At 73.2% G+C, this 230,686-nt stretch carries 183 protein-coding genes, 11 tRNA genes and 3 pseudogenes (1 of these 197 cut by a window edge); 98 read left to right on the top strand and 99 right to left on the bottom strand.

Annotated features, from left to right (window positions below):
* The 7 genes from ACRB68_RS37565 to ACRB68_RS40405 form a co-directional block, all read right to left on the bottom strand.
* Nucleotides 1-895, bottom strand: the 5' portion of a protein-coding gene (locus ACRB68_RS37565) for a lysylphosphatidylglycerol synthase transmembrane domain-containing protein (protein ID WP_153541308.1). Its footprint begins 95 nt before the window's first position; 895 of the gene's 990 nt are visible here — the first part of the coding sequence; the start codon lies at nucleotides 893-895; its stop codon lies beyond the left edge, outside the window.
* A 55-nt stretch (nucleotides 896-950) separates the two neighbouring features.
* Nucleotides 951-1,805 (bottom strand): oxygenase MpaB family protein, encoded by an 855-nt coding sequence (locus ACRB68_RS37560; protein ID WP_153541306.1) that lies wholly within the window; start codon nucleotides 1,803-1,805, stop codon nucleotides 951-953.
* An 86-nt stretch (nucleotides 1,806-1,891) separates the two neighbouring features.
* Nucleotides 1,892-3,082 (bottom strand): thiolase C-terminal domain-containing protein, encoded by a 1,191-nt coding sequence (locus ACRB68_RS37555; protein ID WP_153541304.1) that lies wholly within the window; start codon nucleotides 3,080-3,082, stop codon nucleotides 1,892-1,894.
* 72 nt (nucleotides 3,083-3,154) lie between these two features.
* Nucleotides 3,155-4,207 (bottom strand): threonine aldolase family protein, encoded by a 1,053-nt coding sequence (locus ACRB68_RS37550; protein ID WP_153541302.1) that lies wholly within the window; start codon nucleotides 4,205-4,207, stop codon nucleotides 3,155-3,157.
* Nucleotides 4,188-4,874, bottom strand: coding sequence for an SDR family oxidoreductase (locus tag ACRB68_RS37545; RefSeq protein WP_153541300.1), 687 nt, complete (start codon nucleotides 4,872-4,874; stop codon nucleotides 4,188-4,190). The genes ACRB68_RS37550 and ACRB68_RS37545 overlap by 20 nt, the downstream gene beginning before the upstream one ends.
* 4 nt (nucleotides 4,875-4,878) lie before the next feature.
* Nucleotides 4,879-5,421, bottom strand: a complete 543-nt coding sequence (locus ACRB68_RS37540) for a hypothetical protein (protein WP_153541298.1) — start codon at nucleotides 5,419-5,421, stop codon at nucleotides 4,879-4,881.
* A gap of 68 nt (nucleotides 5,422-5,489) precedes the next feature.
* On the bottom strand, nucleotides 5,490-5,630 hold the full coding sequence (locus ACRB68_RS40405; protein WP_194293599.1) for a hypothetical protein: 141 nt from the start codon (nucleotides 5,628-5,630) through the stop codon (nucleotides 5,490-5,492).
* A gap of 336 nt (nucleotides 5,631-5,966) precedes the next feature.
* Here ACRB68_RS40405 and ACRB68_RS37535 point away from each other — a divergent pair, with 336 nt between their 5' ends.
* Entirely contained in the window at nucleotides 5,967-7,424 is a 1,458-nt protein-coding gene (locus ACRB68_RS37535) for a helix-turn-helix domain-containing protein (protein ID WP_153541296.1), read from the top strand.
* A 22-nt stretch (nucleotides 7,425-7,446) separates the two neighbouring features.
* Here the strand turns inward: ACRB68_RS37535 and ACRB68_RS37530 are convergent, their stop codons facing one another.
* On the bottom strand, nucleotides 7,447-8,136 hold the full coding sequence (locus ACRB68_RS37530; RefSeq protein ID WP_328595279.1) for a histidine phosphatase family protein: 690 nt from the start codon (nucleotides 8,134-8,136) through the stop codon (nucleotides 7,447-7,449).
* Nucleotides 8,137-8,203: 67 nt separating this feature from the next.
* Between ACRB68_RS37530 and ACRB68_RS37525 the strand changes: the two genes are divergently transcribed.
* Together ACRB68_RS37525 and ACRB68_RS37520 are read left to right on the top strand one after the other, a co-directional pair.
* Nucleotides 8,204-8,569, top strand: a complete 366-nt coding sequence (locus ACRB68_RS37525; protein WP_153541294.1) for a hypothetical protein — start codon at nucleotides 8,204-8,206, stop codon at nucleotides 8,567-8,569.
* Nucleotides 8,570-8,618: 49 nt separating this feature from the next.
* Nucleotides 8,619-8,987 (top strand): hypothetical protein, encoded by a 369-nt coding sequence (locus tag ACRB68_RS37520; RefSeq protein ID WP_153541709.1) that lies wholly within the window; start codon nucleotides 8,619-8,621, stop codon nucleotides 8,985-8,987.
* 69 nt (nucleotides 8,988-9,056) lie between these two features.
* Here ACRB68_RS37520 and ACRB68_RS37515 read toward each other — a convergent pair whose 3' ends face one another.
* Nucleotides 9,057-9,689 (bottom strand): NERD domain-containing protein, encoded by a 633-nt coding sequence (locus ACRB68_RS37515; protein WP_235960894.1) that lies wholly within the window; start codon nucleotides 9,687-9,689, stop codon nucleotides 9,057-9,059.
* Nucleotides 9,690-10,127: 438 nt separating this feature from the next.
* Here ACRB68_RS37515 and hrpB point away from each other — a divergent pair, with 438 nt between their 5' ends.
* A complete protein-coding gene (gene hrpB, locus ACRB68_RS37510; protein ID WP_153541292.1) occupies nucleotides 10,128-12,620 on the top strand; it encodes an ATP-dependent helicase HrpB in 2,493 nt (830 codons plus the stop codon).
* Here hrpB and ACRB68_RS37505 read toward each other — a convergent pair.
* Entirely contained in the window at nucleotides 12,604-13,371 is a 768-nt protein-coding gene (locus tag ACRB68_RS37505; RefSeq protein WP_328595278.1) for a TetR/AcrR family transcriptional regulator, read from the bottom strand. The genes hrpB and ACRB68_RS37505 overlap by 17 nt on opposite strands.
* A 91-nt stretch (nucleotides 13,372-13,462) precedes the next feature.
* Here ACRB68_RS37505 and ACRB68_RS37500 point away from each other — a divergent pair, with 91 nt between their 5' ends.
* Entirely contained in the window at nucleotides 13,463-14,419 is a 957-nt protein-coding gene (locus ACRB68_RS37500) for an ATP-binding cassette domain-containing protein (protein ID WP_153541288.1), read from the top strand.
* 49 nt (nucleotides 14,420-14,468) lie between these two features.
* Complete coding sequence (locus ACRB68_RS37495; RefSeq protein WP_207709974.1) at nucleotides 14,469-15,287, top strand: ABC transporter permease; 819 nt, start codon at nucleotides 14,469-14,471, stop codon at nucleotides 15,285-15,287.
* Between the two features lie 458 nt (nucleotides 15,288-15,745).
* Here the strand turns inward: ACRB68_RS37495 and ACRB68_RS37490 are convergent, their stop codons facing one another.
* On the bottom strand, nucleotides 15,746-16,504 hold the full coding sequence (locus ACRB68_RS37490; protein ID WP_153541286.1) for an SDR family NAD(P)-dependent oxidoreductase: 759 nt from the start codon (nucleotides 16,502-16,504) through the stop codon (nucleotides 15,746-15,748).
* Nucleotides 16,505-16,582: 78 nt separating this feature from the next.
* Between ACRB68_RS37490 and ACRB68_RS37485 the strand changes: the two genes are divergently transcribed.
* The gene (locus tag ACRB68_RS37485; protein ID WP_207709973.1) at nucleotides 16,583-17,044 is read left to right on the top strand and encodes a MarR family winged helix-turn-helix transcriptional regulator; all 462 of its coding nucleotides are present in this window, start codon (nucleotides 16,583-16,585) and stop codon (nucleotides 17,042-17,044) included.
* Between the two features lie 937 nt (nucleotides 17,045-17,981).
* Here the strand turns inward: ACRB68_RS37485 and ACRB68_RS37480 are convergent.
* From ACRB68_RS37480 to ACRB68_RS37465, 4 genes are all read right to left on the bottom strand, one after another.
* Nucleotides 17,982-18,602: a hypothetical protein gene (locus tag ACRB68_RS37480; RefSeq protein ID WP_194293596.1), complete on the bottom strand. Its 621-nt coding sequence runs from the start codon at nucleotides 18,600-18,602 to the stop codon at nucleotides 17,982-17,984.
* A gap of 80 nt (nucleotides 18,603-18,682) precedes the next feature.
* The gene (locus ACRB68_RS37475) at nucleotides 18,683-19,387 is read right to left on the bottom strand and encodes a response regulator transcription factor (RefSeq protein ID WP_153541283.1); all 705 of its coding nucleotides are present in this window, start codon (nucleotides 19,385-19,387) and stop codon (nucleotides 18,683-18,685) included.
* Nucleotides 19,384-20,580, bottom strand: a complete 1,197-nt coding sequence (locus ACRB68_RS42725) for a sensor histidine kinase (protein ID WP_207709972.1) — start codon at nucleotides 20,578-20,580, stop codon at nucleotides 19,384-19,386. Before ACRB68_RS42725 ends, ACRB68_RS37475 begins: the two co-directional genes overlap by 4 nt.
* A 152-nt stretch (nucleotides 20,581-20,732) precedes the next feature.
* The gene (locus ACRB68_RS37465; RefSeq protein ID WP_153541281.1) at nucleotides 20,733-21,101 is read right to left on the bottom strand and encodes a hypothetical protein; all 369 of its coding nucleotides are present in this window, start codon (nucleotides 21,099-21,101) and stop codon (nucleotides 20,733-20,735) included.
* Here ACRB68_RS37465 and ACRB68_RS37460 point away from each other — a divergent pair.
* A complete protein-coding gene (locus ACRB68_RS37460) occupies nucleotides 21,058-22,593 on the top strand; it encodes a flavin-containing monooxygenase (protein WP_153541279.1) in 1,536 nt (511 codons plus the stop codon). The two genes, ACRB68_RS37465 and ACRB68_RS37460, sit on opposite strands and share 44 nt — an antisense overlap.
* Before the next feature lie 55 nt (nucleotides 22,594-22,648).
* Complete coding sequence (locus tag ACRB68_RS37455; protein WP_153541277.1) at nucleotides 22,649-23,356, top strand: hypothetical protein; 708 nt, start codon at nucleotides 22,649-22,651, stop codon at nucleotides 23,354-23,356.
* Nucleotides 23,357-23,359: 3 nt separating this feature from the next.
* On the opposite strand, the gene ACRB68_RS37450 is transcribed toward ACRB68_RS37455, so the two are convergent.
* The 3 genes from ACRB68_RS37450 to ACRB68_RS37440 are packed head-to-tail and all read right to left on the bottom strand — an operon-like array spanning nucleotide 23,360 to nucleotide 24,838.
* Nucleotides 23,360-24,061, bottom strand: a complete 702-nt coding sequence (locus ACRB68_RS37450) for a hypothetical protein (RefSeq protein WP_328595277.1) — start codon at nucleotides 24,059-24,061, stop codon at nucleotides 23,360-23,362.
* Nucleotides 24,062-24,095: 34 nt separating this feature from the next.
* A complete protein-coding gene (locus ACRB68_RS37445) occupies nucleotides 24,096-24,272 on the bottom strand; it encodes an anti-sigma factor family protein (RefSeq protein WP_328595276.1) in 177 nt (58 codons plus the stop codon).
* Nucleotides 24,269-24,838, bottom strand: a complete 570-nt coding sequence (locus tag ACRB68_RS37440) for a sigma-70 family RNA polymerase sigma factor (protein ID WP_153541275.1) — start codon at nucleotides 24,836-24,838, stop codon at nucleotides 24,269-24,271. The genes ACRB68_RS37445 and ACRB68_RS37440 overlap by 4 nt, the downstream gene beginning before the upstream one ends.
* Nucleotides 24,839-25,167: 329 nt before the next feature.
* Here ACRB68_RS37440 and ACRB68_RS37435 point away from each other — a divergent pair, with 329 nt between their 5' ends.
* Both ACRB68_RS37435 and ACRB68_RS37430 read left to right on the top strand, forming a co-directional pair.
* Nucleotides 25,168-25,794, top strand: a complete 627-nt coding sequence (locus tag ACRB68_RS37435; protein WP_328595275.1) for a hypothetical protein — start codon at nucleotides 25,168-25,170, stop codon at nucleotides 25,792-25,794.
* A 61-nt stretch (nucleotides 25,795-25,855) separates the two neighbouring features.
* The gene (locus ACRB68_RS37430; RefSeq protein WP_153541273.1) at nucleotides 25,856-26,272 is read left to right on the top strand and encodes a PPOX class F420-dependent oxidoreductase; all 417 of its coding nucleotides are present in this window, start codon (nucleotides 25,856-25,858) and stop codon (nucleotides 26,270-26,272) included.
* 4 nt (nucleotides 26,273-26,276) lie between these two features.
* On the opposite strand, the gene ACRB68_RS37425 is transcribed toward ACRB68_RS37430, so the two are convergent.
* Nucleotides 26,277-26,960: an SDR family oxidoreductase gene (locus ACRB68_RS37425; RefSeq protein ID WP_153541271.1), complete on the bottom strand. Its 684-nt coding sequence runs from the start codon at nucleotides 26,958-26,960 to the stop codon at nucleotides 26,277-26,279.
* A gap of 170 nt (nucleotides 26,961-27,130) precedes the next feature.
* On the opposite strand from ACRB68_RS37425, the gene ACRB68_RS37420 reads away from it, so the two are divergent.
* Nucleotides 27,131-29,152: a CehA/McbA family metallohydrolase gene (locus ACRB68_RS37420; RefSeq protein ID WP_153541269.1), complete on the top strand. Its 2,022-nt coding sequence runs from the start codon at nucleotides 27,131-27,133 to the stop codon at nucleotides 29,150-29,152.
* Nucleotides 29,153-29,212: 60 nt separating this feature from the next.
* Here ACRB68_RS37420 and ACRB68_RS37415 read toward each other — a convergent pair whose 3' ends face one another.
* The 4 genes from ACRB68_RS37415 to ACRB68_RS37400 form a co-directional block, all read right to left on the bottom strand.
* Complete coding sequence (locus ACRB68_RS37415; protein ID WP_153541267.1) at nucleotides 29,213-31,570, bottom strand: GMC oxidoreductase; 2,358 nt, start codon at nucleotides 31,568-31,570, stop codon at nucleotides 29,213-29,215.
* 32 nt (nucleotides 31,571-31,602) lie between these two features.
* On the bottom strand, nucleotides 31,603-32,697 hold the full coding sequence (locus ACRB68_RS37410) for an alpha/beta fold hydrolase (protein ID WP_153541265.1): 1,095 nt from the start codon (nucleotides 32,695-32,697) through the stop codon (nucleotides 31,603-31,605).
* Nucleotides 32,698-32,852: 155 nt separating this feature from the next.
* A complete protein-coding gene (locus ACRB68_RS37405) occupies nucleotides 32,853-35,780 on the bottom strand; it encodes a helix-turn-helix transcriptional regulator (protein ID WP_153541263.1) in 2,928 nt (975 codons plus the stop codon).
* Nucleotides 35,781-36,018: 238 nt separating this feature from the next.
* Nucleotides 36,019-37,386 (bottom strand): cytochrome P450, encoded by a 1,368-nt coding sequence (locus tag ACRB68_RS37400; protein ID WP_153541262.1) that lies wholly within the window; start codon nucleotides 37,384-37,386, stop codon nucleotides 36,019-36,021.
* A gap of 247 nt (nucleotides 37,387-37,633) precedes the next feature.
* On the opposite strand from ACRB68_RS37400, the gene ACRB68_RS37395 reads away from it, so the two are divergent.
* Nucleotides 37,634-38,425: an aldo/keto reductase gene (locus tag ACRB68_RS37395; protein WP_153541693.1), complete on the top strand. Its 792-nt coding sequence runs from the start codon at nucleotides 37,634-37,636 to the stop codon at nucleotides 38,423-38,425.
* Between the two features lie 36 nt (nucleotides 38,426-38,461).
* On the opposite strand, the gene ACRB68_RS37390 is transcribed toward ACRB68_RS37395, so the two are convergent.
* From ACRB68_RS37390 to ACRB68_RS37370, 5 genes are all read right to left on the bottom strand, one after another.
* Nucleotides 38,462-38,881, bottom strand: coding sequence for a hypothetical protein (locus ACRB68_RS37390; RefSeq protein WP_153541260.1), 420 nt, complete (start codon nucleotides 38,879-38,881; stop codon nucleotides 38,462-38,464).
* A 55-nt stretch (nucleotides 38,882-38,936) separates the two neighbouring features.
* Nucleotides 38,937-39,743 (bottom strand): SAM-dependent methyltransferase, encoded by an 807-nt coding sequence (locus tag ACRB68_RS37385; protein ID WP_153541258.1) that lies wholly within the window; start codon nucleotides 39,741-39,743, stop codon nucleotides 38,937-38,939.
* A gap of 129 nt (nucleotides 39,744-39,872) precedes the next feature.
* Nucleotides 39,873-42,050 carry a TerD family protein gene (locus tag ACRB68_RS37380; RefSeq protein ID WP_153541256.1) on the bottom strand — a complete coding sequence of 726 codons (2,178 nt, stop codon included), beginning with the start codon at nucleotides 42,048-42,050 and terminating at the stop codon, nucleotides 39,873-39,875.
* Between the two features lie 47 nt (nucleotides 42,051-42,097).
* On the bottom strand, nucleotides 42,098-43,153 hold the full coding sequence (locus tag ACRB68_RS37375) for a DUF2293 domain-containing protein (protein WP_328595273.1): 1,056 nt from the start codon (nucleotides 43,151-43,153) through the stop codon (nucleotides 42,098-42,100).
* Nucleotides 43,154-43,196: 43 nt separating this feature from the next.
* On the bottom strand, nucleotides 43,197-43,850 hold the full coding sequence (locus ACRB68_RS37370; RefSeq protein WP_153541254.1) for a TetR/AcrR family transcriptional regulator: 654 nt from the start codon (nucleotides 43,848-43,850) through the stop codon (nucleotides 43,197-43,199).
* Between the two features lie 129 nt (nucleotides 43,851-43,979).
* On the opposite strand from ACRB68_RS37370, the gene ACRB68_RS37365 reads away from it, so the two are divergent.
* Both ACRB68_RS37365 and ACRB68_RS37360 read left to right on the top strand, forming a co-directional pair.
* Entirely contained in the window at nucleotides 43,980-44,942 is a 963-nt protein-coding gene (locus ACRB68_RS37365) for an alpha/beta hydrolase (RefSeq protein ID WP_153541252.1), read from the top strand.
* Nucleotides 44,943-44,953: 11 nt separating this feature from the next.
* A complete protein-coding gene (locus ACRB68_RS37360; RefSeq protein ID WP_153541250.1) occupies nucleotides 44,954-45,931 on the top strand; it encodes an aldo/keto reductase in 978 nt (325 codons plus the stop codon).
* A gap of 15 nt (nucleotides 45,932-45,946) precedes the next feature.
* Here the strand turns inward: ACRB68_RS37360 and ACRB68_RS37355 are convergent, their stop codons facing one another.
* Nucleotides 45,947-46,378: a PH domain-containing protein gene (locus tag ACRB68_RS37355; RefSeq protein WP_153541248.1), complete on the bottom strand. Its 432-nt coding sequence runs from the start codon at nucleotides 46,376-46,378 to the stop codon at nucleotides 45,947-45,949.
* Between the two features lie 91 nt (nucleotides 46,379-46,469).
* Between ACRB68_RS37355 and ACRB68_RS37350 the strand changes: the two genes are divergently transcribed.
* Both ACRB68_RS37350 and ACRB68_RS37345 read left to right on the top strand, forming a co-directional pair.
* Nucleotides 46,470-47,399 (top strand): Ppx/GppA phosphatase family protein, encoded by a 930-nt coding sequence (locus ACRB68_RS37350; protein WP_153541247.1) that lies wholly within the window; start codon nucleotides 46,470-46,472, stop codon nucleotides 47,397-47,399.
* Between the two features lie 105 nt (nucleotides 47,400-47,504).
* On the top strand, nucleotides 47,505-49,652 hold the full coding sequence (locus tag ACRB68_RS37345; RefSeq protein ID WP_153541245.1) for an MMPL family transporter: 2,148 nt from the start codon (nucleotides 47,505-47,507) through the stop codon (nucleotides 49,650-49,652).
* Between the two features lie 6 nt (nucleotides 49,653-49,658).
* Here ACRB68_RS37345 and ACRB68_RS37340 read toward each other — a convergent pair whose 3' ends face one another.
* Nucleotides 49,659-51,782, bottom strand: coding sequence for a protein kinase domain-containing protein (locus ACRB68_RS37340; RefSeq protein WP_153541243.1), 2,124 nt, complete (start codon nucleotides 51,780-51,782; stop codon nucleotides 49,659-49,661).
* 250 nt (nucleotides 51,783-52,032) lie between these two features.
* On the opposite strand from ACRB68_RS37340, the gene ACRB68_RS37335 reads away from it, so the two are divergent.
* From ACRB68_RS37335 to ACRB68_RS37325, 3 genes are read left to right on the top strand one after another with little or no spacing between them, the layout of a single operon-like run.
* Entirely contained in the window at nucleotides 52,033-53,445 is a 1,413-nt protein-coding gene (locus ACRB68_RS37335; protein WP_153541241.1) for a polysaccharide deacetylase family protein, read from the top strand.
* A 28-nt stretch (nucleotides 53,446-53,473) separates the two neighbouring features.
* Entirely contained in the window at nucleotides 53,474-54,478 is a 1,005-nt protein-coding gene (mtnA, locus tag ACRB68_RS37330) for an S-methyl-5-thioribose-1-phosphate isomerase (RefSeq protein WP_328595272.1), read from the top strand.
* Nucleotides 54,479-54,502: 24 nt separating this feature from the next.
* Entirely contained in the window at nucleotides 54,503-55,477 is a 975-nt protein-coding gene (locus tag ACRB68_RS37325) for an NAD-dependent epimerase/dehydratase family protein (RefSeq protein WP_153541237.1), read from the top strand.
* A gap of 44 nt (nucleotides 55,478-55,521) precedes the next feature.
* Here the strand turns inward: ACRB68_RS37325 and ACRB68_RS37320 are convergent, their stop codons facing one another.
* Nucleotides 55,522-57,621 carry a M28 family peptidase gene (locus tag ACRB68_RS37320; protein ID WP_153541235.1) on the bottom strand — a complete coding sequence of 700 codons (2,100 nt, stop codon included), beginning with the start codon at nucleotides 57,619-57,621 and terminating at the stop codon, nucleotides 55,522-55,524.
* Between the two features lie 129 nt (nucleotides 57,622-57,750).
* On the opposite strand from ACRB68_RS37320, the gene recD2 reads away from it, so the two are divergent.
* Nucleotides 57,751-60,000 (top strand): SF1B family DNA helicase RecD2, encoded by a 2,250-nt coding sequence (gene recD2 / locus ACRB68_RS37315; protein WP_328595271.1) that lies wholly within the window; start codon nucleotides 57,751-57,753, stop codon nucleotides 59,998-60,000.
* Here recD2 and ACRB68_RS37310 read toward each other — a convergent pair.
* The 6 genes from ACRB68_RS37310 to ACRB68_RS37285 all read right to left on the bottom strand — a co-directional run bounded on the left by ACRB68_RS37310 (nucleotide 59,984) and on the right by ACRB68_RS37285 (nucleotide 65,606).
* Nucleotides 59,984-60,778 carry an MBL fold metallo-hydrolase gene (locus tag ACRB68_RS37310; protein WP_153541231.1) on the bottom strand — a complete coding sequence of 265 codons (795 nt, stop codon included), beginning with the start codon at nucleotides 60,776-60,778 and terminating at the stop codon, nucleotides 59,984-59,986. The genes recD2 and ACRB68_RS37310 overlap by 17 nt on opposite strands.
* Nucleotides 60,778-61,368, bottom strand: a complete 591-nt coding sequence (locus tag ACRB68_RS37305; RefSeq protein ID WP_153541229.1) for a TetR/AcrR family transcriptional regulator — start codon at nucleotides 61,366-61,368, stop codon at nucleotides 60,778-60,780. The genes ACRB68_RS37310 and ACRB68_RS37305 overlap by 1 nt, the downstream gene beginning before the upstream one ends.
* A 169-nt stretch (nucleotides 61,369-61,537) precedes the next feature.
* Nucleotides 61,538-62,077 carry an NADPH-dependent FMN reductase gene (locus tag ACRB68_RS37300; protein ID WP_153541227.1) on the bottom strand — a complete coding sequence of 180 codons (540 nt, stop codon included), beginning with the start codon at nucleotides 62,075-62,077 and terminating at the stop codon, nucleotides 61,538-61,540.
* Between the two features lie 28 nt (nucleotides 62,078-62,105).
* Nucleotides 62,106-63,410: an FUSC family protein gene (locus tag ACRB68_RS37295; protein WP_328595270.1), complete on the bottom strand. Its 1,305-nt coding sequence runs from the start codon at nucleotides 63,408-63,410 to the stop codon at nucleotides 62,106-62,108.
* Between the two features lie 246 nt (nucleotides 63,411-63,656).
* On the bottom strand, nucleotides 63,657-64,187 hold the full coding sequence (locus tag ACRB68_RS41820; protein ID WP_328595269.1) for a CGNR zinc finger domain-containing protein: 531 nt from the start codon (nucleotides 64,185-64,187) through the stop codon (nucleotides 63,657-63,659).
* A gap of 54 nt (nucleotides 64,188-64,241) precedes the next feature.
* Nucleotides 64,242-65,606: a glutamine synthetase family protein gene (locus ACRB68_RS37285; RefSeq protein ID WP_153541223.1), complete on the bottom strand. Its 1,365-nt coding sequence runs from the start codon at nucleotides 65,604-65,606 to the stop codon at nucleotides 64,242-64,244.
* Nucleotides 65,607-65,686: 80 nt separating this feature from the next.
* On the opposite strand from ACRB68_RS37285, the gene ACRB68_RS37280 reads away from it, so the two are divergent.
* The 3 genes from ACRB68_RS37280 to ACRB68_RS37270 are packed head-to-tail and all read left to right on the top strand — an operon-like array spanning nucleotide 65,687 to nucleotide 71,415.
* Nucleotides 65,687-66,730, top strand: a complete 1,044-nt coding sequence (locus tag ACRB68_RS37280) for an amidohydrolase family protein (protein ID WP_328595268.1) — start codon at nucleotides 65,687-65,689, stop codon at nucleotides 66,728-66,730.
* Between the two features lie 29 nt (nucleotides 66,731-66,759).
* A complete protein-coding gene (locus ACRB68_RS37275; protein WP_153541221.1) occupies nucleotides 66,760-68,133 on the top strand; it encodes an FAD-dependent oxidoreductase in 1,374 nt (457 codons plus the stop codon).
* A 36-nt stretch (nucleotides 68,134-68,169) separates the two neighbouring features.
* Complete coding sequence (locus ACRB68_RS37270) at nucleotides 68,170-71,415, top strand: DUF4132 domain-containing protein (protein WP_153541219.1); 3,246 nt, start codon at nucleotides 68,170-68,172, stop codon at nucleotides 71,413-71,415.
* A gap of 1 nt (nucleotide 71,416) precedes the next feature.
* Here the strand turns inward: ACRB68_RS37270 and ACRB68_RS37265 are convergent.
* From ACRB68_RS37265 to ACRB68_RS37255, 3 genes are all read right to left on the bottom strand, one after another.
* Nucleotides 71,417-71,491 (bottom strand) — tRNA-Leu (locus ACRB68_RS37265).
* Entirely contained in the window at nucleotides 71,474-72,769 is a 1,296-nt protein-coding gene (locus ACRB68_RS37260; protein ID WP_153541217.1) for a sensor histidine kinase, read from the bottom strand. The genes ACRB68_RS37265 and ACRB68_RS37260 overlap by 18 nt, the downstream gene beginning before the upstream one ends.
* 5 nt (nucleotides 72,770-72,774) lie before the next feature.
* Nucleotides 72,775-73,428, bottom strand: coding sequence for a response regulator transcription factor (locus ACRB68_RS37255; protein ID WP_328595267.1), 654 nt, complete (start codon nucleotides 73,426-73,428; stop codon nucleotides 72,775-72,777).
* A gap of 176 nt (nucleotides 73,429-73,604) precedes the next feature.
* Between ACRB68_RS37255 and ACRB68_RS37250 the strand changes: the two genes are divergently transcribed.
* From ACRB68_RS37250 to ACRB68_RS37235, 4 genes are all read left to right on the top strand, one after another.
* Nucleotides 73,605-74,192 carry a hypothetical protein gene (locus ACRB68_RS37250; protein ID WP_153541215.1) on the top strand — a complete coding sequence of 196 codons (588 nt, stop codon included), beginning with the start codon at nucleotides 73,605-73,607 and terminating at the stop codon, nucleotides 74,190-74,192.
* Nucleotides 74,193-74,267: 75 nt separating this feature from the next.
* A complete protein-coding gene (locus tag ACRB68_RS37245; RefSeq protein WP_153541213.1) occupies nucleotides 74,268-75,404 on the top strand; it encodes a peptidoglycan-binding protein in 1,137 nt (378 codons plus the stop codon).
* On the top strand, nucleotides 75,401-76,111 hold the full coding sequence (locus ACRB68_RS37240; protein WP_153541211.1) for an ABC transporter ATP-binding protein: 711 nt from the start codon (nucleotides 75,401-75,403) through the stop codon (nucleotides 76,109-76,111). The genes ACRB68_RS37245 and ACRB68_RS37240 overlap by 4 nt, the downstream gene beginning before the upstream one ends.
* On the top strand, nucleotides 76,108-77,307 hold the full coding sequence (locus tag ACRB68_RS37235; protein ID WP_153541209.1) for an ABC transporter permease: 1,200 nt from the start codon (nucleotides 76,108-76,110) through the stop codon (nucleotides 77,305-77,307). Before ACRB68_RS37240 ends, ACRB68_RS37235 begins: the two co-directional genes overlap by 4 nt.
* Before the next feature lie 17 nt (nucleotides 77,308-77,324).
* Here ACRB68_RS37235 and ACRB68_RS37230 read toward each other — a convergent pair whose 3' ends face one another.
* Genes ACRB68_RS37230 through ACRB68_RS37220 form a run of 3 tightly spaced genes read right to left on the bottom strand, consistent with a single transcriptional unit; the run spans nucleotide 77,325 to nucleotide 80,313 of the window.
* Entirely contained in the window at nucleotides 77,325-78,152 is an 828-nt protein-coding gene (locus tag ACRB68_RS37230) for a carbohydrate ABC transporter permease (protein ID WP_153541207.1), read from the bottom strand.
* Nucleotides 78,145-79,020, bottom strand: a complete 876-nt coding sequence (locus ACRB68_RS37225; RefSeq protein ID WP_153541205.1) for a carbohydrate ABC transporter permease — start codon at nucleotides 79,018-79,020, stop codon at nucleotides 78,145-78,147. The genes ACRB68_RS37230 and ACRB68_RS37225 overlap by 8 nt, the downstream gene beginning before the upstream one ends.
* A gap of 9 nt (nucleotides 79,021-79,029) precedes the next feature.
* The gene (locus tag ACRB68_RS37220; RefSeq protein WP_153541203.1) at nucleotides 79,030-80,313 is read right to left on the bottom strand and encodes an extracellular solute-binding protein; all 1,284 of its coding nucleotides are present in this window, start codon (nucleotides 80,311-80,313) and stop codon (nucleotides 79,030-79,032) included.
* A 218-nt stretch (nucleotides 80,314-80,531) separates the two neighbouring features.
* Here ACRB68_RS37220 and ACRB68_RS37215 point away from each other — a divergent pair, with 218 nt between their 5' ends.
* The 6 genes from ACRB68_RS37215 to ACRB68_RS37195 all read left to right on the top strand — a co-directional run bounded on the left by ACRB68_RS37215 (nucleotide 80,532) and on the right by ACRB68_RS37195 (nucleotide 93,492).
* Complete coding sequence (locus ACRB68_RS37215) at nucleotides 80,532-83,633, top strand: DUF4132 domain-containing protein (RefSeq protein ID WP_153541201.1); 3,102 nt, start codon at nucleotides 80,532-80,534, stop codon at nucleotides 83,631-83,633.
* A gap of 6 nt (nucleotides 83,634-83,639) precedes the next feature.
* Entirely contained in the window at nucleotides 83,640-86,864 is a 3,225-nt protein-coding gene (locus tag ACRB68_RS37210) for a DUF4132 domain-containing protein (RefSeq protein WP_153541199.1), read from the top strand.
* Between the two features lie 184 nt (nucleotides 86,865-87,048).
* Nucleotides 87,049-88,152: an ATP-binding protein gene (locus ACRB68_RS37205; RefSeq protein ID WP_153541197.1), complete on the top strand. Its 1,104-nt coding sequence runs from the start codon at nucleotides 87,049-87,051 to the stop codon at nucleotides 88,150-88,152.
* Nucleotides 88,152-90,401, top strand: coding sequence for a DUF5682 family protein (locus ACRB68_RS40740; protein ID WP_207709971.1), 2,250 nt, complete (start codon nucleotides 88,152-88,154; stop codon nucleotides 90,399-90,401). Before ACRB68_RS37205 ends, ACRB68_RS40740 begins: the two co-directional genes overlap by 1 nt.
* A complete protein-coding gene (locus ACRB68_RS40735) occupies nucleotides 90,398-91,549 on the top strand; it encodes a VWA domain-containing protein (RefSeq protein ID WP_207709970.1) in 1,152 nt (383 codons plus the stop codon). Before ACRB68_RS40740 ends, ACRB68_RS40735 begins: the two co-directional genes overlap by 4 nt.
* Nucleotides 91,546-93,492, top strand: a complete 1,947-nt coding sequence (locus ACRB68_RS37195) for a hypothetical protein (RefSeq protein WP_207709969.1) — start codon at nucleotides 91,546-91,548, stop codon at nucleotides 93,490-93,492. The genes ACRB68_RS40735 and ACRB68_RS37195 overlap by 4 nt, the downstream gene beginning before the upstream one ends.
* Here the strand turns inward: ACRB68_RS37195 and ACRB68_RS37190 are convergent.
* The 8 genes from ACRB68_RS37190 to ACRB68_RS37155 all read right to left on the bottom strand — a co-directional run bounded on the left by ACRB68_RS37190 (nucleotide 93,485) and on the right by ACRB68_RS37155 (nucleotide 100,747).
* On the bottom strand, nucleotides 93,485-94,660 hold the full coding sequence (locus ACRB68_RS37190) for a vWA domain-containing protein (RefSeq protein WP_153541195.1): 1,176 nt from the start codon (nucleotides 94,658-94,660) through the stop codon (nucleotides 93,485-93,487). The genes ACRB68_RS37195 and ACRB68_RS37190 overlap by 8 nt on opposite strands.
* 4 nt (nucleotides 94,661-94,664) lie before the next feature.
* Nucleotides 94,665-95,840: an AAA family ATPase gene (locus ACRB68_RS37185; RefSeq protein WP_153541193.1), complete on the bottom strand. Its 1,176-nt coding sequence runs from the start codon at nucleotides 95,838-95,840 to the stop codon at nucleotides 94,665-94,667.
* Complete coding sequence (locus ACRB68_RS37180; RefSeq protein ID WP_153541191.1) at nucleotides 95,837-97,489, bottom strand: ankyrin repeat domain-containing protein; 1,653 nt, start codon at nucleotides 97,487-97,489, stop codon at nucleotides 95,837-95,839. Before ACRB68_RS37180 ends, ACRB68_RS37185 begins: the two co-directional genes overlap by 4 nt.
* Nucleotides 97,486-98,616, bottom strand: a complete 1,131-nt coding sequence (locus tag ACRB68_RS37175) for a leucine-rich repeat domain-containing protein (RefSeq protein WP_207709968.1) — start codon at nucleotides 98,614-98,616, stop codon at nucleotides 97,486-97,488. The genes ACRB68_RS37180 and ACRB68_RS37175 overlap by 4 nt, the downstream gene beginning before the upstream one ends.
* Nucleotides 98,617-98,618: 2 nt before the next feature.
* A complete protein-coding gene (locus tag ACRB68_RS37170; RefSeq protein ID WP_328595266.1) occupies nucleotides 98,619-100,010 on the bottom strand; it encodes an SDR family NAD(P)-dependent oxidoreductase in 1,392 nt (463 codons plus the stop codon).
* 21 nt (nucleotides 100,011-100,031) lie between these two features.
* Nucleotides 100,032-100,104 (bottom strand) — tRNA-Arg (locus tag ACRB68_RS37165).
* 65 nt (nucleotides 100,105-100,169) lie between these two features.
* Nucleotides 100,170-100,242, bottom strand: a tRNA-Cys gene (locus ACRB68_RS37160).
* A 4-nt stretch (nucleotides 100,243-100,246) separates the two neighbouring features.
* Nucleotides 100,247-100,747, bottom strand: a complete 501-nt coding sequence (locus ACRB68_RS37155) for a protein-tyrosine phosphatase family protein (RefSeq protein WP_207709967.1) — start codon at nucleotides 100,745-100,747, stop codon at nucleotides 100,247-100,249.
* Between the two features lie 114 nt (nucleotides 100,748-100,861).
* Between ACRB68_RS37155 and ACRB68_RS37150 the strand changes: the two genes are divergently transcribed.
* Nucleotides 100,862-101,227, top strand: a complete 366-nt coding sequence (locus tag ACRB68_RS37150; protein WP_153541187.1) for a hypothetical protein — start codon at nucleotides 100,862-100,864, stop codon at nucleotides 101,225-101,227.
* A 52-nt stretch (nucleotides 101,228-101,279) separates the two neighbouring features.
* Here the strand turns inward: ACRB68_RS37150 and ACRB68_RS37145 are convergent, their stop codons facing one another.
* Complete coding sequence (locus ACRB68_RS37145; protein ID WP_153541185.1) at nucleotides 101,280-101,633, bottom strand: nuclear transport factor 2 family protein; 354 nt, start codon at nucleotides 101,631-101,633, stop codon at nucleotides 101,280-101,282.
* A gap of 139 nt (nucleotides 101,634-101,772) precedes the next feature.
* Here ACRB68_RS37145 and ACRB68_RS37140 point away from each other — a divergent pair, with 139 nt between their 5' ends.
* A complete protein-coding gene (locus tag ACRB68_RS37140) occupies nucleotides 101,773-102,699 on the top strand; it encodes a glycoside hydrolase family protein (protein ID WP_153541183.1) in 927 nt (308 codons plus the stop codon).
* On the opposite strand, the gene ACRB68_RS37135 is transcribed toward ACRB68_RS37140, so the two are convergent.
* The 12 genes from ACRB68_RS37135 to ACRB68_RS37080 form a co-directional block, all read right to left on the bottom strand.
* The gene (locus tag ACRB68_RS37135) at nucleotides 102,672-103,586 is read right to left on the bottom strand and encodes a sulfotransferase family protein (RefSeq protein ID WP_153541181.1); all 915 of its coding nucleotides are present in this window, start codon (nucleotides 103,584-103,586) and stop codon (nucleotides 102,672-102,674) included. The two genes, ACRB68_RS37140 and ACRB68_RS37135, sit on opposite strands and share 28 nt — an antisense overlap.
* 88 nt (nucleotides 103,587-103,674) lie before the next feature.
* Nucleotides 103,675-106,506, bottom strand: coding sequence for a stealth conserved region 3 domain-containing protein (locus ACRB68_RS37130; protein WP_328595265.1), 2,832 nt, complete (start codon nucleotides 106,504-106,506; stop codon nucleotides 103,675-103,677).
* A complete protein-coding gene (locus ACRB68_RS37125) occupies nucleotides 106,503-107,525 on the bottom strand; it encodes a serine/threonine-protein kinase (RefSeq protein ID WP_153541179.1) in 1,023 nt (340 codons plus the stop codon). The genes ACRB68_RS37130 and ACRB68_RS37125 overlap by 4 nt, the downstream gene beginning before the upstream one ends.
* A gap of 26 nt (nucleotides 107,526-107,551) precedes the next feature.
* The gene (locus tag ACRB68_RS37120) at nucleotides 107,552-109,585 is read right to left on the bottom strand and encodes a PIG-L family deacetylase (RefSeq protein WP_194293595.1); all 2,034 of its coding nucleotides are present in this window, start codon (nucleotides 109,583-109,585) and stop codon (nucleotides 107,552-107,554) included.
* A 39-nt stretch (nucleotides 109,586-109,624) separates the two neighbouring features.
* Complete coding sequence (locus ACRB68_RS42720) at nucleotides 109,625-111,343, bottom strand: stealth family protein (protein WP_194293594.1); 1,719 nt, start codon at nucleotides 111,341-111,343, stop codon at nucleotides 109,625-109,627.
* Between the two features lie 503 nt (nucleotides 111,344-111,846).
* Nucleotides 111,847-111,921: transfer RNA gene (locus ACRB68_RS37110), tRNA-Gly, on the bottom strand.
* A gap of 666 nt (nucleotides 111,922-112,587) precedes the next feature.
* Nucleotides 112,588-112,659, bottom strand: a tRNA-Val gene (locus tag ACRB68_RS37105).
* A 28-nt stretch (nucleotides 112,660-112,687) separates the two neighbouring features.
* Nucleotides 112,688-112,761 (bottom strand) — tRNA-Cys (locus ACRB68_RS37100).
* Between the two features lie 39 nt (nucleotides 112,762-112,800).
* Nucleotides 112,801-112,872 (bottom strand) — tRNA-Gly (locus ACRB68_RS37095).
* A gap of 58 nt (nucleotides 112,873-112,930) precedes the next feature.
* Nucleotides 112,931-113,950: a CHAP domain-containing protein gene (locus ACRB68_RS37090; protein WP_153541173.1), complete on the bottom strand. Its 1,020-nt coding sequence runs from the start codon at nucleotides 113,948-113,950 to the stop codon at nucleotides 112,931-112,933.
* 184 nt (nucleotides 113,951-114,134) lie between these two features.
* Entirely contained in the window at nucleotides 114,135-114,938 is an 804-nt protein-coding gene (locus ACRB68_RS37085) for a universal stress protein (protein WP_153541171.1), read from the bottom strand.
* 48 nt (nucleotides 114,939-114,986) lie between these two features.
* Nucleotides 114,987-115,913 (bottom strand): LysR family transcriptional regulator, encoded by a 927-nt coding sequence (locus ACRB68_RS37080; protein ID WP_153541169.1) that lies wholly within the window; start codon nucleotides 115,911-115,913, stop codon nucleotides 114,987-114,989.
* 70 nt (nucleotides 115,914-115,983) lie between these two features.
* On the opposite strand from ACRB68_RS37080, the gene ACRB68_RS37075 reads away from it, so the two are divergent.
* On the top strand, nucleotides 115,984-117,087 hold the full coding sequence (locus tag ACRB68_RS37075; RefSeq protein WP_153541167.1) for a TDT family transporter: 1,104 nt from the start codon (nucleotides 115,984-115,986) through the stop codon (nucleotides 117,085-117,087).
* 39 nt (nucleotides 117,088-117,126) lie between these two features.
* Nucleotides 117,127-119,439 (top strand): ATP-binding protein, encoded by a 2,313-nt coding sequence (locus ACRB68_RS37070; RefSeq protein WP_328595264.1) that lies wholly within the window; start codon nucleotides 117,127-117,129, stop codon nucleotides 119,437-119,439.
* On the opposite strand, the gene atpB is transcribed toward ACRB68_RS37070, so the two are convergent.
* Both atpB and ACRB68_RS37060 read right to left on the bottom strand, forming a co-directional pair.
* A complete protein-coding gene (gene atpB, locus ACRB68_RS37065) occupies nucleotides 119,440-120,246 on the bottom strand; it encodes a F0F1 ATP synthase subunit A (protein WP_328595263.1) in 807 nt (268 codons plus the stop codon). It abuts the gene before it with no gap.
* A gap of 17 nt (nucleotides 120,247-120,263) precedes the next feature.
* On the bottom strand, nucleotides 120,264-120,989 hold the full coding sequence (locus ACRB68_RS37060) for a maleylpyruvate isomerase family mycothiol-dependent enzyme (protein ID WP_207709966.1): 726 nt from the start codon (nucleotides 120,987-120,989) through the stop codon (nucleotides 120,264-120,266).
* Between the two features lie 38 nt (nucleotides 120,990-121,027).
* On the opposite strand from ACRB68_RS37060, the gene ACRB68_RS37055 reads away from it, so the two are divergent.
* The 4 genes from ACRB68_RS37055 (at nucleotide 121,028) to ACRB68_RS37040 (ending at nucleotide 125,221) form a co-directional block, all read left to right on the top strand.
* Complete coding sequence (locus tag ACRB68_RS37055) at nucleotides 121,028-121,960, top strand: MerR family transcriptional regulator (RefSeq protein WP_328595262.1); 933 nt, start codon at nucleotides 121,028-121,030, stop codon at nucleotides 121,958-121,960.
* Between the two features lie 42 nt (nucleotides 121,961-122,002).
* Nucleotides 122,003-123,463 (top strand): SDR family oxidoreductase, encoded by a 1,461-nt coding sequence (locus ACRB68_RS37050; RefSeq protein ID WP_153541671.1) that lies wholly within the window; start codon nucleotides 122,003-122,005, stop codon nucleotides 123,461-123,463.
* Between the two features lie 73 nt (nucleotides 123,464-123,536).
* Complete coding sequence (locus ACRB68_RS37045) at nucleotides 123,537-124,622, top strand: LLM class flavin-dependent oxidoreductase (protein ID WP_153541161.1); 1,086 nt, start codon at nucleotides 123,537-123,539, stop codon at nucleotides 124,620-124,622.
* The gene (locus ACRB68_RS37040; protein WP_153541159.1) at nucleotides 124,622-125,221 is read left to right on the top strand and encodes an FMN reductase; all 600 of its coding nucleotides are present in this window, start codon (nucleotides 124,622-124,624) and stop codon (nucleotides 125,219-125,221) included. Before ACRB68_RS37045 ends, ACRB68_RS37040 begins: the two co-directional genes overlap by 1 nt.
* Before the next feature lie 3 nt (nucleotides 125,222-125,224).
* Here the strand turns inward: ACRB68_RS37040 and ACRB68_RS37035 are convergent, their stop codons facing one another.
* On the bottom strand, nucleotides 125,225-125,404 hold the full coding sequence (locus ACRB68_RS37035) for a hypothetical protein (RefSeq protein WP_153541157.1): 180 nt from the start codon (nucleotides 125,402-125,404) through the stop codon (nucleotides 125,225-125,227).
* A gap of 201 nt (nucleotides 125,405-125,605) precedes the next feature.
* Between ACRB68_RS37035 and ACRB68_RS37030 the strand changes: the two genes are divergently transcribed.
* Genes ACRB68_RS37030 through ACRB68_RS37020 form a run of 3 tightly spaced genes read left to right on the top strand, consistent with a single transcriptional unit; the run spans nucleotide 125,606 to nucleotide 128,655 of the window.
* On the top strand, nucleotides 125,606-125,881 hold the full coding sequence (locus tag ACRB68_RS37030; RefSeq protein ID WP_456356042.1) for a hypothetical protein: 276 nt from the start codon (nucleotides 125,606-125,608) through the stop codon (nucleotides 125,879-125,881).
* 13 nt (nucleotides 125,882-125,894) lie between these two features.
* Nucleotides 125,895-127,709 carry a glutamine--fructose-6-phosphate transaminase (isomerizing) gene (gene glmS / locus ACRB68_RS37025; RefSeq protein ID WP_328595261.1) on the top strand — a complete coding sequence of 605 codons (1,815 nt, stop codon included), beginning with the start codon at nucleotides 125,895-125,897 and terminating at the stop codon, nucleotides 127,707-127,709.
* A gap of 58 nt (nucleotides 127,710-127,767) precedes the next feature.
* Entirely contained in the window at nucleotides 127,768-128,655 is an 888-nt protein-coding gene (locus tag ACRB68_RS37020; protein WP_235960893.1) for an SAM-dependent methyltransferase, read from the top strand.
* A gap of 47 nt (nucleotides 128,656-128,702) precedes the next feature.
* Here ACRB68_RS37020 and ACRB68_RS37015 read toward each other — a convergent pair whose 3' ends face one another.
* The 4 genes from ACRB68_RS37015 to ACRB68_RS37000 all read right to left on the bottom strand — a co-directional run bounded on the left by ACRB68_RS37015 (nucleotide 128,703) and on the right by ACRB68_RS37000 (nucleotide 133,586).
* On the bottom strand, nucleotides 128,703-129,860 hold the full coding sequence (locus ACRB68_RS37015; RefSeq protein WP_235960892.1) for a DUF6801 domain-containing protein: 1,158 nt from the start codon (nucleotides 129,858-129,860) through the stop codon (nucleotides 128,703-128,705).
* A 313-nt stretch (nucleotides 129,861-130,173) separates the two neighbouring features.
* Complete coding sequence (locus tag ACRB68_RS37010; protein WP_328595260.1) at nucleotides 130,174-130,938, bottom strand: GntR family transcriptional regulator; 765 nt, start codon at nucleotides 130,936-130,938, stop codon at nucleotides 130,174-130,176.
* Between the two features lie 33 nt (nucleotides 130,939-130,971).
* Nucleotides 130,972-131,934 carry an alpha/beta hydrolase gene (locus ACRB68_RS37005; protein WP_153541151.1) on the bottom strand — a complete coding sequence of 321 codons (963 nt, stop codon included), beginning with the start codon at nucleotides 131,932-131,934 and terminating at the stop codon, nucleotides 130,972-130,974.
* Nucleotides 131,931-133,586 carry a class I SAM-dependent methyltransferase gene (locus ACRB68_RS37000; protein ID WP_328595259.1) on the bottom strand — a complete coding sequence of 552 codons (1,656 nt, stop codon included), beginning with the start codon at nucleotides 133,584-133,586 and terminating at the stop codon, nucleotides 131,931-131,933. Before ACRB68_RS37000 ends, ACRB68_RS37005 begins: the two co-directional genes overlap by 4 nt.
* A 309-nt stretch (nucleotides 133,587-133,895) precedes the next feature.
* Between ACRB68_RS37000 and ACRB68_RS36995 the strand changes: the two genes are divergently transcribed.
* Entirely contained in the window at nucleotides 133,896-134,762 is an 867-nt protein-coding gene (locus tag ACRB68_RS36995) for an alpha/beta hydrolase (RefSeq protein ID WP_153541148.1), read from the top strand.
* A gap of 206 nt (nucleotides 134,763-134,968) precedes the next feature.
* Here the strand turns inward: ACRB68_RS36995 and ACRB68_RS36990 are convergent, their stop codons facing one another.
* Nucleotides 134,969-136,009, bottom strand: a complete 1,041-nt coding sequence (locus ACRB68_RS36990; RefSeq protein WP_207709965.1) for a serine hydrolase domain-containing protein — start codon at nucleotides 136,007-136,009, stop codon at nucleotides 134,969-134,971.
* Nucleotides 136,010-136,280: 271 nt separating this feature from the next.
* Between ACRB68_RS36990 and ACRB68_RS36985 the strand changes: the two genes are divergently transcribed.
* The 5 genes from ACRB68_RS36985 to ACRB68_RS36965 all read left to right on the top strand — a co-directional run bounded on the left by ACRB68_RS36985 (nucleotide 136,281) and on the right by ACRB68_RS36965 (nucleotide 153,821).
* On the top strand, nucleotides 136,281-136,964 hold the full coding sequence (locus ACRB68_RS36985; RefSeq protein ID WP_194293593.1) for a hypothetical protein: 684 nt from the start codon (nucleotides 136,281-136,283) through the stop codon (nucleotides 136,962-136,964).
* 72 nt (nucleotides 136,965-137,036) lie between these two features.
* Entirely contained in the window at nucleotides 137,037-137,723 is a 687-nt protein-coding gene (locus tag ACRB68_RS36980; protein ID WP_153541142.1) for a hypothetical protein, read from the top strand.
* Nucleotides 137,724-137,754: 31 nt separating this feature from the next.
* The gene (locus ACRB68_RS36975; protein ID WP_153541140.1) at nucleotides 137,755-141,282 is read left to right on the top strand and encodes a hypothetical protein; all 3,528 of its coding nucleotides are present in this window, start codon (nucleotides 137,755-137,757) and stop codon (nucleotides 141,280-141,282) included.
* Entirely contained in the window at nucleotides 141,282-153,089 is an 11,808-nt protein-coding gene (locus ACRB68_RS36970; RefSeq protein ID WP_153541138.1) for a LysM peptidoglycan-binding domain-containing protein, read from the top strand. The genes ACRB68_RS36975 and ACRB68_RS36970 overlap by 1 nt, the downstream gene beginning before the upstream one ends.
* Before the next feature lie 84 nt (nucleotides 153,090-153,173).
* The gene (locus ACRB68_RS36965) at nucleotides 153,174-153,821 is read left to right on the top strand and encodes a hypothetical protein (protein WP_153541136.1); all 648 of its coding nucleotides are present in this window, start codon (nucleotides 153,174-153,176) and stop codon (nucleotides 153,819-153,821) included.
* 9 nt (nucleotides 153,822-153,830) lie between these two features.
* On the opposite strand, the gene ACRB68_RS36960 is transcribed toward ACRB68_RS36965, so the two are convergent.
* The 5 genes from ACRB68_RS36960 to ACRB68_RS41810 form a co-directional block, all read right to left on the bottom strand.
* A complete protein-coding gene (locus tag ACRB68_RS36960; RefSeq protein WP_153541135.1) occupies nucleotides 153,831-154,661 on the bottom strand; it encodes a TIGR03620 family F420-dependent LLM class oxidoreductase in 831 nt (276 codons plus the stop codon).
* 70 nt (nucleotides 154,662-154,731) lie between these two features.
* Nucleotides 154,732-155,055: a hypothetical protein gene (locus ACRB68_RS36955; protein WP_153541133.1), complete on the bottom strand. Its 324-nt coding sequence runs from the start codon at nucleotides 155,053-155,055 to the stop codon at nucleotides 154,732-154,734.
* A gap of 120 nt (nucleotides 155,056-155,175) precedes the next feature.
* Nucleotides 155,176-157,359, bottom strand: coding sequence for a serine/threonine-protein kinase (locus ACRB68_RS36950; protein ID WP_153541131.1), 2,184 nt, complete (start codon nucleotides 157,357-157,359; stop codon nucleotides 155,176-155,178).
* Nucleotides 157,359-159,296, bottom strand: a complete 1,938-nt coding sequence (locus ACRB68_RS36945) for a protein kinase domain-containing protein (protein ID WP_153541129.1) — start codon at nucleotides 159,294-159,296, stop codon at nucleotides 157,359-157,361. The genes ACRB68_RS36950 and ACRB68_RS36945 overlap by 1 nt, the downstream gene beginning before the upstream one ends.
* 153 nt (nucleotides 159,297-159,449) lie before the next feature.
* The gene (locus ACRB68_RS41810; RefSeq protein ID WP_153541127.1) at nucleotides 159,450-160,454 is read right to left on the bottom strand and encodes an NAD(P)-dependent oxidoreductase; all 1,005 of its coding nucleotides are present in this window, start codon (nucleotides 160,452-160,454) and stop codon (nucleotides 159,450-159,452) included.
* Between the two features lie 50 nt (nucleotides 160,455-160,504).
* Here ACRB68_RS41810 and ACRB68_RS36935 point away from each other — a divergent pair, with 50 nt between their 5' ends.
* Both ACRB68_RS36935 and ACRB68_RS36930 read left to right on the top strand, forming a co-directional pair.
* A complete protein-coding gene (locus ACRB68_RS36935; protein ID WP_328595258.1) occupies nucleotides 160,505-160,912 on the top strand; it encodes a MerR family transcriptional regulator in 408 nt (135 codons plus the stop codon).
* A 177-nt stretch (nucleotides 160,913-161,089) separates the two neighbouring features.
* Entirely contained in the window at nucleotides 161,090-161,305 is a 216-nt protein-coding gene (locus tag ACRB68_RS36930; RefSeq protein ID WP_153541123.1) for a hypothetical protein, read from the top strand.
* 93 nt (nucleotides 161,306-161,398) lie between these two features.
* Here the strand turns inward: ACRB68_RS36930 and ACRB68_RS36925 are convergent, their stop codons facing one another.
* Nucleotides 161,399-162,097, bottom strand: coding sequence for a macro domain-containing protein (locus tag ACRB68_RS36925; RefSeq protein ID WP_235960891.1), 699 nt, complete (start codon nucleotides 162,095-162,097; stop codon nucleotides 161,399-161,401).
* An 877-nt stretch (nucleotides 162,098-162,974) separates the two neighbouring features.
* Here ACRB68_RS36925 and ACRB68_RS36920 point away from each other — a divergent pair.
* The 7 genes and pseudogenes from ACRB68_RS36920 to ACRB68_RS36895 all read left to right on the top strand — a co-directional run bounded on the left by ACRB68_RS36920 (nucleotide 162,975) and on the right by ACRB68_RS36895 (nucleotide 170,451).
* Entirely contained in the window at nucleotides 162,975-164,333 is a 1,359-nt protein-coding gene (locus tag ACRB68_RS36920) for an HNH endonuclease signature motif containing protein (protein ID WP_153541121.1), read from the top strand.
* A 955-nt stretch (nucleotides 164,334-165,288) separates the two neighbouring features.
* Nucleotides 165,289-165,450: pseudogene (locus ACRB68_RS42915) on the top strand (DUF2510 domain-containing protein); the annotation flags it as partial.
* A gap of 72 nt (nucleotides 165,451-165,522) precedes the next feature.
* Nucleotides 165,523-165,849: a hypothetical protein gene (locus tag ACRB68_RS41805; RefSeq protein WP_235960890.1), complete on the top strand. Its 327-nt coding sequence runs from the start codon at nucleotides 165,523-165,525 to the stop codon at nucleotides 165,847-165,849.
* Nucleotides 165,850-166,074: 225 nt separating this feature from the next.
* Nucleotides 166,075-167,682, top strand: a complete 1,608-nt coding sequence (locus tag ACRB68_RS36910) for a serine/threonine-protein kinase (RefSeq protein ID WP_153541117.1) — start codon at nucleotides 166,075-166,077, stop codon at nucleotides 167,680-167,682.
* On the top strand, nucleotides 167,679-169,274 hold the full coding sequence (locus tag ACRB68_RS36905) for a serine/threonine-protein kinase (RefSeq protein WP_153541115.1): 1,596 nt from the start codon (nucleotides 167,679-167,681) through the stop codon (nucleotides 169,272-169,274). The genes ACRB68_RS36910 and ACRB68_RS36905 overlap by 4 nt, the downstream gene beginning before the upstream one ends.
* A gap of 537 nt (nucleotides 169,275-169,811) precedes the next feature.
* Complete coding sequence (locus tag ACRB68_RS36900) at nucleotides 169,812-169,961, top strand: hypothetical protein (protein ID WP_153541112.1); 150 nt, start codon at nucleotides 169,812-169,814, stop codon at nucleotides 169,959-169,961.
* Nucleotides 169,962-170,016: 55 nt separating this feature from the next.
* Nucleotides 170,017-170,451, top strand: a complete 435-nt coding sequence (locus ACRB68_RS36895; RefSeq protein ID WP_153541110.1) for a hypothetical protein — start codon at nucleotides 170,017-170,019, stop codon at nucleotides 170,449-170,451.
* A 75-nt stretch (nucleotides 170,452-170,526) separates the two neighbouring features.
* Here ACRB68_RS36895 and ACRB68_RS36890 read toward each other — a convergent pair whose 3' ends face one another.
* The 4 genes from ACRB68_RS36890 to ACRB68_RS36875 all read right to left on the bottom strand — a co-directional run bounded on the left by ACRB68_RS36890 (nucleotide 170,527) and on the right by ACRB68_RS36875 (nucleotide 172,385).
* Entirely contained in the window at nucleotides 170,527-171,054 is a 528-nt protein-coding gene (locus tag ACRB68_RS36890) for a GNAT family N-acetyltransferase (RefSeq protein WP_153541106.1), read from the bottom strand.
* A 5-nt stretch (nucleotides 171,055-171,059) separates the two neighbouring features.
* The gene (locus ACRB68_RS36885) at nucleotides 171,060-171,251 is read right to left on the bottom strand and encodes a DUF397 domain-containing protein (RefSeq protein WP_153541104.1); all 192 of its coding nucleotides are present in this window, start codon (nucleotides 171,249-171,251) and stop codon (nucleotides 171,060-171,062) included.
* A 61-nt stretch (nucleotides 171,252-171,312) separates the two neighbouring features.
* Nucleotides 171,313-171,567, bottom strand: coding sequence for a DUF397 domain-containing protein (locus tag ACRB68_RS36880; RefSeq protein ID WP_153541102.1), 255 nt, complete (start codon nucleotides 171,565-171,567; stop codon nucleotides 171,313-171,315).
* The gene (locus tag ACRB68_RS36875) at nucleotides 171,564-172,385 is read right to left on the bottom strand and encodes a helix-turn-helix domain-containing protein (RefSeq protein WP_153541099.1); all 822 of its coding nucleotides are present in this window, start codon (nucleotides 172,383-172,385) and stop codon (nucleotides 171,564-171,566) included. Before ACRB68_RS36875 ends, ACRB68_RS36880 begins: the two co-directional genes overlap by 4 nt.
* Before the next feature lie 187 nt (nucleotides 172,386-172,572).
* Between ACRB68_RS36875 and ACRB68_RS36870 the strand changes: the two genes are divergently transcribed.
* A complete protein-coding gene (locus ACRB68_RS36870) occupies nucleotides 172,573-172,860 on the top strand; it encodes a hypothetical protein (RefSeq protein ID WP_153541096.1) in 288 nt (95 codons plus the stop codon).
* On the opposite strand, the gene ACRB68_RS36865 is transcribed toward ACRB68_RS36870, so the two are convergent.
* Nucleotides 172,847-173,557 (bottom strand): hypothetical protein, encoded by a 711-nt coding sequence (locus ACRB68_RS36865; protein WP_153541095.1) that lies wholly within the window; start codon nucleotides 173,555-173,557, stop codon nucleotides 172,847-172,849. The genes ACRB68_RS36870 and ACRB68_RS36865 overlap by 14 nt on opposite strands.
* Nucleotides 173,558-173,631: 74 nt before the next feature.
* On the opposite strand from ACRB68_RS36865, the gene ACRB68_RS36860 reads away from it, so the two are divergent.
* Nucleotides 173,632-174,201 carry a TetR/AcrR family transcriptional regulator gene (locus ACRB68_RS36860; RefSeq protein WP_153541092.1) on the top strand — a complete coding sequence of 190 codons (570 nt, stop codon included), beginning with the start codon at nucleotides 173,632-173,634 and terminating at the stop codon, nucleotides 174,199-174,201.
* A gap of 6 nt (nucleotides 174,202-174,207) precedes the next feature.
* Here the strand turns inward: ACRB68_RS36860 and ACRB68_RS36855 are convergent, their stop codons facing one another.
* A complete protein-coding gene (locus ACRB68_RS36855; RefSeq protein ID WP_153541090.1) occupies nucleotides 174,208-175,353 on the bottom strand; it encodes an FAD-dependent monooxygenase in 1,146 nt (381 codons plus the stop codon).
* Nucleotides 175,354-175,425: 72 nt separating this feature from the next.
* Between ACRB68_RS36855 and ACRB68_RS36850 the strand changes: the two genes are divergently transcribed.
* Nucleotides 175,426-176,007: a TetR/AcrR family transcriptional regulator gene (locus tag ACRB68_RS36850; protein ID WP_153541088.1), complete on the top strand. Its 582-nt coding sequence runs from the start codon at nucleotides 175,426-175,428 to the stop codon at nucleotides 176,005-176,007.
* Between the two features lie 219 nt (nucleotides 176,008-176,226).
* Entirely contained in the window at nucleotides 176,227-176,532 is a 306-nt protein-coding gene (locus ACRB68_RS36845; protein WP_153541085.1) for a cupin domain-containing protein, read from the top strand.
* A gap of 373 nt (nucleotides 176,533-176,905) precedes the next feature.
* On the opposite strand, the gene ACRB68_RS40400 is transcribed toward ACRB68_RS36845, so the two are convergent.
* Nucleotides 176,906-177,349, bottom strand: a complete 444-nt coding sequence (locus ACRB68_RS40400) for a hypothetical protein (RefSeq protein ID WP_194293616.1) — start codon at nucleotides 177,347-177,349, stop codon at nucleotides 176,906-176,908.
* Between the two features lie 13 nt (nucleotides 177,350-177,362).
* Between ACRB68_RS40400 and ACRB68_RS40395 the strand changes: the two genes are divergently transcribed.
* The 7 genes from ACRB68_RS40395 (at nucleotide 177,363) to ACRB68_RS36810 (ending at nucleotide 183,508) form a co-directional block, all read left to right on the top strand.
* On the top strand, nucleotides 177,363-177,605 hold the full coding sequence (locus tag ACRB68_RS40395) for a cellulose binding domain-containing protein (protein ID WP_328595257.1): 243 nt from the start codon (nucleotides 177,363-177,365) through the stop codon (nucleotides 177,603-177,605).
* Between the two features lie 147 nt (nucleotides 177,606-177,752).
* The gene (locus ACRB68_RS36835) at nucleotides 177,753-178,154 is read left to right on the top strand and encodes a hypothetical protein (RefSeq protein ID WP_153541080.1); all 402 of its coding nucleotides are present in this window, start codon (nucleotides 177,753-177,755) and stop codon (nucleotides 178,152-178,154) included.
* Nucleotides 178,151-178,984, top strand: a complete 834-nt coding sequence (locus ACRB68_RS36830; RefSeq protein WP_153541076.1) for an AAA family ATPase — start codon at nucleotides 178,151-178,153, stop codon at nucleotides 178,982-178,984. Before ACRB68_RS36835 ends, ACRB68_RS36830 begins: the two co-directional genes overlap by 4 nt.
* A complete protein-coding gene (locus tag ACRB68_RS36825) occupies nucleotides 178,981-179,547 on the top strand; it encodes a hypothetical protein (RefSeq protein ID WP_153541073.1) in 567 nt (188 codons plus the stop codon). The genes ACRB68_RS36830 and ACRB68_RS36825 overlap by 4 nt, the downstream gene beginning before the upstream one ends.
* 406 nt (nucleotides 179,548-179,953) lie before the next feature.
* Nucleotides 179,954-180,478 (top strand): HPP family protein, encoded by a 525-nt coding sequence (locus ACRB68_RS36820; protein WP_153541070.1) that lies wholly within the window; start codon nucleotides 179,954-179,956, stop codon nucleotides 180,476-180,478.
* 169 nt (nucleotides 180,479-180,647) lie between these two features.
* On the top strand, nucleotides 180,648-182,225 hold the full coding sequence (locus tag ACRB68_RS36815; protein ID WP_153541067.1) for a hypothetical protein: 1,578 nt from the start codon (nucleotides 180,648-180,650) through the stop codon (nucleotides 182,223-182,225).
* Between the two features lie 53 nt (nucleotides 182,226-182,278).
* A complete protein-coding gene (locus tag ACRB68_RS36810; protein ID WP_153541065.1) occupies nucleotides 182,279-183,508 on the top strand; it encodes a cytochrome P450 in 1,230 nt (409 codons plus the stop codon).
* On the opposite strand, the gene ACRB68_RS36805 is transcribed toward ACRB68_RS36810, so the two are convergent.
* On the bottom strand, nucleotides 183,495-183,950 hold the full coding sequence (locus ACRB68_RS36805; protein ID WP_153541062.1) for a MarR family winged helix-turn-helix transcriptional regulator: 456 nt from the start codon (nucleotides 183,948-183,950) through the stop codon (nucleotides 183,495-183,497). The two genes, ACRB68_RS36810 and ACRB68_RS36805, sit on opposite strands and share 14 nt — an antisense overlap.
* Nucleotides 183,951-184,119: 169 nt before the next feature.
* Here ACRB68_RS36805 and ACRB68_RS36800 point away from each other — a divergent pair, with 169 nt between their 5' ends.
* Nucleotides 184,120-186,066, top strand: coding sequence for a WD40 repeat domain-containing serine/threonine protein kinase (locus ACRB68_RS36800; RefSeq protein ID WP_194293591.1), 1,947 nt, complete (start codon nucleotides 184,120-184,122; stop codon nucleotides 186,064-186,066).
* Nucleotides 186,067-186,234: 168 nt separating this feature from the next.
* Here the strand turns inward: ACRB68_RS36800 and ACRB68_RS36795 are convergent.
* From ACRB68_RS36795 to ACRB68_RS36785, 3 genes are all read right to left on the bottom strand, one after another.
* Nucleotides 186,235-186,306: transfer RNA gene (locus ACRB68_RS36795), tRNA-Val, on the bottom strand.
* Between the two features lie 31 nt (nucleotides 186,307-186,337).
* A tRNA-Cys gene (locus tag ACRB68_RS36790) sits at nucleotides 186,338-186,408 on the bottom strand.
* 39 nt (nucleotides 186,409-186,447) lie between these two features.
* Nucleotides 186,448-186,519: transfer RNA gene (locus ACRB68_RS36785), tRNA-Gly, on the bottom strand.
* A gap of 167 nt (nucleotides 186,520-186,686) precedes the next feature.
* Between ACRB68_RS36785 and ACRB68_RS36780 the strand changes: the two genes are divergently transcribed.
* The 9 genes from ACRB68_RS36780 (at nucleotide 186,687) to ACRB68_RS36740 (ending at nucleotide 197,352) form a co-directional block, all read left to right on the top strand.
* Nucleotides 186,687-187,385, top strand: a complete 699-nt coding sequence (locus tag ACRB68_RS36780; protein ID WP_153541055.1) for a helix-turn-helix domain-containing protein — start codon at nucleotides 186,687-186,689, stop codon at nucleotides 187,383-187,385.
* Nucleotides 187,386-187,404: 19 nt separating this feature from the next.
* The gene (locus ACRB68_RS36775; protein ID WP_153541052.1) at nucleotides 187,405-188,418 is read left to right on the top strand and encodes a chorismate-binding protein; all 1,014 of its coding nucleotides are present in this window, start codon (nucleotides 187,405-187,407) and stop codon (nucleotides 188,416-188,418) included.
* Nucleotides 188,381-189,220 carry an aminotransferase class IV gene (locus ACRB68_RS36770; protein WP_328595256.1) on the top strand — a complete coding sequence of 280 codons (840 nt, stop codon included), beginning with the start codon at nucleotides 188,381-188,383 and terminating at the stop codon, nucleotides 189,218-189,220. The genes ACRB68_RS36775 and ACRB68_RS36770 overlap by 38 nt, the downstream gene beginning before the upstream one ends.
* A 77-nt stretch (nucleotides 189,221-189,297) precedes the next feature.
* Complete coding sequence (locus tag ACRB68_RS36765) at nucleotides 189,298-190,710, top strand: extracellular solute-binding protein (protein WP_328595255.1); 1,413 nt, start codon at nucleotides 189,298-189,300, stop codon at nucleotides 190,708-190,710.
* Nucleotides 190,711-190,723: 13 nt separating this feature from the next.
* Nucleotides 190,724-191,584: a carbohydrate ABC transporter permease gene (locus ACRB68_RS36760; protein WP_328595254.1), complete on the top strand. Its 861-nt coding sequence runs from the start codon at nucleotides 190,724-190,726 to the stop codon at nucleotides 191,582-191,584.
* Nucleotides 191,581-192,402, top strand: coding sequence for a carbohydrate ABC transporter permease (locus ACRB68_RS36755; protein WP_328595253.1), 822 nt, complete (start codon nucleotides 191,581-191,583; stop codon nucleotides 192,400-192,402). Before ACRB68_RS36760 ends, ACRB68_RS36755 begins: the two co-directional genes overlap by 4 nt.
* On the top strand, nucleotides 192,402-193,475 hold the full coding sequence (locus ACRB68_RS36750) for an ABC transporter ATP-binding protein (RefSeq protein ID WP_153541050.1): 1,074 nt from the start codon (nucleotides 192,402-192,404) through the stop codon (nucleotides 193,473-193,475). The genes ACRB68_RS36755 and ACRB68_RS36750 overlap by 1 nt, the downstream gene beginning before the upstream one ends.
* The gene (locus tag ACRB68_RS36745; protein WP_328595252.1) at nucleotides 193,472-194,665 is read left to right on the top strand and encodes a CehA/McbA family metallohydrolase; all 1,194 of its coding nucleotides are present in this window, start codon (nucleotides 193,472-193,474) and stop codon (nucleotides 194,663-194,665) included. Before ACRB68_RS36750 ends, ACRB68_RS36745 begins: the two co-directional genes overlap by 4 nt.
* A complete protein-coding gene (locus ACRB68_RS36740; protein WP_207709964.1) occupies nucleotides 194,656-197,352 on the top strand; it encodes a glycoside hydrolase family 38 N-terminal domain-containing protein in 2,697 nt (898 codons plus the stop codon). The genes ACRB68_RS36745 and ACRB68_RS36740 overlap by 10 nt, the downstream gene beginning before the upstream one ends.
* Here the strand turns inward: ACRB68_RS36740 and ppgK are convergent.
* Nucleotides 197,349-198,086 (bottom strand): polyphosphate--glucose phosphotransferase, encoded by a 738-nt coding sequence (ppgK, locus tag ACRB68_RS36735; RefSeq protein ID WP_153541652.1) that lies wholly within the window; start codon nucleotides 198,084-198,086, stop codon nucleotides 197,349-197,351. The two genes, ACRB68_RS36740 and ppgK, sit on opposite strands and share 4 nt — an antisense overlap.
* 90 nt (nucleotides 198,087-198,176) lie before the next feature.
* Here ppgK and sthA point away from each other — a divergent pair, with 90 nt between their 5' ends.
* Nucleotides 198,177-199,580, top strand: coding sequence for a Si-specific NAD(P)(+) transhydrogenase (gene sthA, locus ACRB68_RS36730; protein WP_328595251.1), 1,404 nt, complete (start codon nucleotides 198,177-198,179; stop codon nucleotides 199,578-199,580).
* Here sthA and ACRB68_RS36725 read toward each other — a convergent pair.
* Entirely contained in the window at nucleotides 199,577-199,996 is a 420-nt protein-coding gene (locus tag ACRB68_RS36725; RefSeq protein WP_153541047.1) for an SsgA family sporulation/cell division regulator, read from the bottom strand. The two genes, sthA and ACRB68_RS36725, sit on opposite strands and share 4 nt — an antisense overlap.
* A 307-nt stretch (nucleotides 199,997-200,303) precedes the next feature.
* Between ACRB68_RS36725 and ACRB68_RS36720 the strand changes: the two genes are divergently transcribed.
* From ACRB68_RS36720 to ACRB68_RS42710, 9 genes are all read left to right on the top strand, one after another.
* Nucleotides 200,304-200,720, top strand: coding sequence for a PGPGW domain-containing protein (locus tag ACRB68_RS36720; RefSeq protein ID WP_328595250.1), 417 nt, complete (start codon nucleotides 200,304-200,306; stop codon nucleotides 200,718-200,720).
* A gap of 20 nt (nucleotides 200,721-200,740) precedes the next feature.
* Complete coding sequence (locus ACRB68_RS36715; protein ID WP_153541044.1) at nucleotides 200,741-201,775, top strand: ABC-2 transporter permease; 1,035 nt, start codon at nucleotides 200,741-200,743, stop codon at nucleotides 201,773-201,775.
* Between the two features lie 83 nt (nucleotides 201,776-201,858).
* Nucleotides 201,859-201,930, top strand: a tRNA-Val gene (locus tag ACRB68_RS36710).
* Between the two features lie 211 nt (nucleotides 201,931-202,141).
* A complete protein-coding gene (locus ACRB68_RS36705; protein ID WP_153541041.1) occupies nucleotides 202,142-202,735 on the top strand; it encodes a PH domain-containing protein in 594 nt (197 codons plus the stop codon).
* Nucleotides 202,736-202,912, top strand: a complete 177-nt coding sequence (locus ACRB68_RS36700; RefSeq protein WP_153541038.1) for a hypothetical protein — start codon at nucleotides 202,736-202,738, stop codon at nucleotides 202,910-202,912.
* Nucleotides 202,913-203,237: 325 nt separating this feature from the next.
* The gene (locus ACRB68_RS42715; protein WP_194293590.1) at nucleotides 203,238-204,950 is read left to right on the top strand and encodes a fibronectin type III domain-containing protein; all 1,713 of its coding nucleotides are present in this window, start codon (nucleotides 203,238-203,240) and stop codon (nucleotides 204,948-204,950) included.
* 78 nt (nucleotides 204,951-205,028) lie between these two features.
* Nucleotides 205,029-205,973 (top strand): AAA family ATPase, encoded by a 945-nt coding sequence (locus ACRB68_RS36690; protein WP_235960889.1) that lies wholly within the window; start codon nucleotides 205,029-205,031, stop codon nucleotides 205,971-205,973.
* Complete coding sequence (locus ACRB68_RS36685; protein ID WP_153541031.1) at nucleotides 205,973-207,103, top strand: DUF58 domain-containing protein; 1,131 nt, start codon at nucleotides 205,973-205,975, stop codon at nucleotides 207,101-207,103. Before ACRB68_RS36690 ends, ACRB68_RS36685 begins: the two co-directional genes overlap by 1 nt.
* Nucleotides 207,079-209,340, top strand: a complete 2,262-nt coding sequence (locus ACRB68_RS42710) for a transglutaminaseTgpA domain-containing protein (RefSeq protein WP_194293589.1) — start codon at nucleotides 207,079-207,081, stop codon at nucleotides 209,338-209,340. Before ACRB68_RS36685 ends, ACRB68_RS42710 begins: the two co-directional genes overlap by 25 nt.
* Nucleotides 209,341-209,381: 41 nt before the next feature.
* Here ACRB68_RS42710 and ACRB68_RS36675 read toward each other — a convergent pair whose 3' ends face one another.
* Entirely contained in the window at nucleotides 209,382-209,786 is a 405-nt protein-coding gene (locus ACRB68_RS36675) for an effector-associated constant component EACC1 (RefSeq protein WP_153541026.1), read from the bottom strand.
* A gap of 135 nt (nucleotides 209,787-209,921) precedes the next feature.
* Here ACRB68_RS36675 and ACRB68_RS36670 point away from each other — a divergent pair, with 135 nt between their 5' ends.
* The gene (locus ACRB68_RS36670) at nucleotides 209,922-214,307 is read left to right on the top strand and encodes a caspase, EACC1-associated type (protein WP_153541024.1); all 4,386 of its coding nucleotides are present in this window, start codon (nucleotides 209,922-209,924) and stop codon (nucleotides 214,305-214,307) included.
* 538 nt (nucleotides 214,308-214,845) lie between these two features.
* Here the strand turns inward: ACRB68_RS36670 and ACRB68_RS42990 are convergent.
* A pseudogene (locus ACRB68_RS42990) lies at nucleotides 214,846-215,073 on the bottom strand (integrase core domain-containing protein); the annotation flags it as partial.
* A gap of 39 nt (nucleotides 215,074-215,112) precedes the next feature.
* Nucleotides 215,113-215,235 (bottom strand): annotated as a pseudogene (locus ACRB68_RS42985) (IS3-like element ISRhosp1 family transposase); the annotation flags it as partial.
* Between the two features lie 34 nt (nucleotides 215,236-215,269).
* Between ACRB68_RS42985 and ACRB68_RS40390 the strand changes: the two are divergent.
* The 3 genes from ACRB68_RS40390 to ACRB68_RS36655 all read left to right on the top strand — a co-directional run bounded on the left by ACRB68_RS40390 (nucleotide 215,270) and on the right by ACRB68_RS36655 (nucleotide 217,444).
* A complete protein-coding gene (locus ACRB68_RS40390) occupies nucleotides 215,270-215,536 on the top strand; it encodes a Rossmann-fold NAD(P)-binding domain-containing protein (protein WP_194293587.1) in 267 nt (88 codons plus the stop codon).
* A gap of 596 nt (nucleotides 215,537-216,132) precedes the next feature.
* The gene (locus ACRB68_RS42305; protein WP_153541019.1) at nucleotides 216,133-216,978 is read left to right on the top strand and encodes a M23 family metallopeptidase; all 846 of its coding nucleotides are present in this window, start codon (nucleotides 216,133-216,135) and stop codon (nucleotides 216,976-216,978) included.
* Between the two features lie 148 nt (nucleotides 216,979-217,126).
* Nucleotides 217,127-217,444 (top strand): hypothetical protein, encoded by a 318-nt coding sequence (locus ACRB68_RS36655; RefSeq protein WP_153541016.1) that lies wholly within the window; start codon nucleotides 217,127-217,129, stop codon nucleotides 217,442-217,444.
* A 44-nt stretch (nucleotides 217,445-217,488) separates the two neighbouring features.
* On the opposite strand, the gene ACRB68_RS42300 is transcribed toward ACRB68_RS36655, so the two are convergent.
* Nucleotides 217,489-219,960 (bottom strand): SpoIIE family protein phosphatase, encoded by a 2,472-nt coding sequence (locus ACRB68_RS42300; protein WP_328595249.1) that lies wholly within the window; start codon nucleotides 219,958-219,960, stop codon nucleotides 217,489-217,491.
* 44 nt (nucleotides 219,961-220,004) lie between these two features.
* Nucleotides 220,005-224,606, bottom strand: a complete 4,602-nt coding sequence (locus ACRB68_RS36645) for a HAMP domain-containing protein (protein WP_153541644.1) — start codon at nucleotides 224,604-224,606, stop codon at nucleotides 220,005-220,007.
* 264 nt (nucleotides 224,607-224,870) lie between these two features.
* On the opposite strand from ACRB68_RS36645, the gene ACRB68_RS36640 reads away from it, so the two are divergent.
* Nucleotides 224,871-225,542, top strand: coding sequence for a TetR/AcrR family transcriptional regulator (locus tag ACRB68_RS36640; protein ID WP_153541015.1), 672 nt, complete (start codon nucleotides 224,871-224,873; stop codon nucleotides 225,540-225,542).
* Here the strand turns inward: ACRB68_RS36640 and ACRB68_RS36635 are convergent.
* From ACRB68_RS36635 to ACRB68_RS36625, 3 genes are all read right to left on the bottom strand, one after another.
* Entirely contained in the window at nucleotides 225,493-226,074 is a 582-nt protein-coding gene (locus tag ACRB68_RS36635) for a SecDF P1 head subdomain-containing protein (RefSeq protein ID WP_153541012.1), read from the bottom strand. The genes ACRB68_RS36640 and ACRB68_RS36635 overlap by 50 nt on opposite strands.
* A complete protein-coding gene (locus ACRB68_RS36630; RefSeq protein WP_153541010.1) occupies nucleotides 226,071-226,703 on the bottom strand; it encodes a GNAT family N-acetyltransferase in 633 nt (210 codons plus the stop codon). The genes ACRB68_RS36635 and ACRB68_RS36630 overlap by 4 nt, the downstream gene beginning before the upstream one ends.
* Before the next feature lie 710 nt (nucleotides 226,704-227,413).
* Nucleotides 227,414-227,986: a ferritin-like domain-containing protein gene (locus tag ACRB68_RS36625; protein ID WP_153541006.1), complete on the bottom strand. Its 573-nt coding sequence runs from the start codon at nucleotides 227,984-227,986 to the stop codon at nucleotides 227,414-227,416.
* Nucleotides 227,987-228,103: 117 nt separating this feature from the next.
* Between ACRB68_RS36625 and ACRB68_RS36620 the strand changes: the two genes are divergently transcribed.
* Together ACRB68_RS36620 and ACRB68_RS36615 are read left to right on the top strand one after the other, a co-directional pair.
* Nucleotides 228,104-228,595 (top strand): metallophosphoesterase family protein, encoded by a 492-nt coding sequence (locus tag ACRB68_RS36620; RefSeq protein ID WP_153541003.1) that lies wholly within the window; start codon nucleotides 228,104-228,106, stop codon nucleotides 228,593-228,595.
* A gap of 177 nt (nucleotides 228,596-228,772) precedes the next feature.
* Entirely contained in the window at nucleotides 228,773-229,723 is a 951-nt protein-coding gene (locus ACRB68_RS36615) for a phosphotransferase family protein (protein ID WP_207709963.1), read from the top strand.
* Nucleotides 229,724-230,686: the final 963 nt, after the last annotated feature.

The raw sequence follows: 230,686 nt of genomic DNA, 5'->3' as shown, positions 1-230,686 counted from the left end.
CCGGTCCCGTCGCGATGCCGAGGACGGCCAGGGCGGCCACCAGGGCGGCCTCGGTGGAGCCGATCCCGCCGGGGGAGGGGATCGCGGCGCCCGCGGCGGCGCCGGCCAGGTAGGCCGCGATCAGGGTGAGGACGCCCGCCGAGGCGTGCGGCACCGCCCGGGCGCTGAGCGCGAACGCCAGGCCGAGGACGAGTGTGGTCGCGGCCGACGCGCCGAGCGTCACCGCCAGGTCGCGGGGCCGCCGGCACAGGTCGCGCAGCCCCGCCACGGCGCGGCCGACCGGCGCCGACCGGGCCGCGCGGCGGCCCCACAGCGCCGCCGCGGACAGGACGAGGGCCGCGCCGGCGAGCAGCGGCACCGGCGGCACGAGGCCGGCCGCGTGCGCGGCGTGCGCGCCCAGCGCGTCCAGCATGCGGTCGTCGCGGCCGGCGGCGAGCACGGCGATCAGCAGGAGCAGGTCCGCGGGCACGCCCGCGACCTGCATGACCGCGACGGCGACCGCCGCGCGGGGCAGCGGCAGCCCGCGGCACACCAGGTAGCGGGTGTTGACGGCGGCCGCGCCGAGCCCGCCGGGGGTGACGCGGTTCGCGGCGGCGGCGGTGAACTGCGCGAGCGTCGCCTCGGGCAGCGGGAGGGGGTGGCCGCTCGCGGCGCGCAGCGCGATCGCGGAGCACACGTAGTGCAGCACCGACAGTGCCGCGAGGGCGGGCAGGAACTCCCAGCGGACCGCGCCGGGCGAGGGCAGCGGCACGTAGGCCAGGAGCGCGGCGCCCAGGATCGCGGCGAGGACCGCCGGCACCCATCGGGTGCTCAGGCGGCGGGACGGGACGGTGCCCGTCAGGGGCACGTGCTCGGCGCCGGCGGCGATCGTCTCCACACCTCGGTTGTCGGCCACTCGCTTGAAGGCTATGCGACGCGCCGATTCAGCGCAGGCGAACGCTGGACGGCGGTCAGGCCGCCGGGCGGTACCGCCGTTCGCGGGTCTGCGCGCCGATGTAGCGGAGCATCCCGCTGAGCGCCCGCCGGTTCAGCCCGGACGGCAGCATCCGGTAGCCCTGCCGGTTGGCCAGCGCGAGGGCGGCGAACCGGGCCTGGTCGAGGGGACTCCAGGGGATGTCGAAGCGCTCCCGGACGATCGGCGGCAGGCAGCCGAAGGTGACCAGGCGCAGCGGGCGTTCGATGACCAGCCGGGAGGCGCGACCGGCCACCGCACCGCCGACGGGCAGCAGGGAGACGGTCTCGGAGCCGTGCCTGGCGATGTCCAGCGCACGCGCCGCGGCCGGCGTCAGTTCCAGTTCCTCGGCGCAGACATGCCAGAACCTGGACTGGAACGCCGCGTAGTCCGGCGGGACGGGCCGCATGCTGACGCCGTAGCGCGAGTACCAGGTGACCGTCTCGGCGTACAGGCGCTCGTTGTCCTCGGCCGTCAGCGTCTCGGAGTGGAACAGCTCGGCCGAGCGGAAGATCTCCCAGGTGAACGTGGCGTGCGCCCACCAGAACGTCTCGGGTGTGAGCGCGTGGTAGCGGCGGTCCCGCTCGTCCACGCCCCCGATGCCGCGGTGCAGGTCGCGGACGGCGCGGGCGCGGCGGTCGCCGTCGGGGGCGAGGACGGTCGCCCAGATCTGCGGGATGCTGCGGTGGATGCGGTCGAACGGCGCGTCGAAGAACGCCGAGTGCTGCGCGACCCCGGCGCCGATCCCCGGGTGCAGCAGCTGCATGAGCCCGGCCGCCGCGCCGGGCGCGAGCGAGCGCAGGTCGCCCGCGTACTTCCAGAGCAGGCAGCCGGGCTCGAGCGGGGCGGGCATCGCACCTCCGATAACCGTTCACTTACCAGAGTAGCGCTGCTGAGACATGAGTCAATATCTGTCTCATGACCCGCCCCGCGCCGGACTCAGGACGCTGGCTTGTAGACGGCCACCGCGCAGGCGCTGCCGAGGCCGATGTTGTGCTGGAGCGCGACGCGCGCGCCCTCCACCTGCCGTCCCCCTGCCTGCCCGCGCAGCTGCCAGGTCAGCTCGGCGCACTGCGCGATGCCGGTCGCGCCGAGCGGGTGCCCCTTGGAGATCAGCCCGCCGGAGGGGTTGACGACCCACTTCCCGCCGTAGGTGGTGGCCTGGTCGTCCACCAGCTTGTGGCCCTCGCCGACGCCGGCCATGCCGAGCGCCTCGTAGGTGATGAGCTCGTTGGCGCTGAAGCAGTCGTGCAGCTCGATGACGTCCACGTCGTCGATGGACACCTGCGCCTCCTCCATCGCGGCGCGGGCGGCGCGCTGGGAGCAGCCGAACCCGACGATCTGGATGGAGGAGTGGCCGGCGAAGCTGTCGGGAGTGTCGGTGGCGATGTGGTGCCCGGCGATCTCGACGGCCTGGCCCCACAGGTCGTGCTCGTCCAGGAACCGCTCGCTCACCACCAGGGCCGCCGCCGCGCCGTCGCTGGTGGGGGAGCACTGCAGCTTGGTCAGCGGATCGAAGATCATGGTGGCGTTCTTCACGTCGTCCAGCGAGTACTCCTGCTGGAACTGCGCGTAGGGGTTGTTCACGGAGTGCTTGTGGTTCTTCCACCCGATCCACGCGTAGTGGTCGGGGGTGGAGCCGTACTTCTCCATGTGCTCGCGGCCGGCGTTGCCGAACATCTGCGGCATCGGCGCCTTGTCCATCTCCCAGGGGCGGCCCTCGACCATCGAGTTCAGGTGGTGGTCGATGATGGTGACCTTGGACTTGCCGACGCCCGCGCCGAGCGAGCCCTTCTGCATCTTCTCCATGCCGAGCGCGAGCGCGCAGTCGGCGAGGCCGCCCCGGACGGCCTGCCGGGCCAGGAACAGCGCGCTGGACCCGGTCGCGCAGGCGTTGGCGACGGTCATCACCGGGATGCCGGTCATCCCCGTCTCGTACAGGGCGCGCTGCCCCATCGCGCCGTACATCGAGCCGGCGTAGGCCGTCTCGACCCTGTCGTAGCCGACGCCCGCGTCCGCCAGGGCCTTGCCGACGGCCTCCTTGGCCATGTCGGGGTACTCCCAGTCCCGGGAGCCGGGCTTCTCGAACTTGGTCATGCCCACGCCGACGACGAAAGTGCGGTTGGCCATCAGGCTCGCCTCCAGTGCCGAATACGGTTCGGCACCACGATAACCCGATGGCCAACCGAGCGCTCGCTTGGGTCAGCGGGCGAGCTCCTCCGCCAGGGCGGCGGCGAACCCGGTGACGTCCTCCTCGGAGGTGTCGAACGCGCACATCCAGCGGACCTCGCCGGTCCGCTCGTCCCACTCGTAGAACGCGTAGTGCTTGCGCAGCCGCTCCGCGACGTCCTTCGGGATGATCGCGAACACCGCGTTCGACTCGACCGGCCGGGTGATCCGCACGCCGGGCAGATCCCCGGCTGCGTCCGCCAGCCGCCGCGCCATCGCGTTGGAGTGCCGGGCGCCGCGCAGCCACAGGTCGCCCTCCAGCAGCGCGTTCAGTTGGGCCGACACGAACCGCATCTTGGAGGCCAGCTGCATGCTCTGCTTGCGCAGGTACTCCAGGCCGCGCACCGCGTCCGGGTTCAGCACGACGACGGCCTCGCCCATCATCAGGCCGTTCTTGGTGCCGCCGAACGCCAGCACGTCCACCCCGGCGTCGGTGGTGAACGCGCGCAGCGGGACGTCCAGCGCGGCGGCGGCGTTGGCCGCCCGCGCGCCGTCCATGTACAGCAGCATCCCGTGCTCGTGCCCGAGGTCCGCGAGCGCGGCGACCTCGGCCGGGGTGTAGACGGTGCCGCACTCGGTCGCCTGGCTGATCGCCACGATCCCCGGCTGGGACTGGTGCACGTCGCCGAACCGGATCAGCTGCGGCTCGACCAGCGCGGGCGTGAGCTTGCCGTCCGGAGCGGGCACCGGCAGCAGCTTCAGACCGGCGATCCGCTCGGGCGCGCCGCACTCGTCCACGTGGATGTGCGCACTGGCGCCGCAGACCACCGAACTCCACGGGGCGGCCATCGCGCGCAGCGCGACCACGTTGGCGCCGGTCCCGTTGAACACCGGGTAGGCGGCCGCCCGCTCGCCGAAGTGCCGCCGGACGATCTCGGCGAGGCGCGCGGTGTGCGCGTCGTCGCCGTAGGCGGGCTGATGGCCCGCGTTGGCGGCGGCGAGCGCGGAGAGGACCTCCGGGTGCACGCCGGCGTGGTTGTCGCTGGCGAATCCGCGCCGGGCGGGATCAGTGGTGTGCGAGGTCAAGCCGGGTTCCGTTCAGTTCCGCGGCGGGCCGGTCCCACAGGCCCGCGATCACTTCGGCGAGGTCGTCGACATGGGTGAACCCCGGGAAGGGGTGGTCCGGCCGCTCGGCCTGCATCGCGCCGGTCAGCAGCGCCTTGACGACCAGGACCACCGCCGCGGCGTCGGTGCCCGCGAAGGAGTCGGCGAGCGCGAGCGTCCACGCCTCGGACGCGGCCTTGGCGGTGGCGTAGGCGGCCGAGCCCTGCTCCGGGCGCTGCGCGCCCTGCTGGGACACGATCGCCACGCGCCCGCCCGCCTCGCGCAGCGGCCCGGCGAAGGCCAGGGTGGTGTGCTGCAGCGTGCGGATGAGGGTGTCGTGCAGGAACGCCCAGTCGGCCAGGTCGGTGCCGTCGAAGGTGCTGCCGCCGCGCCAGCCGCCGACCAGGTGGATCAGGCCGTCCACCCGGCCGTGCTCGGCACGGACCTGCTCGGCCAGGGCATGGACCGCCTCGGGGTCGAGCAGGTCGGCGGCGACGGCGGAGATCCGCGGGTCGTCCCAGTCGGCTCGGCGCCGGGCGACGGCGACGACCCGCGCGCCGCCCGCGGCGAGGCGGCGTGCCGCCGCCTGCCCGGCGGGGCCGTTGGCCCCCGCCACCACGACCACACGGTCGTCCAGAGTCTGCGTCATCCCCTCATTGTGCCGGTGCGGGCGCCCCCGGGACGCGCCCGGCCGGGGCGTGCGGGGCGAGCCGGCCGCGCAGCGCGTCGACGTCGTCGCCGAGCTGGGCCACGCTGGCCTGCAGCTCCCGCCAGAGCCCGGCGCGCTGCTCCATCTGCGCGAGCTTGCCGCGCAGCTCGGCGAGGCGCCGCTCGGCCATGTCCAGCCGCCCGGTGCTCTCGGCGCTCTCCTTGCCGGTGCGGATCAGGCCGGTCGCCAGGATCGCCAGATCGCGCTCGATGTCGTCCATCCGCTCGTCGACGCGGGGCAGCATCCGGTCGTTCAGCTGGGCGATCAGCGAGTCCAGTTCGGCGCGCAGGGCGCGCAGCCCCGCGTCCTGCCCCCGCACGGTCTCCTCCAGCCGCCGGATACGCTCGCCGTAGGCGGGCAGCACCCGTTCGAGCTCGGCCACGCGCTCGTGTTCCAGGCTCAGCCTGACCAGCAGCCCGATGCCGCCGCGCACCTGGCGCTCGGCCTCGGCTGCGACCCGGCGCACCAGACCCGAGAACACGGCCATGTTTCTCCTTTCGGAGGAGACGTGTGGAGATGTCCCTCCGAACTCTAGGCGAACACGGCCCTAACAAGTCATGTTCTTCGCATGTCGGGCACGGGAATCGTGGGCGCGCACACGCACAGCCCGTGCCGGGTGATCAGCCGGGCGCGGTCGGCGGTGTAGTCGGCCGCGGACGCCGCGGGCCGCACGCGTTTGCAGGTCAGGCACAGCATGCTGGTCTCTCCCCCTGGTCCGCCGGCCGTCCCGTGTGCCTTCCCCTCCCTGAGGCACACGGGACGGCGGCAGCCGAACCGTAGGCGCGCCGACGTTGCACGCACGTTGCGACCAGGCGAGCACGCACGGTGCCGAAGGCGCGGTATCGGAACCGAGGCCGACCGGTTGCGCCGAACCGGTTGCGACCCGGTTCGTTCGGACCGATGCTCAGTACGGCCGAGACGCGCGGGCGACGGGGGAGAGGGCCGATGACACAGGACCCGGCCGCTGCGGGCCGCCCGGTTCCGCTCCACACGGGGACGGAACCGCATCTGAGCCCCGAGCCACGGGATCTGATGGGGGCGCTCGCCGAGGAGCACGCCGCGGAGTTCGGCGGCGACGGTGCGGGCCCGTCCGTCCGGCCCGCCATCGCCGAGTCGTGGCGGCGCTCGCGCGACTTCGGCCTGCTGCCCGAGACGCGGACGGCGGCACCCCTGGTGCTCGACCGCGACACCGTCACCGGCCTGCGCGCCGGCCACCCGCTCGCCGCCGACCTGCCGCTGGTGCGCGCCCTGCTGCGCGACGCCGCCGAGGCGTCGGGGCACCTGATGGTGGTCACCGACGCGATGGGCCACGCGCTGTGGGCCGAGGGATCGCCGCAGGCCCTGCGCGACGCGACCGGGATCGGGCTGATCGAGGGGTTCTGCTGGGCCGAGACCGCGATCGGCACCAACGGCATCGGCACCGCCCTCGCGACCGGGCGGCCCGAGTACGTCTACGCCGCCGAGCACCTGACCAGTGTGCTGCACCGCTGGTCGTGCGCCGGGGCGCCGGTCACCGACCCCGACTCCGGGCAGGTCGTCGGCTGCCTGGACCTCAGCGGCACCGCGCCGCGGCTGCACCCGGCCGCCGTCCGGCTGGTCGAGGCGGCGGCGCGGCTGGTGGAGACGCGCATGCAGGTGCGCGTCCAGCGGAGCGACGAGCGGCTGCGCGAACGCTACGGCCGGCACCTGCGCGCGCCGCGCGGCGGGCCCGGCCTGCTGGTGACCACGACGGGCCGGGTGCTGCTCGGCGAACCCGATCGCTGGCGCGGGCACCGGCTGGCCCCGCCGGTGCCGGGCCGCACCGTCGTCCTGCCCGACGGGCGGGAGGCGGTCGCCGAGCCGCTCGGCGAGGTGTTCCTGCTGCGGCCGGCCGAACCCGACGCCGCCGAGCCGGCCGCCCCGCACGCGCAGCGCCCGCTGCTCAGCCTGTGCCTGCTCGGCGACGGGCAGCCGTACGCGCGGCTGAACGGGCGGCGGCTGCCGCTGTCGCTGCGGCACGCCGAGATCCTCGCGCTGCTGGCGCTGCACCCGCGGGGCCTCAGCGGCGACCGGCTGTCGTGGTACCTGTACGGCGACGAGGGCAGCCCCGTCACCGTCCGCGCCGAGATCCACCGGCTGCGCGCCCAGCTCGGCGCGCTCGTCGGCGCCAAGCCCTACCGCCTGGAGTGCGACGTGGACGCCGACTTCCTCGGCGTGCGCCGCCGCCTGGACGACGGCGACGTGGCGGGCGCGGCCCGCCTGTGCGCCGGCCAGCTGCTGCCGCGCTCCGACGCGCCCGCCGTCCGCGCCGAGCGCGACGAGCTGCAGGTGCGGCTGCGCCGGCAGATCCTGGACGCCGGCGGCGCCGACGGGCTGTGGGCGTTCGCGCAGACCGACATGGGGCAGGGCGACGCCGAGGTGCTGGACCGGCTGCGCGGGATGCTCGCGCCGGACGACCCGCGCCGCGCCATGGTCGCCGCGCGCAGCGCCCGGCTCCGCGAGGACGGGTGACCCCCGGTGCCCGGCGGCCGGTTCAGGGGGCGAGGGCGCCGGTGTCGCTCAGGTGGGAGAGGTCGTTGTAGTCGACCGGCCGCAGCCGGCCCTCGCTGCGTCGCCACCGGGTGACCGAGCAGTTGCCGATCGGCTCCTTCTCCACCTCCATGATCTCCTGCTCGGTGAGCTCCTCCACGATGTAGCGGGTCATCACCACGATCGCGTCGTGCGTCACCACCAGCGCACGGCCGCCCGAAAGCTCCTGGTAGAGGCTGCGCAGCCGCAGCGCCAGGTCCGCCCAGGACTCGCCGCCGGGCGCCCGGTAGTAGAACTTGCCGACGCGCCGCTTGCGTTCGGCCTCCTCGGGGAAGCGGCGCCGCACCCCGACCGGCGTGAGGCCCTCCATGACCCCCTGGTCGCGGTCGCGCAGCCGCTCGTCCACCCGCACCCGGGGGCTGTAGGGGACCTGCTCCAGCGCGATGCGCGCGGTGTCGCGGGTGCGCAGATAAGGGGAGACCAGGACCAGGGTGGGGCGTTCGTCCTCGGGCAGCGCGGCGAGCCGGCGGCCGAACCGCACCGCCTGCGCGCGGCCGGTGTCCGACAGCGGGATGTCGGCGTCGCGCTCGGAGATGCCGTGCTCCTCGGCGTCGGTGCCGTCGGTCTCGCGGAAGGCGACGTTGCCGGTGCTCTCACCGTGCCGGGTCATGATGAGCCACTCAAGCGCGTTCACGTGTCACATGCTGCCATGGCGGCCCCGGGACACCGTCCACTACGACCGGTAGTACTCTCGGAGGCCTATGACGAACGCCCTGGCCACCGCGATCATCGCGGTGTCGTTGCTGGCGGCCGCGTTCAGCGCCGTCACCTCCTTCCGGAACCGGCCGATGGGCCGGGGAGACCTCGCCGGGCTCGCCGTGCTGGAGGTGCTGCTGGTCGTCCAGGCGGTGCTCGGCTTCGTCAAGCTCGGCGGCGGCGAAGGGCCGAAGGACAGCGCCACCTTCGTCGGATACCTGCTGGCCGTCCTGCTGATCCCGGCCGCCGGGGCGGGCTGGGGGCTGCTGGAGCGCAGCCGCTGGGGGCCGGGCGTGATCGTGGTGGCCGGCCTCGCGGTGGCCGTGATGATCGTGCGCATGAACCAGATCTGGAGCGGCACCGGTGTCTGACACGACCGAATCGCCCGCCACCACCGGCACGGGGAGCGGACCGGGCCGGATGCTGGTCGCGGTGTACGCCATCTTCGCGCTGGCCGCCGGAGCGCGCGCGGGCGTGCAGATCGCCACGAAGTTCTCCGAAGCGCCGGTCGCCTACACGCTGTCGGCGTTCGCCGCGGTCGTGTACGTGCTGGCGACCGTGGCGCTCGCGCGCGGCGGCCGCACCTCGCGGCGCCTGGCGGTCGCGGCCTGCTCGGTCGAGCTGGCCGGGGTGCTGGTCGTCGGGACGCTGAGCCTGGCCGACCCCGCCGCCTTCCCCGACGCGACCGTATGGTCGGGATACGGGCGCGGGTACGGGTTCGTGCCGCTGGTGCTGCCGGTCGTGGGCCTGCTGTGGTTGCGGCGCACCGCCCGGGCGGGCCGGGGCTGACGGCTGCGGCGGGGCCGGGCCAGGGGACCCCGGGCCGGTGGGCCCGGGTGGTTCCGGACGGCCGGCGGGTCAGGCGGCGGTCATCGTCCGCCCGCCGATCGGAAGCATGTGCACGGCCGCGCGGGCGATCTGCTCGACCTCCTCGGGCGTGAACCCGGCGGTCGGGTTGCGGCGGATCCAGCGCACCAGCTTCAGCGGCGGCGCGAACACGATGTCGTCGGCGGTGAACGGAGAGGCGGCGAGCCGGCCGCCGTGCACGGCCAGCACCGGCGTGACGGTGACCGCGAGCCCGGTCCGCTCCGACAACAGCCGCGACGCGGTTGCGGCCGCCCCGTTCAGGCCCTTGACCAGGGCCGACTGCGTGCGGCCGTCGATGAACAGCTTCCCGCCGTAGGGCGCGATCTCGGCCTCGGGGTGCCACGCCTCGTTGTGGATCAGCCAGACCCCGCCGGGACCGACCAGGATCTGGTCGGCGGTGCCGTGCCCGGGGACGGTCCGGGCGTGCAGCGTGCGGTGACCGCGCCGCTCCAGGGTGTGCCGCAGCAGCCGGTTCATCCGCTGGTCACCGCGCAGCCCGAGCCGCCAGGTGCGCGACAGGTTGTGGCCGCGCCAGTGGAAGTAGGTGTCCAGTGCCGCAACCAGAAGGGCCGTTCCGATTCCGAAAAGGGGGCCGACGAGCATCCCGCACAGAATCAGCGTCATTACGGTGAAAATTGCACGAGTGCGCAGCCGGCCCTTTCGCCCGCGCTGCCAGAGCTCCTCGTAGACCGCCTGCGGGGAGCCGCCCGTGAAGGCCGCCCGGTCCCTGAGATAGATGGAGCCGCCGATCATCGCCCAACCTCCTGCACCTGCGCCGACGAGCCGATTATGGGCCTACCCGCCGCATTGCCCTCGCACGACGGGAGGTGACGCTAGTAGAACGTAAAAGCAACCGGAAGTGAAAGAGATGTAGTTTACCAAGGAGTATGCCGGAGCTTCTCCCGCGTGTTGTTGACCTGGGCTTTAGAACGTTCTACAGGTAAAGGCGCAAAGCGCGGTGCAAGTCTCACCGCAAGACGCGGACCACTTCCGGACGGGTGGCATTTGTCACATGGGCCGTGCCGGTACCGGCCCGCCGGGCCCGGGCGGCAGACTGGAGCGATGCATCCCGACCGCGCCGCGGCGGCCGCCGCGCTGCCCGTCCGCCGAGCCGTCCCCGCCCTGGCCGCGGCGCTCGCCGGCCACGGCGCGGCCGTCCTCGCGGCGCCGCCCGGCACCGGCAAGACCACCTATGTGCCGCTCGCCCTCGCCGGGCTGACCCCGGACGGGACGCCGGGCGAGGGGCGCGTCGTCGTCCTGGAGCCGCGGCGGCTGGCCGCCCGCGCCGCCGCCCGCCGGATGTCCTGGCTGCTCGGCGAGCGTGTCGGCGGGCAGGTCGGCGTCACCGTGCGCGGCGAGCACCGGCCCGGCTCGCGGATCGAGGTCGTCACCACCGGGGTGCTGCTGCAGCGCCTGCAGTCCGAACCCGAGCTGGACGGGGTCGGCACGGTGATCCTGGACGAGTGCCACGAACGGCACCTGGACGCCGATACCGCGCTGGCGTTCCTGCTCGACGTGCGCGCGGCGCTCCGTCCCGGCCTGCGGCTCGTCGCCGCCTCGGCCACCGCCGACACCGGTCCCTGGGCACGGCTGCTCGGCGACGCGCCGGTGGTCGAGACCGCGGCGGCGCTGCACCCGGTCGAGACCGTGTGGGCGCCGCCGCCGCGCCCGCTGCCGCCGCCGCACGGCATGCGCGTGGATCCCGCGCTGCTCGCGCACGTCGCCGCGACCGTCCGCCGGGCGCTCACCGAACGCGACGGCGACGTGCTGTGCTTCCTGCCCGGCGCCGGCGAGATCGCCCGTGTCGCCGGAATGCTGTCCGGGCCGTTCGAGGTGCTGCAGGTGCACGGCCAGGCGCCCGCCGCCGTCCAGGACGCGGTGCTCGCGCCGGGGGAGCGGCGCCGGGTGGTGCTCGCCACCTCGGTCGCCGAGTCCAGCCTGACCGTGCCGGGGGTGCGGATCGTGGTCGATTCGGGCCTCGCCCGCGAGCCGCGCACCGACCACGCCCGGGGGCTCGGCGCGCTGACGACCGTCCGGGCGTCGCGGGCCGCCGCCGAGCAGCGCGCCGGCCGCGCGGGCCGCGAGGGGCCCGGGGCCGTCTACCGCTGCTGGAGCGAGGCCGAGCACGACCGGTTGCCGGCCCGGCCCCGTCCCGAGATCGAGCTGGCCGACCTGACCGGGTTCGCGTTGCAGGCCGCCTGCTGGGGCGACCCCGGCGCATCCACCCTGTCCTTGCCGGACCCGCCGCCCGCCGCCGCGCTGCAGGCCGCGCGCACCACGCTGCGGGCCATCGGCGCCGAGGGACCGGACGGCCGGGTGACCGACCGGGGACGGCGGCTGGCCCGCGTTGGAGTGCATCCCCGGCTTGCGCGCGCGCTGCTGGACGGCGCCCGCGAGGTGGGCGGGCGTGCGGCCGCCGAAGTGGTGGCGCTGCTGTCCGAGCCGCCGCCGCGCGGGGCCGGGGACGACCTGACGGCGGTGTGGCGCGCGCTGCGGCGTGGCGGGCGGCCCGCCGACGCGCATGCGGCGCGCTGGCGTGACGAGGTGCGCCGCCTGGCGAATGCGGACCTTCCCGCAGGCGGCGGCGGGAACGATGACCGTGTGGCGGGGCTGATCGTGGCGCTGGCGTTCCCCGAGCGGGTGGCGCGCGCGCGGCGTGGCGGCTATCTGATGGCGTCAGGGACCGGCGCCGAGCTGGCGGACGGATCGGCGCTCGCCGCGGCGCGTCCCGAATGGCTCGCGGTGGCCGTCGCCGACCGCCCGGCGGGATCGGCGTCGGCGCGGATCCGGCTCGCCGTGGTGATCGACGAGGACACGGCCCGGCTCGCCGCCGCGTCCCTGCTCGCCCGCGGCGAGGAGGTCGCCTGGCGGGACGGGGACGTCGTGGCCCGCCGCGTCGAGCGGCTCGGCGCGATCGAGCTGGACGCCCGGCCGCTGCCCGACCCCGCCCCCGGCCTCGTCGCCGCGGCGCTGGCCGAGGGCCTGCGGACCGAGGGCCTGGCCCTGCTCGACTGGACGCCGGCGGCCGTCGCGCTGCGCGAACGCCTGGCGTTCTGCCACGCGGCGCTCGGTGAACCGTGGCCCGCGATGGACGACGAGTCCCTCCTCGCGCACGCGGGCGAGTGGATCACGGGTGCGCGGGCGCGGCGGCGGGCCGACCTGCGGCGGTTCGACGTCGCGGGGGCGCTGCGGAACCTGCTGCCGTGGGAGTGCGCGGCGCGGCTGGAGGAGATGGCGCCCGAACGGATCGAGGTGCCGTCGGGGTCCCGCGTGCGCGTCGACTACTCGGGGGAGCGGCCCGTCCTCGCGGTGAAACTGCAGGAGCTGTTCGGCTGGGACGCCGCGCCGCGCCTCGCGGGCGGCCGGGTGCCGCTGGTGGTCCACCTGCTGTCGCCCGCCGGGCGGCCCGCCGCGGTGACCGCCGACCTGGCGTCGTTCTGGGGCGAGGGATACCGGGCCGTCCGGGCCGAGCTGCGCGGCCGCTACCCCCGGCACCCGTGGCCGGAGGACCCGGCGCAGGCCGTGGCGACCCGCCGGGTCAAACCCCGCCGTTAGCGCGTTCGCGGACCAGCACCTCGATGCCGTCCAGGATGCGCTGGAGGCCGAACTCGAAGACGTGCCCGGGGGCGACCGCCGAATTGTGCGCCTCCCCGCTCGCCGACCCGACGCGCGAACCGAGCGGGTAGCGGGTGGCGTCGATCAGCTTGGCCAGGACCGGTGAGGTGGCCTCCCACCACTCCTTGTCGCTGAGGCCGGTGCGGCGCTCGGCCTGGGCGGCGTCCACCGAGACCCGCGCCGAGCTCTCGGCGAACCCGTTGACGAGCGCGACGACCGAGTCCATCTCCAGGTCGGTGAGGCCGAGCCCCTCCACCGCGCCCAGCTCGCGCTCGTACTTCTCCAGCATGTTGGGGCCGAGCGGCGGGCGGGTGGCCGACACCTGCAGCAGCCAGGGGTGGCGGTGGTACAGCCGCCAGTTCTCCCGCGCGACGTGCTCCAGCGCCGTGCGCCAGCCGCCGCCCGGCGGCGGCGTGAAGCCGGCCAGCGCGCGGTCCATCATGACGTCGATCAGCTCGGACTTGCCCGGCACATAGGTGTAGATCGACATGGGCGCGACGCCGAGCTCGTCGGCGATGCGGCGCATCGACAGCGCCTCCAGGCCCTCGGCGTCGGCGATCTCCACGGCGGCCTGCACGATCCGCTCCACGGTCAGCCGCGGTTTCGGGCCGCGCCGGGGCCGGTCGGGGACGCCCCACATCAGGTCGAGGGTGCGCTTGGGATCTCCCGCGCCGCTGTACTCCGTCGTCACGCCCACCATCCTCGCAGAAGCCGGAGGTTGAAACTCTGTACGGGGTACGTTATAACTAATTCCGTAAGCCGTACAGAGTTGGAGGGCGCGGATGGGCTCGCACGAATTCACGATCGTCGCCGAGGGGCTGCGCAAGCGGTACGGCGACGCCGAGGCGCTGCGCGGCGTCGACCTGGCGGTCCCGGCGGGCACCGTGCACGGCCTGCTCGGGCCGAACGGGGCGGGCAAGACCACGATCGTCCGCATCCTGGCCACGCTGGCCCGGCCGGACGGCGGCCGCGCCGAGATCGCCGGGCTCGACGTCGTCCGCGACGCCGCCCGGGTCCGCACCCGGATCGGCCTGGTCGGGCAGCACCCGGCCGTCGACGAGGTGCTGAGCGGCCGGCAGAACCTGGAGATGTTCGGGCGGCTCTACCACCTGGACGCCCGCGCGGCGCGGCACCGGGCGGGCGAACTGCTGGAGCGGTTCGGCCTCGCCGACACCGGCCGCAAGCCGGCCTCGGCGTACTCGGGCGGGATGCGGCGGCGGCTCGACCTGGCGGCGAGCATGATCCTGGCGCCGCCGGTGCTGTTCCTGGACGAGCCGACCACCGGCCTGGACCCCCGCTCGCGCGCCGAGGTGTGGGAGGCGGTGCGCGCGCTGGCGGCGTCCGGCACCACGGTCCTGCTCACCACCCAGTACCTGGAGGAGGCCGACCGCCTCGCGGACGGGATCTCGGTGCTCGACCGCGGCCGGATCGAGGCGGGCGGCACCCCCGAGGGGCTGAAGAGCCTCGTCGGCGGCGACCGCCTGGACATGGTGGTCACCGACCCGGCCGACCTGGCCGGCGCGGCCGGGGTACTGGCCCGCGTCACCGGCGCCGAGCCCGACATCGACGAGGCAGCCCTGCGCGTCGGCGCCCCGGTCGCCGACCGGGCCATCGCCCTGACCGACACCGTCCGCGCCCTGGCCGACGCCGGCATCACGGTCGCCGACATCGGCCTGCGCCGTCCCACCCTCGACGAGGTCTTCCTCCATCTCACCGCCACCGAGGAGGTCGCGGTATGAGCGCCCGCCGGCTTCAGCAGGGAACGCATCACGCCAAGGAGGGCGCCGCATGACGATCGAAGCACCGATGACCGCCGCGGGACGGCTGCGCTGGGCCGTGCGGGACGGCCGCACGCTGACCGGCCGGGGGGTGGCGCACTGGGCCCGCAAACCCGACCAGATCATCCTCGGGCTGCTGTTCCCCGTGCTGGTCGTCCTGATGATGGGCTACCTGTTCGGCGGCCAGATGCAGGTGCCCGGCGGCGGGGACTACCGCGAGTTCATCATTCCCGGCATGTTCGCGATGACCATGCTGTTCGGCATCGAGAGCACGTTCGCGGCCGTCGCGGAAGACGTGGCCAAGGGCGTCACCGACCGGTTCCGCGCGATGCCGATCGCGCCCTCGGCCGTGGTGGTGGGCCGCGCCGTCACCGACATGATCCAGGCGACGGCCGGGCTCGCGGTGATGGTGGTCTGCGGCCTGCTGATGGGCTGGCGCTGGCACGACGGCCTGCCGCGCGCGCTCGCGGCGTTCGGCCTCCTGCTGCTCATCCGGCTCGCGCTGACCTGGGCGGGCGTCTACCTCGGGCTGATCGCCAAGGGTCCCGAGTCGGTCATGACGGTGCAGATCCTGGTGTGGCCGATCAGCTTCCTGTCCAGCGCCCTGGTCGCGCCGAGCACCATGCCGGGCTGGCTGGGCGCGATCGCCGAGTGGAACCCGCTGTCGGCCACCGTCACCGCATGCCGCGACCTGTTCGGCGACCCGGCCGCCGCAGGCGGCTCCTGGGCGGCGCAGCACAGCCTCCTGCTCGCGTTCCTGTGGCCGCTGCTGCTGATGGCGATCTTCTTCCCGCTGTCGGTCCACCGCTACGCCACCCGGGAACGCTGACCCCGAAGCGCCGAACGACCACCGCCGCGAACACCCGACGGGAGAGACAAGGGCCAGGAAAGCCAACCGGCGGGAGACGACCAGCCGGGGGGAGGCGAGTGGCAGAGGAGAGTCAGGTCGCCAGCGTAGGTACGTAGGGAGGCGATCCTCGCCGGAACGGAACACAAGGAAGGCGGGCCGAACCCAGGACCGAACCGGGACGCCGGCCCGGCCCGAGGCGGAACCGCCGAGCTCACCTGGAGCCTCCCCGCCGGGCCGGCACGGGACGGGATCGCCGTGCGGGAGGAGACGGGGCGTCGAGCCAGGCCGGACCGGAGTGGCGGCGGGGCCGCCGGGCCGCTCGGGCCATCGCCGGGGCCGTCTGGACGGCCAGGTGGGGGAGGCGTCAGGCCGGAGTGGGGCGGGGCCGTCGGGCTGCTCGGCCATCGCCGAGGCCGCTCGGACCGCCGGGGACGGGGTCAGCGGGTCAAATGGCGGCCGCCCGCGACGGAAAGGGTCTCTCCATTGGCGTGGCCGTTCGCGGGTGAGCCGAGGTAAACGACGGCGGAGGCCACGTCCTCCGGGGTGCAGATGCGGCCCGTCGGTGTCTTGGCGGCCTCGGAGTCGACGGCCTTCTGGCCGAGCCAGGGGGTCGTCAGCGCCCGCTCCGTCAGGGTGAAGCCGGGGCGGACGACGTTGGTGAGGACGCCGTGCCGGGCCTCCCGGACGGCGAGCACCCGGGCGGCCGTCTCCAGCGCCCCCTTGGCGGCGGGGTAGGCGGTGTTCGCGGGGATCGGCTGCTCGACCACGTCGGAGGAGACCAGCACCAGCCGCCCCCAGCCGGCTTTCCGCATGCCGGGCAGGACGGCGTCGACCAGCGTCAGCGTTCCGGCCACGTTCGCGGCGAAGGCGTCGGCCAGGGAGTCGCGGGTCTCGGGGACCTGCGCCGGCCAGGAGACCGCGTTGGCGACCAGGACGGCGACCTCGCCGAGTTCCTGCTCCACCCGGCGTACCGCCGCGTCGATCACCGCCGGGTCGCGCTGGTCGATCCGCACCGCCGTGCCCCGGCCGCCCAGCCGGGTGATCGAGTCGACCAGGGCGTGGGCCCGCTTCTCGCCCTGGTACCAGCCTGCGGCGACCAGGGCGCCCTCCCGGGCGAACGCCTCGGCGATCGCTCCGCCGATGCCGCCCGACGCCCCCGTGACCAGAACGACGCGCCCGTCGAGTCCGAGATCCATGCTGACCTCCTGATGATGAGCCGAACATCTATTAGTCGGCTACCTATTAGCCGACTATACATATAGTAGGATCGGCGGGTGGACGCAAGCGAGGCGATGCGCATCAACCGGGCGCTGAACAAGATGAGCAAGCTCTACCGCGAGGCCAAGGCGCGTAAGCTCGCCGTGCTCGGCCTGCATCCGGGCCAGGACGTCCTGCTGTGGCTCCTGGCCCAGGAGCCGGACGGCATGACGGTCTCCCAGCTGGCGGCCCGCCTCGGCATCGAGCCGCCGACGGTGACCCGCAGCCTGGCTCGCCTAGAGAACGGCGGCTGGTTCCGCCGCGAGCCGGTCCCCGGTGACCGCCGTCAGGTGCGGATCGTGGTCACCGCCGCCGGCCACGCGCTGCTGCCCGCCATCGAGCGGGCATGGGCCGAGCTCGCCGAGGAGACGCTGGGGCAGGCCGGCGCCGATCAGCGCGAGATCACTCTCAGCACCCTTGAGCAGGCGAACGACCGGCTGCGGGGCATCGTTGGAGACGACGTCCTTACGGAGGAATGACCTCGTCCGCGCGTTTCCGGCGGGGCCGCGAGCCTGCCGCCCGCTTTTGCGGCGCTCGGCCTCCTGCTGCCCATCCGGTCCCCGCTGACCGGGGCGGGCGTCCACATCGGGCTGACCGCCAAGGGGCCTGAGCCGGTCATGACGATGCAGAACCGGGTGTAGCCGGTCGGCTTCCTAGCTGGTGCCCTGATCGCGCCGTGTGCTGCTCCATGACGGGCCGAAGTGCCGGTACTGCTGAGTTGTATGGAGCCGCTGCGGTCCTTTCCTGACCTGTGGGCTGTACGGGGCGGCCGTGCCCCTTCCCGGTCTTGGGCTCTGCGTGGAATCGCCGTGCCCTCTCCCGGTCCGTGGAGCCCTGAGCAGAACCGCCGCACCTCCTCTCGGTCCGTGGAGCCCTGAGCGGAACCACCGTGCCCTCTCCCGGTCCATGGGGCCCTGCGCGGAACCGCCGCGTCTCCTCCCAAGTCGTGAGGCCCTGCGCGGAACGCCGCGCCTCCTCCCAGTCCGTGGGCCCGTGTGGAATCGCCGTATCCCTTCCGGGTCCGTGGGCCCCTAGGGAGCTACTGCGGTCCTTTCCTGGTCTGTGGGCTGCATGGGGCCGCCGTGCTCCCTTTCCTGGGCTTTGGGCTCTGTGCGGAATCGCTGTGCCTCCTTCCGGTCTGCGGGGGTCTGCATGGAATCGTGCGTCCTTCCCCCGATCTGTGGGGTTCTATGAAGCTGATGCGGTCATTCCCGGATTTGTGGGTTGGTTTGGGGTCGACCGCAGTCATTGCCCGGCCTGTGGGGTTGTACGGAGTCACTGTGGTCCCTCCGCGCGGTGGGGGACCGAGGGGATTGCTGTGGGTTTTGTGGTTCAGGGGCGGGGGCTGGTTTGCGTTCTGGGGTGTTCGTGGTGTGCAGGTGTCGGCCCCGTGGGGGTGGCCACGGGGCCGGTGGGTCAGGCCGGTGTGTGTTCGGTGGTGTGGGTTCGGGGGGATGCGGACGGTCGGGGCGAGGTGCCTTTGATCGTGCGGATGCCCAGGTAGGCGAAGGGGAGGAGCAGGACGAGGTCGGCGGCGTGTGCGATGGCGGCCTCCCGGGGGATCCGGCTCAGCGGGAAGACGACGGCGCCGGCCGCCATGAGAAGGCCGGCCGGAGGCGGCACGTACCTGATCCGCGTCAGCACCAGGCCGAGCACGAACACGCCGGCCGGGAACAGCGGCCCGGCGATCCAGAACGCGACGTTCGCGGCGAAGGGGTGCGCTTGCAGGAGCTGAACGGTGTGCTCGTGGGTGGCTCCGAAAAGCTCCTCGAACATGCCCTGCAGCCCGAAGGCGACGCCCCCGACGCAGCCGTAGACGGCCAGCGGGAACGCGACCGCCGCGTAGCGGGGCACCCGTGCCTCGATGTCGCGGAAGACGTGTGCCAGACCGGCGATCCAGCAGACGGTCGCGAGGACGATGAGGGCGCCGGTGGCGATCCCCTGGCGGTGCTCTTCCCAGAAGAAGGTCGACAGGGCTTGGAGGGCGGGGCCGAGAACCAGGCAGCTCCCGGCGATGACTCTGCTGTGTTCCGTCATGTACCGGACGCTAAGGAAATACGCCCGTCATTCCGTCAGCCCTGGGAGTGCATTCCGCTACCGCGATCGCGGCAGCGGCACTACCCCGTTCGCGGTGCCCCGGCCAGGCCGGACTGGTAGGCGATCACCACCAGATGGGCGCGGTCGCGGGCGCCGGCTTTCACCATGGCCCGGTTGACGTGCGTCTTGGCCGTCGCGGGGCTCATCGTCAGCCGCCCGGCGATGTCCTGGTCGGACAGGCCCTGCGCGACCAGCGTCACGACCTCGCGTTCCCGGCCGGTGAGCGCGGCCAGCCGCCCGGGATCGACCGGCGCCCCGCCCGGACGGCTCACGAACGCCGAGATCAGCCGCCTGGTCACGCTGGGCGCCAGCAGCGCGTCGCCCGCCATGACCGTGCGGACGGCCTGCCGCAGCGCCTCGGGGTCGATGTCCTTGAGCAGGAAGCCGCTCGCCCCCGCGCGCAGCGCCCCGAACACGTACTCGTCGTCGTCGAACGTCGTCAGCACCACGACCCTGGTCGCGCCGAGCCGTTCGTCGGCCAGCACGGCCCGGGTGGCGGCCAGCCCGTCGGTTCCGGGCATCCGCACGTCCATGAGGACGACGTCGGGCCGATGGGCCCGGGCGAGCGCGACCGCCTCGTCGCCGTCGGCCGCCTCACCGACGACCTCGATGTCGTCCGCGCGCTCCAGCAGGACGCGGAACCCGGCGCGGACCAGCGTCTGGTCGTCGGCCAGCAGCACTCGGATCGGCCGTCCCGCGGCTCGTGGCGATCGTTCGCCTGTCATGCCGTCCTCTCGCCAGGCAGCCACGCGCGCACCCGAAACCCGCTCCCGGGCGGACCGCTCCGCCCGGCCTCGACCCAGCCGCCGACCCCGGCCGCCCGTTCGGCCATGCCGCGCAGCCCGAGTCCGCCCTGCTCCGCGGGCGCACCGCCGCCGCCGTCGTCCCGGACCTCGAGATCAAGGCCGCCGTCACGGTAACGGACGATCACCTCGACCGTCCGGGGATCTCCGTGCCGCAGGGCGTTCGCCAGCGCCTCCTGCACGATCCGGTACGCCGTCAGTTCCACCGGTCGCGGCAGTTCGCGGGCATCGCCCTCCGTCCGCAGGCCGATGCGCGGCCCGGCGTCCCCGTAGGCGCGCACGAGCCGTGCCAGGGCGTCCAGACCCGGCGCGGGGGCCGTCCCTTCACCCGCGCCTTCGTCACGCAGCACTCGAACGGTCGTCCGCAGCTCTCCCAGCGCCTCGCTCGTCGCCCGCCGGACCACCCCCAGCGCCTCGCGCGCCCGCGCGGGGTCGTCGTCCAGCAGCTCGGCCGCCACGCTCGACTGCACTCCGATCACCGCGATGGTGTGCGCGGCCACGTCGTGCAGCTCGCGCGCGATCCGGATCCGCTCTTCGGCGACCCGCTGCGCGGCCTCGTGCTCGCGCCGCGCGGCCAGTGCCGCGAGCCGCCCCTCGTACTCCGCCCGCCTCGCGCGGCGGCTGCGCACGGCGTCGCCGAGCAGCAGCATCGCCACGAAGACCACCGTCGATCCGTCCAGCACGGCGTCGAACAATCCGACCCCGTCGTTCCGCGTCCGCGCCGACGCGTCCGACGCGATCAAAAGGACCGCCTGTGCGAGCCCGGCCCAGCGCCGGGGCGCGACGGCCGCCGAGTACAGCGCGATCCACACCGCGACCGCGGGCGCCCCGCCCGGATAGTCGCACAGGTGGTAGATCCACCACAGGAACGACACCGCGGCCATGACGAGCGCGGGCCGGCGCCGCCGCCCCAGAAGGCAGAGCGCCATGGTCGCGCCCAGCGCGAACGCCCACGCGTCCGCGCTTCTGTCGCCGGACTCCAGCGCTCCCGTGCCGATCCGGTAGACGTTCGCCGCCGCGGCGAACGCGCAGACCGCCACGTCCAGCACCCACGGCATCCGGCGCGCCGCCTCGACGAGGTCGGCCGCCCTCGCCCTGACGCCGGCTCCCACCACCCGTCCCACAGTAAAAGCCGATCACGCGTACGGGCGTTCATGGCTACAAGCGGACAGACGGCCAAAGCGCGGATGCCGGTTTACAGCTGTCCACTCCCGGTCCTGAACCGCCGGGGCCGGTGGCTGTCCCTGTCCGCCCAGGGGTGCTGCTCCTAGGGAGTCGCCTCGGATCGCCCCCAGGGACACGCTGGCCGGCGTACCCCGAAGTCCTCGGCCTGCCGCAGGGCAGCGGGCAAGTCGCCTGCGGTAAGTGCGATGTGGTCGGTGTCGGTCAGGATGCGCGGGCTCTTGGGGTGGGTGCCGGTCTCGGACAGGATCGGCAGCTTCGTGGCGGTGAGGTCGTCGGCGTGCGCTCGCTGGGGCAGGCCGTCGAGGGTGCCCATGGGGATCAGGACGACGAGATCGACGGCTTGACGTAATTCATTGCTTACGTTTCCCTGTTGGATGCGCGGAGCGGCGCCGCGCTGGGAGGCCGTGATGGAGTCAGCCGGGATCCGCCCGGACACCGAGATCGCGATCATCGGCGCGGGGCTGAGCGGGCTCGGGATGGGCATCGCGCTGGACCGGGCCGGACTCACCGACTTCCTGATCCTGGAGCGGGCCGGGGACATCGGCGGCACCTGGCGCGACAACACCTATCCCGGCGTCGGGGTGGACGTGCCCGCGCAGGCCTACCAGTTCAGCTACGCGCCCAACCCGGACTGGAGCCGGGTCTTCGTGCCGGGCGCGGAGGTCAAGGCGTACGTGGACCGGCTGGCCGACCGGTACCGGATGCGCCCGCGCGTGCGCCTGGACAGCGAGGTCACCGAACGGGTGTGGGACCAGGACGCGCGGCTGTGGCGGCTGCGGGTGGGCGAGGGCGAGGTCACCGCGCGGTTCGTGATCAGCGCGATCGGCGCGTTCGTGGACCCGAAACCGGTCGACATCCCGGGCGTCGACGACTTCACCGGCATGCTGCTGCGCTCCGCGGGCTGGGACCACGGCTACGACCTGGCGGGCAAGCGGGTCGCGGTGATCGGCACCGGCGCCAGCGCGGTCCAGATCGTCCCGGAGATCGCGCCGCTGGTGCGGCGCCTCGACGTCTACCAGCGCACCCCGATCTGGGTCGGGCCGAAGCCCGACGCGCCCATGCCGCGGCCGCTGCGGGCGGTGTTCCGGCGCGCTCCCCGCACGCAGGAGGCGGTGCGGCGCCTGGCCACCTGGGGCGTGGAGAAGATCCTGGTGGACGCGGTCGTCGGATACCAGCGGGCCCCGCGGCTGGTCGACGGCGCGGCCGGCCTGATGAGGACGGCCTGGTACCGGCTGCAGGTCCGCGACCCTGCGGTCCGCCGCGCGCTGACCCCCGGGTACGGGCTCGGCTGCAAGCGCCCGTCGGTGTCCAACGGCTATCTCAGGGCCTTCAACCGGCCGAACGTCTCACTGATCACCGACGGCATCGACCGGATCACTCCCACCGGGATCCGGACGGCCGCCGGGCGCGAGCGCGAGGTCGACGCGATCGTGCTGGCCACCGGGTTCCGGCTGGCCAGCGAGCCCGGCAACTACCGGCGCACGCCCGTGCGCGGCCGCGACGGGTTCGACCTGGCCGACTTCTACACCCGCGACCGGCTCGCCTCCTACGAGGGCGTCAGCATCCCCGGCCTGCCCAACCACTTCATCATGTTCGGCCCCTACGGGTGGGTCGGCGGCACCTGGCACCAGCTGGTGGAGACCGCCTCGGCGCACATCGTGCGCGTCATCACCGAGGCCCGCCGCCGCGGCGCCTCCGTCGTGGAGGTCCGGCCCGAGCCGACCGCCCGCTGGACGGAGGAGATGCGGCGGCGGCTGTCCCGCTCGCTGTGGGCGAGCGAGACCTGCGCCACCGCGAGCAGCTACTACTTCGACCACCACGGCGACACGCCCTACCTGCGCCCGACCAGCTCGGCCCAGGCCTACCGGGCGAGCCGCACCTTCCCGCTGGACGACTACGCCTACACCCCGGAGAAGGAGCCCTCGGCCCAGGACGGGCGCTGAAAGCCGGCCGCCACCGTCTACGATCTTGGTTTTCTCCCCCCGACTGGAGTGGACCTTGACCGTCCTCCGCGTTCCGGCACTCGCCGGCGCCGCTTGCCTGACCCTGACACTGCCCCTGGTCCCCCTCCCGGCCTCCGCCGAACCGGCGGGCGCGACCCGGATCGTCTCCCTCACCATGCCCCGGAAGGCCGAAGCCCACTGGGCGGCACGCCACTTCACCGTCTCGGGGGTGGTGCAGCAGTGGAACGGAACGCGCTGGGCGCCCCTGGCCGGCGAGCACGTCCGCCTCTACTGGCGGATGAAGGGCGCCAAGGCGTGGCGGGCCGACGTGGACGCCTTCACCACCCGGGACGGCTCCTTCCGGACCGGCACGGGCATCGTCCTCGGAACGTGGTCCGTCCAGGTCCGCATCGTGCCACCGGACGGGATCACCACGGAGGGCGGCCCGGTCGCGACCACCACGATCAACGACAAGGTGCGCTTCTACGAGACGAACCGCGCAGGCAGTCATGGCTACACCCACATCCGGGGTGAGATGACCGACTACGACGGCGCCTACACGTTCGCCTCCACCCGCGGCCGCAAGGTCAAGCTCTACTACCGCCGCAAGGGCGCCAAGACCTGGCACTACTACAAGACGGCCACCGTCGCCAAGGACGAGCGCTTCTCGTTCCTCGACCTGAAGCGCGGCAAGGGCTACTGGTTCCGGATGGTCTTCCCGGCGCAGGGCCCGTTCCTCGCGGCCACCAGCCGCACGTTCTGACGGTCAGGCCCCGGGGAGGGCGGCGGCGCGGTGGCGGGCGACGGCCAGCGCGGGGTAGCACTCCTCGGGGAACGTCCCGCCCGCGGCGAGGGCGGCGCGCAGGCGGGGGCCGACGGCCTTCGGGTCGTAGGGCTGGACGACGCACAGCTCGGCCTGCATGGCCTGGCGGGCGGCGTTCATCAGGGCGGGGACGTCCCCGACCACCACGATCTCGCTCGGCGTGTCGCCGTAGCCGAGCCGCACCGCCAGGGCGTGCGGGGAGCGGCCGTCGGGGTAGCGGAACTCGCAGATCAGGCGGTCGCCGTCCAGCGGCCCCTCCTGGATCAGCCAGACCAGCCCGGAGGTGACGGCGCCGAGGTCGCCGGCCCAGTCCGGCAGCGGGGCGTCGATCTGGTCGGCGGCCTTGCCCGCGACGCGGCGGACCTCGGCGGGGCCGATCGCGGCGAGCCCGCGCAGGAACAGCCGGGCGCCGGGGGTGCCGGCCGTCCGCAGGGTGGTGACCAGGTCGCCCAGCGCGGCGCGGCGGCCCTCGGCGTGCGGCGCCGACGCCTCCAGCGTGCCGAGCTGCGCGGACAGCCACACCTCGGCCTGCAGCGCGCCCGGAAGGGCGGGCAGCTGGTCGGCGGCCCGCGCGTACGCCTGGTACACCTCGCGCAGGGCGGGCAGCAGCAGGTGCGGGGCGGCGGAGGCCGGTCGGGTGCTCACCGTTTCAGCCTACCGGGCGGTAGCGATCGGGCGTTCAGCCGGTGAAGGACGGCAGCTCCTTCAGCACGGCCGCCAGGCCGCGCAGGTCCGCCAGCTCGTGACGGCAGGCCGGGCAGGCGGGCAGGTGCCCCTCGAAGGCGCGCCGGTCGGGCTCTTCGAGCAGCCCGAGGGCGTAGGCGGCGACGTCGGTGTGCCGGACGGCCGCGCTCACGGCGTCACCCCCCTCTCCTCCAGGGCGACGCGCAGTGCCCGGAGCGCGTAGTAGACCCGGGACTTCACCGTGCCGACGGGGATGCCGAGGGCCTCGGCGGCCTCGTTGACCGACCGGTCCCGGAAGTAGGTCTCGTTGAGGATCTCGCGGTGGGCGGGGGAGAGCGCGAGCAGCGCCTCGGACACGACGACGGAACGCAGCATGTTCTCCAGCCCGTCGGGCGCGTGCAGGTTCTCCAGCGGCCCCTCGCCCGCCTCCTGGGGGCGGGCGCTGCGGCGGCGGCGGTCGTCGATCACGATGCGGCGGGCGACGGTGGCCAGCCACGGCAGCAGGGACGCGGCGTTCTCGTCGAGCCGGTGCGCGCTGCGCCAGGCCCGGATCATGGTCTCCTGCACCACGTCCTCGGCCCAGTGCCGGTCGCCGCCGGTGAGGCGGAGCGTGAACGACAGCAGCGGGCGCCCGTAGACGCGGTACAGCTCGGTCACGATGACCTGGTCGTCGACGGAGCCGGGGGCGGCGCGGAACCAGCTCCAGGTGCCCGGCGCGGTGGGGGTTCGGTGGGCCATCGTCGCCTCCGGGTCAGCGGCCCGTCGCGGCGGTCGCGGCCGTTCGTCGCTGCTTTGTCACGCTTCCTCCGTGGTAGGGCCGGCGTCACGTCGGGAGGCAGTACGAGGCCGGGGAGAGGCAGGGTTCAATCCGCGCCGGGCCTAACTTGTTCGACAGGTTTCCCTTACCTGCGGGTCTGGCTGGCGCCGCCGGGGCGTCCAAGAGCCGGCACGAGGGCAAAGGAGGGCGCCGCGCCCTCTCCTTCACCAGGACGACGCTCGCTTCCGGCGGTGGGGCGAACGAGGGCAACCCGGCCCGGCTCGCCCTGAGGATCGAGAGGCGATCAGGAGTGAACGGCAACGCGCACCTGGTCTACCGGCTTCTCATGGCGGTGGACATCAAGGCGTACAGCAGGCGGGACACCCGCGAGCAGCTGCTCGCGCAGCAGCAGCTGGCCGAGGCGCTGGAGCACGCCGCGGCGGCCATCGGGCTGGACCGTGACCGCTGCGCCAAGCAGGTCGGCGGAGACGGGGAGATGGCGACGCTGCCCGAGGGCGTGGACCCCGCGGCGGTGGCGGGCGACTTCGTCGTCGCGCTGGCGGGCGCGCTGCGCGCCGGCAACCAGGCGCGGCCGGCGGGGCCGCCGCTGCAGCTGCGGCTCGCGCTGCACCACGGCACGCTGACCGAGGGCCCGTTCGGCCCGGCCGGCGACGCGCCCATCGTGGTGCAGCGGCTGCTGGACGCCCGGCCGCTGCGCCGCCTGCTGGACGACCCCGCCCGCGACCTGGCCTACGTCGTCTCGGACGCGTTGTTCGAGGACGTGGTCCGCACCGGCCTGTGCGCCCTGCCGCCGGGCGGTTTCCAGCCCATCAAGGTCCGCGCGAAGGGGGCGGTCTTCCAGGGCCACGTCTTCACCGGCGAGGCCGCCCCGGACACCCGCGTGATCGAGTTCCCGGCGGTCCGGCAGCACGCCTGAGGGAAGGGAAAGGCCGGTCCCGGGGTTGTCCGAGGCGACGATCACCAACGGGAGGACGACGATGAGCGACGCGGCGCTGGTGAAGCTGCTGGACACCCGGGACCTCGGCGTGCTGGCCACCATCAAGGGCGACGGGCGGCCCCAGCTGTCCAACATCAACTACCACCACGCGGACGGCCTGATCCGCGCCTCGGTCACCGACGGCCGGGCCAAGACCCGCAACCTGCGCCGCGACCCCCGGGCGAGCCTGCAGGTCAGCAGCGCCGACGGCTGGTCGTACGCGGTCGCCGAGGGCGTCGCGGAGCTGACCCCGGTCGCGGCCGACCCCGCCGACGACACGGTCGAGGAGCTGATCGAGGTCTACCGGGCGATCCGGGGCGAGCACCCCGACTGGGACGACTACCGGCGCGCCATGGTCGCCGACGGCCGCCTCGTGCTGCGGCTGCGCGTCGAACGCCTCTACGGCCTGGCCCGCTGAGGGTCTAGGGCACCTGGCCGACCGGGCGGACCACGATGCTGTTGACGTCCACCCCGGCCGGCTGCCCGACCGCCCACGCGATCGCCTCGGCGATCTGCTCGGCGGTCAGCATCGGCCCGTCCGGGGCGCCGCCGTCGCGCGAGTCCCAGAACGGCGTCTCCACCCGCCCGGGCGCGACGAGGGTGACGCCGACGCCGTCGCCGGTGACCAGCACGCGGGCGTTCTCGGCGAGCGCGGTCACCGCGAACTTGGTGACCGAGTACATGTTGCCGGGGGTGTTGCGCACTCCGGCGGTGCTGCCGACCAGCACGACGCGCCCCCCGCTCTCCTTGAGGGCGGGCAGCGCGGCCCGGATGAGCAGCGCCGGGCCGAGGACGTTGGTCAGCAGCATCGCCTTCCACCGCTCGGGGTCGCCGTCGGCGAGGGTGTCGTGGGTGGAGATCCCGGCGTTGGCGACCACGTGGTCGAGCCGGCCGTACTCGGCGACGGTGGCCGCCACCGCGGCCTCGACGTCGGCGGCGTCGGCGGTGTCGCCGGTCAGCGGCAGCGCCCCCTCGGCCGCCAGTTCGGCGAGCGGCCCGGCGCGGCGGCCGGTGACGGCCACCCGGTGGCCGCGGGCGAGCAGCAGCCGGGCGGCGGCGGCACCGATGCCGGTGCCCCCGCCGGTGATCAGCGTGACCGGGGCCATCGCACCTCCAAGATCGTTGTAGGAAGAGCCTACCGGGGCGCAGGATCGTGCACCCGCGGGCGAGGACCGCCCCCCGCGCCCGGTAAGCGGTCGCTTTCCGAGCGCGGCGTTCCGTGTCACGCTGGCGACGGCCACGAGCACGGACGCCGACGAACGGGGAGACACCCGCCATGTGCGACGACCCGACACTGCCGCCCGCCGTGGAGCGGGCGCTGCGCGAGTACCGCGCGCTGCTCGCCGAGCACGGCCCGACCTGGGGCGAGGACCCCATCGGGCTCGTCCGGCAGATCGAGACCAGCGCCTACTTGCTGGACGAGCACGCGTTCTGGATCACCTGCCTGCAGCAGGTCGTCGACCGGTACCCCGGCATCGGCGAGCAGGAGATCGAGGCGCGCATCCTGGAGCTGGACCTGCACGAGGTGATCCGCGACGCGCTCGCCGGGCAGGTCCCCGACAACCTCGCCGCGCTGCGCGTCACCCCGGACGGCGCGCGGCTGGAGGCGAACCGCCAGGAGGTGCTGACCGGCGCCGCGTTCCACACCGCGCTGCTCGTCGACTCCTCACGGGACCACCCGGTGACCGTGCGGGTGGACGGGGCCGAGCACCAGGTGCGGCCCGGCGGCGCCCGGCTGGTGCGGATCTCCACCCTGAGCGAGGTCGTCCTGGACGGCATCCGCATCGACCTGGACGGCCTGACCCGCCGGGTCCCCGCCGCCCGGCTGCGGCTGCGCGCCGGGTTCCCCTGCCGGTGGAGCGTGACCGGGCGGGACGGGCAGGGCTGGTACCCCGAGGGCGTCCCGCACCGCATCGACGCCCACCGCCGCCCCTACTTCCACGGCGACGACCTCGTCCTGGACGTCCCCGCCGGGCCGCTCACCGTCACCGTCACCCGGGGCATGGAGTACGCGGAGGCCGAGCGCGCCGTCACGCCCGAGGAGGGCGCCGAGACGCTCGTCGAGCTGACGCCCGAGCGGCTGTACGACGCCGCCGCACGCGGCTGGTACGGCGGCGACATGCACGTCCACATGAACTGGACCGGCGACACCGTCGGCACCCCCGCGCAGGCCGCCGCCGTCCAGCACGGCGAGGACCTGCACGTCCTCAACCTGGTCGCCGGCAACGTCGCCACCGAGCGCGTCTACGACCGCGAGGCGCTGGCGCACTGGGCCGGGCAGGACCTGCCCTGGTCGGACGGCGCGCACGTGGCGCGCCTCGGCGTGGAGTACCGCAACGACCTGCTCGGCCACATCTACGCGTTCGGCGTCGCCGCGCCGCCCGCCCGCTTCCACACCGGGTTCGGGGACGCCATGGACTGGCCGCCGAACGCCGAGGGCTGCCGCGAGCTGCGCTCCCTCGGCGCCGTCCTCGGCTACAGCCACCCGTTCCACCTGCCGATGGGCGACGACGACCCGCCCGCGTCCGCGCTGGCCTCGGGCCGCAACTGCTCGGCCCGCGAGATCGTCGCCGACGCCGCGCTCGGCCTGGTCGACAGCCTGGACGTGCTGAACCACTCCTCGGTCCAGGCGACCGCCGTGGTGTACCGGCGGCTGCTCGGCGCGGGCGTCCGGCTGGCCGCCACCGCGGGCACCGACGCGATGCTGTCGTTCGCGCGCCGCGGCAACCAGTCCAGCCCGCCCGGCTGGGAGCGCGTCTACGCCAAGGTGGACGGCCCGCTCACCGCCGCCTCGTTCGCGGACGCGATCCGGGCCGGCCGCACGTTCGCCACCACCGGCCCCTGGCTGGAGCTGGAGGTGAACGGGTGCGGCCCCGGCGACACCCTCGACCTCAAACCGGGCGACACCGTGACCGTCACCGCCCGCGCGGCCGGTCCCGAACTGCTCACGGTGCAGCTGCGCACCGCGGACGGCGTGCTGGCCGAGGGACCGCCCGGCGAGCTCACCGCCGAGCTGACCGTGGACGGCCCCACCTACGTGGTCGCCGTCGCGGAAGGCCCGCCCGGCCCGCGCTCGATGCACTACGCGGGCGCGTTCGCGCACACCAGCCCGGTGTACCTGGACGTCGCCGGGCGGCCCGTCGCGCGCGAGGCCGACGTCCGCTGGTGCCTGGAGTACCTGGACGGCCTGGCGGACCTGATCCGCACCCAGGCCCGGCTGGACGGCGCCGGGCAGCTCGGCGACCACCTCGCGCTGCTGGAGGAGGCCCGCGCGGTCTACCGGTCGCGGCTTCCTTAGAAAAAGGGTCCAGCCCGAGAGCACCCCGCAGTTCCCTCGGGCTGGACGTTCGTGGCGGCCCTATTGGACGAGGTCGGGCCCGTACACCTCCCACAGTTCGCCGGCGAAGAACCGGCCGAACTCGATCAGCGCCTTCGACCCGTCCGGCCCTTCGGTGCGGAACGTGGTGAGCTGGCGCGCGAAGTCGGTGAGCGCGATGTGCAGGACGCCGGCGGCCAGGACCTTGGCGGCCCCGTCCCGCTCCTCGGTCACGTGGCCCTCCAGCAGCCGCGTGTACAGGGTCGAGGTGTCGGGCCAGATCCGGGTGGGCGGCCCGTGCAGGACGTTCTTCTGCCCGGTGAGGGTGCGCGGCCGGCCCGCGTCGTCGGTGAAGAACAGCCGGTAGCGCATCACCCGGCGGTCGTCGGCGCCGGCCGGCGCGAACAGGTTGAACCATCCCTGCTGGACGGGTCGCCGGCCCCCGCAGGCGGCGACCTCGATCCAGCCCTCGGCCCGCGCGGCGTGCTCGGGCTCGGCGAGGAAGCCGGCCACGTCGTCGGCGGTGATGGTCAGCCGGAACGCCAGCGGCTCGTGTCCCTCGGCGAGCTCGCCGGCCCGGGGGTCGGACATCCCGAAGGAGACCGAGCCCCTCATGGTCTCGGTGAACGACAGTGCGGTCGGGGCGGCCCCCGCCGCCGGTTCGGTCGTGTCGGTGCGCGCGAGGCGCTCCGCGTGCTCCACCGGTACGGCTCGCGGCCGGTGGTCCCATTTCTCCAGCATGTTCACACTCATCCGGTCGGCGAAAGCGGCGATGGTGAGCGAGGGGTTCGGGCCGACGGGGCCGGGCATCGCCGCCCCGTCGGAGATGTAGAGGCCCGGGTGGCCGAAGACCTCGCCGTAGGCGTCGCAGACGCCGCGCTCGGGGCGGTCGGCCATGGGCGCGCCGCCGAGCGGGTGCGCGGTGATGACCCGCTTGCGGAACCACATGGGGTTGTCGGCGTACTCGGCGCCGAGCACGTCGGCGATGTGCTTCATGGTGCGGCGCAGCCGCCGGAAGTGCGCCTCGCTGGTCTCGGTCGTCCACTCGGCCTGCAGCCGGCCGCGCTTCAGTGTGAGCCGGCCGTCGGCGGTGTCGCGGCCCATGCCGAGCAGCGGCAGCGAGCTGACGGTGAGGGCGCCGTCGCCGATCAGCTCGGCGAGCTCGGCCGAGATGTTGGTGTCGGGCGCGGTGGAGAAGAACTCGGTGAACCGGTCGAGCATGAACCGGGCGGCGTGCTCGATGGTGGTGCCGATGTCCATCGACTGGATCATCCAGTTGGCGAACGCCGGGTAGCCGCCGTCCTGGATGTAGGCGCCGCGCGCGCCGGGCGGGCCGGCGGGCGCCTCGTCCAGCTCGTCGGGCAGCCGGATCGCGCTGGTGATCACCGGGCCGCGGCCGGCGTTCAGCGGCCGCAGCCGGTCGCGGTCGCGGGCCTTCAGCAGGAACGTCAGCAGGTCGCCGTTGCCGCAGAAGCGGGTGCCGAGCGCGTCGCCGAGGCCCGGCAGCGCGTCGCGCGACCGCAGCAGCAGGCGGGTGGTGCCGTAGGTGCCGGCGCCGAGGACCAGCCGGTCGCAGCCGATGGTGCGCAGCGGCGGCGGGGGCGCGCCCTCGGCCAGGTCGTGGCGGACGTAGTCGACCAGGTACCCGCCGCCCTCGCGGGGCCGGATCGCCTTCACCTCGTGCAGGGTGCGCAGGTCGGCGCCGTGGTGGCGGGCGGCCGACAGGTAGGTGTGGTCCAGGCTGTTCTTGGAGCCGTCGTTGCAGCCGATGTCGCACTGGCCGCACAGCGAGCAGGTGCGCCGCTCGACCCCGTGCAGGTTGCGGTACCCGGCGTCGGCGATCGGCAGGCCGACGCCCGGCTCGCCGTCCGGCGTGGCCGCGAAGCTCACCGCGAGCTTGGGCAGCTGCCAGTCCAGGCCGAGTTCGGCGGCGGCGTCCTGCATCGCGTGCGTCTTCGGGGTGTTGTCGAAGGGCACCTTGTCGATGGGGTAGGGCGTGCCGCCCAGCATCTCCTCGACCCGGTCGTAGTGCGGGTCCAGGTCGGCGCGGGTGACCGGCCACGACTCGTAGCCGCCGCCGGGCATCGGCTGCTCGTGGACGAACCAGCGCTCGTCCTTGCGCAGCAGCACGTTGGCGTAGATGAGCGAGCCGCCGCCGAGGCCGCTGGACACGACCGAGTCGCAGCCCTTGAAGCTCCACACGTCGAACATCCCGTACAGCCGCTTGTCCGGGTCCCAGAAGGCCCGGCCCATCTCGGCGGGGTCCCGGGGGAAACTGCCCGGCGGGAACGTCTGGCCGCGTTCCAGCAGCACCACCGACCTGCCGGCCTCGGCCAGCCGGAACGCGGCGACCGAACCGCCGAATCCCGAGCCGATGACCACGGCGTCGACGTGCTCCATGCTGGGCTCCTGCTCCTTACGTGTCCGGACGGTCAGGCGCTGTGGCGCTTGATGAAGTCGACGATGTGCGGGAAGACGTCGAGGTGGGCGTTCTTGCCGATCAGCGGGTCCAGGTGGCCGTAGCCGGGCAGCGGGCGCAGCTCGTGCCGGCCCGGCGCCGCCTTCTCCAGGATCTTGTGCAGGTGCGGGTTGGAGTCGGCGAAGACCTTGTTCTGCTCCGGCGCGAGCAGCAGCAGCGGCGTCTGGACGTCGGCGGCGTTCCGCAGGTAGTTCTGCGGCAGGCTCGCGTGGGCCTTGGACCCGGCGTCGTACTTGACCGCGTGCCCGGCCTCGATCATCTTGCGGACGTGCCGGTAGTAGTGCAGCCCGGACGCGCCGCAGATGTCGGCCATCCGCTCGTGCGTGACCGGCAGCAGGTTCGCGTGCCGGTACATCGCGGGCTTGCCCGCGCCCCACTGGAAGCTCTGCAGGTGGCAGGCGCTCACGTCGCACTCGCGGTGGAACAGCGACACCGCCTTCGACAGCATCCAGCCCCGGGTGAGCACCGGCGCGTCGCCGAAGCGCGGGTCGATGTAGGGCAGCCCGACGACGTACTCCAGGAACGCCGGCCCGAGGGTCAGCTTCAGCCGGGAGAACGCCGGGACGCGCGGCGTCAGCGACACGCTGTTGCAGGTCAGGCTGGCGATGCCGGTCACCGCGCCGGCGAACAGGCTCATCGAGAACGACACCGACCCCAGGCAGTGCGCGATCACGTGGACGCGCCGGTCGCCGACGTGGCGGCGCAGCTCGGCGAGGGCCGCCGGGAAGTCGTACAGGGCGATGTCGTCGAGGGTGTAGCGGTGGCTCTCGGTGTCGTAGGGGAACCGGCCGCTCATCCGGAAGTCCAGCGCCCACACGTCGGTGAAGCCGCTGTCCAGCAGGTGGGTGGCGAGGTTGCGGTGCTCGGGCATGATGAACACGTCGCTGGCGGAGGTGAGGCCGTGCACCAGCAGGACGACGTCGTCGGACTCCCCGCGGGTGTAGCGGGTGAGCTCCAGGCCGAGCCCGTCCCCGGTCGCGAACGGGTGCACCGTGATGTCGGCGTCCTGGACGCCGTCCAGGGTGAACCGCGCGATCGTGCTTGCCATCTCCGCCTCCGTGATTGCCCCGCATCGATGATGCGGCCCCCGGTGCCACGGGGGCATCGTGGTAAACCCTGACTTGTCTCCCCGCGGGCCCGTGGGCCTGTCACAACAGGTCAGACGCCACGGAACGGCGGGTGGTTCTCTCCGGGCGCCCGCGGTCAGTCGCGGCCGGCGCGGTTGAGGGCGCCGACGACGCCGACGCGCGAGGAGACGCCGAGCTTGGCGAAGATGTGCGACAGGTGGGTCTCGACGGTGCGCACGCTGACGAACAGCCGCTCGGCGATCTGGGCGTTGGTGCAGCCCTCCGCGACCAGCGCGGCGACCTCCCGCTCGCGCTTGGACAGCCCGCCCGTGCCGGAGCCGCCGCGCGGGCCGGTCGCCGGCACCCGCACGCCGAGCCGGCGCTGCTCGCGGACGGCCTGGCCGTGCAGGGTGCGCGCGCCGCACTTCTCGAACAGCCCGGTGGCCTCGCGCAGCCGCTCCAGCGCGGCGGCGCGGTCGCCGGCCTCGCCGTGTGCGGTGCCGGCGCGCAGCAGGGCACGACCCGCGTGCACGCGCAGCCCGTGCTTGGTGAAGACCGCAGCGGCCTCGTCGGCGACGCCGGCCGCTTCGGCGGGGGCGGTGGGGACGAGCGCGTGCGCGCGCGCGAGCCGGGCGAGCCCGTTGTTGCCTTCCAAGCCCGGAATGACCATCGCCCCGGCGCGGTCCGCCCAGGCCTCGGCCTCCTTCGGCCGGCCCCGGCCGGCCTCCAGCGCCGCCAGCGTCTCGCAGCAGCTGAGCAGGGTGGCCTGGTCGAGCACGGGCGCCTCGAACCGGTTGCAGGCCCGCATGACGGCCTCGTGGCCGTCGTCCAGGCGGCCGAGGCCGATCAGCGCCATCGCCTGCGCGTAGCGGGCCATCGAGCCCCACCACTCACCGAAGCCCGCGCCGACCTGGACGGCTTCCTCGGCGTGCCGCAGCGCGGTTTCCTCGTCGCCGGACCAGCAGGCGACCAGGCTCTGCTGGGTGAGCGCGAACACCAGCTGCTGGCCGGAGGTGAGCAGCCGGGCCTCGCCGACGGCCTCCTCCGCGGCGGCGGCGGCCTCGGTGAGACGGCCGAGCGTGCCGTGCGCGCGCGCGAGGCCCGCCATCAGGTTGGTGACGATGTACTGCTGCCCGGTGGCGCGGGCCACGCGGGCGGCCCGCTCGAACCGCTCGGCGGCCCCGGCGAACCGGCCCATGAACGTCTCGGCCCAGCACAGCCAGGCGATGGCGTCCATCCAGTCGGCCAGGTGCTCGTCGGGCGCGGCGTCCACCAGCCGGTCGGCGGCCTCGGCGTAGGCGAGCGCGTCGGCGATCCGCCCGCCGGCGAACGCCGGCATCGGCCGCATCGCGGCGACCGCGACCTCCAGGCTGGGCTCCCAGTCCTCGGAGCTGTCGGGCATCAGGTCCAGCACGGCCTGCGCCGCGCGGAAGTCGATGCGCATCATCCGCTCGGCGATGAGCCGCATGCGCAGCGGGATCGCGGCGGGGGAGCGCGGGTCGGGGATGCGGCGCAGCTCGTCCAGCAGCAGCGCGCGCGCTTCGGCGGGGCGGTCCAGCTGGCGTTCCATCAGCGCGGCGAAGCGGGCGGCGCGCGCGCGGCGGTGATGGTCGTCGGCGGGCAGCAGCCGCAGCAGCGTCCGCGCGGTCTCGCGGCCCTCGGCCAGGTGCCCGCCGACCGACTGGACCTGCGCGAGCTCCAGCATCAGGTCGAGCCGGGACGGCAGCCCGTCGCCGGTGCCGGCGGCGTTCTCGGGCATCAGGGCGAGCGCGGCCTGCAGCCAGTGCGCGGCGGTGGTCGGGGCCTGGCCGCTGAACGCGCGGGCGGCCTCGACGAGCGTGGCGATCGCGGCGCGGTCGCCGACCCGGCCCGAGCGCTCCACGTGGCTGGCGCGCGCCGCGGCGGGGGCGCCGATCTCGGCCAGGTAGGCGGCGACGCGGCCGTGCGCGGCCAGCCGCCAGCCGGCGGCGGCCGAGGCGTAGGCGGCGTGCCGGACCAGCGGGTGGCGGAACTGGAAGCGCCCGCCGACCGGGCGGACGATGTCGCGGGCGACCAGCTCGTCCAGCGCCTCCAGCGCGGTCTGCTCGCTCACCTCGGCGGCCACGGCGGCGGGCAGCGGCGCGAACTCGTCGGCGGCCACGGCCGCGCCCTGGGCGACCAGCAGCGCGTTCGGCGACAGGCCGCTCAGCTCGACCTGCAGCGCGGCGCGCACCGCGGGCGGCAGATCGCCCTCGGCGGTGCCGCCGGTGAACGGCTCGGGGCTGCGCGCGAGCGCCTCCAGGTAGAAGGGGTTGCCGCCGCTGGCCTGGTACAGCTCGCGGCGGCGGGCGTCGCTCACGCCGGGCCCGAGCAGCTCGGCGACCTCGTCCTCGCTGAGCGGACCGACGGTGTGCCGGCGGCCGCAGCCGCCCTGCAGCGAGGACTCCACCAGGGCGGCCAGGCGCGGGGAGGCCTGCGCGGGCCGGTAGGCGACCGCGATCAGCACCCGGGCGCGCGGCGGGTGGCGGACCAGGTGGTCCAGCAGGTCGAGGGTGGCGTCGTCGGCCCAGTGCACGTCGTCCAGGACCAGCACCAGGCCCGACGGCCCGGCCAGCTCCTCCAGCAGGCGCCGGACGGCGCGGAACAGCTGGTAGCGGGCGACCGGGGTGGCCGCGGCGCCGAGGGCGGGCGGCGGCCCGGCGGGCGCGGCCGACAGGGCCGGGAAGACGGTCGCCAGCAGCCCGGTCGCGGCGGCGCCGAGATCGGGGCGCTCCTCCTCCAGCCGGTCGTCGAGCGCGTCCACGACGGCGCCGAACGGCATCTCCTGCTCGAACTCGGCGGCCCGGCCGAGCAGGGTGGCGAGCTTGTGCGCGGCCGCGGCGGCGGCGAGCTCGGTCAGCAGCCGGGACTTGCCCGCGCCGGGCTCGCCGACGAGCGCGACGAAGCGGAAGGCGCCCGCGGCGGTGTCCTCCAGGGCGGCGTCGAGCAGCGGCAGCAGGTCCCGGCGCCCGACCAGCGGCACGGTGCCGGGCGGGCCGCCGTGCGCGGGCAGGCCGCCGCGATGTCGCTCCGCACGACCCTCCATGTCCACACCCCAACAGTGACAGGCGGTCGACACGCCGTGATCATCCCTTATGCCGCGATTGATGAGAATCGCGGGGGAATCACCATAGCGACTCGGCCGCCGCCGTGGACGACGGCGCGCCGCTTTCTCGGACACTTCGTCCAACAAGGCCCGACGGCGTCGGTCCGGTGTTCCCCGTCCTATCAACCGCCGTGCGCCCGCGGGTGTCAACCGCAGGAAGCCAACCGTGCCGCAGTCGTCACCTCCCTGTGGCGATCACATGATCACCGCTGGTGCGCGCATAGGCCACGACCTGCGTCGACGCCGAGGGCGCCAGTGTGACGTTCTTCAGCCGGGGGCGCTCGGGCGCCGGCCGCGCCGGGGCCAGGTCGACCGCCCGCAGCACCTCGGTGATGACCACGCGCAGCTCCAGCTGCGCGAGCTGGGCGCCCGCGCAGTACCGGTGGCCGCCGCCGAACGGGATCCAGGACCGGTTCGCCAGGTCGGCGCCGGGGCCGAGGAAGCGCTCCGGCCGGAACTCCCAGGGCTCGGGGTAGGCGGCCGGATCGCTCAGCACCAGCGGGATCGACGCCGACAGGTAGTGGCCCGCCGGGACGTCGTAGCCGCCGATCCGGACGGGCTCGTCCAGCAGCCGGGGCGCGCCGAGCACCACCGGGCGCGCCCGCAGCGCCTCCTTCACCACGGCCTGCAGGTACTCGCCGCCTTCTCCCGCCGCGAGCTCGGTGCGCAGCCGGCGCAGCGCGTCGGGGTTCCGCAGCAGCCGCTCGAACGTCCAGGCGAGCGCCGTCGCGGTGGTCTCGTGCCCGGCCTGCAGCAGCGTCATCAGCTCGTCGCGCAGCTCCTGGTCGGTGAGCGGCGCGCCGTCCTCGTCGCGGGCGGCGACGAGATGGGACAGCACGTCGGCCGCGTCCGGGTCGGGCGCGCCCCGGCGCCGCGCGATCTCGTCGTACAAGATCGCGTCGACCTCGTCGCGGACCCGCACGTACCGGGTGGTGGGCAGCGCGCCCGCGCGCAGCAGCGCGGGCGAGGTGAGCGCCCGGTCGCGCAGTCGGGGCGGCAGCCGCAGCAGCGCCGCCGACCCGCCGAGCGCGACCAGGCGGGGCAGGAGCGCGCGCAGGGCGCGCAGCCGCCCGGCGTCGCGCACGCCGAACACCATCCGCATGATCACCTCCAGGGTGATCCGCTCCATCCGGTCGCGCAGCGCGAACGGCGCGCCGAGCGGCCAGCCGGCGATCTCCGCGGCGGCGATCGCGGCGATCCGGTCCCGCCAGCCGGCCACCGCCCGGCCGTGCAGCGCCGGGTTGATCAGCCGCCGGTGCCGCCACCACGGCTCGCGGTCCAGGCAGAGCAGCGACCGCTCGCCGACGAGCGGGCCGACGAACGCGCGCCGGATCTCCCCGGCGCGCGAGGCGCCCGCGTCGGTGGCGAACACCTGCTCGGCGAGCCCGGCGGTGGCCACCACGACCTCGGGCGGCAGGCCGGGGTAGCGGACCTGGAAGACCGGGCCGTGCCGGCGGCGGCCGGCCTCGTAGAAGCCCACGGGATCCTTGACGAGCCAGGCGACCTGGAGCGGCGGCGGCAGGCGGACGGCGGGGGGAGCGGGCATGGCGGCTGTGGTCTCCTGGTCGGGCGGGTCGGCGGGGCCGCCCTCCAGCCTGTCCGGTGCCCTCTTATCACTACATCGTGGTAATTACCGACATGGCCAATGATCATGTTGTTCTTTGCCGGTCGGGAGGGTTTCACATCGATGATGGGGGCATGACCGCCATGATCTGCACCGGACCACCGGCGACACGTCCAGACGAAGGAGAACAGTGAGCACGCCCCACGTCACGCTCAACAACGGGATCACGATGCCGCAGCTCGGTTTCGGGGTCTGGCAGGTGGAGGACGACGAGGCCGAGCGGGCCGTGAAGGTCGCCCTGGAGACCGGCTACCGGAGCATCGACACCGCGCGCATCTACGACAACGAGGCGGGCACCGGCCGTGCGCTGCGCGCTTCAGGGGTGCCGCGCGAGGAGCTGTTCGTCACCACCAAGCTGTGGAACAGCGACCAGGGCTACGACTCCACGCTGCGGGCCTTCGACGCCAGCATGGAGCGCCTCGGGCTGGAGCGGCTCGACCTGTACCTCATGCACTGGCCGATGCCCTCGCGCGACCTGTACCTGGACACCTGGCGGGCGTTCGAGAAGATCTACGCCGACGGCCGCGTCCGCGCGATCGGGGTCTCCAACTTCACCGTGCCCGCCCTCACCCGGCTGCTCGACGAGGGGGAGGTGGTGCCGGCGATCAACCAGATCGAGCTGCACCCGGACCTGCAGCAGAGCGAGCTGCGCGCGTTCCACCGCGAGCACGGCATCCACACCGAGGCCTGGAGCCCGCTCGGCCAGGGCAAGGGCCTGCTGGACGAGCCGCTGCTGAGGCGCATCGGCGACGCGCACGGCAGGACGCCCGCCCAGGTCGTGCTGCGCTGGCACCTGCAGATCGGCAACGTGGTCATCCCGAAGTCGGTGACCCCCTCGCGCATCGCCGAGAACTTCGACGTCTTCGGTTTCGAGCTCACCCCCGAGGACATGGCCGCGATCGGCGAGATGGACAAGGGCAACCGGCTCGGCCCGGACCCGGCGACGTTCGACCTGATGTGACCGGGCCCGCGCCGGCCGGGAGCGGGGCGCGCGGGATCAGCGGATCCGCAGGCCGGCGCGGTAGTCCGCCGCCTCGATCGCCGCGTCCGCCCGCCGGGCGGGCGTGAGGTCGACCAGTTCCAGCTCGTGGCCGTGCGTGCGCACGCTCCGCACGGCCCCCTCGCTGGTGTGCAGCTCGTGCGTGGCGGCGCCGTCGGAGATCTTGACCGTGGCGTCGCCCTCCCACACGCACTGCACGCCGACGGGGCAGCGGCTGTCGGCGCCGACGCCCTCGAAGGTCACGGTGAGGTCGGTGCCGGCGAGCCGGGCGCTGCCGCCCGGGGCGAGCGTGAAGACCGCGCCGGGCTCGACGGTCCGCTCCGGCTCCGGTGTGAGGCGCGCCGCGCCGCAGACCGCGGCCAGCAGCGGGAGCGCCACGGCGACCGGTACCCAGCGGAGCGTGCTGGTGATAGCCATGATTCCAGCGTAACCGAGCGGTCACCGGGCGCAGCGGGCGGGCACCTCCTCCCGGCTACCGCTTCACGCCGACGCCGACCAGCCCCGCGAACCGCCGCGCCTCGGGGTCCTCGGCACCGCCCGCCAGCCACTGCGGCGGGCCGGTCAGGCCGGGCTCCAGCAGCTCGAAGCCGTCGAAGAAGCCGAGGATCTGGGCGCGCGGGCGGGCGCCGAGCCGGGAGCTGGCGCCCTCGTAGACCTGCTCCGCGCGGGCCATCTGGTCGGGGAAGGCGTCCGAGGCCAGGTGCGACAGGATGAGGCGGCTGCCGGGGACGAGCCGGCCGGCGAAGCGCCCGACGAGCGCGGCCGGGTCGTCGGCGTCCTCGACGAAGTGCAGCACCGACACGAAGATCAGCGCGACCGGCTCGGCGAAGTCGATCAGCTGCCGGGTGACGGGGTGGTCCAGGATCTCCTCGGGCCGGCGCAGGTCGCCCTGCACGAACCCGACCGGGTCGCCGGTCCCGGCGAGCAGCGCCCGCCCGTGCGCGCAGACGACCGGGTCGTGGTCGACGTAGACCACGCGCGCGTCGGCCCGGGCCGCGAGGGCGACCTCGTGCACGTTCTCGCGGGTCGGCAGGCCCGAGCCGACGTCCAGGAACTGGCGGACGCCCGCCTCGGCGGCCTGCCGCACGGCGGTGCCGAGGAAGCGCCGGTTCAGCCGGACGCCCTCGGTGACGCGGCCTTCGGAGATGCCGACCACCCGCTGGGCGGCCGCGCGGTCGGCGGCGAAGTTGTCCTTGCCCCCGAGCCAGTAGTCGTACATCCGGGCCACGTTGGGGGTGGCGGCGTCCAGGCCGCCCACTGCGTCGGTCACGCCGAGCATGATCGCGTGCGGTGGGCGGCCCGGCAAGCCGTTTCGCCGTGCCGGGGCGAGGAAAGCGAGGGGGCTGATTCTTTAAAGGAAGGTTGAGAAGGAAGCCCCCTCATGGCCTCGCTGCCGAAACGGTAGCAGTCAGGCGGGCACGAGGTCGCGCAGATTTCCGGGCGTGAAGACCCGCGACCCCACCGGCAGCCCTTCGGGGCGCGCCGCGCCGATGAAGGTGACCGGCCCGTCCGGCAGCCGCCCGCCGTCCCAGCGCGTCACCGTCCCGGGCGCCAGCCGCTCGACCAGGTACCGCAGCGTCAGGTAGCGGCGCTCGACGACGGCGCGCACCAGCGCCGCCGTCGTCAGCCGGTTGGTCTCGACCCGGTTGAACATCGCCTCGCCCTTGAGGAACATGTGCAGCCACTTGGCGCGCCACCGCCCGTCGTCGCCGCGCATGAAGATCAGCGGCAGCGCGACCCGGCCGGGGCCGCGCAGGTCGGACTTCATCCGGACGGTCCGCGCCTCGAAGGGCCGCCCCTGCTGCTCGGCGCCGCGCAGCATGAACCCGAAGAACGACTCGCGGACCTCCTCGAAGCCCTCTCCGTCGTAGATGTTGACCTGCGGGACGATGAAGGGCTCGCGGACCTGGGCGAGCCGCAGGTCGATGAACTCCGAGGCGCCGTCGGGGGCCTCGGTGATGTCGCCCGAGTGCTCGCCCGACACCATGGTGAGCTGGGTGTAGGACAGCCACGCCATGGAGTGGTAGCGCTCGTTCAGCGTCAGCGCCGACAGGTCGAAGTCGGTGTCGCGCTCGCGCTGCCTCCAGTGGACGAAGAAGCGCAGCAGGTCACCGTCCACGGGCGTCACCGAGCCGCGCGGCAGCACCCCGAAGCCCGTGCCCGCGGCTTTGCCGCTGAGCGGCAGCGCGACGTCGAGCACGGCGGGGTCGACGACCAGGTGCTCGACGGCGGGCAGCCGCCGCCGGACCTCGGCGTCCAGCAGTCCGGCGAGCCGCTCCAGCACCTCGGGGGCGAGGGGCGGGCGGGTGTCGGGCTCGATACGGCCCCGGCCGAGGCGGTCGGCGAAGACACGGGCCCGGCCGGGCGCGGCGGCGCGGTTCAGCAGGTGCTCGCGGACCGACAGCACGACCCGGCCGGCCACGCGCCCGGCGACCTCCTCGGCCGCGCCGAGGATCGCGTCCTGCTCGGCGGGCGTGGCGCTGCGCAGCAGCCGGTCCAGCGACCGGAACAGCATGCCGGGCGAGGCCTTCAGCACGTTCGCCGCGCCGATGACGTCGTCGGCGGCGAACCGCGCCTCGACGCGGCCCGCGATCGAGGGCGCGGCCTGCTCGCCGCGCGCGACCGCGAACACCCGCGCGGCCTGCGGCCACCGCGGGTACTCGTGCGGGTGCAGGCGCTCGCCGAGCCGCTTCCACCGCTCGCGGTAGGCGGCGACGTCGCCGAGCTTGGCCGGGTCGGCGGCGACGACGCCGTCCAGCGCGGCGAGCAGCGCGCGGCGGGCGGGCCGGGGCATGGCGGTGAACCGGGTCGGCTCCAGCAGCGTGACGTCGCCGTCCGACATCGCGCAGGCGAGGCGGAGCACGTCGGTGACGGTGTCCACCAGCAGCGGCGCGCCCGCCTGCAGCCGTGCCCGGTTGACCACGGCGCGGTTCTCCCGCACCGGGATCGTCTCGGGCTGGGGGCCGCCGGCGCAGCGCCCGGCCAGCTCGTCCAGCGCCGCCAGGCCGTCCTCGCCGAGCGGGGTGACGCTCCCGGCGAGCGCCAGGTACAGGCCCGTCTCCTCCTCGGCCAGGTCGCCGCCGAGGTGCAGGACGGTCACCCGGTCGCCCGCGGCGGCGATCAGCTCGGCGTGCGCGTCCAGCATCTCGGCGTAGGTGTGCTGGTAGCGGCCGTAAGCGGGCAGCGTGAGCAGGTTCAGCACGCCCGTGTGGGCCGACTCGGCCAGCGCGGCCATGGCGTCGTCGTCGACCATGGCCTCGGCGATGCAGCGCATCCAGAAGTCCACGGTGTCGGGCACGTTGCGGGGGAAGTCGCGGAAGTACACGTTGTGCTCGACGTGGTCGCCGACCATCTCGCGCACCACCGGCAGGACCCGGACGGCGGTGTCGATCACCGTCCCCTCCGTCAGCCCGGACAGGTGCGCCAGCAGCTCGCGCGACAACTTGAAGCCGGCCGTCATCAGGACGGCGTCGAACTGCCGCGCGGCGGTCGCTCCCGTGGTGGAAGCTGCTGTGCCAGGCGGGCCCTGCGGGGCGGGGACGCGGTGGGTGTGGCGGATGACGAGTGCGTCGAGCCGGGTGCTCATCCCCGCATCGTGGCAGAGGGGGTGAAGCGCCGCATAACGGTTTGCGGTCAGCGCCAGCGGGCGAGCACGGCGTCCACGTCGGCGCGGATGCGGGCGCGGGCCTCGCGGCGCGGCACCCCGTTCATCAGCATCGCGTCGTAGCCGGTGTCCAGGTGCCGGACCGAGGCGATCACGGCCAGCGTCACCGCCTCGGCGTCCAGCTCCCGGCCCGCCGCGGTGCGGCCGACCCGCCCGCTGCCGCGCACCCCGGCGTGCGCGGCGATCGCCGCCGCCCGCTCCTGCGGGCAGCCGGGGAACAGCCGCCGGATCTCGGCCGCCATCGCCTCCTGGAACGCCACGTCGGCGTGCTCGCGCCGCTCGCGGTCGCGGTCGCGGCGGCGCGCCCGCAGGTCCTCGTCGGCCAGGCACTGCTCCTCGGCGCGCTCCAGCGCGGCCTCCTCCACCAGCAGGCCGCGCCGCTCGTAGCGCTTGCGGCGCCGGTTCAGCTGGACGACCGCCGCCGACAGCACGCTCTCCTTCTTCGCGCGCCGGGTGAGGGCGGCATCGCCGGACGGCAGGAACACCAGGTGGTCCAGGTCGGCGCAGGTCAGGCAGAGCGGCTCGCCGTCCTCCACGAGCTGGAAGCGGCCGGTGCCGCGGCAGCCCGCGCACGTCCACCCCTCCTGGAGGGGGAGCAGGACCTGCAGGTCGGGCGCCTTGTTCTGCTTGGCGGCCAGGCGCTCGCGCTGGGCGTCGCTGAGGTCGGCCGGGATCCAGTGCACCCGGAAGGCGCGCTCGGCCTCGGCGTCCCCGGCGGCGGTGAAGCGGAGCGGGCGGCGGTCGCGGGTCGCGGCCAGGTAGGCGGCCTCGCTCGGCTCCAGCCCCCGCTCGCGGGCCCAGTCCCGCAGGGCGCGCAGCGCCGAGGCGACCTTGTCGGGGCGGACGGCCAGCGCGTCGTCCAGATGTGCGATGCGGCCCTGCCGCCACTCGTCGACCTGCGCGGACTTCAGCCACCGGAGCCCGACGAAGACCTCCACCGCCGACACCGATCTCGACCGCTTCAGCAGCGGCTCCGCGGCCTCCGCCACCCGCCGGCCCAGCCTGGACCCGTGCACCTCGCTCACGGGCGGCCACCTTACCGATGTGAGCCGGGGCGGACGCGGCCCGTCAGGGGATCCGGGCCTCGATCCGGGCGAGGTGGGCGGCGAGGATCTCCTCGAACGCGGCCTGGCGGTCCGCGCCGAGCGGGCGGATGTCGCGGGCGAAGCGGGCCAGGGCGGGGAAGCGCTCGGGATCGGCGCCGAGCACCGCGACGCGGAACTGCTCCATGCCCTGCTCGTACTCCTGGGGGGTGACGGTGCTGATGCCGGCCTCGGCGGCGATCAGCGCGGCGAGGAGGATCACGGTGCGGTGGTAGCGCACCGGGATCTCCTCGTCGGGCAGGCCGGACGAGCACAGGGCCTGCAGCAGCTCCTCCATGACCAGCCGGGAGCCGGTGCCGCCGGACCCGTACCGCCCCCACACCGCGGCGAGCTGGGGCTGCTCGCCGAACGCCTCCCGCAGGCGCCGGGCCAGGGCGGTGACCCGCTGCTTCCAGTCGCCCTCGGGACGGTGGCCGTCCATGGCGGTCAGCAGGATCCGGTCGGCGACCGCGCGCAGCAGCTCGGTCTTGTTGCGGAAGTGCCGGTAGAGGCTGGAGGAGTCGGTCCCGAGCGCGGCGGCGAGCCTGCGCACGCTGAACGACTCGGCGTCGCCCGTACGCAGCAGCTCCGCCGCCGTGTCCAGGATCTCCTCGGTCGACCATCGCCTGCGGCCCGTCATCCCCGCCCCTTCCGTCCAGGCTCAGCCTAACCTATGCACTTGCTGTTGCACGCGGTGCGTGCATAATGAGGGCAACGCATCGCCCGGCCTGGACGGCACCCCCGGTGCCCGCCGGTGAGAGAGGGAGACATGAACGAGACCACTGCCGTGACGCGACCGCCGGAACCGGACTTCTCAGTGATCACGGACGAGGAACTGCGCGCCTACCGCGATGCGGAGAACCGCTTCCGGGCCTCCGGCGCGGCGCGGGCGATCCTCGGAGAGCCGCACGAGGGCGCCGCGATCGGCTGGCAGGAGATCGCGCTGCCCGGCCGCGACCTGCCGGTCCGGGTCTACCGGCCGGCCCCGGCCGGAGACGGCGCGGCCGCGCCCCCGGCCGGCCTGCCGCTCGTGGTCCACGTCCACGGAGGCGGCTTCGTGGGCACGGCGGCGCAGTGCGACTGGACCAGCAGCCACCTCGCCGCCCGGCTGCCCGCCCTCGTCGTCTCGGTCGAGCACCGCCTCCTCGCCCCCGGCAGCCCGCTCGCGGACGCCGCCGACGACGGCTGGGACGTGCTCCGGCACGTGGTGCGGCACGCGGCGCGATGGGGCGCCGACCCGGCGCGCGCGGCCGTCTTCGGCGAGAGCTGCGGCGCGTTGATCAGCGCGCTGACCGCCGTCCGGGCCAGGGAGGCCGGCCTGGACCTCAGGGCGCAGGTGCTGGTCAACCCCGTGGCCGACGTGACCGGGACGATGTTCGACCACGCCTCGATGGCCGAGTACGCCCCCGACCCGTCCCAGGCCCTGTCGACGCTGCGGCTCTTCCAGCGGCTCGCCGTCCCGCCGGAGGCCGACGCCCGCGCGGTCTCGCCGCTGTACGCGGACGACCTGGGCGGCCTCGCCCCGGCGCTCGTGGTGGTGCCCACCCAGGACCCGGTCGCCGACCACGGCCGCCGCTACGCCGAGCGGCTGCAGGCGGCCGGGACCCCGGTGCGCCTCACCGAATACCCGGGAGCGCGGCACGCGTTCCTCGCCCTGCCCGGACTGGAACCCCAGGCCGAGGCCGCCCAGGCGGAGATCCTCGCGTTCCTGCGCGAGGCTCTGGCGAAGTGACGGAGGCGACGATGCACCCCGACCTTGAGCACGACGGCCCGGCGGTCTCCCGGCTCGGCCTCGGCTGCATGAGCATGACCGGCAGCTACGGCCCCGCCGACCCGCACGAGGCCGCGGCCACCCTGCTGGAGGCCCTCGATTCGGGCGTCACCATGTTCGACACCGGCGACTTCTACGGCGACGGAGCGAACGAGGAGCTCCTCGGCCGGACGCTCGCGCCGCACCGCGACCGCGTCGTCCTGGCCACCAAGACCGGGGTCCGCCGCACCGCCGGGGGCCTGGTCCCCGCCGGCTCGCCCGGCTACCTGCGGCGTGCCTGCGAGGCATCGCTGCGCCGGCTGCGCACCGAGCGCATCGACCTGTACTACCTCGCCCGCATCGACCCCGCCGTCCCCGTCGAGGAGTCCGTCGGCGCCCTGGCCGAACTGGCCGCCGAGGGCAAGGTGGGCCGCATCGGCCTGTCCGAGGTCTCGGCCGCCACCCTGCGCCGCGCCCACGCCGTCCATCCGGTCAGCGCCGTCCAGACCGAGTACTCGCTGTGGGAACGCCATGTCGAGACCGGCGTCCTGCCCGCGGTCCGCGAACTCGGCGCCACCCTGGTCGCCTACAGCCCGCTCGGCCGCGGGCTGCTCACCGGGGCCGTCCACGCCGGCACACGCTACGAACCCGGCGACTTCCGCGCCACCGCTCCCCGCTACAACGGCGACGACCTCAAGGCGAACCTGGCCATCGTCGAGGCCGTCACCCGCCTCGCCGACGCCAAGGGCGCCACCCCCGCCCAGATCGCCCTCGCCTGGCTCCTCACCCGCGGCGGCGACGTCATTCCCATCCCCGGCAGCTCGCGGCGCCCTCACCTGCGCGACAACCTGGGCTCCCTCGACCTGCGCCTGACCGCCGCCGACCTCGGCGCCATCGACGCCGCCGTCCCCGGTACCGGGGCCCGGGGAGCCCGGTACGGCGACCACGGCATCGCCCTGATCGACCGATGAGGAGACGGGCGGGGGCTAGGAGCGGGGGCCGCCCGCGCGGAGGCGGTCCAGCTCGTCGGCGACCTCCCGCACGTCGGCGCCGAGGTCGAAGGCGCTGAACAGGTACAGGTCGTCGTCGGTCCGGATCTCCAGCAGCCGGGTGGTGGACAGGAAACGGCGCCGCTCGTCGGTCCCGACATCCAGGACCTCGGGCCAGGTGAGCGTGCGGTGCCCGGCGAAGCCGGTGACCACGGTCACCGCCCCGGGGTCCGCGGCGACGCGGACGGGGGCGAGCAGGTCGCGCAGCGCGAGCCCGCCGGAGCCGAGCGTGGCGACGGCGGCCAGCAGCAGGCCGCCGGGCTCGTCCGACAGCGCGGCGAGCACGGCGAACACGGCGGCGGCCGCGCACTTCAGGGCCGTCTGCGCGGGCGGCACCCGCCAGCGGGCGGCGGCCGGGGACTCCTCCATGCGGCCTACGGTAGCGGGGCGGCAAAAGCGGCGATCGCCCCGGAGCGGTGGATGGCTCCGCAACCGTATGTGATTCGGTAGCGTCATAGCCATGCGACTCGGTGTGCTGGACGTGGGCTCGAACACGGTGCATCTCCTGGTGGTGGACGCCCACCAGGGGGCGCGCCCGCTTCCGGCGTTCTCCCACAAGGCGGAGCTTCAGCTCGCCGCCTATCTCGAAGACGGCGACCGGCTCTCCGAGGAGGGGGAGCGGCGGCTGAACGCCTTCGTCCAGGAGGCCCTGCAGGTGGCCGAGGACAAGGGCGTGCAGGACCTGGTCGCGTTCGCCACCTCGGCGGTCCGCGACGCCGTCAACGGCGAGGAGATCCTGGAGCGCCTGCGCACCGGCATGCAGGTCGACATCGACGTGCTGTCGGGCCCCGACGAGGCGCGCGCGACCTTCCTGGCGGTGCGCCGCTGGTTCGGCTGGTCCTCGGGCCGGCTGCTGGTGGTCGACATCGGCGGCGGCTCGCTGGAGATCGCGGCGGGCATCGACGAGGACCCCGACGTGTCGATCTCGCTGCCGCTCGGCGCCAGCCGGCTCACCCGCGACTGGTTCACCGCCGACCCGGTGCCGGCCGAGGAGGCGCGCAAGCTGCGCAAGCACGTGCGCGCCGAGATCGCCCGCCGGGTCGGCGAGGTGGCCCGCTACGGGCCGCCCGACCACGCGGTCTGCACCTCCAAGACCTTCAAGCAGCTGGCCCGGATCGCCGGCGCCGCGCCGTCCTCGGAGGGGCCGCTGGTGCGGCGCGAGCTGCGCCACACCGACCTCACCGAATGGGCGGAGAAGCTGGCCCAGATGCCGCCGCAGGAGCGGGCGGGGCTGCCGGGCGTCTCCGAGCGCCGGGTCCCGCAGCTGCCCGCCGGGGCGATCGTGGCGGACGCGACGATGGACCTGTTCGGGCTGCCGGTCCTGGAGGTCTGCCCGTGGGCGCTGCGCGAGGGCGTGATCCTGCGCCGGCTGGACATGATCACCGGCTGAGCCGCGGCCGTATCCGGCCGCGATGACGCGATATGTCTTGACGGCTCGGATGCAGCGGCGTACTCGTGGAGGCACGGGCGGCCTGCTCTTCCGAGGGGTTCTGTGATGAACGGCGTCACCAGGCTTTCTGCGCTGCCATGCGGGCGGCGGGGCAAATGGATCGTGCTCGGCGTGTGGGTGCTGCTGCTGGCGGTGGCGTTCCCCTTCAGCCGGATGCTCACCGACGCGCAGACCAACGAGACGTCGGCGTGGCTGCCGAAGGACGCCGAGTCGACCCGGGTCGTCGAGCTGTCGAAGAGGTTCGTGCCGTCGGACGTGTTCCCCGCCCTCGTCGTCTACGACCGGGGCGGCGCGCCGATCACCGCCGCCGACCGCGCCAAGGCCGCCGGGGACGTGGCGGGGCTGGCGGCGGTCACGGTCACCCCGAAGGGCAAGGACGAGCCCGTCAAGCTGGTGCAGAACGTGCTGGGGCCGGTCCCGTCGCAGGACGGCAGGGCGCTGCGGACGGTGGTGAACGTCAAGGTCGGCAACGACGGCTGGAACCTGCTCGGGCCCGCCGTCAAGGACTTCCGGGCCGTCGCCCAGCGCGACGGCGGCGGGCTGAACGCGCACGTCACCGGGCCCGCCGGGTACGCGGGCGACTTCAGCAACGTGTTCAGCGGCTTCGACAAGACGCTGCTGCTCATCACCGCCGGCATCGTCGTCGCCATCCTGCTGGTCACCTACCGCAGCCCGGTCCTGTGGATCGTGCCGCTGGTCTGCGTGGGATTCGCGCTGCAGGGCGCGCAGGCCGTCGTCTACCTGCTGGCGAGGCACGCCGGGCTGACGGTGAACGGGCAGGCGGCGTTCATCCTCACCGTGCTGGTGTTCGGCGCCGGGACCGACTACGCGCTGCTGCTCATCGCCCGCTACCGGGAGGAGCTGCGGCGGCACGAGGACCGGCACGAGGCGATGGCGGTCGCGCTGCACCGGGCCGGGCCCGCGATCGTGGCGTCCGGGACGACGGTGGCGCTGTCCATGCTGTGCCTGCTGGCCGCGGTGCTGAACTCCACCAAGAGCATGGGCCCGGTGATGGCGGTCGGGGTGGTGGTGGCGCTCGCCGCGATGGTCACGCTGCTGCCCGCGCTGCTGGTGATCTTCGGCCGCTGGATGTTCTGGCCGACCCATCCGCGCGCCGGCTCGGCCGAGCCCGCCGAGCGCGGGCTGTGGGCGCGGATCGGCGCGCGCGTCGCGCGGCGCCCCCGGACCACCTGGATCGTCACCGCCGTGGTGCTCGGCGCGCTGGCGTTCGGCCTCACCGGCCTGAAGACCGGCTCCCTGCGCAACGAGGACGCCTTCAGCGGCACCCGCCCCGACTCGGTCACCGGCGAGAAGGTGCTGGCCGCGCACTTCCCGGCGGGGACGGGCAACCCCGTCCAGGTCGTGGCGAACGCGCCCGCCGCGGCGGCGGCGCAGTCGGCGCTGGCGTCGGTGCCGGGCATCGGCGGGGTCCGCGCGGCCGGCGCGCCCCGCGACGGCCTGGTCTACCTGGAGGGCGTCATGTCCGCCGCGCCCGACAGCGAGGCGGGTTTCCGGACGGTCGAGCGGGCCCGCCACGCGCTGCATCGGGTTCCGGGCGCGGACGCCAAGGTCGGTGGCGGTTCGGCGGTCACCATGGACATCAGCAACGCCTCGCACCGCGACCAGAACGTCGTCATCCCGCTGGTGCTGGCCGTGGTGCTGCTCATCCTGGCGCTGCTGCTGCGCGCGCTGGTCGCGCCGCTGCTGCTCGTCGCGACCGTCGTGCTGTCCTACGCGGCGGCGCTCGGCGTCAGCGCCCTGGTGTTCGAGCACGTCTTCGGGTTCGCCGGGGCGGACCCGTCGTTCCCGCTGTGGACGTTCGTCTTCCTGGTCGCGCTCGGCACCGACTACAACATCTTCCTCATGACGCGGGTGCACGAGGAGGCGCGGCGGCAGGGCACCCGGCGCGGCGCGCTGACCGGCCTCGCCGCGACCGGCGGCGTCATCACCTCGGCGGGCGCGGTGCTCGCCGGGACGTTCGCCGCGCTCGGCTCGCTGCCGCTGGTGTTCGTCACCGAGCTCGGCTTCACGGTCGCGTTCGGGGTGCTGCTGGACACCTTCGTCGTGCGGTCGGTGCTGGTCACCGCGCTGAACCTGGATCTCGGCCGGCGGATGTGGTGGCCGAGCGCGCTCGCCCGGGCCGGCGGCGCGGCGGCGGAGGCGGCCGGTGAGGCCGCCCCCGTGTCCCGCTGACCGCCGCTACCAGTTCGGGTGGGCGATGGTGTAACCCGCCGGGGTGACCTTCTGGTCGTCCGCGCCGTCCTCGCGGACGGCCCAGACCTGCGGTTCGGACCAGGTGCCCCGCACGTAGCCGACCCAGTGGCCCTCGCGCGACCAGGTCGGGTCCATCTTGTGCCCGTCGCCCTTGGTGAGCGCGTGCGCCCCGGAGCCGTCGGCGTTCATCACCCAGATCTGGCCGTTCGGGTAGGTGCCCCGGGAGAAGGCGATCCGCCTGCCGTCGGGGGACCACACCGGGTCGACGGACCGGGTGTCGTCCTTGCTGATCTTGGTCCACGGCCGGTCGGGGTAGGCGGGGTCCATGGTGTAGATCTGCTCGACGCCGTCGCGCTTGCTCCAGAACATCAGCTCGCCGGTGGACGACCAGGCCGGGTCGTCCTTGGTGGAGCCGTCGGTGGTGATCTGCTTGGCCTGCCGGTTGGAGACGTCGACGGTGTAGAGCTGGTTGACGCCGTCCTTCTTGGCCACGTAGGCGAGCTGCTTTCCGTCGGGCGACCAGGAGGCGCGGCCGTTCGAGGCGACCTCGACGAGCTGGCGCGGGTCGCTGCCGTCGGCGTTCATCACGTCGATCTGGTACACGCCCGTGATCCGGCGGGTGAAGGCGATCTGCCTGCCGTCGGGCGACCGCTGCGGCAGGAAGTCGCAGGTGTCGCCGCCGAGCAGGGTGGTGGGCTTGGCGTCGCCGGGGGTGTAGCTGCCGATGTCGCCGTGGCACTTGTCCATGTCCGGCCAGCCCGCCTTGGTGTCGATCCGCACCAGCATCGGGGTCTTCGGGATCGTGCCCGCGACCGGCGCGGCGCTCGAGCCGCCGCTGTCGTGGCCGTCGCCCGCCATCAGGTAGTAGCCGCCGCCCGCGACGGCGGCGGTCGCCACCCCGGCGGCGAGGACGCCGCCGAGCAGCACCGCCCGGCGGCTGCGGCGGGCCGGCCCGCCGTGCCGGGTGGGGGCCGGCCGGGTGCCCGGCATGGTCGGCTCGTGCCAGGGCGGTTGCGGCGGGGCGGCCGGCGACCGGCCCGGCACCTGGGTGGGCGGGTGCGCGGGGATCTGCTCGTCGGGGCGCAGGGTGCCCGGCTGCGTCCCGGGCACGGCGCCGGGGAAGGTGCCGTCCGGGGGAGAGCCGCCCGGGAGCGGGTCGCCCGCGGCCGTGCTGCCCGGCCCGACGCCGGCGCCGGGCAGCGGCATGGGCCGGGCGGGCGGCGGCGGGGACGACCACGCCTCGCCGAGGGTGGTGTTCACCGCCGACTCGCTCGCGCCGCCGACCAGGCTGAGCAGCAGGCCCTGCGCCGTCGGCCGCTGCTCGGGGTCCTTGGCGAGCGCCTTGGCGACCAGCCCGGCGAGCGGCTCGGTGAGCGCGCCGAGTTCGGGCTCGGCGTGCAGGGCGCGGCCGACCATCATCTCGAACGAGCCGCGGCCGAACGGGTTCTGCGCGTTGGCGGCGTAGGCGACCAGGCAGCCCCAGGCGAAGATGTCCACCGCCGGGGTGACGGTGTGGCCGGTGACCTGCTCGGGCGCGATGTAGCCGGGGGTGCCGACGAGCTGGCCGGTGCGGGTGTGCGAGGACGCCTCGTCCAGCGCGCGGGCGATGCCGAAGTCGATGACGCGCGGCCCGGAGATCGACAGCAGCACGTTGCTCGGCTTCAGGTCGCGGTGCACCAGGCCGGCCGAGTGGATCGCCACGAGCGCGGCGGCGACGCCGACCGCGACGCCGTGCAGCATGCCGGGCGACAGCGGGCCGCTGCCGGACACGTGCTGCAGCAGCGACGGCCCGTCGATGTACTCGGTGACCAGGTAGGCCAGGCCGAGGTCCTGGCCGTGCTCGAGCACCTGCGCGGTGCAGAACGAGGCGACCCGCTCGGCGTTGCGCGCCTCGTCGTGGAAGCGGGCCAGGAACGCCTGGTCGTCGGCCAGTTCGGGCCGCACCACCTTCACCGCGACGCGCCGCCCGTCGGCGGCGGAGCCGAGGTAGACCGCGCCCATCCCGCCCTCGCCGATGCGCGCCTCGATGCGGTACGACCCCACCCGGGTCGGGTCGCCCGGCCGCAGCTCCCGCAGTGACGGCGGGAGCGGAGTCCCCTGGCCTTCCATGGGCGGTTCACCTCTCGCCGGCCGGACCTCCGGCCGGCCGCGTGCCGGCGGATGGTCCCCCCTGTTTTTCACGATTCACGATGTCAGAGACGGAGGCGGTACGGCCAGGGTCAAGAGAAGGTCAATGAAATCCCAAGAAGGGGCGAGGCGTGGCAAAACACCTCGCTAATCCCTTCTGTCGGATATTTCCTCGCCAATACGGTCATACGCTGCCAAGCGTTTCCTCAGCGAGGTTCAACGGGGGGTCGGCTTGGGAACGGGGAAGCGGGTGTCGCGCTGGGCCGCCGTGGCGGCCGCCGGGTCGCTGCTGGCGGGCTGCGCCGCCCCGGCGGCGCGGCAGGTGCGCCCGGTCTCCGACGCCAGCGGCATGCGCACCGTCGACGCGGGCGCCGTCCCCGGCATGGGCACGGTGACCCGCAGCCGCGCGGACGGCCGGCGCCACTACTTCGCCGCCTATCCCGAGATCCCCGGCGCGCGGCCGCTGTCGGCCGCGCTCGCCCGCGCGCAGGACGAGCGGATCGCGCCGTTCGTCGCGGCCACCGAGGACGCCCGGCCGCTGCCGGGCGGCGACGTGCCCGAGCTGAACGGCAGGTGGTCCCTGGTCGCGGCCGACGGCGACGTGGCCGGCGTGCGCCTGGTGACGACCGAGTTCCTCGGCGCGTCCGGCGGCGAGTACCGCCGCACCCTCTGGTACGACGGCGCGGCACGGCGGGTGCTGGGCTCGGCCGCGCTGCTGGACGGCGCGCGCGGCCTGGCGGGCCTGGCCGGCCTGGTCCGCGCCCGCCTCGGCACGCGCGCCGACCCGTCCCGGATCACGGCCGACCCGCGGGCCTTCGGCTCCATCGCCTTCAACGACGCGGGCGGCATGGTGGTGGAGTTCAGCGACCACACCGTGGCGCCGGGCGCGCCGGGCCGGGTGGCCGCCGTCATCGAGCGCGGCGCCTACGACCGGCTGCTGTCGCGGTTCGGCCGCCGCGCCCGCGACGCCGCCGGGCACCGGCACCCCGGGCTGAGGCTCGGCGCGCCGCCGGCCGCGCCGCACGCCGTCGCCGCGACCGGCACGCCGCCCCCTGCCGCGCGGACCGACTGCACCAAGGCCAGGTGCGTCGCGCTCACCTTCGACGACGGCCCCGGCCCCTACACCGCGCGGCTGCTGGACGACCTGGCCGCCCGCCGGGCCCGCGCGACCTTCTTCGTCGTCGGCGACAACGCCCGCGTGTACCAGGACCTGCTGCGCCGTCAGGTCGCCGAGGGCCACGAGATCGGCAACCACGCCCAGAGCCACCGTGACCTGTCCCGGCTGACGGCCGTCCAGGTCAACTCCGAGGTGCAGCGCACCCAGGACGTCGTCCGGACCGCCACCGGCCGCGCCCCGGTGCTGCTGCGGCCCCCCTACATGGCGTCCAGCGAGGCCGTCGCGGGCGTCGCCCGGTCCCTCGGCGTCCGGCAGACCGGCTGGAACCTGGACGCGCTGGACGCGCACGACCGCGACCCGGCGGCCATCGCCGACCGGGTGGTGCGGCGGGCCCGGCCGGATTCGATCGTCTTGATGCACGACGTCAACGAGGCGTCGGCGCGCGCCGTCCCGCGGATCGTGGACCGGCTCGCCGCGGCCGGCTACACGCTCGTCACGGTGTCGGAGCTGCCGCCCGGGAGAGGGTGATCGGGCAGAAACCCCGATAATGGACATCGTGACCGACGATGTGCGGACCGTGGAGTGGACCGGGGACGGGCTGCGGCTCATCGACCAGACGGTGCTGCCGGACCGCCTGGAGTACCTGGACGTGCGCACGGTGGACGCCCTGGTGGACGCGATCGGCCGGCTGGTGGTGCGCGGCGCCCCCGCGCTCGGCGTCACGGGCGCGTTCGGCGTCGCGATCGCCCTGCGCGAGACGGCGGACCCGGCCGCCCGGGACGCGGCGATCGCGCGGATCCGCGCGGCCCGCCCCACCGCCGTCAACCTGGCGGCGGGCGTCGACCGGGTGCTGCCGTTCGCGGACAGGGGAGCGGACGCGGTGCTCGCCGAGGCGCAGGCGCTGCTGGACGAGGACGTGCGCGGCAACCGGGCGATCGGCGCGCACGGCGCCGACTGGATCCTCGCGCGCACCGGCGACCGGCCGCTGCGCGTCCTCACCCACTGCAACGCCGGCGCCCTCGCCACCGCCGGATGGGGGACGGCCCTCGGCGTCGTCCGCGAACTGCACACGCGCGGCCGGATCGACATGGTCTACGCCGACGAGACCCGCCCGCTGCTGCAGGGCTCGCGGCTGACCGCCTGGGAGCTGCAGCGCGCCGGGATCCCCTACCTGGTGCAGACCGACGCCGCGGCGGCCAGCACGATCATGCGCGGGCTGGCCGACGTGGCGGTGATCGGCGCGGACCGGATCGCGGCCAACGGCGACACCGCCAACAAGATCGGCTCGCTGGCGGTGGCGCTCGCCTGCGCGGCCGCCGGGATCCCGTTCGTGGTGGCCGCGCCGTGGAGCACGGTGGACCTGGCCGCCGCCACCGGCGCCGCCGTCCCGATCGAGCTGCGCGCCGAGGCGGAGATCCTCGCGCCGGGCGCCGCCCCGGCCGGGGCGCGCGCCTTCAACCCCGCCTTCGACGTCACGCCCGCGCGGCTGGTGTCGGCGCTCGTCACCGAGACGGGTGTGCTGGAGATCTCGAGGGGTATCACCCCCGCCACATCCCGCTGATCCCCCACAGGCGAGGAGCCGACCATGGGCCTGACGGTCGCGGTGACCGGACCCACCGGAGAGATCGGAACCGCGGTCGTGCGCGCGCTGGAGCGCGACGACCGGGTGGAGCGGGTGCTCGGGATGGCCCGGCGCCCCTTCGACCCCGCCTCGCGCGGCTGGCGCAAGACCGAGTACCGGCAGGGCGACGTGCTGGACCGCGCCGCCGTGGACGACCTGGTCGCGGGCGCCGACGTGGTCGTCCACCTGGCCTTCATGATCATGGGGTCGCGGGCCGAGGGCGAGCGGATCAACCTGGCCGGCTCGCGCAACGTGTTCGAGGCCACCACCGGCCGGCTCGTCTACACCTCCTCGGTCGCCGCCTACGGCTACCACGGCGGCAATCCCGTCCCGCTGACCGAGGACGTCCCGGCGCGCGGCTCGAAGGAGCACTACTACTCCGCGCAGAAGGCCGCCTGCGAGCGGCTCCTCGCCGAGACCGCCGCGGCGGACGAGGTGTACGTGCTGCGGCCGAGCATCGTCGCGGGCCCCGAGGCGACGATCCTGCTGCGCAACCTGCCCTGGGAGCCGGTCGCCGAGCACATCCCCGAGCCGCTGCGGCGGCTGCTCGGCGCGGTGCCCGGGCTGAAGCCGGTGCTGCCCGACCCCGGGACGCGGTTCCAGCTCGTCCACCACGACGACGTGGCGAGCGCGGTCGCGGCGGCCGTCGCCGGGGACGGCCCGCCCGGCGCCTACAACCTGGCCGGGGACGGCGACATCGGCATGGGCGACCTGGCCCGCGCGATCGGCGCCTACACCGTCCCGATCCCCGGCGAGCTGGTGTCGCTCACCGCCGAGCTCGTCGACCTGCTGCCCTACATCCCCGACAAGCTGGAGTGGATCCACGCGGCCCGCCACCCCATGCTGATGGACACCGCCAAGGCGCGCCGCGACCTCGGCTGGGCACCCCGCTACAGCGCGGCCGAAACGCTCAAGACGATGGTCGCGGCCTACTCCTAGGCGACGGCCCGGCGCCACCACGGGGGTGGCGCCGGCCGTTTCCCTTACGGGGTGAGGGTGCGGGTGGCCGCGCGCAGGCTCGCGTACAGGCGGGCCTCGTACGCGCGCGCGAGCGCCGGGTCCTTACCGGCGAACAGGGCGTCGTACAGGGCGGGCAACCGCTGGGTGGCGTACCCGGTGTCGATGCCCGGCGCGTACAGCTGGTGCCGGTACCAGGGGCGGCCCGGCAGGCCCGCCTCGGTGAGCAGGTCCCGCTCCGCCTGCATGATCTTGGTGTTGAGGCGGCGGAACGCCGCCCGGTCACCGGTCGCGAGGGCGGCCTCGGCGCGCTTCTGCAGCTCCTGCGCGGCCCGCTGCCACGCCTGCGCCTGGGCGATGTCGCGCGAGACGTCCACCTCGACCCGGCCGAGCTCCTTGCGCTGGCGCTCGGTGAAGTCGGCCAGGTACGCCGCGGTCTCGGCGGCGTAGGGCTGGTAGCGCAGCGTCACCACGTCGGCGTCGGCCATCCGCATCGCCGCGACGCCGGCCAGGCGCGCCATCGCCGCGTGGTACTGGAACGACGGGTCGCCGAAGTGCGCCGTCCAGTAGTAGTCGTCGCAGGCGCAGTGGTAGTTGCCCGACGAACCGGGCGTCGCGGAGCCGAGGTCCATCGCCGGGACGCCGAACCGCTGGAAGAACGGCTGGAAGTCCGAGCCGCCGCCGATCCGGGAGACCGGCGTCTTCCCGCCGTTCTGCGCCCGCCAGGCGTCGTGGATCGTCCCGCCGGTGCCGGGCCAGGCGACCTCCTTGGTCGCCTCGATCACGAACCCGTCGAGCGCCGGGGTGGCCGACGCGCCGAACTGCGAGCCGCCCGCGCCGTCCATGTTGATGTAGGACACCGCGCGGCGCAGCCGCCCGGCCCGCTCCTCGGCGTACTCGGTGGAGCCGTAGATGCCGTACTCCTCGCCGTCCCAGGTGGCCAGGACGACCGAGCGCTTGGGCCGCCAGCCCTTCTTCAGCAGCGCGCCGAGGCCGCGCGCGACCTGCAGCACGTTCTCGGCGCCCGACAGGTTGTCGACGCTGCCGTACGCCCATGCGTCGTGGTGGGCTCCGAGGATGACCTCCTGCTCGGGGTGCTCGCTGCCGGGGATGCGGACCGTGACGTCCCAGATCGGCTTGACCTGGAAGTCGTTCTTCAGGTCCAGGTGCACCGTGGTGCCGCCGGGGCCGAACCGGTAGGGGAAGGGCAGGCCGCCCTGCCACTCCTTGGGCGCCTTCGTGCCCGTCAGCGCCTTCAGCAGCGGCTCGGCCGCGCCGTAGCCGATGGGCGCGGCCGGGACCAGGCCGCGCAGCATCGCCGAGTCGGCGGGCTTGATCCGCTTGGCGTTCTTCGTCGCCGGCCAGCCGGGGGTGAGCGGGTCGCCGGCCGCGTACATGATCTGGGCGATGCTGCCGCGCTGGATGCCGTCGGGCGCGCGCCAGGGGCCGTCCGGGTAGACCTTGCCCTTGGTGAAGCCGTCGTCGGCGGGATCGGAGTAGATGAGCACGGCCTTGGCGCCCGCGCGGGCGGCCTCGCGCGGCTTCACACCGCGGAACACCGATCCGTAGCGGACGAGGGCGATCTTCCCCTTGACCGAGACGCCGTTCTTGGCCAGCAGCGCGAAGTCCTCGGGCCGCCCGTAGTTGGCGTACACGACCTCGCCGGTGACGTTCCCCGACGGCGACAGGCCGTTGTGACCGGGGATGACGTCGTCGAAGTGCCGCTGCCAGGGCCGCCTGCGCTCCTTGACGGGCAGGTCGCGTTGCTGCGGCGCCGTCATCCGCACGCTGACGCGCTTCGGCGTGGACAGGTAGGCGTAGTAGGTCTTGACCTCGGGCTTCAGCCCGTAGGAGCGCAGCTCGCGGACGATGCGCTCCACCCGGTGCCGGTCGCCGGTGGAGGCGGCGAGCGCGGGCTCGCTCGCCAGCTCGGCGTCCAGGCTCCGGGCCTTGGCGGCGGAGGGGACGGCCTGGAACAGCTTCTCGTACCGGCGCTGCCACTTGGCGTTGGCGGCGGTGAAGCCGGAGATGGGGTCGGCGGGCGCCGCCGTCGCCGGGGGTGTGGCGACGAGGGGGGCCAGCGTGGCGGCCGCGGCCGCCAGGGCAAGGGTTCGGGAGCGGAACACCTGGGGTACCTCCCGGTACTCGTGGTACGGGTGCGCCCGGAACGTACGTCGTGATGATCGTGAAATCCAGCCGCCCTGCCGGATGCGGCCACTTGGGGGTCGTCGTAGGCAGCGGGCATCATGTGTTCCGTGGCGAGCCCCTCCCCGAATCCCGCTCCGCACGCGCCGAGGCCGGTGGTGCTGGAGGCCGTGCTGGAACGGATCACCTACGCCAACGAGGACACCGGCTACACCGTCGCGCGGGTCGCCACCGGCAAGGGCGGCGGGTACGGCGACGACCTGCTGACCGTCGTCGGCGCGCTGCTCGGCGCGCAGGTGGGGGAGAGCCTGCGGCTGACCGGCCGGTGGCGCTCGCACCCCAAGTACGGCAAGCAGTTCGAGGCCGACTCCTATACCACCGTGCTGCCCGCCACCGTGCAGGGCCTGCGCCGCTACCTCGGCTCCGGGATGATCAAGGGGATCGGGCCGGTGATGGCCGACCGGATGGTGGAGCACTTCGGCGTCGATATCCTGCGGATCATCGAGGAGGAGCCGGGCCGGCTGGTGGAGGTGCGCGGCCTCGGCGCCAAGCGCACCAAGCGCATCGCCGAGGCGTGGGAGGAGCAGAAGGCCATCAAGGAGGTCATGGTCTTCCTGCAGGGCGTCGGCGTCTCCACCTCGCTCGCGGTGCGCGTCTACAAGCAGTACGGCGACGCCTCCATCGACACCGTCCGCCGCGAGCCCTACCGGCTGGCGAGCGAGGTGTGGGGGATCGGCTTCAAGACCGCCGACACGATCGCGCAGGCCGTCGGCATCCCGCACGACAGCCCCGAGCGGATCAAGGCGGGGCTGCAGTACACCCTGTCGGAGGGCGCCGACAACGGGCACTGCTTCCTGCCCGAGCCGAACCTGATCACCGCCGCCGAGAAGATCCTGGACGTGCCGCGCGCGCTGATCGGCCCGGCGCTGGACGACCTGGTCGCGCAGGAGGGCGTCGTCCGCGAGCGCATCCCCGGCGAGGGCGCGGACGCCGCGTCCATCCCCGCCGTCTACCTGCTGCCGTTCCACCGCGCCGAGCGCTCCCTGGCGCGGGGGCTGCGCGAGCTGCTGGAGGCCGGTCACGACCGGCTGAAGGCGTTCGCGGACGTCGACTGGGACCGGGCCCTCGGCTGGCTGCGGCGGCAGACCGGCGTGGAGCTCGCGCCTGAGCAGGAGGAGGCGGTCCGGCTCGCGCTGACCAGCAAGGTCGCGGTGCTGACCGGCGGCCCCGGCTGCGGCAAGAGCTTCACCGTCCGCTCCATCGTGGCGCTCGCCGCCGCCCGCAACGCCAAGATCGTGCTGGTGGCGCCGACCGGGCGGGCCGCCAAGCGGCTGGCCGAGCTGACCGGCCACGAGGCCGCCACCGTGCACCGGCTGCTCCAGCTGCAGCCCGGCGGCGACGCCCGCTACGACCAGGACGACCCGCTGGACGCCGACCTGGTCGTGGTCGACGAGAGCTCGATGGTCGACCTGATCCTGGCCAACAAGCTGGTCAAGGCGGTGCCGCGCGGCGCCCACCTGCTGCTGGTCGGCGACGTGGACCAGCTGCCCTCGGTCGGCGCCGGCGAGGTGCTGGCCGACCTGCTCGGCGCGGACGTCATCCCCCGGGTCCGGCTCACCCGGATCTTCCGGCAGGCGCAGGAGTCGGGCATCGTCGTCAACGCGCACCGCGTCAACGCCGGCGAGAACCCGCACACCCGCGGCTACCCCGACTTCTTCCTGTTCCCCTGCGAGGAGGCCGAGGAGGCCGCCGAGCTGACCGTCGACGTGGTCGCCAACCGCATCCCGCGCAGGTTCGGCCTGGACGCCCGCCGCGACGTGCAGGTCCTCACCCCGATGCACCGGGGCCCGGCCGGCGCGGGCGCGCTGAACAGCCGCCTCCAGGAGGTCCTCACCCCGCACGACGAGCGGGCGCCCGAACGCCGCTACGGCGGGCGGGTGTTCCGCGTCGGCGACAAGGTCACCCAGCTGCGCAACAACTACGACAAGGGCGAGGCGGGCGTCTTCAACGGCACCGTCGGCGTCGTCACCGCGGTGTCGCTGGAGGAGCACTCCCTGACGGTCCGCACCGACGAGGACGAGCTCGTCGACTACTCCTTCGACGAGCTCGACGAGCTGACCCACGCCTACGCCATCACCATCCACCGCAGCCAGGGCAGCGAGTACCCGGCGGTCGTCGTCCCGCTGACGACCAGCTCGTGGATGATGCTGCAGCGCAACCTGCTCTACACCGGCATCACCCGGGCCAAGAAGCTGGTGGTCCTGGTCGGGTCGCGCCGGGCGCTCGCCGCCGCCGTCCGCACGGCGGGCGCGGGCCGTCGCCACACGGCCCTCGCCCACCGGCTCAGCGAAGGCGGCTGAGCTCCCACGGGTCGTGCGCGGAGAACACCTCGACCGTGCCCTTGGCGACCAGCTCGCGCAGCTGGTCGACGTTGGCCAGCCGCAGCTCCCGGTCGGTCTCGGCGCCCTCCTGGATCAGGTTCATCAGGGGGTGCACGACGGGATCGGGGCGGTCCACCTCGCCGTGGTAGAAGTAGGTGTCGCCCGCGTGCAGCAGCGTGCGGTCCCCGGCGTGCACCGCGACCCCGATGTGGCCCGGCGTGTGCCCGCCCATCGGGACCAGCAGGATCTCCGGCGGCAGCCCCTCGAACGGGCGCACCCCGTGGAAGCCGTTCCACTCCTCGCCCGCGTCCTCGCTGTAGGTCCGCCAGCGCGGCCCGTGGGCGAGCTGCGCGGCGTGCGCGGCGGCCCCCGGGCCGGTCACCGCGTCGGCGTACTCGGCCTCGTGCAGGTGCACGGTCGCGTCCGGGAAGTCGGCGAGGCCGCCGATGTGGTCGTTGTGCAGGTGGGTCACCAGGATGTGGCGGACGTCGTCCGCCGCGTACCCGAGCGCCCGCACCTGGTGCAGCGCGGTCTCGGCGGGGTCCAGGACGGGGCCGGCGTAGGTGATCCAGTCCGCGCCGAGCCGCTCCTCGGGCCGGGCGATGTCGTGGGTGCCGATCCCGGTGTCGACCAGGACCAGCCCGGAGGCGCCGGTCTCGATCAGCAGGCAGTGGCAGACGGCGCGGGCCGGCCCGTACGGCCCGTCGACGGGCTCGATCAGGGAGAGCGAGCCGCAGTTCAGGTGGTGCACGCGCATCAGGACTCCTGGTGGGGGGAGAGGGCGGCGGCCTGGTCGCCGAGCCGCCGGGCGACGGTGCGGATGAGCGAGGCGTCCCGCCGCACCCGGGCGAGCATGATCGCTCCTTGCAGGGACGACAGCACCAGCACCGCGAGCGGCCCGGCCTCGCCGGCGGGCACGCCCCACCGGCGCAGCGCGCCCTCGATGCCGTCCAGCCAGGCGCCGTAGGCGCTGTCGCAGGCGCCGCGGATCTCCGCGCTCGCGCTGGAGGTCTCCAGCGCGACCGTGGCGAGCGGGCAGCCCTTGGTGTAGTCGGACTCCTCCAGCGAGCGCGCGAAGTGCTCGCCGAGCGCGGTGATCCCCTCGCGGGCGCCGGTCACGCCGGCCGCCGCGCGGGCCAGCTCGCCGGCCAGCTCGGCGCCCGACAGGCGCAGCGCGTCGGCGGCGAGCTGCTCCTTGCCGCCGGGGAAGTGGAAGTACAGCGACCCTTTTGGGGCGCCGCTCTCGGCGAGGACCTGGTTGAGGCCGGTGCCGTGGTAGCCCTGCCGCTGGAACAGGTCCGCCGCCGTGTGCAGGACGCGGTCGCGGGTCTCGCCGTGGGGTGCCATGACCGACACAGTAGACCGGTCTACCTAGTTTTGGGAAGCGGCTCCTCGAAAACGGGTGGAGATCAGCAGGAGGTGCGGCACTCGACCGCGGCGGCGAACGGGAAGGCGGGCCCCGGCGCGATGCCGGTCACGGCCCAAGGCCCGCCTTCGCCCAGGGTGCCGCCCGCGCTCAGCGGGAGGCGACGAGCGCGGTCACCGCGTCGGCGATCCGCGCGCGGATCGCCGGGTCGTGCACCAGCCCGTCCGGGCCGACGTCGCGGCGGGTGACCGGGATCCGCGCGCACGCCTTCTCGACGATGCCGGCGGAGGCGTAGCCGAGGACCTTGCGCAGCGAGGCGTGCGCGTCGCCGCCGCCCGTCGGCGCGGCGGGGGAGGCGACGTTGATCCAGGCGACGGGCCGCTCGTGCATCTCGCCGCCGCCGATCGTCCAGTCCAGCAGGTTCTTGAACGAGCCGGGCAGCGCCCCGGCGTACTCGGGGGTGCAGAACAGCAGCGCGTCCGCGGCGCCGATCGCCGCGCGCAGCGCCGCGACGGCCGGGTGCAGCGGGTCGCGGTCGTCGTCGGGGTTGAAGTGCGGCAGGTCGCCGAGCCCGGCGTACAGCTCGCCGGCCGCGCCGGGCGGCAGGACCTCCAGCGCGGTGCGCAGCGCGGCCTCGTTGGTCGAACCGGCCCGCAGGCTGCCGCAGATCATCAGGATGCGCGTCGTCATGATCAGCGACCCTAGCCGGGCGCGGCGCTCAGCGGCGGTGCGGGTGGTGGTGGGAGTGCGCGGTCTGGCGGGGGCGCCAGGGCACGATGCCGAGGTCGGCGGCCGCGGCGCTGCGCTCGGCGGCGTCGGCGGCGGTCTGCGCGGCCCGGCGCAGCCCCGTCCCGGCGATGTCCACCACCCGGGCGGGCCGGGCGGGCAGGTGCCGGGTCACGCCCCGGCGGCCGCGCCACTGCTCGCGCGCGTGCACCCGGTGCTCCACCCGCAGCTGCTCGATCAGCCGGTCCACCTGCATGAGGATCTCGCCGTACAGCGCCCACCGGGCGTCGCCCACGGCGGGGTCGCGCAGCAGCCGGGCCAGCCGGTCGCGGCTGCTGCGGGCGGCCCGGATGTGCTCGTCCAGCTGCCGTTCGGCGTGGCCGGGGTCGGCGTCCACGGCCAGGTCGGAGCGGGCGAGCAGGCCGTAGGCCGAGACGCTGGCGGCGATCTCCCCCATGGTCTCGGCGAGGCCGGCCCGGATCGGCTCCTCGTCCAGCGGGCGGGGCCCGCCCTCGGGCTCCAGGTGCGCGGCGTCGGCGAGGGCCCGGGTGAGGCCGCGCAGCGACAGGGTGAAGTGCTCCATCGTCTCCACGCCGTTGCGCAGCGCCGCGCCGGCGTCCACCAGGCGCCGGGCTCGCGGGTTCAGCCGGACGCTGTGCTCGGCGGCGGCGAGCGCGTGGTCGGTCCGGCCGATCTCGCCGAACAGGGTCGTGGCGGTGCGCTCCCAGTTGTCGGCCGTCGCGGGGGTGAAGTCCGCCGGCAGCTCGCGGCCGACGGTCCGGATGAGCGAGGACAGCTTGTCGGCCAGGTTCTGCAGCGCGTCGGCGGCCGGCCGGATCCGCACCGCGGGCAGCAGGATGCTCGCGGCGAGCCCGGTGCCCGCGCCGATGAGGGTCTCCACCACCCGCTCGGTGGCGGCGCTCTCGTTGGCCGCGCCCAGCGCGAAGATCAGCATCGCGCTGATCGGCACCTCCAGCATCTGGTCGCCGACCGGCAGCAGGTGCCCGACGACCAGCGCCGCCAGGATCGTCAGGCCGAGGCTCCACCAGGAGAACCCGACGGTGCCGGCGAACAGCACCGCCAGCAGCACCCCCGAGGTCACCGCCGCCACCCGCCAGAAGCCCGAGCGGATCGTCTCGTAGAAGGAGACCTGGACCACCAGCAGCGCGGTCAGCGGCGCCAGCAGCGGCGCCGGGACGCCCTTCGGCAGGATCCACAGCGCCAGCAGATAGGCGGCCATCGAGGTGAACGTGAGGCGGGTGACGCGGGCGACGTTCGTCTGCGTCTCGCTCGTCACCTCCACCGGCATCCGGTCGGTGGGAGCGGAACGTGCAGGACGGACAGGACGGAAGAAAACGGTGCGCATAAATCCCGTGGGTCGGCTTCGCAGCGGACGGATTGTCAGGTCGTAACGGTCAACGCGTAACGGTCGAGCCGTCACAACGGACGGTGCCCAAAGAGATCGGGGGGCACACGGATACCAAAGCCATCGGGGAGGCGGATAATCCCCAGCGGACGGCAAAGGACGGTAAAGAGGTTCAGGTCACATTCGGCGCCGGGCGCGGAACGCCGCGACGTTGGTGCGGTTCGCACAGCTCTCTGAGCAGAACCGCCGCCGACCGGCCCTGGAGGTGTCGGCGTAGACGCGCGCACAGCCTTGCGCGGCGCACACGCCCGTGCGGCCGAGGCCGTGCTCGCACACCAGGGCCGCCAACCACATCAGTGTACTCGCCCGGAACCGGGCGAGCAGGCCCGCCGAGGGCGGGGCGTAGTGCAGGTGCAGCCCATGCCCGTCGTGCACGGACAGATGCGGGTTCATGGGGATGCGCAGCAACAGCTCGTTGAGCAGCGCGACGGCGTCGGCGAGTTCGGCCGCCTCGAAGAACGGCCGCAGCGTACGCGCCCAGTCCCGGTAGAGGCCGGCCTCCTCGGGGGTGAACTCCCGCCAGGCGAAGCCGTGCTCGCGCAGGAGCGCGCGCAGCGCCTCGTCGCCGTCGTCGCCCGTGACGGTGACGGCGTTCACCAGCGCCACGGCGGCGGCCACACCTTGGCTGCGGTACCCGGTGGTCGGCACGCGGCCCTCCCTTCGGTAAGGAGGATCCTATCTTCACCCCTTACGCGGAAGCGATCAGTGCCGGTACCGGGTCGCCGCGACGATCTCCTCGTCGGTGGCACCGGCGAACAGGGCGATCTCGCCGCGCCGCACCGCCGCCACGGTGTCGATCACCGCCTCGCCGAGCGCGGCGCGCAGCACCGGGTCGCCCTCGAACGCCCGCACCGCCTCCTCCAGCGAGGACGGCAGCCGCGCCGGCCGCCCGGCCTCGGCGGCCAGGGCCGGGTCGCCGGCCACCGGAGCGGGCAGCGTCCGCCCCTCCGTGATGCCCGCGGAGCCCGCCGCGAGCAGCCCGGCGAGCGCGAAGCAGGGGTTGGCGGTCGCGTCGAAGCACTTGACCTCCAGGTTCGCCGCCTGCGCCGACGACCCGGCCGGGCCGGTGATGAAGCGCAGCGCCGCCTCCCGGTTCTCCGGGCCCCAGCACGCGTACGCGCCCGCCCAGTGCGAGGGGACCAGCCGCAGGTAACTGGCCACCGACGGCGCGCCGAGGGCGAGCAGCGCGGGCAGCCGCTCCAGGATCCCGGCGGCGAACGCCTCCCCCGTCCCGGTCATCCCGGCCGCCGCCGCGCCGCCCGCCATCAGGTTGCGGCCGTCCCGCCACAGGCTGAGGTGGACGTGCCCGCCGTTGCCGACCGCCCCGGCGGCCACCTTCGGCGAGAACGACGCCCGCAGGCCGTGGGCCTGCGACACCGCGCGGATCGTCTCGCGGACCAGGACGGTGGTGTCGGCGGCGCCGACGGGCTCCTCGGCCGCGACCGACACCTCGTACTGCCCGGCCGCGTACTCGGGGTGGATCTGCTCCACCGCCACGCCGCTCGCCGCGAGCGCCTCCAGCAGATCGCTGAGGTATCCGGCCTGCTCGGTGAGCCGCGCCATGCCGTAGGCCGGGCCGTGGCAGGCGGGGACGAACTCGTCGGGGCCGCCCTGGGAGATCGTCCACTCCACCTCGAACGCGGCCCGCACCGTCAGGCCCTCGTCGGCGAGGCGGCCGGCCGCGCGGCGCAGCACGGTGCGGCCGTCCACCGGGTGCGCGGTGCCGTCCTGGGCGTAGCGGGCGGCGGGCGCCCAGGCCCAGCCGGGCAGCGCGGACAACGGCGTCAGCCGGTCCAGCACCGGGTGCAGCCGCAGGTCGCCGACGACGCCGCCGGTGAAGCGGGCCGGCACGATCGAGTCGTCGAGCAGGAAGGTGTCGAAGCACGGCGACGCGCCGACGCCCCAGGCCGCCGCGTGCTCCAGCCGGGCCACCGGGACGGCCTTGCTCCGGGTGATCCCGCTGGTGTCCACGAAGGTCAGCGCGACCCCGCGCACGTCCCCGGCGGTCAGTTCCACCGCCAGCTCGGCGGCCTTTTCGGCCTGCTGTGCACGTTCCCGGTCGTCCATGCGGCGGCTCCCCGTGGCTGACGGCTCTCGCCTGCAATCGTAGGAAGCCTGAGGTGTCCGCGCTGGGAAAGGAGAGGCCCGTGTTGGACCGTTTGGAGGCGATGCCGCTCATCGACCACCACTGCCACGGTGTGCTGCCCCGCGACCTGGAACGCGCCGAATTCGAGAGGTATCTGACCGAGGCCGCCACTGTGACACCCCTCGGCGGCAGCATGTTCGACACTCAGGCGGGGTTCGCGCTGCGCCGCTGGTGCGCGCCCGTCCTGGACCTGGAGCCGCACGCCGCGCCGGACGACTACCTGGCGCGCCGCACCGAGCTCGGCGCGGCCGAGGTCAACCGCCGCTTCCTGGCCGCCGCCGGGCTCGCCGCGCTCTGCGTGGACACCGGCTACATCCCTGAGCCGCTGCTGGAACCTGCCGAACTCGGCCGGCTCGCGGACGCGCCCGCCTACGAGATCGTCCGGCTGGAGCAGGCCGCCCGGACCGCCGTCGGTGCCAAGTCCATCGCCGCCTACCGGGCCGGGCTGGAGCTGGCGGGGGAGCGGCCAGGTGAAGCCGAGATCACCGCCGCCGCCGGGCGGCTGCTGCGCGCGGACGGCCCGCCGCGCGTGTGCGACGAGGTGCTGCACCGGTTCCTGATCTGGTGCGCCGCCGACCTCGGCCTGCCGGTGCAGTTCCACGTCGGCTACGGCGACGCCGACACCGACCTGCGGCGCGGCGACCCGCTGCTGCTGACCGGCCTGCTGCGGGCCCTCGCCCCGACCGGCACGCCGGTGCTGCTGCTGCACAACTACCCGTTCCACCGCAACGCGGGCTACCTCGCCCAGGTCTTCCCGAACGTGTTCGTCGACGCCGGGCTCGCCACCCACAACCTCGGGCAGCGCGCGCCTGCGCTGATCGCCGAACTGCTGGAGCTCGCCCCCTTCGGCAAGGTGCTGTACTCCTCCGACGCGTTCGGGCTGGCCGAGTTCTTCCACCTGGGCGCGCTGCTGTTCCGGCGCGGCCTCGCCCGCCTCCTGGCCGAGGGCGTCGCCGAGGGCGCCTGGGCCGAGCGCGACGCCGTCCGCGTCGCCGGAATGATCACCGCGGGGAACGCCCGCCGGATCTACCGGCTACGCTCATAATGATCATTTCTCGGGGCAGGGAGCGGGGCATGACCGAACGGCTCGTGGTCATCGGCGGCGACGCCGCCGGGATGAGCGCCGCCTCGCAGGCCAGGCGGCTGCGCGGCCCGGACGACCTGGCGATCACCGCGTTCGAGCGCGGCCACTTCACCTCCTACTCGGCCTGCGGCATCCCCTACTACGTCGGCGGCGTCGTCACGGACGCCGAGGAACTGATCGCCCGCTCCCCGGACGAGCACCGCGCCCGCGGCATCGACGTGCGGCTCCGCCACGAGGCCGTGGAGATCGACACCGGGCGCGGCCGCGTCCGGGTGCGCGACCTGGACGCCGGCACCGAGCGCTGGGAGGGCTACGACCGGCTCGTCGTCGCGACCGGCTCGGTGCCCACCCGCCCGAAGCTGCCCGGCGCCGACGCCGCCGGGGTGCACGGCGTGCAGATCCTGGACGACGGCATCGCCATCCGCCGCGTCGTCGAGCAGGACCGGCCCGCCCGCGTCGTGGTCGTCGGCGGCGGCTACATCGGCCTGGAGATGGCCGAGGCGATGGTGCAGCAGGGCCTGCGGGTGAGCCTCGTCGACGCCGCCGAGCAGCCCATGCGCACCCTGGACGCCGACATGGGCGCGATCGTCGCGGACGCGCTGCGCGGCATCGGCGTGGACCTGTACCTCGGCGAGCGCATCGAGGGCTTCGACACCTCCGGCGGCCGGGTGACGGCGGTCCGCACCGCCGAGCGCACCCTTCCGGCCGACCTGGTCGTCCTCGGCCTCGGCGTCCGCCCCAACGTGGAGATGGCCCGCGCGGCGGGCATCGGGATCGGCGCGTCCGGCGGCATCGTCACCGACCGGCGGATGCGCACCGGCACCGAGGGCGTATGGGCCGCCGGGGACTGCGTGCAGACCCGGCACCTGATCTCCGGCGAGCCGGTCGCGATCGCGCTCGGCACCCACGCCAACAAGCAGGGCCGCGTCGCCGGGATCGACATCGGCGGCGGCTACGCCACCTTCCCCGGCGTCGTCGGCACCGCCATCTCCAAGCTCTGCAAGATGGAGGTGGCGCGCACCGGCCTGAACGAGCGCGAGGCCGCGGCCGCCGGGTTCGCCTCCCTGTCCGCCGTGGTCGAGTCCACCACCCGGGCCGGCTACCACCCCGGCGCCACCACGATGAAGACCAAACTGGTCGTCGAGCGGCGCACCGGGCGGCTGCTCGGCGCGCAGATCGTCGGCGAGGAGGGCGCCGCCAAGCGCATCGACGGCCTCGCCATCGCGCTGTGGAACCGGATGACGGTGGAGGAGATGACCGGCCTGGACCTGGCCTACGCGCCGCCGTTCTCGCCGGTCTGGGACCCGGTGCTGATCGCCGCCCGCAAGGCCGCCGAACTGGTCGAACGGGACATGCGCTCCTGATCGTTTTGTCGGCGTTCTGCCCTACGGTGGTGCGCCATGGACGAACCCTCCTCTCTGGTACTCCCTAAGGCATGGCAGCGGCGGCTGCACCCCCGGCGCGGCGGCCTGGCGCTCGGTCTCCCCGCCCCGGACGCCATAGCCGCCGCCGGCGCGCAGGAGATGGCCGCCGAGGTACGGGAACTGGAGGAGGCGCACCGCCCGCTGATCGAGAAGATCATCGCCGGTGGGACGCACGACCGGGTCATCGCGGACGGCGTTCGGGCCCATCTGGACGGCGCGGACGATCCGGTGGGCGCCGCGGCCGTCGCACTGATCATCCAGGCCCTGTCGGAGGAGCCCCGGCATGACCGGCTCGACCGGTTTCCCTGCGCCTGGGCGCTCACCCGCGGCCTGGCCTTCGCCGCCTGCGCGGCGGTGGAGCTGAACGAGATCCAGGTGGGCTGGGACAGGTGGTGCGACGACCCCTTCGAGCGTGCGTGGACGCTCGGCCGTCCCGGCGCCGGGGAGCACATCGATCATTGGTGGTCGCTGCGAGAGGACGTCCTCGTGCTGCGCGCCGCCCTGGCCGTCGCGGACGAGGCCGGGTACCGGCAGGTCGTGGACCGCCTCGCCGGGCACCGGGTCTCGCCGCTGCGGCGTGCGGCGGTGTCCTATCTGGTGCCCGGCCGGCCGGACTGGCTGGAGGAGTGCATCGCCGAAGAATGCGGCGGGTTCCGCCCGAATTCGGTGAACTGGATGCTGTGGTGCTCGGTGTCCACCGCCGGCCAGGCGGACCGGCTCTGGGGCTGGGCCCCCTGGAGCTGGAGCGAGCGGGAGATCGATGTGCTCGCCACGATGCTGGAAGGGCTCGGCGCGGACACCGCGCCTTTCATCACGCGCACCATGGACGGGAAGTACGTGCGCGCCGAGGAACGCAAGCGGTTCGCCAAGGCGCTCTCCTTCCTGCACACCGACGAGGCTTTCCGGGCTCTGCTGGAGCGCGGCGGGAACAAGGACGTCCGGGCGGCGCTGACGGCGGCGGTGAAGGAGCAGCCGCAGCGGGCCGCCCGGCTGCTGCCCGAGGCCGCAGCAGGAAAGGGCGAGGCCGCGGTCATCGCCGCCACACTGCTGGCCGATCTCGCTGTGGCCGAGCCGCCGGAGCACGACGTGCCGCCGACGGTCGAGCTGCCCGGGCTCCTGGTCTCTCCGCCCTGGACACGGCCACGCAAGGGCAAGCCCGTCGTCCTCCCCGACCTCACCGCGCCTGCCGGACACCGGATCGTGTGGGGGGCGGGGGAGCGCGAGGAATGGGCGGCGACGCTCTCTCATTACTGGCGGCGGAGCGGACCCGACACCGACTGGGAGCTGATGCTCCGCAACAACAGCAGCGAACGCGGCTACGGGTACGAACCGGTTCTGCTGGCCGAGGGGCCGGAGGAGCTCATCCGGCCGCTTCTCCCGAGCTGGCGCATCTCTTTCCGCTGGGGCGCCGAGGGCTGGACGAGGGCGGTCGTCGCCCGGTTCGAGCTGGATGTCCGCGCCACCGTCCTGGACCTGTGCACGGCCAAGCCGGACACCGGCGGTCTCCTGCTGCCGTATCTGGACGCCGAGGTCGCCGCGCTCATGGCCGACTGGCTCGTCCGCCTGAAGTCGGCCCGGCGGTTCGCGGAGGAATGGCTCACCCGGCACGGCGCGGACGCCGTCCCGCTGCTGGTCCCCGCCGCGCTCGGCAAGGCGGGCAAGGAACGCCGCGCCGCCGAGGCCGCCCTCCAGCACATCGCCGCCACGGCCGGCGCGGACGCCGTGACCGAGGCGGCCCGCGCATACGGCGACGAGGCCGCGGATGCGATCGCGACTCTGCTGGCCACCGACCCCCTCGACGTCCTGCCCGCCCGCATCCCCAAGGCGCCCGACTGGGCCGACGCCCGCCGCCTGCCGCGCCTGGTGCTGCGCGAGGGCGGCGAGGCCCTGCCCGCCGCCGCTGCAGCGCACGTCGTCACCATGCTGGCGATGCCCGGCCCCTATGCGGGCGTGGACGTCGTCCGTGAGCTGTGCACGCCCGGCTCGCTCGCCGAGTTCGGGTGGGCGCTGTTCGAGCGGTGGCGGGCGCAGGGCATGCCCGCCAAAGACGGCTGGGCGCTCACCCAGCTCGGCCTGACCGGCGACGACGAGACCGTCCGCCGCCTCACCCCGATCATCCGCGCCTGGCCGGGCGAGGGCGGCCACACCAAGGCCGTCGCCGGACTGGACGTGCTCGCCGCCATCGGCACCGGCATCGCCCTGCTGCACCTGCACGGCATCGCCCAGAGGCTGAAGTTCAAGGCGCTGAAGACCCGCGCCCAGGAGAAGATCGAGGAGGTCGCCGAAGGGCTCGGCCTCACCCCCGACCAGCTCGCCGACCGGCTCGTCCCCGACTTCGACCTGGACGGCCTGGTCCTGGACTACGGCCCCCGCCGCTTCACGGTCGGGTTCGACGAGCAGCTCAAGCCCTATGTGCTGGACGCGTCGGGCAAGCGCCTGAAGGCGCTGCCGAAGCCCGGCGCCAAGGACGACCCCGAGCTCGCCCCCGCCGCCCACCAGCGGTTCGCCGCGTTGAAGAAGGACGTGCGGACGGTGGCGGCCGACCAGGTCCGCCGGCTGGAGGCGGCGATGGTCCGCCGCCGCCGGTGGAGCGCGGCGGAGTTCCATGACCTGTTCGCCGCCCATCCCTTGCTCCGCCATCCGGTGGCGCGGCTGGTGTGGATCACCGACGGCGGCGCCGCGTTCCGGGTCGCCGAGGACGGCACCCTCGCCGACGTGCACGACGACGCCTGCACCCTCCCCGAAGGCGCCGAGGTCGGCATCGCGCACCCGCTCGACCTGGACGTGGCCGCCTGGGGCGAGGTGTTCGCCGACTACGAGATCGTCCAGCCGTTCCCGCAGCTCGGCCGCGCCGTGCACGCCCTCACCGGGGACGAGCGCGCCGCCGCCCGGCTGGCCCGGTTCGAGGGGATCACCGTGCCGACCGGCAAGGTCCTCGGCCTGGAGCGGCTCGGCTGGGAGCGCGGCGCGCCACAGGACGGCGGGGTCCAGGGCTGGATCTCCCGCCGCGTCTCGGACGACCGCTATGTCGTGGTCTCCCTGGAACCGGGGATCATCGCCGGATACGCCGACGAGTGGAACGAACAGCTCCTGGAGGAGATCCGGATCAGCCCCAGTGACGATCCCTACGGCCCGGCCGAGGAGGAGGGGGCCCGTTTCGGCGACCTGGACCCGGTGACGGCCTCGGAGATCCTCGCCGAATTGACCGGCGTGACGGACTGAGTACCCCCGATCGGAATCGAACCGACACCAGAAACCCTTTTAAGGGGTTTGCCTCTACCTATTGGGCTACGGGGGCTAAACGATCGTATCGACCGTCCCTGTCCGGCACCCCGGGTGCGGGGAAGGTGACATTGATCACCAGCCCGCCGCCCGGCCGGGGCCGGGCGGTGACGTCGGCGTCGTGGGCGTCGGCGACCGCCCGCACGATCGACAGCCCGATGCCGAGTCCGCCTCCGCTCGTACGGTCGGCGCCGAGTCGCTCGAACGGTTCGAACAACCGGTCCACGTCGTCCGCGGGCACCGGCGGGCCACTGTTGGCCACGGTGAGGAAGCCGCGGCCGTCCCGGGTGCCGGTGGCGACCTCCAGGTGGCCGTCCGGCGCGTTGTGCCGCAGCGCGTTGTCCACCAGGTTGACGACGAGGCGTTCGGCGAGGTGCGCGTCGCCCGCCGCGTCCGCCGGGGCGAGCGAGGCGCGCACCCGCAGGCCGAGCCGCGCGGCCTCGGCCCGCCGGGCGGCCAGGACCTCCCCGGCGAGGCCGGCCAGGTCGAACGGCTCGCGGCGGCCGAGGCCCGACTGCCCGCGGGCGAGGACGAGCAGCGCCGCGATCAGCCGTTCCTGCTGGGCGCCCGCCGCGAGCACCCGCTCGTGGGCGGCGCGCAGCGACTCCACCGTCGCCCCCGGGTCGGCGAGCGCGACCTGCGCGAGGGTGCGCTGGCGGGCGAGCGGGGTGCGCAGCTCGTGCGAGGCGTTGGCGATGAACCGCCGCTGCGCCTGGAAGGACGCCTCCAGCCGGGCCAGCAGCCGGTCGAAGGTGTCGCCGAGCTCCTTCAGCTCGTCGTCGGGGCCCGCCAGGGCGAGCCGCTCGTGCAGGTCGGCCGCCGAGATGCCGCGGGCGGCGGCGGTGATGGTGCGCAGCCGGTGCAGCACCCGGCCGGCCACGACCCAGCCGAGCACGATCGAGATCACCGTCATGATCGCCAGCGCGAACCCCGACTGGACCAGCAGCTGGTGCAGCTGCTCCGCGCGCTGGCGGTCGGCCTGCCGCCGGAACAGCCGGCTCTGCGCGTCGGCCTGCTCGCGGGTGAGGACGGTGGTCCGCTGCTCGAGGCCCTCGCCGTCCAGCACCTTGCTGGAGCGGCTCGGCTGCTCGCCGCCCGCCTTGTCCGCGCCGGTCGTGGTGCTGTAGGCGTGGTTCTGGTCCTGGTAGGTGTAGGTGCCGCTCGTCGCGTGGCTGACCAGGGCGTAGGTGATGGCGAGCAGGCCGGTGCCGCAGGCCAGGAACAGCGCGCCGTACAGCAGCGTGAGGCGGAACCGGACGGTGCGCTGCGGCAGGCGCGGGAGTCTGTTGGCCATGGGGCTCAGATCCGGTAGCCGGACTTGGCGACGGTCTCGATGACCGGCGGATCGCCGAGCTTGGCCCGCAGCCGGCTGACGGTGACCTTCACCGCCTGGGTGAAGGGGTCGGTGGCCTCGTCCCACACCCGCTCCAGCAGCTCCTCGGCCGGCACCGTGCGCCCCGCGGCGGCGAGCAGCAGCTCCAGCACCCCGAACTCCTTCGGCGCCAGCTCCAGCCGCCGCGTGCCGCGCAGCGCCCGCCGGCGCGCGGTGTCGACGACGAGGTCGCCGTGCCGCAGCACCGGCGGCACCGCCGGGTGGGCGCGGCGGGCGAGCGCGCCGATCCGGGCGGTCAGCACCGGGAAGTCGAACGGCTTCGGCAGGTAGTCGTCGGCACCGATGCCGAGCCCGTCCACCAGGTCCTCGGTGGTCGCGGCGGCGGTCAGCATCAGCACCCGGCCCCGGCACCGCGCGGCGACCAGGCGGGCGCAGACCTCGTCGCCGTGCAGCCCCGGCAGGTCCCGGTCCAAGACGATCACGTCGTAGTCGTTGACCAGCGCCCGCTCCAGGCCGGACGCGCCGTCGAACGCCACGTCCACGGCCATCCACGTGCGGCGGAGGCCGACGGCGACCGCCTGGGCCAGCTCCACGTCGTCTTCGATCACGAGCACCCGCACTGGCGCTTCCTCCCGGTCGATCCGGCCGGGCGGCCTGCCCGCCCACGCCCATGGTGCCCCGGCGGGGGTTTCGGCGTGGTTTCGCCGCCGGCGCGGGCGGAGCGATACCGCGCCGAAACCGGGCGGTCCGTAGAAACGGTCAGCACAAGGCGAACCCACGATGGACGGAGCAAGACATGAACGTCACCACAGGCCCGCTGGGCCGCCTGGCCGTGGCGCTGACGGCCGTCACCCTGCTGGCGGGAGCCTGCGGCGGGGACGGCGCGAAGAAGGGCGTGGCCAACGTCGGGCCGTCCGGCGACGCGCCGGCGTCGCAGAACGCGCACCTGCCGAAGAACCAGGCCGAGGTGCGCAACGCCGCGCTCGCCTACGCCAAGTGCATGCGCGAGAAGGGCGTCACCGCGTTCCCCGACCCCGACGCCAACGGCGGCCTCACCGTCGACGGCAAGGCCGTGCACCAGGACTCACCGCAGTTCAAGGCCGCCGACCAGGCGTGCAAGAGCCTGATGCCGGCGGTGTCCTCGGGGCAGCAGGGCAGCGCCAAGGACCGCGCCGACGGCGTGAAGTACACCCAGTGCATGCGCACGCACGGCGTGCCGAAGTTCCCGGACCCCAACGCCGAGGGCGGCATCGACATCGACGGCGACAAGCTCGGCGTGGACCCGGCGGGCCCGGTGTTCAAGGCCGCCGACAAGGAGTGCCAGAAGGTCATGGGCGGCGGCAAGCCCGTCAAGAGCGGCCCGCCCCAGCAGAGCGGCGGCTGATCACGCCATGAGAAGAGAGCGACACATGGAGATCGGTTCCCGCCATAGGCCGTTTCCTGCGGATGGTGGTGCGGTGTGAACGCCCTCCCCGCGCCGCTGCAGAGCGGTACCGGCGAGGCCGGTGGCCCGGGCGGCCCGCGCCGCGGCCGCCGCCGCCGGGCCGCGCTCATCGTCGGGACGGTCATGGTGATCGGCGGTGCCACCGGTTACGCCTTACTGGACGACGAGGCGCCGGCGAGCCCCGGCGGCGCCGCGCAGACCGGCCTGGCGACGGTCACCCAGGGCCGGCTGTCGGCCCGCACCTCGGTCAGCGGCACCCTCGGCTACCGGGGCGGCTACAAGGTCGTCAACCAGGCCGCCGGGATGTACACCAGGCTGCCGAAGGCCGGGGAGATCATCGCCCAGGGCGCGGTGCTGTACCGCGTCGACGGCAGGCCCGTCATCTTCCTGCGAGGCTCCGCCACCCCGCTCTACCGCGATCTCAGGCTCGGCATGGAGGGCGCCGACGTGCGGCAGCTGAACGCCGCCCTGGTCGACATGGGCTACGGCGGCGACAGCGGCCTGAACCCCCGCTCCTCCTACTTCAGCTGGGCGACCCGGGAGGCCCTGAAGAAACTCCAGGACGATCTGGACATCAAGGAGAACGGCGTGCTCGCCAAGGACCAGGCGGTGTTCCTGCCCGACGACAAGATCCGCGTCACCAGCGTCGGCGTCACCGCCGGCGCGCCCGCCGCCGCCGGGAACACGGTGCTGGAGGCCGGTTCCCGGACCCGGCAGGTGAACGTGGCGCTCGACGCGTCCCTGCAGTCCCAGGTGAAGGCGGGCGACAAGGTGACGATCACCCTGCCGAACCTGAAGACCGTGCCGGGCACCGTCTCCTCGGTCGGCACCGTCGCCAAGAAGAACTCCAGCGGCGGCGCCACCGTCGACGCCGCCATCACCCCCGCCGGCCGGAAGGCGGCCGGCGCCCTGGACCAGGCGCCGGTCCAGGTGTCCATCGTCACCGAGAGCGTCGACGACGCGCTCGCGGTGCCGGTGAACGCGCTGCTCGCGCTGCTGAACGGCGGCTACGGCCTGGAGGTCGCCGACGGGAGCGGCGCCCGCCGCCTCGTGCCGGTGACGCTCGGGCTGTTCGACGACACCGCCGGCACCGTCCAGGTCACCGGGCCCGGCGTGTCCGCGGGCCTGCGCGTCGTGGTGCCGGCCTCATGAGCGGCACGGACCCGGTCCTGCAGCTCGACGCGGTCGGCCGGCGCTACCCCGGCGCGGAGCCGGTGGTGGCGCTCGACGACGTCAGCTTCACCGTCGAGCGGGGCGAGCTCGTCGCGATCGCCGGGCCGTCCGGCTCGGGAAAGTCCACGCTGCTGCACGTCATGGGCACGCTGGACCGGCCGACCTCCGGCGTGGTCCGCGTCGCCGGCACCGACGCCGCGCGGATGGGCGACCGGGAGCTGGCCGCGCTGCGCGCCACCGAGATCGGCTTCGTGTTCCAGCAGTTCTTCCTCGCCGACCACACCAGCGCGCTGGAGAACGTCGCCGACGGGCTGCTGTACGCCGGGGTGCCGCGCGCCCGCCGCCGCGCGCTGGCCGCCGAGGCGCTGGAGCGCGTCGGCCTGGCGCACCGCGCGCGGTTCCTGCCCTCCAGGCTGTCGGGCGGCGAGCGGCAGCGCGTCGCGATCGCCCGCGCCCTGGTCGGCCGGCCCGCGATCGTGCTGGCCGACGAGCCGACCGGCAACCTCGACAGCGTCAACAGCGCCGCGATCGTCGAGCTGATCCGGGAGCTGAACGCCGGCGGCGCGACCATCGTCGTCATCACCCACGACAAGGAGCTGGCGGCCCGGCTGCCGCGGCGCATCGAGGTCCTGGACGGCCGCGTCGTCGCCGACGTCCGCCGGCCCGGCGAAAGGCACGAGCCATGACGACCACCTTCACCCCGCGCCGCCTGCAGCCGGGCGACCTGGCGCGGACCGCGAGCGTCGGGCTGCGCACCCGGCGGATGCGCGCCGCCCTGTCGGCCCTCGGCATCGCCATCGGGGTGGCGTCCATCGTCGCGGTGCTCGGCCTGTCGGCGTCGTCCCAGGCCGGGCTGCTCGCCCAGATCGACAGGCTCGGCACCAACCTGCTCACGGTCAGCACCGGGCAGGACATGACGGGCAAGGACGTGGCGCTGCCGAAGACCGCGCCCGGGATGATCTCCCGGATCGGGCCGGTGCAGCAGGTGGAGAGCGTCGCCGCGCTGAAGGCCAAGGTGTACCGCACCCCGCTCATCCCGGCCGTCAACACCAACGCCCTCAGCGTCCGCGCCGCCACCCTGAAGCTGCCCGAGGTGGTGCGCACCTCGGTGGCGCGGGGCCGCTACCTCAACGCCGCGACCGCCACTCAGCCGGTCGCCGTGCTCGGCGCGGGCGCCGCCCAGCGCCTCGGCTTCGACCGCGTCTTCGCCGGGCAGCGGATCTGGCTCGGCGGGCGGTGGTTCTACGTCGCCGGCATCCTCGGCCCCGCCACGCTCGCCCCCGAGATCGACTCCTCGGTGCTGGTCGGGTTCCCCGCCGCGCAGAGGTACCTCGGCTTCGACGGCAACCCGACCACGATCTACGTGCGGTCGCAGACCGACCAGGTCGACGACGTGCACGCGGTGCTCGCCGCGACCGCCAACCCGCGCAACCCCGGGCAGGTGGCGGTGAGCAACCCCTCCGCGGCGCTGGTCGCCCGCGCCGCCGCCGAGTCGGCGCTGAACGGGCTGTTCCTCGGCCTCGGCGCGGTCGCGCTGCTGGTCGGCGGCGTCGGCGTCGCCAACACCATGATCATCTCGGTGCTGGAGCGGCGCTCGGAGATCGGGCTGCGCCGCGCGCTCGGCGCCACCCGGGGCCACATCCGGGTGCAGTTCCTGGCCGAGGCGGTCCTGCTCGCCGGGCTCGGCGGCGCGGCCGGCGTCGCCTGCGGCGCGCTCGCCACGGTCGGCTACGACGCGCTCAAGGGCTGGGAGGTGGTCATCCCGCCCGAGGCGTGGGCGGGCGGCGCCGGCTCGGCCCTGGCGATCGGCGGGATCGCCGGGCTGCTGCCCGCGCTGCGCGCCGCCCGCATGCAGCCGACCGAGGCGCTGCGCACCGTGTGAGCGGACCTGGGTGAGCGTCAGTCCACCGCGCCGAGGGTGATGCCCTCGACGATGTGGCGCTGCGCGGCCACCGCGACCAGCAGCACCGGGACGACCGTGATGAGCGACGCCGCCATGATCAGGTTGTACTGCGCGGCCTGCGTCATCTGCGCCTGGAACACCGACAGGCCCTGCGACACCACCTGCATGCTCGTGGTGTCGGTGACGATGAGGGGATACAGGAAGTTGTTCCAGTTCTGCAGGAACAAGATGATGCCGAGCGCCGCGACGGCGGGCCGGGCGAGCGGCGCGTACACCCGCCAGAAGATGCGCCACTCGCCCGCGCCGTCGATGCGGGCGGCCTCGCCGAGCTGGCGCGGGGTGCCGAGGAAGAACTGCCGGAACAGGAACGTGCCGAGGCCCGAGGCGATGTTCGGCACGATCAGCCCTTGGTAGGTGTTCAGCCAGTGCAGGTCGCCGAGCAGCTGCGCGAGCGGCACGATGATCGCGGTGAACGGCACCATCAGGCCGCTGAGGGCGAGCACGAACAGCACCCGGCGGCCGGGGAAGTCGAACATCGCGAACGCGTACCCGGCGAGCAGCCCGCTCGCCAGCTGCCCGATCGTCGCGGCGGCCGCGAACAGCACGGTGTTGCCGAACCAGCGGGTGAACGGCGCCTGCCGCCAGGCGTCCGGGACGTTGCGCCAGTGCACCTCGGTGGGCCAGAGCGGCGCGGACGGGTCGACGATCTGCCCGTTGGACTTCACCGCCGTCGCCGCCAGCCACACCAGCGGGAACGCCACGATCAGCACCGCGAGGCCGAGCAGCGCGTACACCGCCGCGCGCCGGGCGAGCAGCCTAGGCATGACGCTCCCTCCGCCCGAGCATGACGATCTGCAGCAGCGTGACGGCGAGCGACAGCAGGAACAGCACCATCCCCATCGCGTCGGCGCGGCCGGTGTCGAACTTGCGGAACCCCTGGTCGTAGACGTAGTACAGCGCCGTCTGCGTCGCGCCCGACGGGCCGCCGGAGGTCAGCACGTAGATCTGGGTGAAGGTCTGCAGCCCGGTCAGCGTGGTGACCACCAGGATCAGCAGCGTGTTGCGGCGCAGCATCGGCCACTGCACGTGCCGGAACCGGGCCCAGGCGCCCGCGCCGTCCACCGCGGCCGCCTCGACGACGTCGACCGGCAGCGCCTTCAGCGCCGCCAGGTACAAGATCACGTTCTGCCCGAAGAACTGCCAGGTGCCGAACAGCACCACCATCGCCAGCGCCGGGCCCGGCGCCGACAGGAAGTCGGCCTCGGGCAGCCCCGCCGCCGACAGCAGCCGGTTGACCAGCCCGAACCGGGGCGCGAACAGGTTGCCCCAGATCAGCGCGGTCGCCACCGCCGGCACCACCAGCGGGACGATGAACGGCGCCCGCAGCCGCCGCACGCCCGGCGTGCGGCTGTTCAGCAGCAGCGCCACCGTGATCCCGGCCAGCATCGTCAGCACGACGAACCCGGTCGTGTAGACGGCGGTGACGCGCAGCGCGTGACCGCCGCCCTCGGCGAGCATCTCCCGGTAGTTGCGCAGGCCCACGAACCGCAGCGAGTTCCCGAAGACCCCGCCGTGCTGCAGGCTGCGGTAGCCGAGCATGCCGAGGGGGACCAGCGAGAACGCCACGGTGAGCCCGACCGTGGGCGCGACGAACAGGTAGGGCAGCGCCGAGGTGCGGCGGCGGGAGCGCATCGGCGCCGGTCAGCCCTGGTCCTTGAGGGCCTGGTCGCCCTTCTTCTGCGCGTTGGCGAGGGCCTGCTGCGCGGTCTGCTGCCCCTTCACCGCCTTGCTGATCTCGGTCCAGAGCGCCTCGGACACCGCGTTGTAGGCGGGCGTGAGCGGCCGCGCCTTCCCGAAGGCGAGGCTGTCGGCGAAGGCCTGGTAGTAGGGGTCGCCGGCGATGTGCTTCTTCAGCTCGGGCTGCTGGAGCTGCGCCGGGTCCGAGGGCAGGCCCCCCGAGTCGGCCGCCAGGTGCGCGCCCTGCTCGGGGGTGGCCAGGAACTTGATGAACTCCAGGCCCGCCGCCTCCTGCGCCTTGCCGGTCTTCAGCAGCGCGGCGACCTCGATGCCGATGCTGGTGGACTGCCCGGCGTCGCCGCGCGGCAGCGGCGCGACGCCGAAGTCCAGCCCGGCCTTCTTGAAGGCGGGCACCGCCCACTGCCCGTCGGCGATCATCGAGACGGTGCGGCTGGCGAACGCGGGCGCGCCGTCGAAGCTGCCCGCCTGCGCGAAGCTCGTCGTCGGCGCCGCCTTGGCGTTGATCAGGTCGAGCCAGGTCTGCAGCGCCTTCACGCCCTGCGGGCCGTTGAACGCGGTCGCGGTCGCGTCGGCGTTCAGCAGCTCGCCGCCGTGGGCGCGCAGCAGCGGCGCCCACGCGAACGAGATCCACTCGGCCTCGCCGAGCGGCACGTAGTAGCCGAACCGCTTCTTGGCGGGGTCGGTGAGCTTCTTGGCGTCGGCGACGAGCTCGTCCCACGTCGCGGGCGGCCTGGCGATCCCCGCGTCCTTGAAGTCCTTCTTGTTGTAGAACAGCACGATGTCGCCGGCGCCGGCCCGCGCGAAGCCGAGCTGCCTGCCCTTGTAGAACAGCGAGCTCTTGATGCCGGGGTACAGCGCGTTGGTCTGCGCGGTGAGCCTGCCGTCCAGCGGGATCAGCTTGCCGCTCTGCGCGATCTCCGGCAGGTCCGAGGCGTTCTGGGTGAGCAGCACGGTCGGGTGCGTGCCGCCCTTGATCGCCGAGATGACCTTCGGCAGGTACTGGTCGGAGCTGGCGATGAACTGGCCCTTGGCGTGCAGGCCGGGGTGCGCGGCGTCGAACGCGGCGTCGATCTTGCTGATCTGCTCGGGGGTCCAGCTCGTGGTCCAGTAGGTGAACGTGGCCGGGCCGGGCTTGCCGTCGCCGTCGTCCTTGCCCGACGAGCCGCACGCCGCGGCGAGCAGCAGCGCGGAGAGGGCGGCGACCGGCTTGAGGACCCTGTTCTTCATCTGTTGTTTTCCTTGCGTCGCGGAGGGGGGAGGGCGTCGGTCAGCGGACGCGGCGACAGGCACTGCTCGCGACGCGCATGAGGTCGATGCTGCGGCGGCAGGTCAGCAAGGGGGTGCTCGGCACAAGATCACTATCTCCGGAGCCCGGGACACCGTCAAGAATCCCTTCATGTGATCTTCACATGCCCTGTCGTACCCCTCTCGTAGCGTGAGGCGACATGGACGAGGACTCCTTGGTCATCCCGAAAGCATGGCGGCGCCTCCTGTACGCGCGGCGAGGCGGCGTCCCGGTCCCGGCGGTGCGGGTCGACGCGTCGGCGGTCGAGAGCGTGCGGGCCGACGTGGCCAGGCGGCGGGAGCGGATCGAGAGGATCCTCGGCCATCCGCGGAGCGAACCCGAGGTGGCGGCGGCGATCCGCCGCTATCTCGCCGGGGACGCCGACCCGCTCGGCGCGGCGGCGGTCGCGCAGATCCTGATGCGCGAGCTGTACTTGCGCGAGGGCGCCTTCGACCGGTTCGCGGACACCTGGCACGCCGAGCACGGGCTGCCCTTCGCAGCGTGCGCGCTGGCGGAGCTGGGCCGGCCGGTCTACCAGTGGGGATACTCGGCAGAGGAGGAGGGGTACTGGATCCGCTACCGGGTCCCCGGCGACGACTTCGCCACCTGCTGGTTGGCGCGGTCGGCGCTGCGCCGTGTCCGCGCCCTGCTGGCAGCCGCAGACGACGCCGAGTACGACGAGGCGGTGCAGGCCCTCTCCGGGAAGCGGGGCACCCTCCTCCAGCGGGTCCTCACCTGCCATCTGGTGCCCGCCCGTCAGGACTGGCTGGACGACTGCCTGGCGGAACTGCCGGGCGACCACCGCGTCCTCCGATGGATGCTGTTCTGTTCGGTCGGCTCACCCCGGCAGCTGCCGGCCTTTTCCGGGGCGGGCTGGGGCGAGGACGATCTCGGCATCCTTGCCAGCGCGATGGAAGGCGTCGGGACGGCGCTCGTGCCGTTGCTGGTGGACGGGCTCGGCACCTACCAGCGGAGCGATGACCGCAAGCGGCTCCTCGACGTGCTCGCGGTGCTCCCGTCCGACGAGGCCTTCGGCGCGCTGCTGGAAAGGGACGGCGAGAAGCACGTGCGGCCTGCGCTGATGGCCGCGATGAGACGCTTCCCGAAGCGGGCGCACCGGATGCTGTCGGCGGCGGGGAGCGGGCTCGCGGCGGAACTGGAACGCAAGGAGGAGGTGCGGGAGCAGGCCGGGAGGCTGCCGGAGGTCCTCGTCCGTCCGCCCTGGACGCGCAGGCGTGTCCCGCGTGAACGCGTCGTCATCGAGGGGCTGGTGCCCAGCGCCGAGCGGGCGGTGGTGTGGGCGCCGGGGGAGCGGGAGCGCTGGCTGCTCGACGAGCGGTATCTGCAGCTCGGAGAGGACGTCCTGCAGCGGTTCAGGTCCGGCCGGATCGGCGACTGGGATGCGGTCGTCATCCTCCTGCACGCGCCTTTGGAGGTCGTCCGCCCCCTGCTGGCCATCTGGACTCCGCGCAACACCGAGGTCGTGCTCCGGCATGCCGAGCAGCTGGCCGCCCGGTTCGGGCTCGACGTCCTGCCGCTGCTCCTGTACGTCGCCGAAGACCGTCCCGCCAGCGGTGTCAAGGCGCTGCTGCCGTTCCTGGACGCCAGGGTCGCCGCGCTCATGGCGGGATGGGCGGGGCGGCGGAAGCCGGCCCGCAAGATCGCCGCGGCCTGGCTGGACCGGCACGGCCTCGCGGCGGCGCGGCTGCTGGTCCCCGTCGTGCTGGGCCGGGCCGATCGTCCGGCCGAGGACGCGCTGTTGCGCATCGCCGAACGGCACGGCCCGGGCGGCGTTGTCGAAGCCGCCCGGGAGTACGGCGACGAGGCCGCCGCCGCGATCGCCGGTCTGCTGACGGCCGACCCGCTCGAACGGCTCCCGGCCCGCATCCCGAAGATCGGCGACTGGGCCGATCCGGCCCTCCTGCCGCGGGTGCGGCTGCGCACGGGCGGAACGCTCCCGGCCGAGGCGGCCGGGCATGTGCTGACGATGCTGGCCTTCTCCGCACCCGGCGAACGGTACGCGGGGCTCGGCATCGTCCGTGAGGTGTGCGATCCGGCCTCGTTGGCCGAGTTCGGCTGGGCGGCCTTCGAGCGCTGGCGGGCCGCCGGCGCGCCGACCCGCGACGGCTGGGCGCTGACCGGCCTCGGCGTGCTCGGCGACGACGGCACCGTCCGCCGCCTCACCCCGCTGATCATGGCGTGGCCGGGGGAGGGCCGGCACCGCGCCGCGGTCACCGGCCTGGAGGTGCTCGCCGAGATCGGCACCGAGTTCGCGCTGGCGCACCTGCACCGCGTCTTTCAGAAGACGCGGTTCCGTGCGCTGCGGGACCACGCGGGGGTGATGATCGACCAGATCGCGGCGGACCTCGAGCTCACCCCGGACGAACTGGCCGACCGCCTCGTCCCCGATTTCGGCCTGGACGGCCTGGTGCTGGACTACGGCCCCCGCCGCTTCACCGTCGGGTTCGACGAGCAGCTCAGGCCCTACGTCCGGGACGAGGCCGGCAAGCTCCGCAAGGTGCTGCCCAAGCCGGGCGCCAAGGACGACCCCGACCTCGCTTCCGCCGCCCTCCAGCGCTTCACCGCGCTCAAGAAGGACGTGCGCGGTGTCGCCGCCGACCAGATCCGGCGCCTGGAGACCGCCATGGTCAAGGAGCGGCGCTGGACGGCGGCCGATTTCCGCCGCTTCCTGGTCGAGCACCCGCTGATGCGGAATCTCGCTCGCCGGCTGGTCTGGATCACCGATGACGGCACGGCGTTCCGCGTCGCCGAGGACGGCACTCTCGCCGACGTCCACGACGACCTGTTCACGCTGCCGGAGGCAGCCACGGTCGCCGTGGCGCACCCGCTGCACCTGGACGTCCCCGCCTGGACCCAGCTGTTCGCCGACTACGAGATCCTCCAGCCCTTCCCGCAGCTCGGCCGCCCCGTCTTCGCCCTCGGCGAGGACGAGGACGTGTACGAGCGCCTGGCCGGGTTCACGGTCCGGCCCGTCCCGTTCGGCCGGCTGCTCGGCCTCACCCGGCGCGGCTGGCGGCATGGCGATCCGCAGGACGCCGGGATCGTCTCCGAGATGGTCCGCGACCTGCCCGGCGGCACCCGCGCCGTGATCGGCGTGGACCCCGGTTACCCGATCGGCGCGCGGGATGCGGACGCCGAGCACCGGATCGGCGTCACGGTCCTCGGGAGCCCCGGCCCGGTCGCGCTGTCCGAGCTGATCGCCGATGTCGCCGCGCTGGCCGGTGAAGATCCTCTACGGTGAGGGCGCATGAACGTCCCCCCGCTGATCCCCCGGCGCGGCGGCGCGCCCGCTCCGGCCGCCGAACCCGTCCCGGACGCCGGTGCCGCGCTCAAGGAGCTGCTGAGCGATCCCGGCATCGAGGGCAAGCTCGCGCTCTCCGACTCCGACCCGGAACTCGTCGCGGCGGCGCGCTCGTATCTGGACGGCGAGCCCGCCCCGCTCGGCGCGGGCGTGGCCGGCGCGATCGCGCTGTCCCGGCACGAGAACGCCGCGCCGGCGCTGGTGGACGGCTGGATCGCCGCGCACGACCTCGCGTTCACCGCGTGCGCGGCCACCGAGATGAACGCCGTCATCGCCGGTGCCCGCCTCGGACGCGCCCGGGGCCTGGAGAACCCGGGGGCGCCGAAGCAGATCGCGCTGATCCGCGTCCGCATGATCCTGGCGGGCGCGGACGAGACGGAGTACCGGGAGGCCGTCGAGCAGCTGGCCGGGCTCCGCGGCGCCCCGATGAACGACGTCACCTCGGCGTTCCTGGTGCCGGGCGAGCGTGCCTGGGTGGACGCCTGCTGCTCTCTTCCGGTCTCGGGCTGGTCCCGCTGGGCGCTGCTCTGCTCCCTCGGCGCCGCCGGGCAGCTGGAACAGCTCGGCGACCGGGCCCGGCCCGCCCGGCGGACCTGGCACGACCCGGTCTGGTCCCTCGTCCCCACCATGATCGACGGCCTCGGCGCCGCCGCCGTGCCGTGGCTCGCGGAGGCGCTGGCGATCGAGGACCGGCGCGCCGAGGCCGCCGAGGGCCTCGCCTCGCTGCCCGACGACGAGGCGCTGCGGCTCCTGGTGAGGCACTCCGGCCACAAGCACGTCCAAGCGGCGCTGCTGGAGGCGATGGAGCGCTTCCCCGTCCACGCGGCCCGGGCGCTCGCCCGCGGCACCGACCACGTCCTGCTCGCCACGCACCTGCGGCGCCACCCCGAGATCACCGCCGAGACGCTGCCCGAGGAGGTGCGCCCCGTCGTCGAGCGGATCCGTGCGGCCGAGCCGCACGTCCCCGAGGCCGCGCCGGACGAGCTGCCGCCCCTGCTCGCCGCCCCGCCGTGGCTGGGGGAGCGGCCCGAACCGGTCGTGCTCAAGGTGAAGGCCCCCGCCGAACCGGTCGTCGCCTGGGAGCCGGGCGAGCGCCGCGCCTGGCTGGAGACCCCCTGCCCCTACAGCGAGGCGATGGCGCGGGGGGAGGAGCTCCCGCCCGCCCGCGACACCGTCACCGGCTCGACGGAAGGCCTGCGCGCGACGGAGCCCACCGCCTACTGGCACGGCCTGCTCGCCGCCCGCCAGGACAACAAGCTCACTTACGAGAAGCTCCAGAGCCTGCTCGTGCTCGGCCCGGACGAGTTGCTGCGGCCCCTGCTGGCGAAGTGGAAGCTGGAGTACAACTGCTCGCCCGCGGTGCTGAAGGTGCTGCTCGGCCGGTTCGAGACCGACCTGCTCCCGAACGTGCTGCCCCTGGCGACCGACCGCCCCTACCGCTACGCCGATCTGCTGGTGCCGTTCCGCAGCCCCAAGATCGCCGCCTTCATGGCCAAGAACCTGCCGCGCAACGGGGCGGAGCGGCACGCGGCGATCGCCTGGCTGCGCCGGCACGGGGCGGACGCCGTGCCGCCGCTGTTGCCGAACGCGTTCGCCTCGCCCAGCCCCCGCCGCACCCTCGCCGAGAAGGCCCTGCTCTTCCTGGCCGGTGAGATCGGCGCGGACACCGTCATCGCCGCCGTCCGCCCCTACGGCGACCAGGCCGCGGACGGCATTGCTGCGATGCTCGCCGAGAACACCGCTGAATTCGTCCCCGACGAGATTCCCGAGGTCGGCGCGTGGGCCGATCCCGCCGCCCTCCCGCCGGTGCTGCTGCGCGGCAGGGAACGCGCCCTGCCGGACACGGCCGTCCGCAACCTGCTGACGCTCCTGGCCATGGAGGGAGAGGTGTTCGAGCGGGTCCGCCCGGCGCTCGACCCCGCCTCGCTCGCCCGGTTCGGCTGGGCGCTGTTCCGCCTCTGGCAGGCGAATGGCGAGCCGAGCGGCGACGCCTGGGCGCTGACGTCGCTCGGCCTGACCGGCGACGACGACGTGGCGCGCCGCCTCAGTCCGATCATCCGGGCCTGGCCGGGCGAGAACGGCCACCACAAGGCCGTCAAGGGCGTCGGCGCGCTGTCCGCCATCGGCACCGACGCGGCGCTGATGGAATTGCACGCCATCGCCGAGAAGGTGAAGTTCAGGGGTCTGCGCGAGCACGCCCAGGCGCAGATGGGGAGCATCGCGGAGAAGCTCGGCCTCAGCGGGGAGGAGTTGGCCGACCGGCTCGTTCCCGACTTCGGGCTGGACGGCCTGGTGCTGGACTATGGTCCGCGTCGCTTCACGGTCGGGTTCGACGAGCAGCTCAGGCCCTTTGTCCGGGACGAGTCCGGCAAGCTCCGCAAGGCGCTTCCCAAGCCGGGCGCCAAGGACGACCCCGATCTCGCGCCCGCCGCCTACCAGCGCTTCACCCAGCTCAAAAAGGACGTCCGCGCCATCGCATCGATCCAGATGCGGCGCCTGGAACAGGCCATGGTCGACGGCCGCCGCTGGGCGGTCCCGGACTTCCGGCGGTTCTTCGCCGGCCACCCCCTGATGCGGCACATCGCGCACCGCCTGGTCTGGCTGGCCGACGACGGCACCGCCTTCCGCATCGCCGAGGACGGCTCCTTCGCCGACGTCGCGGACGACGCCTACACGCCGCCGGACGGCGCCCGCGTCCGTGTCGCGCACCCCGTCCACCTGGACGGCGCCATCGCCCGCTGGGCCGAGCTGTTCGAGGACTACGAGATCTCCCAGCCGTTCCCGCAGCTCGCCCGGCCCGTCCTCGCCTTCACCACAGAAGAGCGCGCGGCCTGGCGTCTGACCAGGTTCGAAGGGGTCAGCGCCCCGGCGGGCAAGGTGCTCGGCCTGGTCAAGCGCGGCTGGGAGCGCGGCCCGGCGCTCGACAACGGCTACGAGTACGGGATCTCCCGCCCGCTGCCCGGCGGCCTGCACCTCATGGTCAGGCTGTATCCGGGCATCCAGGTCGGCTCCCCGTACGAGTTCGACGAGCAGCGCCTCGACGACGTGTGGATCACCGCCCGGTACGGCGGCTACTTCCGCCCCGAGGAGGGCCCGCACCGGTTCGGCGAGCTGGACGCGCTGACGGCCTGCGAGCTGCTCATCGACCTCGAGGGCCTTTTGTCAGAGTGAACATCTACGTTCTGGGATCATGAACGCCCCCACGGTGATCTCCCGGCGCGGCGGCGCCCCCATCCTCCCGGAACCCGCGCGTACCCGGCCGGTGGCTGCGAGCTCGGGGTCCCCCGTCCGCTGCCCGGCGGCCTGGGCCCCGTGACCGCCTGCGAGATCCTCGCCGACCTGACCGGAGTGACCGATGCCCCCCGCTGAAGCCGAAACCGAAACCGTCCAGCGCCCCCCGGCCGAGGTCCGGTTCGCCGCCGAGCTGGACCGGCTCCGGGACGCCGACACCGCGCCCCGCCCGCCCGGGTGGGCGCTCAGCCTGGAGGCCGCGCGCCGCTTCGTCGTCGGCGACCCGGATCGGGGCGTCACCCGCAAGTTCGTCGGCGATCCCTCGCTGGTCGACCGGGCGCTGGTCACCCTGGCCACCAGCCGCGGGCTGATGCTCGTCGGCGAGCCCGGCACCGCCAAGTCGCTGCTGTCGGAGCTGATCGCGGCGGCCGTCGGCGGCGACTCGACGCTGACGATCCAGGGCGGCGCCGCCACCACCGAGGACCAGATCAGGTACTCGTGGAACTACGCCCTGCTGGTCGCCGAGGGCCCCTCCACCCGGTCGCTCGTGCCGGCGCCGCTGCTGCGCGGGATGGCCGAGGGCCGGGTGGTGCGCTTCGAGGAGATCACCCGCTGCCCGCTGGAGGTGCAGGACACGCTGCTGTCGCCGCTGTCGGACCGGGTGCTGGCGGTGCCCGAGCTGACCGGCCCGGACGCGATGGTGTTCGCGCGCGACGGCTTCAACGTCATCGCCACCGCCAACACCCGCGACCGCGGCGTCAACGAGATGAGCGCCGCGCTGAAGCGCCGCTTCAACTTCGAGACGGTCTTCCCGATCGCCGACTTCGCCACCGAGCTGGAGCTGGTGGAGCGCGAGGCGGCGGCGCTGCTGGAGCGGTCGGGCGTCGGCGTCCCGCCGCGCCGCGACGTGCTGGAGGTGCTGGTCACCACCTTCCGCGAGCTGCGCGAGGGCCGCACCGGGGAGGGGCAGGCGATGGACCGGCCGTCGGCGGTGCTGAGCACCGCCGAGGCGGTGTCGGTCGCGCACGCGGTCGGCATCCGCGGCTGGTTCCTGCGCGGCGAGCCCGGCACCGCCGGCGACATCGTGGAGTGCCTGGCCGGGACGGCCGCCAAGGACAGCCCCGACGACCTGGCCCGGCTGCGCCGCTACCTGGAGCAGCAGGCGCCGCGGCGGCCCGGCGAGCAGTGGCGGGCGCTGCACGCCGCCCGGCACCGGCTGCCCGGCTGATGGCCGTCACCTTCGTCGGCGTCCGGCACCACAGCCCGGCGTGCGCGCGGCTGGTGCGGGCGGCGATCGCGGAGCTGCGGCCCGCGCACGTGCTGGTGGAGGGGCCCGCCGACTTCACCGCCCGGCTGGAGGAGCTGCTGCTCGGCCACCGCCTGCCGGTGGCGATCTTCAGCCATTACCGGGACGCCGAGCGCGTGCACGCCTCCTGGACGCCGTTCTGCGACTACTCGCCCGAATGGGTGGCGCTCACCGAGGGGCGGGCGCACGGCGCGCAGGTCCACTTCATCGACCTGCCCGCCTGGCATCCGGCGTTCGCCGGCCGCCGCAACCGCTACACCGACGCCGAGGAGCGCTACGCCGAGGAGCGCTACGCCGAGGTAACGCGGCGCCTCTGCGCGAAGCTCGCCGTCGACAACACCGACACCCTGTGGGACCACCTGGTCGAGGTCGCCGGGGACGACGGCGTCGCCGAGCGCCTGACGACCTACTTCGACCTGCTGCGCGGCGAGTCCGAGGCGGGCGAGGACGACACCGACCGCGAGGCGTACATGGCGCGCTGGATCCGCGCGGCGGCGGCCGACGCGGGGGACCGGCCCGTGGTGGTGGTGACGGGCGGCTTCCACACGCCCGCACTGCGCGCGCTCGCAAGCAAGGGCGACGTCGAATGGCCCGAGGTGCCCGTCCCGCCGGACGGCGCGACCGGCGGCAGCTATCTGGTGCCCTACTCCTTCCGGCGGCTGGACTCCTTCACCGGCTACCAGTCCGGCATGCCTTCGCCCGGCTACTACCAGCGGCTTTGGGAGGCCGGCCCGGACGCGGCCGCCGCCGCGCTCACCGAGTCCGTCGCGACCCGGCTGCGCGCGCGCCGCCAGGTGGTGTCCACCGCCGACCTCATCGCCGCCCGCACCCTCACCGAGGGCCTGGCCCGGATGCGCGGCCACCGCGCGCCCGCCCGCGCCGACCTGCTGGACGGCCTGGTCGCCGCGCTCGTCACCGAGGACCTGGACCAGCCGCTGCCGTGGGCGCGCCGCGCCCCGCTCGCGCCCGGCGCGCACCCGGTCGTCGCCGAGATGGTCGCGGCCCTCAGCGGCGACCGCGTCGGACGCCTCGCCCCCGGCACGCCCGCCCCGCCGCTCGTGCACGACGCGATCGCCGAGCTGGAACGCCTCGGCCTGGACGGCGACGGCCCCCGCACCCTGCGCCTCACCCGCGCGACCGACCTGGAACGCAGCCGCGCCCTGCACCGCCTGCGGGTGCTCGGCGTCCCCGGCGTTCAGCACACCGGCACCGAGGACGCGCAGGAGCGGTGGGAGCTGTCCACCCGGCAGGACCGGCTGTCCGCGCTGATCGAGGCGGGCGCGTACGGGGCGACACTGGAGGACGCCGCGGCCGCGGTCCTCGCCGAGCGCCTCACCGCCGCCGGTACCGACATGGCCGGCCTCGCGCGGGTGCTGCTGGACGCCGCCCGCTGCGGCTGCGCCGGCCTGTCCGGCCGTATCGCCCGCGCGCTGACCGGCGGCATCGCGGGCGCGACCGACCTGCGCGGCCTCGGCGAGGCGCTCGCCACCGTCCTCGGCCTGTGGCGGCACGACCGGCTGCTCGGCACCGCCGGCAGCCCGCTGTTCGCCGCGGTGATCGACGGCTGCGTCACCCGCGTGCTGTGGCTGGCCGAGGGCGTGCGCGGCGGACCGGCCCCCGCCGACCCGGCCCGGCTGGGCGCGCTGGCCGCGACCCGCGACGCGCTGCGGCACGCCGCGGCCGTCCTCACCGTGGACCGCGCCGACGCGCTCGCCGTCGCCGCCCGCATCGCCGCGAACCCCGGCGCGCCGCCCGACCTGCGCGGCGCCGCGTTCGGGCTCGGCTGGTCGCTCGGCGCCGCCGCCGACGCCGAGCGCGCGGTGCGCGGCGCCGCCGGGCCCGGCACGCTCGGCGACTGGCTCGCCGGGCTGTTCGCGCTCGCCCGCGAGGAGGTCCTGGCGGCGGACGGCGTCCTCGCCGTCCTGGACGAGCTCGTCGGCGGCCTGGACGAGCAGGGCTTCCTGGTCGCGCTGCCCGCCCTGCGCCAGGCGTTCGCGTTCTTCCCGCCCCGCGAGCGCGAGGCGATCGCGCGCGGCCTGCTGGAACGCCGCGGTCTGGCCGGATCGGCGCGCGCGCTGCTGCGCACCGAAACCGACCCGCTGCTCATCGCCGAAGCGCGCGCGCTGGAAGAGCGCGTGACCGGGCTGCTGACCGCCGAGGGGCTGCTGTGACCACACCCGACCTGGAACGCTGGCGCCTCATCCTCGGCGCGCCCGCCGAAACGTGCACCGGCGGCCTCAGCGCCGAGTCCGCCGCGCGCGACGCCGCCCTGGACTGGCTCTACAGCCGCGACGAGGAGCAGACGGGACGGGGCGTGCGGCGCGGCGGCGCCGGGACCCCCGAGCGCGGCGGCCCGCGCGAGGGCGGCGACGGCCCGTCCGCGCTCACCACCGTCGACTGGCTCGACGCGGTGCACCGGCTGTTCCCCAAGGAGACCATCGAGCGGCTGGAGCGCGACGCCGTCGAACGCTACGAGATCCACGACATCGTCACCGACCCCGCCGTGCTCGCCCGCGTCGAGCCCGACGCCGCGCTGCTGCGCGCGGTGCTGCGCACCAAGCACCTGATGAACCCCGAGGTCCTCGCGCTCGCCCGGCGCATCGTGGAGCAGGTGGTGCGCGAGCTGGTCGAGCGCCTGTCGGTGGAGGTCCGCCGGTCCTGGCACGGCACCCGCTCCCGGCGCCCCAGCCCGCGCAAACAGGCCCGCGACTTCGACTTCAAGGGCACCATCCGCGCCAACCTCATGCACTACCGGCCCGACGAGCAGCGCCTCTACATCGAGAAGCCGCACTTCGTGTCGCGCACCCGGCGGCATCTGGAGCCCTGGCAGCTGATCCTGCTGGTCGACCAGTCCGGCTCGATGCTCTCCTCGGTGATCCACTCGGCCGTCACCGCCGCGTGCCTGTGGGGGCTGCCGGGCCTGCGCACCCACCTGGTCGCGTTCGACACCGCCGTGGTCGACCTGACCGCCGACGTCACCGACCCGGTCGAGCTGCTGATGAAGGTGCAGCTCGGCGGCGGCACCGACATCGGCCGCGCCGTCCGCTACGCGCGCACCCTGGTCGACAACCCGCGCCGCGCGATCGTCGCCGTCGTCAGCGACTTCTACGAGGGCGGCGACCCGCACACGCTCGTGCGGGAGGTGCGGCGGCTGGTCGAGCAGGGCGTGCACGTCCTCGGGCTCGCCGCGCTCGACGAGGACGCCAATCCCGACTACGACCGGGACATGGGGCGGCGCCTGGCCGGCGCGGGCGCGCACGTCGGCGCGATGACGCCCGGCCACCTCGCCGGATTCGTCGCCGAGAGGATCGGCCGGTGACCCGCGCGGACCTGCTCGCCCTCACCCCCGACGGCCTGGCCGCCCTCGCCAACCGCGGCCTGGTCAAGCGCGCCGCGAAAGAGCTGGACGCCGGCAACATCCCCGACCTGGCCTGCGACGGCGACGGCACCGTGCACGCGGGGTTCGGCGACGGCGCGCGCGCCACGCTGCCTGCGGGCGCCGGCCTGGAGGCCGCGACCTGCACGTGCGGCGCGGCGGGCGTCTGCCGCCACCGCATCGGCGCCGTCCTCGCCTACCAGCGCCAGGAGCCCGCCGCCGCCGAGCCGGAGCCCGTACCGGACTGGTCGCCGGGCGCCTTCGACGACGACGCCCTCGCCGCCGTCGTCGGCGCCCGCGCGCTCACCGCCGCCCGCCGCACCCTGCGCACCGGGTACGGCGCGCGCGTGCGGCGCCCCACCGCCGCCGACCCGGCCGCGTCGGTGGAGCTGGCCGCGTGCACCGTCCGGTTCCTGGTGCCCGGCGAGCTCGGCTACGTCCACACCGACGCCGGGACGACCGGCCGCGGCGAGGCGGTCGTGCTGGCCGTCTGGGCGTTCCGCGCCGCCGACGAACGCGGCCTGACCGGCCCGGAGGTCACCCTGGACGTCGGCGGCGGCCCGGTCGCCGGCGGTGACGGCCTCACCAGCGCCCTGGACTTGGTGGACCGGCTGCTGCTGGACGGCGCCGTGCACAGCGGCCCCGCCCTCACCGCCGCGCTGCGCACCGCCGAGAAGGAGCTGACCGCGCACGGCCTGCACTGGCCCGCCGCCGCGCTCGCCGACCTCACCGAGCAGCTCACCGCCTACACCGGCCGCGCCGCCCATCACGACCCCGGCACCGTCGCCGAACTGATCGCCGAGCTGCACGCCCGCTCCCGCGCCGCTCAGCACGACGCGGGCAGCCCCCGTTCGGCCGTGCTCGGCACCGCCGAGGCGGGCGAGACGCCGCTGCGCCGCGTCCGCCTCACCGCCCTCGGCTGCCGCGTCACCGGCGGCCCCGGCCTGCGCACCGCCCGCGTCCTGCTCGCCGACGCCGCCACCGGCGTCGTCCTGGTGCTGCGCCGCGACTGGAGGCTCGGCGAGGACGAGGCGCCGGCCGGGCACGAGCTGGCCGGGCGCCGCGTCTCCGGGGCGACGCTGCGCGCCCTCGCCACCGGCAACGTGGTCTCCGAGAGCGCCTCGCGCAGCGCCCGCCGCGCCGTCCGGCTCGCGGCCGGGCGGATCGCCAAGACCACCGTCACCCCGGTCGGCGCCTCCTGGGAACGGCTGCCCGGACCGGTGCTCGTCCACGACCTGCGGGCACTGGAGGAGTCGCTGGCCGCGCTGCCGCCGCGCCCGGTCCGGCCGCGCGTGGACGCCGAGCTGGTGCGCGTCGTGCCGGCCGCCGAGGTCCACGGCGTCCGCTACGACCCCGGCGGCCAGCTCCTCACCGCCCGGATCGGCGACGGGCGCGGCGGCACCGCCGTCGTCTCCGCCCGCCACGACCCGCTCGCCCCCGGCGCCCTGGACCTGCTGGCGGACGCCCTCCGCGCCGGCCCGCGGCTGGTCAGCGGCACCGTGCGGCGCTCGCGGGGCACGGTGCTCGTCGACCCGTGCGCGGTGCTGACCGGCGGCGGCGTCCAGGTCCTGGACCTGGCCCCCGGCGACGGCTCGGCCGCCCTGGACGGCGGCGCACCCGAGATCCCCGACCCGATCACCGCCGCCCTCGACACGGCCCTGGAGGTCTGCGCCGACGCCGCCCACCGCGGCCTGCGGCACGTCCCGGCCGGGTTCGCCGCCCGCGTCGAACGCGCCGCCGCGGGTCTCGCCGCGATCGGCCTCACCGCCGCCGCCGGGACGCTCCGCGCGTTCGGCACCGCGCTCACCGGCGACGACGACGCGGACCTCGTCCGCCGCTGGGCCGACGCCTGGATCCGCCTCGCCGCCACGGCCGAACTCAGGTGATCCGGACGGTCTCCACCCAGGCCGGCGGGTCCGGCGGCGCGTCGCCGACGAGCGCGGCGATCAGCCGGCACGTCACCGGCTCGGCGGGCCAGGGCGTGTACCCGTCGGTGAGCACGATGACGACCTGGGGCCGCTCGGGCGCGGCGAGCGCCGCCGCGATCCCGACCCGCATGTCGGTGCCGCCGCCCCCGGCCAGCTCGACCTGCCCGGCCGAGGTGACCTTCGTGACGGCCTGCACGTCGGCGTCGCAGGCCAGCACGCTCACCCGGTTGCCGCGCAGCCCGACCTCGCGCAGCACGCCGGTGACCTCGGCGAGCGCCGCCGCCAGCTCGTCCTCGCCCATCGACCCCGAGGTGTCGATCACGATCGCCACGCGCGGCAGCGGGCGGCGCAGGCTCGGCAGCACCACCCCGCGCAGCGCCGCCGACCGCCGCGACGGCCGCCGGTAGGTGTAGTCGACCGCGCCGCCCGCCCACGCGACGGCCTCGCGGACCGCGCCCGCCAGCACCCGCCGCCAGTCCACCACCGGCTCCAGCAGCTCGTCGGCCCAGCGCCGCCACCCGCCGGGCAGCGTGCCCCGGGCGCGCTGGTGCGAGCGCATCGCCTCGGCGGTCGCGCGGCGCAGCGCGTCCGCCTCCACCGGGCTGACGCCCGGCGCGCCGCCCTTCTCCCAGGGCTCCAGGACGCCGTGCGCGCCCGACCCGCAGTTGTGCCGGTAGGGCTGCGGCGGGATGCCGGGCAGGTAGGCCTCGAACAGCAGCCCGTCGGGCAGTCCGAAGTCGCCGGGCACGACTCTCCCGGCGGGCAGCGCCAGCCGGTCCGCGATCAGGTCGTCGTTGATCTCGCAGTCCTGCGCGATGTTCAGCCGCGCCCGGTCGCGCTGGTCGGCGGCCGGCAGCCGCCCGGCCCGGCCGTGGTGGTCGCGCAGCAGGTGCGCGACCTCGTGGATCCACACCGCGGCCAGCTCGGGGACGGGCGTGGCGTCCACGAACCCCGGCGACACGTAGCAGCGCCAGTGCCGGTCCACGCCCATCGTCGGCACGCTCTCGCTCGGCACGATCGACAGCGAGTACAACGCCGACGCCAGGTAGGGGCGGTCGGTCGCGGCGCGGTAGCGGGCGGCGAGCAGCTTGGTGCGGTCCAGCCCCGTGTGGTCCTGCGCGGCCATCGGATCAGCCCGGCAGCGCGCCGGACAGCCGCAGCAGGTCCACGAACCCGTCGATGCCGTCGGGCACCGGCCAGTCCAGGTCGCGCAGCGCCGCCAGGTCGGCGGCGGCGCGGGCCGCCACGTCCGGCACGCCCGCGTCGACGGCCTTGGCGAGCACGGCCCAGCCCGCCTCCCACCGCTTGCGGGTGAGGTCGCCCTGCACCGCCGAGACGACGGCGGTGAGGAACGCCAGCTGCCGGTCGCCGCGCGACGGCAGCGCGAACGCGCCGGGGTTGGCCAGCACCTTGTCGGGGTCGGGCAGGTCCAGCGCCTCCAGGTAGGCCAGCAGCTCCAGCCCGGCGCCGTCGCCGACCGCGCCGACCACCGCCGCCGCGACCGCGTCGTCGCCCGCGCCGGTCGCGTACCCGGCGGCCAGCAGCCGCAGCGCCATCTCCCAGCTGCGCGGCGACGGCCACGCCCCGCCGCGCGCCTCGGCGCTGTCCGGCAGGTGGTGCGCGAGCCCGGGGCGGGCGGTGAGGAACCCCGACACCGCGCCGCGCGCCCGCGCGACCGCGCCGGCCGCCTTCGCCGGGTCGACGACCGGGACGGCCGGCTCGGGCCAGGTCCCGGCCAGGCCGCGCGCGACGGTGCGCGGGTCGTGCGTCCAGTGCAGGTGCACGAACCGGTTGGCCAGCGGCGGCGACAGGTGCCAGCCGTCGGCGGCGCTCGCCGGCGGGTTCGCCGCCGCGACCACCCGCACCGGCCCCGGCAGCGTGAGGCTGCCGACGCGGCGCTCCAGCACCACCCGCAGCAGCGCGGCCTGCACGGCGGGCGGCGCCGACGACAGCTCGTCGAAGAACACCAGGCCGCGCCCGGCCGCGGCGAGCCGCACCGCCCAGTCCGGCGGCGCCATCGGCACCCCGGTCGCCGCCGGGTCGTCGCCGATCACCGGCAGGCCGGCGAAGTCCGACGGCTCGTGCACGCTGGCGATCACCGTCTCCAGCGGGACGCCGAGCCCGTCCGCCAGCCGCTCCAGGCCCGCCGACTTGCCGATGCCCGGCTCACCCCACAGCAGCACCGGCAGGTTCGCGGTGACCGCGAGCGCCAGCGCCTCCAGCTGGGTGCTGCGGGCGGGCTCGGACCGCCAGGCGCGGGCGCGGCGGTTCAGCTCGTCGGCGGCGTCCAGCGGATGGGAGGTCATTCGTCGTCCTCTTCGTCGTCCTCGCCGTAGTCCTCGAACTCGTCCCAGTAGTCGCTGCCGATGTCGGGGAACTCCGCCTCGACGCGGTCGCGCAGCCAGTCCAGCTCGGTGCGCTTGTGCTGGCGGATCAGGTTGGCGAGGGAGAACTGGTAGCCGTCGACGGTATCGGTGCGGGCCCCGGCGTCGATCAGCGCCCGCACGAGCGCGACCGAGCCGTAGTCGCCGACGGCCATGTGCAGCGGCGTCCGCTCGTTGTGGTCGGCCGCGTTGACATCGAGCCCGGCGGCGAGCAGCCGGGGCAGCAGGACCTCGTGGTCGAGCATGTGCAGGTAGTGCAGCAGCGTCCGCTTGCGGCCGTCGCGCAGGCGCGGGTCCATCCCGGCGTCCAGCAACTGCAGCACGGCGGGCGTGTCGCCGTGCTGTGCGCGCACGAACAGTTCGAGGTACTGGGCGCGCAGCCGCTTCGGCAGCCGCCCCTCGGCGCCGGCGAGCGTCTCGCGGACGGCGAAGCAGCCGGAGATCTGCCCGCCGAACGCCTTCAGCGCCTGCTCGCGCTGCTCCTCCTCGGCGGTGTGCGGGGTGACGAACGCGCCGCCGGTGAAGCGCACCTCGTGCCAGTCGCCCCGGCAGCGGACGCGGACGGGGGAGAGGGGCTCCGGCCCGGGCGGGCCGACGGGACCGTCCGGCTCGGGGCGCTTGGGGAACATCGCGGAGCGGACGAGCGGGTGCAGCTCCTCAGGTGTGATCTTCCCGGCGCGCACCAGCTCCAGGTCGGGCGGGAACCGCCACTGGTGGTCGTGGAGCACGTGGAGCCTGGAGCCGTAGGCGAGGGGGACCAGCCGCGCGGTGCCGTCCTCCAGGAGCAGGCCCGTGTGGGCGAGCAGCGGAAGCGCCCCGTTCTGCCCGCCGAGCAGCGTGAAGTCGACGGGACTGCCGCCGAACAGGCCGACAGGGTCGCGCCGGCCATCCCAGTAGTAGGGGATCTCCGGCATGGTCAGGTCCGCCTCGATGCCGACGGCGGCGAACGCGCCCGCGAGGTCCTCGCGCTCGTACAGCAGCGCCGCCCACTCGGCGAGCCCGGGGCCGCCCTCGGGACGTGCGGCGGGCAGCTCGTCCGGCCGGAGCGGCGTGCCGTCGGGGTGGAAGAACGGCATGCGCTCGGCGCCGTGGCGCAGGTCGTCCGCGTGCCGGACGTCCCAGGTCCCCGGCGCGCCCGTCCAGTCCAGCACGCCGAGCTTCCGGCGCCCGCCGGGGGACCTGCGGACCAGCTTCGGGGCGTGGTGCAGCGTCAGCCGCTGCGGGCCCTCCACCATCATCGGCAGGGTGACGTGCAGGGCGCCGTACCCGCTCTCGCGGAGCTTGACGACATGGTGGGTGATGAGGGTCGCCCGGCCGCCGTCGGTCCGCGGCAGATGCCAGCGCAGCAGGTCCGGTGCGAAGTGGAGCAGGACCTCCTCCAGCTCGTCCGCCGCCTGCCGGCCGTGCTCGCGGGCGACGTCCGCCAGGTCGAACGCGACGTCGACCCGCGCCGCCGCGCACGCGCCGCGCCAGTCGCCGGCCAGCCGCCGCTCGGTGGCCTGCTCGATCATCCAGGCCGGGACGGCGTAGCGCCGGACCCTGGCCCAGTTCGCCAGCTCGTTCGGCGTCATCGGTACAGGCTCCCGATCGCGTGCAGGTCGGGGTGGGTGCGCGCGGCGGGCCGCAGCCGCCCGGCGAACCCGCGCTTGACCTTGCGCGGCACGCCGGGGCCGAGCCCGACGTACTCCAGGCGCGTGTCGCCGCCGACGCGGGCCAGCAGCGTCTTGGCGCCGCGGCCGGTGATGCCGGTGTGGCGCAGTTCCAGGCGGCGCAGCGGGCTGCCCGGCAGTGCCTCGGCGAGCAGGGCCGCGCCCTCGTCGCCGGTGGCGTTGGCCGGAGCGCCGAGGGTGCGCTCGGACGGCGGACGCCCGAGATCCAGTGCTTCGATGCCCGCCAGGGCGCTCGCCAGCGCGCGCGCTCCGGACGGCCCGATCCCGTTGCCGCCGAGACCGAGCTTGACCGGACGTGCCGGATCGGCCGCCGCCGCGACAACGGCCGCACCCTCGTCACCCAAGTGGTTGGCGGGCAGGTAGAGCTCGCTCACACCCGCGTCCCGCACGAGCGCCGCAAGCAGTTCGCCCGCCTCGGGCCCCAGCCCGTTGCCGCCCAGGAAGAGCCGCTCCAACGGCCGCTCTCTCTCAAGCAGCGCGTCCAGCAGCGCCCGCAGCCCCTCCAGCCCGACTCCGGTATTGACCAGGTCGAGCGTGCGGATCGTGGTGTTGCGGCGCAGCATCGCCGCGACGGCCATGGCGCCTTGGTCCCCGACCGGGTTGCGCTTCAGCCACAGCGCCCGGACGGTCTCATCCGTCTCCAGCCGTTCCGCGAGAGCGGCAGCGCCTTCCGCGTCAATCCGGTTGCACCCTAGGTAAAGCGTCTCAAGCCCGTGTCCGGGCTCCAGACCGGCCGCGAGCGCGCGCGCTCCGGCGGTGCCGATCGCGTTCGTGCCGAGCAGCAGGTGCACCGCGTGCGGGGACGCGACGGCGGCGGGCACCAGCCGCTCGACGCCCGCCGCGCCGAGGCCCTGCTTGCACAGGTCGACGCGGCCGTCCCCGCGCAGCGTGCCGAGGCCGAACACCTCGTCGCCCGCCACGGGCCGGGGCTCGGCCAGCCGGGCGAGCAGCGGGGCGAGCGCGGCCGGGTCGGCGGCGGGCACGTCCGGGTACTCGATCGCCGGGCAGCGTACGGGGGTCGGCTCCACGGTCACCACTCCACCGGTCGGTAGTCCTTCAGGAACAGGCCCGACATGCGCTCGCCGGCGGCGACGCCGCGCACGATCGGGTCGTACACCCGGGCCGCGCCGTCGATGACGTCCAGCGGCGGCCGGAACCCCGCCGCCCGCTCGGCGGACTTGCTCGGGTGCGGCCGCTCGTCGGTCACCCAGCCGGTGTCCACGCTGGTCATGTGGATGCCCGAGGCGGCGTAGTCGGCGGCCGAGGTGCGCGTCAGCATGTTCAGCGACGCCTTGGCCATGTTGGTGTGCGGATGCCGGACGGTCTTGTTCTCCCGGGCGAAGCTGCCCTCCATCGCCGACACCTGCACCACGTACCGGTCCGGCCAGGGCGAGGCCTCCAGCAGGCCGCGCAGCCGCGAGGTGAGCAGGAACGGCGCGAACGCGTTGATCAGCTGCACCTCCAGCCACTCGGCCGGGTCCACCTCGTGCAGCCGCAGGCTCCAGCTGTTGCGGTCGCGCAGGTCCAGCGGCTGCCCGGTCTCGTCGACGCGCCCGGCGGGGAACAGCGCCGCGTCGGCCGGCGCGGGCACCGCGAGCGCGGTCTCGGGCGGCCGGCCCGGCGCGGTGAGCTCGACCCGGGCGGCGTCGCCGGCGAGCGGCAGCGCCTCGCCCGCGCGCACCTCCCGGTGGTAGGCGGCGGGCCGCCGGATCGTCTGCGCGGCGTTGTTGACCAGGATGTCCAGGTGGTCGAACCGGTCGTGCACCGTCTCCAGCAGCCCGGCGACGCCGGGCAGGTCCAGCAGGTCGACGCCGTGCACGCCGAGCCGCCCGAGCCACTCGCCCGAGTCGGGCACGGCCGCGAACCGCCGCGCCGCGTCGCGCGGGAACCGCGTGGTGACCAGCACCTCGGCGCCGTCGCGCAGCAGCTTCAGCGCGACCTGGAACCCGATCTTCACCCGGCCGCCGGTGACCACCGCCGTCCGCCCGCGCAGGTCGCACCGGGCGTGCCGGCGCGTGGCGTTCTCGTCCGCGCACTCCGGGCAGAGCATGTGGTAGTCGGGGTGCACCTCACGGTAGAGGGACTTGCACACGTAACAGGGCCGGGCGTTCCCCAGCAGCCTCTTCGACGGCTTCGCCCGCCCGGCCTCGGGGACCGGGCCCGGGTCCTGCTCCCGGAACCGGGTGGTGGCGGCCAGGAGGGCGAGGTCCTCGTTCCGCTTGGCCGCGCGCCGCGACGCCTTCCGCGCCTTGCGGTTGGCCTGGTACAGCTGCCGGTTGGCGCGGAGCACCGGCTGCCAGCGCGGGTCGTCGGGGTCGGCGGCGCGCGCCTGCGCCAGCACCCGCAGGCAGGCCGCCAGCTCGGCGGCGTCGGGCGCGTCCCCCGCCGCCGGCGTCGGGGCCGCGGCGGGGGTGGACGGCACTGCACTCCTCACGGCTTGGGGCAGGACCGGTCGGATTCGAACCGACGTCCTCCAGCTCGCAGCTAAGGCGCGACGACCTCTGCGCTACGGCCCTGCCGCGCAGGATCGTAGCGAACATCCCCGACATTCCGCACAGCGTTCCCGATCTTCGCCCGCGCGGCGGACCGACCGGATTCGAACCGGTGTCCTCCCGCTGTGCAGGCGGGCGCGACGACCTCCGCGCCACGGCCCGCCGCTCAGGCGTCCAGGCCGGTCAGCAGGCAGGCGACGTCCAGCCCGGTGGTGAGGTACTCCTCGAAGAGCCGGTTGTTCAGGGCCCAGCGCGACCGCCGCCGCCGGATCAGGAAGATCGCGTCGTCCATCTCGTGGCCGAGCAGGACCAGCGCCTGCGCGACCACCAGCCCGGAGCGGTTGTAGCCCGAATGGCACCGCACCAGCACGCGGCGCCCGCCGCGGACCGCCTCCGCCGCGATCTCGGCGAGCCCGAGCACCGCCCGGATCTCGGCGGACGACAGCGGATCGTCGGGGACGAGCGCGCAGTGGTGCTCCACGTGCGGCGGCGGGCCGTGCCCGTCGCGCAGGTACAGGCTGCAGACGACGTCGAACTCCTCGGCCACCACCGCGTCGCGCAGGACGCCCGCGACGTCGCGGTAGCGGTGCCCGCCCATCCAGAGGCCGGGGACGATCTCGTTCCACGGCTCGCCGGCATCGGGCGCGCCGCGCCCCTTGGTCCGCACGATCGGCTCCCGGTGATCGGTGACGTGCCCCACCCTAAAGGGCCGCCGGGGTTTGGCCGGTGATCGCCGGGTAGGGGGTGGGCGGCCGACGCACATCGATACGGGAGGAGCCCCATGAGCACCGAGACGAAGGCTTCGAAGAACGGCCTCGGTACCCCGCAGGTCGCTCCGGACGAGCTGCACGACGACGCCGAGCGCACCCGCGACAATCTGGACGAGGAGCAGGGCGGTGCCAAGCGCCCCGGCGCGAAGGCGGCGGCCGGCTCGGGCGCCGGGATCGCCGGTGTCGCGGCAGGCATCGCCGGTGTGCTGCTCTGGCGTCGCCACCAGCGCAACAACGTGAGCCGCTGGACGAAGGCGGGCCGGCAGGCCCGGTCGCTGGCCAAGTCCGGCGGCGCGCTCGCCAAGACCGGTGCGGTGACCGGCGGTGCCCTCGCCAAGAGCGGCGCCGGCCGGGCCAAGGCCCGCCTCGGCAAGTGACGCCTGGCTGTGGCGCGGGCCCCGTCCTTTCTCGGACGGGGCCCGCGCCTTGTCACACGCCGGGGGCGAAGAAGTAGGTGGTGCGCTCCTGGATGAGGCCGTCCTCGAAGACGAAGAAGTCCGCCCACTCCGCCGACAGGTCCTTGTCATCGCGGGAGACGCCGGTGAAGCTGCCCCGCGCCGCGACGTGCTCGTCCTGCCAGACGGCCGAGTGCACGGTGTGCGACCCGTGCGCGATGATCCGCACGTTCTCGTAGAAGTGCCGCAGCTGGTCCGCGCCCTCGATCGGGGGATACCCGCCACGGCGGTAGACGGCCTTCGGGTGGAACATCGCCAGCAGCGCCTCGTTGTCCCCGGCGTCCACGGCGTCGTAGTAGGCGAGCACGATCTCGCGCGGTGTGGCCATGAGGTCTGATTGTCCGAGACACCGCCGCCGTACTTCTTTATCCGAAAAGACAAATATCGCGGGCGAAATGCGCGTGTTCGGATAGTTTTCCGGGACGCGGACCACGCACGCGGGCCGCCGTATTCTCTATGATCCCTACATGGACACTAGGAATTATGGTCCGCCGTTCCCGCCGCCCCGCCCCGAGCGCTCCCGGCCGGTCGTCCGGCCCCCGCACGACGGCCCCGGCCACTGGGCGGGCGCGCCGAGCGCCCTGGTCGCGGACGGCGTCACCTACCTGGCCTACCGGCTGCGCCGCCCGCTGGGGGAGGGCCGGGGCTACGCCGTCGTCGTCGCCGCGTCCCCGGACGGGGAGCGCTTCGAGACCCTGGCCGTCATCGACAAGGATCCGGCGGTCACCGAGTCGCTGGAACGCCCCGCGCTGGTCCTGACCGAGGACGGCCGGTGGCGGCTCTACCTCAGCTGCGCCACGCCCGGCACCAAGCACTGGCGGATCGAGGTGCTGGAGGCGGCCGACCCGCGCGGCCTCGCCGCGGCCGAGCCGCGCGTCGTCCTGCCGGGCAGCGCGCACGCCGGGGTGAAGGACCCGGTGATCCTGCAGCACGGCGGCAAGTGGCACCTGTGGGCGTCGGTCCACCCGCTGGCCGACCCGGAGGAGGCGGACCGGATGGTCACCGACCACGCCACCAGCGCCGACGGCCTGGAGTGGACCTGGCAGGGCACCGTGCTCACCGGCCGCCCGGGGCACTGGGACGAGCGCGGCACCCGCGTCTCCGCCGTCGTCCCGCACGAGGGCCGGCTGTTCGCCTACTACGACGGCCGCGCCGACGCCGCGCAGAACTACGAGGAGCGCACCGGCCTCGCGGTCGGCACCGGCTTCGGCCCGCTGGCCGCCGCGGGCGAGGAGCCCCTCGCGCGCTCACCGCACCACGGCGGCGGCCTGCGCTACCTGTGCGCGGTGCCGCTCGCCGCGGGCGGCTGGCGCCTCTACTACGAGCTGACGCGGGCCGACGGCGCGCACGAGCTGCGCACCGAGCTTCACCTCGGCGCGAGCCAGTCCGAGTAGTCCAGCCCGGTGACCTCCTGGAGCAGCGCGATGTCGTCGGCGAAGTAGGGCAGCAGACGCTCGCGCTGCTCGGGGGTCAGCGGCCGCCGGGGCCGCTGCCCGCGCTGCAGCAGCGACAGGAACGGGCGGCTCGCCGCCCGCCGCAGCGGCCGGGGCGCGTACCCGCCGACCCGCGACCCGGTCCGCAGGACCTGCTGGACGACGCGGGTCGCGGCCGTGTCGGGCACGTGCGCGGTGACGTTCTCGCGCGGGATGGTGTCGATCACCCCGGTGCGCACGCCGAGGAAGGCGCAGATGCGGTCCAGGGTCGCCGCGGCGTCGTCGCGCACGTCCCGGTAGCGCAGCAGCAGGATCTGCTCCTCGGGGAACAGCTTGTACAGGTGCTGGAGCTGCTCGCCGTACAGGCCGAGGCCGGTGTAGTGCCAGAACGCGGCCCAGCCGTCCTTCACCCGCCGCTCCTCGGCCGCGCACGCGCGGACCGGGTCGCCGATCGGCTCCAGCCCGGCCGCCCACAGGTGCGCCCAGTTGGAGTGCGCCCGCTCGACCGGGTCGCGCAGCACCGCGATCAGCCTCGCCTCCGGGATCGCCTTCTGGATCCGCGACTGGGCGCTCAGGTCGTGCAGGTAGAACGGGGTGCTCTCGCCGCGCGGCGCGCCCGGGGGAGCGGCGTCGAACAGGGCCTCGTAGTCGGCCCGGCGCCACACGTGCTCGCGGTAGGTCTGCGCGTCGCCCGGCCCGCCCCGGGTGGGGGGCGGGCCGTCGGTGAGGAAGAACTTGGGCTCCTTCACCGGCGAGAGGTAGAGGTCGGGGTGGGCGGCGAGGCCGGCGTGCAGGGCCGTGGTCCCGGCCTTGGGCGCACCGACGATCAGAAAGTCCGGCAGGGGCATGGCGTCTCCCGGGGGCGTGGCCGTCGAGCGCCGATACTACAGTTTCCCTACCGTTTAACTCAAGAATCCGCGGTGCGCCCGGCCGCGGTCACCGGCGCAGGTTGCGGGGGCTTCCCTTCTCGAAGGAGGAGGCGACCGGGAAGTAGCCCTCCAGGAAGGCGAAGACGATCTGCCCCTGCTCGTCGGCCGGCAGGTCCCCGTGGTGGGTGTCGTTCAGGCAGAACACCTCGAACTGGCGCTGGGTCAGGATCTGGGTGAGGCGGGGGTGCTGGCTCGCGTCGCCCACGTTGATGTAGGCGCACCTGAGGTCCGCCGGGACGCCGCGCCCGGTGAAGAAGGCGTAGTAGTGGTGCAGCGACGAGGGGACGGCGATGTCGTCGTGGGCGCGGACCCGGCTCGCGGCGGTCCGCGCCGTCTCCGCCGGGAAGCGCTCGGCGATGTCGGCGAGCACGTCGCGGCGCAGCGGGTGCGGGGCGTGCAGGAACGCGTGGGTGAGGGTGTGGCCGAACGCCTCCTCGATCAGCACGCGGTTGTTCTTGCCGGCGCTGAAGTTGAAGTCGTCGTCCGGGGACACGGGGGTGAGCGGCACGGGGGTCGGCGAGGGGAAGTACCGGGCCGTCCCGCTCGGGTGGAAGAACCGGCCCGGCTCGACCGGCCCGCCGAGGAACACGTCGTCGTTGAAGTACAGGAAGTGCTCCGACAGGCCCTCGATGTGGTGCAGCTGCGTCTCGATGGCGTGGGAGTTGAAGCTCGGCAGCGCGCCGCGGTCCCCGAAGATCTCGCTGTGGTCCACGACCCGGATCCGCGGGTGCGCGGTGTCCAGCCACGCCGGCACCTGCCGGTCGGTGACGATGTGCACGGTGCGCACCCAGGGCGCGAACATCTCCAGGCTGCGCAGCGAGTAGCGCAGCTCGTCGCGGGACCGGAACCGGGCGTCGGCCCCGGCGGCGTCCACGGGCGGCCGGCCGAGCTCGGCGAACGCGGCGTCGCGGCGGGCCCGCCAGGCCGGGTCGTCGCCGTCGACCCAGGTGTAGACGACGTCGATCGGGAAGGCGACGTCGGCGACCAGCGTGCGGTCCAGCGCCGCGACCGATGGGTGCTCACGGCCGCCGAGGACGACCCGGCCGGGCGCCATCACCGCCTCGGGCACCACGTCGCCGAGCAGCGTGCGGCGGGTCGCGACCAGTCCCGCGCCGTCCTCGGCGTCGGCCCAGAACTCCAGGTCGCAGCCGTAGGCGGGGCCGTAGCTGAGGGTGCGCGAGGCCGACACGACGGGCTGGAACACCCGCAGCCCGGCGGTGTCGACGGTGTCGCGCAGCTCGGCCACCAGCGTGCCCGGCGCGGTCCGGCCGCCGGGCCGCAGCGGGTCGGCGTAGACGGCGCGGTCGGCGTAGGCCGCGGTGAGCGCCGCGATCGCGGCGGCGCGGTGCGCGGCCCGCACGACGACGCGGTGCCGCACCCCGGGGTCGCGCAGCACCTGGTAGGGGACGCCGGCGCCGGCGAGCACATCGGCGACCAGGTCCAGGTTGGCGAGCGCGACGTCGGCGGGCATCAGGTCGTCGGCCTGGCGGCAGAGGCGCCCGCCGAACCGGACCAGGCCGCTCTCGTCGGCGGCGAGCCGCGCCTCGCGGCGGCCCGCGGCGCCGGCGAGCGGCGTCGCGGGCGGCGGCACGGCGGGCGCGAAGCCCGAACCTCCGGTGCGCAGGCCCCAGGCGGCGAGCCGGTCGGCCTTGGCGGCGGTGCGGCCGGAGGCGTCCCGGCCCGCCAGCAGCTCGCCGTACAGCTCCTCCCATCTCCCCATGACCAGCTCGATGTCGTACTGCCCGGCGGCGCGCAGCGCGGCGGCGCCGAAGTCGCGCAGCTGCTGCGGATCGCCGATCAGCTTGAGCATCGCGGCGGCCAGCCCGTCGATGTCGTCCTGGGCGACCAGGTAGCCGTTCTCCCCGTCGGTGATGATCTCGGCCGGGCCGGTCTGGCAGTCGTAGCTGATCGCGGGCACGCCCGCCGCGAACGCCTCGGTCAGCACCAGCGGGAACGCCTCGCCGTCGCGGGAGGTCAGCAGCGTGATGCTGGACTTGGCCCACTCCTCGGCCATGTGCGCGGTCGGGCCGAGGAGCTGGACGTGGTCGTGCAGGCCGAGCGCGTTGACCAGCCGGCGCAGCGCGGGCAGCTGGGGCCCGTCGCCGAACACGCGCAGCACCCAGTCCGGGTGCGCGGCGGCGACCTGCGCGAACGCCCGGACGGCGTGGTCGACCTGCTTGTCGGGCACCAGCCGGCGGGCCATGGTGACCGACCGGGCGGTGAGCGCCGAGCGCGGCCGGAAGCCGCCCGGCACCGCGTTGACGATCACCTCCAGCCGGGGCGCGCAGTCCTGCAGGGACTCGGCGAACCACTCGCGGGTCCGCTCGGTCAGCACCACCAGCGCGTCCAGCCGCGGCGCGTACCGGAACAGCGGCTCGCCGGTGCCGCCCCTGACCTGGGACGGGCGGTGCTCCTGGTGCACGGTCAGCACCCGCGCGGGCGGCAGCGTGGTGGTGACGGCCATCAGCGCGGGGGAGGTGGACACCAGCACGTCGGTGTCCAGCTCGCGCAGCGCCCGCTCGATCTCCATGTCGCTCAGCCGGTTGAACGCCTTCTCCCAGCGGGTCTCGATGAGCCGGCTCGGGCTCTCGGCCAGCGTCCGGCAGGTCGCGTCGTCGAGGTCGCAGTCGCGCACCGGGCGCGGCACCGGGCCGGTCTCGTCGACCAGGTACCGGACCGGCACGGCGGCGTCCACCGCGAAGAACCGCTCGGCGTCGGTCCGGAAGACGCTGAGGACCTCCACCTCGTGGCGGGCGGCCAGGTGCTCGGCCTGGGTGTAGACGGCGCGCTCGGTACCGCCCATCGCGTCGGCCCAGGTGAGCATGAACGTGATCTTCACAGGGTCTCCTCCAGGGGGGCGTCGGTGCTCGGCGCGACGGGCGCGCAGCCGAGCGCGAGGTCGCCGTTGCCGGTGTAGTAGGGGCGGACGCGCAGCAGCGCCGCGGGCCCGGTGGCCACGGTCCCCTGGGGGATCCGCAGTACCCGCCGGGGGTCGCGCACGTCGTGCAGGTGGCGGCCGAGCCGCAGGGGGCGGTGCCCGGGGGGCTCGGCGAACACGTCCCAGACCCGCTCGCCGCCCCGCCCGTCCCGGGCCATGGCGGCGAGCGGCACCCGGACGCGGAAGCCGTCGCCGTCCCGGTCGGCCGCGACGGTGTGCGCGGGGCCGTTGCCGCGCGCCTGGAAGCGGACCGCGAGCCGCCCGGCGTCGACCGCGACGAGCCGCACCCCGATCTCGATCCGGGCGAGGGTCCGCTCGAACCGGACGACCTCGGCGGACGGCTCGGGCACGGTGACCCGCAGCAGGCAGTGGCCCGTCGCGGACGACCCGGGCGTGTACCGGGCGCCGCTGCGCGGGCAGGGCGGGTCGGCCGCGGTCGGGCCGTCCAGGTCGTCGCCGGCGCGGGCGAGCAGCCCGACAGCCCGCTCGCCCCGCGCGGTGCGCACCGCGAGGCCGACCCGCCAGCCGCCCGGCGTCAGCGGGACGCCGCCCTGCGCCGCGCCGAGCACGGTGACGGCGGTGACCCGCCCGCCCGGGGCCGGTTCGGCCGGGGCGCGCAGCTCGCGGCCGTGCCGGGCGAACACGACCTCGGCGGGCCCGTCCACGCCGGCGGGCAGGACGGCGTGCAGGTTCAGGGTGCTGCCGTCCAGGACCGCGAAGTACTCCGCCGCGACCGCCGGGCCGGAGGCGACGGCCCGGGCGAGGCCGCTGCGCGCCACCGCCGTCCGGATCGCCTCGTCGGTCTCCCGCCGGACCCGGTGCCGCACCCCGGCGGCGCGGGACTCGGCCTCCTCGCGGACGCGCTGGGCGAACCAGGCCGGGTCCGACCGCGCCATCCGCCAGTACCGTGACACGTTCATACTGGGTTGCCTCCCGTTGTCGTTCATCAGGGGGCCTGCGTCCCGGCCGTCCGCCACTCCCAGCCGGAGGCGGCGGACCGGCGCGCGACGCGCAGCCGCCCCTGGGTGTCGATGACGGCGACGACCGGCCGGCCGGTCGCGTCCACGGCCGCCGCCGGAGCCTGGAGGAACAGCCCTCCGATGTCCTGCCAGCCGCCGCCGGAGTGGACGGCGGCGCTGCCGGACGCGCTGCGGCCGGTGAGCCACAGGGCCCCGCCCCCGGCGAAGGCCGCGCCCACCGGGCCGTAACCGCCGGGCCCGGCGAGCACCGTGCCCGTGCCCGGCCACGGGCCGGCCGGCCTCGGCCGGCGGAACAGCACCGTCCCGCCGCCGTTCGCCTGCCGGGCCAGCAGGTCGAGCCGCCCGCCCCGGTCCCGGACGAGGGTGAGCGGCCCGGTGACCCCCGGCGTGACCGGCGTCCACGCGCCGGCCCCCATCGGGCCGCCGGGCGTGCCCTGCCGCCAGTGCCACAGGCCCGGCGTCCCCGACGGCCGGTCCCACTGCCATCCGGCGGGCAGGGCCGCGCCGAACAGCTCGATGCGGCCCGCGGCGTCGGTCTCGGCCGCCAGGCCGTCCTGGACGCGCTTGCCGTGCAGGTCGGTCCACGGGCCGAAGGCGCCGTCCGCGCGCTGGGTGCGGCCGCTGACGCCGAGCCCCCCGTTGCGGACGAAGACGCTGATGCGGCCCGCGCCGTCCACCGCCGGGACGGTCGCGCCGACGTCGCGCAGCCGCGCCGGGGCGCCCCCGGCCGGATTGCCGAGGTCCCGCCAGTCGCCGAACCCGCCCGAGGGCCGGTCCTGCGTCGCGTACACGACCCGGTAGGACGGCTCGGTCAGGGTCCGTCCCGGGACGACCTGGACGCCGAACACCGCGAGCCGCCCGTCCGGCAGCCGCAGCACGCTCACCTCCGGCAGGAACCCGTCGCCGGGCAGCGGGACACCGGGTCGCCACGGTCCGCCCGGCGCCTGCTCCTCCCACCGCAGCACCCGGCCGCCCACCACCGCGAACGCTGCGAGCCGGCCGTCCGGCAGAGGCCGCAGCCAGCGGGCCGTCCCGGGATAGCGCGGGTGAGTGCCCTGCGGCCAGCCGCTCAGCGCACCGGTCGCGCCCACCTGCAGGTCGCCGCAGCCGCCGGGCTCATGGCAGGGGAAGGTCCCCTGGTCGGCCCAGCCGTAGGTACCGACGAACGCCAGCTTCTCCGCGACGGTCTCCTGGCCGAGGTTCCCGGGCCAGTGCCTGTTGTAGTAGCCGCGGTAGTACACGACCTGCGGCGGCGGGGCGCCCGCGCGCGCGTAGCGGGCGACGGCCTCACGGGCCAGCAGCGCGGTCGCGGTGTGGTCGGGGTTGTCGGTGCGGTGCTCGGCGCCCTTGGCGTCCACGCCCCGCTCGGGATCGGGGTCGAGGGAGCGCACCACCGAAGGCCGGTACCGGCGCAGCAGCCACGTCAGCTCCGCGATCAGCGCGCCGCGCGTGTAGGTCCTGCTCTCGGGGACGGTGCCGCCGAGCGGCGGCCGGGTGGCGAGCGCGGGCACCGTCCCGCGCCACAGGTCGGTCAGCCGCCGGACCCGCCCGTCCACCAGCCAGTTGCCGAGGTTCAGGAAGACGAGCGCGATCCGCCGGCGTGCGGCGAGGGTGTCGATCTCGACGAACCCGTGCCGCGCGTGCACCCGGCGGCGCGACCACCGCGCGGCGGGGTCGCCGGTCGCCATCTGGGCGTAGGCGCGCCGCACTCCCGCGTGGCGGGCCGCGATGTAGGCGGGATGGTCCACCGGCGCGCCCGCGTTCCGGCCGCGCACGACGTTCTTCCCGTTGCCCTCCGCCGCGGTGACGTAGACGGTCGTCACCGCGGCCCCCGTCCGCATCGCCTGGACGATGTCGGGATTGATGAAGAACAGGTCGTCGTCGGGATGCGCGACGATGTGCAGGAACGACGGCGGTACCGGTCCCGCCGGCGGCGCCGGCCGCTGGAAGCCGAGGACGCCCGCCGTGAGCACGCCCGCCAGCAGCAGCGCCCCCGCCACCGTGAAACGCCTGCCTTTCTCCCCCGAAAGCAGCATGGCTCAGCCGATCTCATAGGGGCCGGGGACCGGGAAGTAGGCCTGCAGGAACCGCTCGGTCATCTCCAGCAGGCTGCTCTCGCTCTCCGCGCCCGCCTCGGTGTCGTTCACGCAGAAGCAGTCGTAGGAGCGCTCGGCGAGCGCCGCCCGCATCCGGTCGGCGGCGTCGGGGCGGGCGAGGTCGATGTAGCGGTACTCCATGTCCGCCTCGACGGCGCGGCCGCTGAGAAAGCTGTAGTAGTGGTGCAGCGACGAGGGGATCGACAGGTCGTCGGGGTGGCGGAACCGGCTCCGCGCGGTCTGCGCGCACTCGGCGGCGTAGCGCTGCTCGATCTCGGCGAGGACGCTGCGGCGCAGCGCGTGCGGGGTGTGCTTGAGCCGCTGCGCCGGCACGGTGCCGAAGGTCTGCTCGATGATCCGGCGGGTGTTCTTGCCCGCGGCCATCGCGGGCTGGTCCTCGGCCGAGCGCTCGCGCAGGTCCAGCCGCTTGGCGGAGGGGAAGAACTTCGTCGTCCCGTTGGGGTGGAAGAACCGGTCCGGGCAGAGCGTGCGGCCGAGGAAGACGTCGTCGTTCAGGTACAGGAAGTGCTCCGACAGGCCCTCGATGTGGTGCAGCTGCGACTCGATGGCGTGCGAGTTGAACGTCGGCAGCACGCCCCGCCCCTGGAAGATCTCCTTGTGGTCGACCACGGTGATCCGCGGCGAGGCCAGGTTCAGCCAGCGGGGCACCTGGTCGTCGGTGACGATGTAGATGTGCCGGACCCACGGGGCGTAGGCGGCCAGGCTGCGCAGCGAGTACCGCAGCTCGTCGCGGCTGATGTAGCGCGAGTCGTTGGCCGCCAGGTGGTTCAGCCCGGCCTCCCCGACCTCGGCGAGGGCCAGGTCGCGGCGGGCCCGCCAGGCCGGGTCGTCGCCGTCGACCCAGGTGTAGACGACGTCGATGGGGAACGTGATGTCGTCGACGAGGGGGAGCAGGAACTCGGCCCGCGTCCGGTACCGCGGCTCGCCGTCGTCCGGGCCGGCCATCGGGGTGAGCCGGTCCGCGCCGGTGCGGACCGGCGCGCCGTGCGCCGGCAGCCGGTCGGTGATCCGGTTGGCGCGCGGCGCGACCAGCTCGTCGCCCTCGGGCCGCCAGAACTCCACCACGCAGCTGTGCTCGGGGCCGAGCGAGAGCGACCCGTCCGGCGCGCAGTGATGGCGGGTGATCCGGATCAGGTCGCGGTCCGCCACCCGCTCCCAGGCCTTGGCGCCGAGCCCGGCCCGGGACCCGTCGGCGTCCTTCAGCGGTCCGGCGTAGGCGTCGGCGGCGGCCGTCGCCGCGGCGAGCGCGGCGACCGCCCGGCCCCGGTCGGCCGCCGACACCGCGACCGCCGACATGGTGGGCTCCACCGGGCGGACGCAGAAGTACCCGACCCCGGCCTCCTCCAGCGCCCGGCACACCAGGTCCAGGGTGTCCCGCCAGAGCTGTAAGGGGGACAGGTCCGCGCGCCGCTCGGCGATCCGCAGCCGCCCCGCCACCGGCACCAGCACGCGGCCGGAGGCGAGGTCGCGGTGGCGCCGCTGGAACCGGGAGTTCTCGATCCGCAGCTGCAGCTCCGGCGTGATCAGGACCCGCAGTCCCCGGCGGGCCGGCGCCGGCACGGCCCGGCGCCAGCCCTGAGGCCGCGGTGGCGTGCGGTCGCCGCCCTGCCCCGCGCGTCCGATGTTCTCGGGCACACCCACACGCTGCTCCTGAATGTGATGAGTCTCGGCCGACACCGAAAACGCTCACTCTGTATTGTCCGCAGACCCTTACCAATTTCGGTGATGTGCATCACAGTGCGTGCTCATGACGACAAAACAGCAGGTCAGAGCCATGCTCTCTTCTTCTTTTCGGGCGGGGAGTCGCGAAAAGAATGCCGAGAGTGACGCTCCGCCAAGAAGGCGGGGTCGATAAATAATGACGTCTGGAATGGCGGTCATGGGTACGGATCTGCGCTGTGATGCAGATCACAGCGCGCTTGCGACCTATCGAGTTCCTTCTCGTCGGGAAGGAAATAAGGGGCTTATGGCGCCGGATGGGACCGTTCGTCCGAAATTGAATGGATCATGAAGGCCGGCTGAACGCCGCCTGAACGTTCCTGTGATCTACATCACAGCGGATCGAGGCAACTTTTGCGGTGGGGCCGTATCGGCGCCCGGCAACGCGAAAGGCCCCCGTCCCGAAGGACGAGGGCCTTTCTGTGTGGAGCGGAAGACGGGATTTGAACCCGCGACCCTCACCTTGGCAAGGTGATGCTCTACCCCTGAGCCACTTCCGCATGTGCTGCTCGGTCCCGTTCCCCTTCGGGGCGGTCCCTCGCGGCGACATGGACAACTCTAGCGGAACTTCGAGGCGGATGCGCACTCGACACCGGCCGCCGGCCCCCCGAAAGGTGCAAAGGGATTCAGATCACCGCTTTCCGTCGCTCCGGGGAAAACGGCAGGTCGTCGCCGTGTCACCACTTGTCGAGCAGGTCCCTGACGCAGCTGTTCGCGCTGGAGAGACGCGAAGGGCCGGGCCAGGTAGAGGCGCCGGCGGTTGACTGTAGCCCGCACTGCCGAGCATTCACGGCAGAGCGCGCACGTTCTAGTTCGCCTTCCCGCACTGCAGGATCAGATACGGCCCGAGACCGTTCTGCGAATAGGACCGTGTCGACCGAGGCCGGTGTGACGAGTGTGCCGACAGAGCCGCAATAGCAACCGCTGGATCTCTGTCCCTCGTGCCCGTGTCAGTGTCAGAGAGCGGACGATCAACGAAGGCTCAGACCATCAGAACGGAGACGCAGGCCGGAGGCTCGGCCGCGGAAGAACGCGGACCTCAGCCCGCGCGCGGGGGCGTGGGGCGGAGCCCCCACACCGGGGGGCTCGGGGGGTCGTCCCCCCGGAAAGCACTGCGGGCCATCAGGGAAGGTGCAGCTGCACCGACCATGATGGCCCGACTCGCGTGGACGATACTGGGATTGAACCAGTGACCTCTTCCGTGTCAGGGAAGCGCTCTCCCGCTGAGCTAATCGTCCGTGCTACCGACCACCGGGGCGGTCGGCGTGGAGGTGGAGACGGGATTTGAACCCGTGTACACGGCTTTGCAGGCCGTTGCCTCGCCTCTCGGCCACTCCACCAGAAACAAGACCGCCTGGCTGTGCACAAGGGCCTCTCAGAGCGGAAGACGGGATTCGAACCCGCGACCCTCACCTTGGCAAGGTGATGCTCTACCACTGAGCCACTTCCGCCTGCGCTGCTCGGGGCCGGTTCCCTGGGGGGCGGTCCCTCGCGGCGACATGGACAACTCTAGCGGAATTCCGGAGTGGTTGCGTACTCGGCGGCGTCCGTGGCGGCGGCCTGCCGGGCCCCGGCGGGGCGGGGGTCGGTGGCGACCGCCGAGTGCAGGTCGTCCCAGAACGCCAGCTCCTCGTCCTCCTTCAGGTGGGCGATGCGGCCCCAGAACTCGCGGTCCTCGGCCGCGTGCGCGGCGGCCAGCGACAGCGCCGGCATGAGGGTGGTCTCCGAGCCGGCCGACTCCAGGTCGGCGACGCTGACGTCGGCGGGCAGCTGGACGGGCGTGGCGGGGCGGTGGTGCTTGCCGCGCTTGCGGACCCGGATGGGCGGGGAGGTCGGCGCCTTGGCGGCGGTGGCGCGGCCGGCGGCGAGCGCGACGGTCCCGCAGAGCACGAGCGCGAGGGCGCTGGTGAGGACGGCCTCCTGCGACGGCAGCGCGGGGGAGGGGGCCTCCTTGTGCTCCTGGCGTGCGGGCTGCTGGGCCTGCGCGGCGGACACGGGGGAGTCGGTGAGGTGCTCGATGCGCGGCGGGGGCCCGGCGTGCTTGGGCGTGTACTTCTGCTCGACCCGCACCTGGCCGGGGTGCGCGACCGCGGCGACCTGGTCCATGGTGCGGGTCTTGCGGACGAGCTCGTCGCCGGAGTTGGCCTCGAGGGTGTGCAGGGTGCCGTCGGAGTCGATCTTCTCGATGATGCCGACGTGGTCGATCTGGTCCAGGTCGTGCGAGCCGGACCAGTCGAAGAAGACGATGGCGCCGGGCTCGGGGCGGTGGTCGAGCGCGCCCTGCTTCTGGAACCACTTGGCGTGGTCGATGGTGGAGGCGAACTGCCCGGCCTGGTCGGCGACGCCGGCCTTGTCGGCGGCCCAGGCGAGGAACATGTCGCACCAGGGCGCGGTGACGAAGTAGTCGTCGTGGTCGGCGTCGATGTTCTTGGCGTACCAGTCGCCGTACTTGGTGTAGCCGTCGCCCTTCTCGGAGTACCCGAGTTCCTTGGTGGCGATGTCGAGCAGCTTCTTACCGATCGGGTCCATGACGCGCTCCCCCTGCAGCCTCTCCTGGTGCGGGCGGGAGCCCGGCCCCAGCGGATACGTGCACCTTCCCGTGAGGTCACGTTCCGGTCTCGGGCGAATGTAATCGAGGTAAAGAGCCGGAGGCAAGTGATCGGGATGGAAGCGGTCGATTCGGGCTATGAGGGCGGGTACCGGATGGGCCATGTCATGAGTAGCCCCTGGGCAGGACGGCGACGGGGCAGCTCGCGGCCCGCAGCGCCTTCAGCGCCACCTCGCCGATGAACACCCGGTGCGCGGCGGCGTCCTCGCTGCTCGCGCAGACCAGCAGGTCGCCCGCGACCCAGCCGAGGTCGGCCAGCGCGCCCGCGACGTCGTCGCCCTCGCCGAGTTCGGCGGTGACGTCCTCGGCGGTCAGCGGCGCGGAGTCCAGGGCGAGCCGGATGGCGAGGGCGAGGTCGTCGCGGAGCCGTCCGGCGGGGTCGCCGGGCATGGCGAGGGTGACCAGGCGCAGCGTCGCGCCGAGCATGTGCGCCGCGACGGCGGCGCGCATGACGGCCTCCTCGCACTGCGGGCGGTCGACGTACATGACGGTGATGCGCTCCAGCCGCTCGGGCGGGGCGTACCCGGCCGGGGTCACCATGACGGCCTCGGTCGCCGAGTGCAGCAGGTGGTCGGCGGCGGTGCCGACGGCGATGCGGTGGTGCGCCCCGCCGGGCGGCGACCCGATCACGATGAGGTCGGCGCCGACCCGGCTGGCGAGGGTGGACAGGCCGCGCCCGACGCCGCGGCCCTCGTGCGAGACCAGCTCGGCGGGCTCGCCGTCCAAGCGGGCGGCGGCCTGCTCCAGCAGCGTCAGCGACTCGCCGGCGGCGGCGGGGCGGTCCGGCGGGTGGACGTGCCCGATCGTCAGCCGGCCGCCGGTGAGCGCGACGACGGCCCGGGCCAGGGCGAGCGCCTCCTGTCCGCCGGCGTCGGGCGTGTAGCCGGCCAGCACGTGTTCTCCGATCATGTAAGCCAGCATTCCCCTCCGGCGGCCCGTGAAAGATCGGGCCGGTCATCACTGCTGCGAAGGTCCGGCGGGCTGCCCGCGCCGGGTCAGCGCGAGCAGGTCGCGGGCGGGGCCGGCGGGCCGCTGCCCGGCGGGCCAGACGGCGCGCAGCGGGCGGCGCAGGTCCAGTTCCGGCACCGGGACCGCGACCAGCCGGCCGCCCGCGAGCTCGTCGGCGACCGCCAGCTCGCTGACCACGACCGGACCGGCGCCCGACACCGCCGCGGCCTTCAGCGCGGTGGTCGAGCCGAGCTGCAGCGCGGGCGGCGCCGTCCCGCCGTAGGCGGCGAGGGCCCGGTCCAGCACCTCGCGGGTGCCCGACCCCTCCTCGCGCAGGATCAGCGGGGTGGCGGCGAGCTCGGCGCCGGTCACGCCGCCGCGGCGGCGCGCCCAGCGGTGCCGGGGCGCGACGGCCACGACGAGCCGGTCGGCCGCCACGACGGTGCCGTTCAGCCCGGCGGGCGTCCGGGTGCCCTCCACGAACCCCAGGTCGGCGTCGCCGCCGCGCACCACCTCGGCGACGGCCGCGGAGTTGGCGGTGCGCAGCGTCACCGCCGTCCCGGGGTGGGTCTCGTGCAGCGCGACGAGCCAGCTCGGCATCAGGTACTCGGCGACGGTCATGCTGGCGACGACCCGCAGCCGCCCGTCGCGCCGCTCGCGCAGCGCGCCGATCCCGGCGTCCAGGGCCTGCGCGGCGTCCAGCACCTGCTGCGCCCAGCCCGCGACGAGCGTGCCGGCCTCGGTCGGCCGCGACCCGCGCGGGGAGCGCTCCAGCAGCGCCACCCCGAGCTGGCGCTCCATCGAGCGGATGCGGGCGCTGGCGGCGGGCTGGGTGACGCCGAGCTCGGCCGCCGCGCGGCCCACGCTGCCGAGCCGGACGACGGCGAGCAGCAGTTCCAGCGCGCCCAGATCGGGGACGCGTCGCGCCACGGACATAAGCCGACCTTATGCCCTCATAGATCCGCGGCGGCTACCGGCCCGGCCTCCCGCCGCCCAGGCTGGGGGCATGCTGATCCGCACCTTCGGCCCCAACTGGTACGCGAGCGTCATGGGCACCGCGATCATGGCGAACGCCGCGAACGCCCTGCCGGTGGACGTCCCGGGCCGGCGCGCCTTCGCGGTCGTGTTCTGGGCGCTGTCGGTCGCGGCGCTGCTCGCGGTCGCCGCCGCCCGCGCCGTCCACCTGACGCGGCACCGCGACGTGGCGGCCGAGCAGCTCTGGCGGAACCCGGCGACGGCCGTCTTCTACGGCTGCCCGCCGATGGCGCTGCTCGCGGTCGGATACGGCACGCTCCTCCTCGGCCCGGACGTGCTCGGCGCCCGCGCCGCGGTCGTCGCCGCGGCCGCGCTGTGGACGGCCGGCACCCTGTACGCGCTCGCCGTCGCCGCCGGGCTGCCGTACCTGATGTTGACCGGCCACGAGATACGGCCCGGCAGCGCCGACCCGACCTGGCTGCTGCCGCTCGTCGCGCCGATGGTCGCGGCGGCGACCGGCCCCGCGCTGGTCCCGTACCTGCCTGCCGGGCAGGCCCGCACGACGATGCTGTTCGGCTGCCAGGCCATGTTCGGCGCGAGCCTGCTCGCCACCCTGGTCCTGCTGCCGGTCGTGTGGTCGCGGCTGCTGCACCACGAGCTCGCCCCGGTCACGCTGACGCCGGCGCTGTTCCTGGTGCTCGGGCCGCTCGGCCAGTCGGTCACCGCCGCCGTCCAGTTCGCGGGCGTCGCCGGCCCCTACGCCCCGGCGCTGCGGGTCTTCGCCGTCCTGTACGGCGTGCCCGTCATGGGGTTCGCGCTGCTCTGGCTCGTCACGGCCGCCGCGGTGAACGTCCGCGCGCTGCGCCGGGGGATGCCGTTCGCGATGACGTGGTGGGCGTGGACGTTCCCGGTCGGCACCTGTGTCACCGGCGCCGCCGGGCTCGCCCGGCTGACCGGCCTCACCGTGTTCACCGTGGTGGCGGCCGTCCTCTACCTGCTGCTGGCCGCGGCCTGGACGGTCGCGGCGGCCCGCACGGTGCGCCTGATCGCCCGCCGCCCGGCGGATGCGGGGGGTAAGGGAATGGTTGCAAGCCGTTCAAGGGCGGGTAACATGCTGGCTGACGTCCCCCGATGATGCACCGGTTCCGGCCGGTGGGAGATGGCAGAGGCGGCGGTGTCCCTACAAAGCCTGGAACGACGGTCGGGGAGGCTGCCGGCGCAGCTGACCAGCTTCGTGGGCCGCGATGAGGAGCTCGAGCAGATCGGGCGGCTGTTCGACCGGTGCCGCCTGGTCACGCTGACCGGCCCGGGCGGCGTCGGCAAGACGCGGCTCGCGGTGCGCGCGGCGGACGGCCTGGCCGACCGCTTCCCCGCCGGGGTCTGCTTCGTCGACCTGGCCGCGCTGCGCGACCCGCTGCTGCTGCCGCAGGCCGTCGGCGAGGCGCTCGGCCTGCCCGACACCGACCACGTCGCCGCGCTGGACGACCTGGTCGGCCGCCTCGCCGAGCTCAGCCTGCTGCTGGTGCTGGACACCTGCGAGCACCTGGTCGACGCGTGCGCGCTGCTCGCCGAGGTGCTGCTGCGCAACGCCCCCGACCTGCGCGTGCTGGTCACCAGCCGGCAGCCGCTGGACGTCGCGGGCGAGCACACCCTGGTCGTGGCGCCGCTGGCCAGCCCCATCCCCGACCGCTACGACGGCGCCGAGCCGTGCGAGTCGGTGACGCTGTTCGCCGAGCGCGCCGCCGCCGTCGTGCCCGGCTGGACCGTCACCCCCGCCAACCACGGCGCCGTCGCGCTGCTCTGCCACCGGCTGGACGGCATCCCGCTCGCGCTGGAGCTGGCCGCGGTCCAGCTGCGCGCGCTGTCGGTCGAGCAGATCGTCGACCGGCTCGACCGCCGGGTGCTGCACGTGCGCGCCATGCGCACCACGATGCCCCGGCACCAGACGCTGCAGGCCGCGATCGACTGGAGCCACGAGCTCTGCTCGCGCGGCGAGCGGACGCTGTGGGCGCGGCTGTCGGTGTTCGCCGGCGACTTCGACCTGGAGGGCGCCGAGCACGTCTGCGCGGACGCCGACCTGCCCGCCGCGCGGGTCTACGAGCTGCTCGCGGGCCTGGTGGCCAAGTCGATCGTGCTGCGCGCCGACCACGATGGCACGGCCCGGTACCGGATGCTCGACACCATCCGCGAGTACGGCGCCGAGCTGCTGGAGCGGGCGGGCGCCGCCGAGACGATCCGGGACCGGGCGTTCGGCTACTACGCCGGCCGGATCGAGCAGGCCCGCGCCGAGCTCGGCACCGGCGCGCAGCCGCGCTGGCTGCGCTGGTTCCGCTACGAGCAGCCCAACATCCGCGCGCTGATGGAGCACGCGCTGACCGCCGGGTCCGACGACGCGCTGATGACGATCAGCCTCGGGGTGGGCCGGCTGCTGGCGCTGCAGGGCATGATCGGCGAGATCCGGCACTGGTACCGGCGCATCCTGCAGACCCGCGAGCTGCCCGGCCCGCGGGGCACCGAGCTGCTCGCGCTGGCCGGGCTCGCCGCGTCCATGCAGGGCGACCTGGACGGCGCCGCCGCGATGACCGGGCGCGCCGAGGAGCGCGCGGTGGCCGCCGGCGACACCGCCGGGCTCGGCTACATCCGCGAGGCGCAGGGCGTCGCCGCCCTGTTCGCCGGCGACCTGGACGGCGCCGGCGGGCTGCTGGCCGAGGCGGCCGGGCTGCACGGCCGGGCCGGCACCGCCGACGTGCTGGTCCCGGTCACCGAGGTGTTCCTGGCCGTCGCGTGCATGCTGGCGGGCCGGACCGAGGGCGCGCTGGAGCACGCCGCGCGCGCCGTCAAGGCGACCGAGGCCGACGGCGAGCTGTGGTGCCGCTCTTACGCGCTCTGCGTGCGCGGCCTCACCCGGGTCCTCGGCGACCAGGCCGAGCAGGCCCGCCCGGACCTGCACGAGGGGCTGCGCGTCAAGCGCGAGCTCGGCGACCGGCTCGGCATCGCCCTCGCGCTGGACATGAGCGCGGCCTGCCTGGCCACCCTCGGCGACGCCCCGGCCGCGATCCGGATGTTCGCCGTCGCCGACCGGCTGCGCAACTTCACCGGCACGACGCTGTTCGGCCCCCAGCACGGCGTGCTGCGCGAGGTGTACGAGCAGCAGACGCGCGAGGCGGTCGGCGAGCAGGCCTACCGGGAGACCTACGAGGCGGGGCTGCGGCTCGACATGGACCTGGCGGTCGCCGAGGCGCTCGGCGAGCTGCCCGACCCGGGGCCGGCGGAGGAGGGCGCCGAGGGGGACGGGAACCCGCTGACGCCGCGCGAGCTGGAGATCGCCGGGCTGGTCGCGCAGGGCCTGACCAACCGGGAGATCGCCGCGCGCCTGGTCATCGCCAAGCGCACCGCCGACTCCCATGTCGAGCACATCCTGGCCAAGCTCGGCTTCACCTCCCGCGCCCAGATCGCCGCCTGGTCCGCCCGCCGCTCCGAGCCGTGATCAGTGCTCGGGGTGCACGGCGCCGTCGATGTAGGACGCGGCGAGCAGCGTGAAGATGTAGGCCTGCAGCGCCTGCACGAACATCTCGAACGCGGTCATGACCACCGACATCAGCGCGCCGACCAGCCCGACGCCGAAGCCCGCCGGGGTGACCTTCACCGCCAGGAACCAGTAGGCGACCGAGGCGAAGAACGCCAGCAGCAGATGCCCGGCGAACATGTTGGCGAACAGCCGGATCGACAGGGTGGCGGGCCGCAGCACCAGGTGCTGGAGCAGCTCGATCGGCGACAGCACCAGGTACACCCACCACGGCTGGCCGGGCGGGAACATCACGTTGCGGGCGTAGCCGGTGAGGCCCTGGTGCCGGACGCTCAGGAACAGGTACAGCCCGTAGACCATCAGGGCCAGCAGCAGCGGCAGCGCGAAGTGGGAGGTGCCCGGCAGCTGCAGCACCGGCACAACGCCCATCAGGTTCATGACCAGCACGAACAGGAACAGCGGGAACAGCAGCGGCATCCAGGCGTCGCCGTCCTTGCCGATCGTCGGCCGGGCGATCTGGTCGCGCACGAACAGGTAGCCGAGCTCGCCGGGGCTCTGCAGCCCGCGCGGGACCAGGCGGGGGCGGCGGAAGGCCGCCCCGCAGAAGGCGGTCACGATCGCCGCGGACAGCGCGATGATGAGGACGGGCTTGGTGAGCCAGCGCAGCCAGGCCGGCCCATCGGGGAACAGCGGCCCCCAGTGGAAGATCGAGGAGTCGGGGGCGTGGAATTCCTGGCCGCCTGAGGCCAGGGCGTGCGCGACGATCACATCCGGTCCCTTCCCGGTCAGCCGAACGCGGTACGGGCGAGCCAGTGGTCGAGCAGGGGGCGGTCGCCCGCGACTTCGATCCTAGGGTCGTCCGCGCCGATCCGGCGGGTGAGCACGAGCAGCAGATGGGCGGCCGGGCCGCGGACCTCGACCTGCCCGCCGCCGCGCGTCCGCTCCCAGACGGGCCCGTCCGGGCGGCGGGTGATCAGCCAGCCGTCCAGGTCGCTCTCGGCGGGGCGGAACAGCAGCGTCTCGCCGTCGCCGCGCAGGTCGGCCCCGCGCTCGGTGGTCTTCAGCACGTCCAGCAGGTCCATCAGCTCGCCGATCCCGTCGTCGGCGAGGTCGGGCGCGAGCTCCCAGGGCCCGCCGAGCGCCAGCGCGGCGTCGGCGTGGTGGACGGTGGTCTCGTGCAGCATCCGCCGCAGCCAGAACGCGGCGGGCCGGTCGCCGAAGAAGGTCCACACCAGGCGGCCGGGATCGGCCTGGACCGCCTCGATCACCTGCTCGGCGCCCGCCTCCAGCCCGTCGGCCCCCACGGCGGGATGCTCCTCCTCCGCCCGGCCTTCCAGCAGACCGGCGACCCAGCGGTGCGCATGGCCGACGTGCTCGACGAGCGTGCGCACCGTCCAGCCGGGGCAGGTCGGCACCGGCGCGTCCGGATCGGCGCCGGACACGAGCGCGGCGAAGGCGGCGGCGTGGTCGCGGAGCCCGGCCGCCAGCCGGGCGTTGTCCAAAGGGCTCATGCCGTTACCGTAAGAACTCCACCCGGGTGGAGGTTCAAGTGCCTGTGACCGACGACACACCCCACGGCATCGGGATCGGAGAGCTGGCGCGGCGCACGGGCCTGCCCGTGCGCACCGTCCGCTTCTACTGCGACGAGGGCCTGCTGCCGGCCGCGCGCAGCGCGGGCGGGCACCGCCGCTTCGACGCCGGCGCGGTGGAGCGGCTGCGGACGGTGCGGCGGCTGCGCACTCTCGGCCTCGGCCTTCCCGCCATCGCCGAAGTGCTGGCCGGTGAGCGCTCGGTCGAGGAGGCCGCCGCCGCTGAGCGGGCCGCCCTGGACGCCGAGATCGCCGCGCTCGCCTGGCGCCGCGCCTCGCTGCGCGCGGTCGAGGAGGCCCCGCCCACCGAGCGCGCCGCCAGGCTGGAGCTGCTCGGCGCGGTCGCGCAGGGCGCCGCGGCCCGCTCCGCGCTCACCGCGTTCTGGCGCAGCGCCGTCGTCGCCGAGCTGCCCGGCCCGCTGCTGAGCGACTTCGTCGCGCTCTGGGCGCCCGACCCGCCGGCCGACTCCGACCCCGCGCAGGTCGTCGCCTACGCCGGCCTCGTCGCGCTCACCGCCGACCGGACGCTCCTGCGGCACCTGCGGGCGCGCGGCCGGGTCAACATGGCCGCGATCCGCGACGAGGGCGAGCTGATGCTCGGCGTCGGCGCGGCGTGCGGGCTGGCCGCGCCGTCCGTGGCGGCGGGGGAGGAGCCCGGCCCCGGCCCGGCGCTGGAGCGGTTCGTCGCCGCGCACACCGAGCTGCGCGGCGGCCGCGACGACCCCGCGTTCCGCCGCCACCTGTACCGCGAGCTGTCCCTGGACCAGGACCCGCGCATCGACCGGTACTGGCGGCTGGTCGCCGAGGTGACGGGCGAGCCGGTCAACCTCGGCAGCATGCACGCCTGGCTGCTGCGGGGCCTCGGCCGGCGGGTGCTGCAGGAGGCGGCCTGACGTGTCCCGGCGCCCGCGCCGGGGTACCGGCCCGGCATGGGGATGAACTGCCTGGTCACCGGCGCGACGGGGTACATCGGCGGGCGCCTGGTGCCCGAGCTGCTCGCGGCCGGCCACCGGGTCCGCTGCATGGCCCGCGACCCGGGACGGCTCCGCGACCACCCCTGGGCGGGCGAGGTGGAGACCGCGCGGGCCGACGTGCTGGACGCCGCCGCGCTCCGCGCCGCGCTGGAGGGCGTCGACGTCGCCTACTACCTGGTCCACGCGATGGGCGGGGCGGGCGACTTCGCCGACCGCGACCGCCGCGGCGCCCGCAACTTCGCCGCCGCCGCGCACGAGGCGGGCGTGCGCCGCGTCGTCTTCCTCGGCGGCCTGGAACCGGACGGGCGGTCGTCGCCGCACCTGCGCTCGCGCGCCGAGGTCGCGCGGATCCTGCTGGAGGGCCCCGTGCCCGCCGCCGTGCTGCGCGCCGGCGTCATCATCGGGTCCGGCTCGGCGTCGTTCGAGATGCTGCGCTACCTGACCGAGCGGCTGCCGGTCATGGTCACCCCGCGCTGGGTGCACTCGCGCGTCCAGCCGATCGCGGTCCGCGACGTGCTGCGCTACCTGACCGGCGTGGCGGAGCTGCCGCCGGAGGTGGACCGGGCCTTCGACATCGGCGGCCCGGACGTGCTCACCTACCGCGAGATGATGCTGCGCTACGCCTCGGTCGCGGGCCTGCCCCGGCGGCTGATCCTGCCGGTCCGGGTCCTGTCGCCGAAGCTGTCGAGCCTGTGGGTCGGGCTGATCACCCCGGTGCCCGGCGGCCTCGCCCGGCCGCTGGTGGAGTCGCTGACCAGCGAGGTCGTCTGCCGCGAGCACGACATCGCCGGGTACGTGCCCGACCCGCCGGGCGGCCTGACCGGCTTCGACGACGCCGTCGGCCTCGCGCTGAAGCGCGTCCGCGAGGCCGACGTCACCACCCGCTGGAGCTCGGCGTCCACGGCGGGCGCGCCGAGCGACCCGCTGCCGACCGACCCGGACTGGGCGGGCGGCAGCCTCTACGCCGACGAGCGCGAGCTGCGCACGGCCGCACCGCCGGACGCGGTGTGGCGGGTCATCGAGGGCGTCGGCGGTGAGAACGGCTGGTACTCGCTGCCGGTCGCCTGGCGGCTGCGCGGCCTGCTGGACCGCCTGGCCGGGGGTGTCGGCCTGCGCCGGGGCCGCCGCGACCCGCGGCGGCTGCGCGTCGGCGACGCCGTCGACTTCTGGCGGGTGGAGGAGCTGGAGCCGGGGCGCCTGCTGCGGCTGCGCGCCGAGATGCGGCTGCCCGGCCTCGCCTGGCTGGAGATGTCGGTGCGCCCCGCGGCGGACGGGCCCGGCTGCGTCTACGCCCAGCGTGCGGTCTTCCACCCGCACGGGCTGCTCGGCCATCTGTACTGGTGGGCGATCGCGCCCTTCCATGGGCTGATCTTCGGCGGGATGCCCCGCAACATCGTGCGCGCCGCCCGGGCGGAGGTCTGACGCCGGAATAGACCACGGGCGGATACGGTTCTCCGGGATACTGATTGAAATTTCTACTACTTCGGAGGCCGTCATGCAGTTCGGGATCTTCAGCGTCGGCGACGTCACGCCGGACCCGACCACGGGACGCGCCCCGACCGAGCACGAGCGCATCAAGGCGATGGTCGCGATCGCCAACAAGGCCGAGGAGGCCGGGCTGGACGTCTTCGCCACCGGCGAGCACCACAACCCGCCGTTCGTGCCCTCGTCCCCGACCACCATGCTCGGCCACATCGCCGCCATCACCGAGCGGCTGATCCTGTCCACCGCCACCACGCTGATCACCACCAACGACCCGGTGAAGATCGCCGAGGACTACGCGATGCTGCAGCACCTGGCCGACGGCCGGGTGGACCTGATCATGGGCCGCGGCAACACCGGCCCGGTCTACCCCTGGTTCGGCAAGGACATCCGCGACGGCATCGCCCTGGCGGTCGAGAACTACCACCTGCTGCACCGCCTCTGGCGCGAGGACGTCGTGGACTGGGAGGGCAAGCACCGCACGCCGCTGCAGTCGTTCACCTCGACCCCGCGCCCGCTGGACGGCGTCCCGCCGTTCGTCTGGCACGGCTCCATCCGCAGCCCCGAGATCGCCGAGCAGGCCGCCTACTACGGCGACGGCTTCTTCGCCAACAACATCTTCTGGCCGAAGGAGCACTACCAGCGGCTCATCGGGCTGTACCGGCAGCGCTTCGAGCACTACGGGCACGGCTCGGCCGACCAGGCGATCGTCGGGCTCGGCGGCCAGGTCTTCATGCGCCGCAACTCCCAGGACGCGGTCAAGGAGTTCCGCCCCTACTTCGACAACGCCCCCGTCTACGGGCACGGCCCGTCGCTGGAGGAGTTCATGGCCGAGACGCCGCTGACCGTCGGCAGCCCCGAGCAGGTCATCGAGCGCACCCTGCGGTTCCGCGAGCACTTCGGCGACTACCAGCGCCAGCTGTTCCTGGTCGACCACGCGGGCCTGCCGCTGGAGACCGTCCTGGAGCAGATCGAGATCCTCGGCGAGGAGGTCGTGCCGGTGCTGCGCAAGGAGTTCCAGATCGGCCGTCCCGCGCACGTCCCGGACGCCCCGACGCACGCCTCCCTGCGCGCCGCGGCCGAGAAGGCGGTGGCCTGATGTACGACCTCGCCGTGGTCTCGGCCGGCCTGAGCCGGCCCTCGTCCACCCGCATGCTCGCCGACCGGCTCGCCGCCGCCACGGCGGACGCCCTCGGCGGGCAGGCGCGGGTGCACGCCTTCGACCTGCGCGACCACGCCCGCGCCCTGGCCGACAACCTGGTCACCGGCTTCCCCGGCGGCGCCCTGCGCGAGGTGCTGGAGACGGTGACCGGCGCGGACGGCCTGATCGCCGTGACGCCGGTCTTCAACGCCTCCTACAGCGGCCTGTTCAAGACGTTCTTCGACGTCGTCGAGCCGGGCGCGCTGGAGGGGACGCCGGTGCTGCTCGGCGCGACCGGCGGCACCGCCCGCCACTCCCTGGTCATCGACATGGCGATGCGCCCGCTGATGGCCTACCTGCGTGCCACCGCCGCCCCGACCGGGGTGTACGCGGCGTCGGAGGACTGGGGGAGCGGCGAGACCGGCCTCGCGGCCCGCATCGAGCGGGCCGGCGGCGAGCTCGCCGCGCTCGTGGCGGCCCGCACGCCCGCCGCCCGGCCCGATCCCTACGCCGAGCCGGTCCCGTTCGCCGAGCTGCTCGGCGCCACGGGGAGCTGACGGTCAGGGGAAGGGCCGCATCACCACGGCGATCACGATCCGCAGGACGACCAGCACGGCCAGCGCGGCCAGCACGAGCGAGCCGAGCGGCCGGGACCAGAACACCGCGGTCCCGCCGACCAGCACGAACGCGCGCAGTGTCCGGTGGTTCGCCCGTATCCAGCCACCTGAGCGTTCCCGCATGGGCCCTCCCGCCGCTGCTCGTCCCGGCGGGGGAGGACGGGGCCGACGCTAACGGCATTGCCGCGCCGGCCCCGATTGAAACGTCCCGTTCGCACCCTCTGACCGGCCACGCCCGGACCGCGAGAAGGGGCGTGGCGGTTTCCTGCCCGATTTCGGGCAGGAAACTTGGGTTCTACAGGCCGGATGACGCACACTCGGTCTGTGCCGCCAGCCGAACACCTTCACGAGGACCTCGTCGCGCACCTCACCCGGACCAGCTCGCTGAGCCCCGGCGAGGCCGCGCGGGTGGTCGCCGACGTGCTCGCCTACTTCGGCGAGCCGACCGAGGAGTTCGTGCGGCGGCGGCACGCCGAGCTGAAGGCGCGGGGCCGGACCAACGAGCAGATCTTCTCCCGGATCGCCGCCGAGCTTCCGCTGCGCCGCGTCGCCCCCGCGGAGCTGTCCCTGCGGCAGCTCCGCCGCATCGTCTACGGATGAGGAGCCCGTCACCGTGTGTGGAATCGTCGCCTACATCGGCCCCCAGGACGCCGTCCCGATCCTGGCCGAGGGTCTGCAGCGCCTGGAGTACCGGGGCTACGACTCGGCCGGCCTGGCCGTCGTCGGCCGCGGCGGCGAGCTGAAGGTCCGCAAGGCCAAGGGCCGCGTGCACGAGTGCGTGGACGCGCTGCCCGCCCGGTTCAAGGGCTCCCCGGGCATCGGCCACACCCGGTGGGCCACCCACGGCGAGCCGACCGACGCCAACGCCCACCCGCACGTGTCGGGCACCGTCGCCGTCGTGCACAACGGCATCATCGAGAACGCCGAGGAGCTGCGCGCCAAGCTCACCGCGGACGGCGTGGAGTTCTCCTCCGAGACCGACAGCGAGGTGCTCGCCCACCTCATCGCCCGCTCCGGCGCGGCCGAGCTGGAGGAGGCCGTCCGGCAGGCGCTCACCGCGATCGTCGGCACCTACGGCATCGCCGTGGTCGACTCGGCCCGCCCCGACCGCGTCGTGGTCGCCCGCAACGGCAGCCCGGTCGTGCTCGGCATCGGCGACAAGGAGATGTACGCCGCCTCCGACGTCGCCGCGCTGGTCGGGCACACCCGCCAGGTCGTCCACCTCGACGACGGCGAGCTGGCCGTCGTGCACGCCGGCGGCTTCCGCACCTTCACCCTGGACGCCCGCGCCACCGCCAAGCAGCCCGCCGACATCGAGATCGACGCCGCCTCCTACGACCACACCGGCCACGAGCACTTCATGGCCAAGGAGATCCACGAGCAGCCCGAGGCCGTCGAGCGCGCGCTGCGCGGCCGGCTGGACCCGCGCTTTCACACCGCCCACCTGGGCGGCCTGAACCTGGAACCGCGCGAGGCCCGCGCGATCCGCCGCGTCAAGATCATCGGCTGCGGCTCGGCGTACTACTCGGGGCAGATCGGCGCCCAGCTGATCGAGGAGCTGGCCCGCATCCCCGCGGACGCCGAACCGGCCTCGGAGTTCCGCTACCGCAACCCCGTCGTCGAGCCCGACACCCTGTACGTGGCGGTCAGCCAGTCCGGCGAGACCTACGACACCCTCGCCGCCGTGCAGGAGCTGCGCCGCAAGGGCGGCCGGGTGCTCGGCCTGGTCAACGTCGTCGGCAGCGCCATCGCGCGCGAGTGCGACGGCGGCATCTACCTGCACGCCGGCCCGGAGATCTCGGTCGCCTCCACCAAGACCTTCACCTCCACCTGCGTGGCGTTCGCGCTGCTGGCGCTGCACCTCGGCCGCATCCGCGACCTGTCGCCGAGCGACGGCCGCCGCATCGCGGCCGGGCTGCGCGCGCTGCCCGGCCAGATCCGCGAGATCCTCGCGCGGGAGGAGCACATCGCGTCCCTGGCGCAGGAGCTGAGCCGCTCGCCCGGGGCGTTCTTCATCGGCCGCGTGCGCGGCTACCCGGTCGCCCGCGAGGGCGCGCAGAAGCTCAAGGAGATCGCCTACCTGCACGCCGAGGCCTACCCGGCGAGCGAGCTGAAGCACGGGCCGCTCGCCCTGGTCGGCCCGGACCTGCCGACCGTCGCGGTGCTGCCGGACGACGACCTGGCGGGCAAGAACCTGGCCACGCTCGGCGAGATCCGCGCCCGCCGCGGCCCGGTCGTCGCGGTCGCGCACACCGCCCCCGACCCCAAGATCACCGAGAACGTGGTGCTGGTGCCGAAGAACGAGCCCGAGCTGGACCCGATCCTGCTGGGCGTCCCGCTGCAGCTGCTCGCCTACCACGCCGCCATCGCCCTCGGCCACGACATCGACAAGCCGCGCAACCTCGCCAAGAGCGTGACGGTGGAGTAAATCCCGTCAATGGCCGCCAAACCCCTGCGCCGGGGCGGTTCCTGCAAATACGATCTTCATGCACGCACCGGCGCACGGGGAGGCCATGATGACCAAGGACGGCAAGAAGGCCTGGGAGCTGCCCGACGTGGGCTCGCTCCCGACGGCGAACGGGCCGCAGATCGACACCTCCGTCCCGCACTCGGCCCGCGTGTACGACTACTACCTGGGCGGCAAGGACCACTTCCCCGCCGACCGGGAGATGGCCGAGCGCGCGGCGCGGAGCTGGCCCGCGGTGCGCGTCGCGGTCCGGGAGAACCGCGCCTTCCTCGGCCGCGCCGTCCGCTACCTGGTGCGCGAGGCCGGCGTCACCCAGTTCCTGGACATCGGCGCGGGCCTGCCCTCGGCCGGCAACGTGCACGAGATCGCGCAGGCGGAGGACCCGGCCGCGCGCGTGGTCTACGTCGACAACGACCCGATCGTGCTCGCGCACGCCCGCTCGCTGCTCGTCGGCACCCCCGAGGGCCGCACCGCCTACATGGACTCCGACCTGCGCGACCCCGACCGCATCCTCGGCGACCCGGTGACCCGCCGCACGCTGGACTTCGACCGCCCCATCGCCCTGATCATGGTGGCCACGCTGCACTTCATCGTGGACGCCGAGCAGCCGTGCGCGATCGTCGGCAAGCTCATGGAGGCGCTGCCGTCCGGCAGCTACTTCGCCTCCTCCCACGTGACGCCCGAGTTCGACCCCGAGGGCGTGGGCGGCCTGGTGCGCGCCTACAACAACAGCGGCATCGCCGGGCAGGCCCGCACCAAGCAGGAGTTCACCGAGATGGCGTTCGCGGGCCTGGAGCTGGTCGACCCGGGCGTGACGCTGGTGTCGGAGTGGCACCCCGACAGCGACGGCGAGCGCCCGTCCGCCGACCAGGTCAACTGGTTCGGCGGCGTCGCCCGCAAGCCGTAGCGGGCGGCCGCGGCCCGCGGTGAGAGCGCGGGCCGCGGCCACCGGGATCAGGTCACCGGGTTCTCGACCAGGTAGACCTTCGGGGACGGGGCGGCGCACGTCCCGGTGGCGGGCGTGCCGTCGTCGAAGGTGAAGGAGGCCGCGGCCTCGCCGAGCAGGACCGCGACGCTCTTGGCGCCCGCGTCCGGCGTGAACGGGCCGGCGGTCAGGGTGCCGCCGGCTGGCAGCGACACCACGATCTTCCGGTCGCGCACCAGCGTGGTCTCGGGGATGTCGATCCCGGCCGCGGCGACGTTCTGGACGGCGGGTGTGCCGCCCTCGACGCGCAGGTTCAGGGTGGTGACCCTGCCCGCGATCTTGGTGTGCCCCTTGGCGATGAGCTTGTTCACCGTCGCCGCCGGGACGGTGAGCGCGCCCGAGGACTCGGTGAAGGAGAAGGTCCCGCCGCGCTTGACGGTCAGCGGGATGTGGCCGCCGACCGCGACCCCGATGTCCATCGGCTCGCCGCCGAGCGTGCAGGCGTAGGGGGCGTTGATGATGCCGATCAGCTGGTTGGTCTCCGGCTCGGCGAAGTTCAGCGGCGCGTCCTTGATCTTGGCGGGCGGCTGCCCGGCGGGGCCGCCGATCGCGATCTTCAGCAGGGCGTTGCCGGCGGACGGCTTGCAGTCGGCCTTGATCGGCAGGCTGAACCCGGCGTCGGACCTCAGGTCCACCTCGGCCAGGGCCCGGTCGAACTTCAGCGTCGTGGCCCCCGACGGAGCGGCCTTGAACGGGCCCACGTCGAACGTGCCCGACAGCGGCAGCCCGACCTTCAGCGGCTTACCGGCGTCGATCTTGATGTCCTTGACCTCGAACGGCCTGTCCTTGGCGATGTTGATCGACTCGGGTGTGGAGGTGCTGGCCCCGATGCTCAGATCGGTGATCTTCGCGTCCGCCTTGGAGAGGCCGAGGAGCGGCGCCAGCGCCGTCAGCCAGGACGGGAAGGTGATGCTGCCCGATCCCTGGGTCAGCCAGAACTCCTGCCCCGGGCCGAGCTGCACCGGGGCCACGCCCTGCACGTCGACGTCGACCGGCAGGTAGAAGAACGGCAGCCCGGCCATCGAGATAGTGCAGCCGATCGGCAGCTTGAACCGGCCGGTGTCCACCCCCACCTCGGGCACGTCCTTCAGGGGCAGGGCCCCGGCCGGCGGGACGACCGCCAGCATGCCGCACAGCATCGCGGCGGCGACCAGTAGCGTACGGAGCCGGCCCCGGTATGGGCGGGCCCCGCCGTTGCGTCTTCCCGGCGTCCAGGGGGCGCCGGCCGAGAGTTGCGTCCACCGCATGACGGTGATCACCTCACAGAAATGAGACGACGATTTCGGCCCTTATCCTCACCGCCGCCGCCGGGTCATCCTAGGCATTCGCCTGACATATCAAGACGCGTATTCTGTGGAAATGCGAATACCGTTTGAATGGATCATGGAACACTGTATGAACAGCCGATAATGATCCTTTGGGGGCGCCGTCGTCCGGCGGCTAGACGGGCTGCGCGGTCAGCAGCGCGCGGACCCGGTCCACGGTCTCGGCGTGCCAGTCGTCCAGCAGGGCGATCAGCTGCCGGCCGAGGGCCTCGTCCGTGGTCTCCCAGGCGGTGATCAGCTCGCCCCACCACCACAGGTGCGCCCCGGGGTCGGCGTAGACCGCCTCCAGCACCTCGGGCACCTCGGCCAGCAGCCCGCCCAGGGAGTTGATCAGCCCGATCCCGATCCCGGCGCCCGTCGCGGCGCTCGCCGACCGCAGGATCTGCATGACCCCCTGGTGCACCCGCGCCGGCGTGGTGTCCCCCTCGCCGACCAGCAGCTCCAGCTGCCGCCACGCCCGGCGCGCCGGCGCGGCGTCGTGGGCCCCCTGGTCCGCCATGATCTTCGCCAGGGTCGCCGCGTAGAACACCTGCAGCATCTCCAGCAGCTCCTGCACGCTGCGCACCGCCAGGTCGGGCAGCCGCCGCGAGAAGCGGAACAGATACCGCCAGGTCTCGATCCCGCCGTCCGCCCGCACGTCGCGGACCACGACGCCGAGGCCGTGCCGCGGCTCGACGAACCCCGCCGCGTGCAGCCGGCTCAGCACCTGCTGCACCGTCGAGGGGTTGACGTCGTGCTCGGCGGCCAGCCGCCGGATCGACGGCAGCGTCTCACCCGCCCTGACCTGCCCGGAGGCGATCTGGAACGCCACCCGGTCCGCGACCTGGTCGACCATCGTGCCCCGCGCCATGACCTTGCCGCCCCAACCCCTTGCCGGCACCTGCGATGCGGGACAGTGTAGGACCCCCGCCGGTCAGGCGGGCGTCCCCCTCGCGCCGATCGCCTCCATCATCGGCGGCCAGGCCCGGCCGAGCTCGGGGATCCACTCGGGCCAGGCGTGCCACCCGTCGCCGTAGATGTGCGCCGTGACGGGGATCCCCAGCTGCCCGAGGCGGGCGACGAACGAGCGGTTCATCTGGCCGACGAGGACCTCGCTGAGCTGGGTCAGCCGCCACTGGCCGTCCTTGGGCGTGTAGGGGCCGTTCAGGCCGGTGGTGCCGCTGGAGACGTACAGGCCGACGCCGCGCAGCTGCGGGGCCAGGTGGTAGGGGTCGTGCGCGCGCCAGTTCGCGTCGTCCCGGCCGGGGACGCCGAAGATGCGGAACGCGTCGAGGCCGAAGCCGAGCAGGTTCACCGTGAGGAGGAACGCCTGCATGCCGTCCATGGTCAGATGGGTGGACCCGCTGAAGGAGGCGGCGTAGCGGAACATGCCGGGATGGCGGGCGGCGTAGGCCATCGCGCCCTGGCCGCCGGAGGAGACGCCCATCACGGCCCGCCGGTCCCCGGCGCGGTACCCCTTCAGCATCTCCACCAGCTCCCCGGTGTGGAAGCTCTCCCAGCGCGGGGTCCCGCCCTTGCCGTCGTTCCACCAGTCGGTGTAGCTGCCGTTGATGCCGCCGGTCGGCATGACGACGATGACGTCCCAGCGCGCGGCGAGCCCCTCGATGTCGGTCTCGCGGGTCCAGGAGGTGTAGTCGTCGCGGCCGCCCTGCAGCGCGAAGACCACCGGCCACGTCCGGGACGCGGTGCGGGACCAGCCCTTGGGCAGCAGCAGCCGGACGTCGACCCGGTCGCCGACGTTCGCCGAGTACCAGGACAGGTCGAGCGTCCGCGCGTCCCGCCACGTCTCGGTGACGCCGGCGGGGGCGCCGGCCGCGGCGGGCAGGGCCGTGACGAGCGAGAACAGCAGCGCGAGCGCGGCCAGGAGGCGTTTCATCCGAGGTTCTTTCTGGCTAGGACCCGGTAGGCGTTGCTGTTGTTCCGGGCGATCGGGGTGGTCAGCAGGTCCAGCAGGACGGCCGCGCCCATGAGCGGGGCGGCGAGGACGAGCGTGGCGAGGACGCCCGCGTACTCGCGGGGGCCGGGGACGCGGGGCCACCAGGGGCGGTCGGCGTCCAGCCCGAGCCGGTTGACGACGGCGGCGGCCGCCGCGGCGAAGTCGGGGCCCTGGTGGGCCTCCCGGCGCTCCTCGGCGAGGACTTCGAGGCCCCGCTGCTCCAGCGCGGTCCGCAGGTTGGCGAGGGGGATCATGTGCAGGTGCTGCGGGGCGAGCCACGGCACCCAGTGGCCGCGCAGCACCCGGGCGAACCACGACTCGGGGTCGGGCAGCTCGATCAGCAGGTGCCCGCCCGGCGGCAGCGCCTTGGCGGCGGCGTCGAGCTCGGCGAGCGGATCGGGCGTGTGCTCCAGGTAGTGGTGCATGCTGATGACGTCGTAGCGCCCGGCCAGCTCGGGCAGGAGCATGCGGAACTCGCCCCGGTAGGCGCGGCCGACCCAGCCGCGCCGGCCGCCCTCCTCGACCGCCGAGCCGAAGTCCAGGCCGTCGAACCGGGTCTCGGGCAGGACGGTCCGGGCGGCGCGGCAGAAATGCCCCTTGCCCGTGCCGACGTCCAGCCAGGCCCGCGGCCGCGTCACCCGGCCCACCATGGCGGCGCGCGCCAGGTACCAGGAGGTGTTCGAGCAGAGGATCCGCTCGGCCAGCACGTCCCCGAGCCCGTCGTAGACGTCCTTGTAGTAGAAGGCCAGCCCCTCGGGGGTGAGGCGCGGGTTCTGGAAGACGTGCCCGCAGTCGTCGCACCGTTCCAAGGGGAAGCGTCCGGGTTTGCCCTGGAGGATGTCGCGTGCCACGACGTGCCCGCCCAGTGCGGTGGAGCCGCACCACGGGCAGGTGTCGGCCCGCGCCCCCGCGAACCGGCCGACACCGCGGTCGATCTCCGCCCGGTACCAGGCCCGCGCCTCCTCCCTGCGGGCCAGCAGGCCCCGCTCCCAGCGCGTCCTCGGCGCGGTGAGCGTCCGCACGAACGACACCGGGACGTGGAGCGGCCGGAGCAGGCAGACGCGGAGCAGGTTCCGCGGGCGCACCGGGGAGCCCGCGAAGACCAGGCAGGGCAGGAGGCAGTACCACAGCGCCAGCAGCAGGCCCGGCACCGGCGCCAGCACGACGCTCCCCACGACCAGGAGGTGGCCGGCGACCATGGCCGCCAGCGTCTGCGGCAGGGCCAGCGTCTGCGGGATCACCAGGGCCAGCGCGCGCATGCGGGCCCGCCGGTAGCGCAGCTGGCCACGGCCCCCGATCCCGGCGACGACGATGTCGGCCGCGCCGGTGTAGAGCTTGAGCCGGGCCGTGGCCGCGCCGAGCTCGTCGGGGTCCAGGTCCGTGACCTGGCCGATCCCGGCGGCGGCCACCGCCTCCCGGGACGCCAGGACCGCGTGGCAGGCGCCCCGGCCCATGCCGAAGGCGTCGCGGCGGTAGGCGGCGAAGTCGGTGTGGCGGACCAGGTCGAGGACCTCGTCGACCGGGAGGTCGCGCGGCAGCAGGTCGAGGAGGCCGAGCCCGCCGGCGCGGGCGTGCCGCACGGCCGCCCGCACGACCTCCTCGGGTACCCGGACATGACGCGCCGTGAGCAGCACGTAGTCCGGGCCGGCGGCACCCCCCTCTGGTGCCGCCGGCGATAGTGGGCGCAACGCGCACAACCTGGTCCGCAGGCGCCAGGCGTTGACCGCCATGCACACGGCGACGACCGCAATGAATGCCACGGCCATTCTCTCCCCGCTTCCTGCCATTTCTCGCATGACGAGCAGAGGCTTTCGCGAAGGCTCACGAAGCCATTGATCGCACTGGGATATTCATCGGTGGACGACGAGCGCCCCGGGTCAGGGACCGCGATAATCGGGAATATGTCGATCAAGGTCCTCAACGAAGAAAAGCTCAATTCCCGGTTGTGGAGGCTGACCGTCCGCGCGGAGGCCGTGGCGGGCACGGACCTGGCGGTCCACGTGCTGCTCCCCGAGGGCTGGTCCGCCCGCCGGGAGTGGCCGCTGCTCACCCTCCACCACGGCGGCCTGGACGACTCCTCCTCGTGGATCCGCCACACCGACGTCGAGGCCCTCAGCCGCGACCGCGGCGTCCTCGTCGCCATGCCCGACGGCGGCCGGGCCGGCGGGTACGCCGACTGGCGGCGCGGCCCCCGCTGGCAGACCTTCCACGTCCACCACCTCCACGCGCTCATGCGCGAGCGGTACGGCGCCGGGCCGGTGCGCGCGGTCGCCGGGGTCTCCGGCGGCGGGTACGGGGCGCTGCTCGGCGCGGCGGCCAACCCCGGCACCTTCCGCTACGCGGCGGCGCTGAGCGCTCCGTGCACGATCCGCAGGGCGCTGTCCTCGGTCACGCTGCTCGCCGCGACCGGCATCGCCGGCCGGGTGAACCCCTTCGCCATGTGGGGCGTGCCCGTCGTCCACGGTGAGCACTGGCAGGCGGCGGACCCGCTGCACCTCGCCGCCGGCCTGCGCGGCACCGGGCTCTTCCTGTCCTGCGGCCTGACCGGCCGGCCCGGCCCCCTCGACCCGCCCGGGCCGTGGAGCGCAGCGAATCTTGCCGAACCAGTGGTCCGATCCACGGTGGGACCGTTTCTGCGGCGGCTGCGCGCCCTCGGCATCCCCGTCACCGCGCACCTGTACCGGGACGGCACGCACAGCTGGCCCTACTGGCGGCGTGAACTCCACCGCGCCTGGCCCGCCCTCATGCGGGCCTTGCAGGCACCGTAACGCCACCACCCTGCTGCCTCGCGACCGCTTCCGACCCACGCCCACCTCACCTCGCAGACGCCCCTGTCCGGGGGCGTTCTCACAGTGAAGGCAGGGGGCGGGGGCGCACCACACAGCTGACGACGGAAATGCGGGCCACTGTTTAGCAACTGTTTGAACAGTGGCCCGCACGGCATCTGAACTGTGCTGGTCGCCCGGCGGGCGGACTACAGCCCCGCGTAGGCCGCCATCACGATGCCGAGGCCCCGGTCGTCTCCGAGCGGTCCCTCCTCCAGCATCCGGTTCATCACGTACGCCACCGTCATGCGCGCGTCGAGATCGACCACGACGAGCGAGCCGCCCCAGCCGCCCCACGAGCAGGTCCGGCCCCGCACGGCGTAGCCCATGCCGTAGCGCACCTGCGCGCCCAGGATCGCGTCCTCGCCGTTGAACTGCTCGTCCAGGACCCGCTCGCAGCCGGCCTCCGACATCAGCCGCACGCCCCGCGCCAGGCCGCCGCAGGCGAGCACCGACTGCACGGCCGCGACCGACCGCGCGTTGCCGAACCCGCCCACGGACGGGATCCCCGCGCGCCGCCACGCCTCGGTGTTGGCGGCCTCGGGCGGGACGGGCGGATTTCCCAGGCCGCGTGCCGCCAGTTCGGGTGCCCTGGCCGCGGCCGGGATGACCGGGGCCACCCGGTGGTCGTGCGCGGCGGGCAGCCCGATGTGGAAGTCGGCGCCCAGCGGCCCGGCGACGTCCTCGGCGAAGAAGGCGGCGAGGGAGCGGCCGGTGACCCGGCGGACGACCTCGCCGACCAGGTACCCCTGGGTGATCGCGTGGTAGGCGCCCACCGCGCCGGGCTCGGAGCCCGGGGCCTGCCGGGCCAGCAGTTCCGTCACGGCCGGCCGGTCGTAGAGCTGCTCCACCCGCAGCGGCTCGTGCCACTCCGGCAGGCCCGCCGTATGGCCGAGCACATGCCTCAGCAGCACCCCTTCCTTGCCCGCTGCCGCGAACTCGGGCCAGTACCGCGCCACCGGCGCGTCCAGGTCGAGCACGCCGCGATCGGCGAGGACCAGCGCGCACAGCGCGGTCATCGTCTTGGTGGTGGACCAGACGCAGGTGATCGTGTCGCGCTCCCACGGCCGCGTGCGCTCCGCGTCGGCGTACCCGCCCCAAAGGTCGGCCACCGGCTCGTCGCCCAGGTACACCGCGACGGACGCGCCGACGTCCCGGTCGTCCAGGGACGCCGCCAGGGCGTCGCGCACGGCCTCGAACCTTCCCTCGCACGTCCCCTGAAGATGGGCCATGAGGAACAGCCAACCCCGGCGCCCCGCCCGCGGCAACGGGTTTTCCCGGCCCGCCCCCAAGGCCCGGCGCAATGAACGCATTGCCATATCAATGGACCGCCATGGGCAACCGCCGTCATACGGAAATCGGCAAGCCGGAATTTCCGGGCACTCGGTTCGCCCATGTTTTCTCCAGGCGGTGGCCGGGAAGCACTTCAGAGGAATTATTCGAGGGGGACGGAAAGCGGAGGTGACGGCGGTGGCCGGGCCGGAGGACGCCGATGCCCGCCCGACACCGGACCCCTTTCCGAATCCAGCCGACCAGGACCGGTGCTTTCTCAGCATCGACGGCTTCACCGCCAAGTCGATAGACGTCACCTATCACGGGCTTCCCGGAAACCGGCCGAAGGCATACGGGAACACGCTTGCGGTGTGGGAGAACACGGTCATTCCCTGGGGCGTCAAACCGCAGCGCCGGGTGCGCGTTTCGAGCAACGCGGAAAGCGGCCTGGAGACCATCACCGACCTCCAGGTCACGCGGTCGGCCTACACCGTCGCCTACTGCACCGGGCGCGAGCTCACCGACGCGGCCGCGTGCGCGACGCTGGCGGCCGGCGCCGACTTCAGCCCGCCGACCTCGGTGAGCGTCACGGCCGACCAGGTCGGCGAGCGCTCCCTGTCGGTCTCCTACCGCACGCTGTACGGATACCGGCCCCGGACCTACCGGAACTGGATCGGCCTCTGGCCCGGCCTGGTCAGTCCCTACAACGCACCCGAACCGCAGGCGCGCGCGGTGCCGTCCGACGCCAGCGAGGGCCGTCTCGTGATGGACGACATCGAACTGGCCGCCGACACCGTTTACACGCTCATCTATTTCATGGACGCGGACGCGACCACCGCCGCGGCTTTCCACACCTTCCGCACCGCCGGCTGAAAAGGCCACCACCGGTGCGCCGTCATTCACGCGCGCCGGAAAACGGCCGAACATCCCGAAGGAGACACCGTCATGACCGCCGATACTCCCACGCGCCCGCGTGGAGCCCTCGACCAGCAGTTGCTCACCACCGGATTCGAAGTGCCGCCGGACACGGTGTCCCCGAAGAACGTCGGCTACGATTTCGACACGATGCCGGGGAACCGGCCCAAAAAGAACGGCAACAAGGTCTACATCTGGGAGAGCAACAGCCCCAACATCCCGCGCACCCAGGACCCCAGGGAAACACCGGTCAACATCGACCGCCCCGACGGCGACGGCTCGTTCTCCGTGGAACTCACCACCCAGAGCTATCTGCTCGGCTACGCGGTCGGCCCGGACGTGGAGAACGTCTGCGCCACGGTGTTCGTGCCCGCCCTGGGCGACGGGGACCCCGAGATCTACCCGCCCACGATCACGCTCGGGCGCATCGGCACCAACGTGCTCACCTTCACCTACTCGATGCCCGGTGGCAGCCAGCCGCTGGCGGACAACGACTGGGTGGGGCTGTGGGAGAACCAGACCTCCCCGTCGCTCTACACCCTTCCGCCCAAGTGGTTCGACCAGCTCCCCGAGAACACCGCCCGGGGCGAGGGCTTCCTGCGCAACGTCCGCCTGCTGCGCCAGACGCCCTACATCCTCGGCTACTTCAAGGGCGGGTACGACGCGACCAGACCCGTGCAGACGACGCTCGCCTGCGCGCTGACGTTCCAGACGTGACCCCGGCCGGGCCGCCCCGGGGCGGTGGGCGGTGAGCTTCTTCCGGCGGATCGGCGAGACCCGCCTGTACGAGGGCCCGCCCGAACCCGATCCGCGCCACCGCTGGCTCGGATACCTGCTGCCCGAGGCGGCCCCGCCGGTGCAGGGCCTCGATCTCGACGAGGCCCTGCACCGGGCGGCCGGCTCGTTCGTCTTCGCCACCGCGGCGCCCGACCTGGCCTCGGACGCGGCCGTGCACCGCCTCGTCGAGGGCGTCGGCGGGCTCGTCGGGGGCACGCGGGCGATCGTCTGGCTGCCCGACCCCGCCGCGATCCCCGGCGCGCCGAACGTCGTCATGGGCATCGACCGCGCGGGCGGCGCCGTGGCGGCGGGCGGCGCCGACGTCCCGCTGGTCCGGGGCCTGAAGCTGGACGTCCTCGGCGGCGCGGCCCTCGACCTGGCCGGGGAGGCGCTGCGGGTGCGCGGCTCCGGCGCGATCTCCTTCGCCGGGCCGGCCGCGCCGGCCGCCCACCAGGTGTCGCTGGCCGAACTGCCGTTCACCGGGCCGGCGCGCGGCTGCCTGGTCTTCACCGCCTACCTGCAGCGGCTGTCGCTGCACGACGCGTGGGGCTGGGGCTTCCAGTTCGCCGTCCCGGCCGCCGGCTCCGTCAGCCCGGTGAGCGCGCTGTGGCTGCCGCTGGCCTCGGGGAGCAGGCCGTCGGGCGCCGACCTGATCGGCTTCACCGCGGCGGTGGACCCCGCCGACCCGGTGAACGCGGTCCTGCCCGCCCGCACCGCGCTGGCGTTCACCGGCGAGAACTTCGACGGCGGGCCGACGGTGCTCGAATCGTCCTTCCGCACCGACACGGGCGCGAAGATCCGGCTGGCGCCCGTCCCCGGGCCGCTCACCGCGCACCCGGACGCCGGGCACCTGGTGTTCAACCCCGGCGTCGCGGGCACGGCGGAGCGGTTCCGCCCGTTCCAGGCCGCTCCGGGAGGCGCGTACACGCTGCAGGTCCCGCAGCGGGAGAGCGCCGCCCACCGGCTGCTGTGCGGCCTGGGCGGCACCGAGCACATCGCCTTCCGCCACGGCGACCGCCTCGTCTTCACCCCGCGCAGCCCGGCGTACGTGCCCGGCTACCCGTTCCCGGAGGCGTCGCCGGTCGGGCCGCCGGCCGACCCGGCCGCGCCGCTGATGGACGACGCGTACCGCACCTCGTGGGCGAGCCTGGTCCCGGCCGGCGAGGGCGGGACGACCCGGTACGTCGCGCAGCCGCGCGGCGCGTCGCTGTACGGCCGGGACACCCTGACCTACCCGGCGTTCCACACCCTCTTCGGGAACGTGGAGACCGGCGTGACGCTGCACCGCGACACCGTGTTCCCGCTCGCCCCCTACGCCGGGGCGCACACGCAGGCGAACGGCGGCGAGTGGTCCCGCGACCGGATCGAGGAGGTCGAGCGCACCGCGATCGCGCCCACCCGCCGGAAGCGGATCGGCGAGCAGCCGGTCCCGCCGGACGGCCCGCCCGGGCCCGGCCCTGCCCCCGGGACGGTGGTGACGACGCCCGCCGGGCAGCTGGTCACCGTGGGCGAGGACGGCCGCTGGAGCCGCATCCTCCTCGGCCAGAACAACGACCCGGCACCGCGCCGGATGTGCTTCTGCCACCCGGGCCCTGAGCTGCAGCAGGCGTTCCAGTCCAGCGAGCTGTTCCTCGTCGCGGCCAACGCCACCCGGCTCGGGCGGCTCACCGGCGCCGGCGACGGCGGCTGCACCGGCGGCGCGGAGTTCCAGAACGCCATGAACATCGGCGAGTGGGAGTTCGCCGCCGACGTCGGGCGCAACCGCTACGACGACTACGGCAACGTCCTCATCGTGAAGGGCCGGGAGGGCCCGCTGTACCGGCCCGGACCGGACGGCGGGGACGGCCTGGTCTGCAACCCGGAGCGCTGGACGCAGCGGGCGGACTTCGCCGCGCCGAGCGACCTCGTTCCAGGGGCCGGGCCGCCGCCGGACGAACGGGTCGGCCCGCCCGACCCCGCCGAGCTCGTGGTGCTGTCGGGCTGGCTGCAGCGCTACTTCGCCGCCGCGGCGGAACGCACCGAGCCGCACTTCGCCCGCTTCAACGCCCTGGCCCGCGACGCCGCGTGGACCGGCGTGCTGGTGCTGCGCATGCGGATCGCCGACCTGCCGGCCGACCTGGCCGGGGTCGTCGCCGGCGTCGCCGACCCGGACCGGCTGCACGCGCACCACTTCGGCATCGAGGTCACCCAGATCCGCAACGACCCGGACGCCCCGGTGATCGAACCGGCCGGCGACAGCTCGATGTTCGGGCTCATCGACTACGCCGACCCCGCCTTCGTCCCGCCCGCCCCCGGCGCGACGCCGCGGCCGGTGCCGCCGCTGCAGGGCGCCGACCACGACTTCCGGCTGCTGAGCCTGCGCGCGGTGTTCGCCGGCACCGCCGTCCAGGAGTTCGAGTCGTGGGCGCAGCTCACCGTCGGCCGCCTCTTCGGGATGCGGGTCGCGGGGATGGGGGAGGGCGGCAACCCGTTCAACACCATCGTGCTGCGCGGGCACTACCAGAACGACGGCTCCCGGCCCGTGCACAGCCTCACCGGGGCCGCGCCGGCGACGTTCCTGTTCCCGCCCGGGGCCGCGGTGGACAAGGTGGAGATCACCGGGGTGCGGATGTCGACCCGCGACCCGGGCGACGCGGCGGCCGGCCGGGACGTCGTCTCCTGGTTCGACCTGTCGGGGCACCTCGCCCTGAAGGCGCTGCGGCAGGGCGACGGCGAGCCGTTCGACGTGCTGTCCTTCGGCGGCGAGGGGACGGCCGGCCCGCGCCAGGGCCTGGCCTTCGCGGGCCTCGGCGTCCGGATGGCGTTCCCGCCGGCGGACCCGGCGCGGCGCGCGTTCGCGTCCGAGCTGGGCGAGGTGCGCTTCGACCTCGACACCAGCACCCCGCGCCGGGACAGTCTCTTCCGCGACTACGCGCTGAACCTGCGCGCCCTCGTCCACGGCGGGCCGGACAGCCAGCCCGAGGCCGCTGGATACCTGCCGGTCGTCACCGGGGCGCCGCTGACGGGGGTGGCGGGCGGCCCCTGGTGCGGTCTGGTCTACGAGCTGGACCTCGGCACGCCGGGCCAGCTCGCCGGCGAGGTGGGCCTGGTCGCCCGGCTGCTCACCGCGTGGTCCACCGGCGACGACGCCGCCGGCGACACGGCCTCGCAGCGCGTCATGGTCGGGCTCGGCCTGCCCGGCACGAAGGGCGGCGCGACCCTGTTCAGCCTGGAGAACGTCCTGAAGGTGTCGGTCGGCCGGATCCGGCTGGATCGGGCCGTGAGCAGCGGAACGCCGCCGCGCAAGGGCTTCCTGCTGACCATGGACGACATCGCGCTGCGCTTCCTCGGGCTGGTCGGCATCCCGCCCGGCGGCTCGTCCTCGTTCTTCCTCTTCGGCGACCAGGACACCGCGGGCCCCGGCGGCCTCGGCTGGTACGCCCTCTACCGCCGCAAGAAGGCCGCGGCCGGCCCGGCGCCGGTCCGGCCGCCCATCATGGAAAGCGAGCAGGACCGGTAATGGAGCTGGCAGCCACCGAGACGATCATCGCCGTCGGACAACAGAACGACGCGGCCACCTCCGAACTGGACGTCGAGCTCGCCAGGTTCTTCACGGGGACGACCGTCCGCTTCTACGCCGCCGTCGGCGGCGGTTTCGGCCACCAGGCCGGAACGGTCCTGCTGCTCAAGAAGTTCGTCGGGCGCGGACTGCTGCAGGACGTGGAGTTGGTCTACGGCGATCCGGAGATCCTGGCGAAGCTGCGCACCCTCCTGCCGCAGATCGAGGAAGGGGAGACGCCGCCGCCGTTCGTCTTGCAAGTCGGCGACAGGGCGGCGAATGTCGCCCTGGTGTCGCGGCAAGAGGTCCAACGCCTCCCGGTGGTCAAGTTCGCGATCAGCGGTGGTTGCGACCACACCCCGGACGCGCTCAAGAGGCTGGCGGTGGAGCTCAGGACCGAGCTCATGATGGTGCTGCAGCCGTACGGCTGGGAGAAGGAGGGCGGCAGTCAGGGGCAGAGCTCGGTGTACTTCCCTGCTGCGTCCGAGCCGCGGTACGTCGATCTCGGCTCCGTGGTCAGGCACATCGATGCCCGGCTGTACCGGTGGCCCTCGATCGAGATATCGGACACGGAGTGGGGGCTCCTCGAACAGCTGGCGGGGCAGCGGGAGAGGATCAGGGCCGCTCGTGCGCTCCTGGACGCGGTACGCGCTGACAGGTTGTTCTGCCCCATCTACGGCATCAGCGACCTGTCCCACCGCAAGGCCGGCGGTACACCCCCTCCGTCGACGATCCTCTTCAACACCGCGGCGACGATCCGCAGGCTCCAAGAGCAGGACAGCCGGTACCGCAAGGGCGCGGTGATCCTGTGCCTGAGCGAGATCGGCAGCTGGAGGATGTCCAAGGGGTGGCTCGACGGGTCGATCCCTCTCGACGGGGCGGCCGGGCGGTTCTTCCAGGAGTACATCAAGCCCGGCGGCGTGCCGAAGGTCTTCGTGCGGGAGGATCTGGCCGACGCCGACGAGATCAAGGCGGCGATCGACGCCCTGCAGCCCGACCAGGTGCTCATCCTGAACCTGCACAGCCTGCCGCAGGGAGTCTTCAACCTGCTGTACGGAAAGGCGTCCTTCCCCTGCATGTTCGAGGGTGCGGGCACCGCCGGGCTCGTGATCCCGTTCGGGACGCCGTACTTCCGCTTCACATACAACTATCCGGAACTGCCGTTCGGGGCGTTGCAGACGGTGGAGGGAATGGCGGCCCAGGGGATCACCAGGGAGATCCTCTTGCGGCCCGGCGCCTGGAGTGACGGCAATGCCATCCCGCCGAACCTGCTGGCCGAATACATCACGCTGGCCTACACCGAGGACTCGCCCCTCGAACGCTACTACCGGCAGTTCCGTGAGTTCCTGAACGCGTGCCCGGAAGAGGAGAAACTGCAGGCGGCACTGCAGTGGGTGTTCACCAGCCGACAGTACAGGGAGAGCAAGTTCTCGGCCGGCGCGCGGCCGCTGCGGGAGTCGGCCCTGGAGCGGGTGTACCGCGACCTGACCGCCAACCTCGACGCGCAGGGGAACCTCGCCCTGGCCCCCGGAGCCTTCTCGTCCGGCCCCCTGGCGAAGCTGTACGAGAGCATGTCCGGCCAGGGCCGCATGGTCCTGGCCGAGGCCGAGGTGCGGCCGCCGGGCGAGGGGAAGGTCGAGGCCCGCGGCCGGGCGGCGGGCGTCCTCGGCCTGGCGCAGGCGGACGTGGCGCTGGTCTTCACCGAGGGCGACAGCGGGCTGGTGGGCACGATCCGGGTGGAGCCCGGCGGCGACGCCGGGGTCTGGAGCCTCACCGGCGCGCCCTGGTTCCCGCTCAAGGAGCCGTTCCTGCGGGTGGTGCAGCCCGCCGACCCGGCCGCGGTGGTCAGCGGCTCGGTGGGCGCGTCGATCCCGCTGCCCGGCGCGGCCGACGGGGCGTCCGCCGCGCACGTCACGCTGTCGGTGCCGCCGGTGGCGGGCCGCTGGGTGTTCGAGGCCGCGTTCACCGCCCCCGGTCCCGGCCTGGCGCGGCTGTTCGGGCTGCTCGGCGGCGTCAACCTCGCCGCCGCGCTGCCCGCGCCGCTGAACGCGGCCGCCGACCTGGCCGTCCGCCGGTTCCAGATCGCCTACGGCGTGACGTCGCGCGAGGTGGAGTCCTTCTCGGTGCGGTTCGGCACGACCGAGCCGTGGCCGCTCGTCGGCAACGTCGTGCTGGCCGACCTGGAGATCACGGCGAACGTCGCCGAGCCCGGCCGGCCGGCCCGGCGCCGGACCGGTCTGGAGGTGACCGGCGCGTTCCAGCTCGGCCCCGGCGCGGTCCGGGTGTCGGCGCGGCTGCCCGAGCAGGTCTTCCTCGGCACGCTGGTCCCGCCCGCGGACGCCGGCGAGCACGTCCGCATCGGCGACGTGGTGGCGCTGTTCCTGCCGGCGGGCCGCTCCGTGCCGGTCGACGGCGCGGTGACCCTCTTCGACTTCCAGTACAACCGCCCGGCCGGGGTCTGGAGCGTGGCCTGCGGCGTCCAGGCCGACTGGCCGGTCCCGCCCGCCCCCGCGCGCCCCTGGTTCACGATCGAGAACCTGGAGTTCGCGGCGCGCGGCGACGCGTCCGGGATCGAGGGGCGGTTCGGCGGGACGGTCCTGGTCCTGCCGGATTCGGCGAAGATCACGCTGGCCGTCGAGGCGTCCTACGCCAAGGACACCGGCTGGTGCTTCGAGGGCCGGCAGACCGGCGGCGCGGTGCCGCTCGGCGACCTGCTGGCCGCGTACACCGGCTGGAAGACCGACGTGAAGTACGGGATCGCGAACCTGGAGCTGAGGATCGCGACCGGGACCGGCTCATGGGTGTTCGGCGGCGGCACCGCCGAGCCCTGGAGCCTGCCGTTCCTGCCCGGGAGCCCCCTGCTCACCGGGCGGCTGCGGCTCGGCTACAACGCCCCCGCGCCCGCCGGCCCCGGCCCGGCCGTCCCCGCGCCCGGGTACTTCGCGCGGCTGGAGACCGAGGTGGCGTGGGAGGGCGTCCGGCTCGGCGTGTGGTGGGACTACAACCCCGAGGTGAACGCGTTCGGCATCACCTGGAACGGGCTGCAGGGCAAGATCACCGGCCCGGCGAAGGACACCGGCGACTACACCGCCGAGCTGGGGCTGGCGGCGGACGCCACGCTCGGCTCGGTCATCGAGGCCATGGTCTCCTGGGTGACCGGGCAGCGGTTCGCGCTCGCGGCACCGTGGTCGTTCCTCAACGCGGTCAGGCCGGGCGACCTGGCCCTCACCTACCGGTTCAACCCCGCCGACCGCTCCCACAACCAGATCGGCTTCAAGATCGGCATCGGGCCGATCGACGTCGGGTTCGCCCGCATCGACGGCATCGGCGTCACCTACCAGAGCACCGGACCCGACCGGGGCGTGCTGGTGACGCTGAACGGCTTCTTCCCGTGGAACGTCGGGGCGGACGCGGTGGGCGACACCGGCAGCCTCGGCCCGTGGGACGCCAGCAAGCCCGGCACCGCGCCCGCACCGCCCGGCCGGGGCGGCAAGTACCTCGACCTGCGGCTGCTCGCGCTCGGCCAGCACATCGACGTCCCCGGCCTGGCGCAGGACGACACGGTCATGAAGGCGGTCCGGCGGCTGTCGGAGCTGCCCGCCCCGGTGGCCGGCGACATCCCGGACGTCCGGCTCGACCGGGCGGTGTCCTGGACGGCCGGCCTCGACCTCGGCATCCTGCGCGTCGAGGGCGGCGAGAAGGCGCCGGACGCGCGGGACGCGCGCGACGGCGCGGAGCCCCTGCCCGCCTACCTGCTGAACGGGCAGGTCGTCTTCTGCGACCCGCGCCTGTACGGGCTCCGGCTGGCGCTGGACGGCCCGGCCGCCAAGGTCTTCAAGGGGCTGGCCCTGGAGGTGATGTACCGGCAGATCAGCGACACCGTCGGGGTGTACCAGGCCGAGATCGCGCTGCCCGAGCGGATGCGGCGCCTCAGCATCGGCGCGTACACGCTCACGCTGCCGCTGTTCGCCATCGCGGTCTACACCAACGGCGACTTCCTGGTCGACGTCGGCTTCCCCCGCAACATGGACTTCTCGCGCTCGTTCACGATCGAGGCCATCGTCTACCCGGGCATCCCGCTGCTCGGCGCGGGCGGCTTCTACCTGGGCAAGCTGTCGAGCGCCACGACCGACCTGGTGCCGAAGGCCGTGAACGGCACCTTCAACCCGGTGATCGTCTTCGGGCTCGGGCTGCGGGCCGGGTTCGGCAAGTCGGTGGAGTACGGGCCGCTGCGGGCCGGGTTCGACCTCACCATCGCCGGCGTCCTGGAGGGCGTCGTCGGCAAGTGGAACCCCTACCGGCCGGACGCGGGCGGCGCGGTGGCGCGGGCCGGGGCCTCCGACCAGGTCCAGGGGAGCTACTACTTCCTGGTGCGCGGCACGGTGGGCCTGCTCGGCCGGCTGTACGGGTCGGTCGACTTCGCCGTGGTCAAGGCCGACGTCGACGTGCGGATCAGCGCGCTGGCCGAGATCGTCTACGAGTCCTTCGCGGCGCTGTCGCTCAGCCTGGTGCTGTCGGTCGACGCCTCGGCCGGCATCCGGATCGACCTCGGCCTGTTCACCGTCAAGATCAGCTTCCGGTTCTCGCTGCGGCTGAAGCAGACCTTCACCATCGACAACCCCGGCACGCCGCCGTGGCGCACGGCGGGCGCGCCCCGGCCGGGGGTCCTCGGCGGCCCCGCCGGCCGCCGGCTGCGGATGCGCCGCGAGCTCGCCGCGGCCGGCCGCCGGACGGCCCGCCCGCCGGCGTGGGGCAACCTGCTGCCCCCGGCCGAGCCCGCCAGGCTGACCGGCTACGCGGTCCCGGGCCTCACCCTCGCCCGGGACGAGTGGGCGGCCGCGGGGCGGGCGGAGCAGCCGCCCTGCTGGGTGGCGATGCTGCTCGTCGAGTCGGTGCCGCCCGTGGACGAGGCCATGGCCGCCGGACCCGCCGACGGCTCCGCCGGCGACACCTCCTTCGAGGCGCTGTGCAAGGGCGTCCTGCGCTGGGTGGTCGCGGCGGTCCAGGACGGCCCGCGCACCGCCGGGCAGATCGACGACCTCGTGGTGGACGAACTGGACCTGGCGCACCTGCTGGACGAGGTCCTCGTCAGCGGCGACGCCGCGCCGGCCCCGATCCCCGCCGACGCGGTGGAGCGGTTCCTGACCGGCTCCTTCCGGCTCACCGCGCGCGTTCCCGGAAGCGGCGCGCCCGAGGCCGGCGAGGCGGCGGAGCAGAACGCGGCGTATCTGCCCGTCCCGCCCTCCCTCGTCCTCGACGTGCCGGCGTACGGTTCCCGGCCGGGCACCCGGTACGCGTTCGGCTCCTACAACACCGTCGACGGGCGGGCGCTCGCCCGGCTCCGCTCCTACTTCGCCGAACTGGCCGTGCAGGTCTCCGAGGAGCCCCCGGCCCGACCCGGCGCGGTCTCGGAGTCGTCCCTGTCGATGGCCGGCTGGGTCTTCAGCGACTACTTCCTGCTGCTCGCGCGGCAGATGGTCCAGGCGGTGCGCGACGGGCTGCGCCTGTTCAAATACCCGGTCGACCCGGAGGCGACGCCGCTGGACGCGGTGCGCTGGATCAACGAGAACCGGGAGGCGCCGGGGTCCGAGCCGGTCCCCGCCTACACCGTCGCCGACCTGTTCACCGCCAACGCCTCCCACCCGCTCCAGCCCGCCCAGGCCCTGACGATCGGCGTGACCTGCCGCGCCGGTGAGGACGACACCTGCACCACGCTCGCCCAGCGGCACCAGGACGCGGTGTCCGGCGCCGAAATCGCGGCGGCCAACGCCGCCGCGCCCGGCCTGCTGCGTCCGGGCGCGGTGGTCGCCCTGCCCGGCGGGCGCGCCCACACCGTCCGGGCCGGCGACACCCTCATCGGCGTCGCCGCCGCCCTCGGAACGCGCTACACCGAGCTGGTCACCGGATCCGGGCTGCTGGACCAGACGGGCCTGCTGTTCCCGGGCGCCGAGTTCCTCGTCCCGCTGGTGACGTGCGAGGCCGGCGCGGGGGCCACGTTCGCCGAGGTGGCCGGATGCGCGGCCTACGCCGGCGCGTTCACCGCCGCCGACCTGGCCAGGCGCAACGGCGGGCGCGCGGTGCTGCGCCCCGGCGCCCTGGTGCCGTTCCCCAACCGGGAGCCGTACCAGGTCCGGCCGGGCGACGTGCTGGGCGACGTCGCGGCGAACCTGGGCGTCTCGCTGGACGAGCTGATCGCCGAGGGCGGCGTCCTCACCGCCCCGGACCTGATCGCGCCCATGGCGTCCCTGGCCGTGCCGGTGTTCGGGCACGTCACCGCCGCCGGGGACGCCTTCGACACGCTCGGCTCGGTGGCGGCCCGCTTCGGCGTGACCGCCGCGACGCTCGGCGAGCAGCCGGCCAACGGCGAGGCCGCCGGCCTGTTCGCGGACCGCGACGCCGCCGGGACCCCGGCCCCTTACCTGGACGTGCCGCACCTGACCCGGTTCCGGCTCGGCGAGCTGATCGCCGAGGCGCAGCGGACGTTCGCGATCCGGCAGCTGTCGGCTCTCGCGTCGCGGTACTGCCTGCACGGGATGCGGCTGCCGACCGAGGGCGTCGAGCCGCGGGCGCGCGGCATGTGGGTCCGGGGAGAGGACGGGGCGCTCCGGCTGCCGCCGCTGGCGGGCCTGCACGCCCTGACCGGCCAGCAGCTGCCGCTGCCGCCGCTGTCCGGCGAGCCGTTCCGCGTCTTCCTGGACCGGGCGGGCGGTCCGGGCTGGCTGCGGTTCGCCGACGCCTCCGGAGCCGGGACCGACCGGCTGGAGTTCACCCTCACGCCCGGCACCGAGGACGCCAGGCGCGTCGCCGGGCTGCGCGAGCAGTACGGGCAGGGCGAGCGGCTGGACATCGGCCTGGAGTCGCTGGGCGCGGACCGGATGGACGAGAGCGCCCCCGCGACCTACCCCTGCTCCAGGCCCGTCCCGTGGCGGAGCCCGGTGCCCGTGCCGCTCCCGTACGGGCCGGCCGCGCCGGATGCGGGCGGGCTGCGCCTGTACCGGCTGCCGGGCGACCTGACCGGCCTGGCGGACCGGTCCGTGCGGGCCTGCGATCCGCGGATGCGGGTCCGCGCCGGCCGCTACGACGAGTCGACGGGCGGCACCGGCACGAGCGACGCCGGGGCCCACGCCTGGGCCACCGCGGTGACCGTCCGGGTGAAGCGGGTCCCGCAGGTCGAGGGCAGCCCGGCCACCGCCTCCACCTACGAGATCACCGGCGTCGGCGACCGGGACGCGGTCCTGCTGGAGCGGCTGCTCCAGCGGTGGGGCGGCGAGCCGGACGCCGCCGCGATCGACCGGCTGGTCCTGGCCTTCCCCGGCGCCGATGACGATCCGGGCCTGGCCAACGACACGCTGCCCCAGGTCACGATGGGCATCGCCCAGGTCGACCTCAGCACCCGCACCCGCCCGCCCGCGACGCCGGTCCGGGCCGCCGCGGAGGACACGGGCCCGCGCCTGCTCAACGACCCGCGCGAGTTCGTCCGGCTCCTGTGGGAGGCGGGCATCACGCGCGGTGGCGGCTTCTACCTCTACTACTTCGCCGCGGCCGAGGGCCGCGGCCTGCCCGAGCGGCTGTTCGCGGGCGGCGACGAGGCCGCGGTGACGCTGCTGGTCCTCTACGCCGCGCCCGCCGCGTCGCCGGACCGCGACCGCGTCGGCTCCTTCATGAACCGCCTGGTGACCTCCGCCGGCATCCCGGACGACGCGACCGTCTTCGCCGAGGCCGACCCGCCCGAACCGCCCGTGCGGGTGCCGGCCACCGCCGGGCTGCGGCTCGGCGACCTGGCCCGGTCCTACTACGGCGACGTCGCCGACCTGGTCGCCGCCAACACCGCCGTACCGCTGGCGGCGGGCGCGCGCATCGTGGTGGACGCGGGCGTCTACCAGGCCCCGCCCGGCGGGATCGCGCTCGCCGACGCCGCCCGCCGGTTCGGCACGACCGTCGAGGCGCTGCGCGCCGCCAACCCGGGCTGGGACGGCGGGCTGCCCGACCCGCTGCGGTTCCCCGACGCGATCCGGCTGCCGCGCCTGGAGCTGACCCCGGGCCAGAGCCCGTTCAGCGGGACGTTCGGCCAGGTCATCGCCGGGTACGGGCAGGGTGCGGCGTCGCTGGCCGCCGCCAACCGCGACGTGCCCGGCCCGTTCCAGCCGGGCCGGGAGATCGTCGTGCCGGGCGGGCCCCGGGTGCGGACCGCCACCGTGCCGCCCGGCGTCGCCGCCGTAGCGGCGGCCCGAAAGGAGCCGCACGAGGTCCCGGCGGGCACGGGCGGCGCCGACTCCGCGCGGCTGTTCCTGCTGAACGCCTTCACGATGCTCGGCTACCGGATCGCGGGCAACGCCGCGTTCACCGGCAGCCGCATCGGGCTGCCCGCCGGGCCGGCGACCGAGCCCGCCGACCCCGCCAACCACGACAAGATCCGGGCCCCGCGCGCGCCGGCCCCCGGCGAGGGCGTCTGGGACTACCGCCAGTCCCTCCCGTACAGCCGGTTCGTCAAACGGGCACAGGGCGATCCCGCGTCCCCGTACGCGGGCGTGGGGGAGATCCTCCAGGTGTCCTTCGGGTGGAACGACGTGTACGGCAACACCGTCACCACGGTCCTGACCGATCCGGAGAACGGCGACCAGGGCCCCTTCGACCAGCCGCCGCTCCTCACCGGCTACACCGACGCGCTCGTGGGACTCGGCCGGTGGGCCTCGGTGTCGTCGAGCTGGCAGGTCCGCGCCGACGACGCGGGCCGCCCGCGCCTGGACCTGCTGCTGGACTTCGACGACAGCCCCTACCAGGGGCTCCTCGAGGCCGCCGCGCCCGGCGCGACGACCGTCGATCTGACCTTCACGGCCCCGCTCGGCCCGGACGGGATCGGCGACACCGCGCACTACGTCTTCGACGAGGACGTCACGGTGGCCTCCGCGACCCTCGGCGGCGACGGGCGCACCGTCCGGCTGACCGTCTCCGCGCTCGCCGCCGGCCACACCTACCACCTGGCGGTGCACGGGCTGGGCTACGCGGGCCAGGGCGGCGCGATCGAGGGCCGCGCCGGGTTCGCCTTCCCCGCCGACGCCCAGGCCCGCACGTCCACGGTCGCCGCCAGGGCCGCCGCCGACGCGGCCGTCTACACCCGGCTGCGAGAGCAGCTGAACGACCCCAACGGCATCGCCTTCGCGGTGCGGACCACCCTGCTGGAGGGCACCGGCGACACGGAGCTGAGCGCCGAGCAGGTCAGGGCGCTGCGCGCCTGGCTGTGCGACGGGGACACCTCGATCCTGGCCTTCCTCGCCGCCCGCGCGGCCTTCGCGTCCGCGGCCCCGGCCCCCGCCGCCGGGCACCCGATCGGGATCATGCTGCCGCCCGGCTCGGTGAACCAGGCGGAGATCTTCCCGCTCCGGGCCGCGTTCCGGCTGGCCCGCACCGGCGGGACGGTCCTCGGCGACCTGGCGACCGTGCCCGGCGTCCGCGAGACGCTCACCCCGGTCGCGCCCTACCGGCACCCGGTCCCGGCCGCGGAGTCCGCCGACGGGTCGCTCGCGCTCACCGAGTTCGCCCGCCGCCTCCAGGCCGCGCTCTCGGACGACAGGCGACTGGTCCAGGTCGCGGTGGGCGTGGACCGGTTCGCCGCGGAGGCCGCGTCCGAGGAGGACGCCCCGGCGGTGTGGGCGGTGCGGGTCGGCCGCGCCCCGGGCACCCCGATCTCCTACGCGGTCAGCGGCGGCGGCCCGGCGGTCTTCGCGCCGCGCCCGCTGTCCACCCACCTGCTGAGCCGCCGCGGCGTCCCGATCCGCGGCTACGCGACCGGCCGCGGACTCGACCCCGTGCCCACCCGGCACGAGGACTTCGCCGAGGCCGACGTCGACGGCTGGTGCCGCACCCTGTTCGGCGCGGTGGACACCCTCCTCACGCCGCGCTTCACCGCCGCCATGCAGGTCGTCGGCGCGCTGGCCGGCGCGGACTTCCTCGGCCGGGCGCTGCGGGTCAAGGAGCGGCTGGCCGCCGACGCCGCCCGGTGGATGATCCCGGCGTTCGACGGCGAGCACGCCGACCCCGCGCACGTCCGCGAGCTGTTCCGCCAGCAGCTGCTGACCGGGCTGCTCGGCGCGTACTCGGTCCGCGCGGCCGTGCAGTTCACCGCCGACGTGCACGCCGGCGTGCCCGGCGACGCCGAGCCGCCCGAGCTGTACGGGCAGCCCGTGCAGCGCCGGCCCGAGACCGCCGACGACGACAGCGCCGCGCCCGTCTCGCTGACCTCGCCGCGGCTCCCGCTGCGCACCGGCGCGGGCGTGCCGCTCGGCTTCCTGGTGACCGCGCCCGACACCGTCCGCGCGGACGGCGCGGTGGTCCCGCGGGTCGACCTGGACGTCCGCTACGAGGCGGACGCGATCGAGCACCAGATCGGCCCGGTCGCCGGGATCGCCGGCCACCGGGCGTCGAGCTGGCTGACCTTCGTCGACCGCGACCCGGCCTGGCCGCTGTCGGCCGACCTCGGCGCCTTCGCGGTCCCGCTGGCGCTCCGCGCCTACCCCGAGAGCCCGACGATGGCCGGCCAGCGGGCGCACCGGCCCGACGACGGCGGCCCGCTGGACCGGGCCCTCCGCTGGGGGTACCGGTTCACCTACACGCTGCCGTTCCACTACCCGCAGGACCGGGTCGTCGCCACCGTGGCGTTCAACGTCGGCGACCAGGGGCCGCTGCAGGACGCCGACGGCGCCTTCGGCCCGCTCGCCGAGTTCGCCACCGTCCACCCCGCCGTCGCCCGGGACCTGGAGGACTTCCTCGCGCCCGTCGACGCCGCCGCCGAACCCGGGCAGGGGGTCACGAACGCGGCGGCGGCCCTGCGCGCCTTCCTCACCCTGGCCGAGGCGGCGGCCGACGCCGGCCTCGCCCCGGCCGCCGGCCGCCCGGCCGTCGCCGGCGGCACGACCTGCGCGTTCACGATCGACGAGGGCTCGGTCGACGCCGGGGCCACGCCGCGGGCGCTGCTGGTCACCGTCACCGGCACGCCGCCGGCCGGCGCCGGCGGGCCCGAGGTCGAGATCGAGGGCTACCAGGCGGTGGAGCACGGCACCGTCGAGCCCGGCCGCCGTGCCTACCTGTACCGCCGCCCCGGCGCGCCCGAGGGCGAGTACCTCACGGCCGCCGCAGGGCAGGCCGTCCCCGGCCGCACGCTGCTCCTCACCGGCCTGCGCCTGCTCGAACAGCAGGACGCGCTGGCGTCGGTGGCCGTCGAGCGCAACCGGGAGCTGGTGCCGGGCCGCCCGTCCGCCGAGCCGTTCGTGTACCGCACGCCCGCCATCCGCGCCGCCGCGCCGCTGCAGCCGTCGGCGGCCGTCGACGAGGTCCTGCCCGTCGAGCTGATCGGGGTCGCGGCCCCCGCGAAACCCGCGCACCGGACGCTGGCGGCACATCTGGAGGCGGTGTTCGCCGCGCTCCTGGAGCACACCGCCGACCCGGCCCTGACCGTCCAGATGGAGGCCACCTACCTCTACCGGGTCAACCCCGACCTCGCCCCGGTGACGCTGCCCCTGCTGATGCAGGCGCCCCTCACCGTCCGGCGCTCCGACGGGAGCCTGACCCGCATGACCACCGGCTGGGCGCAGGCGATCGAGGCGTGGTTCCGCGACCGCTCGCCCGTCTGCGGCGGCGTCCTCGGCTTCGACCTCACGCTCATGACGCACCTGACGGCGCGGCCCATGCCGCTCCTGCGGCTCCGCAACCTGCGGCTGCCCGTCGAGTACGTCATCGACCCGCCGCTGCCCTGCCGCCCGCCGACCGACTGAGGGCACCGAAGGTTGGCGGTTCCTTGGCCGGACACGCGCCCCGGCGCGCGGACCCGGCTCCCGGCGCCCTGGTCGGATGGGACCGTGCACGGGAAAAGCGCGGGGAAGGCCGCGAACTCGGCGGCGTTCGCAGGGCTGCTGTTCCTGCTGCTGCGGCTGCTCGCCGTCACCCACTACGACTGGGAGTCGGCGTTCGCGATGGCCGACACCATCAACTTCGACGACGTGATCGGCGTGCTCATCGGCACCTTCCTGGGCGCCTCCACGCTGACGGGACTGCTGCTGGCGCTGCTGCTGCCGTTCCTCGCCGCGCGCCACTGGGCGCACATCCGCGCCGGCGACTGGTCCCACCTGCAAACGCTCTTCATCCTCGTCATGACGGGGGTGTTCGTCTCGGTCCTGCTCACCTCCCGGAGGTGGACGCTGCTGCTCGTCGTCCTGGCCGCCGGTGCCCTGACCATCGCGGCCCTGCACCGCTCGGGACGCGGAAGCCGCCTGGTCACCGCCGCCTACAGCGCGATCGGCACGCTCCTCGCCGCCGCCCTGCTCGTCCTCGGCGGCCTCACCGACACCGTCTGGGTCCCGCTGGAACGCATCACGCTCACCGACGGCACCACGGTCAAGGGTTATGTGGTCGGCAGCGACCCGGGGTTCGTCAAGGTCCTGCTGGAGGAGGACCGCGCCGTCGAGACCTACGACGACTCCCAGGTCGCCTCCCGCCACGACGCCTAGGTTCCGTCGTCAAACGATGAGGGCGTCGGCCAGCGCGCGCCACTCCGCGTGGGGGACGGCGTCGGGGTCGGTGGGCCGTACGACGAGCACGACCTGGTCGGCGCCCGCTTCGAGGTGGCGTCTCACGCGGGCGGCGACGGTGTCGATGTCGCCCCAGGCGACCAGCCCGTCGAGCAGGCGGTCGCTCGGGCCGGCGATGTCCTCGTCGGTGAAGCCCATCCGGCGCAGGTTCTGCGGGTAGCCGCCGACACGCGTCAGGAAGCCGATGGGCTCGCGGACGGTGTCCCTGGCCAGTCGCGCGTCCTTTTCGAGGACGACGAACTCCATGACGGCCAGGGCCGCCTTGTCGCCCAGGATCCGCCGGGCCTGCGCGGTGAACTCCGGGGTGACCAGCAGCGGCAGCGCGCCGGCCGCACGGTCGCGCGACAGCTCCAGCATCCGCGGACCCAGCGCCGACAGCATGCGGGCACCGGCCGGGACCGGCGGGTCGGCGGTGTCCAGGCGGTCGAGGTAGTCGTTCATCGTGCGCAGCGGGCGGTCGCCGTGCGCTCCGCCCAGCCCGGTGATCAGCCTCCCCGGATCGGTGGCCTCCAGCTCGCGGCGCAGCGCGACCACGTCCTCGGCCGGGTGCATCCAGGCGGGGATGATCGCGCTGCCGACGGGGATCGCCTCGGTCGCCTTGATGACGTCCCGCAGCGGGTCCAGGGTCGCCAGCTGGCCGCCGGCGATCCAGATCGCCGAGTAGCCGAGGCCTTCCAGCATGGCGGCGTCGGCGAGGTGGCCGCCGTCCGCGCGCACGTCCAGGGTGACGCCGATGGGTCCCAGGTCAAGCCGTGTCATCGTGCCAGCACCTCCGCGGTGGGGTCTTTCACCGGACGCCCCGACGCTAATTGCTCAACCAAAGTTGAGGTCAACCGGCCGGTGCAGGCGGGGGGACCATCGCGCCGGGTCCGCCCTGATCCCGGGACCGCCGGGAGGGGACCAGTGACCGCGTGTCGGGTTCGAAGCACACGATGTCCTGCGCCGTGCCGGTCTCCGCCCCTCTCTTTTCGGCCTGCCTGATCTTCTTGGCGCAGTCGCCGACCGGCCAGGTCTTGTTGAGGCGGAGCGCCTCGCTGACATCGGCGGGGGAGACGACGCGCGGTGGCGGGGCGGGCCGCGGGGGAGGGCCGCCGGACGCCTCCTGCGCGCCGGCGGCCAGCAGCGTGACGAGCAGGACGGCTGCGCTGCCCACTCGACGCATCAGACCTCCGGTACCGAACCGATCCCTTCAACGATCATCGGCGAAGCGGCGGACGCGCGCCATGCGCATGACCGCCCCCGGCCACCCCGGCACGGACCTCCCGAACGCGGCCTAGCGGCGCGCGGGCAGCACGTACAGGGTGGTGTTGGATGCGTACGTGCCAAGGGTGCCGCCGCGGTAGTAGAGGACGTCGCCGGCGGCGACCAGGTGACCGGTCTCGAAGTCAGGCGTGCGGGCGACGGTCCGGCCGGTGGCGGGGTCGAGTGAGACCAGGCCGTCGAACGTCGCCATGTGCACGAGCCCGGCGGCGGCGACGGGGCGCTCGTCGCTCGGGGCGGAGTAGTGCTGCTGCCAGCGGACGCCGCCGGTCCGGGCGTCCAGCCCGGCGAGTTGCCCGCCGTCGAGGGCGCACACGGTGCCGCCGACGACGGTGGGCCGTAGATAGTCGCGGTTGATGAGGGCGGCGGACTTGCCCTGGTCGCCGCCCGACGCGTGCTCCCAGCGTTTGCGGCCCGTCGCGGCGTCGAGAGCGAAGATCCGGCCGTCGGGAGCGGCGGTGTAGAGGGTGCCGTCCGCGACGGTGACCCGCCGTCCGCTGCGGCTGGCCCCGCCGCCCGGGTCGGTGTCCGCGGCCCAGCGTTTGCGGCCGGTGGCGGCGTCGAGAGCGACGACGGACGAGTCCAGCGCCGCGAGGTAGACCAGGCCGCCGGACGGCTCGGGCGTCCCGGTCGCCTCAAGGCGGATGTCGGTCTTCCAACGCACCTTCCCGGTGACGGGATCGAGGGCGTGGACGGCGTTGTCGGTGCCCACGAACAGCGTCCCGCGCGCGACGGCCACGCCGCCGGGGATCTCCTTGTCGGAGAGGTAGTGCCAGCGGGTCGCGCCGGTCGCGGCGTCGATGGCGTGCAGGCCGTCCGCGCCGCCGCCGCTCCAGGCCGCGAGGTAGATCAGGCCGCCGGACGTCGCGACGAGCGGATGGGACGGCGCGCCCTTGAGGCTGCGGGTCCAGCGCCGCTGCCCCGTCCGGACGTCCAGCCCGTAGAGGTCCGAGCCCGTGTCGACGACGATCGTGCCGCCGACCTCCGTGATCTCGAACGCGGTGCCCATGTCCAGGGGCTGCGTCCAGCGCTGCGCGCCGGTGCGGGCGCCCAGGGCGAGGATGTCCTTGCCGTCGACGCTCACGAGGACCAGCCCGCCGGCGAGCGCCGGGCCCTGCTGCACGCCCCGTCCCTCGGGCATCCGGTGCTTCCAGAGGTAGCGGGTCTCGTCGTGTTCCCGGTTCGCCACGTCCAGGGCGTAGCCGATCCCGCCGAGGGCGCCCGCGCCCGCCACGGTGCCCGCCGCGCCGAGCAGCACGGCGCGGCGGCTCACCTTGCGGCGCCTGCCGCGTTCGCGGACCGGGGACTGCGGGACGTGCGCGGCGCGCTGGGCGATCTCGGCCGCGAGCGGCGGCGGGAGCCACTGCGTGCCCTGCGGCGCGGCGTGCCGCGGCAGGCGGTCCAGCATCCCGTGCAGGACGTGCCCGACCGGCGGGCGGCGCTCGGGTTCGCGGGCCAGGCAGGCGGTGAGCAGGGCGTGCAGGGCCGGGTCGGTGACGCCGTCCACATGCGGCGTCTCGTTCAGGATGCGGTAGATCATCGCGTGCAGCGGGCCGCTGCCGAACGGGCCCGAGCCCGTCGCGGCGAACGCCAGGACCGCGCCGAGCGAGAACACGTCCCCGGCGGGCCCGGTCTCGCGGCCGGCCGCCTGCTCGGGCGACATGTAGCCGGGCGACCCGACGGCCGTGCCGGACCGGGTGAGCGCCCCGGCGTCGGCGGGCCGCGCGACGCCGAAGTCGATGACGCGGGGGCCGCCCGGTGTGAGCAGGACGTTCGCCGGCTTGAGGTCGCGGTGCACGACCCCGGCCCGGTGGACGGCGGCCAGCCCCTCGGCCAGCGCCGCGCCGAGCGCCGCGACGGCCTGCGGCGGGAACGGCCCGTACCGCGTGACGGCCTCCTCCAGGGACAGGCCCGGCAGGTACGCGGTGACGAGCCACGGGCTGGGGTCGTCGGGCCCGGCGTCGATCACGGCGGCGGTGTAGGCGCCGCTGACCCGTCCGGCGGCGGTGACCTCGCGGCGGAACCGGGCGCGCCAGGCGGGATCGCCCGCCAGGTCGGCGTGCACGACCTTGACGGCGACGGCCTGGCCGCCGGGGGAGCGGGCGAGGTAGACGCGGCCCATGCCGCCCGCGCCGAGCCGGGCCAGCAGCCGGTACGGGCCGAAGCCCTCGGGGTCGTCGGCGTGCAGCGGCTCCATCAGAGGGCCCCCTTCAGGACGTGGACGGACGAGCCGCGCACCGCGTACACGACGCCACCGGACGCGACCGGCGCGACGGGCGAGGCCGGGTACCGCCAGCGCGCCTCGCCGGACGCGTCGTCGATCGCGTAGAGATGGCCGTCGGCGCTGGCGGCGTAGGCGAGCTTGGCCGCGGCGGCGGGCGCGGACGCGATCGCGCCGCCGGTCCAGAAGCGCCAGCGGGGACTTCCCGCGCCGTCCAGCGCGGTGAGCGAGCCCTTCTCGTCGCCGAGGTAGAGCCGGTCCGGGGCCGCGATGGCGGGACGGCCTTGGAAGTGCTGTTCCTTCTCGTCGGGCGATGTCCGGTAGGACCAGCGGGGCTTGCGCTGCGCGAGGTCGTACGACCACAGCTCGCCCTGCGCGAAGCGGCCGCCGTACAGCAGGTCGCCATAGCCGGTGAGGCCGTCGGCGTACGGCTGCGCGATCTCGCCGATGGCGCGGCCCGTGCCGGAGTGCAGGAGCCGGATTGCGCCTCCGGCCGGGACGCAGACGCGGCCGCCCGCGAGGACGGGATCGCCGGGGGAGGGTAGCGCGGCGGACCAGCGGACCTCACCTCCGGCCAGCGCTAAGAGGCGGCCGTTGGCGACGACGTAGACCTGCCCGGCGGCGGCCACGGGGACGGCCTTGCGGCCGAGGTCGCGTTTCCAGCGGGCCTGCCCGTCCATGCCGACCGCGTGCAGGACGCCGTTGTCGCCGACGATGTACGCCGTGTCGTCCGCGATGACCGGGGACGTGCTGAGCGGGGCTCCGGCGGCGTAGCGCCAGAGCTCCCGCTTGCGCTGGAGGTCATGCGCGACGAGAACGCCTTGGCCGGTGGCGACGAGGAGCCGTCCGGCGGCGACGGCGGGCGCCGCCGTCACCGTCCCGCCGGCGGGGAAGCGCGCGATGAGCTTGCCGTCCGGGACCGTGTCGAAGCGCTTCCTGATCCATATGGCGCCGCCCGTCGCGGCGGCGATGCCGAGCGGGACGCCGGCCGTCGTGGCGGCGGCGGCGAGGAACGCGCGCCGCCCGATCCGCCGCCCCTTGCCGTGCTTGCGCGCCGCGTGCTCGGCGATGTCGCGGGCCATCGCGTCCGGCAGCCAGGACACGCCCTGCGGCGCGGTCCCGAACCACTCCAGGAGCTGCTGCGGCGTCGGCCGTCCCGCCGGGTCCTTCGCCAGGCACGCCTCGATCAGCGAGCGGAACCCCGGATCGCCGATGCCGTCGAGCCGGGGCCGCTCGTGGACGACGCGGTAGATCATGACCTCCATCCGGGCGCGCCCGAACGGCCCGGACCCCGTCGCGGCGAACGCCAGGACCGCGCCGAGCGAGAACACGTCCCCGGCGGGCCCGGTCTCCCGTCCCGTCGCCTGCTCGGGCGACATGTAGCCGGGCGACCCGACGACCGCCCCCGCCCGGGTGATCGCGCTGATGTCGGCCGCGTGCGCGATGCCGAAGTCGATGACCTTGGGGCCGTCCGGCGTGAGCATCACGTTGTGCGGCTTGAGGTCGCGGTGCACGATGCCCGCCCGGTGGATCGAGATGAGCGCCTCGGCCAGGCCCGCGCCCAGGGACCGCACGGCCTGCGGCGGGAGCGGCCCGTGCTCCTCGACCACCTCGTTCAGCGGCCGGCCCGGCAGGAACGTCGTGACGAGCCAGGGGCTGCGGGCCTCGGGGTCGGCGTCGATGACCGGCGCCGTGAACGCGCCGCTGACGGCCCGCGCGGTCGTCACCTCGCGCCGGAACCGCGCCCGGAACTGCGGATCGCCCGTGTACCGCTCGTGGATCACCTTGATCGCGACCAGCAGCCCGGCGGGCGACCGGCCGAGGAACACCTGCCCCATCCCGCCCGCGCCCAGCCGCCCGACCAGCTGGTATCCGCCGATCTCGGCCGGATCGTCCGCCTCCAGCGGCGCCATGCCTCACTCCCGTCTCCCGGCGCTGTGAACCATGAGACGTACGGGGCGGCGATTCGGGTCACACCAAAGGAAAATCCCTCGCTTCAGCGCGGATCCCAGCGGCGGCGCCACACCGTGGAGCGCGGCATCGGCCTGCTCAAGCGGCAGGCCTGCTCAAGCGGCAGGCCTGCCGAACTCCTCGATCAGCACGGGGTACTGCTCCCCGCCGTGCCCGGCGGCGATCGCGCGGTCGGCCATCGACTTGAACAGCTTCGGCAGCTCGGCGTTGACGCCCGCCGCCTCGCTCTCCTCGATCAGGTGCGTCATCGCCCGCGCGTCGGTCTCCAGGGCCGATACCACGGCGGGGAAGGAGCCGCTGTCGATCTGCGCGGCGTACCCGGGCAGCCAGGTGGCCACGACGGCGGCGATCCGCTGGGCGAACGGCGCGTAGGACGCGGCGTCGACACCGGCCGTCCGCAACAGGGCGGTGCCCTGGAGCCAGGCGTTCAGGACGCTCCACATCATGGCCAGGCCCGCCACGTCGTACAGGGACGCCAGCCCGGGGTCGGCGCCCAGGTGGGTGACGGTGCCGAGCGCGGCGAGCACCGGCTCGTGCGCCGCGAAGACCGGCCGCGGCCCACTGAGCAGGATCACCGCCTCGGCGGTCCCGATCACCGGCGGGACGGCCATGATGGCGCCGTCCAGGTAGCGGACGCCGTGCCGCCCGGCCCACTCGGCGGTCTCCCGGGCCTGCGTTGAGTCGCCTGAGGTCAGGTTGACCAGCGTCGTGCCGGCCGGGCCGGGGCTGTGCGTGCCGGGGCTGTGTGTACCGGGGCTGTGCGGGTGGGGGCTGTGCGGGCCGGAGCTGTGCGTGCCGGGGCCGTGCGGGCCGGAGTCGTCTGGCTCGGAGTCGTCCAGTCCGGAGCCGTGCGCGCCGAGCAGCTCGTGCACGGCCTGGTAGTCGGTGAGGCAGAGGATCGTCAGGGGACTGGCCGTGAGGGCGTCGGCGAGCGACGCCGCCGACTGCGCTCCTTCGGCGACCAGCTCGTCGGCCTTGGCGGCCGTGCGGTTCCACACGGTCGTGGGGTGTCCGGCCTTCAGGAACGCGCCGGCCAGGGCCCGCCCCATCAGTCCGAGCCCGATGATCGTTACGGCTGTGCCGGTTTCGTTGGTGTCCATGGCAGCATCGTCAACGTTGATACCGGTGTGAAGGTCAAGCGAGGTTGTCGGTGCTGATCGGGGAACTGAGCCGGCGGACGGGCGTCAACGCCCACCAGCTGCGCTACTACGAGGCCCAGGGCCTGCTGGAGGCGGACCGCGGCGCGAACGGCTACCGCGAATACGACGAGAGCGCCGTGCTGCGGGTGAAGCAGATCCGGCACCTGCTCGGTGCCGGCCTGTCCTCCGAGGACATCGCCTATCTGCTGCCCTGCGCGATGGGGGAGGCCCCGGAGCTGCTCGGATGCCCCGAACTGGTGACCGCGATGCGGACGCGCCTGCAACGGCTGGACGACCAGATGGCCAAACTCGCACAATCCCGCGACGCCCTCGCCGTCTACATCGACGCGGCTGAGCAGATGAGCGACAAGAACTATCCGCCGTTCGAATGCGCCGACCTGGAGCCCGCCTCCGGCTGAGCGGCCGCAAGCCCCTCGGATCGCCGCTTATGGGAACGCCTCATGTTCCTCTCTCGCCACTCCTGGAATGCGACAGGCGGGAACAAAGCGCCCAATAAGAAGATCCACCGAAAACCACTGGTGGTCGATCATCGCGAATGTCATGCTCGACTTACGGAGCGTGATGAGAGGGCAGCGATGCACGACGATTACCGCCGTTCCCAGCAGCGAAGAGACGACTACTACAACTGGCAGCGGGCCACCTCCTCCCGCTGGGACTCCGAGAAGCGACGCAAGGAGTGGAGCGACGACCGGCGACGCGGCTGGGAAGAGAACGGATACCCGGGTTTCTGGGAGATCGTCGCCGGGCTGATCATTTTCTTCGTCGCGATCGCGATGATGTCGGGGCACTGATCCTTTTCAGTGCCGTCCGGTTCCGCGATGCTGCCGTCCGGTCCCGCGACGCTGCCGTCCGGTCCCGCGACGCTGCTATCTGGTCCCGCGACGCTATTCGTCGTTCGAGAACGCCGGCCTGGAACCCGTCTCCGGCTGAGCGGCCATCAGCGCCTCGTACCCCTCTTCATCGAAGGCGACGAGCCTGATGAGCCGGACACCGGTCGGCGCGGTGCCAAGGGCGGCGACCGCGATCCGTGCCGCCTCGTCGGCCGGAAACCCATAGACGCCGGTGGCGATGGCGGGGAACGCGATGCTGGACACCCCCAACTCGTCGGCGACCTCGAGGCAGCGGCGGTAGCAGGACGCCAGGATCTCCGCTTCGCCCTGTCCGCCGCCCTCCCAGACCGGGCCCACGGTGTGGATCACATGCCTGACCGGTGGATCCAGCTCGAAGGCCGGAGTCGCCATGGCGTCACCCGGGTCGCAGGGGCCGATGGCGCCACCCGCCTCGGCGAGGCGCGGCCCGGCGGCCCGGTGAATCGCCCCGTCCACGCCGCCCCCGCCCAACAGCGACTCGTTGGCGGCGGTCACGATGGCGTCGGTCTGCTCACGGGTGATGTCGCCGAGGACGACTTCGATCACGGCCATACTCGCGATGATGCCCACCCTGGCTGCGGGCCGATAGGTGATTCGGCTCTGGGCGTCGTGGGCGCCGAGGGTGGTCCAGGAGCGGTCTTCGGTGCTGCCCCGGCCGCCGGGCACCCCGCCGTTGGCGAGGATCACCCGAGGCGACGCGTGGTTGTCGCGCATGCAGGCCAGCAGGATGCGACCGAGGCCGAGCCGCTCGCACTCGATCAGGCCGGTGGCTGGTTGAGCGCTTGGGGTGAGGTTTTTGAGGCGTGACCGTAAAAGATCATCGAGGGCAGTGAGGGGCGAGGGACGAGGGGCGAGGGGCGGGCGCATGGGTGGCCACTTGTTGCGGCTTGGCGCTTTTGGCTCGCTTGGTGGCTGGGCTGCTGTTGAGTGCTCGTGCTGAGGTTTCTGCCGGTGGTCGTTAAAGACTCGCCGAGGGCGGTGCGGGGTAGGGGGCTGGCGCACAGATAGCGGCTTTTTGCGGCTTGGTGTACTGACTTGCCGAGCTGGGCGGTCGGCTGGCCTTCGCGCCCAAGCTGGGCTTGCATGACGCGGCGCTTTGTGAAGTGAAGGAAAAGATAGCCTGCGGCGCGGAGGCTGAGGTTGGCAGGTTGAGTTTCGCTTGTGTGGCTGGGCCGCAGCGGCTGCTGCTGAGCGCGTGTGCTGAGGTTTTTGGCCGGTGACCCTTAAGACTCAGCGAGGGTGGTGAGGGTTGGGGGCGGGGTGCTTGGGTGGCCGCTTGCTGCACCTTGGCTTGCTGGGGCGGCTGGCGATGGCCATCGTGGTCATGTTGCGCATTGCTGGCGCGGCGCATTGTGGAGTGAGGGAAAGATAGCCTGCGGCGCGGTGCGGTGGCTGGGCTTGGTGGGTCGAGTTCCGCTTTTCGTCGGGGCAGCGGGGCGGGTTCGCTGGGTGCATGGTCGATGTGTCTGACCGCATTGGATAAAGCCGACAAATTGCCGATGGTAAAGAATGGTTTCGCGGGTGGCGGTTGATTGTGGACGATCTTCGCTGGATTTAGAATGATAGGGAGAAGGAAAGGGGGTGGGCGGGAATGGCTTCTCTGGCCGAGGTCAAGGCGTTTCGCGGTGAGGAGCGGGAGTGGGAAGACCGTTCCTGGTTCCCGCCCGGCCCGCAGCTGGCGGTATGCCTGTCAGGCGATAAGAACCGGCTGGGCGACCTCACTGATGCGGAGTTGTGCGAGCGGATGGCCGCCGCGCGGCGCCAGGCCTCCTGGGCCCAGGCGCAGGAACTCGCGGCCATCGCCGAGCTCGCCGCCCGGCGTCACGCCCAGGACGAACACCACGATCCCGACTACCGGGTGTTGTCGGCACGTGAGTCGCTGCTGGAGGAGGTGTCGGTCGCGCTGGCGGTGACCGGGAACGCCGCAGCGACGCTGGTGCACCTGGCCGAACGCCTCACCCACCAGCTTCCCGGAACCCAGGAGGCACTGCAGGCCGGGCGGATCGATCTGGCCAAGGCCCGCGCCATCAGCGACGCCACCGACCACCTGCCCGACCACCTGTGCACCCGCATCGAAGACACCGTGCTGGACGGGGTGGAGGAACGCACGACGGGTCAGCTGCGCGGCAAGATCAAGCGCCTGGTGCGGCGGTTGGCCCCTGCTGAACTGGCCGAGCAGACCCGGCGGACGGTCAAGGGTCGGCGGCTGGAGTTGTGGGAGAGCGGGCACGGCGCCGCCGGCCTCGCTCTGATCGACATCCCCGCCGATGACGCGGCCGCGGTGCACAACAAGCTCACCGCTGTTGCGCACGGCCTCAAGCAGGACGGCGACGCCCGGCTGATCGACCAGATCCGCGCAGACCTCGCCCTGCAACTCCTGCGCGGCGTCCCCCTCCCCGAAGCCGTCCGCACACCCCCGGCACAGGCGGAGCCCTCGACGCCTGCCGTCCCGGACACGCCTGGAGGCGACGGCGACTCGGTCGCCGAGATGGTCGGCCACGCTGCGCGGCGCAGGCTGGAGGAGCTGCGCGCGCATGTGGAGTTCCATGGGCGGCTGGCCGACCTGCCCCGCCTGGCGGCACGGGCGGTCGAAGAACTGCACGAGCGCCTGGCCCCGCTGCGCGACACCGCCTGCGGGCACGGCAAGCCCGGCTACCGGCCACCCACCGCACTGCGACGCCAGATCGAAGCCCGCCACGCAACGTGCGTGTTCCCCACCTGCAACCGGCGCTCCGAACACTGCGACATCGACCACACCACCCCCTACGGCACACGCGGCACCACCTGCGGATGCAACCTCGCACCGCTGTGCCGACGCCACCACCGGACCAAACAGACACAGGGAGCCAACGGGGCAGCCGGCTGGCGCCTGTTCCAGCCCTGGCCCGGCGTCCTGATCTGGATCACCCCCGCCGGAACCTGGCACATCACCCTCCCCAGTCGGCAATGAGGTGATCTCACCGAGTTTCGGAGTCGGGACGACGGCCGTGTGGAGGTAGGTGAACGAGGTCGTGGCGTGGCTTTCGGCTCGCTCGCCCAAGCCCGGCACTGGCCGGGGCGAAGAAAGACGGACTGGGCAATCTGGTCCTGGACGGCTCCCTGATCGCGACCGACCGGCTCTTCTGCTCGGGCAAGCCCCACGAACCTGGCGTGAACCTACAGGTCATCGCCGGCCCGGTCGGCCAGATCGTGCGAGGTGTCGGGGGCGGTGCCCGGCTCGGTCCATGACGTGAAAGCGGCCCAGGTCCGAGGCATCGTCCGCGCGCTCGCCGGGTGCGGGTCGCCGGTCCTGGCCGACAAGGGCAAGAACAAGCCCGCCTTCCACAAGCAGGCCAACCGGGCCCACGCCAGGCTCCGCTGCTGCCCCTACCGCGCCGGCCACATCACCAAAGCCATCAGCGTCCTGCGAAACCGCCCTCCTCGCATGATGGAAAAGGCTCATTGCGTGTTCCGCCAGTCGGCACCCCGAGGGAGGGGAATCGGCCCTGGACGTTCTGCGCGGTCGAGGGCATGGTGATCTTGCCAAGCCTCCGCCCGGACTACTATGGTTCAATAAATAAACAAGGATGTACCTTGGAGTCCGCTTGGCCTCCCGTCGTGTGCCACTCCTCCCTGCGACCCTGTCGCTGTCCGCCGCCTCTGTCTGCTCGACGAGCTGGAACGACTCCGAGGTCGGAACGTGCTTCACAGAGGGCATTCCGACGTCGTTGACTGTTCGTCACCTGACGCGGCACACAAACTGCTGGGCATCCTGGAAGGTCCGTCACTCGGCATCCGTGGCTGCCCTGACGGCACCGCCACCGAGCGAATAGACGACGGCACGGGCTTCTGCCTGGAGTCGCCGTGACGGCCATGGAGAGTCCGGTACGGACCACCGGCGTGCGACTGGTCCAGATCATCCCGAGTTGGAATTTTGTGATGCCGCAAGGAAGGACACCCGGTGGGCGCCCCCCCGAACACCGCACGAGTCAGGCCCTCTTGGCCCCGGCTACTACCCGGACCCCGGTGGCCGGCCGTTCCTGCGTCAGTGGGACGGGCAACGGTGGACCGAGCAGACAGCCCCTCAGAGTGGGGCGTCAGCCTCACCCGCCAGAGCGAAGAAGTGGCTGCTCCCTGCTGGGATCGTTCTCGGCGTTCTGGTGCTCGTCGGTGTTGGTGTCGGCGTCGTGGTCGGTATGCGGGGCGCCGATCCAGTCGTCGTCGTGCGGGCCTCGGGCCAGGAGATTCGACGGAGTGAGGTGGCCAAGAACCTCGCCTCGATCTCCATGGCTCATTTCAAGCTCGAACGTGATCCCGGTGAGCCCAAGTCGAGGGAACGCAAGAAGCTGTGCGGGCACATCGCCGGCTGGATGGTGGACGAGGACAGGCCTCTGGCGTTGCCACTGGAGTCCAGGGGCGAACCGCTGCGCTTCCCGGAGGGGCCGAAGGCGTTCGTGGACGCATGCCTGACCGCCGACCGATCTTGATCGTTCATGGAGTGCGCCTGCCCGACGACGTCGGCGGCTCGGCCGTTCGCTGTCGCGCCGGCAGTCGGTCTGACGGGGCTGCCGGCAGCGGGCGCCGAAGCGACCACACCGTTATGCGGCTTGTCGCCACGATCGCCGAAGCGTCCCTCAACCCGGGAACCGGGGATCTGTATGATCCTCCCGGTTCGGGCTCGGAAGATCTTTCACAGGAAGAGACAGTGCGTCATGCGTGCAACAGGCCTGTCCGAGCCGTTGTGGATGGGCTCGTTCCGGGCGGTGGCCGAGCTCGGGCAGGGCGGCATGGGGCGCGTTCTGCTCGCCGTCGCCCCCGACGGCCGGCTGGTCGCGGTCAAGCAGGTGCACCCCGAACTGGCCGAGGACGCCGGCTTCCGGGCCCGTTTCCGGCGCGAGGTGGCGGCCTCGCGCAAGGTGTCCGGTGCTTACACCGCCGCCGTGCTGGACGCTGACACCGAGGCCCGGACGCCCTGGCTGGCCTCGGAGTTCGTGCCCGGCCCCTCGCTGAGCCAGGCCCTGAGCGCCGCGGGCCCGCTGCCCGAGGAAGCGGTGCGGCTGCTCGCGGCGGGTCTCGCGCAGGCGCTGGTCGACGTGCACCGGGCGGGCCTGGTCCACCGCGACCTCAAGCCGTCCAACGTGCTGCTCGCCAAGGACGGCGTACGCGTCATCGACTTCGGTATCGCGCGGGCCGCCGAGGGATCCACGAAGCTCACCCACACCGGCGCGATGGTGGGCTCGCCGCTCTTCATGGCGCCCGAACAGGTACAGGGGCTTCCGCCGACCGGCGCCGCCGACGTGTTCTCGCTCGGCTCGACCCTGGTGATGGCGTGCACGGGCGAGCCGCCGTTCGCGGGCACGTCGGTGCCGGGGGTGCTCTACAACGTCGCGCACGGCGCACCGAACCTGGAGGCGGTGCCGCAGGCGCTGCGGTCGTTCATCGAGCCGTGCCTGGCCAAGGACCCGGCCGGGCGTCCGTCGCCGCTGGAACTCCTGCGGGCGATCGGCGCGGTGACGCCCACGTCCCGGCCGTGGCCCGAGGCGGTGTACCGGCTCGCGGCCGAACAGCGGGCGGAGATCGATCGGCTGGTCGCCGGACCCTCCACGTTCGGTGCTCCCGCCAGGCCTCCGGTCCCACCGCTGTTCCCTCCTGCCGCCCCGCCTCGTCGCAAGCGCGCCCGGTGGCCGACGGGGGTCGCCGCGGCCGCGGTGGCCACGGCGGTGGTCACGGCAGCGGCCCTGAGCCTCCTCGGCAACGGCGCGGGAGGCGACGGCCGGACGAGCGCGCCGCCGAGGAAAGCGGGCGCCAAGAAGTCGAGCCCGATCGAAACCGTCCCGACCCCCGGGGCGACGCCCCTGTCGAAGGTCCGCGACAAGTACACGCAGCGGGTGCCGTCGTGCAAGGAGGCCGCGGGCAAGGTGGAGGTACCCGCAGACTACGGAAAACCGAGCGGCAACATCGAGGCCACCGGTGAAACACCGCAGGAGTCCAACCAGTGCTACTGGAGCAACCGGTACGGAGACAGGGTCGTCGTCTCCTGGGATCGTCATCTCTCCCAAGGCGGCAAGACCGGAGCGGAGCTGGCGAAGGAGCGCTACGAGTCCGGTTATGCCTCCGCCCACCAGTCGTATGAGCGTGTTGACGTCGGTGTCGGTGAGGAGGCGTACTGGCAGCGGAGCATCGCCAATCTGTACGCCCGGGACGTCAACATGCGGCTCAACGTCGTCGTGGAGAGCAAGCGATACTCCCTCGACGAGGCCAGGAACATCGCCCAAGCCGCAGGGAGATCGGCCCTGAAGGTGGCGGGGGTCCGGCGATGAGGACGCTGGGACCGGCCGACCCGGCCGCCGCCGGGCCCTACCGCCTGCATGCCGAGCTGGGCCGGGGCGGGATGGGGCGGGTGCTGCTCGGCTCCGCGCCGGACGGGCGGCTCGTCGCGGTCAAGCAGGTGCACGCGCGGTTCGCCGCCGACGCCGGGTTCCGGGCCCGCTTCCGGCGCGAGGTCGACGCCTCGCGCAGGGTGTCCGGCGCGCACACGGCGGCCGTGATGGACGCCGACGCGGACGCCGAGACACCATGGCTCGCCTCGGTGTTCGTCAACGGCCCCTCGCTGGGCGCGGCCGTGGAGGAGTCGGGCCCGCTGCCCGAGGAGTCCGTGCGTCGCCTCGCCGCCGGACTGGCCACCGCGCTCATGGAGATCCACCGGACGGGACTGATCCACCGGGACCTCAAGCCCGAGAACGTCCTGCTCGTCGAGGACGGCGTACGCGTCATCGACTTCGGCATCGCGCGCGTCGCAGAGGGCCCGGAGGCGACCGAGCTGACGCGCACCGGCTGGGTGGTCGGCTCGCCCGCGTTCATGTCGCCGGAGCAGGCCGAGGGCCGCGAACTGTCCCCGGCCAGTGACGTGTTCTCGCTCGGTGCGGTCCTGGCGATGGCCGCGACGGGCAGCAGCCCTTTCGCGAGTACGTCGATGGCGGGGGCCCTCTACAACGTCGTCCACGCCGAGCCCGACCTGTCCGCCCTGACGCCGGGACTGCGCACGGTCGTCGGACCGTGCCTGGCCAAGGACCCGGCGGCCCGCCCCACCCCGGAGAGGATCCTCGCGCTCCTCGGCGCGGTCGCGCCCGCCGACCGGCCGTGGCCGCCCGCCGTGCACCGGATGATCGCCGCCCAGCGGGCCGACATCGACCGGCTGCTCGGCGACACCGACCGTACGCTCGTGCCGGGGCCGGCCCCGGCCGTTCCCGCCGGCGCGGGAACGGCCATGCTGACACGGGCGCCCGTCCCCACGGCGCTCCTGCCCCCGTCCCGTCGGCGCACCGGAAGGATCGTCGCCCTGGTGGCGGTCTGCGCGCTCGCCATCGCCGGCATCGGAGCCGGGGTGTACGCGCTGCGGGAGGAGACGGCTGCCGAGCCCAACAAGTATCTGAAGGCGCCGATCTGCGCCGAGGCGGCTGGTCGGCTGCCGCTGCCCGCACGCGCGAAGGAGCTCGACTATTACGACGAGGTCTCCAGCGGCGCCTCGACCAGTTGCGCTTGGGGAAAGATCTTCAGCGACCCCAAAAAGGTCCGGATCGCCGGTCTGACCGATAAGGTGCACGCGTTCGTCAGCTGGGAACTCAAGCGCGACGATCCGGGTGACGACCACGAGGCCCAGCAGCAGCGCGAGGAGTTCCGAGAGGAAGCCGCCAAACAGTCTCGGGCGACAGACCTCGGCTTCGGTGACGAGGCGTACTGGAGCGCCCCGTACAAGACCTATCCCGACCCCGAAGAACACTGCAGCCTGTACGTCCGTGACGGCAACCTCGTAGTCCACGTGGCTCTGGGCGGCGAACGACACCCCGCGTCGACCTGCAAGGCGGAGGCCAAGACGATCGCCCACGCCGCGATCGCGGCCATGCCCCACTGAGCTGCCAGGCCAGTCGTCATCCGCACCAACGGATGAACGCATGGCAGGCATCCGGCACTGAGATGCCTGGACGGCCCGCTGCCTGAAGGTCGGGGCCTCGGGCCAGAGCCGGGACTCTCGCAGTCACGGCCCTCCGCGCAACCGGTTCGCTTCGCTTCCGGTCTGCGTCCTGGTCTGGCGCCCGCGACAGAGCCCGCCCTGGGCGACTGTGGACGGGCCTATGGGACCTCCAGCGAACACAGCTGTGTTCGCTGCCCTCTCTTGCGAGTTAACCCTGCTCAACGGCCCCGGCTGGAGGAGATTCGCGCCAACCTCAACGACCGGATCGCTGAAGCCGAACGCCAGAGCCGGCTCGGCGAAGCCGAAGGGCTTCGAGCCAGCTTGGCGGCCACCGGCAGCAAGCTCGCTCGACTCGAAGAACGCCGCCGCCGTCCTCCTCCCTGGAAATAAACGCAGGCAGTGAGCTCATGCCGGTGGTCATGCTGGAAGAGATGCTCTTGGCCGGACGCAGTCACATCAGACAAGGAGGTGAGGCCCATGAGGTCTGATGACTTCTTCATCGAACAACCACACGAGCCTGACCCCTGGGGCCTTGCTTCTGGCTCGCGCAAGGTCCTGAACACTGAGCTGCTGAGCGCACTGCGCCGGCCAAAGGCCATGACGACGTTGAAACAGCGGTCGCCCTGACACGACTGAGCCACACGCAGCTTGAAGCGCCAACTCATGGGCGAAGCGCCGGGGCTTGCGGGAGGAGCTGTTCGGCCCTCTTCACGCCAAGCCGGACGAACTGGAGAGCCGAACGCTGCCATCGGCCCTGGCTCAGCCGATCAGTCCACGTTCGTCAACGGGCTGGGCTCGAATCGACGAAGAGGTGGCCGAGCTTCGCCGACATTTTCACATGGCTGGCACACCGCAGGACTACCGGAACATCGGCAACGACTGCGTCACCATCACCGAGATGCTGAGCCGACAGGTCTATGATCCCGAGATCCACCTTCGGGACGGCGAGCAAGGGCCACCGGTCGATAAGACCAAGATTCGCATCGAACGCTACATCGAAGACGCTCTACTCGGGCCAGCGAACGCCAACCCGCGCAAACTAGTCAAAACGGCCAGCGAGTCAAACGCAGCCCCACCACAATGCGCCGGGGCGCAGGGGTCGCCGCTGACGCTGTGATCCTGCCGGTCGGCGCCGTGTGACGCCTCGAAGTCCCGGCCTGGACTGGATCTGCTGAGCACTTCCATGATCGTTTCATGGTCCGGACAAGGCCCTGCCCTGAGCGCCGAGGGTGATCCAGAAGCGGTCCTCGGTGCTGCCCCGGCCGTCGGGCACCCCGCCGTTGGCGAGGATCACCCGGCGCGACGCGTGGTTGTCGGGCATGCAGGTCAGCAGGACGCGGTCGAGGCCGAGCCGCTCGCACTCGACCAGTCCAGCGGCGAGCATCCGCGTCGCGTGGCCCTGACGGCGCCACGGAGGGACGACGTGATACCCGACATGCCCGCCGGTATCGGCCAGCTCCGGCGTCAGGCTGTGCCGGATCGTGAGCGCGCCCAGGTAGTGCTCGCCCGAGACGTACCAGAACATCGTCGAAGGGACGCCCCACCGGATCTGCACGCCCCGCCGCTGCGCGACGAAGCCGGCGAAGTCCTTCTCACGCTCGTCGAGCAGCTCGATGGATTCGCCCTCCTCCAGGAGGTTGGCCCGCTCACCGGCCAGATATGACTCGCGCACCCCGACGGTCGGCCACACCAGGCGCGGCGGCTCGCTGAGTTCGGCCATGGGCGTCAGATGCGGGCCTTGATGCGGGTGAGCAGGTCGCCGAAGGCGTTGCGGGTGAGGTGGAGGTGTGGGCCTTGGGGGTCTTTGGAGTCGCGCAGCCTGACTTCGGGGGAGAGGGCCGCCACTTCGATGCAGTCGCTACTGGTGTTCCCTCCCGAGTGGCTTGACTTGCGCCACAGCGGAGTTGAGAAGTTCAAAGGCTCTCCGTGATCGTTTGGACTGGCTGTAGGAGCGGCTCGCTGAGTTCGGCTGCGCGCGTTAGGTGCGGGTCTTGATGTGGGCGAGGAGGTCGCTGAAGGCGTTGCGGGTGAGGTGGAGGTGTGGGCCTTGGGGGTCTTTGGAGTCGCGTAGCCCGATCTCGGGGGAGAGCGCCGCCACCTCGACGCAGGTGCTGCTGCCCTCTTCGCCGGAGTAGCTCGACTTGCGCCACAGTGCAGCGACCTCAACGCAGTCGCTGCTGCCTTCCTCACCGGAGTGGCTGGATTTGCGCCATAGCGGGGTTGAGAGGTTCAAAGTCCCTCCATGATCGATCGGATCAACCGCATGGAACCGGGCGCATGTAGTGCCTGGCTCCGGATCTGCTCGAACTTTACTGCCATCCGATGGACCACAGCAGGCTCCTCGACCAGTCGCCCCTGGCCAACAGCCCCCTCCGAGTAACCGAGGTCGTTGCCCTCCATGAACTTGAGGAGGGTGAAGGCGCCGGACACATAGATACGAGCGCCGGTGGGGAGGACCTGGATCTCGATGTTGTGGCGCTCGCCGATCTCGATGAGATGGGCGAGCTGCGCGGCCATGACCTCGCTGCCAGGGGCCGTTTCACGTAGTACGGACTCCTTGATGACGGCCACCAGGAAGGTCGGCGGGGCGCCCTCCAGTTTGTCCTGCCGCCCCAGTCGGAGGGCCACCATCTCTTCCAGGCGACCTTTGTCCGAGCCGACGCCGAGCACTTCTCTTGCGTATGCCTCGTTCTGGAGAAGCCCGGGGATCATGAGTGGCTCGTAGGTGTAGACGGAGGCCGCCTGATCCTCTTGCTCGGCGTAGCTGAAGAAGCCGGGCGTCAGGTCCATCTCACGGCGGATCTGGAAGTACTGGTCCTCGAAGAAGTCGGCCGTGTGCAGGGTGTCGAGGCGCTTGCTGACCTCATCGGTCGGCAGCCGGCGCATGTTCTCGATCGCCGAGATGAGCTTGGGCGACACGATGCAGTGCTTCGCGACGTCTGGCTGGCTGAGACCGTCGCGCTCCCGGTACCGGCGCATCTTGTGCGCGTACAGCGCGAACGCGCTCGAGTGGGGGTCGAAGTTGCGCCGGTCTTCCTGTTCGCGAGGCATCAGCGGCTCCGATGGCTACAGCGGGCGGGTAGACGTCCGCCCGCTTCCGGACCCTAACCCGGCCGGGCCAGAGTAGTGGTGCCATCACGGAAAGTTCCGATCCACTACCCAGGAGGCCGGTGCGATGAGTTCCGACGCGCCTCGCGTCTGTGACGGTATCCCGGAATCGCCGGCGGAGAAAGCCCGCTTGACCAGGCGGATCAAGCTCCTCGCGCTCGCCGGGGCACTGGACGATCTCGGGCTGCGGGCCCGGATCGTCGAGTACACCCTGCGGCCGAGCCTGCTGCGCTGCTGGGACCCCGGGCAGATGGGCCGCACCGTGTCCGTCATGTGCGAGCCGAGCGCCGGGCCTGACCCCCGCTGGCAGTTCCGCCACCACCCCGGCGAGGAGGTGCTCGCCGATGCCGAGCCGGTGAAGGAGCCCGCCGACGCGATGGACGCGGCCCGCGTCCTCGCCCTCCTCATTCGTCCCTGAGACGGCTGCCCACTGGAGGGGAGTCGAGTCGCGGCGCGTCGGGTGCTTCCCCGTTCGTCCGGCGCGCCGCGACGCGGACGTAGATCAGGAGCAGTGCCCCGGCGATCAGGGAGCCGAGGCCGGACGGGAGCAGGAACCCGAAGCGCAGCCCGACCGAGGCCCGCACGTCCACGCCGGGCGTGCCGTCCAGGCGCATCACCACGGTCGACCAGGCGCCGTGCGGCTTGTCCCAGGTCAGGACGCGGTCGCCGCGCCCGGCGGAGGTCGCCGTCCAGAACGGGAGGCCCGCCGGGCCGACGGCGCGGGCCGCGCCCGGGACGCGCCGGAAGGCGACCCGGAACGGCGACAGCTCCGCCGAGGCGAACTCGTCGTACGCCGTGCCGCGCAGGTACGCCTCGACCTTGTCCTTCGGCCCGATGCCGACGAAGAGGGGGACGGACGGGTCCACGGGCCGGACGACCACCCGGACCCGTGCCAGCTCACCCACGTCCGGGTCGGGGTCGGCAGGACGGGCCGTCGAGCCGCCCACGTCGATCTCGTCCGACTTCAGGGCGGCGGTCGGGGTGGTGAACCGGTGCTCGGACGTGGCGAAGCGGCCGCCGGATCCCGCTTGCAGGCCGGCCCCGGTGAGCAGGGCCGCGCCGAGGAGGAGCAGGACGGCGGCGATGAGGGTGAGCAGGACGCGGAACGGTCGCATGGGACTGCCTCCGAAGTGACTAGCACAGCTGTGCTACTACTCGAAAAGTAGCACAGCTGTGCTAGAAATGTCCCATGGCGAAGGTGGATTCCGGGCAGCGCCGCCGCGAGGTGGCCGAGGCCGTCTGGCGCGTCGTGCGGCGCGGCGGGCTGGAGCAGGCGTCGGTCCGCAACGTGGCCGAGGAGGCGGGCCTGTCGATGGGCTCCCTGCGGCACTACTTCGCGACCCAGGCCGACCTACTGTCCTTCACGATGCGCGCGGTCATCGAGCGCGTCGGGCAGCGGATCGCGGCGCTGCCCGACGAACCCGACCCGCGCCGCCGGGCCGAGCGGGTCCTCGCCGAGCTCCTCCCGCTGGACGCCGAGCGCGCCGCCGAGAACGAGGTGTGGCTCGCCTTCACCGCGCGGGCCCAGGTCGACGCCGGGCTGCGGGCGGTGCGCGACGAGGGCTACGCCGCGCTGCGCGCAGGCTGCCGGGCGCTGGTGGAAGGCCTGGCCGGCGTGGCGGACGTCGAGACCGAGACCGACCGGCTGCACGCCCTGCTCGACGGGCTGGCCGTGCACATGGCCGTGCGCCCCGACCTCGCCACCGCGGACCGGGCGCGCGCCGTCATCGCCCGCCACCTCGACGACCTGGAGGCGTGAGCCGCCTCAGGCCGGCGGACGCCAGCCGGCGACCGGGGCCATCGCGCGCAGCGCCGACCGCGCCGGGGTCAGCCGCACCGCCGCGTCGCGCACCGCGACCGCCGGCGGTGACGCCCAGTGCGCGACGGCGCCGATCCGCCGCGACCGCGCCGCGATCTTCTGGGTCCGGGGGCGGCGCTCCCGGTCGTAGGCGGCCAGCGCGTCCGGCACGTGCGGATGCGCGTCCAGCAGCGCCGCCAGCGTCACCGCGTCCTCCAGTGCCTGGTTCGCGCCCTGCCCGAGGTTCGGGGTCATGGCGTGCGCGGCGTCGCCGAGCAGCGCCGCGCGGCCCGTGGCGAACGACGCCAGCGGCGGCAGGTCGACGATGTCGTGCCGCATCACCTGTTCTTCGACGGCGGCGTCCAGCAGCGCCGGGATCGGGTCGTGCCAGCGGCCGAACCTGCGCCGCAGCTCGGCCAGCTCCCCGTCCGCGCTGCGCCCGCCCGCCGGCACGGACGCGACCCCGTACAGGTAGACGCGGCCGTCGGGCAGCGTGGCCAGGCCGAGCCGCTCCCCGCGGCCCCAGCTCTCCCCGCCCGCCTGCAACGCCCGCCCGGGGGTGACGACGGTGCGCCACGCGGTGTAGCCGGCGTAGCGGGGGCCGGGCGCGTCCGGCCACAGCGACCGCCGGACGGCACTGCGGATCCCGTCGGCCCCGACGACCAGATCGGCCCGCATGACGCCCCCGTCATGGACGACCTCGGCCTGCGGGCCGTCCGCGCGCACCCTGGTGACCGCCACGCCCGCACGCAGCGCGTCCTGCGGCAGCGCCTCGCGCAGGATGTCCAGCAGCGTGGCCCGGTGCACCATCACCACGGCGCCGTGGCGGCGCGCCAGCTCGGCGGTGTCGGTCCGCGCCAGCCACCGGCCGCGCCGATCACGGATCCCGGCCTCGGTCTCGGGTGCCGAGTGCGCCCGCACCGCCGTCCCGAGCCCGAGCGTGTCCAGCGCGCGCGTCCCGTTCGCCCACAGCGACAGCCCCGCGCCGACCTCGCCGAACTCCGCCGCGCGCTCCAGCACCCGCACCTGCCAGCCGCGCCCGGCGAGGGCCGCCGCGGCGGCCAGGCCGCCGATCCCGCCGCCGACCACGACCGCCGTCCGCCGCTCGTTCATCGCGCCTCCCTCTACAGATGTAGAGCACTCTACACTTGTAGAGACCGGATCGGCAGGGGAGAAGGGGACGGCATGACCGAGGCCACACGGCGCGACCGGCTGACCGACGCGGCGATCGAGACCCTGGCCCGCGACGGCATGCGCGGCCTCACCCACCGCGCCGTCGACAAGACCGCCGGACTGCCGGAAGGGTCGTGCTCCTACTACTTCCGGACCCGCCAGGCACTGCTCCAGGCGACCGTCGACCGGCTGGAGGAGGTGGACGCCGAAGAGGTCGCCGCCTTCTCCGTCCTGCCGGGCGGGCCCGGCCTCGCCCGCGTCGCCGAGGCCGGCGCCCGCCTGGTCGAGCACTGGACCTCCGCCGGGCGTCCGCGCATGCTCGCCCGCTACGAACTGGCCCTGGAGGCCAACCGGCGCCCGGAGCTGCGCACGGTGTTCGTGCGGGCGGGCGCCCGCACGCGGCGGCTGGCCGAGGCCATGCTCGCCGCCGCCGGCACGCCCGATCCCGCGGGAAAGGCCCCGCTCTTCGTCGCCTGCGTGGACGGGCTGATCTTCGACCACCTCGCCGGCGCGGGCGCCCTCGACCTGACCCGCGACGAACTGCGGGACGCGCTGCTCGCCCTGCTGCGCGCGTTCACGCCGGCTTCGGATTGAGATTACTTTGTAAAGGCAGCAGGCGTTTTCGCGCCGAGCTCGCGAAGGCACGCCAGGGCGGCCGGCCGGTTCACAGCCTCCCTCCGCTGAACGTCTGCGGCCGGCGGTTCCAGGCTTTACCGAACGGTCGACCGGCCGGCCGCGCTGTCTGGATAGCTTGTGGGCGTTCGTGATCATTTGGGCGCTCCGCTCGGGAGCACTCCGGCGAGAGGGGCGGTCATGGGGCTGGTCAACGTGTTCGAGGCGGCGGCGGACCTGCCGGCCGCCTGGGAGTCCCGCTTGCTGGGGCGGGTGGGGACGGCCGGCGTGAAGGTCCTGCGCATGGACGGCCGGCCCGTGCCGGACGAGGCGCACGACGCCACCGAGCTGCTGTTCGTGATCGACGGCAGGCTGGAGCTGACCGTGGCGGACGCGGAGGTGACGGTCGGGCCGGGGGAGATGTACCGGGTGGCGGCCGGGACCCGGCATGCCGTCCGCCCCGGCAGCGCGGGCACGCTGGTGATCGTGGAGGTCGCGGGGGAGTAGCGGACGGCGATTTGCTCTGGCGTGTCCGGGAAAGGCGGGTCGCGCTCTCGGGGGCTTCGATGCTCCATTCCGGATAAGCCCGTTCATCGAACGCCTCGTCGAGGCCCCGGCCGGCGGCGTGCCGGACCGATCATGCGATGACCTGCACGATCCGTGAGTGGATCGTCACCGCCGGGACCGTTCGCGGCCCATCTCCCCGGCGATGTGACGAAACCTCGGGTTCGCTGACAAAGGACGCCGGGAATGTCGGTGATCGTGCTCGTTCGCTGATAGATTCATGCCGCTTTCCACGCATCGCGGGCGCCGTCGGGTGTCCGCGATGTGGCGTTACTGAACGGGGTGGCCAAGTGAACGAAACGCCCGAACGCGGCAATCACCGGCGTCCGAAGCCCGCCGGCGGGCAGCGGTTCCGGCCGCGGCCCGTGGTGGTGGGCGCCGGGGCGGTGACCTTCTTCGCGACGGTGTTCGGGCTGAACGCCGCGCTCGGCGACGACAAGGACTCCGGCGGCGACCCGCGTCCCGTCGCGGGTTGCCAGAGCGACTGCGGTCCGGTGCCGGAGGGGACGGTGTCCGCCGCGCCGACGATGGGGACGAGCGTCCCGCCCCTCCACCGTGTCGAGGGGTCGGCCTCACCCACGGCCACCCCCTCGTCGTCGCCTTCGACCTCGCCTTCGACCTCGGCCTCGCCCTCCGTCCCCCCTTCGGCGTCGCCTTCGCCGAGCCCCTCGCGCAGCACCCGGCCGCGCCCGACCGTCCCGGCGACCGGCAGGCTGGTGGCGGCGTACCAGACGGGCAACGACTGGGGCTCGGGCTTCATCGGCTGGGTCACCGTGACCAACCGGGGATCGGCGACGGTCCCGTACTGGCGGCTGTCGGCGTCCTTCCCCGGCAAGCGGATCCGCAGCACATGGACCCGGGACGGATCGACCCAGGTGGGCTACGGCGGAAGCGGCATCTTCGGGGCCGGCGGCTCGCTCGCGCCGGGCGCCAGCGTGCAGATCGGCTTCGAGGTGTGGGGCCGCCGGGGCGGCCCGATCTCCTGCATCCTGAACGGCCGCTCCTGCTGGGGATAAAACAGACAATTCGCTTCGCGGGCCGATTTTCGGCGCCGCGGTGAATGGACGGAAGGAAAAGAACGCCTCCTTCCGCTGACGGGTGAACCGCCTCCCCTTTCTGCGCGTCCAAGCGATCGTGGACCAGCAGGTAAAGGAGGGGCGGCTGTGAGCGAAGCCTTGATCGGGGCGGTCGCGACCATCGTCGCCGCGCTCATCCCGGTGCTGATGATGCGCCGGAAGCGCCAGGAGCCTCCGCCTCCCCCGCCCCAGCCGACGTCGCCCATCACCTTCACCCCCGCCCCGCCCCGGGCCGGGGCCGAACCCGCGCCCGCCGAGTCGCCGATCACCTACGTGCCGCCGCCCGCGCCGGCGCCGCCCGCCCGTCCCGCGCCCCCGAAGCGGGAGGCCGAGGGCGGCGACGCCCCGGCGCCGCTGCCGCTGCGGCCCATCGAGCCGCGCTACCAGGGCCTGGAGGGCGACATGCTCGACGCCCGCTTCCTCGCCGACTGGCAGATGAACCGCAAGCCCGGCGACCACCTGCACTACGAACCCGAGGAAGAGGCGTGACCCCGCACATCCCCGAGCGCTTCATGAGGCGGGTCCGGCGGCACCTGGTCGCCGCGTCCTGCTTCCCCGACCACCCGCTGCTGATGATGATCCAGGGGCCGCCCGGCGACGGGAAGTCCTACCAGCTCGCCCAGACCCTGCGGGAATGGCAGGTCGCGCTGTTCGTCGAGTCGGGCGCGCAATTGTCGGGCCGCATGGAGGCCGCTTCCCTGGACAAACTGCGCGGGCTGCTGGAGGCCGTCGAGCTGTACTGCGAGAAGAACCCCGGGGCGTGGCCGGCGATCGTGCTGGAGGACTTCGACCTCAGCCCGGCGGGCCAGCGCGACGACGTGCGCTACACCGTCAACTCCCAGCTGCTCACCGGCGCGCTGATGAACCTCGCCGAGGGCGTGCCGCTGCACGGGTCGGGACGGGTCCCGCAGCGGCGCATCCCGATCTTCATCACCGGCAACGACTTCTCGATCCTGCACGGGCCCCTCATGCGGCCGGGCCGGATGGACATCTTCACCTGGGAGCCGAACGCGGCCGAGCGGTTCGCCGTCATCGCCGCGCTCATCCGCCGGCACATCCCGCGCGCCGACGACGGCGCGATCCACAAGCTGCTGAAGGCCCATCCGCGCGCGCCCGTCGCGGCGTTCTCCGCCGCCGTCCGCGCCTGCCTGGCCGACCGCGCCCTGGAGTACGTCACCACGACCGGCTCGATGGACATCGAGCACCTGCGGCACCGCTTCGGCGACGTCGCCGCCCTCGACCTCGGGCTGGACGAGGTCGCCGCCGCCCTGGAGCAGTCCGCCGAGGGGCCCCGCAGCTTCCTGGGAGGCCGGCGATGAGCGACGACGACGACATGATCTCGGTCCGGCCCGAGGTGGTCACGCTCGTCCGGGCCATGGTCATCGGCGAGGTCGCGCGGCAGATCGTGGCCGCCTTCGACGTGGACGACACCGTGCTGGAGACCGTGCTGAAGGGCTTCCAGGGCCGCTACCTGGAGCAGGTCGAGCTGATCATCCACCGCGCGGACGGCGGCCGGCCGGCCTACCTGTCCGTCTCGGTCGACTGGGAGCGGCACCGCGTGATCATGGAGGACGACAGCAGCCGCAAGTCCTTCGAGGTGGACCCGAACCGGTCGCTGCTCGGCCAGGTCGCCCCCGCGCTGGACCTGATCATGGCCCGGGTGCTGGAGGCCAGGAAGAGGATCCGGCCGGTGCGCTGCCGGGCCGTCTACACCTACCGCTCGGGTCAGCGCGAGGCCGGCCGCGAGGCCCTCGGCACCGTCGCGCTGACGCCCGCCGACCGCGGCGATCTGGCCGAGGCCAAGAAGGGCGCCCGCATCGGCGGCCGCGACGGCGGCCTGGGCGAGGTCACGGTCGACTTCCGCTACGACTCCGGCGGCTGAGGGGCCGCCTGACCAGGGCGGATGCGGCGACCCGGCGGCAGGCCGGAAAGGGCCGCCCGGTAGGATCCGCTGAACGGCCGCACCACCCCGCGGCCGAGGCCGGACGGCGTCGTGCGCCCGCACCGCGTCCGGCCGTCCCGTCCCGTCCCGCCCGCCGCCGGCACCTCGCGGAGGGCCGCGCGGGTCACCGGCAGGTGTGCGTCATGTCACCGCTCTAACCCCTTATTTCGCGTTGACCGGTTTGATCGTCGGGTTCTAGGCTCCTGAGCGCATCAACCGGTAAAACGCTTTTAGATGGTTAGAGGGATCCGCCATGAACCAGCCCAGCTCCCCGTCCGGAGCCGCCACCCTCGACCGCCCCGTGCCTGACCAGCCCGTGCCTGACCAGCCCGTGCCTGACCAGCCCGTGCCTGACCAGCCCGTGCTCGGACAGGCCGTGCCCGGCCCGGCCCGCGTGTCCGCCCCGCCCCGGCCCGCCGCGCACGCCGTCCTGTTCACCACCCTCGGCACCCTCGGCGGCCTGCTGCTGCTCGCCGCCATCACCACCGTCACCGGCCTGCCGATGTTCGTGCTGCCGTTCGTCGCCAGCCTGGCGATCATCTCGGTGGCGCCCGCGGTGCCGTTCTCCCAGCCGCGCAGCGTGCTGCTCGGGCACCTCAGCGCGGCCCTGCCGGCGTTCGCGGTCGTCGCCGCGCTCGGCCCGTCGGTCTGGTCGGCGGTGCTGGCGGCGGGCCTGGCGACCGCGCCGATGATGCTGCTGCGCGCGCCGCACCCGCCCGCGAACGCGACCGCCGCGCTGATCGGCCTCACCGGCCCCGCGCCGCTGTTCCTCGCCGACGCGCTGCTGCCCGCCGTCCTGGTGGTGATCGCCGCCGGGCTGCTGATGGGGCGCGCCCTGCCGGGACGCAGCTACCCCGCCTACTGGCGCTGAGCCTCCGACGTGCCAAAGGTCGGCAAAGCTATGCCGACATGTCGGTCGGCGCTGTCTCGCCGCCACCGCGCACGGGTACCACCCGAGCGGCAACGGCGTGATCAAGCCGCCGGCCGGCTTCGGACCTCCTCCCACCGGAACGGCCACCGTGGGGTACCAGGAGGCATCCGTGAAGACCGTCCCGTCGCCACCCGCGCACCGGCACCGCGTCCGGCCCCGCACCGAACGCGCGGCGCGCCGCGCCGAACCGTCCGGGAAGCGGGGCAACCGGCGCCCCGCGCCGATCCGCCGGGCCGGCTTCTGGCTGACGGCCGTCGCCCTCGCCTACCTGGCGGCGCAGCTGCTCCTGCTGGTGCGGCGCGGCGGGGTGGCGTGGGACGAGGCGCTCTACCTCGGCCAGGTCGATCCGCGCGTGCCGGACGCGTTCTTCAGCGCGCCGCGCGCCCGCGGCATCACCTACCTGGTCGCGCCGGTGGTGCGGCTCACCGACTCGGTGACGGTGGTGCGGACCTTCCTAGCGGTGCTGTCCGCGGTCGCGCTGGCCGTGGCGTTCTGGCCGTGGCTGCGCCTGACCTCCCGTTCCGCCGTGACGCCCCTGGCGGCGCTGCTGTTCGGCGGCCTGTGGGTGGCCGGCTTCTACGGCTCGGCGGTCATGCCGAACTACTTCGAGGCCGTCGCCGCCGTCGCCACCGTCGGCTGGACGCTCCGCTACATCGCCGCCGGGCGGCGGCGCCGCCGGCGCCGCCCGATGGGCGCGCTCGCCGGAGTGGTGGCGGCCGCCGCGGTGCTGGCGCTGATGCGGCCGGGCGACGCGTTCTGGGTCGTGCTGCCGCTGCCGTTCGCGATCCTGGCCGTCCGCTCCTGGCGGCGGCCGCGCGTCGCCCTGCCGCTGCTCGCCGCGCTCGCGGCCGGGCTGGCGCTCGGCGGCGCCGCCTGGGTCGCCGAGGCGTTCACCCGCTACGGCGGGCCGGCGGCCCGGCTGCGGCGCGCCGCCGAGATCGAAGGCGGCTTCGGCTGGCACCCGCAAGGGGCCTGGCACGAGCTGCGGGCGCTCAACGGACCCCAGCTGTGCCGCCCCTGCCACGTGGGATGGCAGCACCCCGAGCAGTCCCTGTGGTGGCTGGTGCTGCCGCTCCTGCTGATCATCGGGCCGCTCCTGGCCCGGCGGGTCCGGGCCGGGCGGGGCGCCGCCCCGGCCCTGGTGGCCGCCGTCTGCGCCGTCTCGGCCGCCGCGCCCTACCTGCTCACCCTCGACTACGCCGCGCCCCGGTTCCTGCTGCCCGCCTACGCCCTGGCCGCCGTGCCGGCCGCCGAGGCGCTGGCCGGCCTGCCGCGGCTCGCCGGGCGCGCGCGGCTGCCGGTGGCGGCCATCCTGCTCATCGCGGTCGGCCTGCACCTGGCCGTCCAGCAGAAGCTCCTGTTCGACATGGGCCGCACCTACACCACCGCCCGCATGGGCTACGCGGCGGCCGCCGCGCAGCTGAAAGGCATGGGGATCAAACCACCGTGCCTGCTGAGCGGCTCGGCGGCGGTCCCGGTCGCCTACTACCTGCGGTGCCGGGTGGCGCAGACCGACGGCAACAACGCGTCCGTCACTCCCGACCAGTTGCTGGACACCGCCGGCCGCGTCCCGACCGGCATCCTGTCCGAGAGCGACCGCCCACCCCACTACGCCTGGAACTGGCAGCGCCACATCCTGCCCGCCTTCGGCCCCGGCTGGAACGTCTACACCCCGCCGGGGAGATGACGCGACCGGGAACGGCCAAGCGCCGGACGCGGGGTCCGCCTAAGTTGAAAGGCATGACGGACCCCGCGTCGTTCGACCCCCTGGACCCCGGCTTCCAGCAGGACCCCTACCCCTGGTACGCGGCGCTGCGGGAGAAGGCGCCCATCGTGCGGACGGCGGCGGGCCTGTGGTTCGTGACGTCCCGCGCCCTGGTCGCCGAGGCCCTCGCCCGCCCCGAGGTGTTCTCCAGCCGCTTCGGCACGCCGCGCAGCCCCGCGACGGGCGAGACCCTGGCCCGGATCGAGGAGATCCAGGCGCAGGGCTGGCCCGAGGTGCCGACCATGCTCACCGAGGACCCGCCCGTCCAGACCCGCTACCGGCGCCTGGTCGCCAAGGCGTTCACCCGCCGCAGCGTGCAGACCATGGAGCCCGACGTCCGCGCGATCGCCGCCGGGCTCGCGCGCGGCCTCCTCGCCCGGCGAAGCGCCGACTTCGTCGCCGACTTCGCCGTCCCGCTGCCGGTCCAGGTCATCGCCGCGATGCTCGGCGTGCCCGGCGACCGGCTGGACGACCTCAAGCGCTGGTCCGACGACCTCACCGTCACCATCGGCGCCGACACCCCCGACAAGCGGCGGATCGAGGCCGAGCGCGGCGCCCTGGAGTTCCAGCGCTACTTCGCCGGCCTGCTGGAGGAACGCCGCGCCGACCCGCGCGGGGACGTGGTGACCGGCCTGGTGCGGGCGCACCTCGGCGAGGACGAGACCCCGCTGACGACCGCCGAGAGCCTCAGCATCATCCAGCAGATCATGGTCGCCGGGAACGAGACCACCACCAAGCTGCTCACCGGCCTGGTCCACCTGCTGGCGACCGACCCCGGCCTGTGGGAGTCGCTGCGCGCCGACCCCGGCCGCGCCGCCGCCCTCACCGAGGAGGGGCTGCGCTTCCTCACCCCCGTCCAGGGCATGTTCCGGCTGGTCACCGAGCCCACCTCGCTCGGCGGCGCGGACCTGCCCGCCGGCGCCATGGTGGTGCTGTCCTACGCCGCCGCCAACCGGGACGAAGAGCACTTCGACGACCCCGGCGCGTTCCGGCCGGACCGGCCCCGCGCCCGCGAGCACCTGGCGTTCGGCTGGGGCGTCCACCACTGCCTGGGCGCGCCGCTCGCCCGGCTGGAGACCACCGTGGCGCTGCAGGAACTCGCCCGCGCCGCCACCACGATCGAGCTCGCCGACCCGGGCGGCCTGGAGTACGAGCCGAGCTTCCTGCTGCGCGGCCTGCGCGGCCTCCCGCTCACTCTGGCCTAGCCGCCCGCGCCGCCGCGTCCAGCCGCTCGGTCACCCGGCCGAGCGTGGCGTGCAGGTCCGCGAGCTCACGCAGGTCCAGGCCGGTGGACGCAAGGATCCGGCGCGGCACCTCGGCGGCCCGCGACCGCAGCGCGGCGCCCTGCCCGGTGAGGTGCACCGACACCGACCGCTCGTCGGCGCGGCTGCGCACCCGCTCCACCATCCCGGCCGCCTCCAGCCGCTTCAGCAGCGGCGACAGCGTCCCCGAGTCCAGCCGCAGCCGCTCGCCGAGCCGCTTGACGGTCGGGCCGTCCTCCTCCCAGAGCGCCAGCATGACCAGGTACTGCGGGTAGGTCAGCCCGAGGTCGCGCAGCTCGGTCCGGTAGAGCGCGTCGAACGCCCGCGACGCCCGGTGCACCGCGAAGCACACCTGCGCATCCAGGGCCAGCATGTCCACCGTCATGCCCCGATTCTACGGACGGGCGGCCGGTGATCCCGTGCGTGCCGCCCGGCCGGGACGCACGGAGCCGAAAGGGTGCGCAGGCGGTCTGTTCTTTGACACGATCCGAGCTGTGCCGGGCGTGCGGAGGCCCGCCGGCGCCTCCGGTTCCTCCTCGACGATGGGCGGCCGAATGGACCCTTTGCTCCCCGGAGACCCGCGGCGGATCGGCGACTACCGGCTGGAGGGGCGTCTCGGCGCGGGCGGCATGGGCCAGGTGTACCTGGGCCTGTCACCCGGCGGCCGCAGGGTCGCGGTGAAGGTCATCCGGCCCGACCACGCCGGCACCCCGCACTTCCGCGAGCGGTTCGCCCGGGAGATCGAGGCCGCCCGGCGGGTCCACGGCTTCTACACCGCCGAGGTCGTCGACGCCGACCCCGCCGGGGAGCCGCCGTGGATGGCCACCGCCTACATCCCCGGCCGGTCCCTCGACCGGGCGGTGCGCGACGACGGCGCCATGTCCGCCGAGCGGGTGCGCGCCCTGGGCGCGGCCCTGGCCGAGGGGCTGGCCGCGATCCACCGGAGCGGGATCGTCCACCGCGACCTCAAGCCCGCCAACATCGTCCTCGCCGAGACCGGCGAGCCCCGCATCATCGACTTCGGCATCGCCCGGGCGCGGGACGCCGGGACCTTCACCGCACACGGCGCCGTACTGGGCAGCTGGGCCTACATGTCGCCCGAGCACGTGGGCGAGGGGGAGATCACCGAGGCGTCCGACATCTTCTCGCTGGGCTCGGTGCTGGTCTTCGCCGCCACGGGCCGGTCCCCGTTCGACGCCCCGGCCGTCCCGCTGATCACCCGCCGGATCCTGGCGGCCGACCCCGACCTGGACGCGGTGCCCGGGCCGCTGCGGGAAGTGATCGCGGAGTGCCTGGCCGCGCACCCGGGCGACCGGCCCACCGCACAGCGGCTCCTGACCCGCCTCACCGGGCTGGAGGCCGCCACCCGGCCCGATCCGCCCGAGGCGCCCGGGGGATGGGCGCCGCCCCCTCAGCCCCGGACCGTCACCGGCCCCGATCGACCCACACGGCCGAGCCCGGCGAGACGCCTGACACGAGCCGTCCTGCAGAGCCGCACGGGCAGGTGGTCGATCGCCGTCGTACTCGTCGCGACGCTGGCCGCCGCCGTGATACCCACCGTGTGGGAGAGACCGCTGCACACGATAGACCTCGACGATGGTGCCGGCCCGATGCAGTTCGGCCCCGACGGCAGGCTGCACATCATCGACGGCAGGCAGATCGTCATATGGAACCCGCGGACGAAAAAGCGGTCCACCGTCAAGCTCCCCGCCGGGATCTGGGCGAACCGGCTCGCCGTCAGCAGGGACGACAAGGCGATAGCCGCCGCCATCACCGCCGGCATCTACCTGTGGAGGCGTCAGAAACCAGGAGAGGCGTTCCGCCCCACCGTCCTGCAGCGGCCCATCGAGCGCTCACCGACCCTGCCCACGCTCAGGGAGCGCACTCCCGTCCACACCGTGGTCTTCACCCCGGACGGCAAGACCATGGCCTCCGACTGGGGCAAGGACATCAGGCTCTGGGACGTGGCCACCGGACACGTGAGGACCACCCTGAAAAGCCACAAGTCCACCGTGATGTCACTGTCCTACAGCGGCGACGGCAAGATCCTGGCCAGCGCGGACGCCGAGGGGGCCGTGCTGCTGTGGGATCCGGCCACCGGACGCTCCACCGCCCTGGTCCGCCGAGCGCCGGAGGCCCGCGTGGCGCTCAGTCCCGACGGGAGGACGCTCGCGATCAGCGACCGGGACACCGTCGCATGGTGGGACGTCGCGACCAGGCGCAGCAGGTACACCCTCAGCCGCCGCGGCTACCCGGCGGACATGGCGTTCAGCCCCGACAGCAGGGTCGTCGCCTTCGCCCGGGGAACGGACCTTCCCAAACAGAACGGCTCCCTGGAAGTGTGGGACACCCGCAAGAACGCCAACCTGCGCAAGACCACGTCAGACGTCCGGCAGGATTGGTCGGTGGCGATCAGCGCGGACGGAAGGTATCTGGCCGCCGGCATCGGCGGGAAGGTCAAGATCTGGAAGATGCCGAAGCCCGACGACGACCACCGCTGACCTGACGGCCCTGGATCCGAAAGGTCCGGAGCGACCTCAGCCACGCGCGCGGGGGTGTGGGGGCGGAGCCCCCACACCGGGGGGCTCGGGGGGTCGTCCCCCCGGAAAGCACTGCGGGCCACCGGGGAAGCCGCCCGAAGGGCGACGACCACGATGGCCCAACTCGCGTGGACGATACTGGGATTGAACCAGTGACCTCTTCCGTGTCAGGGAAGCGCTCTCCCGCTGAGCTAATCGTCCGTGCAAGCCCACTGCCAGGCAGTAGGCCTTGAGGTGGAGACGGGATTTGAACCCGTGTACACGGCTTTGCAGGCCGTTGCCTCGCCTCTCGGCCACTCCACCAAAGCGAGACCTTGCTCGGTAGCCTGCTAGGCCCCTCAGAGCGGAAGACGGGATTTGAACCCGCGACCCTCACCTTGGCAAGGTGATGCTCTACCCCTGAGCCACTTCCGCGTGTGCTGCCCGGTCCCGTTTCCCCTTGTGGGGGGCGGTCCCTTGCGGCGACATGGAGAACATTAGCGCGTTCTCCGGAGAACCCCAAACCGGTTTCGCGGGGCGCCCGGCACAGGCGGGTAGATCTTTCGACGGGTGCCGAAGCGTTCCCGGCCTACAGTCGTGGCATGTCCGACTCCTACGGTTCCGACTTCGCACCCGTCGCCGCGCTGCTCGCCGACCGGGCACGGGCGGCGATGCTGAACGTCCTGCTGGACGGCCGTCCGCTCGCGGCGGGGGAGCTGGCGCGGGCGGCGGGCGTCAGCGCGCAGACCGCGAGCGCCCATCTGGCCAAGCTGCTGGACGGCGGCATGGTCACCGTCGTGAAGCAGGGCCGGCACCGCTACTACCGGCTCACGGGCCCCGAGATCGCGCAGGTGGTGGAGGCGCTCAGCCGGCTCAGCGGGCCGGTGCGGGTGCGCAGTCTGCGCCAGTCGCGCGACGCGCGCCGCCTGCACGAGGCGCGCACCTGCTACGACCATCTGGCGGGCGAGGCGGGCGTCGCGCTGTTCGCGGCGCTGCTGGACGGCGGTCTCATCGAGCAGGACGGCGACGAGTCCTACGCGGTCACCGACAAGGGCGAGGAGCGTTTCGCCGGCATCGGCCTGGACGTCGCGCAGCTGCGCCGGTCCCGCCGCCGTTTCGCCTGGCGGTGCCTGGACTGGACGGAGCGGCGCCCGCATCTGAACGGCGTGCTCGGTGCCGCCCTCACCGACCGCATGATCGAGCTCGACTGGTTCGAGCGGGGCGCCGCGCGCCGCGCCCTGGCGGTCACCGCGGCGGGCCGCGGCGGCCTCGCCGACGCCTTCGGCTGCGTGCTCCCTTAGGCAGGGCACACTGGTCCGCATGAACGATGCGTTCGCGCACGTCGGCGGGCTGCTGGCGACCGGCCTGGCCGACGTGACCTCCGATCCGGCCGCGCTGGACTCGCGCGGCTGGTGGGCCGTCGTGGTCACCTACGAGGGCAAGGTCACGTGCGCCCGCTTCGACGACGTCCGCCCGGCGCCGCATCCGGACGGCCCCTGGCGGGCGCCGGGGGAGTGGACCACGTCCCTGGACGAGGACGCCTACGTGCGGGGCGTCGAGCGGATCCGCGCCGCGATCGCCGAGGGGGTCGTCTACCAGGCCAACCTGTGCCGCGTCCTGTCGGCGCCGCTGGACCCGCGCGCCGACATCGCCGGCCTCGGCCGGCGCCTCGCCCGCGGCAACCCCGCCCCGCACGCGATGACGCTCCGCCTGCCGGGCCTGCACCTCGCCTCGGCCTCGCCCGAGCTGTACCTGGCGCGCGACGGCGAGGTGGTGGTGTCGCGGCCCATCAAGGGCACCGGCCGCACCGCCGCGGACCTGCTGCCGAAGGACCACGCGGAGAACGTGATGATCGTCGACCTGGTCCGCAACGACCTCGGCCGGGTGGCGGTGCCCGGCTCGGTCGTCGTGCCGGGCCTCTGCGAGGTCGAGGAGCACCCGGGGCTGGTGCATCTGGTCTCGACGGTCCGGGCCCGGCTCGAGCCGTCCGCCGGGTGGCCCGAACTGCTCGCGGCGACCTTCCCGCCGGGCTCGGTCACCGGCGCGCCGAAGTCCAGCGCGCTGACCTTGCTCGATGGGCTCGAACCGGTGCCCCGGGGGCCGTACTGTGGGGCCATCGGCTGGGTGGACGCGGACTCCCGGCGCGCCGCCCTCGCGGTCGGCATCCGGACCTTCTGGGCGGAGGACGGGCTGCTGCGCTTCGGCACCGGCGCCGGCATCACCTGGGGGTCCGACCCACGCGGCGAATGGCGCGAGACCGAGCTGAAGGCGGCTCGGCTACTGGAGGTGGCATCCCGTGACGGCGGAGCAGGGCAAGATCTGGCTGAACGGTGACCTGGTGGATCCGGCCGAGGCGAAGGTCTCGGTCCTGGACCACGGCATGCTGGTCGGCGACGGCGTCTTCGAGACGGTGAAGGCCCAGCACGGCGAGCCGTTCGCGCTCACCCGGCATCTGCGGCGCCTCGCCCGCTCGGCGGCCGGGCTCGGCCTGCCCGAGCCCGACCAGGACGCGATCGCCCAGGGCGTCCTGGAGGTGCTGGCGGCCGGCCCGAAGCACCCGCTGGCGCGGGTGCGCATCACCTACACGAGCGGCCCCGGCCCGCTCGGCTCGGACCGCGGCGACGAGGGCACCACGATCTCGGTCGTCGCGGGCGAGCAGAAGCCGTTCCCGGCGACGGCGAACGTCACGGTGGTGCCGTGGCCGCGCAACGAGCGCGGCGCACTCGCCGGCCTGAAGACCACGTCCTACGCCGACGCCGCGATGGCGCTGGCGTACGCCAAGCAGCGCGGCGGCGGCGAGGCGATCTTCGGCAACCTCGCCGGGAACCTGTGCGAGGGCACCGGCAGCAACATCTTCGTGGTGCTGGGCGGGCGGCTGCTGACCCCGCCGCTGTCGGCGGGCTGCCTGGCCGGCGTCACCCGGGCGCTGGTGCTGGAGTGGTTCGGCGCCGAGGAGGAGGACGTCCCCCTGGCGGACCTGTACCGCGCCGAGGAGGCGTTCCTGGTCTCCACCACCCGCGACGTCCAGCCGATCGCCAAGGTCGACGACACCGAGCTGCCCGCCGCGCCCGGCCCGATCACGGCCAAGGCGATGGAGGCGTTCGCGACGCACGCGGCGGAGCGCCTGGACCCCTGACCCGCGCGGACCCGGTTGGGGTCTTTACGTGATCGCCGTCCTGGGTCACGTTGGCGGTGACGCGTAGGGAGGTCACCGTGGACCATTCCGGACGGCGCACCATCGCGGCGGCGGCCGCGCTCGCCCTGGCGGGCACGGCCCTCGCCGGCTGCTCGGGCGGCGGCTCGCCGGGCGACCCGGACCGGGGCGCCAAGGCGAGGAACTACACCCTGACGATCGCCCGCAACGCCATCGAGGGCGGCAAGAACACCGGCGAGGCCGAGTGGATCACCGAGACGGTGATCCCGCGGTTCGTCGCCGCGCAGAAGGCCAAGGGGATCACCGCGAAGGTGGTCTTCCAGGGGTCGGGCGTCGACGACGAGCCGTACAAGACCAAGCTCTCGCTCGACCTGAAGTCCCGCTCCGGCGCCGACATCATGGACATCGACGGCATCTGGGTCGGTGAGTTCGCGCAGGCGGGCTATCTGCGCCCGCTCGCGGACGTCGCCGGGCCGCGCGCCGACGCCTGGGACGGCTGGGCGCAGATCCCCAAGGCCGTGCAGGGCCTGGCGACGTTCCAGGGCAAGCGCTACGGCATCCCGGCGGGCACCGACGGCCGCGTCCTCTACTACAACAAGAGGCTGTTCGCGCGGGCCGGGCTGCCCGCGAACTGGCAGCCGAACAGCTGGGACGACCTGCGCACCGCCGGGCGCGCGCTGAAGAAGGTCCCCGGCGTCACCCCGATCCAGCTCGACGCGGGCACCGCGATGGGCGAGGCGACCAGCATGCAGGGCGTGCTGCCGCTGCTGGCCGGGGCGGGCGCGGAGATCTACGCGAACGGCAAGTGGACGGGCGGCGGCGCGGCGTTCAAGCAGGTCCTGGCGCTGTACTCGGCGATCTACCGGGAGGGTCTCGGCGATCCCCGGCTCCAGCAGGAGGCCAAGGGCCGCGACAAGTCGTTCGCCGAGTTCGCCGCCGGGAAGATCGGCATCCTGGCCGAGGGCGACTACTTCTGGCGCGACGTCATCAACCCGAAGACCGGCGTCGCCAAGATGCCGTCCCGCGACCAGGACGTCGGGTATGCACTGATCCCCGCCATCGCGCCGGGCAAGGGCATCCGGGGCCAGTCGCACGTCAGCATGTCGGGCGGCGCGGTCACCGTCCTCAATCCCAGCACCAAGCACCCGCAGCAGGCGTTCGAGCTGCTGGCGTTCATGAACTCGCCGGAGATGCACAAGGCCCGCACCGCCGGCACCCCCGAGATCACCTCCCGCGACGACGTCAACCGCGAGATCCTCAAGGGCGACCCGCTGCTGTCGTTCATCGCCGGCAAGGTGCTGCCGCTGACCGCCTACCGGCCCGGCATCGCGCTGTACCCGCAGGTGTCGGCCGCGCTGCAGGAGGCCACCGCCGCCGTCGTGTCCGGTAAATCCCCCGACGAGGCCGCCGCGCAGTACACGAAGAAGCTGGAGGGGATCGTCGGTGGCGCCGGCAACGTCGCCACCGGCTGAGACGGGTTCCGCGGTGCTCGGACGGCGCGGGGCGGCGGCGTTCGTCGCCCCCGCGCTCGTCCTCATCGCCGTCTTCCTGGTCTTCCCGGCCCTCTGGACGCTCTACCTCGGCGTCACCGACTACCGCCTCACCGGCGTCGCGGCGGCGCGGCCCCGGTTCGTCGGCGCCGAGAACTACACCGGCGTGCTCGGCGACGGGGAGTTCCACCACTCGCTGTGGCTGACGCTGCAGTTCGTCGGCGGCTCGGCCATCGCGGGCCAGACCGTCCTCGGCTTCGCCCTCGCCTGGGTGCTGCGCGACCGCGCCGGCCCGGTGAAACGGCTGGTGGAGGGACTGGTGCTGCTCGCCTGGATCCTGCCGGGCTCGGTGATCGCGTTCCTGTGGATCGCGCTGCTGGACCGCGACGCCGGGACGCTGAACGCGCTGCTCGGCACCCCCGGCACCGCCTGGCTGCTGGACCATCCGCTCGCCTGCGTCATCGTGTTCAACGTCTGGCGCGGCACCGCGTTCTCGATGATGCTCTACGGCGCGGCGCTCGGGAACGTGCCGCCCTCGCACCTGGAGACCGCGCGCCTGGCGGGCGCCACCACCTGGCAGACGCTGCGCGACGCGGTGTTCCCGCGCATCCGCGGCCACGTGCTGACGAGCCTGCTGCTGGTCAGCCTGTGGACGTTCAACGACTTCACCCCGTTCCTCATCACCGCGGGCGGCCCCGACCACCGCTCGGAGATCCTGGCCGTCTACGTCTACCGGACCGCGCTCGGCGACGGCCGGCTCGGCTTCGGCGCCGCGATCTCCCTGGTGATGATCCTGGTCAACCTGGTGATCGCGCTCGGCTACCTGCGGGCGCTGCGCGAGAGGCGCCCCGCGTGACGCCCCGCGACCTCCTGCGCCGCGTCGCGTTCGCCGCGTTCGTCGCGCTCGTGCTGGCCTTCTTCGCGCTGCCCCTGCTCTGGCTGGCGTCCGCGCCGTTCGACGCCAGCCCCTCGATCACCGCGTCCGTGCCCGACTTCACCTTCCGTAACTTCCGGGCGCTGCTCGACAATCCCTACGCCGTGGCGTCGCTGCGCAACTCGGTCCTGCTGGCCGCCGGCACCGCGCTGCTCGTCGTCGCCCTCGCCGCGCCCGCCGCCTACGCGCTCAGCCGGGTCCGGGTGCCCGGCCGCGACGCGCTGCTGTACCTGCTGCTCCTGCTGTCGTCGATCATCACCGGCACCGCCGCGATGGTGCCGATCTTCCTGCTCGCCTTCGAGCTGCACCTGATCGACTCGCGGCTCGGCGTGATCCTGGTGCTGACCGGCGGCCTGCTGCCCACCGCGATCTTCATCCTCAAGGACTTCACCGACGCCACCCCGGTCTCCTGTGAGGAGGCCGCCCGGGTCTTCGGCGCCTCGCCGCTGCAGACGCTGCGGCACGTCGTGGTCCCGGTGGTGCGGCCCGGCCTCGCCACCGTCGGGGTCTGGACGGTCGCGCAGGTGTGGGGCGACTTCCTGATGCCGTTCCTGCTGCTGCGCGACCCCGCCAAGGCCCCCGCCTCAGTGATCATGTTCACCTTCTACACCGAGGGCGGCCAGCCCGACCTGCCCCTCATCGCCACCTTCTCGCTGCTGTACTCCCTGCCGGTCGTGGCGATGTACCTGCTGGTGAGCCGCCGGTACGGGTTCCGCTTCCACGGAGGGACCAAACGCTGATGGCGGACCTCGCCCTGACCGGGATCACCAAGGACTATCCGGGCGGCGTCCGCGCCTTGGCCGCGCTGGACCTGGCCGTCGCCGACGGGGAGTTCTTCGCGCTGCTCGGCCCGTCCGGCTGCGGCAAGACCACGCTGCTGCGCACCGTCGCCGGGCTGGAGACCGCGTCGGCCGGGACGGTCCGCATCGGCGGCGCCGACGTGACACGGCTGCCGCCGGGCCGCCGCGACGTCGGCATGGTCTTCCAGGACTACGCCCTGTTCCCGCACATGACCGTCGCCGACAACATCGCCTACCCGCTGCGGGTCCGCCGGGCCGGCCGCGAGGAGCGGCACCGGGCGGCCGAGGACGTCGCCGGGTCCCTCGGCCTGGAAACGCTCCTGGCCCGCCGCCCCGGCGAGCTGTCGGGCGGGCAGCAGCAGCGCGTCGCCCTCGCCCGCGCCATGGCCGCCCGCCCGAAGGTCTTCCTGCTGGACGAGCCGCTGTCCAACCTCGACGCCCGCCTGCGCCTGGAGGCGCGCACGTTCCTGAAGCGGCTGCAGAACGAGCTGGCCGTGACCACCGTCTTCGTCACCCACGACCAGGCCGAGGCCCTCGCCATGGCCGACCGGATGGCGGTGATGGAGGCGGGCCGGATCCGCCAGGTCGGCACCCCGGCGGAGGTGTTCCGGCGCCCGGCGAACCTGTTCGTCGCCTCGTTCATCGGCTCGACCCCGATGAACCTGCTGCCCGGCCGGGTAGAAGGGGAGCAGATCACGGTGGCCGGGGCCGTCCTGCCGTTGCCGGTGAGCGCGCGCGGGCTGGTCGCGGCGGGCGAGGAGGTGGTGTTCGGGGTGCGGCCGGAGTATCTGGAGTACAGCGGGAAGGCGGCGGACGGCGCGTTCGCCGGGCGGGTGGCCGTCGTGGAGAACCTGGGCGGCTCGTCCCTGGTCACGCTCGACGCGGCGGGGCAGGCGGTGCACGCCCTGGTGGGGGAGGGCCGCGAACCTGAGCCGGGCGCGCGGGGCTGGGCGGTGCCCCGCCCCGACCGCGCCCTGCTCTACCGGGACGGCGAACTGGTGGTGGACCGGTGACCACGACCGTGCACCGGGGCCGCTGGACGCTGGAGGACCGGCTGGAGGCCCACCTGCGCGAGCTGCCCGTCGAGGTGCCGCCGGGCACGGCCGCGCTCACCGTCCGCCTCTCCCACGAGGGCGGCGTCATCGACCTCGGCTGCGGCGGCCCGGCGGGTTTCCGCGGCTGGTCGGGCGGCGCGCGCGACGAGTACACGGTCAGCGCGGACTGGGCGACGCCCGGCTACCTGCCCGGCGAACTGGAACCGGGCGTCTGGCACGTGTGGCTCGGCCTGCACCGCGTCCCGCCGGACGGCGTCCCCTACGAGGTCACCGTCACCACCACGACCTCGGCGCCCGCACCGCCGCAGCCGCCCGCCCTGCCCCCGGTGCCCGAGCGCGCGCCGCGCCGCGAGCTGCCCGCGCCCGCCGGGATGCGCTGGCTCGCCGGCGACCTGCACGCCCACACCGTGCACAGCGACGGCACCCTCACCGTCCCCGAGCTGGCCTGCCTCGCCGCCGGCCGCGGCCTGGACTACCTCGCCGTCACCGACCACAACACCGTCAGCCACCACGCCGAGCTGCCCGCCGCCGCCTCGCATGCCGGGATCGTCCTGGTGCCGGGGCAGGAGGTCACCACCGACCTCGGGCACGCCAACGCGTTCGGCGACATCGGCTGGATCGACTTCCGCCGCCCCACCGCCGAATGGGACGTCGGCGACGGCGTCCTGTCGATCAACCACCCGCTCAGCGGCGACTGCGCGTGGCGGCGGCCGCTGCCGAACGGCGCGCCCCGCCCCCGGCACGCCGAGATCTGGCACTCGTCCTGGTGGGACCGCACCTGGGGCGCGCCGCTGGCGTGGGCGCGGCTCTGGCACGACGGCGTCGTCCCGCTCGGCGGCAGCGACTTCCACGACCCCGCCCAGCACAAGCTGATCGGCGAGCCCACCACCTGGGTGCTGGCCGAGGGCGACGACGTCGTCGGCGCGCTCGCCGCCGGCCGCACCGCCGTCTCGGCCGGCCGCGACGCGCCCGTGCTGCTGCGCGTGCAGGACGAGCTGATCGCGATCGACGCCGACGGCACCGTCCTGGTCGATCCCGACGGCCGCCGCCGGGCGGTGCGCGGCGATCTGGTCCGGTTCCCCGCCCGCCGGGACGGCATGCACCACCTGGAGAGCAGCGCCAACGAGGTGATCTCGCTATGCGGATGACGGGCGGCGACCCGATCGTGGTCGTCCCGCACACCCACTGGGACCGCGAGTGGTACCTGCCGTTCCAGCGGTTCCGGCTCCGCCTCGTCGCGCTCCTCGACGACGTCCTGGAGCACATGGAGCGCGACCCGCGCTGGCACTTCACCCTCGACGGGCAGATGGCCGCCGTCGACGACTACCTGGAGGTGCGGCCCGAGCGGCGCGAGCGCGTCGCCGCCCTGGTCCGGGCCGGGCGCCTCGCCGTCGGGCCCTGGCAGATCCTGCACGACGAGTTCCTGTGCTCCGGCGAGACGATCGTGCGGAACCTGGAACTCGGCCTGCGCCGGGCCGAGGAGCTCGGCGCCGCCATGCCCGTCGGCTATCTGCCCGACCAGTTCGGGCACTGCGCGCAGATGCCGCAGATCCTGCGCGGCGCCGGGATCGGGCACGCGTGCGTGTGGCGGGGCGTGCCCGCGAAGGTCGACGCGCACGCGTTCGCCTGGCGCGCCCCCGACGGCACCGCGATCCGCACCGAGTACCTGCCCGAAGGCGGCTACGGCAACGCCGCCTCGATGTTCGAAAGCGCCGATCTGCTGCCGGCCCGCGCCGCCGGGTTCGCCGAGCGGATGCGGGCCTGGCGGCCCGGCGGCGGCCCGCTGCTGGCGATGTACGGCGCCGACCACACCGCGCCCGCCGCCGACCTGCCCGACCGGCTCGCCGCCGCCGGGCGCCCCATGCGGCTGGACACCCTCGCGGGCTACTTCGCCGCCGAGGACCCCTCGGTGGAGGGCCTGCCGGTCGTCGACGGGGAGCTGCGCTCGCACGCCCGCGCCAACATCCTGCCCGGGGTGCTGTCGGCGCGCGTCCCGCTGAAGCAGGCGATGGGCCGCGCGGAACGGATCGTCCAGCGCTACGCCGAACCGCTCGCCGCGCTCTGGCACACCGGCCCCGCGCAGCGCTTCCTGGACATGGCGTGGCGGCGGCTGATCGAGGTGAGCTGCCACGACTCGGTCACCGGCTGCGGCAGCGACGAGACCGCCGAGCAGGTCGCCGCCCGCATGGCCGAGGCCGAGCAGCTCGGCCGCGCCGTCTGCGACCTGGTCACCGCCGACCTCGCCGCCGGGCTGCCCACCGGGGCGCACCTGGTGTTCAACCCGGGCCCGGCGCGCCGCACCGGCCTGGTGGTGCTGGACGTCCCGGCCGCCGAGGGGGCGCCGGTCGCGCTGCGCGACGGCGACGGCCGCCTCTACCCCGCGCAGACCCTGCAGACCGCGCCGACCGTGCTGGACGACGCCGTCCACCCGGCCGCGGCGCTGCCGACCGTCCTGGAGCGGATCTACGGGCGAGTGCTGTTCGGGCAGGAGGTCGACGGCTGGGAGGTCGGGGACCGCACCCTCACCTTCCACGTGACCCACCGGGCCGAGGGGACGTTCGACATCGGCGAGGTCCGCGACGCGCTGCGCGGCGCGGACGGGGAGTGGCGCGTGCGCATCCTGGCCGCGCCCCGCCGCACGGTCGCCGCGATGGTGGACGTCCCCGCGCTCGGCATGACCGCCGTCCGCCCCGAACCGGCGGACGAACCGGTCACCGCGCCCGCCCGCGCCGAGGAGCACGTCCTCGACAACGGCCTGCTGCGCGCCGAGGTCGCCCCCGCCGGCACCCTCACCCTGCACACCCCCGACGGCACCGTGATCGAGGGCATCGGCCGCCTGGTCGACGGCGGCGACCTCGGCGACAGCTACAACCACGCCCCGCCCGCACACGACACCGTGGTCGACCGGCCGCTCAGCGTGCGCGTCGTGCCGGTGTGGCCGGGCCCGCTCGTCGCCGCGCTCGACATCGTCCGCGTCTACCGCTGGCCCGCCGCCGGGGACTTCACCGCGGACGCCCGCACCGACACGACCGAGGAGGTCGTCGTCACCACCCGCGCCGAACTGCGCACGGGCGAGCCGTTCCTGCGCCTCGGCGTCACCTTCGACAACCGCTGCGCCGACCACCGCGTCCGGCTGCACCTGCCGCTGCCGCGCGAAGCCCCCGTCTCCTTCGCCGAAGGCCAGTTCGCGATCGTGGAGCGCGGTCCCGAACCCGAGGGCGGCTGGGGCGAGCGCCCGCTGCCGACCTACCCCGCCTACGGCTTCGCGGCGGCGGGCGGCGTCGCGGCGCTGCTGGAGCACCCCGCCGAGTACGAGGTGGTGGACGGCGAGCTGGCGATCACGCTGCTGCGCTCGTTCGGGCACCTCAGCCGCGACCGCAACGCCTACCGCGACCAGCCCGCCGGGCCGCAGCTGGCGACGCCGCGCGGGCAGTGCCGGGGCGAGCAGGCCTTCGGCCTCGCCGTGCTGCCCTACACCGGCGACCGGCCCGGGCCGGAGGTCCTCGCCGCCGCCGAGGCCTACCGGCACGACCTGCTCACCGCCGCCGGCTACGGCCCGCCCGGCCGCGCCCTGCGCCCCGGCGGCACCGGCCTGGAGATCACCGGGGCGGGCGTGGTGCTGACGTCACTGCGCGCTCGCGACGACGGCTGGACCGAGGTCCGTGTCGTCGCCGAACAGGACACTCCCGCCGTCGCCGAGATCCGTGCCGTCGCCGAGGCGGCCCGCGCCGACCTGCGCGGCCGCCCCGGCGAGACCCTCCCGGCGCGGGGCGGCGTGCTGCGGCTGCCGCTGCGCCCCTGGGAGATCGCGACCGTCCGGCTGCGCCGCCTCTAGACCTCCGACGCCGCCATCGCCGCGCCGACGATCCCGGCGTGGTTGACCAGCGCCGCGGGCACGATCGGCGCCCGCACCCCCTCGATCAGCGGGATGAACCGGTCGGCCTTCTTGCTCACCCCGCCGCCCACGATGATCAGCGCCGGTGAGATCAGCATCTCCAGGTGCCGCATGTACTCGCTCAGCCGCTCGGCCCACTTGTCCCAGCTGAGATCGTGGTCCTCGCGGACCTTGGCCGACGCGCGCAGCTCGGCGTCCTTGCCGTGCAGCTGCAGATGCCCGAACTCGGTGTTGGGCACCAGCACCCCCTGGCTGAACAGCGCGCTGCCGATCCCGGTACCGAGCGTGAGCACCACCACGGTCCCGTTCTGGCCCTTGCCCGCGCCGAACCGCATCTCGGCCACCCCGGCCGCGTCGGCGTCGTTCAGCACCGTCACCGGCCGGCCGGTCGCCTTGGCGAACAGCGCCGCCGCGTCGGTGCCGATCCAGGACTTGTCCACGTTGGCGGCGCTGTGCGTCACCCCGCCGATCACCACGCCCGGATAGGTCACGCCGACGGGCCCGTCCCCGCCGAAGTGCGCCGTGATCCGCGCCAGCACGTCCGCGACCGCGTCCGGCCTGGCCGGCTGCGGCGTCTCGATGCGCAGCCGCTCCTCGGTGAACTCGCCCGTGGTCAGATCGACCGGGGCGCCCTTGATCCCCGATCCGCCGATGTCGATGCCCAGCATCCGCATGCTCATGGCCTACCCGTGCCCGATTCGTTCCTATCTAAAGAAGCGGCGCGGGCCTTATGGGGAACGCCCGCCGCGGTCACACTGGAAGCCGTGAGCGACTACGACGTACTCGTGCTCGGGTCCGGCCCCGGCGGGCAGCGCGCGGCGATCGCCGCGGCCAAGCTCGGCCGGCGGGTGGCCATCGTGGACCGGCGGGCCATGCTCGGCGGCGTCTGCATCAACACCGGGACGATCCCGTCCAAGACGCTGCGCGAGGCCGTGCTCTATCTCACCGGCCTGAACCAGCGCGAGCTGTACGGGCAGAGCTACCGGGTCAAGGAGGAGATCACCGTCGCCGATCTCGGCCTGCGCACCCAGCACGTGATCGGCCGGGAGGTCGACGTCGTCCGCAACCAGCTCGCCCGCAACCACGTCACCGTGCTGCCCGGGCACGGGCGGTTCCTGGAGCCGGCCGTGATCGGGGTGGACAACGGCGACGGCCGGGAGCTGAAGGTCACCGCCGACAAGATCGTCATCGCCACCGGGACCCGGCCCGCGCGCCCGGGCACCGTGGAGTTCGACGACAGCACCGTCATCGACTCCGACGGCATCGTGCACCTGGAGCGCATCCCCGAGACCATGGTCGTCGTCGGCGCCGGGGTGATCGGCATCGAGTACGCCTCGATGTTCGCCGCGCTCGGCACCAAGGTCACCGTGATCGAGCGGCGCGAGCGGATGCTGGAGTTCGCCGACCTGGAGATCGTCGAGGCGCTCAAGTACCACCTGCGCGACCTGGCCGTCACCTTCCGGTTCCGCGAGACCGTCGCCGCGGTGGAGCGGCACGGCGGCGGCGCGGTGACCGTCCTGGAGAGCGGCAAGCGCATCCCCGCCGACACCGTCATGTACTCGGCCGGGCGGCAGGGCATGACCGACGCGCTCGGCCTGGAGGCGGCCGGGCTCACCGCCGACCACCGCGGCCGGATCAAGGTCGACGCCTCCTACCGCACCGGCGCCGGGCACGTCTACGCCGTCGGCGACGTGATCGGGTTCCCGTCCCTGGCCGCCACCTCGATGGAACAGGGCCGGCTCGCCGCACACCACGCGTGCGGCGAGCCGGTCGCCGAGATCCACGAACTGCAGCCGATCGGGATCTACACCATCCCCGAGATCAGCTTCGTCGGGCGCACCGAGGACGCGCTGACCGAGGCCAAGGTCCCCTTCGAGGTCGGGGTGTCGCGCTACCGCGAGCTGGCCCGCGGCCAGATCATCGGCGACTCCTACGGCATGCTCAAGCTGCTGGTCTCACCCGACACCCGCGAGCTGCTCGGCGTGCACGTCTTCGGCACGGGCGCCACCGAGCTGGTGCACATCGGGCAGACCGTGATGGGCCTCGGCGGCACCGTCGACTACCTGGTCAACGCCGTGTTCAACTACCCGACGCTCGCCGAGTCCTACAAGGTCGCGGCGCTGGACGCGATGAACAAGATGCGCCACATCGCCCGCCTGACCGGCTAGGACGGCCAGAGCAGGTTCTCCAGCTCGCTGTCGATGTCGATGTACTCGCCCTCGCGGCCCGCGGGCACCGCCTGGTAGGTGCGGTGCAGGAAGTCGGCGAGCGGGGACAGCGGCACCTCGAACAGGGCGTCCCCGAACGGGGAGGACAGCGCGATGTTGAGGGTGTCGTCGTCCTGCGGCCCGGCGGGCCACACCTCCACGTCCCCGTCCCCGACCTTGCGCACGATGCCGACGGTGAGCAGCTCCCGGGCGAAGATCCACTCCACCGGTTCGTCGTCCCCGACGTAGAACGCCATCCTGATGGCGTACGGGTCGTCGGCCGCGTACTCCAGGCCGGCCAGCAAGGGGACGGTCGTGCGGTCGGGGACGACGAGGCGGAGGCCCAGCTCGGTGGACACGGTGGTACTGCTGTTCATGGCCATTCCTTCAGACGTCGGTCCCGCACTCGCGCGGGTGCTACCGGTGGTTCACTCCCTCTCACGGATGTCCCCGCGATCTATGACGCGTAACGGGGGCAAGACATGGGAACATTCCGCCGCGGGTCCCGGCTGTGAGCCAACTCACCCGCCCGAAAGCACCCGCTGACCTGCGCAAAAACGGACAAACCCATTTTTTGAGCTGCCCATTCGGGGACGTCTCACCCCTCCGGGCGGCATGGGGGAAAGACCCCTTTATGCATGCCCTCCGCCCAAAGTGCCCACCGTCTTGGCCTAAGGTAATTTCGTGGCAATAAACCATGAAACACAGAACCCCGAGGGCCGGCTGCACCGCTTCCGCGAGCGGATCCGGCGCAACCCGCTGCTGAACACCACCTGGCGGATCGGCGTCTTCACCGTCGGCGCCGCCGTCCTCGCCGGCGGCCTCGTCATGATGGTCGCCCCCGGCCCCGGCATCCTCGGCATCATCGTCGGCCTGGCCATCCTGGCGACCGAGTTCGCCTGGGCCCAGACCGCGCTGCACAAGGCGAAGCAGGCCGCCGAGCGCGCCAAGGAGAAGGCGCTGGACCCGCGCGCCAAGAGGCGCAACACCGTCATGGCCGTGATCACCGGCCTGCTGGTGGCGGCGGCCGTGCTGGCCTTCCTGGTCGTCTACGACTTCCACCTGCCCTGGAACGTGCAGGACTGGACGCCCTGGAACTGATCGTCACGTAACGTGAGGGCATGGGTGCCCAGCGTAAGAGACATGCCCGCCGCCCCACCGCCGCCGAGCTGTGGGCGCGGTTCCGCGGGTCCCCGTTCTTCCCGGCGGTCGTGATCACCCTCATCCTCGGGGCCGCCGCGGGCCTGTTCGCGGGCTCCTACACCTACGCCATGGCCAACCCGGCGCCCCGCCACATCCCGGTCGCCGTCACCGGCGACCCGGCCCGCTCCGCCGAGGTCGCCGCGGCCCTGGACCGGGCCCTGGACAGCACCCTGGCCCTGCACCGCTACCCCTCCTACGCCAAGGCCCGCCTGGCCGTCGAGGAGCAGCACGAGTTCGCGATCCTGCGGGCCGAGGACGGGCGGGCCTCCCTGGACCTGTCCGGCGCCGCCGGCGCCTCGGTGGCGCGCCTGCTCGCCCAGGCCGCGCAGAAGTCCGCCGTCCCCCTGACGGTCCGCGACATCAAGCCGCTCCAGCCCACCGACCCGCAGGGCCTGGCCATCTTCTACATCTCGCTGGCCGCCGTGATCATCGGCTTCGTCGGCGCGATCCAGCTCAGCGTGCACGCCAGGGCCCTCAACGCGGGGGAGCGGATCGCGTTCACCCTCGCCTACGCCGCCCTCGGCGGCCTGGCGATCGCCCTCGTCGTCGACCCTCTCCTCGGCGTGCTGAAGCTCCCCTTCCGCGAGTCGTGGGGCATCATCTCCCTCACCATGTTCACCTCCGGCATGGTCTTCACGATGTTCAACACCCTGGTCCGCCGCTGGGCCATGATCCCCACCTGGGGCGTGATGGTCCTGATCGGCAACCCCTCCTCGGGCGGCGCGGTGTCCTGGCCGCTGCTGCCCTCGCCCCTCGGCTTCATCGGCCGCTGGCTCCCGCCGGGCGCCTCGGTGAACGCCCAGCACACCGCCATCTACTTCGCGGGCCACCAGCACGTGCTGCCCTTCGCCGTCCTGATCGCCTGGAGCGTGGCCTCCATCGCCGTCTTCGTGGTCTGGCGCCACCGCCACCCCGGCGGCCGCCCCACCGAGCCGGCCCACGCCGCCCCCTGACCCCGATATCGATGCGCGAACCACCCGCGACATGCGCTAGAGTTCTGGCTGTCGGGAACGCCCCAGGGCGGACCGGACACCCGGGGCGATTAGCTCAGTGGGAGAGCGCTTCGTTCACACCGAAGAGGTCACTGGTTCGAACCCAGTATCGCCCACCCCAGGTCACAGGCCCTTTTTCCGTCACAGGAGGAAGGGCCTTTTTCGTGCCCGTGCGTGCCTGGTGCGTGATGATCTTCAAGTGCGGTCTCGTGCGTGCCTGGACACCGCACTCTGCTGGTGGCTGGATGGTGACAGCGAACCACCCGCAGTGAACGGCCCGCCGTCCTCGCGCGTCGCACGGGCGACAGCCATGTTCCGAGGAGACTCATGGCAGAGACCCCGCTGTGTTCCGCCATCCAGGCCGCCGCCCATCGCATGGACATCAAGACCGGCGCCAAGCGGGAGGTCCGCCAGCTGGTCGGCTACCCGGGGGAGGGCGAGACTGTCCGGCGTATGGCGGCCGGGACCTACGGCAACGGCACCGGGCTGTCGTCCTCACCGACCGGCGGCTTGTTCTTCCTCAGGGACGGCTGGACGTCGAAGAAGACCGAGGACTTTCCCTTCGACAAGATCTCGTCAGTGCGGTGGACGAGTGGGATACTGACGGGCGCGCTGACCGTCTTCGCCTCGGGCAACAAGGCCGAGATCAAGAGCATGTTGAAGATGGGCGGCAAGACGATCGCCGACACGATCCGCGAGCGCTTCGCCTCAGGGCCGAGCTACCCGGCCCGGACGCCGACGCCTGCTCCGGTCCCGGCACCCGTTGCGCCGCCCCCCGGCACCCGCCGCGCAGATGACCACCGACGCGGCGCTCGACGCACTGGAGAAGCTCGGCCGGCTGCGTATCTGGCCTGGCTGCGCAGACGAGGGATCGTCCGAGCGGGCGCCGAACCGGACGAACGCCTGGGCCGCCACCGCTAGGTGATCGAACGGACGCTGGCCTGGATGTTCGGCTACCGGTGCCTGATCATCCGCTACGAACGCCACGGCCGCCTGTTCAACGCCTTCCCCGTCCTCACCTGCCTCAAGAAGCTCGCGAAACTCACCACACGAGACATGCTCTTGGTCAGTCTTGATCACAACCTTTCGTTTGGGTAGCCAGCGAAGGGCGGCCGGGCGTTACATGATCGTTCGACCGGATTGTGCCAAAAGATCTTTTGGTCATATCCCTGACAAGTGTGGATGAACTTGTCGTACAGTCATGCCTCTCTGCGCAGAGACTTGCTTCGGGCAGCATGTGGGGGGCTGGCACGTGGCCATCCGAAGAGGGGTTAGGCCTGATCGCACCACGACACTGGGGGCTTTGTCGGTGTTGACCCTTTATGTGCTGGGGATGTTGTTCCTAGGCAGAGGTTTCACGGACACGCACTATCGGAACTCTGAGACTGGCGCTTGGCTATCCGCGTCTGAAGGCGGTCTCATTGTGCATGTCGACGGGTTGACGGGGCGGGTCGACGGGCAGGTCGGTGTACCGAGAAGTCGAGGCCACGAACTGCGCCTCAGCCAGTTCGGACATGAGGTTAACGCACTCGACTCCACGGCGAGCGAGCTCTTTCGCATTGATCCGATCAGAGAGAAAATACTCGCCTCGCAGGAGATTCAGCGTGGTTCGTCTGTGATCTCCGACGGGCGTAACGGATACCTGATCAATCAGCTCTCTCGTTCCCTTCAGCCGCTGACTGGGCCGACTCGGGTGATGGAGGGTGCCCCCCGAGCCGGCATCGGCGATGATGCTGGAGGCCTTTGGGTGACCATTCCCGCCAAGGGGCGGGCGGTCGCTTATCGTGAAGGACGCCAAATTAAGTCAATCGCCGTGGCTGCTCCGGGTGACCTGCTCGTCTTGCGCAGGATCGCCGGACGTCCGGCTGTCATCAACACGACCAGATCGACGGTCACGATCATCTCCTCCTCGGGCTTGACCCGTGAACTTCCGCTTCATCCAACGATCAGCGGCGTTCTGCTTGCTACGGCCAAGAGTCCGGAGGCCGTCGAAGGTTCCGTTCTCCCGCTCCTGGCTTCCGACAAAACGATCGTTCTCTTCGACCTGCGTACAGGGGTGCCCGGATCGCTTCAGCTTTCCCTCCCTCGGCATACCTTCGCCGCTCCACAGGTTGTAGGGCAGCGGCTCTATCTGCCTGATGAGTCAGCGGGTTCGCTGGTCGTCTTCAATATGAGCGCGCACCGTATGGAACCGCCAGTTCCCATCAGCGGGCGCCCAAGTAGGATTGAGGCGTTCGTCAAGGACGGCTTTCTTTGGGCAAGCGATCCGGACGGCCCCGCAGCGGTTGTCGTTGAGAAGGACGGCCGTCTGCATCACATCGTCAAGTACCGCGAGCGCAAAGCGCGGACTACGCCGTCGCCGTCGGCGGTCCCGTCCTCGTCAGCCGCGGCTTCGCCGACCTTGTCTCCTGCTGCCAGGCAAGGCGGAGAAGGGCCGCCCGGGCCAGGCCAAGGTTCGTCCACCCCGGGGCCGCGTCCGAGTGGAACAGCGCCGTCGCCATCGCCTTCACGTGCGCCCTCGCCAAGCCCGGGCGGGGAGAACACGCTGGCCCCTGAGAACGTTCAGGGGACTCCGGGCGATGGATACGTGGACATCACCTTCAGTCCGCCCAAGGGTGGGCGCCCTCTGGCCTACGAAGTGACAACCCTGGAAGAACGTCCCGCCCGCATGCCGTATCCGTACATGGAGCCCGAGCGTCTACCGGCCGATGCACAGGAGCTTCGCATACGAGCGCAACTCGGGATCTGCCATGGCGGCACGCACAGCCCGGTCTACCACTACAGAGCCGTCGCGATCTACAAACAGAAGAAGGTCGCCTCCGCGCCGACTCCGCTGGTGCGTTCATGCTTGCCACCAGGTGCACCGGAGCGGCTCACCGCGACATCACTGGGCACAGGGACGGTCCGTCTCGACTGGTATGAGCAGGCCAACGCCCGCTACGTCAGTTACGACTTGGACTACGAGGGGCGTGACGGCAGTTACGACAACGAGGACTGGGGTGAGGTGGAGGAGAGCGGCCCAGACCATGTCGTCATCAGGAACCTGACACCGGGCCGTCAGTACACATTCACCCTGATCGCGCGAACTCGCGGAGGAGATAGCCCTCCAGCTTCGATCACCTGGCGAGCTCCTTGAAGCGGCTGTGGCAGCGCCCGCGCACCAATGATAGGAACGAATATGAATCAACTAAGCACAGGCGACACGGACTGGTTCTTGCAGAAGTTCGATGAGCTCGGCTCGAACATCGAGCGGGTAATCCGCGGTAAGAGAAGGCAGATCGACCTCGCTTTGATCTGCATGGTGAGCGAGGGTCATCTTTTGCTGCAGGATGTGCCGGGCGTCGGGAAAACCACCTTGGCCAAGGCGATCGCCCTCTCTCTCGGGCTTAAGTCGTCCCGTATCCAGTTCACTCCCGATCTGCTCCCCTCCGACATCACCGGAGTATCGATCTATGAGCAAACAAAGAATGAGTTCAAGTTCGTGCCTGGTCCGGTCTTCGCCAATGTCGTCATTGCTGACGAGATCAACAGGGGCTCACCCAAGACCCAGTCGGCGTTGCTCGAGGTGATGGAGGAGCGTCAGGTGAGCGTCGACGGCAAGCCTCGCGCGCTGCAACCGCCGTTCATGGTCGTGGCGACCCAGAACCCGGTCGATATGGACGGCACCTACGCCTTGCCGGAGGCTCAACTGGACCGGTTCCTGATGCGTCTTTCGATGGATTATCCGGATTACGAGTCCGAAATCGCGCTGCTTTCGAGACCACCTCAACGCGCCGGAGCGGCCCTGCGCATCTCGATGGTGGCCACACGTGCTGACATGGAGCGTATGACCGCTCATACTGATCGCGTTCAGGTAGCGCGTGTTCTGGTGGAGTACGTGGCGAGCATCATTACGGCCACGCGCCGGCATCACGACGTCAGCCTGGGCGCGAGTCCCCGTGCGGGTTTGGCGATTCTGCGCGCCGTGCGGACACAGGCGGCCGCCGAGGGGCGGTCCTTCGCCGTTCCGCAGGATGTGAAGAACACGGTTTTGCCTGTTCTCACTCATCGGCTGCTGCTGACATCCGAGGCGGAGCTTGGACAACGGTCTGCTGAGGGAGTGCTAACCGAGATCATGGATAGTGTCGAGGTCCCCAAAGCCCTTCTGGCGGATCACTGATGCCGACAACACGCGGCTGGGGCGTCATCGCCGGTTCGGTGGTAACGGGTGTGGCCGGTCTGACGCTGGGATACCGGATCTTCTACATCTTCACGGTCGTTGGCATTTTCCTGGTTGGTTGCGCCGTGGCCTGGACTTCGGTGCCGACAAGGCTCCGCCTGACTCGCACCGTCGCCCCTTCTCGCGTAGTGCGCGGTGGCGCGGCGCATGGTGTTCTCAGCCTGAGGGGACTACGTCGTTACAGGCGTGCCTTGCTGATCTACGACTCCGTCGCTGGTGCTCGCATTGATGTGTCTTCGTCGCGGTTTTCCAAGGGGGACACCGACATCACCTACGCGATCCCCACCGGACGGCGGGGAGAGATCCCGGTTGGCCCGTTGTACAACGTGCGTCGCGACGCCCTCGGTCTGGCGTCCCGCGTCCGTGAACACGGTGAGCAAGAGTTCCTGACCGTGCTGCCCAGGACCGTGGCGCTCAGCACCGTGCCTTCCGGGCGGTTCAGCAACCTGGAGGGACCTACGACCGACCGGGTGCCGACGGGGACGGTTGCGTTCCATTCCTTGCGCGACTACTCGGTCGGGGATGACTTGCGGCTGATGCACTGGCCGTCTACCGCCCGCACCGGTCGGCTGGTAGTTCGCCAGCTCGCGGATGCGAGCCTGCCCCGCACCACGATCTTGGTCGACAACCGTCTGCACGCCTATCCCTGCGAAGAGGATCTGGAACTGGCTGTGGAAGTGGCAGCGTCCATCGCCATGGCGGCGTCGCGGTCGCGTTTTCCGGTACGGATCATCGACTCGACAGGCCTCGTGGTCGATACGCAAGGCGGCCCCCGAGATGCTCAGGTCGTCATCGAGGCACTGACGATCATGCCTTCCGCAGCAACGGCGGCTCCCCTGCGATCGTCACCACTGTTGGGCGGTACAGCAGGACATAGGGGGGCGCTGGTTGTGGTCAACGCAGGAACGGAGGTGACAGAAGCTCGTGCCCATCGCCGGCGATTCGACCGTGTCATCTGGATCCGGATCTGTCCCGAGGCTTCGGTGCCCGCGGTTTCCGGGCTCCTAGCCATCGACCTGCATCGGCTAGACGACCTGATCGGCGCGTGGCGCAAGATGACAGCCCGGTGATCAGGCTCATCTTGCGGCTCGCCGGCTGTTCGGCAGCAGCAGCCATCTCAGGGCTGGCCTTCATGCCGGTGTTCGGGCCGGGACCCCTAATGCCGGTAGTGATGATCGCCGCCGCAGTGTCACCGTCGATCGCCGTACTGGTCTCCTGTCCTCTTGGCGGTTCCCCGCAGCCCGGCCGGTTCCGCGAAAGGCCGTTGTGGGGGGCGCTGGTCATCCACTGCCTCGGTTGGCTCTTGGCCACGCTTGTGCTGTTTCATGACTGGTGGGGACAGGGGCCGTACGGTCTGACAAAGACCATCCCCTTCGCCTTGCTCGATGCCTGGAAGCGTATCCTTACCGTGCCGCTTCCTGCTCCAGCCCACCCAGAGCTGCTCTGCTTCGTGCAAACGACAACCTGGCTGGTGGCGCTCATCGGCGCCGAACTCATCCTGCGCACCAAGAGTGTGATCGGCCCATCGGTCCCAGCGGTGGCCGCTTTCGGACTGGGAACGCTCGTTGCTGCCGGCGACGTTCCGCTATGGCTCGCCGCCAGCCTGGTCGGCCTCATCGTCCTGTCCCTTCCGCTGGCAGATTTCCCCCGCCGCTTGACCGTGAGCACCTGGTGGGGACACGGACGTGCCATTGCCATCGCCGGGTGCGCGGTAGGCGTCGCGGTGTCGGTCACGCCACATATACCGGTACGTTCGCCGCCCTACGACCCGAGGCAGGACATCGATGTCCCAGACGCTGCGCCGCAGGCACGGGTCAGTCCGCTGGATCGGGTGTCGGCCTGGCTGCAGAACCCCGATGACCTACTCTTCACGGTCCGTGCCTCCCGCCCGGAGAACTGGCGCCTGGCGATCCTCGATCGTTACGATGGGTATGACTGGACATCGTCGGCCGCGTTCGTTGCCACTAGCAGCAGCCTCCCGGGTGGCAGCCGACGCAGGCAGTCGAGTCGGCTTGATCAGGAGATCGTCATCCGCAACCTCCGCGGAAGTTACCTGCCGGCAGCCGACCGGCCTTCGGTCATCCAAGGGCATAGCGTTATCGCGGACCCCATGTCGGGGGTTCTCGTACTGGCCATGGAAGCGAGCACATCGGGGTTCCGCTACCACGTGACCTCGCAGGTACCTCGATTCACGTCAGCGGAGCTGGGCACGGCCGTCGTCTCCCAAGACCGCTCAGCGCAAGCTGCCCTGCCCGTTTCAGTAAATGACGGGGGAACCGCTGTCGTCGCAGCGTCTCCTGAAGCACTCCGTCGGGAATTGCAAGACGTGCATGCCTTCGCTCTGGGCGCTGTGGGGAACATAGGCAACCCGTTCGATAAGGCTGCGCTGTTGGCCGACTACCTGCGCAGCAATATGGCCTTCGACCGAGAATCTCCTCCAGGCCACACTGCCGTCGATGTCCTGGACTTCCTTAAACGCACCCATCGCGGTACGCCCGAGCAGTTCGCCACAGCGTATGCGCTCATGGCCCGATCTCTTGGGCTCCCCACCAGGATCGCTGTCGGCTTTCGGCCGGGAAGTCGCTCGGGAGACGCCTGGGAGGTCCGGGGCCGCGACGTCCTGGTATGGCCGGAGGTCGCCTTCGCGCGAGTCGGCTGGGTCCCCTTCTACCCGACCCCGGAGCCGACGCGGGCCCCCCATGACGCCCCGCCGGCCACGGCAGCGGCGGAGCAGCAGCTGCGGCGCTTGCAGAACAGCACGCGGCAGCACCCGGCGGGATCCGCGCCCTCGGCCATCCGGAAGGGCACCCCAGTTCGCGTCACTCAACGACGCCACAAAGGTCCCGACCCGCTCTGGCTGATGAGCGCGATCGCTGTCGGAGTCTTCTCAATGTACGTGCTGCTATCGCTTTCCCTGCCCGCCCTGAGAGCTCACCGCAGACGGCGGCGCTCACCGGCCGCAGCCATCGCGGGTGCATGGATGCACCTCAACGAGGCTCTCCCGCTGCTCGGCGTAACCGACTCTCCCGCCCGGACCTTCGAAGAGACACGCGCAGCCGTGAGGCGTCGGCTCGATGGCGCGGTCCTCCATCTCGACGTTCTGGTGCCCCTTGTGAACGCCGCGTACTATTCGACCCAACCTCTGGGCATGCCGGACGCCGACCTAGCATGGCGACACAGCCGCACGCTCAGCCGCGAAATCGGCCACAAGGTCGGATGGCGTCGACGTCTAGCGCATCGGTTGCAACCGAAGACGATATTTGGTCCAACCTTCCCGCACCGTCGATCCCCGAGAGGGTTGAGGTAAGCAGTGAGGCATGCAAGCGCGGTACCCGGAGTCCATCCGTCCTAAAGGCTGGTCGGGCCTTCTCCGGAGTCTCCCTCGGTTTCCTGTTCGACAGCCTTGCTCAGTTCTTGCGCGAGACGCTGTTCCAGTTCACCCGCATCGCTCTTGGCTTTCTCTGCAGTGGCGGATAGGACCTGTCCCTCCCGATCTATGAACACCCTGATCGTGACATCAGGTTTGCGAAACTGTAGCCAATTGACGATCAAAGATGACGCCCCGATGGCAGAGGAGAGGGCGGTGACGGTGAACTGGAGCGCTTCAAGCATCGGACCCAGTTGGCCGGGCTCTGGTCCTTTTTCGATCAAATCAACCCGACCGACCAGGCCTGGCTCGCGATCGAGCCACGATGCGAGATCTCGCAGCAGATCCGGCACCGAGGGGCCGTCGACCTCAAGGCGAACGTTCATTCAGAAACTCCTTGTCGGCGAGTGAGCTATGTCGCAAGAATAGCCCGTTCCCTGATGGCCGACCGAAGATCTGTCGCAATGTCCACTAGAGGACAAGGGGCTGGCCGGAGAGGCGGTTCTGGATAAAATTGGTGAATGGACAAACTCCCCCCAGAGGTCGTGATACCCCGTGCCGCCCTCTTGGCTTCCGCCGGCTCCCGGGCGCTGATCGTCGGCTCCGGCACGGAAACTTTCGGCAACCTGCCGGCCATCACATCTCTGCGACGGACGGTGTCCGATCTTGGGCACTGCCTGATCGACAACGCCGGCCTGGCTCCTGAGCATCTGATCACCACCCTTGATCCTGGGACACCACAAGAGTTCGCCGACATCTTGGGTGCGGCGGCTCAGGATGCTGAGGACGTACTGCTCTTCTACTACATCGGACACGGCCTCGTCGCTAGAAATGGCGACCTCCATCTGGAGACGCGGGCTACCGTCGATATCACGGAGGGGGTCGCCCAGTATCAGGCGCTCCCTTATTCGATCGTCTCCGAAGTATTAGCTAAAGCCAGATCCCGACTAATCGTCGTGGTATTGGACTGCTGTTTTTCTGGTCGAGCGCATGCTATCTATGACGGAACCTTTGACAACGTCTTCAGACAGACCCGCCGCGAAGGAAGTTTTGTCCTCGCGGCCGCGGGGAACAACGTTGCCGCATGGGCGCCGAAAGATAAGTCGCACACGCTCTTCACGGGGGAATTTATAGGTCTACTCAAGGAAGGCGAGGCTGCTGGCCCTCGGACCTTCAATCTTGAGCAAATCTACGAAGCGCTGCTCCGTCGCACGGGGAACGGCGAACTGACGCGACCACGTAAACACGCTATCGACTTCCCTGGTGATCAACCGCTGGCTGCGAACCAGAAGTACCTCACGCCAGAGTCTCCGGTGCCTCCTCCTGACTGGGACATTAATAGAAGAGGCCCCTACCTTGGACTTTCCTCGTTCGATGTCGCGGACTCTGCTTATTTCTTTGCTCGTGAGGAAGTCACGCAGGAGTTGGTGAGACGCGTCTCATCAGAGATCGAGCAGGAAGGGCCCCTGATCGTCATGGGGCCATCCGGTGCCGGTAAGTCGTCTCTGCTTCATGCCGGCTTGATCGCCGCCCTCCGGAGGCATGGCTTGACCGGGGGTGGGATCCCCATTTGCCTTTCTTTCACTCCGAGGAGCGATCCAGTCCATCAGTTGGCCCTGCGCTTGGAGGAGCACAGCGGGGTGCCCGCTGCAGAGATCGAAGAGCGGATCAAAGAGGTTGGCTCTAGTGTCACCGATTTCCTTCCCTCGCGAGCAAGACCTGAGGAGGGCGAAGACTCACGTCCCCTCGTCTTCGTCGTCGATCAGTTCGAGGAACTTTTCACTTCCGATCGGCCCAGGTCAGAGCAAGAGCAATTTGTCAGGGCTTTGTGCACATTGAGTTCCACCACCGGATCCCGACCCCCTGCTCCCGCTCGCGTCGTCCTCGGGATCCGCTCCGACTTCTATAGCCTTTGCAGCACCTTCGGTGATTTGCACAAGGCATTGCAACGCCATGTGCTCGTTCCAGCCATGGACCAACGACAGCTCCGCGAGGTGATCGAAGAGCCGGCGAACGAGGCCGGGCTGGCCCTTGAGAAGGGGCTGGCTCATGTCGTACTTCAAGAGATCGGTATGGGTCTCGAGCCCTCGGGTGAGGGCCCAGAACGCATGTTGCCCTTGCTCTCGTACGCGATGCTCGCCACTTACCAGCGCAGTGACGGACGTACTCTCACCCTGGCGGGCTACCACGCGACCGGCGGCATCATGAGCGCGCTAGCTCGGACAGCGGACAGGGTGTACGAGAGTCTCTCCGCAGAGGACCAGAAAGCCGCGCGGCGCATGCTGTTGCGCCTGGTTCGACTCGGCGACGGCACGGAGGACAGTCGGCGCCAAGTTCCCATGGCTGAGCTCATCCCCGATGGCAGGCTCCGATCGGACTCTGCACACCTGAGGTTTCTCAACGTTTTCGTCAATGCTCGCCTGCTGACGACGGATGGGAACGTCGTTGAGATCACTCACGAAGCCCTCATCAGAGCTTGGCCCAGGCTGCGTGGTTGGATCAAGGAGGACCGTACCAACCTTCTCACCTACCAGCGGCTGGTGGAGGACGCCACTCAGTGGCAACGCCATCACCGCGACTCCTCCTACCTTTACCAGGCTCGCAGGCTTGCGGCAGCCCAGGATGCGACAGCGGAACTCGACCAGGTCGACCGGACCCCGGTCGAACGAGCGTTCCTTGAGGAAAGCACCAAGAGATCTCAGCGGAGATCTCGCCTGGTCCGCGGTGGTGTCGTAATCACAAGCTTGATTGCCGTCGCTGCGGTGGTTATCTTTTATCTGCAGAACCGGGAACTCAAGGGTGCCGGGAACGCGGCTGTCTCCCGTCAGCTTGCTGCCGAATCGAACGCCGCCTACGCGACCGATCCTCGAACCTCGATGAAGCTCGCGGTCGCTGCCTGGCGCGTTTCGGAAACAAACGAAGCCAGGACCGCTCTCCTCGGAACAACTCGGCAACACTTCTTGAGTGAGTTCACGGGATCTACCGGGGAAGTGGAAGCCGTCGCATTCAGCCCGGATGGCCAGCTGTTGGCCACCACGGGGGACGATGGTGCTGTGCGCCTGTGGGATGTCCCGAGACGGCGTGCGATCGCCTCTCTCAGTGGAGCCCACGAATACGGCGCGAATGCTCTTGCCTTCAGCGCCGATGGAACACTTTTGGCCAGCCTTGGTATGGAAAGTGGTGTACGGATCTGGAGTACGGCCACCAGACATCTCGTAAGGTCTCTCCCCGTCGAGTCGTACTGGGGTCATACAAAAGATCCCTATTCGGTTGCGTTCAGCCCCGACGGCAGATGGCTGGCCGTTGCATCCGGCAGTGTGAACGCCCAACTCTGGAGCATTCCTGAGTGGCACAAATATCGGCTCCCGGATCGGGAAGGAACGAGCATGGCCGAGACAAAGAGTAGTTCCGTGGCATTCACCAAGGCCGGCGACCGCCTGCTCGTTGCCGATTTCCAGGGCAACGTTGAGGTCTGGGATGTAAAGAAAAGGAAATTGCTGAATTTTCTGAAGGCGCCTGTTAGTCCGATCCCATTCCGGCTCTCTGAAACGAATGAGATGATGCGATCTCGGGTTTCCGTCAGCTCGGACGAGCAAACCGTAGGCGTGGCCAACGAGCGATTCAGTTACAGCTGGATCTGGCAGTTCAATGATATCAAGGGCGACATGCGCCCCCTTCCGATTTTCGGCCACACCGCTCAAGTCAACGCCCTAGCCTTCGGTCCGTTTGATCGCATGTTCGCGACTGGTAGCGATGATGGTTCCGTCCGGCTTTGGGGCCTCGATGGTCGCGACGTCAAGCAGCGCCAGCTCCTCACTGGACATCGCGGCAGCGTAAGCGCCCTTGCATTCAGCCCGGACGGTCAACTCATCGCTACCGGTGGCGCTGACAGGACAGTCCGCTTGTGGAGCACGCGGGCCGCCTCATCGCTCAATAGCAAGCTCCCTCCCGCAGCCAAGCCGGTGACTGCTCTGGCTGTCGACCCATCAGAGCAACTCTTGGCGTTCGGAGAAGCCGACGGCACCGTAGAGATCCGAGACCGTTCAGGGAGGCTCGTTGCGCACCTGCGCGACTCGTACCAGCCCGAGACGGCCCCGTCGGTCCTCAAGATAGTCTTCAGTGGAAACAGTAGCCGAGTGGCGATTCTTCTTGACACCGGAGAGCCTGCGCGTATATGGGATATAGTGAAAAAGAAGAAGATTTTCACCATAGATACCAACTATGCAGACATAAAATTTCGCGAGGATGGCGGGCTCGTTGCCTCAGGCGATGAGGTCAAGGCATTCGATCCCAAAGGTCACCCCGCCATGGAATACTCCCTTCAGCATGGTTTCGAGGAAAGCGGTACGGGAAGTATGGGATACTGCAGTTCGAGGGACTTGGTCGCGCTATCCGATGGAGCTAAAAACATTGAATTGTTTAACGGGAAGACCGGAAAGCGCGGTGCCTCTCTCTTGGGCGCTAAGGAGTATATTTCTCTAATAGCTTTCACTCCAAGCTGCGATCTGATCGCAGCGAAGGATGCGGGTGATGTGGTACGAGTCTGGAACGTTGAAACAAGGCAGCTGCTGGCCACACTGCCCGACATGGCGTTCGTCGAAGCGATGGGTTTCAGCAAGGACGGAAGAAGACTCAACATGATGGGCGGCGAAGCCGTGACTGTCTGGAACAGGGGCGAACTGAGCGGCGTGGCTCCGGCTAAGGGGTCGGACGCGGCAGGCAGACCATCCGCGCTTTCTCTTGAGGGTGATCTTCTTCTATCCGTTGACGGCCCAACTCAAGTGGAATCACGATCGCTCGATCCGGCCTCCATAGCAACCTGGGTATGCAAGACTTTGGGCTCCGGCCTTACGAGGACTGAGTGGCAACAATTTGCTCCGAAGAATATGTACAAAAAGACATGTTGAGCGTTTTCCAGGAGAGGGGGCCGGGGCACGCCAGACGGCGGACATAGCAGAGCGTCCTCGCGTTTGCCCTCGCCAGGCCTAAAAGCTGTCCCGTATGATGGAGAAGTACGGCCGGGCATGCTGCCGGTGACGTGCCACCCCAGAGCCGGATCAGTCGGCCATCGCCAGGTTGCGCATTAGGGTGACGCCGCGGGCGGCGTGGTGCACACCGTCGCGTTTGCGGTGGCAGTTTATGCAGGATGTTCCACCACTTCATGTGTGCGAAGACGTGCCCGATGCGGGTGCGCACTGCTTATGGATGGTGTTGAGGTCGTGCTGCCAGGCGGGTAATTCGCCGCCGTCGCGGGGCCGCCGGTAGGGCATGATGACCTGCTGGTTTCCTTGGTAGCCGCCGTCGGCCATGATGTGCGCGCCTCGCATGTGGTGTCGGCGCCGGAGTCACGATAGGCGGTGCAATCATTGTGGTTGCCCGGCACCGGATGTCCGGCCGCGACGACCAGCCGGGGGCTTCCGCTCTGACCGTGGACACCGGTTGTGATGCGGCAGCGGCCAGCGTAGATGATCGTGTTTCGTACTCGATCGGACTGAGATAGCCCAGGGCGGAGTGGCGGCGACGGGTGTTGTAGAAGTCCAGCCAGCCGAACACCGCGAGCCGGGCCTGGAGGGTGCTGGACCAGCCGCTGGCAGGCAGGATCTCGCGTTTCAGGCAGGCGAAGAACGCCTCGGCCAAGGCGTTGTTGGCGCCGGAACCGACCGTTCCCATCGACTGCTGCACGCCGGACGCCGCGCACGCGGCAGCGAACGCCGCCGAGTGGCACTGCCCACCGTGATCGGAGTGGAAGATCACGCCGGTGATGTCGCCGCTCCAGGCCTGCACCGCCGAGTCGAGCGCGTCGGCGACCAGATCAGCGCGCATATGCTCGGCCATCGAGTAGCCCACCAGCCGCCGGGTGCCGATGTCGATGACGGTGGCCGGGAACATCCACCGGACCGAGCGGGCGGCGGTCGAGGCCCTGGCCGGGGCGTTGGCGGGCTCCGGCCGGCCGCTCATGGTCGCCAACGCGCTCTCGGGCCTGGTCGAGGGCCGGTCCGCGGTGGAGACCGACCAGTCCCCGGAGGTCCGGCCGGGGTCTGACCGCGGCGGCATTGAGAACCTCGCGCTCGACTACGTCGGCCAGGGGTGTGAACGAGCTCATCCGGTTCGCGCCGTTTGTGCACGGGCCCGGTGACTGGGGCTTTGTGAACTTCCTGGTCGCCGCCGCGCGCAAGCAGGGCGTGTCGGGCTATGTCGGTGACGGCTCCGCGCGGTGGCCGGCCGTACGCCGCTCGGACGCCGCCCGCCTCATCCGCCTGGGCGTCGAGCGGTCCCCGGCCGGGACGCGGCTGCACACGGTCGCCGAGGAGGCGGTCACCACGCGGGCGATCGCCGAGGCGATCGGGCGGATGTGCGGCCTGCCCGTCGTGCCGGTCGCCGAGGAAGGCGCCGCCGGTCACTTCGGTCTCGTCGCCCACTACTTCGCGATGACCATGACCGGCTCCAGCGAGCGCACCCGCGCGCTGCTTGCCGTGGCGGCCGACCGGCCCGACGCTGATCGAGGACATCGAGTCGGGCGTCTACGTGGGCGCCTGAGCGACTCCCGGATCTTGCGCCGGCGCCATCACCGCGCAACCTGGGACGTCGATGGCCCGGCCCGCCGTGCTCGATCCGTTCTCCCCTACAGAACCGGCCCTTCACTTTCCGGGCCTGTTACGGAAGAGGCGTCTGTGTCAGAGTCGGGCTTGATCATTCACTGCCCGCGCTCCCTGCACAGCGGAGGTCGTCCGGATGAGGCAGATCAGCAGAGGTTCGATGGTGCTCGGCGCCGTCACCCTCACCGCCGCCGGGACGGTGACCGTGGCGCCGGCGGCGCTGGCCGCGCCCGGCTTCCAGGTCCCCTTCGCCTGCCGGACGGTCGTCACGGCGGCGACCTTCGCCGGCCACAATCCGCGCTACTCCGTCGACTTCCAGAAGGCGGGCATCACCGGCACGCCGGTGCTGGCGTCGGCCGGCGGCACCGTGTCGCGGGTCGCCAACGCGGGCAACGTCAGCTACGGCCGGTGGGTCGAGATCGACCACGGCGGCGGCTGGCGGACCCGGTACGCACACTTGTCGTCCCAGTCGGTCTCGGCCGGGCAGCGCGTGTCCGCCGGGCAGCGGATCGGTGCCGCCGGCGCCACCGGCGGCGTGACGGGCCCGCACCTGCACTACGAGCAGCGGCTCAACGGCGTCGTCCAGCGGGCCGTGCTCGGCGGCCGCGCCGTGCCGTACTACGGGCACACGAACTTCACCAGCGGCAACGCCTGCGGCGGCAACCCCTACACGCCGGCCCGGGTGTGCGGCTCGGGCTACTCGGTGATCGACTCCCACGCGCTGAGCGGCGGCCGGGTCTACCTGCTCTACAACCCCCGCACGCGGGCGAACTGCGTGACGACCCTCAAGTCGATCCGGCTCGGGAAGGCGTCGGCGGTGTCGGCGCACCTCCAGGTACGAGGCGGCGCGAAAGTCACCGACTCCGGCGACTTCTCCTACTACGCGGGCCCGGTGAAGCGCACCGCGGCGGCCGCCTGCGTCAAGTGGGGCGGGTCGGTCGGCTCCTCCTCCTACACCAGCCCCTACGAGCACTGCGGCTGACGTCCCCGGTCGAAGGTCGGAATGTCCCGGAAACGTCCCGGTTCGCAGGCAGCGGAGATCCGGGACGGCGCTCACAGGCGGGCGGGACGCCCCGGCTGCGACGGTTGCCCTGCAAGTCAACGGGAGTTCGTGACGAGAGGGGCAGCGAATGGGCAACATGCGCCGGGCGCTGACGATGACGATGGGGACGATGATCGCGGCGGGGACGCTGGCCACGCTGGCGGGGCCCGCGCAGGCCGCCCCGTCCGGGTGCACCTACACCTGGGGCGGCGGCAAGAGCCTGACGGTGGCGTGCGCCACCGGTGACGGCTCGTACCGGGCCAAGGCCGTCTGCGTCCGGACCAACCAGATCCCGACCCAGCTCAACATCGTCGGACCGTGGGCCGCGGCCGGGCCGGGCACCAGGTCCACGGCGGTCTGCCCGCTCAACAGCTACACCTACCGCGGCGGCGTGGAGTTCGCCTGATCCAGGGGGAGGGGGCGCCGGCCGGCGTCCCCTCCCGCCGGTGCTCACGGCAGGTGCACGCCGATGAGGCAGGTGTCGTCGTCGGTGTCGGCGTTGCTGTGCGTGAGCAGGTGGTCCAGGCGCAGCTCCAGCGAGGTGGAGGGCTGCTGCGCGGTCGCCAGGAGCCGCGCCACCGCGTCCTCCATGGTGCCGTCCCGGCGTTCGACCAGGCCGTCGGTGTACATCAGCAGGACGTCGTCGCTCTGCAGCTCCAGTGTGCCCTCTTCGTAGAAGCCCTCGTCGAGGGCGCCCAGCATCGTCCCGTCGACCGTCGGCAGGGTGGCGGCCCGCCCCTGCCGCACCAGGACCGGCGGCGGATGGCCCGCCCGCGCCCAGCGCAGCGTGCGGTCGGCCGGGTCGTACAGGGCGCACAGCGCGGTGGCCGTCACGTAGTCGGTCAGGTGGTTGGCGACCAGGTTCAGCCAGCCGAGCAGCTGCCCGGGGCCGGCGCCGGTCGTGGCCAGGCCGCGCAGCGCGTTGCGCAGCACGACCATCCCGGTGGCGGCGTCGATGCCGTGGCCGGCGACGTCGCCGACGCACAGCAGGACCCGCCCCGACGGCAGCTCGACCGCGTCGTACCAGTCGCCGCCGACCAGGTGCTCGTGCTCGGCGGGCCGGTAGCGGACGGCGACCTGCAGGCCGGCGGCATCGATGGGCCCGCGGCTGGGCGGCATGATGGCGCGCTGCAGCTGCAGCGTGAGGCGGTTGCGCTCGGCGGCCTGCTGCTCGGTGTGGGCGAGCTGGTCGCGGGTGGCGGCGAGCGCCACCTCGGTCCAGTGCTGGGACGAGATGTCCTGGTAGGCGCCGCGCACCGACAGCAGGTGGCCCGCCGCGTCCAGGACGGGCTCGGCGACGACCCGCAGGTGCCGGGTGACGCCGTCGGGACGCTGCAGGCGGAAGGCGGCCGACGCCCGCTGCCGGCGGTGCAGCAGGGTGCGCAGGAACCGGCCGATGGCGGGCTCGTCGTCGGGGTGGGCGTGCGCCGGCAGCTGCAGCAGCGGAACGGGCGGGGCGCCCACCGGCAGCCCGTACAGCGCGAACAGCTGGCTGTTCCAGGTGATCTCGCCGGTGGCCAGGTGCTCCTCGAAGCCGCCGATGCGGCCGAGGCGCTGCGCGTGCTGCAGCAGGTTGGCCAGCCGCGCGGCCTCGTCCTCGACCCGCCAGATGAGCAGGACGCTGTCGCCCTGGCGGCTGACGCTGACGTCGGCGGTCGCGGCCAGGGGCACCTGGTCCACCATCGCGGTCAGCACCATCTGGGCGGCGCGGAACGGCTCGCCGGTGGCGTAGACGCGTTCGATCTTGTCGAACAGCCCGTTCTCGCCGCCCCACAGCGGATAGGCCTCCAGCAGCAGCGCCCCGCCGACCAGGCCGCGGGGCCGGCCGGCCAGGTCGGCGAACCGGTCGTTGACGTGGTGGATGCGAAAGTCGGTGAGGCGGCCGGTGGCGTCGATGTGCGGGCGCAGCACGAACGCCGGGTCGTGCAGCCCGTCGGCCAGGTCGATCAGCTCGGACAGGTCGCGGTAGGCGGTGTCGGGCAGCGCCGCGGCGGCCAGGCCGGCCGCGGGACGGGTCTCCAGGGTGCGGGCGCACAGCTCGGCGAGCGCCTCCAGCTGCCGTTCCAGCCGGGGCGAGGGGGCCGGCGTGGCGCCCGGCCAGCAGATCTCCAGGACGCCGATGACGCGGCCGCCGGTGCCGGTCGGGATGGTGACGCGGCCGCCGGGGACGCCGCGGTGGCCGATGGAGGGCAGCCCCGCCTCCGACAGCGAGGCGAACCACACCGGGTGGCGTTCCAGCAGGGCGGTGCGGGCCGGGACGGCCACGCCGGGCGGGACGTAGTGCCAGCGGGTCGCCTCCTCGGTGGTGAAGCCCGCCGAACCGGCCAGGGTGAGGGAGCCGTCGGGGCCGGCCGACCACACCGCGACGGCGGCGGCGCCGAGCGGCCGCAGGGCGTGCTCGAGCAGGGACTCGGCGGCCGCCTGGGTGTCGGCGGCGGCGAGGGCGCCGCTCTCGGCCGAGCGCAGCCGCGCCGCGACGGCCGGGGCGCCCGGTTCGTCGCCGGCGCCGTGCTCGGCGGCGGCGTGCGCCGCCGCCCCGGCGGCCCGGTCCAGGAAGTCGCGGGTGACCTCGGCGACCCGGTCCTGGGCCGCCTGGTTGATGATCTCGGCGGCCAGCTCCAGCGGCTTCAGCCCCGTCTCGCCCGCCAGGGCGTCCAGCTGCGCGGCCGCCTCGGCCGGGCTGCAGCGCAACCGCTCCACCAGCACGCCCTTGGCCAGCTCGATCACGCCGCGGCCGTCGGCGTCCGCCTGGGCGTCCCGGACCTGCCGCTGCAGCCGTTCGACCACGGCGGCCAGCCGCTTGAGGGCCGGTTCGGGGCCGGCGGGCGGGGACGCGGCGCCGGCCGCGACGGTGACGGTGCCGCCGGGCGGTGCTCCGCCGGCGGGATCGTCGGGACGCCGGGTGGTCTGCAGGGTGCTCACTCCTTACCGGGGCTGGTGATGCGGGCTCCTGGTGACACTACGCCCTACTCGCCCAGGCAGCGGTGGATGCAGGAGATCAGGTCGTCGGCGTCCAGCGGCTTGGTGACGTAGGCGTTGGCGCCCGAGGCCAGGCTCTTCTCCTGGTCGCCCGGCATCGCCTTGGCGGTCACCATGATGATGGGCAGCCCGGCGTGCTCGGGCATCGCCCGGATCGCCGCGGTGGCGGTGTAGCCGTCCATCTCGGGCATCATCACGTCCATCAGCACCACGTCGACGCCCGGGTGCTCGGCGAGGGCCTCGATCCCCTTGCGGCCGTTGTCGGCGTGCACCACGCGCATGCCGTGCAGCTCCAGGATGCTGGAGAGGGCGAAGACGTTGCGGGCGTCGTCGTCGACGACCAGCACCAGGCGCCCGGCCAGCGAGGCGTCGATCTCGGGCGTGACCGCCGCGCCGATCTCCTCGTGCCGCACCAGCGGCAGCACGTCGCCGGGCTGCTCGGCCGACAGGTGCAGCGCGATCCGCTCGCGCAGCTCGTCCAGGCTGCTGAGCAGCTCCAGCGGCTGGTTCTCGGCGCGCTCGCGCAGGACGCGCTCCTCCTCGGCGTCCAGGCGGCGGTTGTTGTGCGCGAGGACGGGGAAGCCGCGCAGCGCCGCGTCGCCGTCCATGGCCTCCAGGAAGCGCAGCGCCGAACCGCCGGCCATGTCCAGCTGCAGCACCACGCAGTGGCACGGCTCGCTGGCGAGCGCGGCGGCCGCCTCCTCCGCGCCGAGGGCGGTGACGATCTCCACCGGGCCGCGCGCGTCGCCCATGTGCCGGCTGTCGGCGGCGGCGCTCTCGGCGACCAGGCTGAGCAGGCCGCCCTGGCGCTCCTCGATCACCAGCAGCCGCCGGGGCCGCGGCGCCGGCGGGGCGGGCGCCGGGTCGGCCGGGACGGCGGTGCCCTGGATGGTGCCGTGCGCGGCCGTGCCCTCGGCGCCGTCCAGGGGCTCGCCCGCGGTCGTGATCGCCTTGGACGGCGCGGCCGGGACGTGGAAGTCGGGCCGGGCGATGGGCAGGTAGAAGGTGAAGGTGCTGCCCCGGCCCGGGGTGCTGTCGGCGGTGATGACGCCGCCGAGCAGGAAGGCGATCTCGCGGCTGATCGACAGGCCGAGGCCGGTGCCGCCGTACTTGCGGCTGGTGGTGCCGTCGGCCTGCTGGAACGCCCCGAAGATCGACTCCAGCTGGTGCTCGGCGATGCCGATGCCGGTGTCGATCACGCGGAACGCCAGCGCGGGGCCGTGCATCTGCACCGGGATCGGCAGCTCGCCGGTGTCGGCCGCCTCGATCCGCAGCTCCACGCTGCCGCTCTCGGTGAACTTCACCGCGTTGGACAGCAGGTTGCGCAGGACCTGCCGCAGCCGCGCGTCGTCGGTGAGCACCTCGGCGGGCACCCCCGGCGCGGTGCTGATCCGGAAGTCCAGGCTCTTCTGGGTGGTCAGCGGCCGGAAGGTGGCCTCGACGTAGTCCAGCAGATGGCGCAGCGGCACCGGCTCGGGCGTGATGTCCATCTTGCCCGCCTCGACCTTGGACAGGTCCAGGATGTCGTTGATGAGCTGGAGCAGGTCCGAGCCGGCCGAGTGGATGATGCCGGCGTACTCGACCTGCTTGGGCGTCAGGTTGCGGGTCGGGTTCTGCGCCAGCAGCTGCGCCAGGATCAGCAGCGAGTTCAGCGGGGTGCGCAGCTCGTGGCTCATGTTGGCCAGGAACTCGCTCTTGTACTTGGAGGCCAGCGCCAGCTGCTGGGCGCGCGCCTCCAGCTCCTGGCGGGCCTGCTCGATCTCCAGGTTCTTGGTCTCGATGTCGCGGTTCTGGCTGGCCAGCAGCGCCGCCTTCTCCTCCAGCTCGGCGTTGGAGCGCTGCAGCTCCTCCTGCCGGATCTGCAGCTCGCCCGAGCGGGCCTGCAGCTCCGAGGCCAGGCGCTGCGACTCGGCCAGCAGCTCGTCGGTGCGGGCGTTGGCGACGATGGTGTTGACGTTGACGCCGATGTTCTCGCGCAGCTGCTCCAGGAAGTCGCGCTGCACCGGGCTGAACGGCCGCAGCGACGCCAGCTCGATCACGCCGAGCACCTGGTCCTCCACCACGATGGGCAGCACCATCAGGCTGGCGGGAGTGCTGGAGCCGAGCCCGGAGGAGATGGTGACGTAGCCGCCGGGGACCTCCTCCACCGCGATCGTCTGGCGGCTGCGCGCGGCCTGCCCGACCAGGGAGCGGCCGGGCCGGAACCGGGTGGGCCGGGCCGGCGCGGCCGGGTCGCCGTCCTCGGGGTAGCCGTAGGAGCCGATCAGGTGCAGCTCGGTGGTGCCGTTGTCCTCGGCCAGGTAGAACGCGCCGTACTGGGCCGACACCAGCGGCGTCAGCTCGTCCATGATCAGCTCGGCGACGACGGCGAGGTCGCGGTGGCCCTGCATGAGGCCCGAGACGCGGGCCAGGTTGGTCTTCAGCCAGTCCTGCTCCTGGTTGGCGCGGGTGGTCTCGCGCAGCGACTGGACCATCAGGTTGATGTTGTCCTTGAGCTCGGCGACCTCGCCGGAGGCGTCCACGGTGATGGACCGGGTCAGGTCGCCCGAGGTCACCGCGCTGGTCACCTCGGCGATGGCGCGCACCTGGCGGGTCAGGTTGCCGGCCAGCTCGTTGACGTTCTCGGTCAGCCGCTTCCAGGTGCCGCTGACGCCCTCGACCTCGGCCTGCCCGCCGAGCCGGCCCTCGCTGCCGACCTCGCGGGCCACGCGGGTGACCTCGGCGGCGAACGACGACAGCTGGTCGACCATCGTGTTGATGGTGGTCTTCAGCTCCAGGATCTCGCCGCGCGCGTCGACGTCGATCTTCTTGGTCAGGTCGCCCTGCGCGACGGCGGTGGTGACCTGGGCGATGTTGCGGACCTGGTTGGTCAGGTTGTTGGCCATCGAGTTGACGTTGTCGGTGAGGTCCTTCCACGTCCCGGCGACGTTGGGGACCTGCGCCTGCCCGCCGAGCTGGCCCTCGGTGCCGACCTCGCGGGCCACGCGCGTCACCTCGTCGGCGAACGCCGACAGCGTCCCCACCATGGTGTTGATGGTCTGGGCGAGCGCGGCGACCTCGCCCTTGGCCTCCACGGTGATGGTCTGCGACAGGTCGCCGCGCGCGACGGCGGTGGCGACCTGGGCGATGGAGCGGACCTGCCCGGTCAGGTTGGAGGCCATCACGTTGACGTTGTCGGTGAGGTCCTTCCAGGTGCCGCTGACGCCGCGCACGGTGGCCTGGCCGCCGAGGTTGCCCTCGGTGCCGACCTCGCGGGCGACCCGCGTCACCTCGTCGGCGAACGCCGACAGCTGGTCCACCATCGTGTTGATGGTGTCCTTCAGTTCCAGGATCTCGCCGCGGGCGTCGACGCGGATCTTCTGCGACAGGTCGCCGAGCGCGACGGCGGTGGTGACCTCGGCGATGGAGCGGACCTGCGCGGTGAGGTTGTCGGCCATGACGTTCACCGACTCGGTGAGCGCCTTCCAGGTGCCGCTGACGCCCTTGACGTCAGCCTGGCCGCCGAGGCGTCCTTCGGTGCCCACTTCGCGGGCGACGCGGGTGACCTCGTCGGCGAAGGAGGACAGCTGGTCGACCATCGTGTTGATGGTGTTCTTCAGCTCGAGGATCTCGCCGCGGGCGTCGACGCGGATCTTCTGCGACAGGTCGCCGCCGGCGACCGCCGTCGCGACCTGCGCGATGGAGCGGACCTGGTCGGTGAGGTTGCCGGCCATGAAGTTGACCGAGTCGGTGAGGTCGCGCCAGGTGCCGCTGACGCCCTTGACGTCCGCTTGCCCGCCGAGGCGTCCTTCGGTGCCGACCTCGCGGGCGACGCGGGTGACCTCGTCGGCGAAGGAGGACAGCTGGTCGACCATCGTGTTGATGGTGTTCTTCAGTTCCAGGATCTCGCCGCGCGCGTCCACGGTGATCTTCTGGGAGAGGTCGCCCTTGGCGACGGCGGTGGTGACCTGGGCGATGTTGCGGACCTGGTCGGTGAGGTTGCCGGCCATGAAGTTGACCGAGTCGGTGAGGTCGCGCCAGGTGCCGCTGACGCCCTTGACGTCGGCCTGCCCGCCGAGGCGCCCCTCGCTGCCCACCTCGCGGGCGACGCGGGTGACCTCGTCGGCGAAGGAGGACAGCTGGTCGACCATCGTGTTGACGGTGTTCTTCAGCTCCAGGATCTCGCCGCGCGCGTCCACGTCGATCTTCTGCGACAGGTCGCCCTTGGCGACGGCCGTCGCCACCTGGGCGATGTCGCGGACCTGGGTGGTCAGGTTGCCGGCCATGGCGTTCACCGAGTCGGTGAGGTCCTCCCAGGTGCCCGACACCCCCGGCACCTTCGCCTGGCCGCCGAGCCGCCCCTCGGTGCCGACCTCGCGGGCCACCCGGGTCACCTCGGAGGTGAACAGCGACAGCTGGTCCACCATGCCGTTGAAGACCGCGGCGATCTCGCCGAGCAGGCCGTCGGCATCGTCGGGCAGCCGGGTGCCGAAGTCCCCGTCGCGCACCGCCGTGAGGCCCGCCAGCAGCTGGCGCAGCTCGCCCTCGCCGACCCCGCCCGCGCCGTCGAGCACCGCCGCGGCGCCCGGATCGCCCTCCGCATGCACCATGATCCTGATCCCGTTCTCGTCGGTCACCGAAGGATTCCCACACGCGGCGGCCCACGCCCGGCGGTCGCACCGCCGGGCCCCGTTTCCGCACCTGTTTACTTGCTATACGGCAAGGAACAGCGCTGCGAGGGTACACCAGTGCGGCCACCGGACCGTAGTCACTGTTCTGTGCGGGCTCAGCCTACTGTTCACCGGGCGTAACGGGCGGGGGAGAACATTCTTCGCGCCAGGTCCGGCCAGGCGGTACTCGCCTAGGCTGCCCGCATGACCAACGACCCCGGGCGGCCGGCCCGGCGCCGCCCGGCGGGCGCCGCGGTGCTGCGCCCGCACCTCACCGCGGCGATCACCGAGGCGGTCTTCGCGGAGCTGGCCGAGGTCGGGTACGGGCGGCTGACGATGGAGGCGGTGGCCCGCCGGGCCGGCGTCAGCAAGCCGACGCTGTACCGGCGCTGGCCCGCCAAGGAGGCGATGGTCGCCGCGGTCGCCGGCGACGTGGTGACGGCGGTCGCGGACGTGCCCGACACCGGCAGCCTGCGCGGCGACGTCGGGCACTACCTGGCGGCGACCGCCGGGATGCTGCGGCACCCGCTGGCCTCCCGCATCATCCCCGACCTGCTCGCCGAGGCCGGCCGCGCCTCGGGGCTGGCCGACGCCCTGCTGGTGCGGGCCCGCGACGTCCGCCGGGAGAAGGCCGCCGAACTGCTGCGGCGCGGCATCGCACGCGGCGAGCTGCCGCCGGACCTGCCCGTCCAGCTCGCGCTGGACCTGCTGGTGGGGCCGCTGTTCTGGCGGCTGATCATCGCCCGCACGCCGACCGGGCCCGACCACCTGGACCGGCTCACCGACATGCTGCTGGCCGCCTTCGGCGCGCGCGGACCGGGAGAGGTCAGCGGCCGGTCAGGCGATGCACCAGATCCGTCACGTACTCCCGGGTGAACTGCTCGGGCGGCCCGCTGATGTCGAAGTTGCCGCTGGTGATGACGCCGGCCATCTGCGGCGCGGACAGGACCCGGCCGTCGCCGATGATCGCCAGGCCTGCGCCGGGCGCGCTCGGGGAGCGCTGGTACTCGCGGTGGGCCTGCTCGCTGAGGGCGGCGAACCGGGGCGCGTCCGCCGGATGCAGCGCGACCACCACGCTCCAGCCCGTCCGCCCGTTCTTCGGATCGGGCCCCTGGGCGCGGATCCCCTCGACCTGGCCGACCGTCATCGTGGCGGTGCCGAGCAGGTAGCAGGTCTTCGCGTCCGCGGCGGGCAGCGCGTCCGGCTTGCAGGGCGGCGGAGCGGCCTCGGCCACCTGCTGGAAACGCAGCGGCGTGCGCAGGGCGACCGGGCCGAGCCCCTTTGCGGCCTTGTCCTCGTGCGTGAAATACAGCGTCGCCCCGATGATGACGGCGAAGACGGCCGCGACGACCAGCAGGACGGCGAACACCCGCACGCCGGACGGCGGCCCCGATGGCGGCGGCGTCACGCGAGCCCCTCCCGCTGCGGGTCCCGCCACATGAGCCATACAGGGGGAGCGTCCTTGCCCGGCAGCGCCAGCTCCTTGGTCACCCGGAACCCGAACCTCTCGTAGTACGGAACGTTGGCCGCCTTGGAGGACTCCAGGTAGGCGGGCACCCCCTCGGCGTCGCAGCGGTCCAGCCGGGACCGCAGCAGCGCCCCGCCCAGCCCGAGCCCCTGCGCGGGCGGATCGGTGCCGAGGATCGCCAAATACCAGTGCGGTTCGGCGGGGTGGTGCTTCTCGATCTCACCGAGGGCGCGCAGCGCGGCGGGCAGCCGGACGCCGAGCGCCCGCACCAGCGGGACGCCCTGGCGCAGCTGCGCGCCGAACGGCACCCGCCATCGGCCCGGCGGGTCCCACAGCGCGCCGGCCTCGACGGCGGCGCCGCGCCCGGTGGTCTCGCAGGCGCCGTGCGGCAGATGGACGTGCCGCAGCAGGATGCCGAAGAGTGCGGTGAGCCGCCGCACCCGGGAGTCGTCACCGGGCAGGATCCAGCGCCAGACCGGATCGTCGTCGAAGGCGCGGGCGAGCACGCCGGCCAGGTCCGCCGCGTCGGCCGCGGCCGCCGTCCGGACGGCCGGGGTCGGGACCGCCATCGCAACCGCCTTCCGCCGGAGAAGGCAGATCCTGGCCGCTGCCCGGCGAGACCGTCAAGCCCGTGTGGTCACGCCCCTCACCCCGGGCAGGGGCGGCCGTCGCGCGGCATGCCGAGGCGTCGCCTGCCCGGCGCGAGCGCGGTCGCCTGGAACAGCGCTCACCTCTGCGACTCTCCTAGGCGGACTTCGACACCGGCCGCCCCAGGACGGCGTTCGCCCACAGGCCGGGCTGCTCGGAGGTCGGCGCGCGGGCGCGGCCGGGTGATGCGCCGGCCCGTCGCCCAGCAGGGCTGCGAGCCGCTACAGGCCCGGCGGCTTGGCAGAGCAGGGGCGCAAGTCCGACGCCACCATCATCGCGATGGTGATCAATTTGGGGGGCGGCCGTTCATCCCGCCCCTGCAGTACATGGCCGGAGCGCGGCATCTCCTGGGGCCGCGGCTCGACGGCGCCGCAGGGCTCGCGCTCTATCACCATCCTCAGAACCGGGCGCGCCGGCAGGGGCAAGGGGCGCCCATGGGCTTCTACCGGGACCGCGACACGGTCGAGACCGGTTGCTGGGGCGAGTGAGGGCGAGCACCCACCGCCGTTGGCCGGCCCCTGCATCGGCACGACGGCCTGATACCGGCTGGTCGACGACGGCGGCTACATCCTCGGCGTCCACACCACGCCGCCCGAATGCGAGCCGCAGCCGTCCTCGTGCCCGGGCGGGCTCAGCCGCCCTGGGTCGCCTTCCGGCTCTGCTCCACCAGGTCCTTCGGCAGGCGCTCCAGCAGGCTGCGCAGGTCGTCGGCGTGGTCCTCCTCGTCGGCGAGCAGCTCCTCGAAGACCCGCCGGGTGGTCGGATCGGCGTCGCCGAGCCACTGGACGATCTCGGTGTAGGAGGCGATCGCGACCCGCTCGGCGATCAGGTCCTCCTTGATCATCTCGATCAGGTCGAGGCTGGCGTCATAGGTGGTGTGCGCGCGGCCGGCCAGGATCTCGGGGTTGAAGTCGGGCTCCCCGCCGAGCTGGGAGATGCGCACCGCGAGCTTGTCGGCGTGCTCCTGCTCGTCGGCGGCGTGCTCGGCGAACTCGGCGATGACGCCCTCGGAGTAGATCCCGGTCGCGGTGTACTGGTGCCGCTTGTAGCGCAGCACGCACACGATCTCGGTGGCCAGCGCCTCGTTGCACACCTGGATCACCCGGTCCAGGTCGGCGCCGTAGGCCTCGGTGATCGGCCCCTTGTCGATCTCTTGCCGGGCCCGCTCGCGCAGTGTGGTGAGGTCGGACAGGAACTCGGCCATCGGTGGTGCTCCTCGGGTTCGCCGGACTGACTCCGTGGATGATCGCCCGGCGGCCGCGGCGGCAAAGTCATCGGCCGCCCAAGAAAACACCAGCGCTCACCGGGCACAATGGGCGGGATGAGAGCAGTGGTGCTGTCGGACACGCACGCGCCCCGCCGCTGGAAGACGTGCCCGCCGCGGGTCGCCGGGCACCTGCGCGGAGCCGACGTGATCCTGCACGCCGGCGACGTGTGCACCGCGGACGTCCTGGACGAGCTGGCCGCGTACGCGCCGGTGCACGCCGTGCTCGGCAACAACGACGGTCCCGACGTCGCCGCGTGGGGCGCGCCCGAGACCCTGGAGCTCGACCTGGCCGGCCTGCCCGTCGCGATGATCCACGACAGCGGGCCGAGCAAGGGCCGCGCCGCCCGGATGCGGCGCCGGTTCCCCGGTGCCGCGCTGGTCGTCTTCGGGCACTCCCACATCCCGCTGGACGAGTCGGGCGACGGCGTGCGGATCTTCAACCCGGGCTCGCCGACCGACCGCCGCCGCCAGCCGCACGGCACGCTCGGCCTGCTGGAGATCGACGGCGGCCGGCTCGTCCGCGCCGAGATCGTTCCGGTGACCTGACCGGCCTTGCCGTGCGGCGGTCACCACGGCGTTTTGTCCAGCCCGGCGCGTGGCACGGCACCGGATCGACGGCACCGGCCGCCTCAGGGGAGGACTTCGGCGGGACGGCGCCCGCGGCCCCCGGCCCCGCTAAAAAATCTACACCGTAAAGTCAATGGACGTTGTCAAACTGTCAGGGTGGCAGACCACAGCGAAGGCACCCTGACCGGCACGCGGATGAGCTGGTGGGCCGCCCCGCCCATGGTCCGGCGCGAGGTCGAGGTCTTCCTCGGTGGCCGGGTCGTGGAGGCGGTCACCCAGCCGGGCGGCTTCTCCCCGGGCATCGCGGCGCGGCTGCGCACCGCCGGGGGACGGCGCGCCTTCGTCAAGGCGGTCGGCCGCGAGCCGAACCCCGGCTCGCCCCGGCTGCACCGCGCCGAGGCCCGGGTGGCGGCGGCACTGCCGCGCACGGCCCCGGTCCCGATGTTCCTCGGCTCGATCGACCTCGGCGACTGGATCACGCTGCTGTTCGAGGACGTCGACGGCCAGCCGCCCCGCCAGCCTTGGGAGGCGGGCGAACTGCGGCGCGTCCTGGACGCGCTGACGGACCTGGCGCACGCGATGACCCCGCCGCCGCTCCCGGTGCCGACGGTCGCCGAGCGCTTCGCCGAGGAGTTCCAGGGCTGGCGCCGCCTGGCCGCCTCCGGCAGCCGGACCACCCTGGACCCGTGGCTCACGGTCCACCTGGACGATCTGGCGGAACGCGAACCGTCCTGGGCGGATGCGGCGGCGGGGGAGACGCTCGCGCACGCCGACATCCGGGCCGACAACCTGCTGCTCACCTCCGACCGCGTCGTGGTGGTGGACTGGCCGTGGGCGTGCCGGGCGGCGCCCTGGTTCGACCTGCTGGCGATGCTGCCGAGCGTGCGGATGCAGGGCGGTCCGCCACCCGCGGAGGTGTTCGCCACCCACCCTCTTGCCAAGGGCGTGGACGAGGAGGCGGTGACGTCCGTCCTCTGCGCGCTCGCCGGCTTCTTTCTCTGGTCCAGCCGGCAGCCACCGCCACCGGGACTGCCGACCGTCCGGGCATTCCAAGCGGCCCAGGGGGAGATCGCCCTGGCATGGCTGCGCGACCGGCTCGGCGGATAGGCGGATAGGAGGCGGCGGCCCCGGTTCTGCTCTGCGGCATCCGTCAGACAGCGCAACGGACAGAGAGGCTGAGTACCGCACGGACATCATTGGGCCGGCGCAACGTGAGCCGCCCATTGAGCGGCGGTCCTCCTCGGACCTGAACGTGCTCCAAGGGAGCACGGTGAGACGGAGAGCGGCCTCCCAGGCGCCACCGCGCCGCCCATGACAGAAAAGCGGTCAGGAGCTGGAGCGTTCAGGACGACCCGCCCGCACCCGTCGCAGGGATGCCATCAGCTCCGGGCCAGCCCGGATGACGAAGAACCGGCGGCCGAGCGGCAGGAACAACATCCACGCGCACCAGCCGGATCGAACCGCTGCGTCGCTCACAGCGATGGCCGCATGATCCCCGGCGACCGGCTCCACCCCCCGACCTTCTGCCCAAGCCCTGGTGCCGGTCCACAGGCGCGATCCCTGCCGACCGAAGAAGATCTTTCTTTGCGCGGTCGGGTACCAGGACGGCCTGCGCGGTCTCAGAAACGTGTGCAGAACCAGCGCTCATTGCTCACCCGGCTCTGGAACGACCCGTATAGGCAGAGACCGAGGACATCGTCAGCGTGCAGGCGTACCTGGCGGTCGGCGGAGCAAGGCAACGTGGCGTGGAGCATTGCCGTCCGGAGCGAGGCGCGGTCCTGTGGCCAGGTGGTTTGACACCCGCGCGCTGAGCCCGTAAGTTACCTCCTTGTCCCCGGAGGGATGCAGGACGCCGTTGGTGGTGGCCGGCCCGTGGGGAACCCTCACTGTCTCAACCGACACGGATTTCGCCGTGCCTGTTGTGCTGTGCCGGGACCAGAAAAGCCCGATTTTGCGAAACGGGCCGGATCTGGTGAAATAGCGACACCGCTCCGAAAGGCGCCGCGAAAGCGAACGCCGGCCGGGACGGATCAGGGAAAAGCCGGTGAAATTGACAGACCGGCCGGAACT

Origin of the sequence: Actinomadura macrotermitis (assembly GCF_009604375.1) — a bacterium.
Taxonomy (GTDB): Bacteria; Actinomycetota; Actinomycetes; order Streptosporangiales; family Streptosporangiaceae; genus Spirillospora; species Spirillospora macrotermitis.
The sequence above is the reverse complement of the archived record's forward strand: the minus strand, read 5'-3'. Positions and strand labels throughout refer to the sequence as shown.

Coding starts and splice junctions, on each gene's coding strand:
- ACRB68_RS37560 (WP_153541306.1), bottom strand. CDS start 1,805: ATGCCCGCCCCGCTCGAGCCCGGCTGCCTGCTCTGGAAGTACGCGGGC.
- ACRB68_RS37555 (WP_153541304.1), bottom strand. CDS start 3,082: ATGGCCAACCGCACTTTCGTCGTCGGCGTGGGCATGACCAAGTTCGAG.
- ACRB68_RS37545 (WP_153541300.1), bottom strand. CDS start 4,874: ATGACGCAGACTCTGGACGACCGTGTGGTCGTGGTGGCGGGGGCCAAC.
- ACRB68_RS37540 (WP_153541298.1), bottom strand. CDS start 5,421: ATGGCCGTGTTCTCGGGTCTGGTGCGCCGGGTCGCAGCCGAGGCCGAG.
- ACRB68_RS40405 (WP_194293599.1), bottom strand. CDS start 5,630: ATGCTGTGCCTGACCTGCAAACGCGTGCGGCCCGCGGCGTCCGCGGCC.
- ACRB68_RS37535 (WP_153541296.1), top strand. CDS start 5,967: ATGGGGGCGCTCGCCGAGGAGCACGCCGCGGAGTTCGGCGGCGACGGT.
- ACRB68_RS37525 (WP_153541294.1), top strand. CDS start 8,204: ATGACGAACGCCCTGGCCACCGCGATCATCGCGGTGTCGTTGCTGGCG.
- ACRB68_RS37520 (WP_153541709.1), top strand. CDS start 8,619: ATGCTGGTCGCGGTGTACGCCATCTTCGCGCTGGCCGCCGGAGCGCGC.
- ACRB68_RS37515 (WP_235960894.1), bottom strand. CDS start 9,689: ATGACGCTGATTCTGTGCGGGATGCTCGTCGGCCCCCTTTTCGGAATC.
- hrpB (WP_153541292.1), top strand. CDS start 10,128: ATGCATCCCGACCGCGCCGCGGCGGCCGCCGCGCTGCCCGTCCGCCGA.
- ACRB68_RS37500 (WP_153541288.1), top strand. CDS start 13,463: ATGGGCTCGCACGAATTCACGATCGTCGCCGAGGGGCTGCGCAAGCGG.
- ACRB68_RS37495 (WP_207709974.1), top strand. CDS start 14,469: ATGACGATCGAAGCACCGATGACCGCCGCGGGACGGCTGCGCTGGGCC.
- ACRB68_RS37490 (WP_153541286.1), bottom strand. CDS start 16,504: ATGGATCTCGGACTCGACGGGCGCGTCGTTCTGGTCACGGGGGCGTCG.
- ACRB68_RS37480 (WP_194293596.1), bottom strand. CDS start 18,602: ATGACGGAACACAGCAGAGTCATCGCCGGGAGCTGCCTGGTTCTCGGC.
- ACRB68_RS37475 (WP_153541283.1), bottom strand. CDS start 19,387: ATGACAGGCGAACGATCGCCACGAGCCGCGGGACGGCCGATCCGAGTG.
- ACRB68_RS37460 (WP_153541279.1), top strand. CDS start 21,058: ATGGAGTCAGCCGGGATCCGCCCGGACACCGAGATCGCGATCATCGGC.
- ACRB68_RS37465 (WP_153541281.1), bottom strand. CDS start 21,101: ATGATCGCGATCTCGGTGTCCGGGCGGATCCCGGCTGACTCCATCACG.
- ACRB68_RS37440 (WP_153541275.1), bottom strand. CDS start 24,838: ATGGCCCACCGAACCCCCACCGCGCCGGGCACCTGGAGCTGGTTCCGC.
- ACRB68_RS37430 (WP_153541273.1), top strand. CDS start 25,856: ATGAGCGACGCGGCGCTGGTGAAGCTGCTGGACACCCGGGACCTCGGC.
- ACRB68_RS37425 (WP_153541271.1), bottom strand. CDS start 26,960: ATGGCCCCGGTCACGCTGATCACCGGCGGGGGCACCGGCATCGGTGCC.
- ACRB68_RS37420 (WP_153541269.1), top strand. CDS start 27,131: ATGTGCGACGACCCGACACTGCCGCCCGCCGTGGAGCGGGCGCTGCGC.
- ACRB68_RS37415 (WP_153541267.1), bottom strand. CDS start 31,570: ATGGAGCACGTCGACGCCGTGGTCATCGGCTCGGGATTCGGCGGTTCG.
- ACRB68_RS37410 (WP_153541265.1), bottom strand. CDS start 32,697: ATGGCAAGCACGATCGCGCGGTTCACCCTGGACGGCGTCCAGGACGCC.
- ACRB68_RS37405 (WP_153541263.1), bottom strand. CDS start 35,780: ATGGAGGGTCGTGCGGAGCGACATCGCGGCGGCCTGCCCGCGCACGGC.
- ACRB68_RS37400 (WP_153541262.1), bottom strand. CDS start 37,386: ATGCCCGCTCCCCCCGCCGTCCGCCTGCCGCCGCCGCTCCAGGTCGCC.
- ACRB68_RS37395 (WP_153541693.1), top strand. CDS start 37,634: ATGCCGCAGCTCGGTTTCGGGGTCTGGCAGGTGGAGGACGACGAGGCC.
- ACRB68_RS37390 (WP_153541260.1), bottom strand. CDS start 38,881: ATGGCTATCACCAGCACGCTCCGCTGGGTACCGGTCGCCGTGGCGCTC.
- ACRB68_RS37385 (WP_153541258.1), bottom strand. CDS start 39,743: ATGCTCGGCGTGACCGACGCAGTGGGCGGCCTGGACGCCGCCACCCCC.
- ACRB68_RS37380 (WP_153541256.1), bottom strand. CDS start 42,050: ATGAGCACCCGGCTCGACGCACTCGTCATCCGCCACACCCACCGCGTC.
- ACRB68_RS37370 (WP_153541254.1), bottom strand. CDS start 43,850: ATGACGGGCCGCAGGCGATGGTCGACCGAGGAGATCCTGGACACGGCG.
- ACRB68_RS37365 (WP_153541252.1), top strand. CDS start 43,980: ATGAACGAGACCACTGCCGTGACGCGACCGCCGGAACCGGACTTCTCA.
- ACRB68_RS37360 (WP_153541250.1), top strand. CDS start 44,954: ATGCACCCCGACCTTGAGCACGACGGCCCGGCGGTCTCCCGGCTCGGC.
- ACRB68_RS37355 (WP_153541248.1), bottom strand. CDS start 46,378: ATGGAGGAGTCCCCGGCCGCCGCCCGCTGGCGGGTGCCGCCCGCGCAG.
- ACRB68_RS37350 (WP_153541247.1), top strand. CDS start 46,470: ATGCGACTCGGTGTGCTGGACGTGGGCTCGAACACGGTGCATCTCCTG.
- ACRB68_RS37345 (WP_153541245.1), top strand. CDS start 47,505: ATGAACGGCGTCACCAGGCTTTCTGCGCTGCCATGCGGGCGGCGGGGC.
- ACRB68_RS37340 (WP_153541243.1), bottom strand. CDS start 51,782: ATGGAAGGCCAGGGGACTCCGCTCCCGCCGTCACTGCGGGAGCTGCGG.
- ACRB68_RS37325 (WP_153541237.1), top strand. CDS start 54,503: ATGGGCCTGACGGTCGCGGTGACCGGACCCACCGGAGAGATCGGAACC.
- ACRB68_RS37310 (WP_153541231.1), bottom strand. CDS start 60,778: ATGCGCGTGCACCACCTGAACTGCGGCTCGCTCTCCCTGATCGAGCCC.
- ACRB68_RS37305 (WP_153541229.1), bottom strand. CDS start 61,368: ATGGCACCCCACGGCGAGACCCGCGACCGCGTCCTGCACACGGCGGCG.
- ACRB68_RS37300 (WP_153541227.1), bottom strand. CDS start 62,077: ATGACGACGCGCATCCTGATGATCTGCGGCAGCCTGCGGGCCGGTTCG.
- ACRB68_RS37285 (WP_153541223.1), bottom strand. CDS start 65,606: ATGGACGACCGGGAACGTGCACAGCAGGCCGAAAAGGCCGCCGAGCTG.
- ACRB68_RS37275 (WP_153541221.1), top strand. CDS start 66,760: ATGACCGAACGGCTCGTGGTCATCGGCGGCGACGCCGCCGGGATGAGC.
- ACRB68_RS37270 (WP_153541219.1), top strand. CDS start 68,170: ATGGACGAACCCTCCTCTCTGGTACTCCCTAAGGCATGGCAGCGGCGG.
- ACRB68_RS37260 (WP_153541217.1), bottom strand. CDS start 72,769: ATGGCCAACAGACTCCCGCGCCTGCCGCAGCGCACCGTCCGGTTCCGC.
- ACRB68_RS37250 (WP_153541215.1), top strand. CDS start 73,605: ATGAACGTCACCACAGGCCCGCTGGGCCGCCTGGCCGTGGCGCTGACG.
- ACRB68_RS37240 (WP_153541211.1), top strand. CDS start 75,401: ATGAGCGGCACGGACCCGGTCCTGCAGCTCGACGCGGTCGGCCGGCGC.
- ACRB68_RS37235 (WP_153541209.1), top strand. CDS start 76,108: ATGACGACCACCTTCACCCCGCGCCGCCTGCAGCCGGGCGACCTGGCG.
- ACRB68_RS37230 (WP_153541207.1), bottom strand. CDS start 78,152: ATGCCTAGGCTGCTCGCCCGGCGCGCGGCGGTGTACGCGCTGCTCGGC.
- ACRB68_RS37225 (WP_153541205.1), bottom strand. CDS start 79,020: ATGCGCTCCCGCCGCCGCACCTCGGCGCTGCCCTACCTGTTCGTCGCG.
- ACRB68_RS37220 (WP_153541203.1), bottom strand. CDS start 80,313: ATGAAGAACAGGGTCCTCAAGCCGGTCGCCGCCCTCTCCGCGCTGCTG.
- ACRB68_RS37215 (WP_153541201.1), top strand. CDS start 80,532: ATGGACGAGGACTCCTTGGTCATCCCGAAAGCATGGCGGCGCCTCCTG.
- ACRB68_RS37210 (WP_153541199.1), top strand. CDS start 83,640: ATGAACGTCCCCCCGCTGATCCCCCGGCGCGGCGGCGCGCCCGCTCCG.
- ACRB68_RS37205 (WP_153541197.1), top strand. CDS start 87,049: ATGCCCCCCGCTGAAGCCGAAACCGAAACCGTCCAGCGCCCCCCGGCC.
- ACRB68_RS40740 (WP_207709971.1), top strand. CDS start 88,152: ATGGCCGTCACCTTCGTCGGCGTCCGGCACCACAGCCCGGCGTGCGCG.
- ACRB68_RS37190 (WP_153541195.1), bottom strand. CDS start 94,660: ATGGCCGCGCAGGACCACACGGGGCTGGACCGCACCAAGCTGCTCGCC.
- ACRB68_RS37185 (WP_153541193.1), bottom strand. CDS start 95,840: ATGACCTCCCATCCGCTGGACGCCGCCGACGAGCTGAACCGCCGCGCC.
- ACRB68_RS37180 (WP_153541191.1), bottom strand. CDS start 97,489: ATGACGCCGAACGAGCTGGCGAACTGGGCCAGGGTCCGGCGCTACGCC.
- ACRB68_RS37150 (WP_153541187.1), top strand. CDS start 100,862: ATGAGCACCGAGACGAAGGCTTCGAAGAACGGCCTCGGTACCCCGCAG.
- ACRB68_RS37145 (WP_153541185.1), bottom strand. CDS start 101,633: ATGGCCACACCGCGCGAGATCGTGCTCGCCTACTACGACGCCGTGGAC.
- ACRB68_RS37140 (WP_153541183.1), top strand. CDS start 101,773: ATGGACACTAGGAATTATGGTCCGCCGTTCCCGCCGCCCCGCCCCGAG.
- ACRB68_RS37135 (WP_153541181.1), bottom strand. CDS start 103,586: ATGCCCCTGCCGGACTTTCTGATCGTCGGTGCGCCCAAGGCCGGGACC.
- ACRB68_RS37125 (WP_153541179.1), bottom strand. CDS start 107,525: ATGAACGTGTCACGGTACTGGCGGATGGCGCGGTCGGACCCGGCCTGG.
- ACRB68_RS37090 (WP_153541173.1), bottom strand. CDS start 113,950: ATGGACCCGATCGGTAAGAAGCTGCTCGACATCGCCACCAAGGAACTC.
- ACRB68_RS37085 (WP_153541171.1), bottom strand. CDS start 114,938: ATGATCGGAGAACACGTGCTGGCCGGCTACACGCCCGACGCCGGCGGA.
- ACRB68_RS37080 (WP_153541169.1), bottom strand. CDS start 115,913: ATGTCCGTGGCGCGACGCGTCCCCGATCTGGGCGCGCTGGAACTGCTG.
- ACRB68_RS37075 (WP_153541167.1), top strand. CDS start 115,984: ATGCTGATCCGCACCTTCGGCCCCAACTGGTACGCGAGCGTCATGGGC.
- ACRB68_RS37060 (WP_207709966.1), bottom strand. CDS start 120,989: ATGAGCCCTTTGGACAACGCCCGGCTGGCGGCCGGGCTCCGCGACCAC.
- ACRB68_RS37050 (WP_153541671.1), top strand. CDS start 122,003: ATGAACTGCCTGGTCACCGGCGCGACGGGGTACATCGGCGGGCGCCTG.
- ACRB68_RS37045 (WP_153541161.1), top strand. CDS start 123,537: ATGCAGTTCGGGATCTTCAGCGTCGGCGACGTCACGCCGGACCCGACC.
- ACRB68_RS37040 (WP_153541159.1), top strand. CDS start 124,622: ATGTACGACCTCGCCGTGGTCTCGGCCGGCCTGAGCCGGCCCTCGTCC.
- ACRB68_RS37035 (WP_153541157.1), bottom strand. CDS start 125,404: ATGCGGGAACGCTCAGGTGGCTGGATACGGGCGAACCACCGGACACTG.
- ACRB68_RS37020 (WP_235960893.1), top strand. CDS start 127,768: ATGCACGCACCGGCGCACGGGGAGGCCATGATGACCAAGGACGGCAAG.
- ACRB68_RS37015 (WP_235960892.1), bottom strand. CDS start 129,860: ATGCTGGCGGTCGTCCCGCCGGCCGGGGCCCTGCCCCTGAAGGACGTG.
- ACRB68_RS37005 (WP_153541151.1), bottom strand. CDS start 131,934: ATGAAACGCCTCCTGGCCGCGCTCGCGCTGCTGTTCTCGCTCGTCACG.
- ACRB68_RS36995 (WP_153541148.1), top strand. CDS start 133,896: ATGTCGATCAAGGTCCTCAACGAAGAAAAGCTCAATTCCCGGTTGTGG.
- ACRB68_RS36980 (WP_153541142.1), top strand. CDS start 137,037: ATGACCGCCGATACTCCCACGCGCCCGCGTGGAGCCCTCGACCAGCAG.
- ACRB68_RS36970 (WP_153541138.1), top strand. CDS start 141,282: ATGGAGCTGGCAGCCACCGAGACGATCATCGCCGTCGGACAACAGAAC.
- ACRB68_RS36960 (WP_153541135.1), bottom strand. CDS start 154,661: ATGACACGGCTTGACCTGGGACCCATCGGCGTCACCCTGGACGTGCGC.
- ACRB68_RS36950 (WP_153541131.1), bottom strand. CDS start 157,359: ATGGAGCCGCTGCACGCCGACGACCCCGAGGGCTTCGGCCCGTACCGG.
- ACRB68_RS36945 (WP_153541129.1), bottom strand. CDS start 159,296: ATGGCGCCGCTGGAGGCGGACGATCCGGCCGAGATCGGCGGATACCAG.
- ACRB68_RS41810 (WP_153541127.1), bottom strand. CDS start 160,454: ATGGACACCAACGAAACCGGCACAGCCGTAACGATCATCGGGCTCGGA.
- ACRB68_RS36930 (WP_153541123.1), top strand. CDS start 161,090: ATGCACGACGATTACCGCCGTTCCCAGCAGCGAAGAGACGACTACTAC.
- ACRB68_RS36925 (WP_235960891.1), bottom strand. CDS start 162,097: ATGCGCGACAACCACGCGTCGCCTCGGGTGATCCTCGCCAACGGCGGG.
- ACRB68_RS36920 (WP_153541121.1), top strand. CDS start 162,975: ATGGCTTCTCTGGCCGAGGTCAAGGCGTTTCGCGGTGAGGAGCGGGAG.
- ACRB68_RS36910 (WP_153541117.1), top strand. CDS start 166,075: ATGCGTGCAACAGGCCTGTCCGAGCCGTTGTGGATGGGCTCGTTCCGG.
- ACRB68_RS36905 (WP_153541115.1), top strand. CDS start 167,679: ATGAGGACGCTGGGACCGGCCGACCCGGCCGCCGCCGGGCCCTACCGC.
- ACRB68_RS36900 (WP_153541112.1), top strand. CDS start 169,812: ATGAGGTCTGATGACTTCTTCATCGAACAACCACACGAGCCTGACCCC.
- ACRB68_RS36890 (WP_153541106.1), bottom strand. CDS start 171,054: ATGGCCGAACTCAGCGAGCCGCCGCGCCTGGTGTGGCCGACCGTCGGG.
- ACRB68_RS36875 (WP_153541099.1), bottom strand. CDS start 172,385: ATGCCTCGCGAACAGGAAGACCGGCGCAACTTCGACCCCCACTCGAGC.
- ACRB68_RS36865 (WP_153541095.1), bottom strand. CDS start 173,557: ATGCGACCGTTCCGCGTCCTGCTCACCCTCATCGCCGCCGTCCTGCTC.
- ACRB68_RS36860 (WP_153541092.1), top strand. CDS start 173,632: ATGGCGAAGGTGGATTCCGGGCAGCGCCGCCGCGAGGTGGCCGAGGCC.
- ACRB68_RS36855 (WP_153541090.1), bottom strand. CDS start 175,353: ATGAACGAGCGGCGGACGGCGGTCGTGGTCGGCGGCGGGATCGGCGGC.
- ACRB68_RS36850 (WP_153541088.1), top strand. CDS start 175,426: ATGACCGAGGCCACACGGCGCGACCGGCTGACCGACGCGGCGATCGAG.
- ACRB68_RS36845 (WP_153541085.1), top strand. CDS start 176,227: ATGGGGCTGGTCAACGTGTTCGAGGCGGCGGCGGACCTGCCGGCCGCC.
- ACRB68_RS40400 (WP_194293616.1), bottom strand. CDS start 177,349: ATGAAGCCCGAGCCCCAGTCGTTGCCCGTCTGGTACGCCGCCACCAGC.
- ACRB68_RS36825 (WP_153541073.1), top strand. CDS start 178,981: ATGAGCGACGACGACGACATGATCTCGGTCCGGCCCGAGGTGGTCACG.
- ACRB68_RS36810 (WP_153541065.1), top strand. CDS start 182,279: ATGACGGACCCCGCGTCGTTCGACCCCCTGGACCCCGGCTTCCAGCAG.
- ACRB68_RS36805 (WP_153541062.1), bottom strand. CDS start 183,950: ATGACGGTGGACATGCTGGCCCTGGATGCGCAGGTGTGCTTCGCGGTG.
- ACRB68_RS36800 (WP_194293591.1), top strand. CDS start 184,120: ATGGACCCTTTGCTCCCCGGAGACCCGCGGCGGATCGGCGACTACCGG.
- ACRB68_RS36780 (WP_153541055.1), top strand. CDS start 186,687: ATGTCCGACTCCTACGGTTCCGACTTCGCACCCGTCGCCGCGCTGCTC.
- ACRB68_RS36775 (WP_153541052.1), top strand. CDS start 187,405: ATGAACGATGCGTTCGCGCACGTCGGCGGGCTGCTGGCGACCGGCCTG.
- ACRB68_RS36750 (WP_153541050.1), top strand. CDS start 192,402: ATGGCGGACCTCGCCCTGACCGGGATCACCAAGGACTATCCGGGCGGC.
- ACRB68_RS36740 (WP_207709964.1), top strand. CDS start 194,656: ATGCGGATGACGGGCGGCGACCCGATCGTGGTCGTCCCGCACACCCAC.
- ppgK (WP_153541652.1), bottom strand. CDS start 198,086: ATGCGGATGCTGGGCATCGACATCGGCGGATCGGGGATCAAGGGCGCC.
- ACRB68_RS36725 (WP_153541047.1), bottom strand. CDS start 199,996: ATGAACAGCAGTACCACCGTGTCCACCGAGCTGGGCCTCCGCCTCGTC.
- ACRB68_RS36715 (WP_153541044.1), top strand. CDS start 200,741: ATGGGTGCCCAGCGTAAGAGACATGCCCGCCGCCCCACCGCCGCCGAG.
- ACRB68_RS36705 (WP_153541041.1), top strand. CDS start 202,142: ATGGCAGAGACCCCGCTGTGTTCCGCCATCCAGGCCGCCGCCCATCGC.
- ACRB68_RS36685 (WP_153541031.1), top strand. CDS start 205,973: ATGCCGACAACACGCGGCTGGGGCGTCATCGCCGGTTCGGTGGTAACG.
- ACRB68_RS36675 (WP_153541026.1), bottom strand. CDS start 209,786: ATGAACGTTCGCCTTGAGGTCGACGGCCCCTCGGTGCCGGATCTGCTG.
- ACRB68_RS36670 (WP_153541024.1), top strand. CDS start 209,922: ATGGACAAACTCCCCCCAGAGGTCGTGATACCCCGTGCCGCCCTCTTG.
- ACRB68_RS40390 (WP_194293587.1), top strand. CDS start 215,270: ATGACGGTGGCCGGGAACATCCACCGGACCGAGCGGGCGGCGGTCGAG.
- ACRB68_RS42305 (WP_153541019.1), top strand. CDS start 216,133: ATGAGGCAGATCAGCAGAGGTTCGATGGTGCTCGGCGCCGTCACCCTC.
- ACRB68_RS36655 (WP_153541016.1), top strand. CDS start 217,127: ATGGGCAACATGCGCCGGGCGCTGACGATGACGATGGGGACGATGATC.
- ACRB68_RS36645 (WP_153541644.1), bottom strand. CDS start 224,606: ATGGTGCATGCGGAGGGCGATCCGGGCGCCGCGGCGGTGCTCGACGGC.
- ACRB68_RS36640 (WP_153541015.1), top strand. CDS start 224,871: ATGACCAACGACCCCGGGCGGCCGGCCCGGCGCCGCCCGGCGGGCGCC.
- ACRB68_RS36630 (WP_153541010.1), bottom strand. CDS start 226,703: ATGGCGGTCCCGACCCCGGCCGTCCGGACGGCGGCCGCGGCCGACGCG.
- ACRB68_RS36625 (WP_153541006.1), bottom strand. CDS start 227,986: ATGGCCGAGTTCCTGTCCGACCTCACCACACTGCGCGAGCGGGCCCGG.
- ACRB68_RS36620 (WP_153541003.1), top strand. CDS start 228,104: ATGAGAGCAGTGGTGCTGTCGGACACGCACGCGCCCCGCCGCTGGAAG.